This window comes from Alteromonas oceanisediminis, assembly GCF_018474025.1.
Taxonomy (GTDB): Bacteria; Pseudomonadota; Gammaproteobacteria; order Enterobacterales; family Alteromonadaceae; genus Alteromonas_E; species Alteromonas_E oceanisediminis.
Window position 1 is genome coordinate 1 of sequence record NZ_JAHCTA010000003.1, and the last position, 230,686, is coordinate 230,686.

Here is a 230,686-nt window from a genome sequence, read left to right on the forward strand (position 1 = left end):
AAGGCGGGCTAACAGTACTCTTTAGGAGCTGGTGCCTACCTTACTTCGCAAGGCGGTTTATCAAAACTCTTAGTGAGCCGATATCAACCTTGCTGCTTGAAGCGTCTTAGCGACTCTCCTCAAGCGGGACGCGAATAATACGCTGTTTATTCGCAGTGTCAAGGGTCTTTTTTAAAAAGTTAGCAAACTAATTTGCTGCCTTGACGCTGTTCGCTTCAGTATAAATGTTTCCCCCCGAAGCGAGGTGCGCATTGTACGTATGAATTATTCAACGTCAACGGTTTTTTTAACTTTTTACGTCTTTAAGCGCCTTTTGGCTATTAACGCTCACTTTTTAACATTTAAGCGTCAAAATTTTGAACACCTTGTCAATTAAATTGGCTTATGCATACGACTTGAGTAGACTACTAATTGCCTTTTATCTAAACATTCATAATAAAAACAAGGTAAAGCTATGAACGTTAAATTTTTACACTGCAGTATTGTTTCTATTTTACTGGCTATCATTAGTTACGCCATCATCACACTTTTAAATATTACACTGACGTCGGCTATTGCTGTTTCTGTGAGTATATTCGTTTCTGGGATGATCGTCCCAGCACTGGCTGCGCAGTTTTCCGTTACCGCGCAGAGCAACGCCGGCGCGAGAACAAATTCAGTTGAAGAACCCGATGGTGATATTACCACTCTCTATGTGGGTAACCTTCCTTATAGAGCGAATGAGGAAGCAGTGAAAGCGTATTTTCAAGATCACACAAACGTACAGTCGGTGCGCTTAATGAAGGATAAGCGCACTGGGAAGCGCAAGGGCTACGGATTTGTAGAAGTCATTTCCAGTGATGTCGACAAAGCGATTACAACGTTAAATGATTCCGTATTTCAGGATAGGACATTAAAAGTGCGTCATGCTAAGGATAAGGTCGCGCACTAATTGCCAGCCCAATGAGTGAAAAGGGGATCGCGCAGATCCCCTTTTTTAATGCTATGACATAGAGCCATCAGTTCGTTATCGGCTCGTTCGGTTGAACAGGTTGAACCGGCGGCGCCGATTTCGGGAGACCTTCAATCAGTTGCTGGTTAAATGAATGGAAGCGGTTAATCGCCTGAACCAAATCCGGCACTTGAACATCTTTCATTTCATTAACGATGCCATTCATCAAGGTATTGTAGTCATCTTGACTGCTGAGCGTTTGACGTGACTGTTCAAGAACCGCCAACATCTTATCCAAATATTGAGCCACTGGCTTAACCGACTTTTCCTGCTCGCTTGATGAGGCTGATTGTTCATTGAAATGCTGCACATAACCGTAGGCCTTCACGACCTCTGCTTTTTCAATGCGATTCAGTTGCAAAGCGTAACCGACCAACTCTTGCTTATCGTAGCCTAGCTCCAAGGCTTGATTGAAAGCGGTTTCAATGTCACCTCGGTAAAATGTATCGGCTAAATCGGTGGCGTCAGCAACCAAGTTACCGATCGCAGTAAGTTCATTCTGATCAAGCTCGCCTGATACTGTCACTCGAAAACCTGAGAACTCAAGTGTCTGTGCGTTGCTGCGTTGACTCGCACTGGTATTCTCGCCTTCTGCGGTGTCATTGCTGTCCGAACCACGAGGTTGGGCTTGCTCCGAAGCATCTCCTGCTGGGTTATTCAATAGCTGATTTTGAAATGATTGCGTCGAAAATGATGCCTGACGAAGGTCAACGAATTGAAGCGAAACTTCGTCGCCGTCTTTTGTCCGTATGGTCAGTTCGCCACTACTTTCTTGAGAATAGCTAGCCTGAAGCGACGCTACATTCTGGACCTGATCACTGTTTTGCTGCGGCTTACCTAACAGGTTTTGCTCTAACCGACCTATTTGTTCGCCAATGAGTGAGCGGCTGCGCGTAATTCCTTCTTTGATTTCTTCATTCATGAAGCTACCAATATCACGTTCCGCCATGGCGATACCTTTCGCCACACCACTTTTTGCCTGTTCAAACAAAGATGCCAATTTTGCTTCATCAGCACCGCTAGATGCAGCGCCTTTGATCACACCGCCGACAAAGCGCATCACATTTTCTGCGACTTTCTCGAAATCAAACAGTGATGCTGGCTTACTCTTGTCTACCTTCTTAGCCCCAGCGTCACGCTCACCATCGATCGTGACATTTTGCTGCATTGAGCTACTGTATATTTTCAGCCCGACCGTTGTTTGCGAGCTAATAACACTGATACTCGATGCATTGTTCTGTGCAACTTGCTTCGCCTGAAAATCAGCTGCCTGCTGTAAACCTTCAGCCTGCAACTGCTTATTGATTGCGGTACTTGGCTTCGCAGCTTGCGGCTGGTCGCCCATAAACGCCTTGATTTCGCCAAAATTCATAATTTTTACCTCACTATCCTCAGCAACTTTATCGGCGAAGTTCAAATTAAGTTTAGCGCTATTTGAAAATACTGCGCGAGAATGTCTTACAGGTTACAATGCAGCTTTTAAATGGAGCAAAGATGACGCGTGATGGCTGAGGCTGAAAACACCTACGAACAACAACTTAGTGAGAAGGTCGAGCGGTTGAACACGCGCTTCGCCTGTTATGGACCACCCGCGTTAGAAATATTTCCTTCTGCTGCCAAACATTACCGGATGCGCGCTGAGTTTAGGGTCTGGCACGATGGTGATGACTTGTACCACATAATGTTCGACCAAAACACAAAACAGAAAATCCGCGTTGACCAGTTCGAACCCGCCAGCGAAACCATCAACAAATTAATGGGCGACGTGATTGCACAGATAAGACCACATGATGTGTTAAGGCGGAAGCTGTTTCAAATAGACTATTTGACTGCGCTTTCTGGCGAAGTTGTCATCAGTTTATTGTATCACCGCCAATTAGACGAGCAGTGGGTTGAAGCTGCAACAACACTCAAACAGCGGCTTGGCGCCCATCGAGAAGTCAGTATTATTGGCCGGGCAAAAAAACAGAAACACATCATCGGCAACGACTTTGTCATTGAACGGCTACCGATAAACGGCCAGCACTATGTCTTCAAGCACATTGAAAATAGTTTTACCCAGCCGAATGCGCAGGTAAATTGTAAAATGATAGAGTGGGCGATCGACTGTAGCCAAGGTTTAGAAGGCGATCTCGTCGAGTTTTACTGTGGCGCAGGAAATTTTAGCATTCCGCTAGCACCACACTTTAATAATGTGATTGGCACAGAGATAGCAAAACCCTCTGTTGAAGCTGCGCACTACAATATTCAGGAAAACCAAATCGACAATGTTCGAATTGTCAGACTGTCGGCAGAAGAATTTACCTCAGCGATGCGCGGTGATCGTGAATTTAATCGGCTCAAAGGCATCGATTTAACGCGTTATAAACTGACTACCGCCTTGGTCGATCCCCCTCGTAGTGGTTTAGACAATGATACCTTGAACATGGTTAAAGCATTTGATGCCATCTTATATATTTCGTGCAATCCTGAAACGCTCTACGACAATCTGCAAACGCTCACTCAAACCCATCGAATTGAGCGGTTCGCGCTGTTCGACCAATTCCCTTTTACTCACCACGTTGAAAGTGGTGTTTTATTGATCAAAAAGCCGTAGGAAGAGACAGTGTTAATTAGCCGTTGCGCCAATCTGGATAAAGCGTAATTGTTGTTTGACACGTGTACCAATAGCCGCTTTCAGCTCCGGGTCGGCCTCTAGTGCTTCTGCGCCGGCACTGAACACCAATTTGACCATTGCCTCGGCTTGCAGATAGGCGGTTTGATGCTGCACGCTCTGAACTTCAATGATGTAGTCCGTGAGTTCTTCAACAAAATGCTGTATTTCCCGCTGCACCGCCGTGCGAAATGCCGGTGATGTGCCCGTATGTTCACGCAATAGCAGTCTGAATACGTTGGTGTTCGCCGCAATAAATTCCATAAAGGTATTCACTGAAGTATCAATCACACCACCACCTGAAGCGATGCGACGGCGTGCCTGACGCATAAGTTGCCGTAACGCAAGTCCGGCTTCATCAACCAGAGTTAAACCAAGTTCATCAATGTCTTTAAAATGACGATAAAACGATGTTGGCGCTATACCGGCTTCTCTGGCAACCTCACGTAGACTCATGGCGGACAAACTTTTGTTTTCATCCAGTAAATGAAATGCAGCATTAATAATATTTTGTCGGGTTTTTTGTTTTTGCTCTTGCCTGTTAAGCGCCACGCTCACTACCTCTGAACTTATTGCATTGGCCATTGTCACTAAAATACGCCCAACAACCAACCCATTTTTACGTCGAATGACCTTGCCAATGAGGTGGAAAACCGTAAAATCAGCTTACAATTGTACGCTCAAATAGAGTCTAATGAAAAAACCACCTTTTATACTATTAAACATTCTGGTGTTTGCCATTACGAGCGCCATTGCGTTTATTGCCGTTCCCATTTGGGCTTTTACGGTTGGCTTCAGTGCGGTTGAGATAGCCACAACCCTTGTTTTGTTTTTCTTTACCGGCATGTCTATCACTGCCGGATACCACCGGTTGTGGTCGCATAAAACCTATCAAGCTAACCCTATTGTGAAGGTTATTCTGGCGATTGGCGGTGCAATGGCAGTGCAAAATAGTATTTTACACTGGGCGTCTGATCACCGTGTGCATCACCGGCACGTCGACGTGAACGACAAAGACCCTTATTCCGCCAAACGCGGCTTTTGGTTTTCGCACATGGGCTGGATGCTGAGAGAATATCAGGCGCACCGCTATGATAATTATGAGAATTGCCGCGACCTGCAAAAAGACAAAGTCGTGATGTGGCAACACAATCACTATATTTGGATTGTATTGGCTGCTAACTTTGGTATTACTGCCTTTCTGGGTTGGTTGAATGGCAACATTCTGGGCATGGTGCTACTCGCGGGAGTATTCAGGCTGGTCGCTGTGCACCATGTTACGTTTTTCATCAACTCGTTGGCGCACGTCTGGGGCAAGCAACCTTACACCGACGCCAATTCGGCGCGTGATAATGGGGTTGTTGCCCTGTTTACTTTTGGTGAGGGATATCATAACTACCACCATATTTTCGAATATGATTACCGGAATGGGATACGTTGGTGGCAGTATGATCCGACAAAATGGCTTATTCGAGGGTTGTCATTTATCGGCTTGACCTGGGATTTACGTCGAACGCCAGAAGAGCGCATTGAGAAAGCGAAAGCGAAGATGCAATTGGACACGGCAACCGCAAAGCTGTCCGATTTACCTAACGCAGAAGAAGTTATCCAGAAAGTACAACTTGAATACGATTTGTTGATGCAAAAAATGTCAGATTATTACGCGACCAAAAAACGCATGATGAATGTACGCAAGAAGTATCTCAAGCGTAGCTTCGAACGATTAGAGCTGGACTTTAAGTATAAAGAGCTTCAACAGGCCGTTGAATTGCAAAAAGCTAAGTGGCTCAAACTGTATCATTTAACCACTCGCATTGAGCTTCCAGCCCTGCCCGCATGATGATCTGCGCACAAGCTTTTACGCACTGGCGGCTAACTACCGCCTGTTGCGTGCAAGCGTTCTGGTGACGATAAGCGATTTTTGGCAAAGTCTTTTCGATGATCTTTTGGTGAAAAACCAAACCACCCTTTAAACGCCCGCGAGAAGCTAGTCGCATTTTTGTAACCGCAACGACTTGCCGTTTCGGTCACCGAGACGCCGGCAGCCAATGTTGCTACTGCCCGATTCATTTTGGCGCGCATAATTTCCTCAGACAACGACGTTTTCAATTGACGTAATGCAATCTGTACTGATTGCAGTGAATGATCGGTGAACGCGACAATGTAGTCGCTATCGAGCTTTTGCATGTCAGCACATTCAGCCAGAACATAGCGCAACGAATCAAGAAATCCGCTTGGGGCCATCGAAATATGTTCTCGCTCCTGAGCGAACGACGCTCGGCAAACGGGTGGTAATGACCGGAGCAACCACTGACTTGGAAATTCGATATACAGCTGGTTGGCGGGCGATCGTGTCATCATTGTGTCAGCGAATTCATTGGACACGACCTCAGGGTCACTAACACCAATTTTCATGAGACGGTTACCCGCAGGTTCCTGACTGCCAAATTGCAGCAAGCGGAGCAGGCAGGTGAGTGTGAAAGCGTCTTTTTGACGTGGCTTTATTCTCGGCTGATAAGTACGTTCAAGGGTGATTTTCGCTGTATCGGTTTGCATGCTTACCTGAACCGACATAGTCGTCGCTAACTGCCGAACGTTACGCGATAGCTGGACGAGCAGTTCTCCCAACGATGTTGCTGCGTAAAAGGGCTCTGCAAACGAAGGTATATCAGTAAAGTTGACTCTCTGCGCCACTTTAGCGGCAAAAAAATTATCATGGGTTGCTATCGCAGCACGTTCTAGAAACAGATCAAAGGCAGGGATCGCTGGCACAAAAAGATGCTCACACTCGGCGAGTAAATTTTCTTTAAACCCAAATTCCCGGATCATCGCGCGCCAGTTAATTTGTTGCTCTTCGAGTGCATCACAAAAAGGCCGTAGTAACTCCAGCCTCACAAGCGGTAAATGATCTTTCGATTTAGACATGACAATCCTTCGTAAATTCTCAAAACATACTGAATGCGTGGAATCTTTCACGTGTTTTGAGTCTACTGCTAATGCGTTGGTTCCGGTAGTTTTCTTTGAAATAAATAAATTGCTAGAAATGCATGAAATGCAAGGTTATTTTTAGTCCTGTGGTTTAGTATCCGCGTAGAATGATATGAAGGTTTTGGCACACACATGAATTGCCTTGCCGATCTATCTGTTTACACACCTCCGATGAGCAGTCTGCCTGACACTATGAATAATAACGATGTGAATCAAGCCCCCTGGGTTGTCCTGAGTGTTGAAGATAACCCCGACTATCAAGCCAGTCTGGTGTATACCATTGAGCACATGAAAATTCGCCATCGACCGGTCGTCGTATTAACAGCAAACAGCTGCGAGCAGGCTTGTGCGATGGTGCTTGACCGCAGTGACATCAGTGTCGCTCTGGTGGATATGGTCATGGAAGACGACACCGCTGGTTTGCGTTTCATTCAATATGTTCGCCACACGCTACATGACGACGCAATGCGTATGGTGATGCTCACCGGCGAGCCCGGAATTGCGCCACGACGACTCATGGTAGAGTGTGACGTTGATGAATATTGGAATAAGTCTGAGCTTCAAAACGATAAGCTGTATTCGGTGCTATGCAGCCAGACACGAACGTGGGCAGCACTGAAAGAGCGTGAACGAAATCAGCACGGTCTCAAAATCGCTATTGAATCCGCACAGCAAAACATTGCCAAGCATCAGTATGAAAAAGACGCTTTATCACAACAAGTTGATGCCGTTCTTGAGCGGCTAACGACGTTATATTCTGATCAACCAGCGGTGATGGCATCGATTCGCTCATCGGTCGGGATGCTTACTGACATCCAACACCAGCTTCGTGACGTCACGCCCACAGCATCAGTTCCACATAATGAGATATGCCAGCGTGAAGACTTCGACTTAACTGACTTTCTGTCTGTACTAGCAGATACCGTCGAAACCCGATTCGACCGCAAGCATTTAACGCTCGTTTGCCCGTGCGAACCGCTGCCCACGCAGAAGTGGGTGAATGGTTATCAGCGTACATTGCGAGAATTCATATTACGCATTGTCGATACCGCACTTACGCAGGATACCATTAACAAGCTCATCGTGAGCTGTGGCCTCATTAAAGCCACTGCGCATCGGCTCGATACGCGTTTCTCGCTACATTTCATTGCACCAGAGGCCGACATCGCACTTCAACGTGCACAGGCTGAGCTCGACGCGTTGTTTGCTAGCGACCATGTGATTCGTTTAGCGAAGCAAATACGCACAACTCTGAATGTGTCACTCGAACGCAATGTGCTTACTGTACACATTGATGTGAACTTTTATGTCGTTAATCGGCCGGTAAGTCTTGAACCGTGTGAGAAGGTCAGCGAGCGCGAAAACCCAACGCTGCTGATTGTGAGCAACGATGTCGATCAGCCAAGCAACTTAATCCAGCGTCTCAGTGCGATGGAATACTCGGTGATCACTGCCAATTCGTTTTCAGTCCTATCATCGCCAGTGACGAGTTCTGCAGTGGCGCTTATTATTGCCACACACGGCAAGTTAGCAAACTGCAACAATGATGAACTCAGGCAACTAGCCCATGTTCAGCAGCCGGTATTAATGTTTCTCAGTGAACAATCGCGGTCACATGAGCCAATCATCCCCGAGGTTTGTGATTGTTTACATCACCATGTTGATAAACATACTCTCGGCCAGCGTATCGCACGATGGTTGCCCGTATACACGCGATCTTCTGGTAGCGATACGTTGTTGTTTAGCTTACGCGATGCGATACGCACTACTGCCTACCAGCAACAAGATTTTCATTCGGCATTTTTTGAGACACACAGTGAGCGTGTAAAGGCGCTACTCGCGACCTTACAGCACAAGGAGTCTTTTAAACAAGGCCGCGATCGTATCGTTTCGGATTTAATGCAACTCAGTGCCAGCGTTCATTCGCCCGCTCTGAGCATAATCGCTAGCGAGATTGAATCAATTCCTGACGATGTTGGCAATCAGTTTTCATCCAAACAGTTACACCGAAAGGTACGGGCATTACTGAACGAATTGCTTAGCGTGATGGCAACACAAATCACTGATACCCGAAGCGTATCACCTTAGGCTCCCACGCGATGACGACTCACTCACTATTAAAGCGTCGTTCTGGGTTTGGACTCCAGATTAGCCTCATTACCATCGGCTTTATTATTGGCTTACTGGTTTTCTTGATTTTGTGGAATAAACAGTTAACCACCATTCAGGCTGAGCATGATCGATTGCTTGGCACAGCACGAAGTCAGATAGACGTGAGTTTGGGCGATATACGTAATAGCGTAATGATCATTCGAGGCTTAATTGAAAACCGGCACTACCCCCACGTTGACGCTGCCTCTATTGACACCATGAACCAGCAATTTCTGGAACTTGCGGCAATTGTGCCCAATTTGCTGCAATTAAGATTGTTAACGCTGGATGGTGTGGAAGTGATCAAAGTTGTGGTTGACGAACAGGGCGCGCAAGCGCTTTCCGGTGACGACCTGCAGGACAAGTCTAACCGATACTATGCGCGGGCTGGCTCCAGTTTGAGTGCAAATGAGATATACATATCGCCGTTGGATCTCAACCGTGAGTTTGGGGAAATCGTCGTACCGGTTCAACCAACGGTACGTGCCGTTATCCCGATCACGTTTGGCAATGGCGAACGTTATGTTTTGGTGGTTAACTATCTGGTGGGATATGTTTTGGATAGCATGCGGGCGTTGTCTACTGATATGGCGACTTTGTATGCGTTCAATAGTTTTGGGCAGTGGGTGCTGCACAACGAACCCGCTACCGAGTGGCAACAGACACGTTTTACAGATCCTATCTTATCCGCCCTTACGGTTGACGACATCCGACAGCTCAGTCCCGATAACATCGAGAAACCCATTCAATATGACGGATACTCAAACCTGATCAATGGGCTCACCGTAGACTTTAACCCACTGGATGAGAAGCGTTCTGATGACCATCTTTTCATTTTAGCTTCTACAGACAGGCAACAAATTCTTGCGCTTGCGTTCGGCGCATTTATTCCAAGCGCTCTTATCACCGTAGCTTTCCTAATCGTTAGCCTAGCCATATGGCAAAAAGAACTCAGGTATCGCCAACGTCTACTCAGAACCGACAATAAATTGCGTGAGAAAGCACAAAGCCTGCGTAAAGCGCTGCGTGAACAACGCGTGATGCAGGATGAGCTGGTTGAGAGTAAAAAGTTGTCGGCTCTGGGAATGACAGTCGCGGGCGTCGCGCATGAACTCAACACCCCAATTGGTGGCGCCATTATGGCTATTTCCTGTGTTGATGCTGACACGCAAGCGCTTGAATCCGACCTCAGCCAAGGACTCACTCATAAGCAAATGGATACATTCATAAAGCGCCAGAAAGAAGGCGTTGCGTTGGCGATGCGAAACCTTCAGCGAAGCGCTGATTTAGTCACGAGCTTTAAACGCTTAGCCATTGAACGCAATAGTGATGAACCCAGTTGGTTTTCGGTCAAACAGGTTGTCCATGATTTGGCTACTACGATAAATCCGTTGCTACGAAAGCGAGGGATAAAGCTACACATTGACATCGCAGACTCTGCAAGCATGCGCTCCATGGCGGGTACGCTATCGCAGATTTTACAAAACTTGATCATGAATACGGTTGAACATGCCTTTCCAGAGGCTCGCTCAGGGAATGTAACGGTACGGGTTATTGAGAAAGAAGACAAGATATCAGTGACGGTTATTGACGATGGATGCGGGATTGATGAGGGTGTTAAACCCATTCTATTTGACCCTTTCGTAACAAGCGGGCGAGGCGCTGGGCATACTGGGTTAGGTCTTTATCTCGTGTATCAATGGGTGACCAAAGTGATGAAAGGTCGGATTACGGTTAACACTCATGATGGCGGTACCTCGTTTACATTAACCATGCCGAAAGACCTACTTAAGCTCACATCGGAGCGCCATTCGGCAAGCCCTCAAGCTTCAAGGTAAATTCATTCATTCGGCGAATAACCTTTTTAATTTCAATATCCTTGGTAAACTGAACGCTGGATACATTTGCTGAGATAGCCATGAGTTCGAAAAAAACCGCCGCCACTGTTTACCAATTTGATGCTGTTGTTATCGGAACCGGCCCCGGTGGCGAAGGTGTTGCCATGCAACTGGCAAAAGCGGGCAAAAAAGTCGCAGTCATCGAGCGCTACGAGTCAGTCGGAGGTGGTTGTACGCATTGGGGCACGATCCCATCAAAATCACTCCGCCACTCAGTGAGCCGATTAGTTGAATATAATAGCACGCCATTATTTAACGAAAACACCATTCAAACACTGACGTTTGCCGACATCATGCAGCACGCCAGTGGCGTGATCCGCAAACAATCTCAGTTGCGTTCGTCATTCTATATGCGCAACCGCGTCACACTGATCCACGGCGAAGCAAGCTTCATTGATGCGCATACGCTTGAGGTCAAAAAAGCTGACGGCTCTGTGGATAAGATTACAACGGCACAGGTGGCTATTGCGACAGGTTCTCGCCCTTACACACCTGCCGATATCAATTTTGACCACCCTAGGGTGTACCATTCAGACAGTATTCTGTCGATGAAGCACGATCCCAAAACCATTATTATCTACGGTGCTGGCGTAATTGGCACCGAGTACGCTTCTATCTTTCGTGGCATGGGCGTTAAAGTCGACTTAGTGAATATGCGTGAACGCCTATTATCCTTTTTGGATGCTGAAGTGTCAGATTCACTGAGTTACCATTTGTGGAACAATGGCGTTGTTATTCGCCACAACGAAACCTACAGCTCAGTCGAAACCCATGACGATTATGTGATCCTGAATCTTGAGTCCGGCAAACGAATGAAAGCAGACTGTCTGCTGTTTGCAAACGGTAGAACCGGCAATACTGATATGCTGAAGCTTGAGAATATAGGCCTTAAAGCAGACTCACGCGGCCAGTTGAAAGTTGACGAACATTATTGCACTGAGGTAGAGAACGTTTTCGCCGTTGGTGACGTGATCGGTTATCCTAGCTTGGCATCCGCAGCTTACAACCAAGGCCGGTTTGCTGCTGAGGCAATGCTTAACGGTGTGAGTCATGCGAGCCTTATCGAGGATATTCCCACAGGCATCTACACGATCCCAGAAATCAGCTCAGTGGGAAAAACCGAACAGGAACTCACGCAAATGAAGGTTCCCTATGAAGTCGGCAGAGCGCAATTTAAGCATCTCGCCCGCGCCCAGATTGCATCAACGCTGGTTGGCAGTCTTAAAATATTGTTTCACCGAGAAACTAAAGAAGTGCTTGGAATACATTGTTTTGGCGAGCGCGCTTCAGAAATTGTGCATATCGGGCAAGCCATTATGCAGCAAAAAGACGGTGGCAATACCATCGACTATTTTGTTAATAACACGTTTAACTATCCCACCATGGCAGAGGCTTATCGGGTTGCAGCCCTGAACGGTCTGAATAGGGTTTTTTAGGATTAAAAAAGCCCGGATATGTACCGGGCTAACTCTTGCTTTAATGTTAACTCTAGTTAGCGTTATCAACGACTAACGAATGGTTACTGGCGTAGGTTGCATCTCTATGTGCGACCACTTCGATAAGACGAAGCTTCGGATAATAAGATACCGTTGCCATTGCATTGTTTGTATTGTCTTCAGCACCAAGCACAATTTGCTGTTGTACTTCTTTAAACGCAGTGTTTTCACCAATATTGGTTGTCATACACTGGCTGTTCACTTCGAAAGTTTTTGCATCCATACAATCGAATAGCTGAGGCTTTAACGACTCCGCATGCGCAACACCTGACAATAAAGCCATAGATAAAATCACTAAAGATTTACGCATTGTTACCTCCTTAGGGCCAGAGGTATCTCGAGAACAACATGAATCTGGAGTTTCTGACCAATTAGGTTAGATAATAGCCGATAGCCAACAAGATTGCAATATCGATCACAGTTTTGTGACACTAATATGACAATCTTGGTTTTTTTCTAGGAATTTGCATCATCCAAAAATATCATGAGTTGATCAAATGGCATGGGTCTGGCAAACAGGTAGCCCTGCGCCTCATCGCAGCCCAACTTCAGCATATAACTGGCTTGTTCTCGTTTTTCAACACCCTCTGCAATGGTCGACAGGCCCAATTTGTTGCCAAGAGTCACTATGGTTTCAGCAATGAATGCGTTCGAGCCGGGCTGAATATCACTGACAAAAGAGCGGTCTACCTTTAATCTGTCCAGCGGTAGCTGTTGCAGATAGCTCATCGATGAAAAGCCAGTACCAAAATCATCGATGGCAATAGCAACGCCATATTCTTTGAGTGCGCGCAGTGCATCAATCACTATCTGTGGTTCATCCATTACCACGCTTTCAGTGATTTCTAATTCCAACAACGTCGGGTCTATCCCATTTTTTTCGATAGCCCCTTTGACCTTATCGACAAAAAAGCGATCTCTAAATTGGGGGATCGATATGTTCACAGCGACGCGTAGGTGCCCATAACCCGCATCCTTAAGTTGGCGGATACGCGCGCAAGACTCTTCCAGCACCCACTGGCCTATATCCACAATTAAACCCGAATATTCCGCAAGTGGCACAAACACTGCTGGCGATATATATGAGCCGTCGCTGTCTGGCCAGCGTAACAGCCCTTCCATTCCAACCACTTTTTCGCTGATCAGGTCTACCTGCGGTTGAAACCATAGTTGCAATTTGCGATCAGCAAAATCAGTACGTAAACGCCTGATCATACTTAAGCGCCACGTGGTTTTTTCCTCAATCTCGGGCGCAAAAAATTCGTAATTGTCGGTCAGGTTTTTCTTCGCACGATTGAGCGCAATATTGGATTGTTTGAGAATTATCGTGCCTTTATTTCGCTCACCGGTCAGCCGTGTCAGACCAATCGTTACATTGATAGGGAGCGTGTGATCGCCTGCGATAAAAGACGATTCAAATACCGCGTTAATTTTTTCTGGATTAACGATAGATTGCTCACCAATAAGACCAAATACATCCGCACCAATCCGGCCTTTTTTCACGTCAGGGCCAAACGCTTCTAACAAACGATTACTGACGGCACTGAGGACTTCATTACCGGCTTCCTGGCCCAAGCCATCATTAATATCTGAGAAGTGATTGATATCCACCAGTGCCATGGTAACACCCGAGGTGCTTTCTATTTGGTGTGGCCGGTCTAGCATGTTGATAAATTCGTTACGATTAGGCAGGCGAGTTAACCAGTCTCTGAATGCAGCGTTACGCAACTGATGAAATAGATTAACGTTTTCATAACCCACCGAGACACTGGAAAGGAAAATCTCCAGCAATTGCCGATCAAGTTCACTGAGTTCGTGGCGCATATTGACATACACAGCAGCTTCGAACCCCGAGCTATTGATGTACAGCACAGAAAAACTGTGTTCAAACACATGCTTTTGAAATTTTAAGCAACGATTGATGTGCTCCACAATCACTGGATTATGGATTTGCTCAACGCGTTCGTTGATATAGGAGGCAAATTCACCCGCAGCCCCCAAGATGTAAACACCTTCATCGTCTTCTTTGTCCAGCACCGAACCGGCACGCGCACACACAACACCTTCCGCCTCTAACCCAATGAGTGAGGTGATCTGAGTCACGATCCCTTCGCAATACCCTTTTACAGAGTGCTCTTCGAGTAAATTAGCGGCAGACTGAATGATTTTTTGCAGACCAATCCGGCTTTGGTTGATTGTGCGGAGTTGTTGATACGAGCGGATTGATGCGATGACTGCGGTCATTAGCTTGCCGCGGGTCAGTTCAGTTTTCGTCTTATAATCATTGATGTCATAGGTTTTGATCACCTGTTCTTCAGGTGCATAACCTGGCTGACCGGTACGCAGGATGATACGAGGCTCCAGTAGATGCATTTGCTCTCGCATGTGCTTGACGACGTTGAGGCCTGCGTCATCAGTTTCCATCACGACATCAAGTAAGATAATCGCAATATCGCGTTTGTGTTCTTCGAGTACTTCTAAGGCCTGAGCACCAGTGTACGCATGTAAAAAGTTCAGCTTTCTATCGCTAACAATCAAGTCAGAGAGCGCGAGGCGAGTCACCGTATGGATTTCTTCATCATCATCGACAATTAAAATATTCCATACGCGGTAATGCTCTTCATCACCTTCGCCCGGGGCGTCTTCATCCTGGAAGATAAGTTCATCGTTGTCGTAATCGCTGGGGACCATTCAAACTTTTATTAATTGTAGATAAGTTACGTTATCCTAAACCTATATTGAATAATTGCAAACCTCTCTGGCGCACAAAATAACGGTGTAACAATACAATGAAAATTGATCCACAACATTCGATCGTGCCAATCGATAAGACATCGAAAACCAAAACGGTGCGTCCCACCGAAACGCCAGCCAAGGTTGAAGTCAAAAATACCGTGCGCCCCGAGCGCCATAAAAAAGCGCGTGGCGCCTTATTGCGCTGGTTCGCGCAAATCGGTATCCAACCTAATGACGACACACTGGATGTTGTTGCGTTAGCTAAGCAAACCAGCCGCCGTGAGCACATTTTAGCATCGAATAAGTTACGCAACTTGCAGCGAATATTAGATATCGCGATGGAAGTGAATATCGATAGTGAGCCCAGCGAGCAAGTTGATCCCGACTGGTTTTTTACCTTTTCTCGTTTGGCCGAGGATATTCATTCACCCGCAATGCAATCGTTGTGGGGAAAAATTGCCGCCGTAGAAATAACACAACCCGGTAGTTTTTCACTGCGCACATTGCACCTTTTGACACAGATTACTCAACGCGATGCCAAGATTTTCAATAAAGCTGCCAGTTTAGCCTGTCGCCGCAAGCAGGAAAGTACGCCAAGGCTATTGGTTGGCTATTATCAGCGAGCTTCGTTTTTGAACTGGTTACGACCTTCACAGCAAACGCACCTCAACCTTGCGCAGTTTGGATTGACCTATCCGGATATTCTCTCGCTGATTGATATGGGGTTGATCTTTGCCAGTGAGATTGAAACCGGCGAGCTGGACACTGAGCGCCGCGAATACTGGCGTTGTGGCGATAACCGTTTTGAAATTGCGCCGCGTAAGCGCGGCACCGCCTTAGTGTATTACAAGTTTACCAGTGTTGGCAGCGAGCTGTATCGGCTAGCCAGTAGGCACCCTAAGCCCACTTACTTAGATGCCCTACTGAGTCTGCTCGGAAATGCCTTTGAAGTTGTGTCGCACCACGCAAGCGACAACTGAAATCAATCTATATGCCGTCACCAAACTCATGCAAGCCGCATTCACGTTTGAGGCCGAAGAAACGTGTGTCCTGCTCAGACATCCCCTCTTGCAAACTTTGTGTGGTGTGCCAATCGCCAATTGATACATAACCTTCTTCCCACAATGGGTGGTAGGGAAGATCATGTTCCTTTAGATACACATGCAGATCCTTGTTGGTCCAATCGATGATGGGATACACTTTAAACTGCCCTCTCACGCGTTGTAAAACCGGCAGCTTCTCGCGACTATCGGATTGAGAACGACGCAAACCGGCAAACCATGTTCCTGCATCCAGCTCACTGAGCGCGCGCTGCATCGGTTCAACCTTGTTCATCTTATTGTATTGCTCAATGCCTTCAATCCCCTTCTCCCAAAGCTTACCAAAACGCGCTTCTTGCCACGCCGGCGAAAGGCCTGAGGAATACACCTTTAAGTTTATGTTTAACCGCTCAACCAACTCATCAATAAACTGATAAGTTTTCTCAAACAAATAGCCAGTATCGGTGAGCACGACAGGAATATCGGGTTGCGCTTGAGTCAACAGGTGCAACATCACCGCTGACTGCGCGCCGAAACTGCTCGACACAATCGCATTTCTGGGAAGCGAATGAAGCGCCCATTCAATGCGTTGCTGTGCCGTCATCCGCTCGAGCAGTTCATTAACCTGCGCGATATGGTCGTCACTGGCATCCAGTGAAAGAGCCGGCAAATCACTGACTGGCTGGGCGCCCAATGCGCTTAGGCTACTCATAAAAATCCTTGGCGGAATTCACCACCGGATTGACAATGCCAGCACGGATTACAAAGTCACCAAAGGCTTCATTCGATTGGCGCTCTTTGGCCCACTGACCAATTAATTCATCCAATGAACGCATGATATCTTCATGACTGACATTCTCTTGGTAAAGGCGTGGTATCCGAGTTCCTTCACGATTTCCACCGATGTAAAAATTGTACTTGCCCGGACCTTTACCTACCAGACCGACCTCGGCCAGCATGGCACGACCACATCCATTAGGACAGCCAGTAACACGGTAAATAATGCTCTCGTCGGCAATCTGGTGCTTCTGGAGGATTTGTTCCAGCTCCGAGACGGCGGAGGGCAGATAACGCTCTGCTTCTGCCATCGCAAGTGGGCACGTCGGCAACGAAACACATGCCATCGAGTCTTTGCGCTGGTGACTCGTATCCGGTTGGATCAAACCATGTTTCACCGCTAACGCTTCAATTTCAGCTTTATCGTCAGCCGCGACGCCGGCAATAATCAGGTTTTGATTGGCGGTCATGCGGAAATCGCCCTTATGGATCTTGGCGATTTCAGCACAGCCAGTCTTGAGCGATTTCTCTGGGTAATCGAGGATCCGACCATTTTCAATAAACACTGTCAGGTGATGCTTGCCATCAATACCTTCTACCCAGCCGAAACGATCGCCACGCCCAGTAAACTCGTAAGCTTCACTAGGCGCAAATGTAATGCCAGCACGCTTTTCAACTTCCTGTTTGAAGGTGTCTACTCCCACTCGCTCAAGCGTGTACTTCGTTTTCGCATTCTTTCGATTGACGCGATTACCCCAGTCACGCTGTGTTGATACCACAGCTTCTGCCACCGCTAGGGTATGCTCCAGTGGGATAAAGCCAAAGTCATCGGCCTTGCGCGGAAACGTGCTGGTGTCCCCATGCGTCATGGCTAAACCACCGCCGACAAGCACATTAAAACCAACCAGTTTTCCCGCTTTGGCGATTGCCACAAAATTCAGGTCATTGGCGTGTACATCAACATCGTTTTGCGGCGGGATCACCACGGTCGTCTTAAATTTACGTGGGAGGTAGTTGTCGCCTAAAATGGGCTCAACCTCTGTCGTTTCGACCTTTTCGCCATCCAGCCAAATTTCTGCATAAGCACGGGTCTTGGGCAATAAATGCTCACTGATTTTGGCAGCCCATTCCCATGCCTGCTGGTGCACGATCGACTCAACAGGATTGGATGTACACAGCACATTCCGGTTCACATCGCCTGCCGTCGCAATCGAATCAATACCGGCCTTATTGAGCGTTTGGTGCATTTTCTTAATGTTCGGCTTTAACACACCATGAAACTGAAATGTTTGACGCGTGGTTAAGCGAATGCTGCCGTACAAGGAGTAATCTGCCGCAAATTTATCGATCACCAGCCATTGCTCTGGCTTGATAACGCCACCTGGTAAACGCGCTCGCAACATGACATTGTGCAGTGGCTCTAGTTTTTGTTTTGTGCGCTCGTTGCGAATATCGCGGTCGTCTTGCTGATACATACCGTGAAAGCGGATCAGCTGAAAATTATCTGCTGTGAAGCCACCCGTTACGTTGTCTGCTAAATCTTCTGTGATAGTACCGCGAAGATGTTTACTCTGCGCTTTCATGCGCTCATTGTCAGCGAGCTTACCTTCAACAATTAAATTTTTAGAATCACTCATTAGTAAACATCCTTCTGGTAGCGTTTGGCTTTACGTAGACCCGCTAGATACTGTTTTGCTTCCGACGCATCTTTCTTACCATGCGTTTGAATAATGCTTAACAACGCTTGTTCTACATCTTTAGCCATTTTCATGGCATCACCACAAACATAGATGTGCGCGCCTGATTCGAGCCAATCAAAAACTTCTGCGCCGGATTCCAGTAAGCGATCCTGAACATAAATTTTCTCGGCCTGATCGCGAGAGAAGGCTAAGCTGATTTTGCTGAGTACGCCGCTTTTCAGATAGCCCTGCCACTCCGTTTGGTACAAAAAATCCTGGGTGAAGTTGGGGTTACCGAAGAACAGCCAAGATTGACCTGTAGCATCTGTTGCCTCGCGCTCCTGCATAAATGCTCTAAATGGCGCGATCCCAGTTCCGGGGCCAATCATAATAATTGGCATGTTGTTGTCTGCGGGCAGGCGGAAATGATTGTTGGATTCAATAAACACCGCCACTTCATCACCTTCTTCTAAACGGGTGATCAAGTGGCCTGAAGCGCCTCCCTGATGGCGCACGCCGTTAAATTGGTAATCAACGTGAGCCACGGTGAGATGAACCTCATCTTCTACTTCGGCTTGACTTGACGCTATCGAATATAATCTCGGCGTGAGCGGACGCAGCGCATCCGTTAGTTGCTGTGCTGTCAATGTTGCAGGATACTCGCGCACAACATCAATTATCTGGCGCTCGGCCAAAAATTCTCGTAGCTTGGCCGGTTCAGATAGAATCTCCTGCAACGCAGTCGATTCTGTCGCTGCTGCGTAGGCTTTGACGAAGCCCGGGTAGCTCAACGTAAGCTCCAGCTTTTCTTTGAGCGCTTTTGCTATCTCAAGTGTTTCGCCTTTCAGCTCAACAACGGTATCGGCCGCTATGCCGGTGAGAGTGAGCAGTTCTGAGATAACCGCTTCATCGTTTTTAAACCAAACCCCAAGCGCGTCGCCCGGTTGATACGTCAAACCGGAGTCTTCAAGCGAAATCTCAATATGTTGTATGTCTTTAACGGAGTCTCTGCCCGTAATTTTCTGGACTGTGAGTAACGGCGCTGAAAACGGGTTGTTTTTGTCGTATGCCGGAGCACCAGCACTAACCGACGCTGTGATCGGAACGACATCGGCAGCGTTCGCGATTGCCGCATCAGACGTACTCAACGCTTTCTTGGCAAGCTCAAAAACATTATCAGACCACACCTGAGCAGCGTCTTCATAATCAACGTCGCAATCGACCCGGTCAACCAGCGCCGTTGCACCCAAGGTTGACAACCTCTTATCAAAGTCCTTACCGGTCTGGCAGAAAAACTCATAGCTGGTATCACCCAAACTCAATACGGAATACTTTAACCCATTAAGCTTAGGGGCTTTCTTACTGGCTAGAAATTCATGAAATTCGATAGCATCATCAGGTGCATCGCCTTCACCATGGGTACTGACCACTAGCGCCAAATGCGACTCATTCTTTATTTGACGAGGCTTATAATCTGCCATACTCACCAACACAGCGTTAATTCCAGCATCGGTTAATCTGCTATGAAGTTTCTGTGCAATCCCCTTGGCATTGCCTGTCTGCGTGCCATACATCACCGTAAAAGTTTGGGTTGTAGAGGTCTGGGCTGCCGCTGAGACTGCCGCTGAAGTCGCCGCACCTGCCTGTTCATTACCATTTGCAGCTAATCCAGCCAAATAGCCGCTTACCCACGTAAGCTGGTCACGATTCAAGGGTGCAATCGCCTGAGTGATCAGGTTCCATTGTTCAGGGCTCAACACGCCCGGTTGTTGACCATTCACAGTAGACTCCAGTGTATAATTTGTTGTGTCTGAGACGTCATGACTCGCTAACCTATCGTTTTCTGATGATAAGGCTAGCGAGTTTGACTAAAAACGGGAAAGAATTAAAAACGATTTTTTATTACTTAATGAGCTTACCAATCAACAAAAGCTTGAAATTTTTTCTAAAAATGAAATTCAATGCCCGCGAAAGCGCCATCAAATGACAAGTCAGTATAGGTATTATCGAGGTCATCCAGCTCCACGCGCACGTCTCGATAGCCAAGTTGCAGGGTCATATCCAAGGCTAGGCTTTCAATGAAGCTGTAGGTAATCGCTGCTTGGAAATCACGCGCTTCGTTGTCATCCAAGCTCAAATAGCTGCCTTCGAAGTAAGCGCCTAACCCTGTGAAAGGCAATCCAACGGCCACCCGCGAGTAGATCATGGGCACGACACCAGAAAAATCAGCTCGGCCCTCTTGCGCAGTTTGTTCGCTGACAACGCGCAAATCACCATCAACCACTTTGGCGTTTAGCCCGGCGTCAATACTTACCAAATCATTATCAAACAATTCATAATAAAAAATGACGTCGGTTGTGTTCAGGTCAATCGTGGTATCGACCGACGTATTTTCAATAAACAACTGTCCGTCAAACGTAAACGAACGCGTTAAGGTTGAATCGCCCTCAGTATCCATAATGGTACGATTTAGCTTCACATTGGGCACAAAGGGTACGCCATGTTCCAGGGCGACATAGAACGCGCCGTTGGTTTGCGAGTCAAAATCAAAATCAACCACATCATCCTGATCAGCAAAGCCCCCGCTGGTGCCCATATTCCACCCTTGTGCACCTGCGTACACGCCCAACACCGTATCGGCATTTACAGCAGCCGGTGTCGCGATCAACCCCATTAAAGCACACCCAATGATTCGATTTATGCGCATAATTTTATCCTTGATTCAGTAATTCAGAGAGTTCAATAAGAGCGGCATTGGCTCTGGATATATAATTTGCCATCACCAGTGAGTGGTTTGCTAGCATGCCAAAGCCGCTACCGTTTAAAATCATCGGACTCCATACCGTTTGCTGCGTTGCTTCCAGCTCACGAATAATCTGCTGTAAACTCACTGTGGCATTTTTCTTTTCAAGCACATCAGCAAAGTCATGCTCAACAGCTTTCAAAAAGTGCAACAACGCCCAGCTGGCGCCGCGAGCTTCATAAAAATTATCATCCAGCTTAAACCAACTGGTTTGATTTTCAGTTTCATGTCGCGTGGGAGTGGATTGATGTGCTTGAGGATCACCCGCCAGGTCGGTATTCAGTTGGTCAGTTCCGACACTCGCACTGAGGCGTTGAGACAGGCTGCCCATGCGCTTTTCAATCTGCTTAAGCCAGTCACGCAGATTATCAGCACGCGTGTAAAACTGAACTCTGTCTGCTGTCGGGTCGCCTAACTCAGCACGATACTCACGCAATAAATCCAGCGCTTCTTGATACTGTGACTCCGACGCGGGCATTAACCAACTGCGATGATCGATGTTCAATTTTGGTTGTGCCTTAACCAACATCGGGTTTTCCATTGATTGCGATTGTGAGCGGCTCAAATCTTTGCGCATCGCCAGCGAGAGGTCGCGCATCATTTCCAGCACCCCGAATTCCCACGCAGGCATATTGTCCATAAACAATGCAGGCGGAGTAACATCATTAGATAAATAGCCACCCGGCTTGTTCAATAACGTTTCCCCCACGGCAATAAGCGACGTTGTCACTGTGTATCCGGGCACAACTTGCTCGTTATTGGCGACCGCATCATCAAGCGCATGCTGGCGCACATCAAACGTACTGGGTTCAATACTCCAGTACCATCCGATCAAAATAAAAAGCAGCACGAGAAGCCCGGCTGCCGCACCCAAAATTCGTGGCGTTAAAAACTGTTTCATAATTCCCTTACACTGTTGTTTTGCAAAAGTGGTCTAACCATAGTACCACCAAGTGTAGGCTTAAGTTCAATAACTACCCAAATTTGGTTAAGGGTACGTGGAGTGCTGAGCTTGCGTCGGTTTACTACGACACAACCAATATAACAAAGCACCGACAGTAATCGGTATCACGAGGCTTACACCAAGGCCGACGACGGCGCTTACTGCGGCGGCTATCATGATACAAATAGCCACTGCGATGCCGGTTGCGAACAATAACGCCAGTACTGATGCAACCACGACACCGATAATAAAAAAGACAATCGCGCTTATCACAAAATCACTGGCTGAGCCGCTGAGGTTGTCAATATCCAGGTGCCAGTGAACAGTATCTAGCGCTGCCACATCAAAGCCATAAACAACACAGTATGCAATCAACGCGGCCAGTAGTAACTTTTTCATGACTATCGCTCTTGGATGAGTAAGCTAGCAATCAGGTAAGATAGCCCAACAAGCGCTGGGGCGAAAAACAAACCTATGACCAGTGCAGCGCGCACGTAAATGGCTTCAAAACCGAAATGACGTGCGATACCACCGGCCAAGCCGGTGATCATTTTATCGCGGCTACTTCTATAAATACTGTTGATATCAAATGTCTGTTTCATGATGATCTCCAATCAGTGGAAAGCGCGACTGCTTACGCAGCCGCCTTGTCTTTGCGTTTCGCGGTTTTGGGCGCAGAGTCTTTGCCATTCTTTTGTTTCAGGGCAGATAACTCAGACTCAATACTGTCGTTCGTTTCGAGCGATGCAAACTCCTGCGTGAGCGCATGATTACTAGGTACAACATCAAAAGCATCAACCTGCGCCTCAAGCGCCTCTACTCGACTTTCGTAGTGGTCAAATCGATTCACAGCATGTGTCACAGCATCACTGTTCACCACTTGCTTTGCGTGTAATCGAACGGCACCAATCTGCTGACGAGATAGCAGCGATTTTTGCTTAGCTCTAGCCTCGGCTAACTTACCTTGAAGCTTCGCCGTGTCTTCCTGAATAGTGCCAATCACACCGTCCAACTGAGCTTTTACCGCTTCCAGTTCGCTTATCTTAGCCATCACACTGTGCTTTTCGGTTAACGCTGCTCTGGCCAAATCTTCCCTATCTTTCTCAATGGCCAGTGTCGCTTTGTTTTCCCACGATGCGGCTTCCTGAGTAAGCTGGCGGATCTGACGATCCGTGTGTTTTTGCTCAGCTAGGTTCTTGGCGGCCACAGACCGTATTTCGACTAAGGTTTCTTCCATCTCCTGAATAATCAACCGAATGACTTTTTCAGGGTTTTCTGCCTTGTCTAACATCGCATTGATGTTTGCCTGTACGATATCTGAGATTCTTGAAAACATGTTCATAATAAATTCCTCAACTATTCTGATTTTGTAGATTCAGTCGCGTCAGTAGAGTCGCTATCCAGCGAGGTTATCTTCACTTTGGCACGTGACTGTGCAACCTGTGGCGTGTTGGTCAATGAATCCAGGCTCATGTGATACGCTGTATTGGCGACCGACTGAGCTGCCTGTGAGTGCAACTCTGTCACTGTGACTTCAACCGCCGAATCAATCATCCGTGTGATTAATGACTGTAATACCGTTTCTTGCGCTACTGCTGCAGGCGCAACGATGGTTGAACCAACAAGTGCGATAGTGGTGAGTGTATTTGCAAGTTTCATGGTCATTTCCTTTTTACTGTGTAGGTTGTTGAGTTAAATCGGCGATGGTTCACCGTGACATACAACCCATATAGCGATTGTTGTGCCAATCGCGAAGGAAATGACTAAACGTCTGTTTTAATTGATATTTATGGACTTCGTAACGACGTAACCTAGCAGGCGGGTATTTAATCAACACCACCCGTTAGTGAATTAGACCACCTATTTAGTGAAATTGACTACTAGGCAACCCGAATTTGACTGACCGTTTCTTGAACCGCTTCAAGCCCCCTTAACAAAAGCGCCGGCTGAGGGTTCTTGCCAGTCCCGTTTTGACTAAGATAACGGCGCCACACTCGCCCACCGGGCTGGCCTTGAAATAATCCCAGCATATGTCGCGCGATATGCCATTCTCGGGCACCATTAGCCACCTGCCGCTGAGCATAGTCGTGCATGTGCTTCACAATGGTTTCACGATCGATAGGTTGGGTCGCCTCGCCAAAAACGTGCTGATCAGCCGAGGCTAGCAAGTAAGGATTGGCGTAAACTTCTCTGCCAACCATCACGCCATCAAGGTGCTGAAGATGCTCACTCACATCATCATAGGTTTTTATCCCGCCATTGATAGAAATGGACAATGCCGGAAACTCTTTTTTCAATTGATAAACACGAGGGTAATTAAGCGGCGGTATTTCGCGATTTTCTTTTGGGCTCAGTCCTTTTAACCACGCTTTGCGCGCGTGTACGATAAAGGTGTCACACCCCGCATCAGCCGCGGTGTTGATAAAGCGGGATAAATCTTCATACTCATCCATATCATCGATGCCAATACGGCATTTCACAGTCACCGGTATCGTCACCTGTGCTTGCATCGCTTTGACACACTGCGCCACACTCTCTGGTTCAGCCATCAAACAAGCACCAAACCTGCCATTTTTAACACGGTCGGAGGGGCAGCCAACGTTAATGTTAACCTCATCGTAACCCAGCGCTTGCGCACGAGCCGCGCACTCAGCCATTGCGACGGGGTCCGAACCTCCCAGTTGAAGCGCGACTGGGTGTTCTTCGTGGTTGAAGCCAAGATAGTCGCCTTTACCGTAGATGATGGCACCGGTCGTCACCATCTCGGTGTATAACAAGGTATGCTTCGACAACAGTCGAAGAAAATAACGGCAGTGCTTGTCAGTCCAATCGAGCATGGGGGCGACTGAGAGTGCTCGATTGATATTCGTTGTACTTGTTTTCAACACTAACCTACATTTTGATGAGCCTACACAGAGTATACCATTGGCAGGCGGGTTCTAAAGCTCTGAAGAAGGAAAGCACCGCTAAAAAACACAACACTAGGTATCTATTTTCATACCATAGTGTTACCCGCAAGTTTCTCTGTACACGGATCCGGCATTACACTAAAGAGCGTTGTGCGAGGTCGAATTACCCGATGTGACCCGCCACGTTTTTTATCATTTCGGTCTCATCATTAGGCGACGCTAAACATGCACTTACCCACATTAATTTTGGTTACTTTACAAGAGCGTGTTGATCTTTACGGTACAAATTTTGTTCAATTCTATGGCTTGCGGCTGAGAAAAGAGGATTAAAGCTTAGTTATTCTAAGTGAATGACGAATGACGAAAGCCCCAAGCCATAGAACTGAACCCTTCGGGCAGCGTTTGGTGACAATTTACACTGCGTTTTCGTTCGCTTATGTAGAATAACTACACGACGCTCGCTCAGCCTTGTTTAAATTGTCACCAAACTGCTGCAAAAATGCACCGTAAAGATCAACACGCTCTAATCAATGGACTGATCGGTACCTTTTTAATGGTGGTATTTAAGCGCAAACCTAACCACAAGTGCTTTTTATATTGGGCGCTGTCATGTGGCGTTTTTGTGCTGGGAGGTGTCACCTCTTCATTGAGAGCATACTCAGTAAGCCCCCTTATCAGCTATTTTCTTGCCGATGTGTTTCTTATCGCCGCGCCAGCTCTAGTGTTGATGGGGTTGCTGCGATTTTCTCGACTCACATGCACACCGATAGTCAAACACCTTTGCCTAGGCTGTTCAGTAATACTCCTAAGCGTACTGTATGGGGTGCATACCGATGCCACAGTGAACCCACTAGTCACAGGCCTCGCCGCGGGCAGTGTGTTTTTTGCCGGTGTGATGATGCTACAGCGCTCAATTATCATTGAACCCGTTTTCACACGTTTATTGCAGCTCATTTTCGCCGCGCATGGTTTAATTCTGTGGAGCCAAGGGGTGATCATCGCCAATAGCGCTGCCGCGGACTACACAAACATAACAACGCTATCGCTGCTGTTGAGCCGTATTGTACTCACAACCTTGACCGCACTATTACTGCCATGGCTGTCCTTTTTACAATTAGAACGTAAGCTCACGATAAAATCGCAGCGAGATGGGTTAACACAGGTCGCCAATCGCGATCATTTTTTCTACCAGGCTCAATCACTTTGGCAACATCAAGATAATCATCCTTGTGTGTTAATGATGATCGACATTGACCACTTTAAAAACATTAACGACCAGTATGGTCATGCGATGGGTGATGTTGCCATTCGCGAAACGGCTAGAGGGTTGTCCAAGCAGTTGCGCAATTCCGACCTCATTGGACGGGTTGGCGGTGAAGAGTTTGCCGTTCTACTACCGCGCACAGACTGCGCAACAGGGCACAAGGTCGCTGAAAGACTCCTTTCCTATATAAGGTCGCTAGATATTCACGTTGGAGATAGGACTGTCTCATTAACAATCAGCGTTGGTATGATCAGCGCAGGCAGCACTGAAATCACGTTCGAAACGGCGTACAAAGCAGCAGACAGCACGCTATATCAGAGTAAGGGTAGCGGTAGAAATCGTATCTCCGATTGCAAAATACACGGTAGCGAGCGCATCTACCAGCCGGTTGTTTGCCGCGATAATTTGCCCCTCCCCTCATAGCGTCTACACTGACTGTTGATGTGCACGTAAGATGCTCAGAACGATTTCGGCGAAAAACGACATCGAGCAGAAAACGCATCACTTTTTATTTTCTTAACGACAAATAAATTTTCGCGTAGCGCCTTAAATTGTACTTGCACAGTGCATAAATAAGCCTATATTCAGCCCAAATTTTAGGCGCTGTACGCCTTTAATAACCTGACTTTTTTTGGAAAAACCATGTTAAAAACGCTAATTGTTGCAGATGCATTGTCTGATATCCCCGAAACGGGCTTAAAGACTATTGAGTTTGCGACTTACCTGTCAGACTACCCGAAGCTTGACGAGCCTCGTATGCAGATCATTAACCTCTGCGCGACCGACAAATATCTCAGTCAGGGATACTACTGTTCATTATTGGCAGAGGCGCGTAAACATAAGGTGTTGCCAAGCGTTAATATTATCAACGATATCAACGTGACCGAAGCGCAGCCTGCTGGGCTAGAAATCACCGTACCGAAAAACCTTTGGGTATCTCAGTTGGCTGACACGGCTGATGCGAAACAGTCACGAGTAATTTCGGTGTACTTTGGTCAAACTGACAACGCTATTCATAAACGCATTGCGCGCTGGGCGTTTGAACAGTTCCCTGCACCTATTTTGCAGATTACGCTGGATCGTGATGACAACGGCTTAACCGCGCACATTACCAATCGTGCTTTGCGTGATTTAACGGATGCGAGCAAAACCGCATTTTGGGCGGCTTTAAATCAGTTTATTCAAACGACGTGGCGTGCAAGCCGTCCGAAAAAACGGGCTCGCTGGGATATGGCTATTCTGCACAATCCAGACGAAAAGACACCGCCGAGTGATGAAAAAGCGCTGAAGAACTTTGTCAAAGCGGCAGAACAAGTTGGCATTCACGCTGAGCTGATTACGCCAAAGCAAGCGTCTTCTATTGCCAGCTATGATGCCCTGTTTATTCGTGAAACGACCGCCATCAATCACCATACCTATCGTTTGGCACGAAAGGCTGAGCAGGATGGCTTGATCGTGATGGACGATGCGACGAGTATTTTACGCTGTTGCAATAAGGTATTTCTGCATGATGCATTTAGCTACAACAAAGTGCCCTCGCCGAAGAGTGACTTTGTGTCTGAAGCCAGCGATAAAACCTGTGCACGCTTAGCTGAGTCATTTGGCTTTCCCATGGTGCTTAAGCTACCAGAAAGCTCGTTTTCAATCGGTGTCTATAAGGTCGAAAACATCGCCGAGTTGAAAGCAAAACTCCTCAGCATGCTTGAGCAATCAGCACTTGTGCTCATTCAGGAGTTCTTGCGCACCGAATATGATTGGCGCGTAGGCGTGTTGAATGGAAAGCCGATTTACGCCTGTCGCTACTTTATGGCCCGCAACCATTGGCAAATCTATAACCATAGTTCGAAAACGCATTTTTCAGGCAACTTTGAAACGCTACCAACCTTCGAAGTGCCAAAGCCTGTGCTCGACGCGGCGGTAAAAGCAAGTTTGGTGGCCGGGAAAGGCTTGTATGGTGTGGATTTAAAACATGCCAACGGGCAGGTTTATGTCATTGAAGTGAATGATAACCCCAGCCTTGAAAGCAAGGTGGAAGACAAGTATCTAGGCAAAGAACTTTATATGTTGATTATGCAAGAGTTCGCCAATCGTTTAGAAGCACGAGGCCGCTGAGGATTATGTCGATGAACATGGCTGTGCAACGAAAGCTTGCACCGGCACTCACGTTTGAACCAGCCACTAAAGCGCATATTGACGCATTAGTGGCACTTGAAAATGCCAGCTTTGAGACTGACAGGTTAAGCCGCCAACGTTTTCTTCATTGGGTTAAGGCGAACAACAGTATTTTTAGCGTGGCTGTGTTAGACGGCGAAGTTGTCGGCTACGGATTAGTGTTATTGCGAAACGGTACCCGCTTGGCGCGTCTCTATTCCATTGCGATTGATGCCAAAGCCAAAGGCTGCGGTATCGGGCGTCAATTATTAGCTCACCTTGAAACGCAAGTGATTGAAGCAGATAGACTGTATATGCGCTTAGAAGTGGCGGCAAACAATACCCCCGCTATCGCGTTGTACGAGTCTTGTGGGTATCGCTCGTTTGGTGTGTATGCCAACTATTACGAAAACAATGTTGACGCGGTGCGCATGCAAAAGCCCATACGTCAATTGAGTTCGCAACAACACCTGCCCACCTATCCTTGGTATAAACAGACCACCGACTTCACCTGCGGCCCGGCAGCGCTGTTGATGGCGATGACCCATTTGGATAAAGAGCAACCGCTGGATCAAGCCCATGAGCTTGAACTCTGGCGCGAAGCCACCACGATTTACATGACAACAGGGCATGGCGGTTGTCACCCTTACGGCCTTGCGCTGGCAGCGTATAGGCGTGGGTTTGACGTAACCTTATTTGTTAGCCAAGCGGACGAGCTTTTCTTTGATGGCGTACGCAGTGAACATAAAAAAGTGATTATGCGCACGGTCGAGTCAACATTTAAGCGTCAACTACAAAGGACTGATGTGGAGGTGGTAGTTGGTCAACCATCCATTGAAACGCTCAAACACAGTATGGAAAACGGCGCGACCGTAATCGGTTTGATCAGTACGTACCAATTGAACGGTTACAAGAATCCACACTGGGTGTGCGTTACTCACATCGATCATGACTGCTTATATATTCATGATTCTGATATGGACGACGACGATACAAACCCGCTTGAATATCAGCACATTCCGATTGCCTCAGCCGACTTTTCACGTATGACAGGCTATGGCAAAAGTAAACTAAGCAGTTTTATCGTTTTAACAGCAGCCGACCGCCAGAAATCCTAGCGGTCGTGCAAATGCTCTGCGTGAAAAGCAATGTGATCATCGATAAAGCTACTGATAAAGTAGTAGCTGTGGTCGTAACCTGTATGTAAGCCGTATTGAAGACTCACATCTTGTTGGTGCGCTGCTTTTAATAGGGCGTCGGGCTTGAGTTGTTCGGCCAAAAATTCATCAGCACTGCCCTGGTCAATTTTGATCGGGCGCACTGACTGAGCCTTTGCAATCAGTAGCGTCGCGTCATATGCTTCCCACGCGCCCGCATCATCACCCAAATATAGAGCAAACGCTTTTTTCCCCCAGGGGCAATCACTCGGATGACACACCGGGCTGAACGAAGACATGGCTCGGTAATGCTGTGGATTTTTCAAACCGATAATTAGAGCACCGTGCCCGCCCATGGAGTGACCACTGATACTTTTCACCGATGTCACATCAAACGAGTGCTCAATGAGCGCGGGTAATTCATCAACAATGTAACTGTACATGCGGTAATGCTGATTGAACGGTGGCCTGGTTGCATCCACATAAAATCCCGCTCCCAGGCCAAAATCGTAACTGCCTTCGTCATCATCGGGCACATTGTCGCCACGAGGGCTGGTATCTGGCATGACGATCGCAATATTCATGTCGACGGCAGCGCGAAAAGCCCCTGCCTTCTGTGCAAAATTTTGATCATTGCAGGTCAAGCCGGATAACCAATACAGGGTCGGTACGGGTGTATCCGCTGATGCTTGGGGTGGCATAAACACACTGCACGTCATTTCACAGTGCGTCGATGCCGCGTCATGCTTAAAGCGGATGAGCTCACCTTCAAATACTCGTTGTCGACTGATGATATCCATTGTTAACTCCTAAAATTGAACCACGCTACGAATGCTTTTCCCTTCGTGCATCAATGAAAATGCCTGATTAATGTCATCGAGTGGCATCTTATGTGTGACAAACTCATGCAGTGGGATATCGCCAGCCAAATATTGCTCAACAATACCAGGAAGTTCAGAGCGCCCTTTTACACCACCAAACGCCGTACCGCGCCAGACTCTGCCTGTCACCAATTGAAACGGTCGGGTTGAAATTTCTTTGCCCGCACCAGCAACACCGATAATGACTGATTCCCCCCAACCTTTATGACAGCATTCTAATGCGCTGCGCATCACATCGACATTGCCTATGCATTCAAATGAATAATCGACGCCACCGTCGGTCATTTCAACAATGACTTCCTGAATGGGTTTATCGAAGTCTTTTGGATTAACGGTATCGGTTGCACCGAGTTTTTTGGCCAGTTCAAATTTGCTGGTATTAATGTCGATAGCGATGATGCGTGACGCTTTTGCCATCACCGCACCGATAACAGCAGACAAGCCGATACCACCGAGCCCAAAAATCGCTACGGTATCACCCTCATCCACCTTTGCGGTATTCATCACTGCGCCCATGCCCGTGGTTACGCCACAGCCGAGTAAGCACACTTCTTCAAGTGGCGCTTTGGGATTGACTTTCGCCAATGATATCTCGGGTAGCACCGTATATTCTGCGAAGGTTGAACAGCCCATATAATGAAAAATGGGTTGACCATCAATGCTGAAACGGCTCGTTCCGTCAGGCATCAAGCCTTGCCCCTGCGTGACGCGAATTTTTTGACATAAATTTGTTTTGCCAGAGGTACAAAACTTACATTCACCACATTCCGGCGTGTACAGCGGGATCACGTGATCACCCACCGCAACACTCGTCACGCCCTCTCCGACCGACTCAACAATACCGCCCCCTTCATGGCCGAGTATGACCGGAAACAAGCCTTCGGGATCATCACCAGATAACGTGTAGGCATCAGTGTGACAAACGCCCGAGGCCACAATCTTAATTCTGACTTCTCCCTCCTTCGGCGGGGCTACGTCAACGTTTTCAATCGTTAACGGTTCGCCGGCGGCCCATGCCACGGCAGCTTTGCAGGTGATGGTTTTGGACATGCTTTACTCCTTTATGCACTCATTGAAAACACGATGTGAGGAAAGTTCGGATTCTCACCGTTTTCGTTTACAATACGGCGCGTTCGTTTAGGGATGATAATAAGGTTTTCGACAACATGTTAAAACAACTAGGTCACAATATCATTGGCACCGTTTCAGTTATCGGCTATTTCGTGAATACCGTTTTCTGGTGCATCCCCATTTTTTGTTTGTCGTTGTTGAAAGTCATTCCCATCAGCCCGTGGCGAAAATTTATTTCTCATATACTCGACGGCTGCGCGACCAATTGGATCACCTTGAATAACGTGAATCAAAATATGACAGGGCGCACGCGCTTTGAGGTGGCCGGCATTGACCAGCTTAGCGTAAACGATTGGTATTTGGTTATTGCAAATCATCAGAGTTGGGTAGACATCCTTATTTTGCAGCGCGTTTTCAATCGGCGTATCCCGTTTTTAAAGTTCTTTTTAAAGAAAGAGCTGATCTGGGTGCCCTTCTTAGGGTTAGCTTGGTGGGCATTGGATTTTCCCTTTATGCGACGCTACAGCAAAAGTTTTCTTGCCAAGCACCCGCATTTAAAAGGCAAAGATTTAGAAACCACGCGGAGAGCGTGTGAGAAGTTCCGTTATAAACCGGTGAGTGTGATGAATTTTATTGAAGGCACGCGCTTCACGCCTGCGAAGCACGCCAGACAAAATTCCCCTTTTACCCATTTGCTAAAGCCTCGGGCTGGCGGTGTGGCTTTTGTTCTCAGTTCCATGGGTTCGCAACTCCACAAGTTAGTTAATGTCACCATTTACTATCCTGGCGGTATACCGTCTTTCTGGGATTTTGTGTGTGGCAAGGTCGATCAGGTACGAGTGCAAGTTAGCGTCACTCCGGTAGCGGATTTGTTTAAGGAAAAAGTCTTCCACAACGACTATTTTGACGACCCTCGCCAACGAGCCGTGTTTCAGCAATGGCTAAACAAGCTCTGGCAAGATAAGGACGCTCAATTGTCTCAATTTAATACACAGTAGCAGTCGATACTATGCGCGTTTTGTTAGCTCCATTTATTTTTGTTCTGCACTTCATTCTGCAAATCAGTAACCTTGCGTTGTGGGGAGCGCTAATTATCGCCTTCGGTTTAGTCAAGCTTATTGTGCCGCAAAAGCTAGAGCGCAACATCCTCAATCCAATGATGAACTGCTTTTTACTGTGGTTTGGACAAGTCAGCGTCGGACTCATTCGTTTGTTTAATAATGTCCGGTTGGAGTACCGAATCGATGGCCATCTGGACCGTGAAGGATGGTATCTTTTATTAGCAAATCATTTGAGCTATCTGGATATCATTTTAATGATACAGTTCGCACATGGCCGTATACCTCCGCCCAAGTTTTTCCTGAAAAAAGAACTTATTTGGATGCCGTTTGTGGGTCTGGGCGCGTGGGCACTAGACATGCCTTTTATGCGCCGATACTCACGCGAGTTTATCGCTCGAAATCCACATTTAAAAGGCAAAGATATCGAAACTACCCGTAAGTCCTGCGAGAAGTTCAAGTATCAACCGACCACAGTGATCAACTTCGTTGAAGGAACGCGCTTTACACCGGAAAAACAACGTTTGAAGAATAATCAATATCGGTGTCTGTTACCGCCAAAAGCCGGTGGCATCGCATTCACTCTCGCAGCGATGGGAGAGTTATTCACCAATATATTGGATGTCTCGCTGGCTTATCCGCAAAATCGTAAGCACCCAATGTTTGCTATGCTAGGAGGACAGATGCGCCATATCGTGGTGGATGTCACCGTATTGCCAGTGACAGAAGACGTGATCGGCGATTACTTCAACGATGATATTTTTAGAGGCGGCTTCCAACGCTGGTTGAATGACTTGTGGGTAGCCAAAGACAAACGTTTACAACAATTGCTAGGAAATGAATGAGTATGATTGAAGAAGCGTCGGTGTTGCAAGAATTTATCCTGGACTACCTGCACATGGTAATGCCGAATGCGGATATTTCGTCGCTCTCTTATTACATCACCGCGCTGATGCTGGTGGGCTTGTGTGCCATAGTGTCTTTGCTGATCACTCGATTTATTGTCAGTGAACGGGTAACGCGGTTCGCGTTAAAAACCCGCACCGATTGGGACGATATTCTGCACAAAAATCACTTTTTCAGGCGCTGTGGGCATATTGTACCGGCTATCGTTATAGCGGTTGTTGCACCGTTGCTGCTGTCCCACGACTCACGTGTATTACTCATCATCGAGCGCATTTCGATGTTGTATCTGGCCATCGCGTCGCTGCTCATCATCAGTGCAGTATTAAATACGATTGAGGACATCTACAAAACCTCTCGCTTGGCTAAACGTGCGCCAATCACCGGGTTCATCCAAGTTGCCAAATTGTTGTTCACTATCATCGTGATCCTGTTGATTATTAGCTTACTGATCAACAAAAGCCCCGTTATTTTGCTATCGGGTATGACAGCGATTGCGGCTGTGTTATTACTCGTTTTCAGAGACACTATTTTGGGTTTCGTGGCGGGTATTCAGATTGCCGCTAACCGCATGTTCAATACCGGTGATTGGATTGCCATGCCCAAGTACGAAGTAGACGGCGAAATCCTAGAAATCGGTTTAACCAACGTGAAAGTGCAGAATTGGGACAAAACCATTTCGACACTTCCGACCTACTCCCTGACGACCGAAGCGGTTAAAAACTGGCGTGGAATGAGTGAGTCTGGTGGGCGCCGGATCAAGCGTGCAATTCACATCGATTTACGTAGCGTTCGATTCTGCGATGAAGACATGCTCAAAAGTTTTGCGAACATCCGTTACATTAGTAGTTATATCGAAACCAAAAGGCATGAGTTACGCCACTATCATCAAGAATCTAAAATTGATGAAAGTGATTTGCTGAATAGCCGCAAACTGACCAATCTGGGCACGTTCAGAGCCTACCTCGAAAAATATTTACGCAACCACACTAAACTCAATCAAGAAATGACGACCATGGTACGCCAGTTGCCGCCCTCGGAGCTGGGTCTCCCACTGGAAATCTATTGTTTTAGTGCGAATAAGAACTGGGTTGATTATGAGGGGATCCAGGCCGATATCTTCGATCATGTCGTATCTATGTTACCGCTGTTTGGTTTACGTGCTTATCAGCGAGATAACATCGCTACCATGCCAGAGGTAAACTAACCGACTGATTACTCTGCCAGAAAAAAGCCCAGCGTATGCTGGGCTTTTTTCGGCGATGTGAATGACGCTAAGCAAGCACGTAGCCGACCAAGCCCGCGATGGTCAGTGCAGACAGACCTAAAAATCCATACTCAATGCGTTCTTTCATCGCATCGGCACCCTGCTTATCCGACATAAATGCCATAATAATGCTCGTTAATCCCAGCACGACGGTCACTAACGCGACACCAAACAAAATTGCATTCAACCAATCAGCCATGCGATACCCCCTAAAAATATGCTGAACGCATTATGCCCTATGCAGGCTTTTTTGCCTACGCTAACACAGCGCTTTTAGCGCGGTTTATTGATTATGGTCAAATACACGATATTTTGAGGTCCTTGCTCAAAAAATCAGTGTCCATTTCTGTTGTCACAAACAGAAATCAACGTATCTTATTGATGTATAAGTAAAATGCTAATTGGCAGAGAACTTGTATAACCCCAGCACGCTAGCATTTTAGAATGACATTTAAGGAAAATAATGATGCAACGACATACGGGTATAACGACAATCGCACTTGCTGCAGCGCTGCTTTCAGCGCCCATTCATGCTCATGTTGCGCACAACGAACATTGTAATATCAACCTTGACGGGAGCTTAGACCATCAACAAGGTCAGTTGTCTATTGATAGCGATAGTCTCAACGCAACATTTAATGCATCCGGCGACGTGTTAGTCGATGGCCAGCCGCTGAAACTAACAGATGCCCAGCAAGAAGCGGCACAGGCTTATTATCGTAACATTGTCAGTGCGGTTCCCATGACCGTCAGTATCGCCACGGATGCCATTACCATCGCTGGCACAACGGTGTCGGAGGTGTTTACTGAACTTTTAGGCGAAGATGAAGATTTGAGTCAGGAGTTTGATGTGTTTTTCGCCGATCTGCAGCAACGCATTGATTCGCGCTATGATAATGCTAATGGCGACTTTACCATTCATGCCAGTGACTTAGGGCACGGTGACTGGATTGATCAAGGCTGGGATGAGGAGTTCGATGCAAAAGTTGAAAACCTTGTCAGTCAGTCACTCGGAAAAATTTTGTTGTCTGTTGGCGGTGACTTATTCAGCGGCGATCAATCCATTGCCGATTTTGCCAACCGCATGAGCAATTTCGGCGAAACCATTGAGGAGCGTGTTAATGAGCGCGCCCAGTCACTTGAGAAACAAGCAGACATCTTGTGCGATATTCTTTATCAAGCTGACGTCGCTGAAACTGAACTGTCTCAGCAGGTGTCTGCCCTGTCCTCATTGGATATATTAACCGTTAATCGAAACCACGCGAAGTAATCTGAACACGAGATAAGAACATCTGCAAAGCTTCGGATCTATTGCTTAGGGCGATCCGAGACGGAGTTGCTTACCCTTAAATCAGGATGAGTCGTTAGGCTTTATCTTTTTGAACAAAACACCGACAATGAGTTGGTGTTTTGATCATGCCGATGAGCGAAAGTTTCAGTGAAAGGGAAAAGTGGAAATAAGATGGCGCTGATCGGCTGTGGTTGGCTGGGTCAGGCCGTCGCTCAGCGACTCATCGAAAAACACATCGCCGTTGTCGGCACCACGCGCTCTGCGCAACGTGCCAACACGTTGCGTGAACAGGGTATCGAACCGGTGATACTGGATGTCGCTGCACTGAGCGCTGCAAATACACAGGCGCTGGCAGACAGTCCTTGTTGGATGATTAATATTCCCCCGGGGCGACGGCGCATTGATGCCTCCGTTTTCACCGAACAGCTTTGTCGCTTGATCGACGTGGCTCAGGCGCAGGATATCCAACAAATCATTTTCATCAGTACAACATCAGTCTACGGAGAGTCGCCGTACACCGAAGTGAGCGAAATCAAGGAAAATGCGCCAACGTATCCTGAAACGGGCTCAGCGCATGCCCACGTCGCCATCGAACAGTATCTGCGGGAAACGTTGCCAGGGCGGCATTGCGTGTTACGCTTGGCGGGCTTGGTGGATGACCAGCGACACCCGGTGACTTCATTGAGTGGCCGCAGTCAGATATCAGCGCCGCAAAAACCGGTAAATCTGGTACACAAGGTTGATGTTGTTAACGCGGTATTGGCCATCCAACAAAAATGCATTGTCGATGATGTGCTGCATTTAAGTGCCACCGACCACCCACCAAGAAAAGCCTACTATCAGTGGGCGGCGGATGAAAAAGGACTTCAGCGCCCTGATTTTATTAAGGATGACAAGCCAATCGGAAAAGTGATCGATCCGCAGTATACGCTGCAGAAACTAGGGCTCACGCTGGCGTACGCAAGCCCCTATGACATGCTGCGTTAGCTAGCGAACAACGACACGCCGAAGTACTTTACCGCCACCGTGTTAACAAAAATCACTGCCAAGATAACGGGTATAAAGGTGCCGACAGAAATATCGACGTAGCGCTCAAATAGAGACCCTTTATATTTCGGCGCACCCTGATCCAACTCGGCATTGAAGTTATGTTTCTTCCAGCGATAAATTACGAATAAACAAATCAGCAGGCCATTAAGTGGCAATATGGTGTCGTAGAATACGTCGTAGACGATATCAAAAAATGATTTTGTCGCACCAGCGTAGCTGGTAAATTCGGTGAAAAAGCTCACCATCCCAAAACTCAGCGCACAACAAACCGCAAAGACAACCAGCAACAGCCCCAACAGGCCCAGTGCTGACTTACGCGAAACGCCTTTTTCATCCATTAATGCGGCTACGGGAACCTCAAATATCGAGACAATTGATGTGATTGCAGCAAAGAACACCAGTAAGAAAAACACGCTGGCTACGGCGCTAGCACCGAAATACCCAAGGCTTGCTTGCAATGCTAAGAATATCTTGGGCAGAAAGCTGAAAATCATACTGATGGATGATTCACTCAATTCACTGGGGTCAATATTTGGATTGAATGAAAATATTGCGGGCAAAATCATTAAACCAGCCACAAAAGCGACCAAGGTGTCGGTGAGTGCTACCAGCTTCGCCGATCCGGGAATATCGGCGCGTTTGTTGATGTAACTGCCGTAAGTGATCATGATCCCCATGCCTAACGACAGAGAAAAGAATGCTTGCGATAGCGCACCATTGACCACCGATGCGTCTATTTTGCTGAAATCTGGTACCAGATAGTACTCCACACCCGCCAAGGCGTTGTCGCGGGTAAGTACAAAGCCCACTAACACCAGTAACATAACGAAGAGCGATGGCATTAACAACTTTGCGGCTTTTTCGATGCCGTCCTTCACGCCACCTTGCAATATCAAATAGACAATCGCCAGCACCGCAACCATGTAATAAAAAACACTCTGGCCTTGAATAAAGGTGCCAAAGGTTTCAGGGTTTGCTAGTTCGTCAAGATTGCCGAGTGTCGATTCGACCAGATAACCAAATATCCAGACGGTGATCACGAGATAAAAAACCGCGATCATAAATGGCGTAATAATCGACAACCAGCCGGCTATTTTCCACTGCCACGCACCACCACTAAGCTTAGTGTAGGCGCCAAGCGGATCTTTGCCAGCGTGGCGGCCGACCGACATTTCGGCCAACATCACCGGTAAGCAAATTAAGAATACAAACAGGGCGTACATTAATAAGAACGCACCACCACCATTTTTAGCAGCGCCTACGGGGAAGCCCACAAGATTACCAATACCCACAGCTGAGCCTGCGGCGGCTAGAATAAAACCTAAGCGCGAGCCAAACTCTTCTCTCGAAGCACTCATAACACGTTCCTTCCTATCGAATTATTATTGTTGTTATTACTGCGGTGCATGGGGCGTGCCCTATTTTTTTTGCACCTTTTTATCGTTCAGCATACTAGCAGTTGCAATTCACCTTGCCTAGCATGCCGCCGATCAACACACAAAATAGTCCGATAGGCGGATCAGCGAATTTATCAACCTACCAGTGAATTTCCTCACCCTGCCAATCGATATAGTGAATGTTTGGATCGGTGCCCAGTGACGGTAGGATACTGAGCAGTTGTGACGCCGTGAAGTCGGGGGTGAACAGCTTGCTCGGTTTAACATTGCTCTGAAAGGGTTTCGACAAGCCCGTGTCGACCGTTCCGGGGTGATAACACACCAGCCGGGTATTTTTTGAGCGGCGCGCGTACTCTACACTGGCGGTTTTCATCAGCATATTTAACGCGGCCTTGGATGCGCGATAGCCGTACCATCCGCCCAGATGATTATCACTAATGCTACCAACACGAGCACTGAAGGCAACGTAGGTTGCACCACCGCTGTGAACAATTTTATGCGCTTGTTTTAGCCACTGCGCATGTGTCATGGTGTTGACCTCGAAGTAGCGTGTGAGGTTGGCGATATCAATATCTTCTAACCGTTTTTCTGGTTTCACCGTATCGCTGTGCAGCAAACCAATCGTATTGATAATCAGCGAAAATGCGGTGTCCTCGTCACACCATGCAGAAATTTGCGTTTCAAGCGCTTCAGTATCCAAACTATCCAACGTAATCCATGTCAGCGTCTTGGCGTCTTCCGCTAGCGCTGTGGGTACAGACGCTGCTCGTGAAACCACGTAAACCCGATCGTAAGTTTCAGAAGCAACGAGTTGTTGAATGAGAGCTTGCGCAATGCCACCGCTGCCGCCAATAACTAACGCATTATTTGCGCTCATGAGAATCTCCTCTAGTTGGATTGCAATGCCCATTTTCACACTGTGATTTTCCCATCAGTAGCGTGGAAATACGCTGTCGATGACGTGCAAAGACCGTATAGGCCCAATCAGCAAACCAACGGATCACCGGCCATCGCAGTGGCGCATACAGCCAGCCTTTACCCACCAATCGCCATGCTGTGTAGGTGACATCTAACCCCGTTAACATTTCACCATGTGACCAGCGCCCGTGGATTTTAGCCTGCAAATCTCGTTGGCTTAGGCCGGGGTGGTCAGTGGAAAATTGCGGGTGATTGATGTCGACAAAAATCAGTTTTTGCTGCGTATTCCGCTTCATCAGATGCTTCATTTCAGTCATACACAGCGGGCAGTTTCCGTCATAAAAAACAGTAAAGGTCGCAAAACCAGTTGGCATAAATCCTCCATAGCCGCACGATTTACTCTGCACGGTGTGACCAGTGAGCTGTTGTTACGCAAAAAAAACTATCTTGGATGACTTGAAGTTTACGGGTCGCGGGCATACGTTTGAGGTTCTCTCACGATGTTCTCAAAGAGGCCCCTATGGCAAATATCCAACAAGCAACCCTGGCCGGTGGCTGTTTCTGGTGTATCGAATCAGCGTTCAACAGTGTGAAAGGTGTGCAATCTGCACTATCGGGTTACGCCGGTGGTTCCGTCGAAAACCCATCGTATGAAGCGGTTTGCAGCGGCAACACCGGGCATGCCGAAGTCGTTAGGGTTAATTTTGACGCAGACGTCATCAGTTTCCGCTCAATTCTCGAAATTTTTTTCGCATTACACAATCCCACCCAATTGGGTCGGCAGGGAAACGACGTTGGCTCTCAGTATCGTAGCGCCGTGTTTTACCACTCTGAGGAACAAAAAGAGGCAGCGGAAACCATTATTGCAGAAATTGAAGCACAGCAGATTTGGTCTGACCCTGTCGTGACAGAAGTCGTGCCGCTGAATAATTACTATGAAGCGGAAGCCTACCATCAGGACTATTTCAGCAACAATCCACAGAACACCTACTGCAACATGGTCGTAGCACCCAAGTTAGCAAAGTTTAAAAAAACCTTTGCACAAAACCTGAAGGACTAGGGTCTGTTGATCTTTGCTGTTCAATTTTGCAGCGGTTTGTGCTTCATTTTTACAATGCAGAGTGACTGTGGTGTAGTGACTCTACATAAAGGAACGATAAAGCAGTAGAAATGAAGCACAAGCCCTGCCTGAAGGGTTCAACCATAGCCTTCCTGCTCTTTGTTGCTTGCCCTTGACTTAGAATAACTAAGCCTGTGGACAAGCGTCGCGATCAGAAAGGCTATGATTGAACAAAACTTGTACAGCAAAGATCAACAGACCCTAGGTAGGTTCGCTCTCAGTGCTAATTCTGAGAGCGATACATAGCCAGCCATTCAGCTCTGATTGGCAACGAATAAATGAGCGGGCTCATGGCCTCGTAACGTGCACGGTTTGATTCACATACGATGTTTTTCAGATAATTGCGCTTCCACGGATCGTTAATCAACCAAAGCCGCACTCCATCTACGGCTACGCCCTCCAATGATGCATTATCCATCAATTCGAACGGCTCACAGCGTGGGCTAGTTTCTGACGGTGTTTCTGCTCTGGCGCCCGGTTCAATCTGCGCGCCTGTCGGTGCCTCAAACGCCAATTGAATAATTTGTGTTGGCTGTTGCCGACTCAAATCAATCAACCACAATTGGTTATCGTTTCGGGCAGCCGCGATTAGCAAACCCGCATGGCCTGCTAATGGGAGATAATCCATGCCGTTAATCGGATGGTTCCCTGTCTCAAATTGCGGTAATCGCAACATCGGATCGCTGACTTCAGCGAAACCGTTTTGTTGCCAAAAATCTGCCGTCACCGGCACAGAAAATAGCCTCGGCTGTCCGGCAGCATCTTTCTCTAAGCCAAGATACAGTGTGCCATTGGGCGCAAACGCCATCGCTTCGATGCCATCATTAGGGAAGTCACCCACGTTAAGAGATAAAGGATACTGAAGCGGGCGAACATGAGTCATCGTCAATGATTCATCATCGCGCTTTACGCGCACTAACAGTGTCGGGTATGCGGTAGATCCGGTTTGGCTAAAACGTTCCTGGCATCGTGGCGACAAAGCCCCCGTGCGTGTAGCGTCCTCGGTCACGAGTATGAATACATTCGGGTCGTTAGGATCGACAACAAGCGCCTCAAAATCAGGCTCATCCGACAGGTAAGCAGCAAAGCAGCTTCTTCGTACCTGAGATGACATCGACATCGGGCCCAATTTAGACACTACGATGCCGCTTGCTGGGTCGATAAAATGTAATCTACGCCGTTGTTCTTCCAGTGCACTGCCATCAGACACACTGACCAGTAAACCCTCTTGCATGACCAGCCCAGAGGTTTGCGGGTCTTGCATAATACTGCCGTCAGATTCAACAAGCCATTGTCCTTGAACCGTATAAACACTGGGTTGCGCAGGTTCTTTTTGTTCAGGCGGCGACGTCTCCGGTGAGCATGCACCCAACACCAGTAAAGCGCTTGTCATTAACACGACGATCGGCAATGAAGAATATTTAAGCAACATAAAAAACGCCTTTGTTGAGCGGCATGAAAAACGCGTCTACGCTACACGCGCTGCGCGCCACCCGCAAGATTTTTTGGCCTAAGCCAGTCCTACTGGTAGACTCTGCTTTATCCATTTAGTTTGCCGACGGACGCGTTTATTTGACTCAATCGAAAAGCCTGGCAGAGCCATTACCACTTATTTTATGTGGTCCAATTTTGCGCCATTGTGATCCCGAGCAGCTAACCGTTTGGTTGGTTACCAGCCGTCCAGAGTCACTGGCCATTTCATTGGGTGGTGCAGAGCATGAACTATCGCTAGAGCCTCATGTAAAAAGTCAGCAGCAAACCATACAAATTGGCCAACATGCCTATATTCATTTGCTGTCTGTGCGTTCGGCTGATTTGCTACGCGACGGGCATCGATATGCGTATCGCGTAATGTCAGGTGCCGGTCATTGGCAAGACACGCAGCCATCGGACTCCTCCATGTATTACGCTGGGCAAGAAGCGTTTTACTTTGTGTATCAGCGCACAATCTCGCAAGTGTTACATGGCTCCTGTCGCAAACCTCACTTTGAAGGTGCTGATGCACTGGCCAACATTGATAACTTACTCAACGAGGCACAGAGTGCACCAGAAAAGTCACCATCCCTGCTCATGATGAGCGGTGACCAGATCTATGCCGATGACGTGGCAGGCCCAACACTGCATGCCATTCGACAGGTAATTCAACGGCTTGGGCTGCATCACGAAGTGCTCAACGGTGCCACGCTAGAAAGTTCGGCTGATTTGGATACCAGCGAGCACAATTTCTATCAGCGCGAGATGCTACTCCCACAAACAGAAGACAACAGTGTGTTGGGTAAGGTATTTTTCCGAGCGAAACGAAAACCTATTTTCACGTCGGTTAACGCAAAAAATCATTTAATTGCACTGTCAGAAATGCTGGCGATGTATTTATTGGTGTGGTCTCCCGTCCTGTGGCGTTATCTGGATTTACGCTGCCCTGAGGATAGGATGGACGCAAAATTCGCGCCGCTCTATCAACGTGAGCTAGACACCCTATCAGGTTTTACCGACGCACTTCCGGCGGTGGCGCGCTCACTGGCTCATGTGCCTACGTACATGATTTTTGATGATCACGATGTCAGTGATGACTGGAATCTTACCCGACGTTGGGAAGAAGCGGTCTACAGCCACCCGCTGTCAAAGCGGATGATTGGTAATGCATTAACAGCCTACTGGCTATGTCAAGGCTGGGGCAACATGCCTCACAAATTTCAGGCCCTGTATAACGCGGCACAGGACACGTTCACCCCCTCGCAGTATCAGCGACTGGATAACTTCATTGCGCAGGTGTTGGATTTCGATGCCTGGCATTATTGCATTGATACCAGTCCTCCTGTTTACGTGATGGATACGCGCACACGTCGCTGGCGTTCTGAATCAAACCCAGATAAACCCTCCGGTTTACTTGACTGGGAAGCACTTTGTGAGTTTCAGCAGCGTGTGATCGGTAAACCGGCGGTCATTGTTGTCTCAGCGGCCCCCATTTTCGGCCTAAAGTTCATTGAAGCCGTCCAAAAGGTGTTTACGGCTTTTGGGCTAGCCTTGGTGGTAGATGCCGAAAACTGGATGGCGCATAAGGGCACTGCACAGGTTATTCTGAACATTTTTAAACACGTCAAAACACCACCTCAATTTATTATCCTGAGCGGCGATGTACATTATTCGTTCGTGTATGACGTGACGTTGCGCTTTAAGCGGCACAGCCCGAAAATAGTCCAGTTCACCTGCAGTGGTTTTAAGAATGCTTTTCCAACTGGATTGCTCACTTGGTTTGACCGGCTAAACAGTGTGTTTTACTCAAAACGCTCTCCCTTGAACTATTTTACACGGCGTCGAAATATGCGCATTGTTGAACGCGATCCGGATCCAGTGCGTAATCAACATGTCGTGGGTGATGTTGTCAATGGTGCTGCTGTGGGTCAACTGTGCCTGTCAGCATCAGGTGAGCCTACTCATTGCCGCGTTTTATTAGCCAACGGCGATGTCATTACTTTCAAGCCAGAACACGATTAACCCCGCAAGCGACTAATAAAGGCAATAACGAATGAGTAATAACGAACTACGCATTGGGCTTTTTTATGGCTCTACCACCTGCTATACCGAGATGGCTGCGGAGAAAGTTCAGACGCAATTAAATCAAATATTGGGGGCAGACTGCGTTAGTCTGTTCAATCTCAAAGACGACAACCTGTCGCGCACCGCCGATTTCGATATTTTGATTTTTGGTATTTCTACCTGGGATTTTGGTGAAATACAGGAAGATTGGGAATCGCAATGGCAGGATATTCGCAACCTTAATCTTTCCGGCAAGGTTGTTGCGCATTTCGGCCTTGGCGATCAACTGGGCTACGCCGACTGGTTTCAAGACGCGCTGGGTATGTTGCACGACGAAGTGGTTGCGCGGCAAGCCATCGTCATCGGCTACTGGCCTAACCAAGGCTATGAATTTACTCAGTCCAAAGCGCTTACTGACGACAAAAGCCATTTTGTGGGGTTGTCGCTGGATGACGAAAACCAATATGACCAAACAGATGAGCGCATTCATCAATGGTGTCATCAACTGATTGAGGAGTTGAGTTAAGGCCTATGAAGATACGATGGCTACTTTTGTTGCTTATGTTGACGTCCGCTGGCATACAGGCGCAGTCAATTACTCTGAATTACCAGAGTCGTTACGTGACTGAAGGTCGAGACAACCTAGGCGATGGCGGTATCGCGTGGATGATTGCCGAATTGCCAACATTACCCTACGACGCTGCTGAAAATCTGACATTTACGGCCGAATACGGCGTAGCTACCGCCGACAGTATTGACTATGACGAATTAATCATAACAGCGGCGTACGCCGGTGAAGTTGGGCAGTTTAGCTATCGTATGGGCGCATCCAGGCTGGAGTTTTTGAATGATAGCGTGTTCGATAACGAATTATTCGTGAACGTTAGTACAGCCTTGACACATGGCATTAGAACAACACTTGAGGCAATCTACAGTACCGAACAAGACGGCACGTTTGTGCTTTTTAGCAACGAGCGCCCGTTTGCGGTGAACCGTCAATTCACGGTTACGCCATACATTGCTATCGGCTTTGACTATGGCTATGCGTCTAAACGCTACGACGGGTACAACCACATATCACTGGGCGCCGCGACAGACTTTTCAATCACCGAAAAAAGCACCGTCAACCTTTCGTATCAATGGGATATTCGCGGTAGCGACATCCGAAACACCGTGGCTGACGCGCGCGACCAGCACTGGCTAAGCTTAGGCTACTCATACGCGTTCTAATGCCTTCATTAAAGCCATCGCGACTGCACAAACCCTATTATCGCAACGGTGACAACCATCGTAGCGGCGCCGACGTCAGCTTCACCGATATCCAGCGTCTGTTTGGTTTTCGCACCATACAGGTGGGCCGTTGGGTTTCCGCCACGGAACAGCAATTGGCCGCTAACCTGTTTTTCGATGCATTGTGCGACTTAGCAGACATATTGCAGGTCCCAGAGCCTGTGATTTCGCTGAACAACACCCTAAGCCTAGTCTTTGGCAGCGGTGGTCAAAAGTATGCCAGTGCGCATTACAATGCGAAGACACGGCAATTGGCGCTGGCAAAAAATGCTGGCGGAGGCGCGCTAGCCCACGAATGGTTTCATGCGTTCGATCACTACATTGCACGCAAGACCTTCGCCGACGCGAAGGCTTACGAGTTTGCCAGCCAATGTTGGCTCGACAATCGAAGCCCGGTTGAACACCCTCTGAACCAGTATTTGTTTACCGTATTTGAAGCCCTTTTCATCGAACAGAATGAAACGTTCGCTGGGCAAAGTAGTGATTACTTTCGTCGCGCCGTGGCCATCGATAAATCCTTAGGCGGTTACTATTTTGCTCAACCACCGGAACTAGCCGCTCGCGCTTTTGAGTCTGTGATCCAGTCTGGCGCGATCAAAAACCATTTTCTTGCGTCAGGCACGCTTCAGTCTGCTGAAGCAAAAATGGGCGCCTACCCCAATGTGGCTGAGCGAGAGAATATTAGTAAGAAACTGTTCAGATACTTTCATTACTTGGGCCAAGGCGTGAGTAAGCAATTACAATCTGCTCATTCAAGTAGCCCAAACACCCCATCAATTGAACAAAAAGTGTGACGGAAGTAAAAGAAAGATCGCAACGGGGGCTATTCATTTCAAATTCAACCAGTATACTAAGAGGTCTGATTGACGTAACAAGAATGCTAACGAGATGAAAAGAAAAAAGCATACCTCGGCTGATGACGACGCCCAGATTGATATGACACCGATGCTCGACATCGTATTTATTATGTTGATCTTCTTTATCGTGACTACGTCATTTGTTAAAGAGAAAGGCTTAGAAGTTAACCGTCCAAAAGACAACAACTCTCCGCAGAAACCAAGTAAAGCACTGTCTATTCAGATTGATGAGCTTGGTCAAATTCGAATGAATGGTCGCCAGGTTGATATCCGTCGCGTTGTCGCCAACATTCAGACATTTCTGGCTGAGAACAATACGGACTCTGCCGCTATCCAAGCTCATGAAGATACAGAGCATGGTACGGTGGTTGAAGTGATGAACCAAGCTAAAGAAGCGGGTATCGAGAAAGTATCGGTACTAGTAAAAGGCGCGTAACAACGCCGTAATTAATAGAAACCGAGCTGTGAAGTGCGATCCTAAGCAGCTTCCGGTAGCAAAGCCTGATTTAGATACATTATCGAATCAGGCTTTTTTGTTTCCGCATGTTGGTTGGCTGCGATATGAGGCAGCCGCGCCTTCTTAACGATCTGCTTTTTCTCTTAATAACTGTAAACGGTGTTCTTGCCACAACTTCGAGCCGATACTGATAAGGTTGCTGATATTAAAAATACTTCCGAAAATGCTGCCAACCGATATGGCATAAATAAGCCCTAACACCTCAGCCAATATAAACCAGCGGCGAATAAGATTGGCATCCTGCAACACAATCGACCCCACCGTAAACACCAAGGAACTGGCATAAGCCACCATGATCATCGCTCCGTGATCAAGCCAAAAGTATTCGTAGCAGAAAAAGGCAATGTTTAAGCCGACAAATAAATACAGGATGCTGCGATGTCGATAGCGAGTCGCAATAACGTTTCGAATGCTTGCGAGCGCCGTACCGATCCCCGCGGCCATGGCACCCAACATGAAAAAATGAACACTTAAACATGCCAGAGCCGCGGCAGAAATCACCAAATAACGGTTCACGTTATTTTGCCGATAGCCTATAAAATTAAAAATAACAGCAGCGGCGCCAAGGGCCTCAGCAACTAGTACCATGATATCCTCGTTGAAAAAACCTCACATACCGCGCTGAGCGCACGATTAACGTGATGGGTTGAAGCTTGATTTACCTCGCATTTGCGAGTGATGTACCCGCTTCACACCCTCAATATGATCCGCCGGTCTTGCCATCAGTCGAAAGTGTTTGCCTTGATAGTCAGCCAGTACAATAGCAAAGTTAGGTAACGTCTCTAACTCCATTCCAAGCGGTTCAAAAAGCGGCACATCATACTGACCCAGTTGCAAAATGTGTAGGTTTTGTTGTTGATATCTTACGATACGATGAGAAACGGGGTTAGGGATTTGCGCGTACACCTCAAATAACGGCACGTTGAACGGAACCCCCATCCAAACGTAATCAAGCACGTCGATGTATTCAGCCATATCTGATAATGATTTGGTCATGCCCACCACCGATTAGAAATGTTTGTAATACGATTTACAAAGCGCTTTGTATTCCTGTGTATATACGCCATTTTGTTGATAAATGTTTATTTCTTCATGAGCCACTTGCACGTGAGAGCGGGATAAACATAAACACACTCTTTGTACTGCTTTGGTAGGCGTCGCTCGAACATCTAAACGCGAATGCAGGTACAAACCCATTCCTTCTGCGGCAGCTAACAACGCCACGGCGCTACCGTGTGGAAGAACAAGGCAGATAAACCCGGCCGTACTGAGCATGTTCAGGGAATGAAGCAACAAGGTGTTCAAGGGCAGCGACGTTTGACTGCGTGCTTTCATTCGCCCGTCGCTCTGATGATCGAACGCACGCGTTTTTCTGGCCGCGCCAATAAAATACGGTGGATTGCTGAAAATCACATCAAACATATGCCGTTCTTCATGGCGACCCACTGGGCCAGCAGCAAAACTTCTGAAATCCTGATGCGCTACGGTAATGGCCGTCGGCCAGGGACTCTGACCGATATTCTGCAGGCTTTGCCGATAGGCTAATGCATCCACTTCAACCGCCGTTATTGCCGTTTCGCCACACGTGGCTTGCGCCAGCATAAGACTCAGCAAACCGCTGCCACTACCGATGTCTAGTGCACTGCGAAGCTGCCAACGATGTTTATCGATGAGATACGCTAACCAACTTCCAAACAAGAGGCTGTCGGTTCCCACTTTCATTGCACAGTCACTATCGGCTATGCGGAATTGTTTGCACTCAAAAATATTGTAGACCTATCATTTGTTGTGCCACTCGGTGAGCAGAGACTGGGCGGTATTTTCTCAACGGTCCGACCATCAATGGCTTAACCAATGTCGATATTGTAATCCCCAATTGTTCAGCACGGCGAACCTCGTCGCGATCGCCGAGTAATAGAGAGGGTCTTACCGCTGCAGCATGCTTGAGTTGGGGCATGGTCATGATGGCGTTTTCTAACTCACCTTTCACTTTCAGATAAAAATTACGGCTTTTGCTGTCAGCGCCAACTGACGAAATCCACACGAATCCGTCAGCTCTCTGCGCTCTTGCCAATTGAGCTGCAATGTGAACAAACTCGAAATCGACACGACGAAACGCCGCTTTAGAGCCCGCTTGTTTGAGTGTCGTTCCCAGACAGCAGTACACATGATCGACCGTAAAGTAACCTTGATAATCTTGCAGATTGTCAAAATCAATCACCAAGGGCGTCAGCTTATTCAATGGATCGCGAAAACCACTTCGGGCTAATGGGCGACGCACCAACACTGTGACAGAGGCATAGCGTGCGTCGTCGAGCAACTGCTGAGTCAGTGATTTACCAACCAACCCAGTACTTCCTAAAACTGTCGCAGTTTTCAGTTTCGTCACTTTGACTCCTCTATACGATGCACTACACTGGCGAACATGTTTGGCAACAGTACGATAATAATGAAAAAATTACTGGCTTTATTACTGTGCATAAGCACAAACGGATTTGCGCAAGAATCACTTTCTATTGAGCGCATTTATGCATCGCCGGCATTGGATGGCACCGCACCGGATAAACTCACGATCTCGCCTGACGGCAAGCGAGTGACGTTTTTGCAGGGTAAGCAGGACGATTTCGAGCGTTTGGATTTATGGGAATACCATATTGATAGCGGCGAAACCCGATTACTTGTCAATTCCGACGACCTCCATCAGGGCGAAGAAGCGCTGTCTGACGAAGAGCGAGCCCGCCGAGAGCGCATGCGCTTATCTGGCAGCGGTATTGTCACCTATACGTGGTCAACTGATGGCAAAGCTATCCTATTTCCATTGGCGGGTGATGCCTACTACTACCGACTTGCCGAGGGCGATAAACCCGCTGAAATAAAGCGTTTACTTAACACCGAAGCGTTTGAAACCGACGTACAGCTATCGCCCAAGGGTAACTTTATCTCCTACATTCGTGAGCAAAACCTGTACGTAAAAAATATTGCCAGTGGCAAAGAAACCGCCATTACAACGCAGGGTGGTGGTGACATTAAATACGGAATGGCAGAATTTGTTGCGCAGGAAGAAATGAGCCGACTGACAGGCTATTGGTGGTCGCCAGACGAACAGCATATTGCGTTCACACGCGTTGACGAGAGCCCTGTCGACGTCATCACCCGCTCGGAAATTTATGCCGATTCGATCACCATGATAGAACAAAAGTATCCATCAGCTGGCACCGACAATGTTGACATTCAATTGGCTATTCAACATATCGGCTCGGGCGAGCGCCAACAGGTTGATCTGGGTGAAAACAAAGATATTTATCTGGCCCGTGGACAGTGGGCGAAAGACAATATTCATTTCACTTACCAAGTGCAAAGCCGCAATCAACAAACGCTTTGGCTGAAAGCCTATAATCTGTCGAACCGACAACAAAAAGTACTCATCACAGAATCAAGTAACACCTGGGTTAATTTGCACGATGCATTGCATTTCCTTAAAGACAAACAGCATTACTTATGGGCGTCAGAACGAGATGGCTTTAAGCACCTTTATTTGTATCACATCAACGATGGTTTGGTCCGTCAGTTAACACAAGGAGACTGGGTGGTTACGTCTTTGGATGCTGTGGATGAAGCAACTGAAACCGTGTACTTTAGCGGGCGCAAAGACACGCCAATCGAAAATCACTTGTACCGCGTGAACTTAGCGGGCGATGATGTCCAGCGGATCAGCCAGCGCGACGGTTTTCACAATGTGAGTTTTGGTGATAGCGCCGATATTTATGTCGATAAGTTCTCAACCGTGAATACGCCCCCACAAGTGAGCCTTCACCGCGCGGACGGTGAACGAATAGCATGGTTAGAAGAAAATCAGGTCGATGAGAATCACCCTTTACATGCTTTCCAGCAGCAGTGGGTCGCGCCAGAGTTCGGCACCTTTTCAACTGCCGATAATGAAACGCTTCATTACCGCCTATACAAACCGCAGAACATGAGCGGCAAACATCCGGTCATTGTGTATCTTTATGGTGGCCCCGGTGTTCAAGTCGTGACGAATCAATGGGGCGGGCACCGAGGATTATTGATGCAACACTGGGTCAACAAGGGGTACGTTGTTTTCAGCGTCGATAATCGCGGTTCAAAATACCGCGGCAAAAAATTCGAAGACCCGCTATACCTGAAAATGGGCGATATTGAAGTACAGGATCAAATTGCCGGGGTTAAATTTCTGCATACCCTGCCGTACGTTGATAAAAAGCGGATTGGTGTGTACGGACACAGTTACGGCGGTTATATGAGTATTATGGCAATGTTTAAAGGCGCGGACTATTTCGCGGCAGGTGTCGCCGGTGCTCCTGTGACTGACTGGCGTCTTTATGACACGCATTATACCGAGCGCTTTATGGGCGACCCCCGTGAAGTTGATGCTGCATATACTGCTGCCTCGGTATTTCCACACGCATCAAACCTGAAAGGGCCTTTATTGATCTACCACGGGATGGCTGACGATAACGTACTCTTTACGCATGCCACTAAGCTTTACAAGCATTTGCAAGACATGGCCCTGCCCTTCGAGGTGATGGACTATCCCGGCAAAAAACACAGCATCCGTGGCGAAAAAACCCGCGTACACTTAGGTCATACGATCACTAATTTCTTTGATCGTAATCTGATGCCGAGCAAGCCCTCAGTAGAGCGCTAGTGCTGCGCTAAAACATCGCGTTGGCCAGCGACTTCTGCAGGCTTAACGCGGTGTTTTTACTTAATTCGGTTTTGAGAGGTTGGTCTTGGCCTGAAACCCACACGGACAACTCTGCATCCATATCAAAATGCCCTGCCGTTTCCACCTTAAACTGTGTGATCGCGCGATAGGGAATGCTGTGGTAATCCACCTTTTTACCGGTCATTCCCTGTTTATCGATAAAAATGAGCCGATGTGAGGTGAACACGAATAGATCTCTAACCAGCTTGAATGCCTGTGTTACCTGCTCATTGTCAGCCAAAATTGGGGATAATTCTTGGTTAATTTCTGCGGCATCAACTTCTGATGCGTTACCCATCAATCTATCTAAAACACCCATCTTTTGTTCCTATTGTGTTAAGTGATCGCTACGCGCTTTGGATCAGTGAAGTGCACTAAAGGGCTTGGAACCCCAAGTGCAAAGCCCTGTGCATAGTCTACGCCCATTGTTTGTAGGTGTTCAATGGCCGATTACGTTCTTGCTTGCAGACTATTTGAAGCTCGCCAGCACAATAAATAAGCTAAATGGCAGCCAAAATAGACGGCGTTGAATGGTATTATTCATGCAAATATTCTCTCATTAGCTCGCTAATGTATGACAGAAAGGTGACATTTTGATGAATTCAAACTTACCGCATGGGCTAAGGGTCATATTGAGTCGGCTATGCCAGTAGACAGCGCAACACAGCAGGCTGCCACTTACGATGACATCGTGCACGCAGCCCAGCGTATCGCGCCGCTAATCCACACAACGCCGTTGCTGGAGTCTTCTCTGCTAAATCGGTGGCTCAGCGTAAGCTTACCCGACGGACAGCGGCATCGTATCCACTTCAAAGCCGAGTGCATGCAAACGACTGGCGCTTTTAAGCTGCGCGGTGCAGCTAACTTTATTGCACGACTTGCCGAACGTAATGCCCTGCCCAAACAGTTTATTGCGAACAGTTCAGGCAATCACGCACAAGCTGTCGCCTATGCTGCATCACACTTTGGTGTACCTGCCACAATTTTTAGTAGCAAGACCATAAGCAGTGTTAAAGCAGCCGCCACACAATCGTACGGTGCTCAGCTGAAGCGCTTTGAAACCCGGCTACTGGCAGACGCGGCCGTTGCAGCGGCGAGCCAGCAACCGGACACGGTATGGATACCTCCGTACAATCATCCAGACATTATCGCAGGCCAAGGCACAGCGACACTGGAAGCGTTGCAATCACTCGGCAGCGTTGACGCTGTGTTTGCCCCCTGCGGCGGAGGCGGTTTATTGTCTGGTACCTTGGTGGCCGCACGTGCCTTGAATCCGGCAATTAACGTCATTGGCGCCGAGCCACTCAATGCTAATGACGCCGCGCAGTCACTTCGTTCTGGCACGATAAAAACGTTGAGCGAAGCGCCCGACACATTGGCAGATGGGGCGGCAACCCCCTGCGTGGGAGAGTACACTTTCCCTTACCTACAGCAGTTAAATCACCTGTACGAAGTCAGTGAATCTGATATTGGTTACTGGACCCAATGGCTACATCATTTACTTAAACTGCACATAGAGCCAACCTGTTGTATGACGATGCAGGCGGTCGCGGAATGGCTTGCTCAGCAAGATAACCCCAAAACGGTAGTGGTGATACTATCCGGTGGCAACATCAGTCCAGATACAATGACAAAGCTTTATCAATCTGATCAGTTAAGCAAAACACCTGCCGATAAACTGGCAGGCTGTTAATAACAATAACAACGAGGACATTATGCACAAACCCGTTTTTTTTACTCTACTTCGTAGCGCGACGATAGGCTTGCTGAGCGTGGTCTGTGTGGCCAGCCATGCGGCTACGCATTATTTCAACATCAATGGCTATACGTTTGATAGCAACGAAAAGCTAGTCACCTTCAGCAATATGATTGTTGAGGACGGTAAAGTGGTGAGCATCGGTAACACGGCATTAGGCCACGGTTTTCCGACCGCAGAACAAGTTGACGTTGGCGGTAAAACGCTCTTACCCGGTTTAATCGACGCGCATGGCCATTTGCTCGGTCTTGGCGCAACGCTTCTTGAAATTGATGTGCGTGACGCGTCGTCCGCAGAACACGCTGCCAAAATGACGGCGCAGTACTATGCACAGAATCCCGCATTGGAATGGGTCACCGGTAGAGGCTGGAATCAGGTTTTATGGGCTGATAACACATTCCCCAATGCGCAAATTTTAGACGAGCAGTTGCAAAACGTACCCGTGTGGCTGGAACGCGTTGACGGTCATGCAGGATGGGCCAATAGTGCTGCCTTAAAATTGGCCGGTATCGACAGCAACAGTGTGTCGCCCGAAGGGGGCAAGATCCTCACCGACGATGAAGGCAAACCCACCGGGGTATTAATCGACACTGCTATGTCATTAGTAGAGCGCCATATCCCGACGCTTGATGATTCTATGCGTCAACGTCAACTCGCCGCTGTGGGTGAGCACTTACTTGCGCTAGGTATTACCAGTATGCATGATGCAGGTATTGACAAAGCAACCTATGACTTTTACCTCGCGTCAGCCAAAAGTAATGCGCTACCACTGCGTGTCTATGCCATGTTGTCGGCCAGTTCACCCGAACTTGGCGCGATGTTAGATGCCGGAAAGGTTACCCGCGAAGATGATATGCTGCTGATCAGAAGTGTTAAAGCGTATGGCGACGGTGCGCTGGGTAGCCGTGGCGCAGCCTTATTGCAACCCTACGCGGATGACCCACATAATCATGGCCTTCTGGTAACACCGCAAGAAAAGCTACCTGCGCTGTTTGATACCGTGATTGGTGCTGACTTTGCGCTACACTTTCATGCGATTGGCGACCGTGCCAACCGATTGGCCCTTGACCACTTTGCAAAAACCTTTGAAACAGTGGGAGGAAAAGACCTTCGCCACCGGATTGAACATGCGCAAGTCATTGCGCTGGATGATATACCGCGCTTCAAGACCTTGGGTATTATTCCCTCCATGCAGCCTACGCATGCCACCAGTGATAAAAATATGGCGCAAGACCGCATTGGAGCTGAACGCCTTAAAGGGGCTTATGCGTGGCGAACATTCTTGGCACAAGGATCACGTCTGGCATTTGGCTCAGACTTTCCAGTTGAATTAGCCAACCCCTTCTTTGGCCTTCACGCGGCGGTAACTCGTCAGGATCGCAATAATCAACCGGTCGATGGCTGGGTTCCCTCTCAGGCGCTAACCATCACTGAAGCCTTTAAAGCCTTTACGCTAGATGCTGCATACGCCGCCACGCAAGAGGATAAAATCGGACGACTGCAGCCAGGCCAATGGGCAGATTTTATCATTGTCGACCAGGATATTTTTGCAATAGACAGTCAGGATATCTGGAAAACCAACGTATTGAGTACGACCATCGCGGGCGAAAAAGTGTTTAGCACAGAGTAAATTTAAAATGCCGGTTGACGAAAAGTCGCCGGTTTAAAGCGTTTGAGTAAGCGTCGAAATGCTGGAGACTGCTTAAACTGGCGAACTTCGTGATTGAGCACCGACACAATGGAATCGGGCACCTTGTGATTCAATGCAAGGTGATTTCCTTTCAGTGAAGAGGTATCTAACTTTGCCACTGCGACAACATCATCAGCGCTTAAACCATGAGGCTTCAAGTTTGAAGGTAGAGTGTATTTGGACCCAAACATTAAATCGAGTTTGCCGAGCACGAATAACCTGATTGGCTCATGCTTAACATCTGTTTGGAGCAAATTCTCCCCCACCTGAAAACCTTTGGCGATTAGGAGCGGCTCGTAAACATCATGGCGAGAAACGCCAATGGTATAATTGAGTACATCGGCCGTTCTTTCAATCCGGATATCAGTACGCGATTTAAGTTTAAAATACGCAGTTTGGTCGGCCACCATTGGGCCGACCCATTTAAAGTGAGGTTCCCGTGCTGCATTACGCGACATGCTCAACACACCACCAATAGTGTCTTCCAGCGCACTTGCCCGCGCACGATTCCACGGCATTTCAATAAACTCACAGGTTATGTTGGCTTGCCGGCAAGCGGCTTTAACAATGATGCCATTAATGCCGTCAACTTCGCCGTTGGAAGAGAAGTTGTACGGTAGGTAGTCACGCTCGTAATAAACACGCAAATCAGGCTCAGAGGCACTGGCCTGAGATACACAGACCACGCTGAGCAGTAATAACGCTGAGCGGAGTATCGCCATCACATCAATAAAAGCACGCTCATTTATACAGCGTCCTTATCCAACGCTCTTCCGTGATAAATTGCCATGCCCATGTGTCCCACTGGTCGTTTAACCCTAAAGCGACCACCTCATCTTCGCTGCGCCCCGCCTCTTTATGCACCTGAACGAACTCATAGGTTTCCCGGATCATGTCAACGAATCGCTGTAAATCGGCTTTGTTTGCTAACGATCCATGCCCCGGTATCACTTTGGTCTGCTCATCAATCATGCCCAAAATTTCTGTAACCGAAGCGATGTACCCTACGACACTGCCGCCCGCGCCCAGATCGATATAAGGAAACATATCTTTGAAAAACAAGTCGCCCGCATGCAGAACATTGGGTGCTTCAAACCAAATCACACTATCACCGTCTGTATGACCATCAGGTAAGTGCTTCACGTGGATAGTATCGCCGTTAAAATGAAAAGTGATGCCATCTTTATAGGTCACAACCGGCAATGCATCAGCGGACACCTTATCATCGGATGCAAGGCGAATACGCACGTTGTCATGAGCAAAAATGGTGGCATCTTTGTTGGCACTGAAAAAGGCGTTGGAACCGGTGTGATCACCATGATAATGGGTGTTGATCACATACTTAGGGCTGTCTGATCCCAATGGTTTTAATGCCGCAGCAATTTTCTCGGCCAATGGAGCGTATTGGTCATCAACAATCAACACCCCATCCTCGCCTGCCGATACGCCAATATTTCCGCCAGACCCCACCATCATATGCACTGAACCTCCTAAAGATTGAACCTGCATCTCAACCTTTGCGAAGCGATCATCAGCCAAACCCGACGTAGAGACCACCGCCAAACCAGACAGTACCAGCATGCTTAATGCTTTGAATTTCATCGACTAACCTTGTTTTTTATTGTGTAGTTGCCACTATGCGCCTTCGTGTTATATAGATCAAATAATACCCAAGCGCCACTCACTGGCACCTGATCAGAGGACTCACGTTAACTGGTGAGTGCGTCTATTTTATCGCGATTGCGACGAGACAATGTGAGGTTTTCTCCACTCGCTAGAATCACCGTGTAATCCCCCTTGTCGTTGGGTCGTAGCTCTGTAACACAGGTTCTACGCACCATTGAACTGCGATGTATGCGCACGAAAACATCGGGATCAAGCTGTCTTTCAAGGCTTGCCATCGTTTCGCGGTGTAAAACGGTTTTGCCGTTATTCATGTGCAATTCGACATAGTTGCCTGCACCTTTGATAAAGTTAATTGAGTCCACGTCGACAAGACGGATCCTGCCCGGGTCGCGCACAATAAGTCTTGAACGGTAGGTCACATTGTTGGGTGGTGCTGCAGACAAAGAGAGTGCTTCAAAAGCACGAGCTAATGCTTGTGAAAAACGCTCATCACTGAAAGGCTTTAGCAAGTAATCCACCGCGTTGACTTCAAACGCCGGAAGTGCAAACTGGTCGAACGCTGTCACAAAAATACGCACGCAACTTTTTGGTAGTTGTTGTGCCAAGCTCAGTCCACTCATGCCCGGCATCTGTATGTCCAAAAACGCCAGATCAATTGGGTATTGCCTTATGATGTTCAGCGCTTCAATGCCACTTCCGGCTTGTAAAATTTGGTCAATTTTAGGCTCTTTTTGTAACATAACGGCCACGCATTCTCGAGCCAAGGGCTCATCATCAGCAATTAAGACACTAAGCATGTTTTTTTCCTTTTCCTGTTAGTGGCAATAGCAATAGGGTTCTGAATAGTCCGTTGGTCAAAGGTACAGATTCAAACTGGTAATCTTCGTAGATTTGTTCCAATCGTTTTCTTGTATTGTTGAGGCCAATACCAAAACCGTTGTGTAAATCCGTTTCAGCAATCTGGTTGGTCAATGTAATGCTCAATTTTCCGGCGCGCTCAGCGATAACGAGTTCAATAAGGTTATCTTTCTCAACACTCTGTGAACCATGCTGTACTGCATTTTCAACAAGTGGCTGTAGCAGCATATTGGGAATAAGCATCGCCAGACACCCCTCAGCAACACTGATATCCACTTTTAACTTATCGGCAAAGCGCAATTTTTGAATGCCGATGTAACTGTTAATGAAGGCCATTTCTTCTTGCAGAGTGACCGTTTCCTGATTCTTATTCTCCAGCGTAGCGCGAAGCATTGTGCTGAGTTGGGCAATTGCATCGGTTGCCTCATTAATCTTGCCAATGCGGATAAGACTGGTCACCGTATTTAAGGTATTGAACAGAAAATGTGGGTTCAGTTGGCTGCGAAGTGACTTCAACTGCTCGGTGATCAACTCCTGCTTGATTTCTGTTAGCATGACGCGCTCTTTCATCGACTCGTGATAAAAGTGTGCACCGATGGCAGCAGCCAAGATACCGAAATAAATAACAATGTCGATGACGCCGGTTGAGAGGATGACACGATAAAGACGATGCAAGAAGTCGTTAAACGACTGGTCGCGTATAAACGTTTGCATGACCAGGCTTAATGTCCAGTAGCAGAACAAAATGCCAAGAGAGGCAAGGGCGGGTTTAACAAAGCGTTCGTGCCATCGCTTTTCCGCATCCAACAGCATGCTCCGGTGCACGATAGCGAAAATAGCAGGTGTTACCCAAATGAAGTTCAAAAACCACGGTGCCAACATTTCAATAAACTGAAACCAGGTAATCTCTAACTCAGCAGCTTGCGCATTACGTGATTGGGCGTACGAAAAAAAAACGAGTACGCTGCACCACAACAACGTGTTTGCCAACCAGAAAAAGCGGCTAAACATCTTGTCACTGTGCGCGATATCCTGATAACTAGCGATGAGTATTCCCCCCAAATGTCGCCCGTTCGCACGAGAAAACCAACCTAACACTCAGTCTATGCTATTTTTTACGATTAGTTCCCCCCATTTGTCCACGGATCCGGTCCTTTTGTCACTTCGGTTTCGCCCTTCGCGGAATCCCACTGGTTGCGGGCGCGGTGCAGGCATAGCGTTAGCGGTGATTTTATTCAGGGAGTCACCACCATGTTTATACCAACAAAAACGGCACGAGCCGTAAAATACGCAATGCTAACAGCCACTGCAACGTCGCTACTGTGGACACACGCCGCGCTCGCACAGCAGAACACATCGGAAAACTCAGCATCCGACGAGGCGGCAGACGTAGAAGTTATCTCAGTCACCGGGAGCCGGATTCGAGCCCCTGGCGTCGAGTCTTCAAGCCCGATTATTTCGATTGGCGAAGAAGAAATAGGGTTTCTTCAAACCCCGGAGTTTGAGCGCATTATTCGCTCACTACCGGCCACAATCCCTGCTGACGGAAGCAACGTAAATAACGGCACTGCAGGAGCAGCAACTATTAACTTACGCGGTTTAGGCGCGCAACGAAACCTAGTTCTGCTTGACGGGCGTCGCATGACTCCGTTCAATTTTAATGGCGCAGTGGATACGGCCACCATACCTACGGCACTGATTGAACGCATTGATGTGGTCACTGGGGGCGCCTCAGCAGTGTATGGTTCTGATGCAATCGCCGGCGCAGTGAATGTCATACTTAAAGATGATTTCGAAGGTGTTGAATTTAGTGTGAATCACAATCAAACCGGAGAGAGTGACGGCGACCAAGACAGCATATCACTGACCGTGGGCTCAAACCTCGAGGATGGTCGTGGCAATGCGGTTGTGAGTGTGAGTTGGATGGAGCGCGATCCGGTCTTGCTTGGTCAACGGCCTCTAGGACTACTCGGCATAAATTCAAACAGTGGTGCAGGTTTAGACGAGTTTCTGGCCGGTGAAGAACCTGCCGCTCCTCCTGCCGGTTGTGGCGGCCCGAATGTTGTTGATGCGGTCAATGGCAGTGGTTCAACCACGGCGATCCCCACTCGCTTTGAATTGATCGGCACCAATGTCGCGGGCCAGTTCCGTGATGATCGTTCGTTAGCTAGCCAGTGTAGCCTGTTCAACTTCAATCCATTTAACTACTACCAAACGCCGGCCGAGCGGTATTCAGCAACCGCACTTGCCAGTTATGAAATCAATGAATACGCCAATGTGTATGCATCGGTTAATTTTTCCAGTACGTCGGTCACGCAGCAAGTTGCGCCTTCCGGCACATTTGGCGCGAGCTTTACCTTGCCACTGTACAACCCGCTGATTAGCGATCAGGCACGGGCCTTTATGATCGATGGTGCCAATGCAGCTGTCGCAGATGGCTCACTGGTCAATGGAGGCAGCTGGACCGACAGCAATGCCAATGGTGTTGTAGACTCGGAAGATAGCCTCACCGTGCGCTTACGAAGACGAACACTTGAGCTTGGTCCTCGTACTGAACGCTTTGATTCTGATATTTGGCAATTCACGACCGGCATCAATGGGGCTTTCTTTGGTGACTGGGAATACGATGCAACTTTTCAATACGGTGAATCTAACCGCACCACAGTACGCGATGGCTACACCAATCTGCCGAATATCAATCTCGCGCTGGATACCCGAGATGGCGTAAATTGCGTATCCGGTGGCGCTTGTGTACCTATCGATTTATTTGGCGGGTTTGGCACAATCACAGAAGAGATGGCTGGCTTTGCCACAGCGATTGCCCTGCAACAGCAAAAATACGAGCAAACCATAGCAACATTATTTTTCACAGGGCCTGTGGACTTCATTGAATTGCCCACAGCTGCTGGTCCCCTCGCCATGAGTTTCGGTATTGAGTACCGCAAGGAAACCGGTATCTTAGAGCCTGACGACTGTTTGAAACAGGCACCTGCAAGTTGTCAAGGCGGCGCGGGTGGTAATTTGCTCCCCATCAAAGGTGGCTACAGCGTAAATGACTATTTCTTCGAGGGTATTTTACCCCTATTGGATGGGCAACCCTTCGCTGACCGCCTTGATGTAGAGTTTGGTTTCCGCTCGTCGGACTATGACACCATCGGCACTGCCGACTCATGGAAAATCGGCTTCAACTGGCGTCCGATTGAATCATTGATGTTCAGAGTGATGCAGCAAAGGGCAAACAGAGCACCTAATGTGGGAGAGCTTGCCTCACCGGTGACCTCAGGCTTAGGGAATGCAACGCAGGATCCATGCTCTGTTGCGAATGCTGGAAACATTGATGATCGTCTCCGTCAGTTGTGTATCAGCACAGGGATGTCAGCCGCTCAGGTGGGTGTTATTCCTGACATTATTGCCGGGCAAATCAATACCTTTGCGGGTAGCGATCCGAACAACCCTCCAGGCCCTGAAGAAGCGGATACGACCACAGCGGGTTTTGTCTGGACGCCTGAGTTCGATGGCATTGATAGCTTTGTCATTTCAGCTGACTATTACAAGATTGATATCAAAGATATTATTGGTAATTTTAGTGCTCAAGAAGTGCTGGATAGCTGCTATATCAATGGGTTGACCGACGAATGTGCCAAAATAAACCGGATTGGCGGTGACTTGACTGGCTCGGCGGCTGGCGTCAATCTGTTCACAACAAACTTAAGCTTCTTGCAAGCCGAAGGGATTGAGGTGGCATTTAATGTCAACTTTGACCTTGATGACATGGGAAGCTTACGCTTCTCAGGGAACATCAATAAGTACCTTTCGCAAGAGTCACAAAGCTCATCAACAGTGCCTATCATCGACTGTAAAGGCTTCTACGGTACCAGTTGTGATCCCATCTCAGACTTGCGCTGGGTACAACGCACAACATGGGACTATGAGGACTTCACTGTGTCGTTGCAGTGGCGCCATATTTCATCGGTTGACGTTGAGGAACCGGAACGTGCGTTACGATTTGAAGCGTTCCGCAGTATTGACAGCTACGACTACTTTGATCTGTTCGGAAGCTATCAGTTAACCGATGCGATTGTCATCACCGCCGGGGTGGATAACCTGTTCAATGATGAGCCACCGGCGTTAGGTAACCAAATCGGTGATACCAGCAGTAACTCAGGAAACACGTTTCCGAGCAACTACGACACGCTGGGGAGAATCTATAAAGCAGGTATCAATTTTAGATTCTAGACTGACGAGCTAGAGCCTGTGGGTCGTTATTGATGTCAGACAACAGGCTCATATAACCTGCGTCATTTGGACGCAGGTTTTCCCCATTACTCTGCGCCCATAAACGCAAAACGCGGAACCGCTTTTCCGTCGACCTCAACGGTTTCAGAAAACAGGGTTAAGGGCCTAACCCACAGCGCGCCTTCGCCATACAACGGCCGGTACACCACAAGCTTTGTTTCATCTTCACTGTGTGTCGCAACCCCCAAAACCTGATAGTCATTGCCTTTATAGTGTCGATATCGCCCCGGCTTTATCATCATGAAGCTGCCGCAGACGCTACTGAGTCAAGCATGGCGTACATCGCGGAAAACGCGGTTACGGGCGCAGCAGTAGGTTTGCCGTGCTGCCAATCACCTTTCTCCACACCACTACCGGCAATATCGACATGCGTGAACGCCAAAGGCGACTCACTGCCAAGGTCATGTTCATCAAGCCCGGAGGCAATGGCTAAAAACGCCATTGGGAATTGATGCCCACGCGGCGTCGTGGCCGAGGGCCCATTATTTGATGACAGCACATCATCCGCGTGTGTGCGCGCCCGGATAAAGTCATAATCTTCGCGCCGGCTAAGAGACGGTTCGCCCATGTCGCCCCACAAAGCGCCTGCCGCGACGAGTTGTTCAGCAATATTAGCCTGCTCCGCGACACCGTTCTGTACATAACCAGTGTATGGCCCAAACGCAATCGCGGCGTGCCCGGTCAGTGTCGCCATGGTGAATATTTCGGACTGAGTATCTGGGGCGGCATCCAGCGCCAGCTCGCGCAAATGTGACAACACATCGGCTAAAACCATGCGCCCTTCTGCGTCAGTGTTGCCGACTCGGACGCGCTTACCGGCGTGCCCCTGAATAATTTCATCCGGCACGAAAGCGTCGCTGCCAATACTGTTACGCACAACACCCAGCTCCGCCACCACGTGTAAACCTTTTGGCTGCGTATCAGCAAGCGTGCGCATAAGCCCCGCCACCGCAGCCGCTCCGCCTTTGTCGCGACTCATGCCAGCCATATGCCCATTCACTTTTAAATCTGCGCCACCGGTATCAAAAGTGATGCCCTTGCCTGCCAGAAATAGCGATTTGGTAATGGGGCCGCTTCCGGTGTAAGTCAGCCTGACCACGCGAGGTTGATGACGCTCCACCTTAACCGACGCGCGGGCCACGGCATGAAGCAAGGGGTAGTCTTGCCTGAGCGTCGTATCATCATCAATCACGGCGACACTCACGGCACTGCCTGCGAACGCTTGTTGGCAGTACTGCGCAAACGCAGGCGGTGCCATGCGCTCAGGCTCGGTACCACACAAATCACGTGCCACGCGTTTACCCGCTTCAACAGCATTTAAATACCCACACTGTGCGTCATTGAGACCAACGATGCCGATGTATTCAATCGGCTCGACTGTATTTTCACCTTTGGACTCTCGCGCTTCCAGTGGTTGCCAGAGCGCCTGAGTCATGCCCAAGAAAGCAGCCTCTAGCGCTTTGGCATATTTGGCATCCGTGACTTTTAATGAAACCATGAGTAATGGTTTCTCAATACCGGCTTCACGCATTACGCCTGCGGCCTGATGAGCAACGTCAAATATTCTGCGTACATCGTCATAGTAACGGTCAAGTCGACCGGTCGGAACATGCAGTAACCGCCCACCGGGCAATTCATTGTGTGCCAAAAGGCAGATTTCTTTTCCGACACGCGCATCAATTCGTTTCTGCGCTTCCAACGCGGGTGCCACACCTCCCAGTTGCTGACTGTCTAATGTGTCGGATATCACCACGGCAGCGTCAAACTGGCTAAATGTTTGAGGGTCATTTAACGAAGAAATCGCAATGGCTTTAGGCGCAGGCATAGTTAATCCTATTTAAAACGTGAATTTACACTGAGTATTGTGCACTGGGCTCTGCGGCTAACTCAAGACCTTCGAGCGGTAATATCAGCTGATGCATCGCAGAATGACTCGGCAATCCAACGTGCAACCCGACCAAGCGGATACCGCGCCCGTTCGCTCGGGCAAACGCTTCGGCCATCAACTCGTCGAAGTACGCGCGTTTCCACTGCCCGGTTTTGTGTTCAACCGTTGTTTGTTGAAAATCGTTAAACTTTAGCTTCACACCCTGTGAAGCAATCAGCGGCGTACTCTGGGATGATTTAGTTGCTCGCTGAAGCAGGCTGTCGTGAAGTTTGTGTACAATGGCAAGGCACTCGTCCAGGCTGGTTATATCTTCTGATAGTGTACGCTCTACTCCTATCGACTTACGCTGACGTTGTGTGCTTAATTCGCGTTCATCAATTCCATGGCTGCGCTCCCACAACACGGGACCAAACTTACCAAACTCTTTTACCAGACGTTCCAATGGATAGCTCCTCACATCATTACAAGTATATAGACCCAGCCGATGCAATTTTTCAATCGTGACTTTGCCAACACCGGGTATTTTTCGAAGCGGCAGCGTGCGTACAAATCCATCCACTTGGTCTGGGGTGATGACGCACAGGCCGTCAGGTTTGTTTTCATCGCTGGCGATCTTCGCCACGAACTTAATCGGCGCAACGCCTGCCGAGGCCGTCAGTCCAAGTTCATTGTGAATAGTGCGGCGTATATCTTCCGCTATCAGCGTTGCACTGCCACCGAAGCGGCTGCAGTCAGTGACATCGAGATAGGCTTCATCCAGCGACAAAGGTTCTATCTTGCTGGTGTAGCGCGCAAAGATAGCGCGGATCTTTTTTGATTCAGACGAGTAAACATCCATACGCCCCTTGAGAAGCACCAAGTTTGGGCACAATCGCACGGCGTGGGCCGTTGCCATCGCTGAGCGCACACCGAATTTGCGCGCAGGGTAATTACACGTACTGATAACACCTCGACGCTCAGAGCTGCCTCCAATAGCGATGGGCACATGCCTTAGCCTCGGGTTATCACGCATTTCCACTGCCGCATAAAAACAGTCCATATCGACATGGATAATTTTTCGCACAACAGAACCACTTAACTGTATAGATAGACAGTATATTGACGTTAATTTAATGGGTTTGCAACTCATTTGGGGTTTTGACACTCGGTGTTGAACCACATGAGCGCAACCGTTTTTTGTCAGGCTGACTCAAAGTAACGCACTTTACCTGGCATTCACATTGACATAACCTACGCCTTCACACTGCTCACCAATGATACGCAACGACGGAGGTCACCTAATGCCGCAGACCGCAACGCGCATACAACATGTGGTTATTTTAGGTGGCGGCACCGCAGGGTGGCTATCAGCGGCAGTGCTCAGTCATACCTTACGCCATCGGTCAATTCAGGTTACGCTAGTCGAATCGGATCAGATAGGCACTATCGGCGTGGGTGAAGCAACGATCCCAACGTTTGTCGATACCTTGCGCAGCTTAGGTATTGATGAGGCTGACTTTATTCGACGCACTCAGGCAAGTTTCAAGCTGGGTATCCGATTTGATGACTGGCTCAGTCAAGGTCAGAGTTATTTACACCCTTTTGGACAAGTGGGGCAACCTGTTAATCATCTGGATTTTTTCCATTACTGGCAATCTGCTTATCAGCGTCAGCAAGCTGCACCGTTCGAGCAATATTCACCGGCCGCGCACATGATTGCGCACAATCGGTTCTACGTCCCTCAAAATGCCGCTGGTACGCCAATACAGGGCGCCGCATACGCATTGCACATTGATGCTGGGTTAGCGGCCCAATTTTTCAGAGAATATGCTGAAAAACGGGGCGTTTCACGTATTGAAGGCAAAGTCACTCGCGTTGGACATCATATCAATCACGACATAAGCCACCTTGAGATCGAACGCAGTAAAGGAACAGAAAAGGTTGCCGGCGATTTGTACATTGATTGTAGCGGATTTGCGGCTCGGTTGATTGGCACTGAAATGGATAGCCGTTTTACGGATTGGTCGGATTTTTTACCTGTCAATCGTGCTGTCACCGTTCAAACAACGGTTGGCGAACTTGCTCCAGTAACCGTTGCTAAAGCACAGCCCTATGGCTGGAGTTGGCACATTCCCCTGCAACATCGAACCGGTAACGGGTACGTCTTTTCACGGCAAGATTGCGACGACGAGACCGCGTTGAACACGTTGCTCAGGCAGGTCGCCGGAGAGTGCGTGAACGAACCACGTTTCATCAACTTTACCAATGGATTTCGGTCACAAAGCTGGAAAGGTAATTGCGTCGCCATCGGTTTGGCGAGTGGGTTTTTAGAGCCTTTGGAGAGCACCGCCATTCACTTGGTGAGTAAGAGTTTGCGACAGCTGTTAAAGCTTTTTCCGGAAACCACTGATTGTGCTGCACTCGCCTCAGAATACAATCGTGTGTTGAGCGAGGATTATAATGAAATACGCGATTTTCTCGTGTTCCATTATTGCACCACCCAGCGTGACGACACGCTTTTCTGGCAACGTTTGCGTGAAAATCCTCTTCCGGACACGCTACAGCATAAAATCGCATTGTTGAAAAACAATGGGTGGGTAGATACCCCGTCTCAGTGTCTTTTCCAAGCCGTAAGCTGGTATGCGATTGCCAGTGGTATGCAAACCTTACCGATGCGTGATTTTAGTTTGTGTGATCCCGCAGGAACAGCGCAAGCGCAAACCCTGTTGCAAACACTGCCTAAACACATTCAACGCAGTGTTGAACCGCTTCCACGCCACCGAGACTTTATTGAGAAACATTGCCAATCGCCGCCCTTGGAGACCCTGAGTCAGAGTAGCCTTTAAATAATTTTGTTCTTTTGCCACTCAGCGAGTTTTTCCTGACGGGCCTCTTCGCGAGCCATCCTCGCCAGCTTGCGGTCGCACGGTTCTGGGCAATCACAGGCTTTTGATATACCAATAGCGCCTAACCCGCCGCAACTGCCGGCAATCGTTTTACGCTGAAATACATACCCTACTGCCATGGCCAGTACCATCGCGAGGAAAAATACGAAAGCCAAAATAAACGTACTCATCATAAACTATCTCTACCCCTATCTTTGAAATCGTAAACTACGGTGTCACTGTCGTGACATCGCGCTCAAATGCGCTTGAGATCCATTCAACAAACTCATCACCTTCTTTGCTGATAAGCAGCACAGCCAACTCATTTTCTTCGGCCAAGTTCATGGCTTCGGCAGCTCCCTTCACTAACAGTGCGGTTGCGAGACCATCAGCGGTCATTGCTGACGGATGCACCACAGTCACCGACACAAGATTATGTTGTATCGGGTAGCCTGTACGCGGGTCGATAATGTGCGAGTACCGCACGCCATCCTGTTCATAATAGTTGCGGTAATCACCAGACGTGGCAATACCGTTGTTACCAATTTCGATGATTTTTTGTAATGATCGTTCCGTCGATACCGGTTTTTCTATCGCAATGCGCCAGCGCTGGCCATTAAGCTTAGTTCCCGCGACACGCATTTCTCCGCCAATTTCAACCAGATAATTATCTAATCCTTGAGCCTCCAGCACGCTGACAACGGCATCGACGCCATAACCCTTTGCAATCGTGCTGAGGTCAACATACAGCGCAGGCAATGCTTTGTGAGCACTATTGCGACCAAGGATCAGTTTTTCTATGCCGGTTTGTGCAAGTGTTTGCTCCACTACCGGTTTAGCCGGTACTTTTTCAGCGCGCTGAGTTGGACCAAAACCCCATAAGTTAACCACGGGGCCTATCGTAATGTCTAACGCACCATCTGTGAGCTCGGCAATGCGCTTAGCTTCTGACATTACTGCCAATGTTTCCGCTGACAAAGGGAAAGTGTCTTTGCCGTTGTATTGATTAAATCGCGACAACTCCGACGCTGGATCATAAGTCGACATGAGCGCATTCACACGAATGAGGGTATCTTCAATGTCCTGATGCACGACGACGTCATCAACCCCTTCGATTGGCGAGTACTTGACGTTGTAAGTGGTACCCATCGTTGAACCTTGCAGATGCACTTCAATAGGGGTTCTATCTGCGCAGGCACTCAGAAATAGTAAACCGCTTAGAATAAGGACTATTTGCTTCACACTATTGCTCTTTTCTCGCAAAAAAAGAGGGCTAAAAGCCCCCTTCAATTCAATGTTCACTGAACTAATGGCTGATTAACCGCCAAAGTCATCCAGCATGATATTTTCGTCTTCAACACCAAGCTCTTTGAGCATGTTAATGACTGCAGCATTCATCATGGGCGGACCGCACATATAGAACTCACAATCTTCTGGTGCAGGATGATCCTTCAAGTAATTTTCTAGCAGTACCTGATGGATGAAGCCGGTGTGGCCTTCCCAGTTGTCTTCAGGTTGAGGATCGGAAAGTGCAACATACCAATTAAAGTTTTCGTTCTCTTTTTGCAGCATATCGAAATCTTCTACGTAGAACATTTCGCGCAAAGAACGAGCGCCATACCAGAACGTAATCTTGCGATCAGTATTCAGACGACGCAACTGGTCGAAGATATGCGAACGCATGGGTGCCATACCAGCACCACCGCCAACAAACACCATTTCAGCATCGGTATCTTTGGCAAAAAATTCACCAAACGGCCCTGAAATCGTGACTTTATCACCTTCTTTAAGACTCCAAATAAAGGAACTCATTTTACCCGCAGGTAAGCTTAAATTGTTTGGCGGAGGCGTGGCGATACGCACATTCAGCATGATAATCCCCTCTTCCTCGGGGTAATTTGCCATTGAATACGCACGGATTGTCTCTTCATCCACTTTTGATTCAATATCGAAGAAGCCGAAACGCTCCCAGTCACCGCGATATTCAGCAGGAATGTCAAAATCCTTGTACTTAACATGATGAGGTGGCGCTTCAATCTGAATATAACCACCGGCGCGGAACGGTACGCTCTCACCATCAGGGATCGCTAGCTTAAGTTCTTTAATGAAGGTCGCCTCGTTATTGTTAGAAATAACTTCGCAATCCCATTTCTTAATACCGAACGTTTCTTCCGGTAATTCTATTTTCATGTCCTGCTTGATAGACACCTGACAAGACAAACGGCAACCCTCACGCGCTTCGCCTTTGGTGATGTGGTCAAGCTCTGTCGGTAATATCTCACCACCGCCCTCTTTCACATCAACGCGGCACTGGCCACAAGAGCCACCACCACCACACGCTGATGACACGAAAATACCTGCATCAGCTAAAGCACCCAGCAACTTTCCACCGGGAGATGCTGTCAGTACTTTGTCGGGATCATCATTGATCATGATCTTCACGTCGCCGCTGGGTACCAACTTCGACTTTGCGAACATGATGATGAAAACCAAGGCGAGAACGATGGCGATAAACATGCCTACGCCAAGGTAAATTTCAATTTGATTCATACCTAATGACCTGCCTTAATAATTAAAGTTGAATGCCGGTGAACGATTGGAAACCTAAAGCCATTAGACCTGCAATCATAAACACTGAGCCCAATCCGCGAACACCGTCAGGCATATCAGCGTACTTAAGTTTTTCACGCACTGCGGCAAGCAATGTAATTGCGATCGCCCAACCAATGCCGCTACCTAATCCGTAAACGATACTTTCAGTGAAGTTGTATTCGCGCTGAACAGCGAAAGCAACACCACCGAAAATAGCGCAGTTTACGGTAATGAGCGGTAGGAAAATCCCCAGCGCGTTGTACAGTGCTGGGAAAAACTTATCCAGGCTCATTTCCAAAATCTGAACCAGAGCAGCAATTACGCCGATAAAGGTCAAAAAGTTCAGGAAGCTTAGATCTGCGTCTGGAAAACCGGCCCACGCCAATGCGCCAGGCGCAAGAATGTTGACGTAAATAACCTGATTAACCGGCACTGAGATGACCAGCACAACGATAACCGCAACGCCAAGGCCCATCGATGTTTTCACTTTTTTCGATACGGCTAAGAATGTACACATCCCCAAAAACAGAGACAATGCCATGTTTTCAACAAAGATTGAGCGTACAAGTAGTGAGATATAATGTTCCATGTCTTATTCCTTCGGCTCAACTTGTTCAGGTCGGATAGTACGAATAAACCAGATCATACCGCCAATCAAAAAGAACGAACTGAACGGTAGAATCAGAAGGCCGTTACCTTGATACCAGCCACCGTTTTGCACCAGCGGCAAAATTTCGAATCCTAAGATAGTACCAAAACCAGCCAGCTCTTTAATCGTACCAATCACGATAAGGATGAATGAGTAACCCAAACCGTTCCCAATACCATCAAGGAAGCTCATCAGAGGCGGGCTCTTCATCGCGTAAGCTTCAGCACGCCCCATAACGATACAGTTGGTGATAATCAAGCCCACAAATACCGACAACTGCTTCGATATTTCATACGAATAAGCTTTCAGGATTTGGTCAACAACGATCACCAGTGATGCGATTATCGTCATTTGGATAATGATCCGCACACTGGAGGGAATATGATTACGAATAATCGAGATAAATAAATTTGAAAACGCCACAACGGTCGTCAACGCCAGCGACATCACCAACGCTGTTTCTAACTTGGTGGTAATTGCCAGTGCAGAACAAATACCCAGTACATGCAGCGCAATTGGATTGCTATCTAAAATTGGCCCAAACAGGGCTTTTTTCATTTCTTTTACATCAGCCATTCTTAAAGCCCCTTACGAACGCCATGATTGATTTTTAAGGTACGGACCGTAACCATTTTCACCGGCCCAATAAGTCAGCGTATTTTCAACGCCATTACTGGTAAGCGTAGCGCCGGAAAGCGCATCAACGGCATACGGGTTGTCATTACCCGCTTGCTTTTTGACCTGAATCGCAACATCGCCATTTTGGTATAGCTTTTTGCCATCCCACTTAGCCTGCCAGCTAGGGTTTTGAATTTCACCACCCAGCCCTGGTGTTTCCTGATGTTGATAATAAATCAATTCGCGTACCGTTTTACCATCTGCATCCACTGCCAGGAAGCCGTACATCAAGCCCCACAGACCACTACCATGCACCGGCAGCACGATACGACTCACATCGCCGGCTTCATTCTTAACGATGTAAACATTCGCCACGTTGGCACGACGTTGAAACCCAACATTGCTATTTTCCACGCGAACACTGGCCTCAGGATCTTTAGCCGACGTGTACATGTCGTAGTCGCCATCTTTCTCGACGTAGTTATCCGTACCCAATTCAACATAACGCTCTTCGACAAACTCGTCATAAATGGCTGAGAGTTCCTCGTTGCTTAAGCCCGCTTCGTATAAGCCGGCAGCAGTAAGAATATTTGATTTTTTGTCAATCGCCGCGTTGGTTTGCTGTAGTGAGCGAAGGCCCACCGCAGCACCCGAGACAACAATTGAACATACCAGACAGACGGCGACTACAACGCCGACGGTTTTTCCGAAAGTTTCTTTCTTAGCCGACACGTGCAAGTCTCCGTTTAATATTGCTCTGCGCTACAAAGTAATCAAACAATGGCGCCCACAAGTTAGCGAATAAAATGGCCAACATAATACCTTCAGGGAAGGCCGGGTTAAGAACACGAATCAACACCGTCATAAAGCCAATAAAGATACCGTAAGCCCATTTACCTTGATTGGTGAAAGAGGCCGATACGGGGTCAGTCGCCATGAAGAACATACCGAATGCCAGACCGCCGATTACAAAGTGCCAGTAGAATGGCATGGCAAACATTGGATTGGTGTCACTGCCAATGAGGTTTAACAGTGACGCAAAAAACGCTACACCTAAACCAACACCCGCAACGATTCGCCAGCTGGCGATGCGCATGTAAATGATAAACAAACCACCCAGCAAAATTGCCAACGTAGAAACTTCACCGACTGAGCCAGGAATATTGCCAAAAAACGAATCCCACCAGAGTGATAGGTCATTGAATGAGTTGGTCACATTACCCATTTCGCCAGTCGCCGCTTTACTCAACCAAGTCGCACCTGAGTAGCCATCGGCCATTTGCGCGGCAACCCACGGATTATCGCCTGAAATTTGCGCTGGGTAAGCAAAGTAAAGAAACGCACGACCCGACAACGCAGGGTTAAGGAAGTTACGCCCTGTGCCACCGAAAATCTCTTTCGCGATAACAACACCAAAGGTGATACCTAACGCTACTTGCCATAAAGGAATGGTCGCGGGCAACGTCAGCGCGAAAAGCACTGAGGTGACGAAGAAGCCTTCGTTAACCTCATGTTTGCGAATAGAGGCAAACAGTACTTCCCAAAAACCACCCACGACAAAGGTCACGGCATAGATAGGCACGAAGAAACACGCGCCGTAGAACAGCATGGATAGCCAACCAGAATCAGCCGTTAGTGTGCCGCCTAACGCGGTAAATAAACCAGCTTGCCAACCATCATACAATGCGCCACCCGCTTCAATTGCGATTGACGCCTGCAGCCCAACGTTGTACATGCCGTAAAACATGGCTGGGAATGTTGCCATCCACACCATGATCATGATGCGTTTTAGGTCAATACTGTCACGAACATGCGTTTGCGCTTTGTTGACCTTTCCTGGGGTATAAAAAATAGTCGCGGCTGCTTCATACAGCGCATAAAACTTTTCATACTTTCCACCCGGCTCAAAATCCGGCTCGATATCTTCTAAAAATGTTTTTAAACCCATGACTTAGCCCTCTTTCTCGATGGTCGTCAAACAATCGCGCAATATGGGACCGTAATTATATTTGCCTGGGCAAACATAGGTACAAAGTGCCAAGTCCTCTTCGTCTAATTCAAGACAACCAAGTGATTGTGCGCTATCGGTGTCACCGGAAATAATGTCGCGTAAAAGCAAGGTCGGGATAATATCAAGCGGCATAATGCGCTCGTAATTCCCGATCGGAACCATGGATCTGTCTGACCCATTTGTTGTTGTTGTCATGTCGAACTGGCGATTACCGCTCAGGTGGCCGAGATAGGCCCGAGTCACAGAGTGTTTATCGCTGCCAGGAGTGATCCACCCGAACAAACGCTTCTCGCGGTCTTCCTTCAGTAACGAAACCTGAACGTGATAGCGCCCGAGGTAACCATGCACACCCGTCGCATTGGTGCCCATGAGTACTGAACCAGATACTGCTCTAACGTCACCGTCAATGCGTTCGTTAGCGGTTAATTCGGTGATCGACGCACCCAATACGGTGCGAATCAAACGCGGTTTAACAGCCGCTGGGCCACCTAACGCGATCACACGGTGGTTGTTCAACTTGCCTGTGGTAAACAACTGGCCAAACGCAATCACGTCTTGATAGCCAATGTGCCACACGGTTTTCTTCATGCCAACGGCATCAAGATGATGAATATGCGTACCCACGAGACCCGCTGGGTGTGGGCCAGCAAACTCATTGACTTCAACACGGGGACCGGTTGGCGTAAAATCGTTACCACTGGCTTTATTAACGAAGATTTTGCCTTCGGTTAATGTGCTCAATACCGCTAACCCGTTATCGAATGCTTCACGGTTTTCGTTGATGATCACCATGGGGTCAGCCGCAAGCGGGTTGGTGTCCATAACAGAAACGAATATCGAATTGGGTTTAGAATCCAATGCGGGTATTTTGCTGAACGGGCGCGTACGTAATGCCACCCAAAGGCCTGACTCGTTGAGTTGCTCTACGACGCGTTGACGGTCTAAATCCGCCAATTTGTCAGGCGCAACTGACTCAAACGTCACCTGCTCATCGCCTGCAACCTGAATAACCACCGATTGCAAAACACGTTTTGCACCACGATTGATTTCAACCACCTCACCGGCTGCGGGTGCAGTAAAACGAACGCCCGGATTCTTTTTATCTTCAAAAAGCATCTGGCCTTTCTTTACTACATCGCCAACTTGCACATGCATAGTCGGCCGCATACCAACGTATTCTTCGCCCAACACAGCCACTCGTGTAACGGCGACACCGTCAGTGATTTGCTGCTCAGGCGCTCCCTTAATCGGGAGATCCAAACCTTTCTTGATTTTTATCATACGCTATTGCACTACTCTAATTACAAAACCTGATTTTACTAATCCACGCACCCATGTTTTCGCCTGAAAACAGTGATTGAGAGCTACTAAAATAAGGCTTCCGTACGTTGTTAAATGACACCTTCGAATAACGTTTACGTTATTTTATTGTTGGCGATACCGACAGGCCAGATACTCCTGCGGCTAGAGAAGTTACGACAAGACGTTCGCAACTCAACCGCTGCATTTTAACACTAACCGCTCAGGGAGTGCTAATCAAAATCACCTAAACATTGGAATTATAATGCATTAGTGTCCAAATTTGTAGACGCGATCACGCCCGTCATTGATGTTCTGTAAAACCATCAGGTTTATTCGAATTCACCACGTATTGTCAGCGTAAATAAAAAAGGCTCGGTTCCGATTTAAAATCGAAGCTAAGCCTTTGTAGTTCGCTAGCCAACGTCAGTGTTGTTCAATCACGCTGTCAATGACTCACCATCAACCCCATTTTAGTTTTTTTATTTTTACCAATACGCCTGAGGGTCAACGTCAGCCTCGTAATCAACACCCTCATACGCAAAACCAAACAGCTGCAGAAAATCACGGTGGTAACCCTCGTAATCAGCAAGCTGATGAAAATTGTCTTGCGTGACTTGGTCCCAAAGTTGTTTCACTTTTGCCTGTGTAGCCTCGTTAGTTTCCTTGTGGTCCATACGGTAGCGACGCATGTCATCGGTTGGCGCATTCTCAACGCATAAGCGCAGGGAGAACAATCCTGCGATCTGTTCAATACACCCCTCGTGAGTCCCTTCTTCTTTCATCACTTTGTAAATCAGAGAAATGTATAAAGGCATTACCGGTATGGCAGAACTCGCTTGCGTTACCAGCGCCTTGAGCGACGAAACATGCGCATCAACATTCTGTCCCGCATGCTCGTCACGAATGGCTTTCGCCGCGCGATCCAGATCTTCTTTCGCCTTGCCGATAGTCGCCTGCCCGTATATTGGCCACGTCAGCTCTTTGCCAATGTAGGTATACGCCGTCGTTTCGCAGCCATCAGCCAAACAATCTGCTTCAGCCAGAGCCTTCAACCATAGCTCCCAATCTTCACCGCCCATCACTTTCACAGTGTCATGGATTTCTTGCTCAGTGGCTGGCTCCAGCGTGACATTATGAACACGATCCTTATCAGTATCGTAGGTTTTTGTGGTGTATTCCTGACCCACTGGTTTGAGGGTCGATTTGAATACCTCACCCGTTGCTGGATCAGCGCGGCGCGGCGATGCGAGAGAGTAAACGACTAGATCCACCTTGCCCAAGTCTTGTTTAATCGTCTCAATGGCCTGTTGTTTGAGTTCGTTCGAAAAGGCATCGCCATTAAGCGTCTTTGCGTAAAGATCAGCCTGCTTTGCTTGTTCATGAAATGCTGCGGTGTTATACCAACCTGCGGTTCCTGTTTTGCGCTCGCTGGGTGCTTTTTCAAAGCACAAGCCCAACGTTTTAGCACCATAACCAAACGCTGCGGTAATTCGTGAAGCAAGTCCATACCCAGTGGAACAACCGATGACCAAGACATTTTTTGGCTGTTTGCTGGTAGCATGAAACACGCCCGCATGCGATTTAATGTAATCAATTTGCTGCTCAACGGATTTCGCGCAACCGACCGGATGCGCATTGGTGCAGATAAAGCCACGTACCTTGGGTTTAATAACCATAACTATTCCTAATCAATAAGCTAGCTGTATTGTAAACGCTAAGGCGCTGATAACAACTCGGACGACACGTCGACGAGGGTTCACTCTCGGTTTTCATAGTAAGCCTGCTCAGACAATTTATGGTATCGCTTTACCCCTTGATAGAAGCGTTGATAAGCCGCATAGATCCTTGCAAAATCTGCATCTTGCGCTGATTTCTCTGCCATCACCTCTTCTGTCGCTTGCTTCAGAGCTGCCAAAACATCCTCAGGCAACGGCTTTACATTAACGCCATGTTCATTGATGAGTTGTTGCATCGCGTTATTGTTTCGGGCGGTATATTCGTCGTGCATATCTTGGTTCACGGCACGTGTCGCAACATCAACGATGGCCTGAAGGTCTTTGGATAGGGCCTCATATGCCGCCTTATTCACAATGAACTCCAGCACTGTGCCGGGCTCATGCCAACCAGAATGATAGTAATTGTTCGCCGCATTGTGCAGGCCAAAAGCGAGATCATTGTACGGCCCTACCCACTCAGTGGCGTCAATTGCCCCCGTTTGCAGCGAGGTGAATATCTCCCCTCCCGTCAGTGTTACGGGTACTCCGCCCACCTTTTTAAATACTTCACCGCCTAAACCGGGAATGCGCATATTTAAGCCTTTGAAGTCTTCCAGGCTATTAATTTCATTTTTGAACCATCCAGCCATTTGCACACCGGAATTCCCACCAGCAAAAGGGATCACGCCAAAGGGTTCGTAAATTTCACGCCACAGTTCAAGCCCACCACCGTAATGTAGCCATGCATTCATCTCTGTGACATTCATGCCAAACGGAATAGCCGAGAAAATCGGCGCTGCAGGGATCTTGCCTTTCCAATAGTAGGCTCCCGCGTGGCCCATTTGCGCAGTGCCTTGAGAAACCGCATCAAACACTTCGAAACCGGGGACTAGCTCACCGGCACCGTAAACGCGCACTTCAAGCCGGCCGGCAGACATCTCATTAACATAACGTGCAAACGTTTCTGGCCCACGCCCCAATCCCGGAAAGTTTTTTGGCCATGCCGTCACCAACTTCCAACGATAAGTTTTCTGCGGTGGAGTGTCGATCTGAGCTCCCGTCTGAGTGGGTTGCTCAGCAGAGCACCCAACCAATAAAAGCAGGGTAACAAAAAGAAAACAGATTATTTTTTGCATGGTTTAGTTTACCTGTAAAGTCAGTTGTGAGAATGGCGGTTCAGGGCGGCGTAGCAAGCATCCATCAGTATAGGACGTCCGGCAGGTACGTGGCTAAATTTGGCCAGATCATTAGCAGCGCCAGTAACACGAGCTGGATAACAATAAATGGTAATACACCGCGATAAATTTGCGCCGTTTGAACAGTCGGTGGCGCTACGCCACGCAAGTAAAATAATGCAAAGCCAAACGGTGGTGTTAAAAATGAGGTTTGTAAATTCACCGCCAGCATGATCCCCAGCCACACAGGATCAACCCCCATCATTAGTAATACCGGTGCGACTATGGGCACCACCACAAAGGTTATTTCGATAAAATCGAGAATGAAGCCCAGTAAGAAAACCACCAGCATCACGACTAAAATTGCCGCAATGGTGCCGCCCGGTAACGAAGAGAAGTACGTGTGAATGAGCTCCTCGCCCCCAAATCCGCGAAATACCAATGAAAAGACTGACGCACCAATTAAAATTAAAAACACCATTGAAGTGATTTTGCTGGTCTCGACCAGCACCTCCCAGCATTGGGACCGGGTTAGCGAGCGCTTGGCCAGCGCTAGAATCAAAGCGCCCGTCGCACCCACACCTGCCGCTTCGGTGGGCGTGGCAAACCCAGTGATTATCGCACCCAGAACCACAAAAATGAGTATCAATGGCGGTAGCAAAGCCCCGAATACCATCGACCATGCGATGGGCTGCTTGGGTTCGGTATGATGGGGTACGCCACTATTGTGCCTAAACGCGAGTGCAATCACGTACGCAGAATACAAGCCGACTAAAATTAAACCCGGCACTATCGCTCCAACGAATAAATCCCCAACCGACACTGAGTCCGGTGAAAAAATTCCCATATTCAATTGTGCCTGTTGATAAGCACTGGAGAGCACATCGCCGAGTAAAACCAGCGCAATGGAAGGCGGAATAATCTGACCAAGTGTGCCAGTTGCGCAAATCAGCCCAGTACTGAGTTCAGGGCTATAACCGCGTTTCAGCATGGTCGGCAATGACAAAAGCCCCATGGTGACAACCGTGGCGCCAACAATCCCCGTACTTGCTGCGAGCAACATTCCGACAACGATAACCGACACCGCCAGCCCCGCTGGGAAACGCCCACTCAAGACTTGCGCCATAGCATTAAGCAACTGCTCAGCAATTTTAGATTTTTCCAATAGCACGCCCATGAATACGAACAATGGCACAGCAATCAGGGTCGTGTTCGTTAAGATGCCATACAGGCGACTGGGCAAAGCGTGCAGGTAACTGGCATCAAACCCACCCAGAAGAATACCGATACCCGCGAATAACAACGACGTTCCCGCCAACGAGAGTGCTACCGGAAAACCCAACAGTAGGACCAGACAAACACAGGCAAATAGAATTAACGCCATGTATTCCATTAGCGAGGCTCCGAGTCAGTGCGAAGCACATTGATATAGCGAATGATGTCAGCAATACCCTGCAGAAACATCATGATACAGAACATCGGAATTAGACTTTTCAACAAGAAAACCAACGGTAAACCACCCGCTTCCTGAGAGGACTCCAACAAGCTCCAAGAGCGCGCAACGTAATCCCAACTCATGACGAAAATAAACACACAAACAGGAAACAGCAGTAAAACCGTACCCACGATATTGACCCATGCCTGCCCGCCTACACCGAAGCGGCGGTAAAAAACGTCGACTCTGACGTGACCATCTTCACGCAGGGTGTAGGCTGCCCCCAACATAAAAACCATCGCATGCAAGTACATCACAGACTCTTGCAGGGCGAGCCAGCCTATGCCAACACCGTAGCGCAACACCACCACCAAAAACGTAATCAACGCCATGAGCAATATGGCAAGGCTGACCGCTTTGCCAAGGGTTTGATTGAACCGGTCGATAAATCGACTTAATGCCAACACACCAATCCTTCTTTGTTGCTTTTCTTTTTATTAACATCAAGATTACGTGTTTGCAGGCATGGTACGCAACCGAAAATAAAAAAACCCTACACTGTGTCGCCACAGGCAGGGTTTTTATTTCTGAAAAACATGCGTTCTACACGCGATGTGTTACAGAATATCGAGTAGTTCAACGTCAAACACAAGCGTGCTGTAAGGTCCGATTGCGCCGCCAGCACCTTGCTCGCCGTAGGCAAGATTATGCGGTACGTACAAACGCCATTTCGCACCCACACTCATCATTTGCAGAGCTTCGGTCCAGCCTTTGATCACGCCGCCTACCGGAAACTCTGCTGGTTGCCCGCGATCGTAACTGCTGTCGAACACAGACCCGTTGAGTAAGGTGCCGTGATAATGCGTTCTTACCTGTGAATCAGCGGTCGGCTTGGGGCCATCAGCATCAGTCAGAACTTCATACTGGAGACCGGAAGCGGTGACATTCACTTCGTCGCGCTTTGCGTTTTCAGTCAGAAATTTAACGCCCTCTTCCAACACATCTTTAAATTGCTCAGCCTTGGCGGCTTGCATACGTTCGTGAATGGTGTTGAACGCATTGCGTAATTCATCGTTAGTCACTTGTGACTCTTCGTTGTTAAAAGCGTCTTTGAGACCTTCAGCAACGGCGTCTAGATCCATGCCTTCAAAGGGATTTGAGGCAAGTTGTTGGCCCATTTGAAAACCAATACCATAACTTCCCTGTAACTCAATTGTTGAATACTTTTCGCTCACGTTTTTTCCCATTAGTTTGAAAGCGCGAGATGATATCATACTAATCGACGTGGCGGGACGGCGTTGCAAAGTCCGCTGAGTTGCGGCGTTTTGCTAAGAGAAGTTAGACACATCCCGCGTGCATCAAGTATTGTTGAAGCCATTTTGATTCTCTGGAGATTGCGATATGAAGGAATTCGACGCGCCGCTGCGCGATACGGTTCGCCATTTAGGCGCTACGCTGGGTAATACAATCAAGCGTGAACTGGGTGATGAATGGTTACAGCGAATTGAAAAAATTCGTAAAGATGGGCGAGCGTCTTACAAAGGCGATGCCGACTGCAGTGCAGAGTTACAAAAGCTATTTCGTGACCTGTCAGACCAGGATTTACTGACCGTTGGTCGTGCTTTTGCGCAGTTTCTGAATCTGGGTAATATTGCTGAGCAGGAGTACAACAGCGCCAACGAAGTGGATGCAACCCTGCAATCGCTGTTTTCACATTTAGCGCGAGCTGAGCTAGCCAACGATGATGTGGTCAACGCCGTCGCTAATCTGAAAATCGACTTAGTCCTCACGGCTCACCCTACGGAAGTCACACGACGTACCTTAATCCACAAACACAGCGAACTGGCCAAATGTTTGACCCAAATCCATCAGGACAACTTAGACGATGCACAGCGTGACCGCGTAGAAGCGCGAATCGCGGACCTGATCAGTCAGGCATGGCACACTGAAGAAATACGCACCGTTCGGCCAACACCCGTTGATGAAGCCCGCTGGGGGTTTTCCGTGATCGAGAATTCCCTGTGGGATGCCATCCCCGAGTTTCTGCGCGACTTCGACGCCCGTTTGCAACAAGGCTACGCGGTTAACCTACCACTTGATGCTAAGCCGGTGCAGTTCAGCAGCTGGATGGGCGGCGATCGCGACGGTAATCCGTTCGTTACCTCGAAAGTCACAGAGCAGGTTTTACTACTCGCCCGTAAACGCGCTGCCAAATTATTCGCCGCGGACCTCGACCGACTGCAAGTTGAATTGTCGATGAGTGCCGCAAACGACGATCTTCGCGATCAGGTCGGCGATGCGCTGGAGCCTTATCGAGCACTACTGCGTCCGCTCGTTTCTAGATTGCAATTCACCCGTGACGACATTGACCGTTACCTTAATGGTAAAGCCAGTGAACCGGAGAAGTGGATCAGCGAACAGAGCGAGCTAATCAACCCCTTAATGAGTTGCTACAACAGCTTGGTTGAGTGCGGCATGCACATCATCGCCGAAGGCTTGCTGACCGACACCATTCGCCGCGCACACTGCTTTGGCATTCATTTACTCAAGCTGGATATTCGCCAAGACTCCGGGCGGCATGCCGACGTATTTGGTGAAGTCACGCGTCATTTGGGCCTAGGCGACTACAATCAGTGGAGCGAAGACGACAAACAGGCGTTTCTTCTGCGTGAGCTAAGCTCTAAGCGCCCGCTTTTCCCGCGTCGTTGGCAGCCGAGTGAAGATGTACAGGAAGTACTTGATACCGCCGCCACCATTGCAAAACATTCGGAGCAAGGCTTCGGTATCTACATTATCTCTATGGCGAGTGAGCCTTCTGATGTAATGGCAGTCCAGCTTCTGCTTCAGGAAATGGGCGTTAGCTGGCCGATGCCGGTCGCGCCGCTGTTTGAAACATTGGATGATTTGAATCATTCACCAGAAGTCATGCGCAAACTACTCGCGATTGACTGGTATCGTGGCTATATTCAGGGCCGTCAATACGTCATGATCGGGTATTCGGATTCAGCCAAAGACGCCGGTGCGCTCGCTGCGGGTTGGGCGCAATATCAGGCACAGGAAGCGTTAGTGTCGCTGGCCGATGAATTCCAGACACAACTGACGTTGTTCCATGGCCGCGGCGGCACCATTGGTCGTGGCGGATTGCCGGCGCACGCCGCTATTCATTCGCAACCTCCCGGTTCCTTGTCGGGTGGTTTCCGCGTCACAGAACAGGGCGAAACCATTCGCTACAAGTTCGGTATGGCCAAGCTGGCTAAACGCAGTTTGGGTATTTACGCCAGCGCCATTATTGAAGCGATGTTGTTTCCACCGCCGCAACCCAAGCAGGCGTGGCGTGATATGATCCAAACCATGGCCGACAAAGGCCGCGATAATTATCGGGGCATTGTGCGAGAGCATCCCGACTTTGTGCCTTACTTCCGTGTTGCAACACCGGAGCAGGAGCTGGGCAAGTTGCCATTAGGCAGCCGGCCTGCTAAGCGCAAACCCTCGGGCGGGATAGAGAGCCTGCGTGCGATTCCGTGGATTTTTGCCTGGGCGCAAACGCGATTGGTGCTGCCGTCTTGGCTGGGCGTGTTGCGCGCTATTGAAGAAAGCTATCAGGGTGATGGCAAACAGATCATCGATGATATGATCGCTGACTGGCCATTCTTCGAGTCTCGCCTGTCTATGCTCGACATGGTTTTTCACAAAGCAGATCCTAATATCAGTAAAGCATACGACGAGCGACTGGTGCCGGATAACCTCAAGCACTTTGGTGAAACCTTGCGCACAGAGCTGACCGATAGTATCCGGTTGTTGTTAACGCTCACTCAGCAGGACAGCGTGATGGAAGGCGATCCGATGGGCAAGGAATCGATGAATATTCGTGCAGGCTACTTACAGCCGTTGCATTATTTGCAAATCGAACTGCTTGAGCGTATTCGCCAATCGGCTGTTGAAGAAGAAGGGCAGCCGGTCAGTGAATCAAAGGCGATACTGGAGCGCGCCATGATGGTCACTATCGCAGGTATCGCTATCGGCATGCGTAACACCGGATAAACCAGCGCTTCGACGTCGATTGGAATACATTGATAGCAGATACAAAAAAACCAGCCTCGGCTGGTTTTTTTATATTGATTGAGTGCGATTATGCGTTCGTGACGAACTCGACACCCATTTGAATATCACCACGCAAGCCGTCTAACATGTCTTCTTTGGCTTTTTGTTCAAAGGCGCTGAGATCACCATAGGGTAGTATCTCTTCAACACCGTTAGCACCTAAACGCACAGGGTGGGCGAAGAACGCCGCATCGTCGCTATCCACTTGAACATAAGTGTATTCAACCACATTGTCACCTTTCATCGCAGCGACCAAAGACAAACAGAAACGCGCTGCAGCCTGGCCCATAGAAAGCGTAGCTGAACCGCCACCCGCCTTCGCTTCGACCACTTCGGTGCCGGCATTCTGAATACGCTTAGTTAAACTCTCCACTTCGTCGTCCGAGAAGCTAACGCCCTCAACCTGCGATAGCAATGGCAAAATCGTTGTGCCGGAATGGCCACCGATAACTGGCACATGAACACCTGCAACATCAATATTTTTAAGTTCAGCGACAAAGGTCTCTGCACGGATAACATCGAGTGTAGTGACACCAAACAATTTATTTTTATCGTAAACGCCTTTGGCTTTTAACGCTTCAGCAGCAATCGCCACTGTGGTGTTCACTGGGTTGGTGATAATACCAATACACGCTTTCGGGCAGGTATCGGCAATGGCATCAACCAAGTTACGTACGATACCCGCATTAATATTGAAAAGGTCAGAGCGGTCCATGCCGGGTTTACGCGGCACACCAGCTGGGATCAACACGATATCGCACCCTTCAAGGGCGTCGTTGAGGTTGTCCTTACCATGGCCGGTCACTTTGACATCAGTAGGAATGTGGCTCAAATCAACGGCAACACCCGGCACAACCGGAGCGACGTCGTAAAGTGATAATGCTGAGCCTGCTGGCAGCTGAGTTTTTAACAATAAGGACAAGGCCTGACCGATACCGCCTGCGGCACCTAAGACTGCTACTTTCATGTTTTTCTCCTACTCGGATAGTGATTGACTGGATTTGCGATCGCGCGACACACTAATGCAATCGCAGAGTAAACTCAATGGCGCGTGGATCGTAAGGCCTATAGTGTAACGATTTTTCTACCAATACGGTATTTGTTAAGGTGAATAAACACTATCTAAATTGCCTATGTGCGTCGCTTACGGCAAAATATAACGAAATTCATCAACCTCTTGGACTTCATGGCCTCCGTTAAGCAAGAACAACTCATCAAAGCGTTTAAAGACTTACTCAAGGCGGAAAGCTATGGATCGCAGGGTGAGATTGTAGAAGCCTTAAAAACACTTGGCTTCGATAGTATCAGCCAATCAAAGATTTCACGCATGCTCAGTAAGTTTGGCGCTGTGCGCACGCGCAACGCACGCGGTGACATGGTTTACTGCCTCCCGCCTGAACTCGGCATGCCCACCGCCAAGAGCCCGCTTAAACAGTTAGTGCTTGATATTGTGCATAACAATGTCATGGTCATTATTCGCACCAGCCCCGGTGCAGCGCAGCTTATTGCGCGCTTGCTCGATTCTTTGTCAAAAAAAGATGGCGTGCTTGGCACTATCGCTGGCGACGATACCATTTTTATCGCCCCCGCCGACGTGAGCAAAATTGAAGAGCTCCGCCTGCGTGTAGAAGCGTTATTTGAGAATGTGTAGTGCGTGACCGCAAGTCCATTGCGGCCACTCCAACAACGCAATTTGACTAGTTTGCAGGCTTAATGACTGAAACTGTATGTCTTATGTCTGGATGATTTTCTAACGCGTCAATCTTTCCGTTATTATCCCAGTCAGTACCGCTAAACGTGTCCGTATCGCGAATCGAAATACATGTGTTGTTCCATCCATCGCACTGTACTCACAACCCTTTAAATTTCAATATATTTAAGGTATTAAAAAACCGGCGCTCGTTGCCTAACGCCGGCTTTTAGATTGTTTCACAGCATTACACTGTGAGGTTGAACTCGATTAGAACGAGTAACGAACCCCTAAGCGTACTTGCCATAATGACGCTTCAGCAACGCGAGTCTCTAATGACGGCGTGATGAAGTCCGAGTAAACATACTGGCCATTGTCATTGATGCTAGCATCGACAACGCGCTGTGAGCGAGGGAAGCTAGCTTCCTCTAGAATGCCCCAATCGTCATTCAACAGGTTACCGAAGTTTTCAATGTTCAAGAATACCTGACCACGATGACCTTCCATAAATCCTGCAAAGTCCTGAGAGATTCTGACGTCAAACTTCGTCCACCATGCACTGTTTACGCTGTTACGAGACATAATCTCACCACGCGCTAGACCTTGCTCATCAATGAAGCTATTAAATGCAGCTAAATCGAAATCAGGTCCATAGATAACCGTCGGATCGTCAGTTTCAGGAATGTAAACTAGGTTATTCGAGATGAAACCAGCGGTACTTCCGAATCCAGGGTCTCCATCAAACACAAAGCTATACGGACGTCCTTCATTAATCGTACCGAATACAGTGAATGACGTGTCATAACCAGGGAAAAACTCTGTCGTGTAGTTAAGATTCAACGTGAAACGATGAGGGATCTCATAGTTTGACGTTGCAGGACCAGGGTTTTCTGTATCAGACACGGCTGAGTTGAAGTAGTTAGAGAACGCTACCGAGCTCGTCATTGGGCTCACGTCTTCCGCGTCAGTGTAGGCATAAGACGCCGCCCAGCGGAATCCATTATCCATTTGCTGACTGAGTGAAAGTGAAATAGAGGTTGTTTGCCCTGAGTCACCCTCAACATTGGTCAAGACGAAGTCTTGTCTACGGCCATTTGTGCTGTCATAGATTGGACGACCGTCTGGTGCTGTTCCTACATTTACGCGAGAAAGATCCTGAATGATGGCTGCATCCTGCTTGTCGGTGAACAAGTAATCCATCATGAAAATCATATCATTTTCAAAGGTATAGGTTGCACCTAAAGCGTATTTCCATTCTGACGGAATTTCAAAGTTAGGATCCTGAGCGTTAATACCGCCGGTACGACCATCACCTGCTGCAACCGCATCAAACAGCTCTTGAGGAATATCGTAAACTGGCTGACCGCCGCCGTTAAAGGCTAGGTCAAACACGGAACGTCCTGAACGGTCCTGAACTTCCTGTTGAATGATGCCGTTGTTGCTAAAGTTATTGGATAACCAAACATTTGGGTTACCGCCTGAGTACAAGCCAATTCCACCGCGAAGTTCCCAGCTTTCATTGAACTGCCAGTTGATACCTAAACGAGGCTGTAAAAGGTCAAGCCCATCTAGGTTTTGCTGATTCGAGAAACCGTAAGCTTCCTGAAAGCTCGCGTTCAATGGCGGTAAATCATCACTTGAGTACCAGTCATAACGAACACCAAACGTGATGCTCATGTCTTGGTCTAACCAATAGTATTCATCTTGTACGTACAACGAGTTGATATCGTAAGAAAACTCAGCAGCAGCTTCTGCAGGGTTGTTCGAAGGCGATGCGTTCTCGTAAGTAATGCGTGAAGGTGTACCTGCGCGGAAATCGTCAATTGACTCAAAGCGATACTCGCCCTCAGCTTCCTGAATAAACAAGTTGAATACGTCAAGCGTCTCCCACTCGTAACCACCAGTGATCACGTGATCGCCCATCAAGTATGTACCGGCTACTTTAAATGTGTCGTTGGTGTAAGTCAGCTTATTGGCATGACGAGAGTCATCAGCACCGAGATATACAACTGCTTCTGCCCCATTGTTTTCCGTGTTGATCTGTACTTCACCGAAGTCTGTGCCGCCTAATGGCGTAACTGCTGCTTCAAAATCTGCACTGCCAATACGAACTTCGGTTGAGAAACTGTCAGTCCAGTCCGAAAATACCGAACCGACATAACTTTCGAATTCGCCACGTTGACGATAGTAGTGATTTGAGAACTCATATTCATCAGCGTCGCCGTCTGATTCGCGGATGATGTCACCATCATTATTATTGTAGATCAATGAAGCGCGATGATTGTCAGCAATATTCCAGTCGAGCTTTAATGTAATTTTCTCATCTTCAACCGGAATTGAACGGACTTCTGCACCTGGATCGTAGTTGTACAAGTCATTCGCAATCTGACGAATTTCGTCAAGCTGCGCCTGAGAAACGCCTTGCACTGGCACTGCTGCATTTGAATCAGCCGCACCACGGTCAAACAATGATGCGCCATCTAATTTTTCATAAGCAACAAAGAAGAAAAGCTTGTCTTCGATCAACTTACCGCCGACGTTAAAGCCATAACGTTTTTCGGAAAACTCACCGAGTTCTAATTCTTGACCTTCAAGGCTGTCGCCACGGAAAGAATCACTGGTGTAATCGTAAAACGCACTACCTTTAAACTCATTACCACCTGATTTAGTCACTGCGTTGATATTACACGCTGTAAAACCACCGTACTGTACATCAAATGGCGCAAGCTCTACGGCAACCTGTTCAATCGCATCGTATGAGAATGGCTGGCGAATGGTTGGATAACCGTTGCTATTCAGACCAAAGTTATCATTTGTTCTGACGCCGTCCAATGTAAAGCTGTTAAACCGCGAGTTTTGGCCAACACATTGAATACCGTCATCACGAGCTTCGTTGATGTAAATGCGCGGGTCGATACGAATAAGGTCTTTAATGTCGCGGTTTACTGCCGGGGCATTTTCCAAATCGAACAAACCGAAGTTTGCTACCGGACCATCTGAACCGTATGAGCTATTAACAACTGCGCCGGTGACTGCGATTCGCTCAACATTCTGCGCTTCTAAACCAACGTTTAAAGGAAGCGTTTCACCCAATGTTAAAAATACGTCATTGATGGTGCGGCTGCCTGATTCATCCGTTACTTCAATCGTGTATGGACCACCAACTTGTAACCCTCTCAAGTTATAGCGACCCGTATTGTTTGATTCGATGGTACGCGTAGAACCATTGCGCATGTCGGTAATGCGGATTGTTGCACCAGCAACAACAGAGCCAGATTCAGTTAACACTGTACCTGAAATGCCTGAGGTGGTTTCCTGTGCCATAGCAACAGACGAAAGGCCTGCTGTCATAGCAACTGCAATCGCTACACGACTGAGTTTGGATTTGAATAACATATGTGTGTTTCCTATTTTAATGTCGTAACGTAAGTGTTGTAACAGTAAGACTGCAGAATCGACGTTTCACAGTGCACTCATCGTGCAAAACGGCCATCTGTCCTAATTAAAAACCCGCTAAAGTCTTAGTGATTTATGTGTCAACTTTATGACAATCATCAGAGATTTTTAGCGGCTCCCGCTGAATAACTTCACAATCGCGAGGAACTCATTGCGCGCACACGTTGTCTGAACTTCGCAACGTTGTGTTTGCCTTGGTTATTATTATTTTTGTTCGCGTATGGTCGCTGTCGGGCGCTTAGATAAACACTGGTCAATGAAATTCAAAATTACTTAAAGATTTGGCAGAAAAATCAGACTGTTACTTTCTTTAAATAAGATTACTTATTGCAATAATTCCGGATAACTGGTGAAATCAACGTAATAAATAAACCCACACCATGATTCTTTTTTGCGACCGTCTCGATTATTTGCCAAAAACCTGTTCTGGATTGTCACGCTCACCGTGCTGTTTATCAGCGCTGGGGTGGGCGCACTTTTAGGTCAAAAAAAAATTTCGGCTTTGCCGCCAATTGCGGACAATTCGTACAAATGTGAACAACGATTGTCGGAAAATCCACAAACCTTTACGGTATACGTGACTGATAATTGGCTCGCAGATGTGTTGTTAAGCACCCTGTGTAATGACGCGGTGATGCGGCGGCAATTTGGCGATGTTCACGTTACCGTGGGCACCAATGATTTCGATACCTTCGAATATATTAACTATGGCATTGCTGACTTAGCATTAGTGAAACAACATCAGATTAATGCATTCGCGAGCGAAAAGGTGCAAGGTTATCAGGCGATTGCGCGCTATCCCGATTATTCAGCCTATTTTATCGCTAAAAATGAGAGGCCTACGCTCAGCAAAGAATATTTGTTAGGCAAGCGCATAGGCCTGCTCGATTATCCCAGCAGCCGGTCTGGGCATATCGAACCGAAAATCAAGCTTCAATCATTGGAAATTAATGAGTCGAATGCAGACATTCGATATTACAATTCACATCAGGAGTTGCGACAGAAGCTGTTAGTCGACGAAGTTGACATTATCGCCTCGTATTGGGACCCCGATGACGCCGGTACGTTGTCGGAAAATTACATTGTACAAATCAATGCTAATGTGTCCGGATCGCGCTGGTTCTTGCGCCAACAGAATCGCAACACGGATCTCATTTGTGCCCTGCAATCTTCACTTGAAGTAATATCGCAAGACCCACCATCCAATTATTATTCGCACATACAACGGCTGCCGCTGGCATCAGTGAGTTGTGCAAATGACTGAGCGCACATTGCATACCAGTACCCTGTTAAGAAGCGGATTGGTGTTTGTCTGTACGCTACTCCTCGCTCAGTTCAGTTTTAGCGTTGCGCACTTACTGAGCTATCAGCATTCAATTGAGCATGCATTACATCAAATCGACGTCAGGGTATCACTGGATGTGGCATCACTGGATTTAGGCGATCCCATGACGAAGCAGACGCTCAATCCACAGCGGGTGGAGCGTTATATCGACACATTAAACTCGCACATTGCGTCGCACATGAGAGTGCCGGAAGTGCAGGTAACGTCAATTCGATATGTGTACGCGCCTGATGACGCCGACTTCGCGTCACAACACAGCTTGTTTGTTATCCCACAGCGTTCATTGCTAGCAACAGACAGTAATCTCGCCATACAGATTGATATTGAGCCTTTGCCGTGGCACCAAAGCTTGACTTTCCATTGGCTGGGTTTGCTAATGGCAATCGTCATTAGCGTACTTTATGCGCGGCGGTTTGAACACAAAGTTGAACGGAAAGCGCATATCCAGCAAAGCGAGCAACGTGTGAAACTGCGCATCGATTTGCCGAAAAAACAAGTGGTGAATGTCGGTACCGGCGCAGCCGTTGATATGCAGAATAAACCATTGTGTTTTTTCACCGCGCTAGTCGAGTACTGTATAGCAAATCCCAACGGTGAGTTGCTACATCATAAGGACGTACCACCGGAATTGGTTGCCCGCGCGAATAAGGTGTTTGCACGGTTAATTGTGTTAGGACACACCAAACGGAAGCGCCCCGATTTCAACGCTAATCTCGAAAAAACCCTGAGTGAAATACGCGCATTACTGGACTTGGTCTTCAATCAAAATGAGCCATGCAAATCACTTTTTTACCCCCCGCGTGCGCAAGGTGAAGGCTCAAGGTCTAAACAACACAGTTATGCGTTAACTGAAATCACCGCCGAACACGTTGAAATAATTGGCTTGTAAAATTTGCTAATGCAGGTTTAAACACGTATCTTTGCGGGAATACCAGCTACAGTCGTTTAATGATGCAAAAGCCGCTAATCATAGCCATTTCTGGCGCTTCCGGTTCTGGAAAGTCGTTATTTACCGAGAATCTTCTGAAAGCATTTGCAGAGCAAGGCCGCCCTGTACAAATACTGCGTGAAGATCACTATTATAAAGCGCAGGACCATCTGCCGATGGAAGAGCGCGAACGCACCAATTACGACCATCCGAATGCATTTGAACACGAGCTGTTAAAGTTACACCTGCAGCAGCTTCGCGATGGCGACTCAATTGATTATCCAATCTACTGCTATAAAACCCATACACGGCTTGCTGATACTGAAACCTTGCATTCTGCGCCGGTGATCATTTTGGAAGGTATCATGTTGCTGGCTCGGCCTGAACTTTTACCGCTTTACGATGTGAAGATATTTATAGACACACCGCTGGATATCTGTTTGATGCGACGAATGATGCGCGACGTGAAAGAGCGCGGCCGCACCATTGAATCCGTTGCCAAGCAGTATGAAAAAACGGTTAAACCCATGTACCATCAGTTTATCGAGCCCAGTCGATTTACCGCCGATGTTGTTGTGACTCAGGGCGGTAAAAATTTCATCGCGCTGGACGTGATATCGTCACACATTAAGCAAGCACTACAATAATAAAAACACCAAAGGACGCTTATTATGAGCAGTATTATCGGTATCGTCGCGCTACTTGCCATTGCTTTTGCACTGTCTTCAAATCGGCGCTCAATTAACTGGCGTACGGTAGGTGGGGCATTTGCGATACAAGCGGGTATCGGCGCTTTTATTCTGTATTTTGAACCCGGTATTCAAATGCTGCTGGCGCTGAGCGAATTTGTCAAAAACATCATTGGCTATTCACAAGAAGGCATTTCCTTTTTGTTCGGCCCAGTTGGCGACCTGTCTTTGGGCTTTATCTTCGCATTCAACGTGCTGCCTGTGATCATCTTTTTCTCGTCGCTGATCACCGTGTTGTATCACATGGGTATTATGTCTTGGGTGATCAAAATCATCGGCGGATTTCTGCAATGGATGTTAAAAACCAGCCGCCCCGAGTCGATGTCGGCAGCGGCCAATATCTTTGTTGGTCAGACTGAGGCTCCTCTCGTTGTTCGTCCATTTATACCGCAAATGTCTCGCTCAGAACTGTTCGCGATCATGGTGGGCGGTTTGGCCTCAATTGCCGGCTCAGTGATGGCTGGGTATGCGGGACTCGGTGTTGAAATAAAGTATTTATTGGCCGCTAGCTTTATGGCAGCGCCTGGCGGATTGTTGATGGCCAAACTGATGCAGCCTGAAGTGGCGAAAGTCCACAATAATCTCGAAGAAGTTCAAGAAGAGAAAAGCACCTATGCAAATATTTTTGACGCCGCTGCCAGTGGTGCTTCCTCTGGCTTACAACTGGCTCTGAATGTTGGCGCTATGCTATTGGCTTTTGTTGCACTTATTGCGATGCTAAACGGCTTAATTGGGTGGGTTGGTGGCCTATTGGGTTATTCTGATCTGACCTTTCAAATGATTTTAGGCGTACTGTTGCAGCCGCTGGCCTGGGCTATCGGCGTACCGTGGGAGGAAGCACAGTTAGCGGGTAGCTTTATTGGCCAAAAATTGGTGGTGAACGAATTCGTTGCTTACCTTGATTTCATTCAATACCGTGATCAGTTATCCGCTGGATCTCAGGCTATCATCACCTTTGCTTTGTGCGGGTTTGCTAACTTCTCTTCTATCGCGATTTTAATGGGCGGAATTGGTGCCATGGCACCCACACGGCGCAAAGAAATCGCTCAGCTTGGTTTAAAAGCCGTATTCGCAGCGACCTTGGCAAACTTGATGAGTGCCGCTTTAGCTGGATTGTTTTTGTCTCTGGCATAGTTCAATTCGCAAGGCGCGCACAGCACCGCCTGTTTAGCGCGTTTCGTCCTTTTGGCCAGTTGTTTAGCCTTGCCTATTTTATTACCTTACATTTGAAGGATGCAGAGTGCACTCCTCATATTAAGGAAAATAAAATGAAACAGTTAAGTCATTCAGACATTGAGAATGTATCGGCGGGAGCTTTACCTGCTGCGGTGGTAGCGGGTGCTCGCTTCGTGGCAGGATCTGCTATAGGCGGAGCGATTTGGGATGGTATTAAAATCGGGTTTAGTTCTTTTCAATCAAATGGGCGTTCGAGTAGTGGGGGTCAAATGAATCGAAGCCGCCGATTGAAACAAAGCACCACTTAGTTTGTCAATCGGGTGAAATTACCCATATACTCAAAAGCGCACTACGATAGGGTTGGTTACACAGGCATCATGATGTGTTTCCTGATCACGTATGTTGTGCGCCCCCAGCTGTCCATCGAGCTACCTGTCTTTGTGATCGTCATGGGGTCAAGCGTCAGTTTCTTTGCCACCGTTGCAGCGATATTTCTTCTTTTGAGCCACTACAATCAACGGGGAAATATTGTCTCGGCTTTGTTTATTGTATTTGGCTGTATGCTGTATGAGTGTGTTCAACCCTATCTCGGATTGGGTGTTTTCGACATTTTCGACCTGACAGCCATTGCCATCGCCGGTTTTATAAGTATGCTTGGTATTTCACTCGCTGTTTCGGATGTCGAGCCCTAAGATGAAGCGGCAAAAGCCCTTTTATGACACGTGCCAGCACGATTGCACAAACAAGTTACTCTCCTCTCGGAACAGAAAAAACAATCTGAATCTAAAAATACAGTCGCTCTGAGTCACTGATCATAGTTTTATGGAGCGCTGATATCATTTGTCGTCTCGTGTTGAAAGAATCAGGCCCAGTCCTTCCAGTCGAATCCCAATAATCCACACTTTTTGCTATGAAACGTTGGGTGCTCTACGTTATATAACATAAAAGATAAACAGGCCTTGCAGCGATACAGATCCCCAACAAACTGTTATAATTACCAGCCTATGGCGAGACTGACCATCGTACTGAAAGATTGAGAGACACATGACACAAACTTTAATTGCGGTTGACTACACCGCAGACAATGCCAAGCAGGCTTTCGTGGAATCATTGCGGGAAACGGGCTTTGGCGTGTTAAAAAATCACCCCATCCAGCAATCTGCCGTGGCAGATATTTATTCGACATGGCAGCGCTACTTTAATGAAGGCGATAAGCACGATTACGAATACAACAAAGACACTCAGGATGGATTTTTCCCCAGTAGTGTGTCTGAAGTGGCCAAGGGCTTTAAGCAAAAAGATATCAAAGAGTATTTTCATTACTATCCGTGGGGTCAATGTCCCGAAGCGCTGAGACCGCAATTGCAGTCATACTACGACAACGCCACATCGTTGGCAGCCGAATTACTCAGTTGGGTAGAGTCTGAATCCCCCACATCGGTCAGCCAGCACTACCGCGAACCGCTATCGACAATGATTAAAGACAGTCAGCAAACGCTGTTGCGAGTGCTTCACTACCCGCCCTTACAAGGCAATGAAGAACCCGACGCGATCCGTGCGGCAGCGCATGAAGATATTAATCTGTTGACCATACTTCCCGCCGCCAACGAACCGGGACTGCAAGTAAAAGGAAAAGATGGAAACTGGCTTGATGTGCCTTGCGACTTCGGTAATTTGATTGTCAATATAGGCGATATGCTGCAAGAAGCATCTGGGGGGTATTTCCCTTCAACGACTCACCGAGTCATCAATCCAGAGGGCAGCGATCAGAGCCGTTCACGTATTTCTCTTCCATTATTTTTGCATCCTCGCCCAGAGGTTGTGCTGTCGGATCGACACACAGCGAAAAGTTACCTGCAAGAGCGTTTGCGCGAGCTAGGTGTTATTTAACGGCGGTATCCTGCATGGCGGCATCAGCGAGTATTGACAACGCTTTTGCCGTTTCCAAGACAATATTAAACTGCTCAAAGTCGATATTTTCTGCTGTGTCATAAGGCGTGTGATAGTGGCGATGATCACCGACACCGAAAAACAAATAAGCAATATCGTATTCTGCAAATACGGCATGATCGCTGGCGCGGCGATAATTGATTTGATTGAGAAGCGAGCGCCGACCTTTAGGTTGTCGATGCGCTTTAATCACTTTGATGGGGTCAGCTGATAGCGCAGCCATCTGCTGATTGACAGCACGTGTGATCCCCATGAAACTAGCATGTGTTTTTTCACCGGAAAGGTATAGGCGAGCGGGTTTGCCTACGCGCGCCAACATGTCTAAATTGAGATTCATCAGTAGCTTATCGCGTTCGATAAGCGGCTGTTCAAGTACAGCACGTGCACCAAAAAGGCCACGCTCTTCTGCATCCGTCGCAATAAACAAAACGCTATGATACAGCGGATTTTCTGCCACATAACTGGCTAAAAAAAGCATCGCCGCAACCCCTGAGGCGTTGTCATCCGCGCCGAGATACATTTGCCCATTTTCGCGCCCTAAATGGTCATAGTGTGCCGTGATCACGATGTACTGACTTGAGTGTTGTCCAGCAATTTTGCCAACCAGATTCACGCCCTCGACGCGCGTCAATCCTGCAGATAATGAAAAGCGGTGTGAAAAATCGGGCGCTTGTGGCAATGCTTCCAAGCCAGTCTCTTTAAAGCGGGCTCGAAGGTAGTTCTGCGCAAGACGACTACCGTCACTATCATTTGCTCGCCCGGCAAAATCCACCGACGCCAGCACCTGCACATCGCTTTTTGCTTGCGCATAAGCATCCGCGCTCATAGCGGGACCCGTACGCGCCAATAAGTTGATAAGAATCAGTACAATTAGGTACCATTTGTGGCCTCTACCTAATCGCACAGATAGACCAATCATAAGTGCTGCAGTTTACTCAATTTCCCGTCGTAACGCTGTTCTTCTGAACTGTTGGGTGCGCGCCGCTTTGCCATGCTCAAATATTTCTCAGCGCGATTGATATCACCCATCTCGTAATATGTTTTGCTTAAACCAAACAAAATCTCGTGTTTGTCGTCATCCAATTTATAAGCTCGAGAATAATAGGTTATTGCGAGCTCCAGTTGACCTTCATCAAATGCCTGCTCGCCTAAAATAAAATGGTAAAAGGGATTACTTTGGCGTTTACGTTCCACATCAGCGGCAATCTCAGTCGCTCGCTCAAGATCACCATTCAATTGATACAAATACGCCAGATTTTCCCAGGCAGTGTAGTTTTCAGCATCGATCTGAATGGCACGCTGGTAACTCTTTTCAGCAAAGTCGGTATAGCCCGAACGCCGGTATAAAATACCGAGATTAACCCACACCCCATCAAATTGCGGCGCAAGTAATGCAGCTTCACGAAAATAGGCGTAAGCACGCGCGTAGGAATCGGCGATCAGGGCATCTGCGCCTTTATTGTTATAGAACATCGCTAATGCGACTTGTTTGCTGATAATTTCGACAGGAAAATGTTTACGTCTATCTTGTGGGTCAAAGTCCACGACGACATCAGTACTGACAAGGCGGATTGTCTGAGATAGATCCGGCGGGCTCACCAACACATTAACGTGACCATTCAGCAGGCTAAACCCATCCCGGCGTGTCCAATACTCAGGAATTTGTATGTCCCGAAAACGCACCTTAAAGCCGGCATGTTCCGCTAACGAGTATGCCATGATAGACATGGACAAGCAGTTTGCGGCTCGATTTTGAAAGGTTTCCGAGGCTGTGGTGTTGGCGTCGTTGCTATACAGAAGATTAAAGTCAGAACGGTCAAATACCGCATCGATCAACGCGGTTATTCGTTGCGTTGAGTTATCATGCGGCCACACCACCCGATCCACAAATGCTTTTGCTTCATCCGTTAATGCAAAAACCTCTTGCTCTGTTTCGACAGGAAACAATTCAAAACCTTTGAACCCCTCGTCATAAAGTAGTGGCTCGGCGGGTTTCACAGACGCCGGTGTGGTGGATTGACAGCCCAGCAGCGAAACAACGGCAAGTGTAATACTTAAGCATCGGATGACGGTCAGCATAATTCACCTGTAAACAAATTGTTAACATAGTAAGTATAGTTGAGCAGATGGCTTTTGCCTACTCGTGGCTTGTGGTTCGCAGTGACATCGTGGCGCGTCCCCAAGTGTGAGGTCAGGGAACGTACGCTTATGTTTATAATACTTTATAAATGAATGATGTGGCTCACATTACAGCATTGTAATTATCTTTTACTTGGGCCGGACCGTATTTATTGCCATCAATCGATCAAGCGTTTCGATTGGTTCTTTGACCCAATTCTTAAGGAGTTTATATATGAAACGTTTTATTAGTATTTTGCTCGCTGCAACAGCAGCCCTGAGTATCGCGACGGCTGCAAACGCACACGATCACGGTGATAAAGACAAAATGAAAGACAAGATGAAAAAAGAGATGCACCCTTCTATTGTCAACATAGCCGCTAACAATCCTGATTTCAGTACACTCATCGCGGCCCTCAAAGCTGCTGATTTGGTGAGTGCTTTAGAAGGTGATGGACCGTTTACGGTATTTGCACCCACTAATGCAGCCTTTGACAAACTTCCCAAAGGCACGGTCGAGTCGCTACTTAAGCCCGAAAATAAACAAAAGCTTGTTGATATTCTAACTTACCATGTTGTAGCCGGTGCGGTTTACGCCAAAGATGTTGTTACGTTAGATTCAGCCACAACACTGCAAGGAACCGACGTTACCATCTCTACCAACATGGGCACTGTAAAGGTCAACGATGCCACTGTGGTCATGACAGATATTAAAGGAAGCAATGGTGTCATTCACGTGATTGATACGGTAATAATGCCAAAATAAACGAGGGCAGTTTACCAAAGGCGGCATTGCCGCCTTTTTTGATCCTAGACGTTTCAAGCATTGCAAAATATTCCCTTTGACTTATTCTGAATAGAGTGAATTTTCAAAAGGCAGGAACAGACATACATGCAAACCCGCGTGGTTTTCAATCAAAAAGGCGGTGTTGGTAAATCGACTATTAGCACAAATCTGGCGGCTATCAGCGCCAAACGAGGGCTTAAAACCCTTCTTGTCGACTTAGATGCGCAGTGTAACAGTACACATTACGCAGGCATTGACATCACTGATGACACTCGCACTGTCGCTGATATGTTCAAACAAACGGTGGGATGGTTCTCAAAAGCATTAACAGCCAAAGACTTTATTCAGCCTACCGCATTCGACCACCTCTTTGTTATGCCCGCGGCCCCAGCCCTCGCTGATATTGAAAGAGAGCTTGAATCGCGTTACAAGATGTTCAAACTTCGCGATACATTGAAAGAGCTCGAAACGCAGTTTGATCGCATTTATATCGACACACCGCCGAACTTTAACTTTTATTCGAAGGCCGCGTTGATCGCAGCAGACTCGTTCTTGATCCCGTTTGATTGCGACGACTTTTCAGCGCAAGCCATTGAACGGCTGTTGGATAATGTTATGGAACTGAAAAGCGATCATAACCCCGATTTAGTGTGTGAAGGGATTATCATTAATCAGTTTAACGCGCAGGCAAACCTACCCAAGCAACTTGTCGCGAGCTTGATTGAGAAAGGACTGCCGGTACTGAAAAATCATTTGAGTGCCTCGGTAAAAGTCAGAGAATCGCATTCACAGCGTAAGCCACTTGCGTTCTTCGCGCCCAGTCATAAGCTCAGTCAGCAGTTTGGTTTATTATTCGATGAACTTGAGCGCTAGTCCTGATATCGAAAGTAAGCGTGCCGCCATTTGCACGCTACATAATAAGGCTGCCTATGTGGGTCCGGCTTTAGCTAGGCTCTTAAGCTGGCATGTGGAGAATGTCACCGAGTTTGATACCGACACCTTGGGTACCTTTGCGGGTGAGGTGCCACGCACCAAGTCGCCAAAGGACTGTGCTATTCACAAAGCTGAGCGTGCCGTAACCCTATCAAAGAGTGACTTTGGGCTGGGCAGCGAAGGTAGCTTCACGTCTGACGCGTTTGGGTTAATGACCATCAATCAAGAACTGCTTGCCTGTGTCGACGCTGATGGACAACTACTCGCAGTTGGTGTTGCAGTGAAGCCCATTGAAGTTCACCAGATTCGCGTCACGCCAGAGGATCTGCCGGCTATCGACTCATTCTTGCGGCGAGTTCCAGAACACCAAAGTCTGATCGTTAAGGCGTTCAGTGTGCATGATGACAATCAGCCAGTAATTCCCGCAACCAAAGGACTGGCAACCGGCGAGGACGCACGCCAAGCAATCGCAGCGTTAGCGAAAAATATCGATATTACCAGTATCGAGTTATCTTACGACTTACGCGCTATGCATTGCCCGCAACGTCAACATACGTTGGCGCATGCCGCCGAAAATTTAGCGTTACGCTTAATGCAGCATTGCCCTCAATGCCATGCTGTCGACTTTGTGGCTGAACAACCTATCGCGGGGTTACCCTGTGAGAGTTGCCAGATGCCCACGCAAATGACGAAAAGTATGCTAGCGGAGTGTAAAAAGTGCTTTTATAGTCAGGAATTTAAGGTAGAGTCTGCCGCGGCGCGAACAGCCGATTGCCCTTTTTGTAATCCATAATCTCGATACTCATGAACACACTGCTGCTTAACAATACCGCGAACGACATCGATCACGCCGCAACGCTGCTGAAAAACGGTGGCGTTGTTGCAGTGCCCACAGAGACAGTCTACGGATTGGCTGCGGACGCGTCGGATCCTGTGGCCGTTAATAAGATATTCACTGCGAAGCAGCGTCCCAATAATCACCCATTAATTGTACACATTCATTCTCTAGCGCAGCTTGAGCAACTGACCGTGGATGTGCCGCAGGCTGCTTTTCTGCTGGCTAATGCTTTTTGGCCAGGGCCATTAACCATGTTGCTGAACAAATCTGATGCGGTTATCGAAGAGGTAAATGGGGGGTTAACCACTGTTGGTGTGCGCATGCCCGATCACCCGGTGTTACGGGCTCTACTCATGCAGAGCGATTTATTTGTTGCCGCGCCGTCCGCCAATCCACATAAGCAGTTAAGCCCAACCACAGCTCAGCACGTATTTAATGAGTTACAGGGCAAGATCGATGCGGTAATTGATGGAGGGCCCTGCAACGTAGGAGTAGAGTCAACTATCATTGACCTCACGCCATTGGCACAGCAGCAACCAGCGCGTATATTGCGCGCGGGGCCGCTCACAGCAACAATGCTCAGTGCGGTGCTGGGAACCCCCGTGATCAATTATCAAGCTCACCAGCAGCAAGTCCCCGGAAACATCGCCCAGCATTATCAACCGAAAGGCAAGCTGCGTGTTGCGCCCACAGCTGAACTAGTGACAATGTGCCAACAATGGCCTGATAGCACAGCCTGCGTGGCCTATTCCGACAACCTGATCAATGCTATGCACAGCACAGGGCATGGACATGCACTTATGCCCATGCAAGCCGACAAAGCCAAGTATGCGCGCGCGCTGTACGCCGCACTCTATGACTTAGACCGACAAGGTTTTGCGCATATCTGGGTAGAGCAGCCCCCGCAATCGGAGGCATGGGATGATGTGAATGACAGGCTAAGCCGGGCGGGCGCTTAGCTAGACCAACCCGCAATCTCGGGACATGTTTTCAACACTGTTTGCGTGCACAATCACGTTATCTTCTATCCGGATCCCGCCAAATGGCTTGAAGTCTGCCACGCGGTTCCAGTTAATGTACTGACTGTTCTCGGTGGCCTTAAGATCATCCAGTAAACTGTCTATGAAGTAGATACCCGGCTCAATCGTAAACACCTGATTGGCTTCTACGGTGCGCGTACAGCGCAAGAACGGGTGGTCTTCTGGCGGCGGTTTCGGCGTGCCACGGTCGTCTGCCATGTGGCCCCCCACATCATGCACTTGCAATCCTAAGAAGTGCCCTATCCCGTGAGGAAAAAAGGTGCGGGTAATGCCTTTTGACAAGGTTTCGTCGGCACTGAGATTCACCACGCCAGCATCGCCAAGGATTTGCGCCACGCCTTCGTGCGCCTTGCGCTGAATGTCGGCGTACTCGGTACCGGGCTGAAGCTCGGCAACGAGCAGCTTGGTGAGGGAGTCAACGCGTTTAATTAAATCCGCAAAGTCATGTGGTTGTGCGCAATAGGTTCGGGTAATGTCAGCGGAATAACCATTAAAGGTTGCGCCTGCATCAATCAGAAAACTGCGATGTTGTTGCGGTGGCTGGGTTTCAACCACCATATAATGCAGAATGGACGCATTTTCGTTTAACGCAATAATATTGTTATACGGCACCTCATTATCGCCCTGGCGCGCCGCGTTTAAATAGGCTTGATTAATATCAAATTCGCTTTTGCCCTGCAGAAACGCCTTCTCTGCAGCTCGGTGTGCCGCAACGGCAGTTTTATTCGCCTCACGCATGCAGGCGAGTTCATACGGCGTTTTGTAGGCGCGATGGTAATGTAAGTAATTGAGCACACGATCCGGATTAACACGGTCGAAACCCAACGCACGAGCTACTTCGATAAATTCACCAATATAGGCGTATTTCTGCTTATCGAAAGGCAAATGTTTTTCAACCGTATTGGCCTGTTTAAGCAGAACGATATCAAAATGTTCTGCCCAAAATGCGCGGGGTTCAGGCGGCACTTTGTGCCAAAAATCAACCGGACGATAGAAGATTAGCTTCGGCTTACTAACGCCATCAACGACCAGCCAACAATTCGGATTATCAATCACTGGAAGCCAGGCTTTAAATTGCGGATTCACTTTAAACGGGTAGTGATTATCATCCAAAAACAAATGTTTGCTTTGTCCTGAATGGATAATTAACCCATCTAATCCCTCGCGCTCAATGGCTTCTCGGGTGCGCATTTGAAGCGTTTGTATATGATCTGCATATTGCTGGGCAATGGCGTTTTGTGCGCTAACATGCTGAGCCGTTGACTGCATTAAATTTCCTTCTACTCAATAATTACTTCAGCGGTGTGGATAATGGTGCCATTTGCATGGAACCAATTTGTTCAAACAGGTCGCTCGAATTACCCAACTGCAACTGATAAATATACCGATAGGCTAACACGGCTTTGACATAATTTCGTGTTTCTCGGTACGGTATTGTTTCTATCCAGATGTCCATCGGAATCGGCTCGCTTTTAGGCACCCAGTCTAGCACACGGCGCCAGCCCGCGTTGTATGAAGCAGTCGCCAACACGGGGTTGTCTCCTACTTTGTCGAGCAAGTAGCGCATATATTTAATACCCACATCAACGTTCTGATTAGGCTCCAGTAACGACTGATAAGGAAATCTGGATTGGGTAATGTACTCCGCTGTTGACGGTAATACCTGCATTAATCCACGCGCGCCGGCATGAGAAATAGCATCTGTCATGAACGAGCTTTCACGCCTTGCAATAGCGTATGCCCATGCGGGATCGATTTGGTGTTCCTGTGCGGAAGCATTAATGCGACTGGAAAAAGCAATCGGGAAACGCCGCTCAACATCATCCAGATATCCCACCTGCGCCAGCCCGAAAATAGCTTGGTCGAACCATTGCCAATCATAAGCCAGTAAGATGGCTTGCAATTTCTCATTCTTGTTCAATGATCGCAACACGCGGCGCCACTCACGCCGAGCCTCAGTAAATCGTTGGTGAGAAAACAGTTCATACGCGCGTTGTAATGCTGGCATGCTGGCCAGTTTTGTTTGCGCAACCGCGTCCCACTGAGGGCTTCGCTGATTCAACGCTGGCGTTTGCTTTAACTGCGCGCTGGCCAAAAAACCATAATAGTGGCGTTGGTTAGCAGCACTGATGAGCTGCTGTTTAGCCTGCTCAGCCGCCCCCAGTTGTTGATAACTGCGTCCCTGCCAGTATTGGTAAGCTACGTCGTCGCCAAAGGCAGGATCAGCTTGCTGGATAACGTCTAAAGACCCCTGCCAATCATCTCGGCGAACTTTCGTGGCAACATGCCAACGCAATACTTCGGGATCACTGCGCAAATCAGATGCACGTTGCAACCATTTCTCGGCGTTTGGGTGATTGTCGACTGCCAATGAAAGCGCGATGTCTGCGGTTAAACTGGCGACGCTTTCGTCACTCAGTTTGAGCCGTTGTTGTGCGACCGAGAATGCTTGGATCACCGCATCTACCTGAGACCACACCAACTTGCCCATCGCGTAAGTAAATACGGCTGCTTCCTGTTCGCTAGCGCGATTCGGAAAGCGGTTCATTCGCGTCAATTTGTAAGGAGAGCGCTGTGCATCAAACCACAATGTGGTTAAATACTTTTGCTCAGAAGGCACACTACGTGCCAGCCATGTAGCCAATTTTATATTGTTGCTCTTAACCGCCATGATCATGCGTTTCAATGTCCGTTGCGGGGTCTGCAAACCTGCATCACGCCAACGCCTGAATAACGGATCACACGCCTTAGGCTGAGAATAGGGCACCAGCCAAAGTGAAGCGACTTTATTGTCCAAGGTAGAAAGCGAAACGTCTGCACTAAGCGTTCTGCGCAAATACACACAATCCAGTTCAGCACTCAGCCCTTCTTTATAGAATGCTTCAAACTGGCTGTACTCGCCTTCGTCCATAAGCTGTTGGAGCCAGCGTTTGCGCACGTTCATGACGACCGGCTGGCCCTCGTACTCACGCAAAAACTGCCCGACGCGGGCACCATTTTGCAAAGGCAGTGTTGCCAGCAGCCAATGTTTCAGTGCGTAAGGATATAACGGGTAACCGCGTAGTTCGGCCAATGCCGACTCCATCTCATCAACATCATAATGGCGTGCGCTTTCCAGGGTGCCAATGAACTCGGCGAAGGCCTGACGCTGCGCCGAATACTGTTCACCGTGATACACCGCGGGTTTAATATGTGATTGACTCGGCGGTAGTAATTCGATCACGGGTTGGTTCTGGGCCCACACGAGCGGTGCCGTACAAAAACCAAACGTTATCACCCATAGAAATACTCGATATAAATTCAGCGGCCGGTTCAGTTGATGCATACAGTCCTGTACGTGATTAATGTCTAACGAAGAAAATAACGAAACCCTTACTCTGTATAGACTATAGCCTAACCCAGATTGTTCAAATCGGATATTCGAAATATTCGGGTTGAATTGTTGAGGTTCAGACCAATATCGACTATTCAAACGCTCGTTTAAATTTTTCATTGAGTTTTAAGACAATTTTGTGAAGAATCTCGCCACCCCTACGCAGACCGCGGTAGCAGAGACTATAATGCCTGCACCGCCATAGGAGAATGATAATATGATTTACTCAGGTAGCTGTATTAAGGTTGCTCGCCATGCCGAGGCGAACGATGTCGCTGAGCTCGTGTTCGATGCTGCCGGCTCGGTCAACAAGTTTGACCGCCAAACTGTCAATGAATTGGATGAAGCAACACAAGCCATTGCGGCAGAAGACGGGCTAAAAGCCGTTGTTGTGCGAAGCGCCAAATCGACATTTATTGTCGGTGCTGACATTACCGAATTTACCGACTTGTTCAGCCAGCCAGACGACGAAGTGTTGGGCTGGGTTGCTAAAACTGCACAAGTGTTTGATCGTTTTGAAGATTTACCAATTCCAACGATTGCTGCTGTGAACGGTTTCGCGCTAGGTGGCGGATGTGAAATGGCATTAGCGTGTGACTTACGTATCGCCGATACCACTGCCAGTATCGGTTTACCCGAGGTTAAGCTGGGTTTGATGCCCGGGTTTGGTGGCACGGTTCGTTTGCCCCGCATCATCGGTTCTGACAATGCGTTAGAATGGATGACCACCGGGCGCGATCGTAAAGCTGACAAGGCGCTTGCCGAGGGCGCGGTAGATGCTGTGGTAGCTCCTGAGAAATTAATTGAAGCCGCGGTGTCGATGGTTTCCGATGCGGCGTCAGGATCGATTGATTGGCAAACCCGTAGAGAGCAGAAAAAGGCCCCGCTTCAACTCAACAAGAACGAAGCCATGATGAGCTTCTCTACTGCTGCGGCCATGGTAGCAGCGCAAGCCGGTAAGCACTATCCAGCTCCGCATAAAATGGTCGAAACCGTTTCTAAAGCAGCCACTCTAGACAGAGATGGTGCACTAAAAGTCGAGAATGAAGGGTTCGTTGAGCTCGCGAAAACTGATGCCGCCAAAGCACAAATTGGCATCTTTCTTGCCGACCAGTTAGTCAAGAGCAAGGGTAAAAAACAAGCCAAATCTGCGACGAAAGAAGTCAAGCAGAATGCCGTGCTGGGTGCCGGGATTATGGGCGGCGGCATTGCCTATCAAGGTGCCGTAAAAGGCATTCCAACCGTGATGAAAGACATCAATCAGGCTGCGCTTGATCTCGGTTTGAAAGAAGCTTCAGGCATTTTGATGAAAGGCATGGCTCGCGGCAAAGTTGATGGCAAAAAGATGGCATCAACATTAGCGAGTATCACGCCAACGCTGGATTATTCTGCCATCAAGAACGCCGATCTGGTGATTGAAGCGGTCGTTGAAAACCCGAAAGTGAAAGCCACGGTCTTAAAAGAAACCGAAGAGCATGTTGCTGACGACGCCATTATTTGCTCAAACACGTCAACGATTTCGATCAACCAGTTAGCGGAAAGTCTGAACAAGCCTGAGCGCTTTTGCGGAATGCATTTTTTCAACCCTGTCCATAAGATGCCATTGGTTGAAATTATTCGTGGTGAAAAAACCTCAGACGATACCATTGCTGCAGTCGTAGCAACAACGTTGCGTATGGGCAAAACGCCGATCGTCGTTAATGATTGTCCCGGCTTTCTGGTCAATCGCGTTCTCTTCCCTTATTTTGCAGGATTCAGTCGCTTAGTACTCGATGGCGCTGATTTTAAAGCGGTCGATAAAGTCATGGAGAAGCAATTCGGCTGGCCAATGGGCCCTGCGTACTTGCTTGATGTTGTCGGTATGGACACCGCCGATCATGCTGCAGGCGTAATGTCTGACGGTATTCCAGAGCGTATGGAAAAGATCGACAATGATCCTGTTACGCTGCTGTTTAACGCAGAGCGTTTGGGCCAGAAGAATGGTAAAGGCTTTTACGACTACGGCACTGACAAGCGCGGCAAGCCGACTAAAACGCCAGCGGAAACCGCCTATTCGCTATTCAAACCCCATGTTGCAGACTCTCAGGAATTTAGTGCCGATGAAATTATTGCCCGGGTCATGATCCCGATGGCGAATGAGGCGATACGTTGTCTGGAAGAAGGCATTGTTGGCAGTGCGGCTGAAGCCGATATGGCATTGCTCTACGGGCTTGGTTTTCCGCCATTCCGTGGAGGCATATTCCGCTACATTGAAACATTGGGTCTGCAAAATTTCGTCGATCTAGCAGATAAGTATGCTGATCTCGGCCCCATTTACCAAGTGTCTGACGGCGTTCGCGAAATGGCCCGTGCTGGCAAATCATATTTTGCGTAACAGACCCTGAGGAGAATAAACATGAAAGATGTAGTTGTTATTGATTGTATCCGTACCCCAATGGGTCGTTCAAAAGGTGGTATTTTTCGCAACGTACGCGCAGAAACCTTGTCCGCTCACTTGATGAGCAAGCTGCTAGAGCGCAACCCGAACGTAGACCCAGCAGATATCGAAGACATTATTTGGGGCTGTGTACAACAAACCAAAGAACAAGGTTTCAACATTGCGCGAAATGCACAACTGTTAACCACCATCCCGCGCAGCACCGGAGCGGTAACCGTGAACCGTCTATGCGGTTCCTCCATGCAGGCGTTGCACGATGCGGCCAAAGGGATCATGACCGGCAACGGTGATGTGTTCATGATTGGCGGTGTGGAGCACATGGGTCACGTACCGATGACCTTCAACTTAGATTTCCATCCAGGATTGGCAAAATACACCGCCAAGGCGTCAGGAAACATGGGAATGACGGCCGAATTGCTGGGTCGTCAAAATGGGATCAGCCGAGAAATGCAGGATGCGTTTGGTGCGCGTTCACATCAACGTGCGCATCAAGCCCATCTTGACGGTCGTTGGGACAACGAAATTGTCGGTGTTGAAGGTCATGACCAAGACGGTGTGCTGAAACTGTTTACCGCCGATGAAGTGATACGCCCCGACAGCACAGTAGATACAATGGCTGCGTTACGCCCAGTATTCGACCCTGTGAACGGCACGGTGACAGCAGGTACGTCTTCAGCCATTTCTGATGGCGCCTCTGCTATGTTGTTGATGTCGGCAGATAAAGCCAAAGCGCTCGGCCTCACACCGCGCGCGAAAATCCGCGCCATGGCCGTGGCTGGTTGTGACGCAGCGATCATGGGTTTCGGTCCGGTTCCAGCTACGCAGAAAGCGCTTAAGCGCGCCGGTATGACCATGGACGATATCGAGCTAGCGGAGTTTAACGAAGCGTTTGCAGCGCAAGCATTGTCGTGTATCAAGCAACTGGGTTGGCTGGATCACTACGACGACAAAGTTAACTTAAACGGTGGCGCTATTGCGCTGGGTCATCCACTAGGTTGTTCAGGTGCCCGGATCTCCACCACGCTACTTAACTTGATGGAGTCGAATGATAAGTCAATTGGCTTAGCGACGATGTGTATTGGCCTAGGGCAAGGTATCGCGACTATTTTCGAACGCGTTTAAGCTGTCCAGGATGTCAAAGCCTCGCTCCTGTTAACACGAGCGGGGCTTTTTTGTGGGCGTCAGTAATTGATTCTGCTCGACTTACTTGCCAATATACATCAATGTCATTCTCATAAGAGCATTCGATACTGATGCCGATTTTTAACCTAATTCTAGCAGCATTGCGCTATCGTTCTGTGAATATAGGGCTTATCGTGTTCGCTCTTTGTGTTTGCAGTGCGGCGCAATCAGGAGTGCCAACCGAGGTGAGCGATTTTTACCCTTCCACCATGAATGCTGAGCCCTACTTACCGGCAGACTTAGCCAGCCGTGAGCTTGGTTGTCTAGCACTGAGTGCTTCAGATAGCCGTTACCGTTCTTCACAAGCGGTTGATTATTCTGCTTCAGGATGGGAAGAGCAGATCAGTGCAGAGTGGGATCACTTAAGCGCCCCGGAAGATAACGGGCGTATCACCATCATCGACTTCAGGCAGGCGGATAACAGGGAGTTAACGTATCGGTACTTAGCCAATGCGAACAGTCAAAACGAATTATATGAGCCATGGAGTTCATCCAAAATATTTGCCTATACCGGTGCGATTGCCACCCTGCGCCAGCAAGGAGTGGGTGCGACGAGCAAAATTGGTAATGTGTCGGTTGCCGATTTAATCACCAGTATCAACAGCTATTCTCCCACCGGCAATGCGCCTGATGACTCTAATGCGATTGCGACTTACTTTGCCAATATTGCAGGTCGTGATTTTCTAACCCGTTTGTTTCACGATGACTGGCTTAAGCTGAGTAACCCTGATGTACGCTTTCGCGGTGCTTACGGTCCGATTGCTTTTGTGCCTAGCCAACCGGACTGGAAAGACGGGCAACAGTCAGTGATACCATCACTGTATGTCAACGCAGGTGATGACCCGGGATATCAGAGCTATCGCTGTGACGATTGCGACCTCACCGGCAATAAGCCGATGACAACGTTAGCGCAGGCCGAATGGTTAAAGCGACTCGCGGCGCATACGCGTGACGCCGCAACCCAACATCCGCACCTCACTGCACAAGATATACAGATTTTGTTCTATGGCAGCACGGGGCGCGGCGGTATGATGGCGGGTATTAGCAGGATGTTACCCAACGCTCTGGCAGCGGTGCTTGAACCCAACTCGACGCGCTCACCAAAAGCGATTTTAGACCAAGCCACACAGGGGCAATGGCGGATCTTCCAGAAGATTGGTTGGGGGCCCAGTGAAACCAGAATGGCGGGTGAAAATGTGGTTTTAGCGCATGTCTGCTTGCCGCATTTTCAGGGCGGTCGAGAGTTTACGATTGCTGCGCAAGCCGCACAATCCGGTTATGGTGATGAATTCGTGAATTATGCCGGCATGAAAATGCAGGATCTACTCACCCGTTCACTCGGCGAGCTTCTGTATCCTCAATGAACATTACTCATTATCGTTTGGCGCACATTGATACGCCGTTACATACCCCGTTTAAGACGGCTGTTAGAACCGTTGATTCGCTGAATGATTTAGTGGTCATGCTCGAAACCGATACGGGCCACGTGGGCTTTGGCTCTGCGCCATCTACCCCCCTGATTACGGGAGATACGCACGCCACGATAACCAGCGTTATACAGTCGCATCTTTTCCCTGCCGTCAATGGCGCTGCGATTGCCGATATCCAGAATAACTGCGCTCGCCTTCAAAAAGCCATTATGGGTCACCCCAGTGCTAAAGCCGCCGTTGAAATCGCGCTCTACGATCTGTGGGCTCAACAACAGAAGTTACCACTATATAAAGCGTTGGGCGGCACCCAGCGACGTTTAAAAACGGATTACACCATCAGTGTGAATCCGCTGGATGAGATGATGAATGACTGCCGTAGCGCGCTAGATAAGGGCTACGACTGTTTGAAAATCAAAATTGGTAATGATTTTTCCCAAGACATCGATCGCATCATATCGATTTATAATGCTTTTCATCAACACGCCACCTTACGTCTGGATGTCAATCAGGGCTGGACCATTGAGCAAAGTTTGCAAGCCGTACAGATACTGGAAAAGCAAGCCGCGCGGTTTGAATTGATCGAACAACCGGTACGCTACGACCAGATTGAAGACCTCGCGGTAGTCACTGCGCGCTCTTCCATTCCGGTTATGGCAGATGAGAGTGCCAGCTCAGTACGCGATGTTCGGCTTATTTTAACCACGGGTGCTGCTGATATTATCAATATCAAATTAATGAAATGTGGCGGTTTATCACAAGCCATCGACATCGCCAGAATGTCAGCGGAAAAGCAAAAAACCTGCATGATGGGTTGCATGCTAGAGGGCAGCATCAGTGTTGCCGCTGCCGCCCATTTTGCCGCTGCATTTTCAGACCAAGTCCCCCTGATTGATTTGGATGGGCCCACACTAGGTCAGTTTGACCCGCTACGCGTTGGTAGATTGAAGGACGTTAATGCGTCAACCCTGTTTGACAAAAGTCTCATCGAACTTAATGATGCCCCAGGCTTGGGCATTCTGGCGATCAAATAAACAATTGTGTTTAGTTTACCGTCGGCGTTACACTGAACCAAAGTAGCGGTTGGTGCACACGCGTTATGATGCAAAAACAACCCAAAACGATTGACGCGACGATAATATTGGTTATCAGCGGATGTTTATCCCTGAGTATATTACCGTTTGTGGTATTACGCTTTATTAGCGGCGAGTTAGATGTCGCCATTCTCAACACTGTCGCCGTCTCCATCACTGCGTCTATTTTTGTGTTTGTGTATACCACACATCGTACGCAAGCGGCTCGCTGGTTATTGTCTATCCTTAGCATGGTTGTCATGTTAATCACGGTGGCGATAAAGGGCCCTGAACAAGTGGTGTGGGTCTACCCATCGCTGACCACAATTTTCTTCCTACTGCCCGCTCATATGGCAGCGATCATCTCTACAGCATTTTTATCCGCGCTGCTGTTGATACTCTCGCCCTCCGCCGATTTTTTCTTTCTTCTGAAAGTGGGTATATCGGCAGGTGCCACCTTACTTTTCTGCTATGCATTTTCAACCAAAATGCGAGGGCAGCAGCATTATCTGGAACTACTGGCTATCACCGATCCGTTAACCCGAGTGGGCAATCGGCGAGCGCTCGAAGAGCAATTGCTCGGCACGGTGAGCCGACTTAACCGATATCGGGATCAGAGTGCCAGCCTGATCATGCTCGATGTCGACCATTTTAAACAGGTGAATGATCAGCTAGGGCATGCCTGTGGTGACAAAGTGTTGATGGAGTTCGCTGAACTCGTGCAGCTGCGCATTCGTGACAGTGATGCCCTGTTTCGATTTGGCGGTGAGGAATTTGTGGTGTTGCTGGAAAACACGGACGCGAAAGAAGCATTACTGGTCGCAGAAACCCTACGCAACAGTGTGCTGGAGCATCATTGGCTTGCCTTCGACTCGCGTATCACGGTTTCGGCAGGTGTCGCGCAGTACATCAACGGTGAAACGATGGAAGAATGGCTAGGGCGTGCGGATGACGCGATGTATGAAGCCAAGACTCGAGGCCGTAACGCCTGTATTGCTGCGCATTAATAAATGCTGAAATCACGATAAGCACGCTATTCAACGCCTTGCCGATTTTCTGATTTCTGGTTCAGATTAAATCCTTTTAACAACACGAGGCACTCGTTCCGACACACGTGTCATCAGCTCATAGTCGATGGTACCACTATGATCCGCGACTTCTTTAATAGACAGCGCACTCCCCCACAGTTCCACCTCATCGCCAAGCGCCACCTGAGGGCAATCAGTCACATCAAAGATCAACATATCCATGGAGACTCTGCCCGCCAGATAAATGCGCTGACCATGACAAATGGCCGGCGTACCAGAGGGTGCATGACGAGGGTAGCCGTCTGCGTAGCCTATCGCTACTGTGGCTAAACGTGTATTTCGCTGCGCGCGCCACGTTGAGCCATACCCGACGGTTTCTCCAGCGGGCAAATCACGCAGCGCGATGACAGGTGCATGCAACGACATCGCTGGCAATAGTTTAGGTTGCGGCAGCTCTGGGGATCCGCCAGTGAAGCCGCCGTACAAACCTATGCCTAACCGGTTCCACCGTTGGTGAGCACTTGGCCAGTGCACTGTAGCGGCCGAATTGGCTACGCTCAGCGCTAGGTGAGTCTGCTGAGTGGATAGTGCCCTTGACAGGTTGTCTAATTGTTGACGCGTTTTGTCATTCGATACTTCATCGGCACAGGCAAGATGGGTAAACACAGCCGAGTCTGGACCTAGCAAGTGTGAGAAACGTTGTAACAACCCGGGGGCTTCTTCCAGCGAAAAACCGAGCCGATGCATACCCGTATCAATTTTGAACCAAATGATCGGCGGGTTTTGCAACCTCTCAACCCGCTCTAGCTGCGCCAAATGATGTATCACCAGCCAGACGTTGTGATTGGCCGCCCATATTGCCTCTTCTTCATCAAAGAAGCCCTCCAGCGACAAAATGGGTGTATCAATACCGGCTTCACGCAACTGTTTTGCTTCATCCATAAAGGCCACTGCAAATAACGCGACTCGCGACGCTAAGGCTTCGGCTACAGCAATAGCGCCGTGCCCATAAGCGTTTGCTTTAATAACAGCAACATGTTGACTGTTAGGTGCGCAGGCACTCAACTGATCAAAATTATGCTGTACCGCCGCTAAATCGATGTGTGCATATGTTTTGCGAGTCACGGATAATCCTTATTCAGTATCCAACACCAAACGACGGTGCCCAACAACAATAATTCCTAATAAGTAAAAAATAAAGAATAAAATATTCCTAACGCGTGTACTTTGCTATTACAATGCCTTATGCTAAATCACTGTACCGAATTGTTGCGCTAGGACAATTATTTTCCGACATGCTATCCCAATACACCATCGCTGACCTTGCTGTTTTTATTGTTTACGCCATGTTACTCGGCATCACTGGGTATTGGTTTAACCGCAAAGCAAACAGTGGCAATGACTACTTTCTGGGTGGCAATGCGATGCCGATGTGGGTCGTCGCGATTTCTGTACTGGCGACGTCACAATCGGCAGCCACCTTTCTGGGCGGCCCAGATCAGGGTTATCGAGGTGATCTTACCTATCTTGCCTCGAATCTCGGCGCCATCATCGCGGCGCTGTGTGTTTCTTATGTTTTAATCCCACGTTTTTATCACGCCAACGTTTACACGGTATACGAATTGCTGGAACAGCGCTTTGGAAGCGGCGCAAAACAAAAAGCCGGAGCCTTGTATTTGTTTGGCCGCTTACTGGCGAGTGGGGCACGGTTGTACATGGCTGCACTGGCCGTGTCGATGATTTTATTCGGCAATATTGCCACTAGCAGCGTCATCAGCGCGACGGTATTGATCGCCCTGTGTGGTCTGCTGTACACCGTTTATGGTGGGATCCGCAGTGTCATATACAGCGATGCCGTACAGTGTTTTGTTTACGTGAGTGCCGCTATCGGCGTTATTACGTGGCTGCTGATGAGTATGCCGGCGTCCTTTGAACAAATTGTCGACGCGCTGCAAAATCCCGCCCCCGGCGCCACATCAAAATTGACGTTATTTGACTGGCGACTGGATTTCTCCAGCGCAGGCGTGTTTAACATGTGGTCAGTGTTTACGGGCTTCGTGTTACTCAATATTGCTGCATTTGGGCTGGATCAGGACATGACCCAACGTGTGCTCACTTGCAAGAACGCTAAAGAGGGTAGCAAAGCGATGCTACTGTCAGTGTTTTTAGTGATCCCAGTGATGGCGCTGTTTATTTTCATTGGTCTGTTGCTGTTCGTTTATTACGAGCGCCCAGACTTAATGATGAGCACCGCCGACGGCACGCCAGTGCCAACGTTTGCGGGCGAAACGGTGACTATCTTTATGTATTACGTGCTAACTGATATTCCCTCAGGGCTTAAAGCCTGGGTGACTATTGGAATTATTGCCGCCGCACTGTCAACGCTGAATTCCGGACTGAATTCAATGGCGTCGGTGATCGTTAAAGACTTTGTACAGCCGATGCTATCGACCACTCCCGATGAGCGCACTGCTGTACGTCAAGGGCAATGGGCGATGATGATCGTAGCAATTTTGCTCGCACTGGTTGCCTGCTTATGCTTTTATTGGCAGCAGTACACTGAAATGCCACTGCTACAATTTGCGCTCAGCGTGATGGTTTTCTCATACAGTGGGCTGTTGGGCGTCTATATTACTGCGCTGTTTACTCAGCGCGGCTCAGCGCGTTCTATTAGCGCGGCATTGATTGTTGGGTTTCTGGTACCACTCGCATTACAACCCTATGTAATGTCAATGTGGATCCCAACAGATTCGATAACGTCAATTGGTTTTACCTGGCAGCTGTTGATTGGCACAGTCGCCTCAACCTTGGTATGTCTGGCCGGAAAATCCGATGATGCGAAGCGGATTGTGGCTGACACTAAGCAGACAGTGAGTTAGCAAAGATTATGCTTCATCAAGAACAATTTACGACCGCTCAGTTGTTGGCTCAATTGAGTAAAATTGTGTCAGAGGGCCGAAACCCAGACACCATGGATATCGACCTTCTTTCCACCGAAGAGGTGTTGAAGCGGATTAATCAGGAAGATCAGAAAGTGGCGCTTGCTGTCAGAGATTGCATCGGCAGGATTGCCACCGCTGTTGACACGATTGTGGCCAGTTTGCAGGAGGGTGGTCGTCTGATTTACATCGGCGCAGGTACCAGTGGTCGGCTGGGTATTCTCGATGCGGTGGAGTGCCGCCCCACCTTCAGCGTGTCTGATCAACTGGTCCAAGGCATTATCGCCGGTGGTGAAACCGCCATACAACATGCCGTTGAAGGCGCCGAAGATGACAGAGCCGCGGGAGTCGCCGATCTGAAAGCCATTCATCTGAATCGCGCCGATGTGGTGGTTGGTTTAACTGCCAGCGGGCGCACGCCCTATGTGGTTTCTGCATTACAGTATGCCAATCAGCTGGGTGCGCCGACCATCTCGATTACCTGTAATCCCGACTCTCCGGTGATCGATGCCGCTGACATTGGCCTGTGTGCCGTGGTGGGCCCAGAGGCGCTAACCGGTTCAACGCGAATGAAATCAGGTACTGCACAAAAACTTATCCTGAATATGCTAAGCACAGCCAGCATGATCCGACTGGGAAAGACCTACCAAAACTTAATGGTTGATGTGAATGCGACGAATGAAAAGCTGCGCGCACGGGCTATTAGAATAGTGATGCAAGCCACCGACTGCAGCGCTGATGCAGCAGAAACCGCGTTGAGCCAAGCTGATGATCGCGCCAAGTTAGCCATTCTAATGATCTTAACCGGCGTATCTGCAGAACAAGGCGAAGAATTACTGCTGCAAAACGATGGCTTTTTACGCAGAGCGGTGGAATCGAATGAAAAATCGTAGCACGGCAATTATAACGTTTCTGTGCGCCTGGATCGCGAGCACAGTCATGTCGTTGCCCGCCATTGCTGAGCCTCTCACCGTCGGCGCGGAGCGCCTGACATTCTACCTCCCCAAGATTAAAGCCCAACGGGTTGGTGTTGTTGTCAATCAATCGTCTATCGCCAAAGGCCAGCATCTGGTCGACTACTTGCTCGCTCAGCAAGTCAATGTCACGACCATTTATGCACCTGAACATGGATTTCGTGGTGACAAAGGCGCAGGTGAAAAAGTACATGACGCCGTCGACGAAAACACCAACCTTCCCGTTATGTCGTTGTACGGGAAAACCCGCAAACCCAATGCCGAGATGCTTAACAATGTCGATGTGCTGATTTTCGATATTCAGGATGTGGGTGTACGTTTTTATACTTATGTCAGCACGTTGCACTACGTGATGGAAGCCGCTGCAGAAATGAATAAAGCGGTTATCGTGCTGGATAGGCCGAATCCAAATATTCATTTCGTTGATGGCCCCGTCCTCGATATTGAGTTTCAGTCATTTGTTGGCATGCATCCGGTGCCAGTACTACATGGGATGACACTCGGTGAAATGGCATTGATGATCAAAGGAGAGGCGTGGATAGCGCACGCTGATGCGTTAGATTTAACGGTCATTCCTGTCGCGGATTACACGCGTAGCAGCGAGTATGAGCTACCGATCAAACCTAGCCCAAACCTGCCAAACGCAACAGCCATCCAGTTGTATGCGTCGTTATGTTTTTTTGAACCCACCCCCTTTAGTATTGGTAGAGGAACGCCGTTTCCGTTTCAAGTAATAGGCCACTCAACGCTTCATCTGGGTGATTTTGCGTTTACACCCACCAGCATGCCTGACAGCGCGCCATCACCAAAGTTTCAAGACCAGCAAGTTCACGGTCTCGATTTGCGTCAGGCTGAATTTGAGGGGCTGGATTTGAGCTTACTCTTTGAAGCGTATCAACAGGCAAAAGCGGAAAACGTCGAATTTTTCACGTCCGCTTCATTTTTCGATAAGTTGGCAGGGAGCAGTGCGTTGAGAGAAGCGTTACAAAATGGCGCTTCGTTTGATGACGTGAAAGCGAGTTGGCAGGCCGACTTGTTAGCGTTTAAGCAGCGACGCCAACCTTATCTGCTATACTAATGTGACTCATTGCCATCGCGAAATCGCGCCACCACACTGTTGGTTTTCTCAAGCAGTTTGCGGCCGTTGCGAGAGGCTTGGGTTAACGCAATAAATAACATATCGATAATGAGCTCCTGCGCGGTTCGAGCCAATATCGATGACAATCGCAATGATGGATCTTCAGCCACAGAATACAGTTTTACATCAGCCAGATCGGAAATTGGCGTGCCTCCATACTGGGTAATGGAAATAACGATAGCATGATTGTCATGCGCTTCACGCACGGCATTGAGTATCTCTCGAGTCGAGCCTGATTCACTGATGGCAACCACCACATCGTTTTCACCAAAGGTGGCAGCGATACCCAATTGCGCATGCCCATCTTGCTCTGCGATGGCATGAATGCCCAACTTGTGGAGTTTGTAAGAAAAGTCTTTGCCGACTAACGCCGAACCACCAATGCCACAAATCAAAATACGCTGGGCGTTTTTAATCGATTCTACCGCACGTTCAAAAGCGACTATTTCATTCAGGTTACGCGTTTCGTGCAACACTGATATTTTACTGCTAACCAGCTTATCTGCCATTTGCGTATAACCGTCTGACAGGGTGATTTGTCCATGTAGTTGCGTATTTGGCGTTTCTTTGTTCAACGCGTCAATCACGGCCAGTTTGAATGCAGGATAGCCTTTGTAGCCTAATTTCTGCGAAAACTTGACCACACTAGACTGGCTGACACCGACGACATTCGCCAGTTCCTGCGAGCTGAGATCGCGTACCGCATTGGGTGAATCCAGTGTGAAAGTCGCCAGCTTTGATTCACTGGTCGATAAGGCATGTTTCACAGCTTTGATTTTGACAAACGCAGACATAAGCTCGCAGTGTAATGTTGAGTGCTTTTAGTATAGATAACCCGCGCGAAAAGTGAATTATTTATTCCAAATAAACGAATTTTTTCGAATATCCTACCGCGATTTTACTCTGAATGCGGTATAGTGACCCTACGAATTGGTTGGCACGGCAACTTGCTTATGAACTTGAATGCGATAACAGACTATTGGCCTGAACTAAACCAACCGCACTTGCGTTACGACGACATTCAACCGGTTATTCAGGCGCTGTCACAACAAAAGGGAATTTGTGCCGAAGTGGTTGACCGTTCCTACCTTGGCGTGCCAATTCATAAGCTTACGCTTGGATCGGGCCCCGTAAAAATTTTTGCCTGGACACAAATGCACGGGGATGAGCCAACGGCCACTGCTGCCGTTTTTGATCTCATTAGCCACCTGGTCGATGACAACGCATCGCTACCCTTTGACGCGTTTGCCCAGCAATTTAGTTTACACGTTGTGCCAATGCTCAACCCTGATGGGGCTGAAGCAAACACACGTTTCAATGCGCAAGGTATCGATATCAACCGCGATGCCGTCGCCATGCAAAGTCCTGAAGGACGCCTACTGCGTCGTTTAGTGGATGAACTACAACCAGATATTGCGTTTAATTTGCACGACCAGAATCCCTATTACAGCGCGGGTGATTCAAGTACGCCAGCCACAATCGCCTTTCTTGCACCCGCTTATGATGTGAGTAAATCCATTAATCCAAGCCGCGCACGCGCAATGCAGCTTATTGCCGTGATGCGCCACGCGGTTGAACAGCATATTCCCTCTCATGTTGCGCGATACAACGACGATTATTCCTATCGTTCTTTCGGCGATAAAATCTCATCCTTGGGTGCCAGTACTATCCTGATTGAATCAGGCGCCTACCGGAGCGACCCCAACCGGCAGCGCGCTCGAGAAATGAACGTTGTCGCGCTTTTATCCGCGATCGAAGCGTTGGCGGATGACAGTTGGAAATCGGTTGACTGTGACGATTACTTTGCGATCCCTGAAAACATCGAAGATGGCTTATGTTCCCTGTTGATCACCAACGCGCAGCTACGGCAAGGTGAACAGCATGCCGCTTACCTTGCTGACATTAGTATTGTGGGTAGCGGCACCTCTGCGACCATCAAGCATATTGGCGATCTGTCTAATTGTGCAGGGTTTGAACAAATTGATGCTGGTGCGCTCGCATTGAGCACCGGGAATCCCTACCATTTAAACGCGCCATTCGAACTCGAAGCGAATCACTATAAGTCGCTGTTGCGCGACGGTGTGACACACTTTGTCGGCGATGCGACGCTACTGCAGAACCGTTCGGGTTTACCCGTATTGGTGGTGCAACACCCTTTGACCCACATCCTACCCGAACAAGTGAGCTGTTTGTTGTGCAGTTCGCGTAAGGGTCCCACGCGGCCAATGCTTGCAATTATTGGTAACAACGTGATTTCATTGGCAGATTAGTCGATTACTGAACGTTGGAGCAATCGTATGCGCCTTTTCACTCGCCTCTCCTTTTTGATGGCGATTGCTGTTTACTGTTGCGATATATTAGCCCATGCTCAGTCAGCTCAGGAATCCCTTACCGCTATGTCGCCAGCTCCGTTGACTGAGAATTTTGCCAAACCCTGGTGGATACCACGCCATCAACAAAAACTCGACGACATTAAAACGCGAGCGGATGAGATTAAACTGGTCTTCATCGGCGATTCGATTACTCACGCATGGGAAAATCGAGGCAAGCAGGAATGGGCTACCCATTTTGCTCCCCGTGGCGCGTTAAACCTTGGGTTTAACGGCGACCGTACTGAAAATGTATTATGGCGGATTGAGCACGGTGAACTTGATGGTCTTTCACCAGAGTTAGTGGTGCTGATGATTGGCACCAACAATACGGGTCACCGTCAGGATCCGCCGGCGCACACCGCCGCTGGTATTACTGCGATTGTTGATGAAATACACGAACGTCTCCCGGATAGCCATATTTTATTGCATGCTATCTTACCGCGCGGTAAAACCGCCGACAGTCCGCTGCGCCAACTGAATACCCAAGTGAATCAATTGATTGAGCCACTGGCAGAGCGACCACATGTTTCCTGGCTTGATGTCAGCTCGCTCTTTATGACTGATGATGGCCGCATTGAGAGGACGGTGATGAGTGACTTTCTGCATCCGAATGCCGAGCAATACAGCGTGTGGGCAGAAGCACTTGAGCCGCATATTAGTCGTTTGATGAGCCCGCTGCATGACGGCGATTAACCCAAAGCAGTTGTCGCTGCCATTATTGAGTATCGGTTTTTTGCTGGGGATTTTGGTCAGTTTTGCAGTGCTCTCTGGTGATGCAAATGGTCGGGTGAATCTGCTCTATCTCATGCTGGCTTTTTTCGTGCTGCCGCTTCTTGGTGCGCTCATATCATTGTTATCGCTGAGCTCGCAAAAAGGTTTCAATGCGGCCCGCTTGATGAGCGCTTTGCCAATCTGGTCGAAAACACAACGTGGGTATCTGCACAAACTGCGGCAAACCCATCTCGACAAACAGTGGTTTTTTGTACAAAGCCAAGTGGCCGCCATCGGATATGCCATCGCGACGTTGCTGTGCTTTGGCTTACTACTGGTGACTACAGACATCAATTTTGTGTGGCGAAGTACCTTGCTCAGTGCCGAGCAGCTATTTCCCCTACTCAACGCGATTGCACTGCCTTGGTGGTTTTGGGAAACCGCGCAACCGAGTTTGGAATTACTCTACGCTACGCAGGACTCGCGACTCACTCAATCCTACAGCAACGTTGAAACGTTCGGACAGTGGTGGTCATTCGTATTTGCTACACAAGTTATCTATGCGCTGCTGTTACGCATTTTACTTCTTGTCGGTGGCCGTGCCTGGTTTGAGCTTCGCCAGCGACGCGATGTGGAATATCAACTTAGGCAGCGCCAAGCGGGTCAATCTCACAAAGCGCCGGAACAACATGTGCTTTCGCCCATCACACACACATTACCTGACAAACTGGCACTGGCTAACTGGGCAGCTTTTCCGCCGGAGGTCGTCGCTCAATGTCGGTTGCGCCCCACCACAACACTGGATTGCTCTGGCCATGAAAACGACGACCCAAACTATTCGGGCGCTCAGGTCGTTTTGTTAAAATCGTGGGAGCCGCCCATGGGAGAATTGCAGGATTATCTGGAACAGGGGCATGGTGTGTTGTTTCCCGTGAACATTGTGCGTGGTGAAGTGACGCCACCAGCGCCACAGCATCTCGCTGAGTGGCGACGCTTCGTTCACTCAATGCCACAGTGGCAATTGTATCTACCGTCAGAGTGGGCCGAACACAATGAACACTAATCAGACAGCGGCATTTGCCGTGGTGGGCCACCCCAATAAAGGTAAATCGTCCATTGTGTCGACGCTGGCTCACAACGATAACGTGCAGATTTCCAGTCGCAGTGGCACGACCGCACTGGCCGATCGCTATCGGGTATCCACTGCAAACGCGCACTACGACCTGATTGATACGCCGGGTTTTCAACGACCGCGTAAAGTGTTGCACTGGCTAAAAACACACTGCTCGAATGCCAGCGAACGCGCGGCTACCGTGTTTAAATTTGTTAACGATTCAGACTGCCAACAACAATTCAAAGATGAAGTGGCACTGCTGCGGCCAATTGTTGATGGTGCCGCGATTCTTTACGTCGTGGACGGTTCACGCCCTTACGGCGAAGAATACGAAGCCGAGATGGATATTTTACGTTGGACAGGACAGCCCTCTATGGCGCTGATCAACCCCATCGAAAGCAGTGATTGCGTCACGGAGTGGCAAAATGCGCTGACACAGTATTTTAAATCCGTTCGCGTCTTCAATCCGATGACGGCTGACTTTGAAAAACAGCTTGAGCTGTTGCAAACCTTTGCGCATTTGAACCCGGCATGGTCAGAGTCGCTGAATCGAATCACGCGGGATCTGCGCCAACAACGCGGTCAGCAAAAGCAGCATAGTATTATTATTCTGGCGCGCATGGTCGATGATCTATGCCGCTATCAGGCGTGCCAGAAATTGTTGAGTCTGGAACAGGCAAAACGCGTTGAACCGGTGCTTGCCCGACAGTATAAGGCGTGGATGAAACAGCGCGAGGAAACGGCGATTGATGAACTTCTCACGCTGTATGCGCATTCCCAAACTCGCATCGCCATTGAACAGTTTGACCTTCCTCCCGATTTGTTCGATTGTGACGAATGGTTTGCGTGGGGACTGGACAAGAAACAACTGATTTCTGCCGCCGCATTAGCGGGTGCGGTGAGTGGCGCAGCGGTGGATGTTGCCGTTGCCGGGCACAGTCTAATGCTGGGCGCACTGGGCGGTAGTTTACTCGGGGCTGGCAGCGCATGGTTTGGCGCAGATAAACTCGTCGACGTTAAGATCTCGGGGTTGCCGCTGGGCGGGCATCAAGCCTGTGTTGGTCCGATTAAGAACCGAAACTTTCCGTATGTGGTGATTGGTCGATTTTTGCATGTGTATCAGCAAATATCTGCACTCACTCATGCTGATCGCAGCGAACTGACGGTCTCTGCAGAAGACTTTAAAGACCGCGTAGATAATCTGGAAAAAGCCCAGCAAAAAAGTCTTCACACGGCGTGTGAGCGGTTGATCAAGCAGAAACCCGTCGACGATCTCGAATCTGTTTTACGCCCACTATTTGATTAACTTCAATCCGATAACTGGCTATGTAATGCTTTCTGATAGGCTTCTATGCCGGGTATCAGCGCGGTGATGAACGTAGCGATGACAATGATACCCGAAAGCATAAGCAGTTCTGGCGACAGAATGTTGTAGCTTAAAAACAGCCCGTACTCTGCCGTCAACCAATCCTCAAGCGTTAGCAACACCAGCACCACAACCACGACCGATGTAAGCAAAGCCGACAGCGCGATCAAGGTTGCTTCAATGATCACAAGTGTCACAACCAATGCAGGCGATGCGCCTAATGTTCGAAACACTGCAATTTCCTGTCGCCGTTCGTTCATGGACGCGAGTAACATCGTGGCAAGACCAAACAATGAAGCAAGCAGCACAAGATAGCCGATGATACGTAACACATTCTCAACACTTCCCATCAGCTCCCACAATTGCGCCATCGCGACGCCGGGCAAAACCGCCATCAGCCGGTCAGCTTGATAATTGTTGATTTGTCGCTGCAACGTGAAGGTCGCAAATTTATTGGTTAACCCTAGTAGTACAGCGGTAATCGAATCGGGTACAGGGTGCTCTGCATCAGGCGCATTGAGTAAAGAACTTAACTGCGCTGACGGCAAGTGGATAGCCTCGATTGCGGGCAAACTGACGTGAACCGTTTTATCCACCGGAGTGCCCGTAGGGGCAAGTACGCCAACAACGGTGAAAGGTGCCTGATCATGATTGACAAAACTGGTACTGCCGATGCCGTGAGCAATCACAATCTTATCGCCTTGTTGATAATTCAAACTCGCCGCCACTTCAGCGCCGATTACCGCATCAAAAAGGCCTTCAAAAGGCTTGCCCTTCGTAAACGTCAGACGATTGTCATTTCCGTAACTAAAGTGGCGAAAATAATCAGAATTTGTGCCCATTACACGAAAGCCTCGGTGAGAATCGCCGAGAGAAATAGGCACTGCCCATGCAACAGAATCATTCGCTTTCAGCGTTTGAAAACTGTCATAACGAATGTTATTCGTTGGACTCCCCATTCTAAACACCGAATACAACAACAGGTTAAGATCGCCACTCGGCGCGCCGACCAGCAAATCGACGCCGGAGATCGTCCGATTAAAACTCTCTTTGGCTTCAACTCGAATATGTTCCACGCTGATCAACACGCTGATGCTCACGACCAGCGAAAGATAGGTGAGCAGCACGGTTTTCCTGCGGCTTATCAGGCTACGCCACGCGACCGACACTAGCATGCTTGTTCACGCTCCTCATGGACGATGGTACAAAACGACTGAAGCGGCGTGTGGTGAGAAAAACTATCGCGTAAGGAGGGATCATGGCTGACAAACACTAGCGTGGTATCATTTTGATTACACAGCACCATCAAGTGCTGCATAAACGCATCTCTTGCGCTAACGTCCAGTGCAGAAGTCGGCTCATCGATGAGAAGAAGCCGAGGTTTGTTCACGAATGCCCGCATAATCGCAACGCGCTGTTGCTGCCCAACACTGAGTGATGAAACCGGGACGGTGAGTAAACGTTTCGGTAACATAAGGCTGTCTAACAACGACTCAACATCGCATTTGAGATTGTGCGTTTTTTGATTAGCGAGATACCGCGCAAGCTCAACATTCTGCATCACGCTAAGATAGCGTATCAGATTAAACTGCTGAAAAACCACACCAATATTGGTTGCCCTAAAACGGTCACGCTGCTTTGCAGGCAGTGTTTCAAGTGCCGTACCAAACAGTTTGATTAAACCCGAATCGGGCATAAGGATCCCGCACAATAGATTCAATAATGTCGATTTTCCTGACCCCGAGTTCCCATGTAGAAATACATGCTTACCCTGATCAACCTGCCATTGGCTGAAATGCAGCGTCGTGCCGCGCGCGTCCGCTTGTGGGTAGCGAAACTCAACATTGCTCAGCTGAATTGCAGGGTGTGTTGCATCGGATTGCAGGGTGCTTTGCGTCATTTTTAAATTCTTTGTAAAACACCGCGTGATAGCGCGGCGACTAATTGTTATGATATATCATATTTTGCAAATATTGAACAAGACGTGACAGCAGATGAGCGGTAAAAAAAGACGTGGGTATCGCCAAGCTTTGAGCGTAGCTTGGCTTGCGATGGGTCTGCTTTTGACCTGCGCGACAATGGCTGATGATGGAGACTACGCGGAAATCGAGTGGGTTGAGCTTATGCCGCAAGACGATCTTGAGGCGCTCATGAACATGCCTGACATCATTTCCGAGATTGAAGATGGTAGTGCGAGAGATTCGGTTGACTCCCTCACGGATCTCGCACAGGAGAGCGCTGCGGCAAAACGCTTTAAAGAGGCGCTAAATTCCACCCGCGTGATCGAATCATTCGATAATCGGCGTATTCGTATCCCCGGCTTCATGGTGCCACTGCAAGCTGATGAACAACACCGCGTGACTGAATTTTTCATAGTGCCCTACTTTGGCGCCTGCTTGCATATGCCCCCGCCGCCACCGAATCAGATAATTTATGGTCGCGTAGAGCAAGGATTTGAGCTTGACCACCTGGACTTGCCGCTGTGGTTTGAAGGTACACTCTCGTTAGAGTTAAATCGCAATTCGACTGGCGCTTCCGCGTACAGTATGGCGTTAGACAACATTCAACTGTACGAATGATAGGAGTTTGTTATGTTAATTAGATGCCTTTTGGCGTTTTGCCTCCTGTATTCAGGGAGTGCTGCGGCCTGTCAGTACCACGATAACCGCAATTTTGCCGCATTTGGGCAATTTCATCCGCTGGCTCAACGCCACTTGCCCAGCCGGCCTCAAGCAGAGTTTAAGGTTTATCATAATCGCGACATTGCCGTGCAAACGGGTGATGACAGACAATTGCAGCTACGTTATTTTTTACCGTTGGAATACACGCATGCAAAAGTGTCGTTGGTGCCCAGTGAAGCCATTCGTATTGACAACTTGAAGCCCTTTAACCTGATCGAAACACGCGGCAATCTTGACGTGACGTTTCGCGCAGAACAACCGGGGACACACTCCATCGTTGTGGCGCTGGACGCAATGATTGATAACAAACCCTATTCTAAATTGCAGCGCATCACCATCACGTCGGGTTAACTTAACGTGCCAGATATTCTGTGAGTTTATGCAACGTTTAAAACCCATCGGGATTATCACACTGTTTCTGGCATTGGGCGCAGCGGTTGGCTGGGTAGTGAGTGGCAACTGGTCGCAGATTAAGCGAGCCCTGTTGTTTACGCCAACCGTCTACATGACTGCTGATGACGAGTTGCAGCACGCTATCGAAAACAATGAGGTGCGCGCCATTTCATGGGAAACATTGCTGCCAGCGGCTGATAGAGACGCATTAGCGCGCTATCAGCAAGCGCCCCCCTCGTCGATGAACGACTTCACAACGCAGATATTGCGTTCTATTGAAGCTTCCAGTGATTCAGCCTATCAACAGGCAATGACATCGGCTGAGGTTGTTGATGCATTAAATAATACATGGGTTTCTATTCCAGGCTTTCTGGTACCGATTGATTTTCATGCCGATCAAAGTGTACGCCACGTGTTTGTGGTGCCCTATTTTGGCGCCTGCTTACATTTTCCACCACCGCCGCCCAACCAAATGATATTTGCACGACTGGAGCCGGGCTTTAGCTCACTTGAGCTGACTCAGCCCTATCAACTGCAGGGGCGGTTATCCATCGCAACGTTTGAAGACCCTCTTGGTACATCAGCCTACGCAATGCAGGTTTCTGCCATTCAGCTATTCATGGGTCAACCCGACGATGTCAGGCAACATTAGCGCACACTAATCGGCTAGAAAATCCACGGTCATGATCAACCGCCTTTGCCCACCATCGCTTGGCGGCGAACGGTGGACCACGCCTCCCAGCTCATTGTCAAACCAAGATTCACCTTTCAATAATGCAATGTCACCGACGTCAGTGTCCTGTGTCTCGGCAAGTCCGCCACTACCCAGCCCGAGCTTTTCTCGACGAACATCAGCATGATCCAACCATTGAGTTCCACGCCCAGAATAGGTGGATACTAATCTGCAAGGTACTCTATCGACGTGGAATCGTGGACACATGGGCTTATCTAGTATGCGCATGCGTAAGCCCACTCTGGACAATTCGAACAACGTGCGAAATATATCGACCACTTCCACCACATCGTTTAACAAAGCATCATGAGGCTGTATAGAGCGGAAAGCGTCTCTCACATCACTTTCAATACGGTCGCTGCGAATAAAAGATGATGTGTTGAGATGCTGCGTGTTTAGCAACAGTTGCTGCACGGCGTTTTTCACATCGACAGATAACGCACGCTGCCATATCGCCATATTGATCTCAGGTTGATAGACGGCGGTTAAGATTTCGATATCTTCAGAACGCGCGGAATAACGCGTATTCATCGGGGTTTGTTCGACTTGGCATGCTGGTGATAACGTCATAGCACGACTCTCCATCAATTCGTCATCACGCACTGGCAATACACGTGCGTCGTTTAAGATTGCTAATATGTCCATACGCGATGAGCACAGAACCGATAACAGAAAATACCACTTCACCGATTTCGCCGAACACGTCATGCCCCAAGAACGCAACCAGCAGTAAAATTGTCATACCGCATAAGGCCGTACCAAGAGTGGCTAGATGCCGGTGCTGTAAATAACCCGAAAGCACTGCAAATGCACTGATGGGGATCACCGCAAACAGTAGCCAGCTGTGGAACTTCTCATCACTTAAAAACGTTAGGCTTGAAAACGCGGGCAACAACACCAGCAGGATGGGCAACACCATACAGTGAATAACACACAACGCCGACAGGCCAATGGCAAATCGGTCAGCTAGACCGATTAGATGCTTACGCATAGTGCTCCTCTGAGTAATTGGACGGGGTGTGGCATTGAGAGCACATGCCAATCAATTCGATTTGCGACACCACGTGATTAAAATTATTTTTTGCAACCTTATTTTCAGCCAGACTCACCATCTCTGTTGGTGCTGGCTCTGCATCAATGTGCAGACACTGGCTGCATATCGTAAACAAGAGAAACGTGTCTTTTGATAGCTGATCCGCTGTCTTGCATACAAAATATTTATTTACCGTGTTGAGTCGATAAACTAAGCGTACCTCAACCAAATCATGCAAAATCCGGTATACCGAGTTTGCAATCAGCTGATCGTCAAAGGTGTTGTTGTACAACTCAGTAATCTCGTACGCGGAAAACGGTTTAGCGCAGCAAGACAACACACCTAGCATCTTTTTTCGCTGCTGTGTCACACGTTGACCGCAATGCCGCAATGCTTTGTCAGCACAATTTATTGCGTTCTGTAGTACTTGATTGTCGCAAGGGGGCGCGTGTTGGTATCGAAGGTCGCCCACTAGAACACCACATTGCGGTTATTCTGGCTCACCTGTTTCGCACCCTGCCCCTGTGCGCTGATCCATTGCACTTGCACACTTGATAAGCTGTCCATGGTATCAAAAATGGTTAACGTAACGCCTTCCACGGGCCGTTCACACTCAAGCACAAAGCGTGCGGTTACGTCCTGATGTTTGTGCTCATGTTGATGATCGTGACCATGTTTGTGAGCAGTCTCGTGCTCATCATGCTCGTGAGTCGGTTCAAAAAGTGTCAGTGACTGGGAAACCTGCTGGCAGGTATGAGCAAACTCCAGTACTGCGCGATAGGTTGCCAATGTTTCCCGCAACGCCTGTGCGTGTGCTTTCTGTTCAGGCGTTTCAGGCGCATGCTCAAAACCGAGTGCATCGGCTAACGGTACCATCACCTCCACCTGCCAGGTGTTTCCCTGTTGTACCAGCATTACGCTGCCGACGCCGTGAATATGTGCCTGTGCATGCGCGGAGGAAACTGCTACGCAGCAGCATAACCCGAGCGCTAGCAAGTACTTGGCTACATATCTGGTCACATTACTCATCATAAACCCCCCTTAATCTCACGTATCCCCGACGCAGTTAAAATAACTGCCGTTCATCACGCTCCAGTGGCGCGATCTCAACACGCAAACAAAGCCCTAAACGATTGAGCAAACTTGTCAAAATCACAGTTGATGCGAATATTGTTATAATATAACATATCCACACACTAATGAAACAATATAACATTACGAGAGAGAAAGGAATGAAAAAGAAGACGAGAATTGCCGCACTAGTCTGCGCTGGTCTCTCGCCGTGCGTCATGGCTCAGTCGATTGAAGGCACAGTCTTGACGCAAAGCGGAAAGCCCTTAGTGGGCGCATCAGTGGAGCTAGAGGGGTCTAACATTGCCACTAAAACGGATGAGAATGGAAAGTTTGTATTCTCTAACGTTCGCCAGGGCAATAATGAAATTCACATCAGTGCAGAGGGATTCAGCCACTTGCATGAAGACGTGCAGATATCGGGTAGCCAGTCGGTTACCAGAACCTTTACGGCATCGCGCAGCCCCATTGAAGTGATCGACGTGACCGCATCTCCGATCCACTTATCTTCTATGGAATCAGCCATGCCGGTCAGTGTACTGGGTGGGGAGCGATTGCGTCGGCAACAGTCGGCTACGCTCGGCGACAGTTTGGAAAAACTTGCTGGGGTACATTCTAGTTTTCATGCCAAAGTCGCCAGTACGCCGGTGATCCGCGGGCTGAGTGGCCCGCGGGTGCTGATTACTCAAAACGGTTTAGACGTGAGTGATGTGTCGCGTGTGGGGCCCGATCATGCGGTTGCAGGTGAGGCCGCAACAGCGCAGCAAATCGAAGTGTTGCGCGGCCCATCTACGTTGTTTTATGGTAGTGGCGCGATTGGTGGTGTCGTCAATATTGTTGACACCCGTGTACCCACCAATGGTGATACGCAAGGCGAATGGCTGGTTGAACACAGTTCGGTTGACGACCAGAAGCTTGCGTCGTTCAACGCGACATCTGGCGTTGGATCGTTTGCCTTTTATGCGGATGGATTTGTGCGCGACTCAAATGATTATGAGGTTCCTGTCGCACCTGAACTAGCGCATGACGACCATCACCATGAAGATGAACACGAGCACGATGAAACGCATGACGAGTCTGGCGATTTCACTGTGGGTAACAGCAGTGAAGAGTCTAACGGCTTTACGTTAGGCACAAGCTACTTATTCGAACAAGGCTATGTCGGTGTTTCCGTCGAACAGTTTAATCGTGAATATGGTATTCCCGGCCATTCCCACGGTGATGAAGAAGGTCACGACCATGGCCACGACCATGGTGATGAAACCGAGGGCGAATCTGGCCACGGTGGTGACGTTTTTGCTGATCTCGAACAAACCCGTGTTCAACTGCTCAGTGAAATGCGCTTTGACGACTCGATCCTGGCCGGTATCAACGTGCGAGCCGGTTTTACCGATTATGAGCACGCCGAAATTGAAGGTGGCGTTGCTGGCACCACGTTTGAAAACACGACCTACGAATTACGCCTTGAGCTGCTTCACCAGCCTTTTATGGATTTTAATGGCGGCATAAGCTTTCATTATAAGAATAGTGACGTTGCGGCCGAAGGCAGTGAGGCATTTACGCCACCGTCTGAGACAGAAATGTTCGCTGTTGCGGTCATGGAAGAGCGTCACTTTGGTGATGTGCTGTTGCAGTTAGGTGGGCGCATCGAACGCGTCACCATGAATGCAGATAGATTACTGTTACCCATGCTTGACGCCCACCCGCATGATGACGAACACGGCGACGAGGGCCATGATCACGACCATGATCATGACCACGATCATGGCGGTGATGGCAGTATTACACGCACGTTTTTTGCGGATCATGAATTTACGCCTGTCAGCCTTTCCATCGGTGCAGTCTGGGACTTTATGCCAGGTTACAACGCGGCAGTCTCGTTCTCTCGCTCTCAGCGCGCCCCCTCTGCGTCAGAATTACTGTCCTTTGGTCCACATATTGGCACGCGTTCATACGAAATTGGCGCCTTATTCGCCCTTGAAGATCATAACGGCGAGTCTGAGATTGGTTTAACCGACGAGATTATCGACTTAGAAACAGCCAACAATATCGATCTGACACTGCGTAAAACTCAGGAGGATGTGGGTTTCATTTTCAATGTGTTTTATAACGAAGTAGATAACTACTACTACCAGACAAACACCGGTTTGTTTGCTGACGATGGTCACAACCATGGTGGTGACGACGGGCATGACCACGGTGGGCATGATCATGGCGATGATGGACATGACGACCACAGTGGAGAACTTCCTGTCTATATATTCCAGACCGATGATGTGGTGTTGCATGGTTTTGAAGCACAAGTTGCCTGGCAAGTGACTGATGAATTTAATGCGACATTTTTCTCTGACCTAGTCCGTGCACGGTTAAAAGACGGCGGTGATTTACCTCGTACTCCTCCGGTTCGATTTGGTACGCAGTTTAGTTATGAGAATAATCGGATCAGCGCCCACTTGGATATCACTCGCTATCAATCACAAGACAAAATAGCTGATTTTGAGACCGAGACCGACGGCTACACCTTGGTCGATTTGGCCGTCTCCTATGATTTGCCTGTTTGGAACAATGCGTTATCAGTTTATTTGAATGCACGCAATCTCACTGACACTGAAGCACGCGTTCACACGTCTTTCCTAAAAGATATCGCGCCTAGACCCGGACGTAACTTCAGCATTGGCCTGAAAGGCTACTTCTAGATATCTACCTGATTAATTACACGAATACGCACAAGGAATTACTATGAAAAATCAACACTCACTCAGTCTTATTACCGTATCAATGATGTCGGCATTACTCGTCGGCTGCGGCGGTGATGCTGAAACCACGATCATTGAGAGGGAACCTATCGTTGAGGCGCCATCCGATCCCGGACATGGGGGCGGCGGTTCAGGTGATTTCCTGATCGAGAGTCAGGGACGTTTGGCCGTAAGTTCACTTGAAAGCAATACGCTGAGCTTGCTCGACATCGATGATGGCAGCCTGCTGGACAACTTTGCATTGCAGTTTGATGGTACGCGCATCGCAACATCAGCAGATAGCCGCTATGCAGTATTGGTTGCCCGAAATTTCGATACCGTCGAATTCCTAGATGGTGGCTTGTGGCGTGAGGATCACGTGGATCACTTGCACGACTACGAAGAAGCCCCTGAAATGAGTGATTTTGTGCTGACAGGCAGCCGCCCAACGCACGTCAGTGCCGACGGTAATCACCTTGCCGTGTTTTACGATGGAGATAGTGAGGCCGGTATCCCTGCTGCTGTGCATGTCGTGTCGAACAGCGATATTGTGGCTGAAAATGATCCAGCAACACTTGAGTACAGCGTCAACATGCACGGTGTCGCCAAGCCTAAAGGTGAGTTTGTCTTATCGACCATCCGCCGCGACGATGCAGAAAGTACGTCGAACACAAAAATACTACCTGATCAGGTAGGCATTTATCACAACCACGACGGTGAACTGGAACTCGAACAGGTTCTTGACCTGACCTGCCCTGATTTGCATGGTGCGGCAGTCAACCATGAATTTGTCGCGTTTGGTTGTGGTGATGGCGTGCTCGTTACGCATCAACATGATGGCGAGGAATTCGAAGCAGCAAAAATTGATAACGTTGCCGAAATTGAAGGTACTCGTGTTGGTACACTTTATGGTCATGAAGACAGCGAAATATTTGTGGGTGTTGCCAGCTCACGCTCAACCGGTGTTACTACGGTATTAACGGTTCATCCGGAAGACAATGAAATGGAAGTACTGGACTGGCAACCGCTTGAAAACGCGGTACCGGTAGCGTATTCATTTAGTTTCGATGGCGCGCATTTTGTGATTTTGGATAGTCAGGGCTATTTGACATTGTTGGCGATGGAGCAGCACGACGGTCATACCCATCTTGAGTTTGAAGGGCGTCTTGATATCACTGAACTGGATGTGGCTGATATGCCTGAGGGAGCCTCATTCCGAATGGCAGCGTCTAAAAACGATAACCATGTCTATGTCGCCGACCCGATGGCACAGCATATTTTGCAGATCGATCTGGAATCACTCAGCATTGAGGGTGATATGGAGTTAGACTTTATTCCAGCATCATTAGTATGGCTTGGCATTGCTGCCGAAGAAGAGCATGATCATGACCACGATTAAACGTTCTTTTCACCCGTAATTTAATGCAGAGCGATGGATCATCGCTCTGCATTTTTTTAACCCACAGAGGCAATCATGAAAGCTATTGGCAAATATACGGTAGCGAGCGTAGCGGCTTTATTGCTCATGGGGTGCGCTGCTACAGGCAGTGAAGCGCCGAGCGTGACGCGTGTCACTCCCGCTAACCTGAGCGTGGCAACGTGGAATGTTGAGCATCTTGCTTACCCGAGTGAGCAAGGTTGCCGCCCACGCAGTGCACAGGAAATAGCGCAGATGAAACGCTATGCTGCCAGTTTGAATGCTGATGTGGTGGGTTTACAGGAAGTCGCGTCGGCTGACGCCGTTGCCCTGCTGTTTCCTGCCGATGAGTGGAACATTATACTGTCGCCTCGCGCCGATAGTGAGCCTTACACCTGCCGTGAGTCTGGGCGCACATCAACTCAGCAAAAAGTTGCCTTTGCGGTCAGAAAATCATTTACGGTGAGTCACGTAACGCCACTTCCTTCGCTCGCCCTTGGCCAGACGGGGTTACGCTATGGCTTGGCCATTGAGATCGCCACGGATATAGGCAACGTATCCATTTTAAATGTTCACTTGAAAAGTGGCTGCTATGTCGATAACGCCAGCACCAGCGACAAACACGCTTGTGCGATACTGACTCAGCAGGCACCCGTTTTAAGGAGCTGGATCGATACTCAGGAAGAAAGTGGCCAGCCTTATCTTGTGATTGGCGATTTTAATCATCGATTAACCGCACCTTACAATCATTTGACACAAGCCCTAATGACCGGCGATGCTGGTCGGAAGCGCAGTCTGATTAATACCAGCGCGGATTTAATAGGGTGTCATCCTTATTACCCTGCCCCAATTGATATGGTGTTCGTGGGCAATGTGCCCATGCAGTCGACGCTATTTGAACCCACAGTTCACCCATTTGAGGATATGCGGGTAAGTGCCATGCTTAGCGACCATTGTGCGGTATCCACCACCTTAACCGTGACGTCTTTACCGCTGACAAATGCGGTGAAATGGCAAACCACAAGCAAAGAATATCAGTTACTTACCACAGCCGCTTTCAGGCAGGCTGCCAAGCTATTGCAACAACATAGATTGATGGATGAGCCCTGGGTTGTTGTTATGGATGTGGATGAAACAATACTGGATAACAGCGCCTATCAGGTAATGCTAGATCGCACGGGACGGCAATACACGTCTTCCTCATGGGCCGAATGGGTAAAATTACAGCAAGCCACGCTGGTACCAGGCGCCGCTGATTTTATTGATGCGGTGTTCAGCGCTGGCGGTAAAGTGGCTTTGATCACCAACCGCGAGAAAACACTAGACGCTTACACGTGGACTAACCTGACGCAGTGGCTCGACATCACTGCGCACGATGCCTGCTTAGTGGGCAGAAGTGAAGCGGACAAAACCGCGATTAATGGTCGCGACATCGTGAATGATAAAGACTTACGTCGAGTACAGCTAAGACAAGGGGCGATTGAGTGTTTTGCACCATCCGGCGCAGCAACGGATTGGGCACACGCTCACCGTATCGTTATGCAAATTGGTGACAATGTTGAAGACTTTTCCGGTGTGACTCAAGAAGCTGCGGATATTCAGCAGCTTAGCCCCAGACTGCATCAGGACCTAATCTTGCTGCCAAACCCTATGTACGGTTCATGGTAATGACAGAAAACGTTAGCATATCTCATTCGACACCATCAGCGCGCCATCGAATTGAAAACGTGCCGACCAATATTATTACCGGTGCGTTAGGGGCGGGTAAAACGACGCTTATTCGTGCGCTTTTAGCGACGAAACCGGCGCACGAGCGCTGGGCGATACTGGTCAATGAATTTGGCGAAGTCGGTATTGATGGCGCGATACTGGAGAGTCAGTCGAAACCGGATATCTTTATTCGCGAAGTGCCGGGAGGTTGCATGTGCTGTACCGCCGGGCTGCCGATGCAGATAGCCTTGAATATGCTTTTGGCACGCGCAAAACCTGATCGGCTGTTGATTGAACCCACCGGACTCGGCCACCCTAAAGAGGTGCTTGAATCGCTCAGCGCCCCACATTATGAGGGGGTGTTGGACATACGAGCGACTTTAGCCTTGATTGATGCTCGGAAGTTGGCTGACGAACGTTGGCGAAAACACCCCACATTTCGTGAGCAACTCTGCATTGCCGATACGATTGTCATGACCAAGTCCGATTTGTATTCACAGGATTTAACCCCGACTCTGCGCAACTTCACAACAGAACTCGGTATACGTGATACCCCGATCACCACAGCGCAACAAGGTTGTATCCCGTTATCGGTGCTTGCCCCTGCATCGGGTTTTCATGCGCGCGCTGTGCCGGTAGCGTCCGCACACAAACACATACACGCAGTATCAGAAGCCCCTCACCCAGCACGTAAAGATGGTTTAATTGCGCCGGCTGCGGGGGCGGTGAGAATCGAAAACAGTGGTGAGGGATTCTACGCATGCGGCTGGCTTTGCGCGCCCAGCATGACGTTTACCTTCCAGACTGCGCTAGACACCTTTTCGAGCCTGACCGTAGAACGCCTCAAAGCGGTCTTGCGCACTGAAAAGGGCATTGTTGAATTTAATCTGAGTGACGGCACCTTGCATTCAAATGCGCACAGGTCGGCTGAGAATATCCGCGATTCCCGCATCGAATTTATTACTCAAGATCAGCAACTTGCGCACGAAACCTGTCAATTTCTTACTCAGGCATTGGCGCTGCACCCAGGCTAGAAAAGTCGTCATCACCCTCAGCTTGAAGAGGCTGAACGCTTCCTGATAACACAAGCTGCTTTCGCGCAGTCACTTGCGTATTGACCACGTCAAATGCACACCCGACGGGGAAACCTTGCGCAGAGGGTGCAGCTTTGAGCGCAAGATCACAGGGTAATGTCGCAGGGTTGTTAAAGCTATTGTTGACGACAAATGACGACTGCCCGAACGGCGTTTGTTGGTCGATAGCTGATAGCGTCTTCGCCAACACATGCATTCCGTGCGCTATTGCCGCTTTAAAGCCTAACAATTTTGCGCTCCATGCGTACAAATGGATAGGATTAAAGTCGCCACTGACACGCGCATAGCGACGGCCTGCTCCACTATCGAATCTCAGCACCTGATCGTCGCAAGACTGGGTAAATTTCTGGGCTTGGGAGCGTGTGCTCTTATCTGCTTCGTCCTGTTGAGATGACGTAGAGTCAATGCGATATAAATAGGTACTACGCGTTGTTTGACACAAGGTTGCGCCCTGCGTGATCGATAGCGCAAGCTCGACAGTGATGCCTTTGCGATGCAAAGACACTCCACCCAATTGACAGCAGATAGTGAGATCGTCGTTGTCGATAGGCGCAAAGGTCGACAGTGAATTGCGTAAATGAACCAATCCCACCAATGGGAACGGCGAGCGAGGGTCAAGTAACGCGTTGATATGCTGTGGTAGGCCAAGCAGTTGAGGGAAGCATGGATGAAGCTCATCTCGGCTCCACGTGTGTAGCCTGTTGAAAGCGACCAATTGCTTTTGGAACATGGAAGCCTTCACCTGTTTCATGGATGTCAATGCAGGAAACGCAATAGGAGCACCCCGACTAAACCAATCATTGAGTTGTGTTTTATTTCCCCGTTTCAGCGCAGCTCTGACCAAACCCCAAACTTGACTCATTGATTCGATTTTTCATCCTTGTGATTGTATTGGTAGTGATCGCCGAACGAGAGCAGGTTCGCTATGGCTGGTGCTTAACAACATGTGTGCATGGGAATTGCGAGAGATTATCTATCATTAGACTGATCTGCTGGCACACTCGCTCACAGTGTCGCTGCTGTTGCTCCTGCGACAATAAAAAGGGTAGCTGGAGCATACTTCTCATGTAGAAGTCCCCTTTTAACAGATTGAAAAAATCTGTCGCGATTGAAATAGCTTGTGTATTTGTGGTCACTTTTGACGGCAAAAAGAAGCGAAAAATGCCAGCGACAGTTTCGACACTTTGAAGCGGCCCAGCCCGATAAAACAACTCAGCCACGCGGGGGTTATTGTTTGACTCTCCGATAACAATCATGTGCATTGCAATCACTTCAGGATCTTGCAGCAAGCTCACAATTTGATTAGCCATTTCATTTAATACCTCCTGAAACGGCACTGAACTGTCTTTAAACTGTGACGCATCAAGCTTGTATTGATGACATTTTTCACCAATAACGGCGGTGTAAAGATCATCCTTATTGTTGAAGTGCGAGTAAACGGTTTGTTTAGCGACACCCGCTTTCCTGGCAATAATATCCATTGACGTATTGGTAAAGCCATTTTGCAAAAACAGTTCTGTCGCGCAGTCTAATATTTGCAGTCGTTTTTCTTCACTCTTTGGTCTACCAAGCTTGGCTATTTTGTCTGACATGAATATCCAATTTATTAATCAGTATCGGGTAACACATTTAATACGTACTCAGGCGTGATGACTTGGCAGAGCTACACAGCACGCAATAACAATGGTGTAAAAACCAAGTGAATATTATGCCTGCATGTACGGAGTCTTGCCATAGCGAGACAATAATCAACGAGGCAGGGTCACGAGCCTAAGCACTTTTTGGTGGCAATGCGATAATTGGGTACTGTATCGACACTTTTAAAACACTGCAGCGGTAGCCACTGTGCAGTTTAATGTTTAACTGAACTGTCTTACTTCTCTGCTTTGTCATGCGCTTGGGTATCGAGCAGGCTATTCAACCGCAATTTAGTGTTTTCAAGCTGGCGCAATAGCGTGGGCTTTTCCGCATCCGTTGCGGTACGAGATGCTTCAGCCAGAGTCACAATTTTCTGCTGTAGTTGCAGCACTGATTGCTCTTGCTTTTCAGCCTCTTCGGCTTTGTCGAAAGCCACATTTTCCTGAGCACTGTCAATATTGTCATCGGGCTGAGCAGATCGTTTATCGGCGCGCGCAATGAAGCGCTGTTGAGCGTCTGTGGGCCGCTGAGCAACCACATTGGGCGACATAATTTCGACATCTCCGTCATGCAGTGAATCCAGCACGTTGCGGTACAAATTGGACTTTGCCGTGATCAGATTCTTCACTTCAGTGAGTAACCCGCATACCCGATAGCTGACAGAGAAATCGCCTAATTCAACGACGTGCACAAAACCATCTTCTAATCCGGCATTGCTTGCGGCATGCTCCAGAAGTCGTGTGACTTTCTGATGATGGACATCATAACCAATGGACACCGTCGCCGTGATCAGCGTGCCAGACGAGCGCACCACCGACACCGGATTATTGATAAGATAACTGTTGGCAATAGCAACCAAGTGACGTTGCTCAGTTTGAATTTCGGTATCCAGCAAGCCTTTTTCCGAAACACGCCCGAAGAATTCATTACACTGAATAAAATCACCGGTTCTGAACGGACGATTAAAGCGCAGTACCAAGCCGGCCATTAAATTTGCGACGATGGTGGTGGAAGAAAATGCTATCACACCAGAAATTAGCACCCCCATGAGTGCCAGCACCTGATTGCGAGAGCTTTCACTCACGGGCAGTGTGAGTACAATAGCAATAGCGCCAACGAGCACGACAATAATGAGCGCAAACTGACGAGGTAAGCGCTGTTCGGCCGTTAAGGTGCTATCACGTACGAGTAATATCCAGCGCAGCACACCAATTACCACGGACACAAAAATCACAGCGACCAGCAGAGGGAGCCACAGTTGCAAATGGGTTGGCATCATTCGAATCGTCTCATCGATGTCGCGGTCGGTTCAGCCGTTTACACTTTCCAAAACCATCCACGTCGGTAAAGGTACAGAAACAGCATATACGATATCATCAAAACGGCACAGGCATACATTAGCGACCCCAATTGGTTGCCAAACACAGGCGCAAACCAATGCGTGTATAACCATCCTTTAAGCGATTGCTCACCGACACTCAGCATCACGGTAATACGCGAAAACACACCAGAAAACATAAAGAACGCGATACTGTTTGCGCCAAACACCAGCAAAGGCCCACACCAAATTCGCCAGCGTTTGATGTCGAGTATCCACAGCAAAACACCTAATGTAATGGCAGCCAGGCCGCTCGACATCAGCACGTAAGTACTTGACCATAATGCCTTGTTGATGGGATGAAATTGATCCAGCCATAGGCCAACCAGTAGTGCGACCGTCCCTACCAGCAACAAACCTGCGCAATGGGTCGCAACCGTTTTTCGAGACAGCAACCAGACGCCTGCGAGCATGCCGGTTACACCACTGGCTATGGCTGGCATCGTGCTTAAGATACCTTCCGGATCAAACGGAAAAGGCTGCGCGGTAGGATAGTAGACGTGCTGGCTACCTAATACCACAGCATCGACGTAAGCGGCAGCATTGTTGCCGAACAAAAGCAGCCCTTGATACTGCTGTACTCCGTCTGAGTAGGGCATGTATAACAATATTCCTGTGTACCCAAGCAGCAATAGGGCTGCCGCTATGATCAAACCTCGCCATGAACAAATGAGCGCCAGAACAATACAACCCAAGTACACCAGCGCCAAACGTTGCAAGACGCCAAGTACTCGTATGTGCTCAATGCGCGACTGCCACCAGCTAAAATCCGGATCACGAAAATTGTAATAAAACACCGCCAAAAATAGGCCCAGCCCAAATAGCTTAGCGGCGCGAATGCACGCGTTGCCCACTGTTGCTGAGATGCTGACATGTCGTGCCGACGTTTTGGAGCGTGCAAGCACAATCGAAATGCCAACAATAAACACAAAAAATGGGAAGATGAGATCGGTAGGTGTCCAACCGTGCCATTGTGCATGTAAAAGCGGCGGATATACGTGTTGCCAATTGCCGGGGTTATTGACCAACACCATCGCAGTAATAGCCAGACCACGAAAAACATCAACAGCCAATAATCTGTCTTTGGGGAGTCCGGCTAGCAAGCCTCGCAAATGTGCAACCATCACAATTCAGTCTCTGCGCTTACGGGGGTATCAATCGAAACAGGCAGCACACCATGTGCGCGAAAGTCGCCCGCTAGCCAACGAGCTATATTGTAGTAGATAACCCCCTGCGGCTGTGCTGCCTGCATCTCAACCCGATAGTCGTATGTGACCAACGCAACATCTACTTGCGTGGCAAACTGATCGATGACGTAAGGGGCTCGCAGAGCAATAAATATAGCCGGTATCGATGCCTCTTTCGCGTGCTGAAGGGCAGCATGAATGGCGGCATACTGGGTAGGCTTATCCATCCGGTCACGCCATGAAGCTAAATCGTCCATACCGCCCATTTCGGCTAAACTGTGCTGTGGGCTAATATCACCAACGATCAGTTTGTCAGCCGAGCGTAATAGCTGCGCAATCTGGTCTTTGCTGATGGCAGAGGAAAGGGGTAAGCAGCTTACCCTATGCTGTTGCCGCTGTTTTAGTGCAAAAGAGAGCGCTTCACAACGAGCCGTATCCGGCATCAGCGCGGCGATACGCAGCTGCGGGGCTATTGGCAATTGCTCACTGCCTTTAATCAAGGTGAATGCGTGCTCGACCAGCGCTTGTTCTAATGCGCCATGTTCCGCGTTGATATTCACAGCCAATGTTTGAGGCTCGGTGTTGGCAGTAGACCGAGTATCCTCGTTTAGAAATGTCGCTTTCACTGCCGCTATACGCTCAGCCGAGGTTCTCAGCGCCTCACGAGTGGGAACTAAATCGGTCGTTTGACCGCCATCATGAATGCGCTGTTTAACCGTCGTCATCATTGTGGCGTAGCGTAAAATATCTTCTGGATTGCGCAACGTAAATGGCATCAGCGCGATATCACTGCCAGCGTGGAAGGTGGCTAACATGGCGCTGGCTTCATCCATGTAGTGTGCAATACCGGCCATATCGAGCGCGTCTGTTACGATAAGGCCATCGTATTGCATTTCTTCACGTAATATCCCCGTCAGAATACGTCGGGAGAGTGTTGCTGGAAGAATCGTTTTGTCACCATCTCGGGTAGTAAACTGGCTATTATCCAACGCTGGGTATTGAATGTGTGCTGTCATGATCATGGCTGGGCTTTTCAGGCCTCCCGCTTCGATCGCACGACTGAATGGCAACAAATCGACTTTATCAATCTGTTTGCGATCGTGTTCAACTACCGGCAACCCCGTATGACTGTCGACATGCGTATCGCCGTGCCCAGGAAAATGCTTCATCGCACTGATAACGCCTTTTTGCTGTAGCGCGTGTACAGCAGCAATACCCAAGTCAGCCACCATCTCAGCACTTTCGCCAAAAGAGCGCACGTTGATCACCGGATTATCAGGATTCACGTTGACGTCGACAGTCGGTGCAAAATTGACATTAAAGCCTAAGGGTTTAATTTGCTCGGCAATGGCGGCGTTCATTTGCCGGGCGAATGAAACGCCATGGCCCTGATAAGTAGCGCCAATCGCCATATTGCCGGCAAACGCGTTGCCGACGCCATCGGGCAAACGGGAAACACGCCCCCCTTCCTGATCAATGGCGATAAACAGGGGCGGCAATCCAGCGTCGCGTGCGATAGCCTGCAACTGTTCGGTCAGCTGACGAGTCTGTTGTGCCGACACCAAATTATCAGCAAACAAAATGATACCACCGATGTGATGATCCACGATCACTGATGCTAGCGCTTCAGGGACCGATAGCACTGGTGATTTACACAGTTTGGTGGGTGTTCCGTCTTGGCAGTAATAGCGCAGGTCTAGCATTTGCTTCTGGCCGAGCCAATGATCCAGTGATTCAGCCGACACCGGCAGAGCCATTGTCGCGATGAGTAGAGGAAACCAATAACTTTTCAACCGAAAACGCGCCATAAACAGTCCCAGAAAATGTAACAAATAATAATTTATTCCACTTTAACCTGTAACGAAGTTAATTTCACCTATGTTAGGTGAACCACCACCAACAAAGGGATTCCATCGAAATATTGGTTAACCCGTTTCTCGCTAAAGAATAAAAATGAAGGTCAAATCAATCAATTTAGAATAAATTATTATTTACTTTAGAACACGGTGTGCTAATTTGAGATCGTGATGAAATTTTCGTCTGCGTGCAAGTTTGAGTATGGTTTGTTCGATAACTACGCAAATCTCGCCGTAAACGAAACTATTTCGCCAAACGACAGTGGCTGAATCGTTGTGACCGACTCGCACTACCAGCCTCTGACAGACACCCCACAAGCAGTATAAGTGGGGAATAACAATTAGATAAAAACACAAGTGGAGACGCACAGTGAAACTCAATAAAATTGCACTGGTGCTTGCGATGTCCGGAATGAGCTCAACGGTTTTTGCCCAACAGGCTAATGACGAAGAGCAACAAGACACAGTCGAACGGATCGAAGTGACCGGCTCAAGTATCAAACGCACCAATCTCGAAGGTGATTTACCCATCACCGTGATCACCAAAGCGGATATTGATGCTCAAGGCATTACCTCTGCAGATCAATTATTTCTACAACTTAACATTGCCTCTAACTCAAACGACAACCTAGCCAGTAACGCCGGTATTGTGGGGGGTGAAGAGCGAGGAAATAACGGCGCGTCATCGGCCAACTTACGTCAGCAAGGTGCCAGCTCAACACTCGTATTGCTCAACGGTAGACGCGTTGCCACGCATGGTTTAAAAGGCCGTTCGGTTGACCTGAACTCGATACCTTTTGCCGCCATTGAGCGAGTAGAAGTATTACGTGATGGTGCATCTGCGGTGTACGGAACCGATGCCATTGGTGGGGTAATTAACTTTATCCTAAGAAAAGACTTTGAAGGTGTACAGGCTGAAGCCTTTGCCGATCACACCGAAGCGGGCGGCGGTAATATCTATCGCGTGAACCTGATCGGTGGTACTGGCGATATCAATAAAGATGGCTATAACATCATGGCCTCAGCCACCTTTAAGAAAGCTGAGATCTTGCGTGGTGTTGACCGCGACTTTACCAATACCTTCCAACCTGACCGCGGTTTGTCACCGGATACTCGCGGTACACCATTTGCGTCGATTAACGATCGTTGGAATAACCCCAATGATCCCACCAGTAGCCACTACAACCTCATTGGTGGCGGTTTAATCAACCCGAATACCGGCCTAGAGAACGATGTGCTTAACGTATTGGCGCTACCTGGGCAACCCGGTTGTGAGTCACTCCCGCTCATGGGCGTGGATACCGCCGCTCTGTGGAACAGAACGCGTAATACGGGTGTAAGTTGTGCGTGGGACTACCCGCGTGCATCAGTGCTACAACAACCGGTTGAAAGTATCGACTTCGTGTCGCGCGGTACCATCAAATTGGGTGACAGCGCAGAAGGGTTTGTCGAGTTTTTGGGATCTGAAGTGACCTCAAACAAAGTCTTCGAACCAAACCAAATCACGCCATGGGCTATCGGCGCTGATGGTTGGTATCCAAGCACGGGCGCATCTTATGATTACATTGTTAACGCTTTGTCTGATTATTACGGTGCCGAGCAACTCAACATCGGTGCGCCGATTGCTTATCGCTGGCGCTGCGTAGATTGTGGCCCGCGTGAAATCGAAACCACCACCACTTCGTACAAAGTCCAATTGGGCATCAACGGCACGTGGAACGATTGGGATTATAAAGTCGGTCTTGGGCGCAGCTCCAACGAAGCTGACTCGGTACTCGGCACCGGTTACCACTATACCGAGCAGCTCGCTCAAGCCATCGGTTCAGGTGTAGTGAATCCGTTCGTGCTACCCGGAGATTCTCAAACCCCTGAAGGCATAGCGGCACTTCAAGCGGCCTCTGCCGAAGGTGTTACGCTGTTTGGTGGCGAAACCATCATGACCCAATTTGATGCGTCTATCACTGGCGATACCGGCTGGAGCTTAGGGCTTGGTGGCGACACGATATTTGTGGCCGCGGGCGTGGATATTCGTCGTGAAGAATATAAATTTAATGGCGACCGACGCGCGGCGGATAACCGTCCCGAGATCTACGGTGCGCCGTTTGACGATGCTAATGCGTTGGAAAATGTGCATCGCACTATTGAGGCAGTTTATGCAGAAGCTTTGATCCCCGTGATTGAGTCATTCGAGCTGAATCTGGCGGTGCGTCGCGATGATTACTCGGGCTTTGGTGCGACTACCAATCCCAAGTATGGCTTCACGTGGCGTCCACATGATGACCTTCTTTTCCGCGGAGCGTATTCAGAAGGATTTAGAGTACCGTCGTTCAACCAGTTGTTTAACGGTTTAACCGAAACGCCTTACACGGGCACTGACTTTGCTGATCCTGAGTTCTGTCCTGGAGCCGTGGTCGATCCAAACAACCCGCAGTGTCAGGCAATAACACCTATCGTATTCTCAGGCGGTCAGCTTGATCTCGGCCCCGAGGAGTCAGAACAGGCTAGTTTGGGTGTGGTTTATGCACCAAGCAAGCACTTCTCCATGAATGTTGATTGGTGGGAAATCATTATCGACGGAACCATCCAAACCACTTCGTTGGATGAGCTGGTTGAAAATTATGACTTGTTTCAGGATAAATTTTTACGCTCTCCCGATGGGCAACTGAGAGCCATTGACCAACGCTTTATCAATGCCGGTGAACGCAACACCAGCGGTCTTGAAGTGGGTGTGCAGGCAAATGGTGAGCTGTACACAGGTGTGTGGGGTATTAACTTCAACGGTAGCTATTTGCTGGAAGACAAAAAGAAATTGTTGGATAACGCAGAGTTTGGCCCTAACTTAGTGGGCACTCACTCTCGTGGTAACATCCCATTGCGTTGGAAGCACACAGTGTCTTTTACCTACGCACATGATGATTTCACTCATAATCTAACGCAAATATTCAGAAACAGTTACGACGATGAGACGCCACCGGGCATTGAGTCGGGCGAAATCGATCCACCCAATTACGATGGTGAAGTGGGCAGTTATTTAATCTATAACTACAGCCTGACTTACAACGGCTTTGATGACACGCGTTTGATTTTTGGTATCAAAAACCTGTTTGACCGCGATCCGCCGTTTACGGCGCATCAAAACGACTTTTCGCCGGGTGCTGCATTCGATCCGCGTGTAGCCGACCCGCGTGGCCGCGCTTACACAGTGCAGGTAACGTACGACTTCTAAGTTAACGTTATTGACGGTACAGTAGTGGCGGTTGGCGAAAGCTAACCGCCTATTTTTTTACGCAACAACGCAAACACAATAGCCCCTAACTATGCATTCACTTAAACGACTGGTGATTTTGGGCGGCGGTTCAGCCGGTTGGATGACGGCCGCGGCCTTAGCGCGCACGTTCACCACACAGCAGTATGACGTCACCGTCATTGAATCCAGTGACATCGGTACGGTGTCGGTGGGTGAAGCGACAATCCCGAATATCCGTCAATTCAATCAAATGCTCGGTATCGACGAAAATGACTTTCTACGTAAAACACAAGGTACGTTTAAATTAGGCATTGAATTTGTTGACTGGTTCAAGCCCGGCTCACGGTATATGCACCCGTTTGGTCCTTATGGCGTCGCATTGTATGGCGTACCTTTTCACCATTACTGGCTGCGCCAGCAACACCAAACGTCCGCAAACAGTAGAGCCGAACCGCTGGATTTAAGCCGCTATTGTCTGGAATGGGCGGCAGCCAAAGACAACCAATTCTGTCGTCCACAACAGGGCAGCAAAACCCCACTGGCACATTTGCAGTATGCATTTCATTTCGATGCCGTGGAATACGCACGATATTTAAAAAATTACGCACTGGAGCGTGGGGTTAAGCTCATTGACGACCGCTTTATTGCCGCACAAATGGCCCCCAGTGGCGACATCACAGCGCTTGAGTTGGCGCAGTCAGGCAAAGTTGAAGGCGACTTGTTTATCGATTGCAGCGGCTTTAAGGCTCTGCTTATCGAGAAAACATTACAGGTAGGTTACGAGGATTGGCGGCATTGGCTTCCCTGCGATACGGCGGTTGCACAAACCTGCGAAAGCATCACGGAGCTTAAGCCATATACGCGAGCTACTGCACGACCTGCTGGGTGGCAATGGCAAATTCCGCTACAACATCGTATCGGCAACGGGCATGTGTTCTCCAGCCGTTTTATGAGTGACGACGAAGCCACTCAACAACTTGCAGACAGCCTGCCCGCTAAAGCGTTGAGTGAGCCTCGCACGCTGCGCTGGCAGAATGGAAAACGCCACAAAGCATGGCACAAGAATTGTGTTGCCATCGGCTTGTCGGCAGGATTCATTGAACCACTGGAATCAACAGGCCTTCAGTTGATCCAATCAGGTATTTCACGCCTTATCAGTTTGTTTCCTCAACATCGATGCAGCGATGCCGATCGGGCGGCCTACAACCGGTATACCGATTTCGAGATAGAGCGTATTCGGGATTTTGTGATTTTGCATTATAAAGCGACCGAACGTGACGATAGCGCTTTCTGGCGATACTGCCAGCACATGGAGATCCCTGATACGTTGGCTGATAAAATTGCGCTGTACCAGAGTAGTGGGCGAATATTTCGCGACAATTCAGAGATGTTTAACGAAATTAGCTGGTTTTCGGTACTTAATGGTCAGGGTATTCAACCTCAGAGCTATCACCCGATGGCAAATGCCATCCCTGCGCAAGAGCTCGACAACCTGATGGACAAAATCACCCAAGCCATCGCCGCAGGCAAGGCGCAGATGCCCGCTCATCAAGATTATATTTCCCAACAGTGCCGCTCAATATGATGAACTACCAATCGCTTTATTTTAACGCCCGTCACCTGATGGTTCAGGCCATTAGAACGGTTATCTGCCTCGGTGTGTTGCTGCTAGTGATGAGTTGCAGCCACCGCGCTATCGAACAGATGCCGTCACACAACCAAAATACCCGTGTACATGTGCTGGTCATGCATTTCACTGCCATCAATTACGCGCGTTCGGTGCGCGCGTTAGTCGATGACGGCGGGCTAAGCTCGCATTACCTGTTACCTGAAAAGCATGATCCCACCTACCCTTACGACCACCTTAAGGTATTGCAACTGGTCGATGAACAAGCCCGCGCGTGGCACGCCGGACACAGTTTTTGGCAAGGTCGAACCGGACTCAATGACCAGTCGATTGGGATTGAAATTGTCAATGTGCCTGAGTGTAAACGTGACAACGCCTTGGGGCCTAGCCGAGCGGAAAACGCCGGCAACCGGGTTTGTCTGTTTCCCGACTACGACCCGGAACAAATTCAACTGTTGATAGAGCTGAGTCAGTCGATTTTATCGCGTCATCCAGACATCCATCCCACCGCCGTAGTCGGCCACTCTGACATTGCGCCCTCTCGCAAAAATGACCCTGGCCCGCGCTTTCCTTGGTATCAACTGTATAAGGCTGGCGTAGGTGCATGGTATGAGAACGAAACGCTTACGTTTTACTGGTCGTTGTTTAATGAACGCCTGCCTTCCATTGGATTGACGCAAGCGGCGCTGCGCGAGTATGGCTATGGACTGATTGAGACCGGCGTTTACGACCAAAAGACCACAGACACCCTATCGGCGTTTCAGATGCATTTTACTCCCACCCAAGTGAGTGGCGACAATGACAGCCACACCAACGCCGCGCTGTTTGCGCTGCTGGATAAATATTTTCCCGACAAGCTCAAACAACTGCTGGATCGTTATGAAGAGGAAGCTTCCGCTGTACTGGTAGTCACGCAACCACCAGCGAAAAGGGGCCAGATTGATACGGTATTCCCACTCGCACAGCGCTCCGATCGACAATGGGTGAACGACAGAGCCCGATTCAAAAGTTACGCGGGTCGCGGCTCCATTACCCTCGAAGGCGCAGCACCTGACAGTGGCAGTGCAGGATCCCAAAATGAGCCTGTACATGCCGATATCTTCGTCAACGGAGAGAAATTACAACTGAATGATGGTTTTCTGCCAAATCAGCCGCAAACCTATTCCCTAGCAAGACGCACTCGCGATGGTGAAAATCTATTGAAGGTCGAGAATGTCCGGCCTGACGGAGCCAAACTCAACATTACTATTCCCTACCCCACACTGGAACAATCCAGCACCAATAGCGGCTACGATTTTACAGCGGTCGATTCGTTTATACAGGCTGATATTAAAGCCGGTTTTCCTGGCGCAGTGCTGTTGGTGGCTAAACAGGGGAAGATTATTAAGCATACTGCGTATGGCTATGCCGAACGCTATGCGCCTGACGGCAGCGAGCTTGAACACCCCGTGCCGATGACGTTAGACACGGTCTTTGATCTCGCCTCAAACACCAAAACCTTTGCGACCACGCTGGCGGTTATGCACCTAGTCTCGCAAGGCAAATTGTCGCTAGATACCCCGGTGTATCACTACTTGCCAGAGTTTCGCGGTGATGGGCGAGAAGCACGCAGTGTGCGCGATTTGCTTGACCACCGCAGCGGCTATGCGCCCAGTATTGGTTTTTACGACAAAGACAATCCGCTAGGGTCTCGCTTTTTTTCACAGCAAGCCAATACCACCAAAGACCTGTTAGTTCAGGCCGCACCGTTTACCCAAAGTCGCGGTCTGGCCACACAGTACAGTGACACCAACTTTATGTTGCTGGGGGTGCTCGTAGAACGCGTGAGCGGATTGGCACTAGACCACTATGTAGAACATCACCTGTACCGCCCGTTAGGATTGCACCACACCGTTTTCAATCCACTGACCAAGCTAGCGGGTGCGACACGGTATGCCGCCACAGAACTGAACGGCAATTCGCGCGATGGGCGGGTCGACTTTGCGCGCATGCGCACCCACACGCTGCGCGGAGAGGTGCATGATGAAAAAGCGTTTTACAGCATGGGCGGAGTTTCAGGCCATGCCGGGCTGTTTTCGACAGCATCCGACCTTGCCGTATTAGCACAAATGCTGCTCAATGGTGGCGGCTACGGTGAGCAGGCGCTATTTCCCAGCGCAGTGGTGAATCAATTTAGCCAACCTAGCCAGAATGATTATTCGATGGGGTTGGGTTTCCGCTTAGCCGCCGACGGTACTCGTCGCTGGCAGTTTGGCCCGTACGCGAGCACCCGCGCTTTTGGACACACCGGCTGGACGGGCACGCTAACGGTGATAGATCCGACCCACGATTTAGCCATTATATTGCTGACCAATATGCGGCATACTCCAATCAACACTGTCACCGAGTCGAACGGCAACGCTGTTACCGACTTTGTCGGGCGACGTTTTGAAACCGGGCGCTATGGCAGTGTCGCTAGTTTAGTGTATGAAGCGGTTCTTGCACCTCAACCATAATAATAAAACAGGGTATTAAGCAATGGGTTGGTATTCAATCATTCCACCACTGGTCGCCATCATCGTGGTGTTCTGGAAAAAAGAAGTCATTCTGGCGCTGCTGCTGGCGGTATTATCCGCGGAGGCGCTGTTATTACTTCACACCGGTGATCAATCACTCTGGCTGAGCCCAGTCACCAGCATTGAGCGCGCGATTGAGATCATTACCAGCCCAGGCAACGCGCGCATTCTTCTGTTTAGTATCATGATTGGCGCATTACTGGCCTATATTCGCGATTCTGGCGGTGTTGCCGCCACCGTCGAGCTACTCATAAAACGGGGGGTGGCTCGCAGTAAGCGGCAAGTGGGTGGGCTCACCTTTTTTACCGGCGTGGCGGTTTTTATCGAATCCAACCTGAGTGTGCTTACCGCCGGTATACTGGCCCGCGGCTTGTTCGACAAATTTAAAATGAGCCGGGCGCGACTCGCCTATATTATTGACAGCACCAGTGCGCCAATCTGTATTCTGATTTTGCTGAATGGCTGGGGCGCGTTCGTGCTTGGTTTGCTCAGTAATTATGAATTGGCCGCAAGCCCCGCCGAAATTTTGTGGGGCAGCGTACCGTTTAACTTCTATGCCATCATCACGCTACTCATCGTGCTATACACGATTTTTGCCGACAAAGTGCATGGCCCAATGAAACAGGCTGAAGTAGACCTTACCCGCACTGACACTGAATTAGCCGCAGCGCCGGCGAGTAAAGCGCGCTTTATGCTCATTCCTTTAACGGTAATGGTGGTATCGATGGTGGGCTTTATGCTGTGGACAGGCAGCGGTAGTCTGGCGCAAGGCAGTGGCAGTCAATCCGTGCTTTATGCCACGATGCTCGGCTGTGTTGTTGCGTATTTATTGTTACTAAGCCACGGGCGATTTACCCACAAAGAGCTGGTCGATACTGGCTTTAAAGGCATGGGTGAGCTGCTGCCGTTGGTCAGTATTGTGCTGCTGTCACTGACCTTGGGCGCTAGTTTAAAGGTATTGGGCACTGGGGTATTTGTGGCCGGTATTGTGGGTGAGTTCCTGCCTATATTTTTAGTCGTCCCGCTGTTGTTTATTGCAGGAGGCATTATGTCATTTACCACCGGCACCAGTTGGGGCACGTTTGCGATCCTCATTCCTATTGGCGTACCGCTGATCCAAACCCTTGGCCTGCCGCCGTCACTGGTGGTAGCTGCGATCCTGGGTGGTGGTGTATTTGGCGACCACTGCTCGCCGATATCCGACACCACCGCAGTTTCGTCCATCGCCGCAGGCTGTGATTTGTTAACCCACGTGAAAACCCAACTTCCCTATGCGCTGTTTGCCGGTGGCTTGAGTGTTGCCGCGTTCACGCTTGCCAGTGTCGTTATGATTTAAGGAGCTCGCTGTGTCATTATCTCAATCTTTTTCTCTGCTACGCTCACCACATCGCTGTCGCGTCACCGCGTGGTCGCTGTTATTCATTTCGATCTGCGTGGGCTCACTGACCGCGTGCAGCCAAACTCAGCACGCAGCCCAAGGCACGACGGCGTCTGCCCCTGCACCCGCACCCGCACCCGCACCGAAAGCATTGACGCAACATGCTGTTGCTATGCCCGACAGTTTTAGCGCCGATGCCGCACTGGCCGTGTTAAATGAAGGGGGGAATGCAGTTGATGCAGCCATCGCAGCACAGTTTGTATTGGCGGTGACCTACCCTGAGGCCGGTAATATCGGCGGCGGTGGATTTATGCTTATTCATAAAGACGGCCAGCAGCACTTTCTGGACTACCGGGAAATGGCACCGGGCCGAGCGCATCGCGACATGTACTTAGATGAAAACGGTGACGTGATCCCCTATGCGTCACTGTTTGGCACATTGGCCGCTGGCATTCCCGGCACGGTAGAAGGTATGTGGCAGGCACACCAGCGACACGGCACATTACCTTGGGCTCGGTTGGTTCAGCCAGCGGTGATGTTAGCCGCAGAGGGCTTTGTTGTACCAGAGAAACTGGCCGGGCGTATTTCGCGTTATATTGAACGTATTGAAGCGCGAGACATCGACGTCAACTTTGCCGAGTTTTTTGCGGATGCGAAAGCCGGGGAAACCTTTGTACAGACAGAGCTTGCTGTTACTTTGATGCGCATACGCGACAAGGGCGCTGATGGCTTTTATCGTGGCACAACCGCCAGCATCATCAGCGAATTTATGGCAGACAACGGCGGTCTGATCAACGAAGACGATCTCGCCGCATACACCGCTCAGTGGCGCCAACCCATCACGGCCCAATGGCGCGATTACACAGTAGTGACGTCGCCACCGACCAGCTCAGGCGGTATCGCTATTTTGCAATGGTTAGGCATGTACGATCGCGTTGAGCAACGCCTAGGCGTTGAGATGAAACACAATAGTGTGGATTACATGCATGTGCTTGCTGAAGTGGGTAAACGAGTTTTCGCCGATCGCGGCGAATACCTCGGCGATCCCGACTTCGTTGATGTCCCTACCGGGGATCTACTTAACGACGACTATCTCGACCAGCGCGCCGCCCCCATTCAGCTTGGCAAGCTTTCGCTCACCGAATCAGTTAAGCCGGGCTTGAAAGAAAGTGAAGATACCACGCACTTCTCGATTGTCGACAGCATGGGCAACGCAGTATCCAACACAACAACCATCAATTTAAGTTTTGGCAGTGGCGTTGTGGTTGAAGGCGCAGGATTTATTTTGAATGATGAAATGGATGACTTCTCCGCCAAAGAAGGCGTGCCTAATTTCTTCGGTGCGATTGGCGGTAAAGCCAACGCTATTGCCCCCTACAAGCGCATGCTGAGCTCCATGTCACCCACGATTGTATTGCAAGAAGGTCGCGTAAAAATGGTAACAGGCTCACCCGGTGGCACCACTATTTTAACCTCGGTGTATCAGTCAATCCTCAATGCGCTAGTCTTTAATATGCCCGTTGAAGCAGTGGTGAACACACCGCGCTTCCACCACCAATTGTTGCCAGAACACCTGATCCGACACCACCCGGGCATTGATGCGTCGACGCTGAATGCGTTAGTCGATATGGGCTACAACCTACGGGAAAGTGAATTCGGTGACTTGCACGTGATCCTGAAAACCGAGCAAGGATTAACCGCAGCGTCAGAAGCACGCGGCAGAGGCAAAGCGGTTGTGGAGGTGACCGAATGAAAACGATTCATCATTCGCTGTGGCGCAAACACCTTGTTTTCTTCGATTAACGTAACTACATTGTAGTTATGGAAGAAATGAATTTTGAGTGGGATTCTGCAAAAGCTGAATCCAATATTAGGAAGCACGGCGTCAGTTTCAATGAAGCATCCACTGTATTTTTTGATGATCTTGCTCGTCTCATCCCAGATCCAGATAGTTCAAATTTTGAAGAATGATTTATAATCTTAGGGCAAAGCAAGAATGAAAAACTTCTTGTCGTGTGTCATTGCTTTAGAGATGAAGAAAATATCATACGTATCATTTCTGCTCGCAAAGCTGACAAACATGAACGAAAGTCATATGAGGTGTTTAAACATGCGTAAAAATTATGATTTTTCAGATTCAGTATCTAATCCGTACGCTAAAAAACTGAAAAAGCAAATCACAATTCGACTAGACCCAGATGTAATCAGTTATTTTAAAAAGCTTTCTGATAAAAATGGTATTCCGTATCAGAATCTTATCAATTTATATTTAAAAGACTGTGCCGAACATGAAAAGGAGCTTGAGGTAAATTGGCGGTAAGAGATAACAAACCAGTCAAGCTCGTTCACTCTGTTCGTTGAGACACATACTCACCGGCGCGTTTAACATTTTTGCCGGAAAGTCTGGGTTGTCTTCCGTCATCTCACAAATCTTAGCCCAGTGCTCGATCTGCTTGAGTGTTGTGCGGTTCAGTGCCTTGCCCATGATAGTGGCTTTCTCTACTAAATCTAAATTTAGTCTTATGCTCACGGTTGCCACAATATTACTCCAATGGAGACAAATAAATCGTAGCAGGCCACATCAGGTGTGGCGATTTGCACACAAAAAAGCGCTAAACTTGGTCCCTCCGAAGATTAGCGCATAAGGGCTAGTGCGCCTTCACCATACAAAAGGCATTGAGTTTATTTCCGTCCAGATCACGGAAATACCCCGCATAGAAACCTGATGTCGCTTGTTCCGGCCGAAACCCCGGTTTACCTTCACACGTACCACCCAGTTCAATCGCTTTTTTATAAAATGCATCCACTTGACTGGGGGATTCAAGCGCAATGGCTGCCATGATGCCATTGCCTACCGAAGCAGGCCGTTTATCGAATGGCACTGTGATTGCGAGAGAGCATTCATTTTCGGAACGCGCCCAGGCAAGAAAATAATCGGGCTCTTCCATAAATCGTTTTGCGCCGATAGTGGCAAGTAAGTCGTCGTAATATGCTCCTGCGCGATTCAGGTCTTTTGTGCCCAGTGTGATGTAGCCAATCATTGCTATTCTCCTGTTGTCGATATTTGTTGGCAAAATGATGATAGACATTGACTCCTGACATCTGGTGTCAGTAGTGTTGAGTTAGCCTAAAAACATCAATATTGGATTAGCCACACTCATCATGCGTAAAGCGGAAAGGTTGAACGAAATTGTGCATTATTTGCGTCGAATGCATTACGCGGTCACCGCAGAAATCCTATCGGCGCATTTTGAAGTCAGTCTTCGCACGTTGTATAGGGACATTCAGGATTTAAAAGACTCAGGCGTGCCTATTCAGGGTGAGGCGGGTGTGGGTTATGTTATTGATAAAAAATACCATTTGCCGCCAATCATGTTCGACGCCGATGAAATTGAAGCCATTGCATTAGGCGTGAATATGGTGCGAAATTGGACCGATGAAGCCTTTGCCAAGAAGGCAGTGAGTGCCTATCAAAAGATACAGGCGACACTTTCTGCCCCGCTGTTGCAAGAGCTGTCACAGATTACAACATTCTCTCAACCCAGCCATTACAAGATCCCATGGGAAGTCAGCTTTACTGAAATGAGAGAGTGCATTCGCCAACGGCAAATTGTGAAGTTTGATTATTTGGATTTAACCGAAAAGAAATCTCAAAGGACAATACGCCCTCTGGCATTAACGTCGTTCAGCCCCGTTTGGTTGCTGACAGGATGGTGCGAACTGCGCAATGATTTTCGAAATTTTCGGTTGGACCGCATATCTCGCTTTGAAAAGTTAAATGTCAGATTCAAAAACGAAAAAGACAAAAATCTTTCTGCCTACGTAAAAAGACTCCATGAGGAAAGTGATGCCGACGCCAACCACTGCAAAAATCAAAGCCTTTAAAACCTCGAAGTCACTCAATACCTGGCTACGTAATAATCACGATAAAAAAGAGGAGCTTTATGTGAAGATCTATAAAAAAAGCTCCAACGTTAGGTCAGTTACCTGGAATGATGTGGTTATTGAAACTTTGTGCTGGGGGTGGATCGACGGCGTCAAGAAGTCCTATGATGAGCACGCCTATTTACAACGTATCACGCCCCGACGAGCGAAAAGCGCTTGGTCAAAAATCAACACTCGGCATGTCGAGCGCCTTACTAAAGAAGGTAGGATGCAAGCGCCTGGCCTGGTTCACGTAGAAGCGGCAAAAGCAGATGGTCGCTGGGAGAATGCCTATCTACCTCCTAGTGAAGTCGACGTGCCACAAGATTTTGTTGATGCACTTAAGCGTAAACCCAAAGCAAAAGCATTTTACGATTCGTTAGCAAAATCTAACCGCTATGCGATTGCTTATGGCCTAACCACAGCAAAAAAAGCGGAAACTCGCGAACGGCGTTTTCAAAAGTACTTTGACATGATGATCAATGGTGAAAAGCCTGATTTTGGCTTTAGAAAGAAATAATCAACATCGCTATATAGTCAGCTAATCTCTAAAGGACACGATCAATTCAACGGGGCGGTCCAGCAAGATATGAATCACGACGTCAGCAACTTATATGAGGGTGATTCGAAAAGTTCGAATGCAAGCTCAAGCGTTTCCGCTGGCGGCGGCTGGACTACAACTGGCGGCGGCGTATCATTCGTTGGAGGCTCTTGTTTAGGGAACTGTGGAGGACATGGAACTCTTACTACCCAGGTTACTGATTTGACCGAGGAAGAGGCTAAAGGCACCACTACTGGCTAATGGAGAAGGCTCATAAAACTGAGCCTTATTACGACCGTGAAACAATTGTTATTACTGTGCATTTTTACTGTTTCCTCATACTTCAGTATTTTTGAAACTGCGGTTTTGTATGGATTTTACAACAATGAACTTAACGTTTTAGTCCATAACATTTTGTTTCAGGTCGTTGCTTTGCAATCGGCGACTAACTAGCATTGGCATTAGCATTCCGATAAGGCTGACCGCCGCCACACTGACAATAATGCCGCCCAGCACACCGAAAACCGTCGACAACATGACGCAGGAAATCACAAACAGAATACACGCCAGAAACTGTTTACTGGCTGTTGACGTGAATGCATTGCCGTCGCGTAAAAACCAGATCCCCGCCGTTTGAAACAACAGCGACGCAAAAACGATTACAACCGTCATCATTGCGCCTCCTGCTGATTCGTTTGAATGTTGAGTGACGCTTCATTATGTTTTGAGCGTTGCTTGGATTTTGAAAGTTGGTAGATTAACCGTAACGTTAGGGTACCCAGTATCAATAGGCAAATATCAATGGTTGCAGATACCCACTGTTGGTTGAGCATCAGCGATACCGGATTGTCGCCAGTGAGCCAAATATTGAGCGGCACGGTGAGCACGAGCAATCCGCCTGTTATATAGCCTAAGACAGACGCAGCAGCCTTAACATCGCGAATAACAAACATGAAAAGGCTACTCAGTAACCAAACACCAAAAAATACACTTCCAATAAAAAAGCTGTTGGAGGATATTGCTGGCAATTCATGCAATATCAATTGTGCGGGAAATAGTGCTGCACAGGCCAGCACAAGGCCTCCGCATAAGCCAATGACCAACCGATTAAAGCGTTGGTAAGTGCTATGTGAGTATTGTGGATTCGCACTACGCTGCCCTCGTTCAATCCACATCATCATTCCGCTCAGTGGTAATAGTGCAGTGCTGACACCCAGCAACGTCCAAAGCAGTTTAACAAAAATACCACCAAAGTTCCCAAAGTGAAGCGGAAACATCAGGTCCAGAATTTGTGCCGATATGCCGCCCACTTTACCAAACTGACCAAACGCTTCGATAAAATCGCCCGTTGCTCCCTGATAAGACAGCAGTTGACGAGCAACCGCCTCACTGCCCACGCCGCTGGCGTACACCTTGGCATTCTGATCATCGAATCCATAAATGGTCACGACTTCAACCCGCATATCTTCGTCAAACGTCGTGGCATGTGTGAGTACCGGCGCAATTTGGGTTGGTTGATGCACCTGCGCCAATACCGGCTGAGGCGTGGTATTAAACGTATCGATTAATTTTTCCTGATCACCACTAAAACTCACGAAGGCAGCAGCGGGTATCAGCAGTACGGTAGCCAGCCCCAGAAAAGCGCCGGTAAAAGCGATGACGCCATTGAAAAGCAGCCCCCACACACCAAATAAACGATGCGAGTCTGCCAGCGTGATGTCGGTACTTTTTTTCCAGCGAAAGGTAAACAGTTGCCTGAGCTTTTGCCGATGGATGATGAACCCAGTGACAATAGACGCCATCAGCGTCAACCCGAGTAAGCCCGTTAATAAAAGACCGACTGGGCGCCCCAAGTGCAGATCGGCGTGAAAATCCACGATGAAGTCAGCAATATCGACCTGTCGGGCCGCAAATACTTCGCGTGGCGTTCCTTCGCGTTGGTTAATGACCGACATCGTTTCGTTATCAACGGTAAGTAGAACAGCGTGCTGATTTTCATGATCTTCAAAAACGATAGTGAGATGTGGATAAGTGCGCGTGCCGGGCAAAAAAATCAGTATCTCTTGATGATAGGCCTCAGGCAGTGCGGCAGCTTGTTCACGCACCACTGCTTCAATCTGGGCCGCATCCATTTCAATGCCGTGACGAATATCGGGGTTAGCCCAGATTTTTATTTCCGGCCTGCCAAATACCGACAACGCACCTGTGAACGCGATAACAAACAGTAAAATACCCGTGATTAAACCAACCCAACTGTGGACTTTATACAATTTTTTAACGGCGAGACTTTTCATCAACAATTCCTATCGCAATGCCAAAATACACAATACAAGGTGGCTGACTAGCAGCAGAGTCAATACCGCCCACGCGTGACGGCTTTTATTTGCCATGTAGGAATAGAGGAATAAACCCACCCAGATAAACGGAAACAGAAAGATTGGAATACCGATTTTGTCAGCTGCGGAGAGCGGTAAGTAGGTTGTCATACCCGGGATCATGACCGTTGCCGTTAAAAGCGACATGAGCAGCGCTGAGGAATGCCGCGATTTAAGACTACTGAAAGTTGATTTTCGTGAAGATTGCATCATGTGCTCAATCCGAATAAAACCTGTTCAGTATAGTGTACCCATAAAAACAAGTAAACATTATTGCATGTGATAATCGTTCGCATTAAGATTGCATCGAAATTATTGATTGGAACCCACATGAAACGTACGAATCTATCCCTGTTAGTCAGTGCAGGCTTGAGCACTATGGCATTTTCTCCAACGGCCTTAGCCAATGAACAGCCCACAACAGGCGACAACATTGAAAAGGTTGTCGTTTACGGCCAGAAAATTGAGAGAACGCTGCAAGACACCAAGGAAAGTGTTGCAGTGATCTCAGAACAGTTTATCGACGATATTGGCCTGCTTGATCTGGATGACGCCTATCTCACCACGGCGAATGTTTTCTCTCTCGATAACGGGGAAAACTTTGGTATTCGTGGTATTACACAAAACGCTTCCGCGACAGGTGGCGGAAATGGTGAGCTGGGCAGTTTTTACATGGATGGCGTTGCGTTTACCGGGTTTGCGACACGTTTCGGTCCACGCGATCTATGGGACGTTAAGCAGGTAGAAGTTTTGCGTGGCCCACAATCTACCAATGTGGGCCGACAAGCGTTGATCGGAGCAGTGGTTGTCGAAACCAATGACCCTGATCTATCGGGGTTTGACGCTGCAGTGCGCGGTCAGGTCGGCAATTTTGGTACCTATTCCGGCGAAGGTATGATTAATCTCGCTGTTGGGGATGACTCCGCGCTGCGGCTGACAGCCGAAACCTTTTCCAGCGATGGCTATATTGAGAACGAATTGCTGGATGCAGATTATAACCCCGAAGACAGTCACGTATTCAGAGCAAAGTACTTGTACGCGCCATCTGATGATTTTTCTGTGCAACTGACCCTTCAATACGCTAAAAAGGAAATTGGCTGGGACTCGTATCGGTTTGATTTGCAGCCCATCGACAGTTATCAGGACAGTGCAAACCTGCTTTCTGAAGAAACCTATGAAGGCTACAGTGCGGCAGTGGACGTACAGTACGACGTCAACGACACGTGGTCGGTGCGCGCGGTAACATCGTTCATTAGCGGCGAATATAGCCGATTTAATGATGATGATGGTGGCCCCGAAGGTGGTGACGCTTTCCGTGGTCGCGCCGTTGACGACCAAAACTGGGCGCAGGAAGTTCGACTTTCCTATACGAGTGACACCGTCAGCGGTGTGATGGGTGTGTATTATACCGAAGTCGATCTGGATAACGACACGACTGGGATTGTCGCACTCAATCCCGCCAGTTTAGGCGTACCTAATGTACTGCTGCCTTTTTACCCTGAAACGCTAGTGATTGATGTATTGATCCCGTCTGAAACGGCAACGACCAATTTAGCATTTTTCACCGAATGGGACTGGCAACTTAGCGAGCGTGTCACACTTTCAGCCGGTTTTCGTTATGATCAGGAAGATCAGGACGTGTTGACCAACGCCCGCAACTCTCTAGCCGAGGGCTCGTTCCTACCGGATCCTGTGGCTTCTGGTGAGCTGGCTACACAGCTGGGGTTCGATCCAGCCACAGTGGCAGAGATTGTCGGGGGTATTACGCAGGTCAATGGTTTGCTTGGCAATCAACTTGCTCAAACAGACAACCCGCTGCAAAGTACATCCTTCAATGCCTTTCTGCCACAAGTGGGTGTGACCTACGACTTAACTGAAAGCAGTTCGGTATCGGCGTTTTACAAGCGAGGCTATAGGGCCGGAGGTATTGACGTCGACACCGTTGGCAGTATCGATGAGTACAATGCAGAGTATCTGGATAACGTTGAATTGGCCTATCGTTCACTCCACCTCGACGGCGACTTGGTGTTTAATGCAAACGCGTACTACGGTTGGTGGAAAGATCAGCAATTAACCATATTCGTCAACGGAAGTTTGTTCGACACAGACACAGTCAATGCGGGCGAATCAACTATTTACGGGTTGGAAATGGAGCTTCAGTATCGCGTTAGCGACGATACCAAAGTCTACGCTTCATTCGGACTCGCGGAAACACAGTTTGATGAATTCTGCTTTGTCGATGGCACATCGGCACAGGACATTACGGATGCAACCTGCGACGCCGGTGATGGTCCCGGACGAAATCTAGAGGGTGCTGACTTTGCGTTCTCACCAGACCTTACTGCCGCCGTCGGTGCAAAGCATTTCTTCGATCAGCACTGGTATGTCGGTGGTAACATCACGCATCAAGGAAGCTCTTTTTCGGATATCGTTAATACCGCAGAGTTTAAAAATGATAGCTTTACGCTTGTTAATCTCAATGTTGGCTACGCTAAAGAGGATTTCGAGGCGCGTGTGTATGTAAAAAATGCGTTCGACGAATTCTACACAAACTTTCAGGGGCCAGGGATAGCAGGCCCCGACGCCCGGCTCGTTCGTCCGGGTGTTCCGCGCGAATTTGGAATTATGCTTTCGCAACGTTTTTAGGTGTTGTTTGTTTTTCCAAAGCCCATAGAGACATGGGCTTTGGATTCGCAACGTAGCGAGTTAACACTTGATCATTCTTTTGGCGGAGCCTGCTCTCATTCTGCAGTTAGGCTAATTAACGCTATCGCGCAAACAACTGCGCCATATCGGCAAAAGCCTTAAATTCTAAGGCATTGCCACACGGATCATGCAGAAACATAGTCGCCTGCTCCCCCGGCTTGCCCTTGAAACGAATATAAGGCGCGATGACAAAGTCGATGTTTGCCGCTGTTAACTGATCAGCCAGTTGCTGCCAGTCTTGCATCGATAAAACAACACCAAAATGAGGTACGGGTACCGCATGGTTATCCACCTGATTAGTCTCAGGTGCTGGCGGCATTGCCGCTACGCAGTGAGTGACTAACTGGTGACCGAAAAAATTCCAATCTATCCACTGCTCGCTACTACGTCCCTCTTCACAGTTCAACAACGCGCCGTAAAATGCGCGAGCTCGCGTTAAATCGGTGACCGGTATAGCGAGGTGAAACGGGGTGACTTGCGGCATAAAACACTCTTTAGTCTATGGTTGGAAACGCAACTCATTATTATAGGGTGAAACGCTAATCCATACAGTCTGGAAGACAGAAATTTTTCTGCGATTTAGCGACTGGCATGCGTGCTACCTGGCGCGCTAAGCCTTTCGTGGCCGGTAGAAATTGATCGCATTTTTACTCAATGCATTCTGTGCCGCGTCATTCAATAAGCGCCAATTTATTCTATTGATTTTGATTAGCAAAATATTAGTATAAATTATCGTAAACGGCTTGAGACTTAACGGTATGTCGGTCGAAAAACTCATAACCAAGAATGTGGTTAGCGTCAACATGGACGATCGCCTCACGATGGTTCGCGATCAATTTATTCGCAAGCGATTTCACCACCTGCTCGTTGTCGACAATAACAACACGCTCATCGGCGTGATTTCAGACCGCGACTACTTTAAAGCCACAACACCTACCGTGGATAAGCCCTCTGCAACGAGCAAAGATCTGGCAACCCTCGACAAACGCGTACACCAAATCCTTTCTCGCAAACCCGTCTCAATCAAACAAAGCGACTCGCTTAAAAACGCCATCAGTAAATTTAGGCAGTTTAAAGTCTCCTGCCTGCCGGTGGTCAATGAACGTAATCAGCCCATCGGCATTATCACTTGGCGGGATATCATTGACTGGTTGTACACCAAACTGTTTTAAAGCTTGAAAACGTCTGTCGAGCCAGAACGGTTTGAGTAACCTTCAATAGGCTCGCTCACCACCGTAAAGCAACCTTGCTCGGTATCAGGCTCCCGCAGTCTGCAGATTTCATATTCTCCCGGCTGATCACTTATCGTCAGCCACTCATCCTCAGTCAGCTGTTCTGACGCGCTCCCCCCTATGGAAGTAATGATGTCGCCAACATTTATATCAACATGAGCCGTTGCCATATCAGGCATGATGTACCTGACAACAAAGTGACCTGAAGTAATTTTTCTGAGCTCCAGCCCCAACAGATTGAACTGGCTACTGAACTGATGGTTGGGGTACGGCGTGATGAACAGCTTGTTCTGCTGATAATCCAGTACCGTGACGTATTGATTGAGCGCGGCGCTGCCAATTACCCAGAAATCTTCTGCGTCGTCAGACACAATGAGATTCGTTTTGATATTGGGCATGTGGATGCTGCCGATAGTGATGCCGGGTAACGTAACCCGTTGATGAACCGCCTTACCACTTAAGCCAAAATCCGCCGCTTCCACAGAAGGCAGGTTCAGTGAAATTGATTCTTCGTCAAGGTAGGTTTGATTAAGTTTAAAATAGTGTCGACTCCCCGTGTCGATAAGCACATCGTGTTCAATCACTCGCCCGCCGCCCAATGCGATGTTAACCGGTACTGACAATTTGCTCATGGATATGTCGAAATCGACTGCAACATCATTTGGCCCGGGACGAAAGGCCGTTCGGCTGATGTCTATCTGATTGTGTTTCTCATCAAAGCGCCACACAAAATGTTTGAGAATATCGTGCCCCAGCACGCCGTCAATAATCACCTCATCCGGTCTTTCGTAGTAAGGCGATTTTGATACCGGTAGATACGCCATACTGACGCCTTCAAAGCTGACACCAGATAAGTCAAGTTGCTCGACCGCAACCTGATAGGCCGTTGAATCATCGCCATCCCCCCAACCCGCCGCAATTAAATCGAAACCTTTCTCCAGCTTCAGATTTGCAACCTTGGGGCTATCCATTAGGTAGGTGATGGAGGCACCGCTGTCGACCAGAAATAAAAACCCTTCCTCGCCGTTTATCGCAACCTGCACATGGGGTTTATTGCTGATGTAGCGTGTAGGCAACGCTACCGTATCTTGCTTGTCCGTCCACCGGGCGGTCAGGTCGTCATTCTCAAACCGCATCCGAATCTGATTAACAACGCTACAGCCACTCAGCGCTACCACTGTCAAAACGCAAACCAGAATTTTCACTCGCACTTTACACGCAACCTTTTCGGCTTAAATCAAGGTCACGAATCTATCAGGATGTTGTTTCGAAAGTGTCTCCCGCATCAAGCGAAGTGTAAGCAAGTGTTATTCAAAGCGCTGCAGAATGTCTTAGTCCGGGCTGAGGTTATTGTAAGCGCTTGAGCAAACTCAGTTTGGTTTTACTGAACGGCGCATAGCGCACATCTAAATCAAACCAGAAGCTGCGCTTCATCACCGACTTTAAGTGACTAAAGGTGTCAAAGCCCCATTTGCCGTGATAACTCCCCATGCCTGAATGGCCGACACCGCCAAAGGGTAATTCGGGGTTAACCATAAACATCATACCGTCGTTCACACAGACACTGCCGGCACTGGTGCGCGTCAGCACATCATCCTGCTTGGCCTTCGACTTGGAAAACACATACAGGGCGAGCGGTTTTGCGCGTTGATTGACAAACTCGACGGCTGCGTCGATATTTTTAACGGTAATAATAGGCAGTATGGGTCCAAAAATTTCCTCTTGCATCACTGCACTATCCAGTGAAGGATTGAGCAAGATAGTGGGTTCAATATAACACTCTGCGAGGTTACTGTGCCCGCCATGCGCAATGGGTTGGTCTTCAAGATAGCTGGCAAGGCGCACAAAATGGCGCTGGTTGACAATCTTGCCATAATCATCGCTGGCGAGGGGGTCATCACTATATTGCTTTTTGAGCTGGTTTTTTAACTCGCCGATCAACGCCTGCTCGTGCCCCTCCATCACCAGCACGTAGTCTGGTGCAACGCAGGTTTGCCCGGCATTCATCCATTTACCCCACACAATACGGGCGGCGGTAACTGACAAATTGGTATCTGCATCAACAATGCACGGACTTTTACCGCCGAGTTCCAACGTCACCGGCGTCAGATGCTCGGCCGCAGCGCGCATAACAATCTTGCCAACCGTTTCACCGCCCGTGTAAAACATATGATCAAATGGCTGCTTGAGCAGACGTGAGGTTTGATCTTTTGCGCCTTCCACCACGGCGATCGCATCATTATCCAGATACTGCGGCACCAGTTTAGCGAGCAGAGAAGACGTACGTTCAGACAGTTCTGACGGCTTTAATATAGCGCAGTTGCCCGCAGAGATTGCTGCGATAAGCGGCGCGATCACCAACTGAAAGGGGTAGTTCCACGCACCAATGATTAACACAGTGCCAAGGGGCTCAGGGTGTAAGTAACTTTTGCCCGGTTGCGCAAGCATCGGCGAAGACACTTTTTTAACTTTCATCCAGCGTTTGAGATGCTTTAAAGTGTGCTTGATTTCTGATTTGATGTAACCGATTTCAGAAATCCAGCTTTCCATTTCGCATTTCCCCAAATCAGCATTCAACGCTTTTTGGATGTCCTCTTGATGCTCATCAACTAACTTATCTAACTGCTTGAGTTGTTTGACTCGCCACTCACGAGAGCGTGTTGCACCTGTCGCATGATACGCCTTGAGCTTGGCAAAGGACTCATCAATCCAGATTAGGCTATTGTTCTTCGGATTATCTTCAATACTTGAAACAGTGGCAGTCATAACGAAATACTCAACGCAAAGGGTATGTGATTATTGCATACGTCGGCAGCGGCGCAAATGTTTACCCGCAACATCACTGTGATGCGCGCTCAGCGTTTACAGACAAAAAAGCCAGCGTATCAATGCTGGCTTCGTTCAGACAATATTGGACTGACTATACATCATACGGATGGCGCAACACCATCGTATGGTTTCGGTCTGGCCCGGTGGAAATGATGTCCATCGGCACGCCGGTCAGTTCTTCCAATCGCTTGATATAGTTTTTAGCCGCTTGTGGCAATGCTTCAAACTCGGTCACACCAAAGGTATTTTCCTGCCAACCCGACATAGATTCATAGACCGGCGTAACCAAATCGTACCCTTCGGCCGCCATTGGCGGTACATCTTTCACATTGCCTTGCGCATCTTTATAGCCGACGCAAATGCTAAGCTCATCCAAACCATCCAACACGTCTAACTTGGTCAAACAGAATCCAGTGATTGAGTTGATTTGAACGGCACGCTTCATGGCAACCGCATCGAACCAACCAGTGCGGCGCTTACGACCAGTGGTGGCACCAAACTCATGACCTTTGACGCCCAGATGTTCGCCGACAGCACAATCCAGTTCAGTCGGGAATGGGCCTGACCCCACGCGTGTTGTATAGGCTTTCACAATACCCAGCACGTAGTCCAGATTAAGCGGGCCGAAACCTGCACCCGTTGCCACCCCACCTACCGTGGTATTTGAAGACGTGACGTATGGGTACGTACCGTGGTCGATATCAAGCAATGTGCCTTGCGCGCCTTCGAACATGATTGCATCGCCACGTAAACGTGCTTTATCCAACATGTCGGTTACATCGACCACCATCGCCTTTAACGTGTCCGCCACGGCTAGTGATTCTTCCAACACCTTCTCGTAACTCACGGCGTCTACTTTGTAGTATTCAGTGAGCATGAAGTTATGATGCTCAAGCACTTCTTTCAGCTTAACGGCAAAATCTTCAGGGTTAAATAAATCACCAACGCGCAAACCACGGCGAGAAACCTTGTCCTCATACGCTGGGCCAATACCTCGACCGGTGGTGCCAATCGCTTTTTTACCACGCGCCAGTTCACGAGCTTGGTCCAGCGCGATATGAAAGGGTAAAATCAACGGGCAGGCTTCGCTGATCACCAAGCGCTCTTTGACCGGGACACCGCGTGCTTCAAGCATGGCGATCTCTTCAAACAAAGCATCAGGGCTGAGCACCACACCGTTACCTATGACACAGGTGACGTTGTCGCGTAAAATACCTGACGGGATAAGGTGCAACACCGTTTTTTCGCCATCAATGACGAGCGTGTGGCCTGCATTGTGGCCACCTTGGTAACGCACTACATATTTAGCGCGATCAGTTAACAGGTCAACGACCTTACCTTTGCCCTCATCACCCCACTGGGTGCCGAGCACTACTACGTTTTTAGCCATGGAATTCGGTATATCGGAAAAAAATAGGCGAGGATCCTACCAAAAATTACGCGCACTGTTCAGCTTTTTCTGAGCATAAAATAGCCTTAATTCTGTCATTATCAGAAAATCGAACATGATCAATTTGTTAGGTCAATTCTCACTGCATTCGTATTTAACATGACTTTTTTCGGCCAGCGTGCAAAAGTAAGCCAAAGTCTTCCTTTACATTACACGTTATGAACTTGAAAAACGCCACGAGATTGTGTCTGTTCAGCACGCTACTGGGTATTTGTGTAGGCTGCAGTAAAACCGTCGAACGGCCAATCGATGACGGTGAATTGCATGAGCGCTTTGTTGGCACTCAACACCCTTTTGCTAGCGAGGCAGTCTATTTCGCATTGACGGATCGCTTTGTTGATGGCGATAAAGACAACAATTATCCCAATCAAGGGAAAAACGTTCACGACGGTAAATGGCATACTTTCGATCGTCCGCTCGTGGGGCCGAATGGTGAGTTAGCTAACGTGGGCTACTTAGGGGGTGACTTTAGAGGCGTACTGAATAATGCCGACTATATTGCGGATATGGGTTTCACCGCTATTTGGTTGACACCCGTGTGGGATAATCCAGACCAAGCCTTTAGCGGTGGTGAAACGATCACTTATGCGGGTGGTTACAAAGATGGCGGCAAAACAGGTTATCATGGCTATTGGGCGACCAACTTTTACCAGGCCGATGAACATAATATTTCGTCAGATTTATCGTTTGCCCAGTTCACCCAAGCACTCGATGAAAAACATCAGCTGAAGTTCGTTCTGGACATTGTCGGCAATCACGGCTCACCCGCGTACTCAATGCCGTTTCAACAGGGCGATTTTGGCAAGTTATACAATGCGCGTGGCGTTATGGTCGCGGATCATGAAAACCTGCATCCGTCGCAACTGAGCTCGACAAATCCTATGCATCGTTTTTACAACAAGCAGACGGGGCTTGCCCAGCTTTCAGACATCAATGAGAACAGTGAAGCGGCATACGAATATCTCATCAACGCCTATCGATTCTGGTTGGCACAAGGGGTTGATGCTATTCGTATCGATACCATTAAAGAGATGCCACATCATTTCTGGAAGCGGGTCAGTGAGGATATCCGCGCCGATTACCCCAACCTATTCATGTTCGGTGAAAGCTTTTCCTTTGATGCTGATTTTATCGCTGAACATACGCTGCCTGAAAATGGCGGCGTCAGTGTACTCGATTTTCCCGGTCGCGCGGCGATGACGGCAGTGTTTGAAAATCCAGAATCGAGTTTCACTGAATTACTCAATTATCTGTATATCGATACCGCCATGTATCACAACCCGTATGAGCTGATGACCTTTTACGACAACCACGATATGGCGCGTATGAATGCCAGTGACGACGGTTTCATTAATGCACATAACTGGTTATTTACCAGCCGCGGCATACCGGTGGTTTACTACGGCGCCGAAATCAATTTTATGACCGGCAAAGCCGAACATGAAGGCAATCGCAATTACTTCGGGCAGGAGCGTATTGACACAGCAAACCAACACCCTATTCATCAACAACTCACCCGTATCGCGAATGTACGCAAAAACACACCAGCACTCCAGCGCGGCCTGCAACTGAACATCGCATTCGAGCAAGACACCGCGGCGTTCTATCGCATATTGCATACCCAGCACGACCATCAAAACGTACTGGTATTATTAAACAAAAGTCAGTCTGAACGCCGGATCACAATCAGTGACCATTTGATAGCGGGTCAGTGGACTGATGCGTTTGATGGCGGCATCACTCACATTGACAACAATCAAGCTACTGTTGACTTTGTCGTGCCTGCCAATGGGGTAAGCGTGTTGCTGAATGAGTCGACCATTACGCGCGAAGACACCCTCACTGCGCTGAGAGAACTGCAGGTATCCTTCCGTGAACGGGGTTCACACCTTGATGTGAACTGATCCAGCACCCACACTGTATCCAAGAGGACAAAGACGCATTATGGGAGGATACGATATGTCTGGACCACATCAATCTGAATCGAAAGTGGTTTTGATCACCGGCGCATCAAGTGGCATTGGTGAAGCCACGGCGAGGAAGTTGGTTAAGAATGGCCACCAAGTGATACTCACGGCGCGCAGCGATGAGAAACTGAAAGCGCTGGTCAACGAACTCGGTAGCGATAACACATTCGCGGTTGCGGCTGACGCGACGCAATTTTCGCAACTTGAAACGGTTGTGGATCAAACGATTGAAAAGTTTGGTCGGTTAGACGTCGCGTTTGCTAATGCGGGTACGGGGGTTTCCACGCCCGGCACGGAAAAAGGCTACGTGGAGGAGTGGGACAAGATGTTACTCGTTAATATCAACGCCCTACTCTATACGGCCAAGCTCACACTGCCGCATTTGCGCAAAACACAAGGTCACTTCATTTTGACCAGTTCCGCAGCAGGTCGAACGCCTATCAAAGGTTCAATTTATGGCGCGTCGAAATATTTCACCTATGGCTTCGGGCAAAACTTGGCACTGGAAATGGCTGAGTGGAATGGCCGCTGCACCAGTATTGCGCCCGGCATGGTCAATACGCCATTCTTCGATGAAGCGAAACCGGATAAGCTCGATCCCAGCGATGTCGCTGATGCCGTTCTGTTCGCCATCGAAGCCGACCCGCGCAACTGTGTCAGAGAAGTGTTTTTAATGCCAACGCGGTAGGGCCTGTAATACCCTGCAATGAATATCTTGCCTGCCATCGCATTTTAGTGTGTAATGCCTTCCACATTAAAATGCGAATGATTCTCTTTTATATCGAATCCGTTCGGTGATCGCAGGTCGTTTGCGCTACGCTTACAGGATGCTCTCATGAAATTAATGCCACTACTTCTGTCAACCACATTTGCAGCCACGCTGTGTTTATCGAACACCGTTGTGGCCGACGACGAATACCAGCATTTTGCTGCGAAACCGTCGGAAGATCTTAGCTCGGCTTTATGTAACCTCAAAGACTACAACGCGCTTTTGACTGACATTGTCGAGACTGACGCAGACATTCCGGTGGAAGGCATGGTGAAAATCCATGAGCTGACTTATACGCTGGAGAACGCGATCCAACAACTGCAACGCGACCTTGCCACCATTGCCGAAGATTTAGAGTCGGTGCATAAAGCGTCCGAACGGATTGATCAAGCAACGGTCAGCGAGAAAAGCGCCGCCTACCTTGAAGCAACCTCTTTATTGTTAACGCCTCCAAGCTGTTAGGGCGAAAGCGCTAAACGCGGCGCACGCGACCTTATCGACGTGGTCATCAGACGACTGCAACGATGCACCGCAAAATTGTTCTTGTTGAGCCGTCGTTGCAACGACGGCGTTTAGCGCATGAAAGAGGCAGATAGCGCTCAACACAGCGATTAAACACTTAAATGATAATCATTGCTATTTACATTCACTATTTTGATTTGTACCATACGGGCGTTTTGAAATGAGCCCGAATGGAATACATGATGAAGTTAAACGTACCACTCACGCCTGTCGCTTTAGCAACGCTTGTCGCGATGTCAGCCACACCTCATGCGTTGAGCGCAGAACGAGTTGATGAAGATGCGGTTGAACGTGTCACGGTTACCGGAAGCTATTTAGAGGGATACAACGCGCATACAGCCAGTGGCGCGTCGCGTATGGAGCTAGCAATAGAAGACATTCCGCAATCTGTGTCTGTGATCACCAGTGCTCAGCTACAGGATTTTCAGCTTACCGATATCAATCTGGCGCTTGATACGGCGACCGGAGTCAACGTAGAACGAATTGAGACAGACCGCACTTACTACACGGCTCGTGGGTTCGACATCACCAATTTTCAAATTGACGGGATTGGCTTACCGCTGACATCGGGCAATAACCACGCAGGTGACGATACTGCGGTGTACGACCGTATCGAAGTGATCCGCGGTGCAAATGGGTTGATGACGGGCGTGGGTAACCCATCCGCAACGGTTAACTACATTCGCAAGCGACCCACCGCAGACAATAACCTGATGGTAAAAGGCACCGTCGGCAGCCATAGCCTGCATCGTGTAGAAATCGATGGCTCATACCAGTTTAATGAGACTTTTTCCGCACGCGGTGTTGTGGTTGATCAGGATCAGGATTCTTATCTCGACCGCTACAGCCGCAAAAACCAGTTGGTTTACGTCTTCCTGAACGCCAACCTATCCGATGACACACAGCTGTCGCTCAGCCACAGCTACAATAATAGCGATGCGACAGGCAACTTATGGGGCGCATTACCGCTTTACTATACTGATGGTAGTCCGACAGATTATGATCGCAGTACCAGCACGTCAGCTGACTGGTCTAACTGGCAGGTGCAAAACAATAATACCGTGGTAGAGCTACAGCATCACTTCAACAGTGCATGGCGTTTGCGCGCGACTTATTCACAAAAACGCGCTGACGAAGACAGTGAATTATTTTATGTGTTTGGCACACCCGACGCCGATACCGAGCTTGGGTTAACCGGTTATGCCAGCGAATATATCCTGGACGACAAACACGATTTATATGACGCGTATGTGGATGGCGACTTCACGCTATTTGGAAGAGATCACCAGTTGGTTGCTGGTCTGAATTATTCCAAATTAGCTTACACGGACCGTTCTTTGTACGATTTCACGACTGGTAATGGCTTTCCGCCAATAGAGAATTTAACCACATGGCAGGGTGACGCGGCGTTTCCAACCTTTGCCGATGGCGAGGCCGGCAGTGACGTAGAGCAACGCCAGAGGGCTGCCTATATCACTGGCAGATTCAACCTTGCTGATGATCTACACCTGATGCTGGGCGGGCGCTACAATGATTGGCAAGCGGAAGGCGAATCTTACGGCGTGAGTCGAACGGTGTCTGACTCAGACGTTATCCCGTATGCAGGTATCGTGTACGGTATCACTGAGCAGATTAACCTGTACGCCAGTTACACAGAAACATTTCAGGCGCAGAATGAACTGGATATCAATAATCAGCAATTAGATCCCGTTGTGGGCGAAAGTCAGGAAGCTGGGGTGAAAGCAAGCCTGTTTGACGACCGCGCGGTTGCCAGCGTGACCTACTTTGATGTGCAGCAAACCAATCTGGCCATCGCCGACCCACGCACTGCTGGATTACCTCCCACGGAGCAGCGCTTTATTGGCAGTGATGGTATCAGTAGCCATGGCTTTGAGTTTGACCTAGCCGGAGAACTATTGCCGGGTTTGAATGCTAGCATTGGCTTGACTGACTTTTCCATATCAGGCAACGAATTGGTTGCCAATTACACACCCAGCACTTTAGCGAAACTGGGCGCCGTTTACACGTTTCCTGAATTTGATCGTCTGTCGGTTGGGGTCAACGTGCGCTGGCAAGATGAGATTTCACGCGAACAAGGCATGGTTGCCGAAGGCTTCGACAACGCCGGTGAGACTATCGTTACGCGTCAGGATGCGTACACCGTGGCAGATTTTTTAGTGAAATATCAAATCAATGATGCGGTAACGCTTAACGTGAATGTGTTCAACGTAACCAATGAAAAATACCTGACCAGCCTTTACTGGGCGCAGAGCTACTATGCTGCTCCCCGTACGGTCAGCGCGACGGTGTCGTGGGCTCTGTAAATGCGTAAAACCTTATTTAAGTGGCATTCGTACGCAGCGCTCTTCGCGCTGCTGCCTATATTAATCGTTTCGTTAACGGGTGCCATCCTGGTTTTTAAAGTCGAAATAGATAGTGCCTTGCGCCCACAGCATATGGTCGTTACTCCGCAGCCCAATGCGCAGCGCATGAGTATCGATCAACTTATGCAGCACGTAACGCAAGACAATCCTGATTATGCGCTGGCAGGTTGGGAACTGTTTGATGACCGAATGCGCTCAGATACGGCCTATATTATTCGCAAAGGCACTGACGAATGGCACAAAGTCTATATTGATCAATACAGTGGTGCGGTGTTGTCACAACCTCAACCGATGACACACTACCTGACCGATTGGTTGCTGGAGCTACATTATGCATTTTTGTTGCAGTTCAGTGGCACGGTGATAGGTGTTTTTATTGGCCTTATCATGCTGTTCCTTGGGATCAGCGGTATGGTACTTTACCGGCATTTCTGGCGAAAAGTATTTACGCTGCGCTGGCGCGCTGCCAAACGTATTCTGTTAAGCGATTTGCATAAATTTGTGGGGATCCTGGCCAGCCCCGTGTTCATTCTGATCTCATTAACTGGTGTCTATTGGAATGTGTCGATCCTATTGCACGAGGTTATCGAGCATGGTTTTGAAAGCGAACACGAGTATATATCCGCACCTTACCATGCACCAATCATCTCGTTTGAGACGCTGCGTCGTGATGCAGCGTCTGCTATTGATAGTTTTCAAGCAACGTATCTTGCCATACCCAATGAGCCCGATATGCAAATCACCTTTTTTGGCGACGTTAATACAAGCAATCCGTTTATCAGCCAATACGCGAGCATGATCACTTATGATCGCAATACCGGTGAGCAATTATTTCTGCGTGATATCCGTCAGGCTAGCGTGTGGGCGATGATTGACGACAGTACCCGTAAGCTGCATTTTGGATACTTCGGCGGGATCGTTTCAAAAGTGATTTGGTGTATTGTCGGCTTAACCCCGGTTTTACTTGCGATTACAGGCGTATGGATGTTTGCGCTGAGAAAGAAACCTGCAAAGCGCAACATTCAAAGGCGTCGTCGCTGACATCGCTTACTGCACGGCTTTACTGTATACTGTGCGCAATTGTTGCTCACGTCTCAGTGTTTCCTGTCCGTAAAGCCACGCCGATTGACCCCTTAGAGATTTTTGAATGAATTTTGCTTCACTTGGCTTATGCCAAAATATTACCAATGCCTTATCTGAAAAAGGCTATATCGAACCGACTCCTATTCAGGCGCAGGCTATCCCGCCAGTATTGGAAGGCCGAGATGTCATGGCTGCCGCCCAGACGGGCACCGGTAAAACCGCTGGGTTTGTGCTCCCCATTTTAGAAAAGTTATCACATCAACCCAAAGCGCGTGCAAACCAGGCAACGGTATTGATTTTAACGCCAACTCGCGAATTAGCGGCACAAGTGGCTGACAATGTCGCTCAATACAGCAAGAATTTATCAATACGCCATGCCGTTGTTTTCGGCGGTGTGGGCATCAATCCGCAAATGATGAAGCTGCGCAGAGGTGTAGAAGTACTCGTTGCTACCCCGGGCCGCTTGCTTGACTTGTACAATCAAAATGCCGTCAAGTTTCAGGACCTAAACACGCTGGTTTTAGACGAAGCCGACCGGATGCTCGACATGGGCTTTATCCACGACATCAAGCGTATCCTTAAGTTACTGCCGGCTAAGCGACAAAATTTACTGTTTTCGGCTACGTTTTCTGATGATGTCCGTCAGCTCGCCAATACCATTGTCAATAATCCGGTCGAAGTCTCCGTCGCACCACCCAACAAGACTGCCGATGCCATCGAACAGTGGGTGTATCCGGTTGACAAAAACAAAAAAGGTGGGCTGCTCAGCCACGTAATCGATACTCAGGATATGCATCAGGTTTTGGTGTTTAGCCGCACGAAACATGGCGCTAATCGACTTGCTAAGCAACTCACTGCAAAAGGCTTAGAAGCCAGTGCTATTCATGGCAATAAAAGCCAAGGCGCGCGCACCAAAGCGCTGGCCGACTTCAAACAAGGAAAGATCCGAGCGTTAGTCGCGACCGATATTGCTGCTCGTGGGTTAGACATCAGCCAACTGCCATTTGTGATCAACTTCGATTTGCCGAATGTGGCAGAAGACTACGTACACCGGATTGGTCGTACTGGGCGCGCCGGCGCAACCGGAAAAGCGATTTCATTTGTGTGTGCTGAGGAGCTGGACCAACTTAAAGATATTCAGCGCTTGATTGGTCAGGTGATACCGCGCGCCGAGATCAGTGGTTTCGAACCGAATGAAAAAGTGCCTGAAGTCGCTTTGGATACTCGCCCAATGAAACCCAAAAAAGCGAAAAAGCCACGTTCAGCCGGGCATTCGCGCACAGGTGATGGGCGCAATAGCGATCAGAATGCGGATCCTGCCAAACGTCGCCCGCGCCGCAATCGGCGTTCTACAGCAGGAAAACCAGGCTCACAAGGCCAATAACCACCAGCGTACCGCCCACAGTGCGCAGTTGCGCACTGTCTTGCTCACTCACCGAACGTAAATAGTGCTTCCAACGATTAGGGAAGAGAAGCGGCCCGATACCTTCAATCACCGCGACAAGTGCCAGCGCAATTAACAGCGTCTCTAGCATGACGGCGCTTGTTTAAGGCAGCTAAAGTCGTACTCCAGAGGATTATGGTATAGGCCAAAACCGAACCTTAAACGATTGCCACGATAATCGGTGAGAATGCCATGTTGATGCAAATGGTCGTGCAAACTCTGCGCGTCATGAGCTGATGGCAAATCAAACGCCAGAAAGTGACCATGCTGTTCAAGTGACTCCATGATTAAACGTTCTCGGCATAGCAACGGATGCCCCACTTCATCAAGACAGGTCAAAAAGGTCTGTTGACAGTGTTTGATGAACTGATTAATCACCGCCACATCCAAATTATTTTCGTCAAATAAACGCAGTACGGCCCGCAACCGATATAAGGCGCTAAAATCCATGGTTGCGCCAGCGAAACGCATGCCATTTTTGCTATACCCGACCTGCCCCGCTTTGGCCTGACTCAGCTCACCAAACTCGGCAAACCAACCGGTGTAAAGCGGTCTCATCGCATTGTCTGTTGGCACAATAGCGAAACACGCTCCCTCACCACCCTGCGCGTACTTATAGCTGCCACCGAGGTAAAACGCGCGCTGGCACACCCGAGACAGATCGGTTGGGATAGCCATAAAACCATGATAACCGTCTACCACCACAACCGTATCGCTGTCAGGCACAGCCTCCACAAGTGCATCGACATTGCTGAGGGCCATACCTGAATTGAAAAAGACCTGACTGAAAAAGACCAAATCTGCAGCCTGCGTTTGCAGTGCGTGTTTGAAGCGTTGCTCAAAGGTCGCAAACGGCTGCGTCGGGATGCGCGTGACGTTGACGTTGGGCAACTCTTCCATGCGAGTAGATTGGCGGTTAAAGCTGTGAAATTCGCTGTCGGTGGTCAGTATCCGCAGCGGTTTATGCGGGTCAAAACAGGTTATTATGCGATACAGTAATTCATGCGTATTGGGCGCAAACACAATCTGCTCAGCTGCAGGAGCCTGCAATATCCGGGCAATTTTTTGTTGCAACTCCGGCACACAATCGGTGAAGAAATACTCCCATTTGTGGTCAACATACTGAGCACTGTCATCCCAATACTGAAGTTGCGCATCGCGGGTGACATCTGGCCAGAAGTAATGGCTATGGCAGGCGAAGTGCTGCTTGCCCTGATTCGCCGCAAGAAACCGTGAGTAAAACTGTTGATACATGAACGTGCCTTCACACCAATCAAAACGCCAATAGTGTAACGTGGTTACTCGCTGGGTGCAGCAAGTACTATTGGGCGGCGGGAAGCTCAAGTGAGAAGCAGGTACCGCTACCCACTTCACTGCTGACCGTGACATCGGAACCCAGTAATTGCATCAACTTTTTGCAAATTGCCAGTCCTAATCCCGCATGCAGTTGACTGTCTTTGCACTGGTTTGAAGCCTGATAGCGTGCATCGAAAATAAACGCGAGCTCATTTTCACTGATGCCATTTCCGGTGTCTTTAATGTCGACGCGGATATTATCAGCTGAACGCGTTATGGCTAGCGTGATAACGCCGCCACTGTCTGTATGACGCAGCGCGTTGTCTATCAAATTCGTTAACACTCTTTCCAGTTTACCGATGTCTGCGACCACGTAATGATCGACCGCAGCAGGCTCAAGCTGGATCGCCACGTTTTTCTCTTCCGCCTTAATGGCAAATTTGGCCGCGATGTCTTGCAGTAACTCGGCTAGACTGAACGTCTCCTGATTGAGTGTGACTTGCCCTGCTTCAAGATAAGCGAGTTCAAAAAGCTGGTCGATCAAACGTTTTAAATTGCGTGCATTCTTGAGCGATATCTGAACAAATCGTTTACGCTCATGGGGGCTTAGTATGTCGTTTTGAATATCTAAGGTTTCAATATAACCCTGTAAATTAGCCAGCGGTGTACGTAAGTCGTGGGACAGATCCGCTAACAAAATACGCCGTTGAGTGTCAGTGTGTTGCAACTTTTCAAACTGCGCTTCTATGTGCAATAACATGTCATTAAACGCACAACCGAGGCGGTGAACTTCGTTGTGACTTTCGCGTTTCCACGGCTTAATCACTTGGTGATTCACGTCTTTGGCAAAGTCGGCCGCACGCACCCGATCCATATCGTCACTTAAAATTTTCATTGGCCGCGTAAAGCTTTTGAACAGCACCAACAGCGCCACACATAGAAAGACCAGCGATGCCCCCGCAAACAAGGCAAATTGTTGCATCGCAGAACTTCGATTGAGGCCAGCTAAAATCGAGTCGTACGCCTGCCCACCGATGATCACATAGATGTAGCCTTGCAACCCGTTATTGTTATAAACCGGCGCTGCGGAAAAGATTTTAGTGGCCGTTTGGCTACGCGGATCATCACCCGTAACAGGTAACTTGTCCGGCTCCTCCAGCAAAGAAAGGACGGGTGCTAAATTGATACTGTCGCGCGCCAATGGGCCCAGCTCGGCCGAATAGGTCAAAATTTGGCCTTGCGGGCTAAGGTAATAGAACTCAAAGCTCGGCCCCATCACCATCAACGTGTGAAATAGATTGTTCAGCGCAGCATAGTCGTAAATTCCTTGAGCAAGAATGGGGTTATCGTTAACCAGATGCTCTGCCAACGTAAGATGTAAACGCTGCTCAGCTTCATTTTGCGTCACCCGCTGCAAATGCACACTGGCCATAAAAAACACACCCAGCACCAATACAAATACCACCACTAACGAAATGGCCAAACGCTGATAGAAGCAGATTTTAAGTTTCAGCACGCGGCGTTAACCCCAGCAGGATTCAATTTATAGCCCACTCCCCACACCGTTTGTACAACGCGCGGGTGCGTTGCATCTTCCTCAATTTTGGCGCGCAAGCGGTTTATGTGAGAGTTAACCGTATGTTCATACCCCGAGTGATGGTAACCCCAGACGGACTCCAATAACTGAGCGCGGGAGAACACCTGATTCGGATGGCGCGCCAGATAATTCAATAGTTCAAATTCAGTGGCCGTCAGTTCTAATGCCTGAGCATTGAGCGTAACCAGATGTTTATCAACATCGATGCACAGTGAACCCAACTGCAGTAAAGAAGCGCTGCTGTCTTCGGTATGCCGTGCATTGCGTAACATGTGTACTTTACGCAACTGAGCGCGCACCCGCGCCTGTAATTCCCTAACCGAAAAAGGCTTGGTCATATAATCATCAGCACCCAGCTCTAGCCCCAAAACCCGATCGGTTTCTGAATTTTTCGCCGTGAGCATGATGATGGACTGCTCAGGTTTCTGCGCCCGCACGTTACGACAAATATCCAAGCCGTTGATCTCAGGTAACATCACGTCAAGCAACATCAGATCGTAATGATTTTGCATTGCCAACGACAACCCTTCTTTGCCGCAGGCCGCATGCGCGATAGCAATACCTAATTCGCTGAGATTAACGCGGATCAAATCTGCGATGTCCAGATCGTCCTCTACCACCAGTATGCTATCGGTCATGCAACTACCTGTTTTTTGTTAATAAGCCCTATTCTGTGCGCGTCACCGTGATGCGCACCACCGGATTGTCGAAGCGATGCTGAACCGTTAAGGTTGATCCCATCAAGCCATCGTCCGCACTCACAACGCCCGAATGAGCGCCAACGAAGTCGACATCATCACGCTCGGCATTAAAACCCTCTCCGCCATCGGCTGGCCCCGGCATAGTGCCCGCCGCTTCCGTATTGGCTTCCGTACCGGAGTCGTAAGCACGTGTGGTGGTCGTCCAGCTATCACCCACCGCTAACTCGGCTAGGCTGTAAGCGTTAAGACCGGTGAAAGCATCATTTGTATTCACCAACATGGTGGCAACTGATAACAAGGCATCGGTAGTGTCCTGAATAGTGACCGTAATGGTTTCCTGATTGGCCGGCCCAATCGGCCCAGCCCCACTGGCTTCGGCCTGCACAACAGCGAGACCACGCAAACCGCTGTTATCGCCACCTTCGGCCATTTGTTCCAGTTCAACTGAAGCTGGCTCGCCAAGGGTCCAAAGTTGACCTTCAGTGTGCAAGATAACCGCGACGGGTGATAGCGGTTGCGCATTGGTTAAATTGGTTACCGTAACTTCATAGCTGACATCTACGGGCGCTGGCGGCGGTGGTGGTGCGGGCGGTGGCGGCAGTTCGTCATCGTTGTCGCTGCCACAAGCTGCTAATACAGCGGCTATCGCCGTCACTGCAATCAGGCGCGAAACCGTGCGCGGGCGGAAGGATAAATTACGCATAATGGCCTCCTTAATTGACAGTAACGGTGACTTTAGCCACGGGATTCAGCCAGCGATGTACTGTATTACTCACATCACTGGCACCATCGGTCAGCGAGTCATCCCCCAGATTACCGGGATGGATGTGCACGGTGGTGTTGGTTGACATGGTTGTAACACCCGCACCGTTCATTCCTAATACAGGGTCAAGTGGCGGTGGTACTGGCATACCCGGCATGCCGGGCGCACCACTACCGCGTAACTCATCATTGGCTTCGGTGCCAGCGTCATAGGCATTTAAATACACGGTGTAGGTTCCCGGTTCGGTGGGAATAGTCCAATTGTCTAACCCGATAAACCCGTCGTTTGAAGGCAGTATCATCGCAACGACGGACAATACGGTGTTGGCATCTGCGGTGGTGAGTGATGATGATGTCGCTTGGCCCGGTGCGAGTAAACCGCCAGCTGGATTCGCAACGGCATCTGCATTGATACTTGCACCGATTGCAGCCAGACCATCAACACTGCCACCTTCTGCCATAGATTGCAGCTCTGGCGTGGCACTTTCGCCGACTTCAAAAAGGCTGGCATCAGGTGTGTGTGCGACGAGTAGCAGCGGTGTAAAGTAGATCCCCTGCGTCAAGTTTTGTACGTCAATGGTTAAGTCTGCTGCGTTGCTAGCTGTGCTCATCGCGCTGAGCGTTGCGATCGCTAAAAGTGAACGAATCTGTTTCATTGGCTTCCCCGTTTTGGTCGTGAATTAAAAAACAACGAGGAAAGTGTGGCGTGAATTTATCCCAGAAGTATCACAAAAGACTGACAAGTCTGTGGCATTTCGAGCACAAACAAAGAAAACCCTCGCAATTAGGAACTATTCGCATTACCATTCACAAAAATTAAAGCGTCGTTGCGTCTCATCGACTGAGATAGCTCGCACATTGACGACAAAAGCACACACAACTTTAGAGGTTAACGCATTGAAATTTCAACTCACTAGTATCGCTACAGCCCTTATTCTAAGCCAATCAGCGGTAGCAGAGAGCTTCGAGAATATCGAGCGGGTTACGGTTGAAGGACAATATTTGTCCATGAATGAATCAAACTCGGTAAAAACCCCCACCCCCATCATTGATGTGCCACAGAGCTTGTCAATTATCACGGCCGAGGAAATCACCGAGCGTGGTATTACCAGTATTGGTCAGATCATTGATTACACCCCCGGTGTGAACACGTCACAAGGTGAAGGCCACCGTGATTCGGTGGTGTTTCGCGGCATACGTTCAACGGCTGACTTTTTTATCGACGGCCATCGTGATGATGTTCAGTATTACCGTGGCTTGTACAACGTCGAGCAGGTTGAAATCCTACGTGGCCCGAATGCGCTGCTGTTTGGTCGCGGTGGCACGGGAGGCATCGTAAACCGTGTTTCCAAGAAAGCTCAGCTTGACCAACAATTTAGCGGTTATCAGGCGTCATTGAATACCTTTGGTGGCTTTAATACTCAGGTCGACACGAATTTTACGTCAGGCGCTAACTCAGCGATTCGCATTAATGCCATGTATGAGCAGCTCGACAATCATCGTGACTTTTATGACGGAGAACGCGTAGGCCTAAACCCAACGGCACGCATAGCATTGAGTGATGATACAACGCTCGATTTGTCGTATGAGTATATCAATCACGAGCGCTTTATCGATCGCGGCATCCCGACCGGTAGCGACGGTCGCCCGGTTGAAGCCTTGGAAGATATTGTGTTTGGCGACCCAAATAACAACTACCATGAAGTGCAGGCGCACGTGTTCCGCGCTACGATTGAGCATGAATTCAGTGACAGCTTAAAAGGTAACTTCAGCGCCAATTATGGCGACTTTGATAAAACCTACGTCAATTTTTACGCCAGCGACTACGATCAATCAACTAACGTTGTGGAGCTCGACGGTTATATCGACAACACCCTGCGCGATAGTCTGAACCTTTCAGGCAATCTGATTGGCGAACTGCGCACTGGTAGTATCGGCCATACCATTATTATCGGCAGTGAACTGATCAATACTGACTCGGATCAAAACCGTTCTAATCCTGTTTTCAGTACCTCGGGCGACGACCGCGAAGAGTTCAATGTGACCCGCCCACTGAATTTCCGCAATTTGTCTGGCGTAAACGCTAATGGCCAACCCTTCACGGCAGCGTTCAGCGATTTGAATGACGATACCCGAGTGAATTTGGAAGTATTTTCTTTCTATATTCAGGATGAAATTGAAATCTCTGAGCAGCTCGATATCGTTATCGGCGCACGTTTCGACCGGTTTGATATCGAGGTATTCAACGCCGATCCTGCGGTGCTGGAAACTCGCACACGAACCGATGAAGAGATTTCTCCACGCGCTGGGATCGTGTACAAACCACTTGAGAACATTTCGCTTTACGCCAGTTACAGCGAATCTTTCTTACCGCGCAGTGGTGAGCAATACACTGACATCAACGGTAGCGACGACCAACTGGACCCAGACACCTTTTCGAACCGTGAAATTGGTGTGAAATGGGATTTTGCTGAAGGTATGAGCTTCACGGCCGCCGTATTTGAGAATGAACAGAGCTCACCTCAGGTCGCTGATAATGATCCCGCCACATTGGATGTTGTCGATTCTGAAATTTCAGGCTTTGAACTACAGTTTAAAGGTCAGGTGACTGATAGCTTGTCTATTTCAGCCAACTACAGCAATTTGGACGGCGAAATTGTTGAGCGAAGTGGCCCGACTGGACGTGCTCCGCGCGAATTACCAGAGAACACATTCTCGATTTGGTCAACGTATCAGGTCAGCACAGCCTTTGGTGTGGGTCTAGGCGCCACCTATCAGGATGAAAGCTTCATCAACACCAGTAACACGGCTACACTGCCAAGCTACACACGCGTTGATGCTGCCGCGTATTACGATGTATCAGACACCCTGCGTGTGCAATTGAACATTGAAAACCTACTGGATGAGTTATATTTCCCGAATGCGCATTCTAAGCACCAAGCGACCGTGGCTGCGCCGCTTAATGCGATGGTCACGTTGACAGGCTCGTTCTAAATCGGCTTCACTTAACCACTGAATGACAAATGGCCGCAATTGCGGCCATTTTTCTATTCGGAAATAGGGTCAGTGTCGAACCAGATCGCGTTGACCCAAATCGTACCGACCTAATACAACAAGCTGTACATTTTTCGACGATACTCAGATTTCAGCGAATCACCGTCGGGCAGCGCATTGACCATATCGAGAAACAGCTTTTTAGCGTCGCCAAAATTCAAATCTTTTTTCAACACAGAGTACAACAATGCCAGCGCTTCATCGTGCTGATTAGCCTGATGCAATTGCACCGACAGCTGAACTTTAAGCTCCATATCCTCCGGTGAAGCAGCCAGCTTTTCCTGCAACGCTTTAATCTCAGGTGACTCTGCTGCCTGCTCAGCTAACTCAATTTTCCCTTGTAGCGAAACATAGCGGCCATCTTGATCAATCAGACCAATGGTTGCCAATAGCTCTTTTGCTTGTGGGATGTAACCCTGCTCGATGTAACAGTCAATCATCATGAGCTTAGCATCGATATTGTCGGGGTTTAGCTCATACGCTTGTTTGACCGGCGTGAAAGCGGCGGTGTAATCGCCTTGCGCAATCAGAGCTGCACCTTGTTCGAGTAAATCCGCTTCCGGCGAGGGTAAATGTTTCGCAAACATTTCCCGAATAGGCGCTTCAGTTTGTTCGCCGGCGAAACCATCCACGGGTTGGCCGTCTTTGACTAGGATCACCGTGGGCAGGCTTTTCACCCCAAACTGCCCGGCGATCTCCTGCTGCTTCTCGCAATCCACCGTCGCGAGCAACACGGTATCGGGGTTTTCTGCGGCCAGTTTACGCAAAATCGGTGTGATGTTTTTACACGGCTCGCACCATTCTGCCCAGAAATCTACCACCACTAAGCGCTCTTTCGATTGCTGGAGCACCACCTGCTGAAAATTTTCGAGAGTGAGTTCGACGACGTTGTCGACCATGTTATTGACTAAAGGATCCATATCGCCCTATTTTTTCACACTGTAAATGAATTTCGTATAATATGAGGATAACGCTAGTTTTTTCAACCGGGTTACGCCATACAGAGCAGGCTATTCCTGCGGGCGTAAACCGCCACTTATCCTATTGAGGTGACGCATGACACAGCAAACCCAAACCGGAGCGCAACAGTTTTCTTCGTTTGCGGAGTTTTACCCGTATTATTTGGCAGAGCATGCCCACCCAACATGCAGGTTGCTGCACTTTATCGGGTCATCGCTGGTGCTCGCTGTGATTGCTTATGTCGCGGTGTCTCAGCAGTGGGTATATCTGTGGTTGTTACCGTTAATTGGCTATGGCTTTGCGTGGGTTGGACACTTCTTTTTCGAGCACAACCGTCCGGCTACGTTTAAGCACCCTGTATACAGTTTAATCGGCGACTGGGTGATGTTTAAAGATATCCTTATCGGCAGAGTGTCGCTGCGTAAAAAGTCAGGATAACCCATTCTAACCTATACGCAGGCAGCCAGATAAACCGCGCGCCTGCGTATTGAAACAATGACTTACTTAGGCATCAGCTTTAACAGTTTACCGTTGCGCTCATCGGTTAAAACGTAGATATAGCCATCTGAGCCTACCATCACGTCTCGCACGCGCTCTCCATGATCACGCAGCATTTCGTGCTCAGCAACCACCTGATTGTTTTTATCCAATTCGATACGACGCAGATGATCGAATTTCAAACTACCGACGAGAAGATCGCCCTGCCACTGTTCGAAGACATCGCCTTCATAAAAATCCATTCCACTTGGTGCAATGGAAGGATCCCAATACATGAGCGGTTGCTCCATGCCTTCCTGAGCCGTTTTATCTGTTACCGGCGAACCATCGTAATTAATCCCGTAACTGATCGTTGGCCAGCCGTAATTGGCGGCTTTCTTCAAGATGTTGACTTCGTCGCCTCCTTTCGGACCATGCTCATGTGTCCACACGTCATCAGTGTTTGGATGGACCGTCATACCTTGGACATTACGATGCCCGTAACTGAAAATTTCCGGGGCTTTGCCGTCGGTAAACGGGTTATCGTCAGGCACACTGCCATCGCGTTTTATCCGGGCCACGGTACCGAAATGGTTATTGGTGTTTTGTGCCTCGTATCGCTGAGAGCCCCGGTCGCCCATACTGATATACAAATCGCCTTTACCATCAATCACGACGCGACAGCCAAAATGGAAGCCGGTATCAATGCGAGGATCTGCTTCAAAAAGTACCGTCACGTCTGACAACGCATTGCCATCAAGTCTTGCGCTGGCCACCGTGCTGGTCGCCCCTTCGTCGCCAGGACTGGAATAGCAGAAATAGATTGTGTTGTTGCTGGAAAACTCAGGGTCAGTTGTGATCCCCAATAAGCCTCCCTGATTTTGCGCCACGACATCAGGCACACCGCTGATTGGCTCACCCAACTTTCCATTGCTAAAACGACGCATAGTGCCGGGGCGCTCATTGATAAGAAAATCACCGTTAGGAAGCTCAGCCATACCCCACGGATTAACCAAACCTTCAGCCAACTCAACCACACTGACTTCATCAACAGTGGTGTGTTGACGTTCCTTGACGTCGTCAGCCAGCGCAATCGTTCCTGACGTGAGTGACAGCAACGCTGCCGTTGTCGCTAGGCGAAAAATCTGTTTCATAATTAGGTCTCTACATTTTCTGCTGGGAAGCGCCAGCAACGGTGAAGGCTGGCGCCATTTGAATGCTCACTATGCGATAGTAGCGCGCAGCATCCATGCGGTTTTCTCGTGCACACGCATGCGGTCAGACACGAGCGCAGCAGTTGATTCATCATCTGCCTCTTGCGCCACTTTTAATACGTCCCGACACGTTTTTACGACCTGCTCATGCCCTTTGGTCAATCGCTCAACCATCTCATTGGCAGCGGGCACACCTTCAACTTCGTCAATGGAACTGAGTTGAGCAAAGGCTTTGTACGTTCCCGGTGCAGCTACATCCAACGTACGAATACGCTCAGCAATATCATCAACCGCGACTGCAAGCTCAGTGTAATGCTCTTCGAACATCAAGTGCAGTTCACGAAATTGTGGCCCGGTCACGTTCCAATGAAAATTGTGAGTTTGAAGATAAAGCGTGTACGAATCAGCCAATAACCGTTTTAAACCATCCGCGATATCGTGACGATTTTCCTTGTTAATCCCAATGTCAATGCTGTGCATAAATTTGATCTCCTGAAGATGTTGGTCTGAGAATAGAGCAATTTATGTGAATACATCGGCGATTTCGATAAATTCGCCGATTTTATCGCTCAATTACGTCGTAGATAGTTATGGTCATCAATCTTCTGAGATCAAGGTAGCCCCGGGTCAATGGTTGTGATGGTGTTTATGTTCGCCCGTTTTCTCGGAGGCTTTGTCACCTTGCGGCTGTTCTACATTAACGGTAACTTCTACATCATCGCCTTGCGCAAAATGTAACGTCAATTGAAAGCGACTCCCTTCGTTAAGAGGCCCCTTTAAGCCCAGTAACATGATGTGTTTACCACCCGGTCTAAACTCAACCGTTTTGCGGCTCGGCAAAACCACACCATCTTGCATTTCACGCATTTTCATCATTTCACCGTCCATTAGCACATCATGCAGTTGCACTTCGTCGGCAACTTCTGCACTCACACTCGCTGCGACTAAGCGGTCATCCTCCGACGACATATTATGAATGGAAAGATACGCAGCACCGGTTGTAGCTAACGCAAAGGTTGGCCGTGCCCATGGATGATCGATATGGAAATTATCATTCGAAAATTCATGCGCTACTGCAGATGAAACCAGAAAACACGCGCCGAACAAATAAGAAAACAGTAACTTTTTGAGCATAAACGCCAAACTACTTTTTGCAGAAAAAACAGAGTGTCAGAGTAATCACGCAGCGAATGAAAAGCAACTGATTACACGGCGAAACCACAGCTACCGTTTTCGCTTGAATAATCCAAGCCAGAAACACCCCTCAAAAATGAATCCCAAAATGACGAAAAGAAATACACCTTTTTGAATGCCAAAGCTGTATGCAGAAAGCGCAGCAACCAAAAAGACAACGGCAATAAGATAACGATATTTAGCCATAAAAACGCTCGCTGGGCACAGTATTAATGGGTGTGTTTGTTGCTAAGATTCATGAGGTAGAGCGAACCCGCCAGCGCTAGCACCGATAAGGCAAGATAAATGGCCTCAAGCGGCGTCGAAAATCGAATATCAACAACGGCTCGAAAAAATTCGATGATCACGGCAAGAATAACGACTCTCACGATCTTATCTTTAAGCTCATCAAATGACTGAATATTGAACGGATGACTAACATCACTTTGTTCAGACTCATCAATCGGTGAGATGAATAGCCTGTAAATGCCTGTACCAAAAATAAGCAACACGACAGCGACTAAATAGATATCGATAGCGAGAATAATATCAGTCACGATGAAATCGTGTATATCTTTTGTGCCGTCACCCGCGTAGTAGTTCATGGTTAACCATGCGACATTGATAATATCCATTGTGCCAACAACAAAAAGTATTAAAGAACCGAGCAAACTGGCAATCACTGGAATGAGCGCTAAGAAACGTGAGCCCCATAACGCCGATTCGAAAGTGCTTTCTATTTTTTTCATACTTTTCTCTTGTTAGCTTGCGCAGTTGCACGTCCAACCTATCAGTTGTTCTACAGTAAATGAGTTAAAGAATTGTTCAAGCAGCAATTTTAAGCCGTTCTCAAATAGTAAACATTGTATGAAAACTGTGTTTCGCGTTGCTCGTTTCATTTACATGCATGTTTGGGAAACAATCTACGTCATTGAGCGCGAAAAAATGAATTCATCGGCAGTGCGAATGTGTGGTCGCGTGCATCTAATCTTACTGTTTTGGTGAGGAAAGCAGACGCTCACGTTTTAGCATTTTTAATAGACGATAATTTCGGATTTTAGGCCTTAGCTGCTTGAGATTTGAATGATCACTGTGCTCTCATTGCAGATAGTCTTTTCTCAGTTAGAACCTTACATCGAAAGATGATGTTCAGCATAGTCGTTTGTTATATGCCATAAGACTCGAAACAACATAAAATGGCAATCACTAAAAAAGCTACCCATGATAGGTGTTTACCTTTTGTAAAGTGGTCACTTCCAAAAAGGTGGGGAATATTATCTCGTCTGAATAGGCGGATTAGGATGTACCTCTCGCCAAGGTATGAGTGAATAATCCCGATGGCAACTAAAATTACTCCTGCAACAAATATCAAATAGTCCTCCTTGGCATATAACATTTAGCATAAGCTCAGCATTACGTAAATTCGGTATAAAAACTATACCGACTGTTATCTGTGCTCTGCTCATTGACAACCACTGTTTTGGCTCTCATTCTCCTAAGCTCGGCAACATTTCACCCTTCATTGAATTTTTTGCTCATTTTATTGTTGCTAAATCGCACGCGATTTTTTAGCGTAAAGTTTTTCTACAACCTCCGTGTCCAACTTTGGGTCGCAAATAGTTGTTTGTTAGCCGCGTTCATGCCAATACCCCGGCTTGCGGTGGTTATGCATAATAGCAACGACACTTATTTCTTTGCTTTCTATGATCTTATAGATTATTGAATAAGGAAATCTACTTAAGACAAAACGTCTGTGAGTCTGTCCCATTTTTGCCCAAGACGTTGGTAGCGAGCGAATGGAGTCTATAGCTTCTTTTATTTCTTGAAAGAATTCATAGCCCAACCCAAGCGATTGCTCTTGATACCAGCTAAAAGAATCTTTTATTTCCTTTTTGACATCCGGGTGAAAGGAAATGGGTAGCATTATTTAATTGAGATCCTTTTCTATTTCGTGCCATGAAATGCTTTTTACCGCGCCCGACTCTAATTCTGCGCTGCGAGCTTCAGCAAGTTTAAGCCATTCTGATTCAACATCGCTGTCTATCTTTCTATCCATTGCGGTTAAAAGGCAGTGGGCTGCAAGAGCTTTCTCTTTAGTGCTAAGTTGCTCGATATTCTCGAGCATGACTTTAAGTGCATTAGACATAAACGGGATTCCTAACAATAAGACTTGATATTACCACTAAAAAAGAGAAGTGAAACCTCGGATTACCGCAAAGCAGTTAACAATCAACGAAGGGGCAATCGCTTGCTGGCGCAATTCGCAAAGCCGGCAGCGATCGAAGGAACCGATTTTTACTGCTTTGTTATATTCCAGTTACTTCCAACAATAGCTTGCCCTTTGGCTGCATTTCATTTGGTGGGGTGTAACGTATTTTTGATAGCGCTGATGTGGGAAGAGTTTTTAGCTTTTCTGACTCAAAGTTTTCAATTGGAGTATCGTTAATCAAGATATTTAGATCAGTATCGTTGGATACCACACGATTCTGCGAATGTCATTGCATACAAAAATGTGCGATGTAGCAACAACAGGATGGAGTAAAAAATTCAGTGAAGGGTGAAATGGTGCCGACTGCCGGAATCGAACTGGCGACCTACTGATTACAAGTCAGTTGCTCTACCAACTGAGCTAAGTCGGCACTGAATTTCGAGGCGCATTTTAGAGTGCTTGACCTGATTGTCAAGCACTGTTCAAAGCAAATTAGCGTAACGCTGCTAAACGCTGAATTTCATCTGGCAATTTAGGGAAGTACTCTGCGGGTAGGTGCGTATTCAGCTCGCTCAGTCGCGCTGATAATTCAGAATAGCTTTCAGCAACAACATTGATATGGCCCATCTTGCGCTTTTTGCGCACTGACTTTCCGTACCAATGTAGATGCGTGTTCGGCACACTTAAGATTTCTTTCGAAATACCACCGCAGCCGATAACGTTAACCATTGCAGAGATTCCTGTCGCTTCCGTACTCCCTAACGGCAAATTCTGGATCGCGCGTAAATGATTTTCAAACTGAGAGGTGACCGCACCTTGCTGAGTCCAGTGGCCTGAATTGTGTACGCGCGGAGCAAGCTCATTCACCAGTAACCGGTCGCCTACCTGAAACATTTCTACCGCCAGCAACCCAACGTAGTTCAGTTCGTCTGCCAGTGCGGTGAAAATAGCCAGTGCTTGCTTATTCAGCTCGTCGGTGAGTGCCGATGCCGGGGCGACAGATACATGCAACTGGCCCTGATGATGCAGATTCTCAGCAAGTGGATACACCACAATATCACCATTTGCATTGCGTGCACCCAACAACGATAGCTCTCGCTCGAAGGTCTGCATTTGCTCGACCACCAGAGGAACTTTTTGTAAGTCAAGTGCACTTAATGTCTGCTGTAGTTCCACAAGTTGTTCGCGGGATGATAAACGCCACTGTCCGTATCCGTCGTATCCATCCAGACTGGCTTTGAGGATCAGTTTATCGCCGAGTTGTTCAACCACCTCTGGTAACTGATCTATTGCGGTCACTACGCGATGCGCGCAATTGGCAATACCAAGCCGTTCAAGTAGCTTTTTCTCAATCACGCGATCAGCACCCACGCGAATGGATTCAAAACTGGGCGACAACTTTCCGCTGGCATGTGCTTCGTTGAGTAAGTCAACCGGCACGTGCTCAAACTCTACGGTTAAACAATTTGCTTCATCGATGGCGTTTTTTAGCGAATCCGCCTGTTCAGACTTATCCACCGGGTTAACCACTTTACCCGTTTTAACATCCACTGCATTGACCGAGATCCCCAGTGGAGCCCCGGCCAGATTCATCATTTGTGCTAATTGGCCAGCGCCGTAAACGAGTACTTTCACACGTCCAGCTCCAGCGGTTCGGTCGCAAGGATTTTTGCAGTTTGCTCAGTGCGAAAGTTGATCACAGCCTGCTTTACATTGTCATCGTGCAGGGCAACAATTTGTGCAGCGAGTAAGCCAGCATTCGCTGCACCAGCATCACCAATCGCTAACGTGCCTACCGCCACACCCTTCGGCATTTGAACGATAGAAAGCAATGAGTCTAAACCACTGAGTTGACTTGAGCGCACCGGACAACCTAGCACGGGTAAATGAGTGTGCGCGGCAATCATTCCAGGCAAATGCGCTGCGCCACCGGCACCGGCAATGATGACATGCACGCCATCATCGCTTGCTGTCGTAGCGAAATCAGTGAGTAGATCCGGCGTGCGGTGCGCAGAAACGACCTGTGCTTTGAAAGAAACGCCGAGGCTTTTAAGCATCTTTGCGGCGTTTTGCATGGTTGGCCAATCGGAGGTTGAGCCCATAACAATAGCGACTTTCGCCATTTACCTGTCCTCAGAAAAAGATTAGCGGCGCAGTATAGCCTAGTTTTTTGGTTGTTCCCATCGGTGCGTCATCTTCAATCCGGATTTCCGTAGTGCCCCGCTTAAAATTTACAATATGTAATAATTTTTGAACTTATTTTTACAATAATCTATATTAACACGTATGAATTCGTTAACGTTTCGCCTACTACAAGTTTACCAACAGGTCGTCGATAGCGGCTCGATTACGGCTGCGTCAGTCACGCTGTCGTTATCACAGCCTACGGTTTCCTTGCAATTGAAAAAGTTGGCCTCGTTGTTCGACATGGTGCTACTGGAACAGCATCATGGGCGGTTGCAAATGACGGACGCTGGCAAAGCCGTCTATCGCTGTGCTCAGGAGGTGCTGAGTTCCCAGGCCCGATTGGATAGCCATATGCGGGCACTGCAAGGCATGGAGGTTGGCAGTTTAAAAATTGCCGTCGTTACAACGGCAAAATATGTCGTTCCAACATTGTTAGGACAGTTTTGCCGCGAACACCCAGGTATCGACATCACGCTCAAAGTGGGGAACCGTGCACAAATCATTGAACGCGTGAAAGGCAATCAGGATGATATTTACATATTCAGCCAACCGCCTAAAGACCTTGCCATCAGTGCCAAAGCATTTATGCTCAATAAGCTTTGTGTCATCGCGCCACCGGGTTTTGATGGGCCAGACAACTGTTCACTCGGGGCACTGTCATCTTACAAATTCTTACTTCGCGAGGAAGGATCGGGTACGCGTAAAATGATCGACGATTACTGTGAAAAGCATGATATTGTATTTAAAAAAGTCATGGTTATTGAGAGCAACGAGGCAATACGCTTGTCGGTCGCGACTGGACTTGGTCTGGCAATTGTGTCAGAACAGACACTTCAACATATGCGAAGTGACGACGTTAAGATACTGAATGTCAGCGATTTTCCCTTGCGTAGCGCGTGGCAGATAGTCACACTTGACGGCAGACCGGAAAGCTTAGCTGCGTCTGCGTTTAGCAAATTCTTGCTAGCGCATGGCGATGTCGATAAACAACACTAATAATGAATATGACAGCACAGATCAACGATAAAACAATCAACGGCGGGGTTATCTCATGAGCTTATTTTGGGTCTCCGCAATTATGTTGCTGGGCGTGTTTGTGCCCTTGCTCACCGAACGTTTTGGCCGGGTAGCTAACACACTTTTCACGATGTTGGCGCCCGCCGTATCGTTGGTTTACATCATCACCTTATTGCCTGCTGTGCTAAGCGGTACCGTTATTGTCGAAACGTTAGAATGGATACCGCCGGCAGGTCTCACGCTTTCCCTTCACTTGGATGGGTTGGCGTTGATGTTCACGCTACTCATTCTCGGTATCGGGCTGCTGATCATTTTGTATGCGCGTTACTATCTATCCGATAAAGAAGCGGCCGGGCGATTTTACGCCTACTTAATTTTGTTCATGACAGCGATGCTGTCGATTGTACTTTCCAACAATGTGTTGCAGCTATGGATGGCATGGGAAGTGACCAGTATCAGCTCATTTTTACTCATTAGCTTTTGGTCAGCCAAGTCCGAATCGCGTAAGGGTGCGCGCATGGCGCTCACCGTCACTGGCGCGGGCGGTTTAGCCCTTCTGGCGGGATTGTTGTTGATCGCTGATGTGGTTGGAAGCTACGATTTAGGCGTCATTCTCGCGAGCGGTGATATGCTCAGAGCACACGAGCTTTATCCCGTGATATTAACGCTAGTATTACTGGGGGCCTTTACCAAATCAGCGCAATTTCCTTTTCATTTCTGGCTGCCACACGCCATGGCCGCGCCGACACCCGTCAGCGCTTATCTGCATTCTGCCACCATGGTCAAAGCCGGTATTTTCCTATTAGCCCGTTTTTATCCGGTGCTTGCGGGTACAGAAATGTGGTTCTTAACCGTCACCACGGCCGGCCTGATCACGCTTGTATTGGGAGCCTACGTTGCGCTGTTTAAGCATGACTTGAAAGGCTTACTGGCCTACAGCACGGTGAGTCATTTGGGTCTAATCGTATTACTCTTAGGTATGAACACCGATCTGGCGGCAGTTGCAGCGTTGTTTCATATTATGAATCATGCGGTGTTCAAAGCCTCGTTGTTTATGGCGGCGGGCATCATCGACCATGAAGCGGGCACCCGCGATATGCGCAAACTCAATGGGTTATGGCGCTTTATGCCACACACTGCCTCGTTAGCCATGGTCGCCGCCGCGTCTATGGCGGGTGTACCACTGTTTAATGGGTTTCTCTCTAAAGAAATGTTTTTCGCTGAATCCTTACATCAAGAAGCCTATGGTTTCTTGTCGTGGATGATACCGGTACTTGCGACGCTGGCCGGCATCTTCGCTGTGGCTTACTCGCTACGGTTTGTTCACGATGTATTTTTCAATGGCGAACCTAACGAATTGCCCAAAACGCCCCATGAACCGCCGCGCTATATGAAAATTCCCGTCGAAATTTTAGTTGCTCTGTGTTTGCTGGTGGGGATTTTCCCCGCATTTATGGTCGGCAGCTTACTTGAGTCTGCCGCCGGCGCCGTGCTGCAAGGAGAACTGCCTTATTACAGCTTGGCAATTTGGCACGGCTTCAACCTGCCTTTGGTCATGAGTATTATCGCCATTCTTGGCGGCATTATCGTGTATGCCTATCGAAGCCAGCTTTATCGTTTTCAGGCGCAATTCAGAGAAGGTGACGCAAAAGAAATCTTCGAAGGCGCTGTGCAATCTATTGTGAAAGGTGCCACGCACATTCACGACAAGATAAACAATGATTCGCTTCAACGTTACGTCGCCGTGCTCTTGGTGTTCACCATCTTGATAACCGGGATCCCGCTCATCCACCTCAATACTGCTGCGCTTCATTCACCTGATCAGCCAGTTTCCTTTGTTGAAATTGTTGCCGGTATCATTTTGTGTGTCAGTGCTATCGCAACCATGATTTTCCATCGCAAACGTATGATTGCGTTGATTACACTGTCGGTTGTCGGGCTAATCGTGTCAGTAGCCTTTGCGCGTTTTTCTGCGCCCGATCTGGCATTGACTCAGCTCGCGGTGGAAGTGGTTACCGTTATCCTTCTGATGCTCGCGCTGTTCTTTTTACCACAGAAAACGCCAGCAGAATCCTCCCCTTCGCGAGTGGTGCGCGATATCGGGATTGCTGCAGCGATTGGCGGTATTGTGGCCACCATCAACTATGCCTTTATCAGCCAGCCTGTCAGTAGCATCTCTGGTTTCTTTCTGGCCAACAGTAAAGTGGGTGGCGGTGGCACAAATGCGGTTAACGTGATATTGGTCGATTTTCGTGGTCTGGATACACTTGGCGAAATACTGGTATTGGGCATCGCCGCGTTTGGTATCTTTAAATTGCTCGCGGGAGTGCGGCTTGCCATGCCCACCGCCAATGAAAAAGGCGTGCCGTGGGCAGAAGACCGCCATCCTCCCATTTTAGCAATGATATCGCAGGCACTGCTGCCGTTGGCGCTGTTGGTGTCATTCTATATTTTCTTGCGAGGGCACAATATGCCCGGCGGCGGTTTTATTGCCGGATTGATCACCTCAGTCGCCCTGATACAACAATACATTGCGCACGGAGTGGATTGGATTAAACCGAGAATAAAGCTCGATTATCAGTCATTGATTGCATGGGGTGTATTGATTGCAACCTTTACGGGCATAGGCAGCTGGTTATACGGGCGGCCCTTTATGACCACGTGGTTTGATTACTTTGACCTACCGTTCATCGGTGAAATTGAACTGGCTAGCGCGCTCATTTTCGATTTAGGTGTTTATTTAACCGTAGTCGGCGCAACACTGTTGATCTTGGCAAATCTTGGCAAGCTTACATCAGTACATCGTCCAACGGCGGAGGATTAATGGAACTTTTATACGTCATTTGTGTGGGTGTAACGACGTTCTGCGGCGTATTCCTGTGTTTGCGAGGCCGCACGTTTTCGGTGGTTGTCGGCCTTACCATGCTGTCTTATGCGGTCAACTTATTTTTGTTTTCCAGCGGGCGACTCAGCTTAAACGGCGCAGCCATTCTAGGCATGTCCGATTCCTACGCTGACCCTTTACCACAAGCGCTGGTACTAACGGCCATTGTGATTGGCTTTGCCATGATTGCTTTCGTAGTGATCCTGTCAATTCGCGCACGCGCCGACCTGGGCAACGACTTGGTCGATGGCCGCGATCCTCCTGATACGGGTAAGTTAATCAAATCAAATAGGGCTAAGTTATGATGTCGCATTTGCCCATGCTGCCAATTTTGATCCCCTTGCTGGGTGGCTTGATGATGCTGCTGCCGCCCTATGTCGGTGCTGATAACTACGCGCGGCGACGTATTGCCAGTTTAGCCTTGATATTGCTACAGATTGGCTGCGCTATCTGGCTGCTATTGACTGTGAGCCGTGACGGCGCAATGCTTTACGCACTGGGTGACTGGCAACCTCCTTTCGGTATTATTCTTTATGCTGACGGGCTGGCGGCCATGTTGGTGCTGCTGACCAGCGTGCTTGGTTTAGGGATCACGCTGTACTCGTGTTCGGGTACTGATCGAGAAGGAAAATATTTCCATCCGCTTATCCAGTTTCAACTGCTGGGGATCTACGGAGCCTTCCTCACCAACGACTTGTTCAATCTGTTTGTTTTCTTTGAAGTATTGCTGATCGCGTCCTACACGCTGCTTATTCATGGTGGAGGCAAACACCGCACCGCTGCAAATGTCCACTACGTTATTTTAAACCTCATTGGCTCAAGTTTATTTTTGATTGCGCTGGGAACCTTATACGGCACGACAGGAACGCTCAACATGGCGGATATGTCATTACGTATTGCCGCATTGTCTGAGAGCCAAGCTGTTATTGCGCAAACGGGTGGCGCACTTTTACTGATTGTATTTGGTCTAAAATCGGCCATGTTGCCACTGCATTTTTGGTTACCTCGAACCTATGAAGCGGCAACAGCGCCGGTCGCGGCCTTGTTTGCCATTATGACAAAAGTCGGCGTTTACTGTATTTACCGAGTGTTTACTGTGGTTTTTGGCAGCGAAGCCGGTCAATTGGCAGACATGGCGTTACCGTGGATTTGGCCCTTGGCGATTTTATCGATTGCGGCGGGTACCTTAGGCGTTCTTGCCAGCCCTAATTTGCGCACATTGACCGGTAACCTTGTGATTGTGTCGGTGGGCACACTGCTTGTCGCGTTTGCCCTGCGCACACCGGAGGCTACCGCCGCTGGATTGTATTACCTGATCCATAGCACACTTATTTCAGCAGCGTTGTTTTTGATTGCTGATATGGTGGGCCTGCAGCGTGGAAAGGCATTCGATCGGTTTGTGTTGGCGCGCAGGGTACAGCATCAATCGCTGCTGGGTATCATGTTTTTCGTGGCCGCATTGAGCATCGCCGGGTTACCACCGTTTTCTGGGTTTCTTGGTAAGCTGGTCATCTTGCAAAGCGTTACCGAAGCAGGTGATAAGGTATTGATTTGGTCAGCCATTCTGATCTCAAGCCTAGCGGGTATTGTGGCATTATCACGTGCCGGTACTACACTATTCTGGCGTCATCCCGTCAGTAAGGACACCAGCGATACTGAAACGATTTCATCATGGAAAGTGACCGGAACGACGCTACTACTTAGCACGTCTATTTTGCTCGTCATTTTTGGCGGACACGTGCTCGAATACACCAACCAGGCCGCAATACAACTGCATGATGTGCAGCTCTTGTTAGACGTGATGAATTTGGGAGGAACCGCACCATGAGTTTACTCCAACGCATTATGCCAATGCCACTGCATACGTTGCTGCTGTTGATTGTGTGGTTGATGATCAATTCCACCCTGAGCGTGGGTCACATTTTGTTAGGCAGCGTACTGGGCATTGCTATTCCGTTATTATGCGCCCCGTTAAGAGTGCCCCAACCGAGTATCAAGAGGCCGCTGAAGCTGGTCAAGTATGTGTTGATTGTGCTGAAAGATGTCGTGGTCGCCAATATAGAGGTCGCTATCCTTGTGGTTGGCCCGATGCGCCGTATCAAGCCCGGGTTTGTCGCCGTACCGCTCGACCTGACTGATACACTGCCCATCACGGTGCTGGCCAGCACTGTGACAATGACACCTGGTACGGTGAGTGCCGATGTGTCTTTTGACCGCAAATGGTTATATGTGCATGTGCTCAATATGCCTGAGAATGAGCAAGACATTATTGATCTTATCAAACAACGCTACGAGTCTCGCGTGAAGGAGATTTTTGCATGTTAAATTTTTCAATCATTATGGTGGCCATTATGCTGTGCGCCGCGTTGGCGCTAAACCTTTGGCGATTACTGATTGGCCCACACATTGTTGATCGTATACTGGCGTTGGACACAATGTATATTAACAGTATCGCTCTGATACTCTTGTATGGCATGTACAATCGCACCCCGTTGTATTTTGAGGCGGCACTGCTGATCGCTATGCTTGGTTTTGTGAGCAGTGTGGCGTTCGGCAAATATCTGCTTCGTGGCGACATCATCGAATAGGAATGACTATGAGCTTTGCCGTTGAATTAACCATCTCCATATTATTGCTTCTCGGTGGCCTTTTCGTACTTGTTGGCTCGATTGGCTTACTCAGGCTTAAAGATATTTACGTTCGTCTGCATGCGCCTACAAAAGCGACGACACTGGGGTTAGGTGGGATCTTGGCCGCATCGATGGTGTTTTTGTTTGTGCAGCGTGGTTATCTCAGTATTAACGAGCTATTGATCACCTTATTTTTGGTGATTACAGCGCCGGTTACCGCGCATATTCTCGCCAAGGTTGCTATGCACTTAGAAGTTGCACCCGTGCCGCATACCAAAAATAAACATTTGCTGGCGACAGCGCGTGAACAGCAACCTCCACAGCTTGATAACGAACAAGACACTGAAAAAGACGCGTAAACGCTAGCTTATAAAACGCGCAGATTGCGCGCAATCGCACTGATTAGTGCAGACCGTGTAATCGGTTTAGAGATGAAATCGTTCATGCCAACAACAAGGCATTTCTCTCGGTCTTCGGTAAACGCGTTGGCTGTGGCGGCAATAATCGGCGTGTTACCTCTTTCACCGCCCAGTTTTCGTATCATCGCCGCCGCCTCAAAACCATCCATTTCAGGCATCTGGCAATCCATGAGTATCATATCGAACTGATATTTCTTAACAGCGTCTACGGCTTGTTTACCGTTTTCCACGCGCACAGTACGTGCATCGGATTTAGTCAGCATATCAGCCAGAATATCGGCGTTGATGGCGTTGTCTTCGGCAATCAGGATACGCAACCCAGCAGGTAATCCTGATACCTCGCCTGGCTTAATTATGGTTCCATTCTGCGCCGCTGGCATCGGCAGCGTTACAACGAAGTGTGTCCCTTCGTTGATTTCACTGTTGACGGCAATACTACCGTCAAATAAATCCACCAGACGCTTGGTTATAGATAACCCAAGCCCTGTGCCCCCAAACGCTCGGGTTGATGACAAATCGACTTGTGAGAATTCGTCGAATATCTTCGATAAATCAGTATCGCTAATGCCAACGCCAGTGTCGCGAACACTCAAACGCACTTTGCCGTCATCGTATTCCAAAGACACATTCACACTACCAATCAGAGTGAATTTGACTGCATTATTCAATAAATTGTTGACTATCTGATTAAACTTGCCACCATCTCCAATGACCAAGTCGGGTACGTTATCACTGACTGACACGGCAAAGTTGATGCTTTTGCGGAGTGCTGCGGCGCTGTGCAATGCGCCTGTCGCTCGCACGCTTGCTTTGACATCAAACGGTTCATGACGCAGCGCTAGCTGACCACTTTCAATCTTTGACCAGTCCAGCACACTGTTTAAAATTAACAACAGGTTATGTGCAGATTCTGAGACAATCGCCAGCTTCGGCTTAATGTCGTCCGGTATATCGCTTTCCAACAGGTTGTCACATGAACCAATGATGCCGTTCATTGGTGTTCTGATTTCGTGCGACATGTTGGCCAGAAACTTCGACTTCGCATCACTGGCCACTTCGGCCAAGCGCAATGCGGTTTGCAAAGACTCCGTCTTCTCTTCCACCTTCAGCGCTAGGTTCTGATTCAGTTCAAACAGCTCCTGATTTAATTCTCCCTGCTTCTGACGAGATTCCTGCAGCGCGTTAAAAGTGTCCACGAGGCGCTTACGTAAGCTGATAAATTCATTATTCAACGCATCCACTTCACGCAGATATAAACGATTTGCGCGTTTCGGCGTGCGCTGTTTAGCGTTGGTTGGGTCAAATACAGCAAACTGGTGTATCAGCGCATACATAGGCGTGGAGACTAAAGTCGCCACTAAATAGCCAAAACCAATGCCGGCGACCGCCAAAGCCAGCACCACGATAGATGCCAAGAAAAGATAAAATGAAGATAACTGCATAAACGCAGACTGCTTAAAATACACGTGCGTGGACCAATTCAATGGGCCGTATAATTTTGAACGCACAAACCACTCTTCATTGTTGATCGTGACGGTAGGCTGGTTGCACTGCTCGGTAATGCAGTCCGTTGCGGTGAGTAACCTGAGTTTTTCAACGCCTAAGCGACTGTTCGCGTACACCACCTGATTGAAGTTATCAGTTACCATGGTAGAGAAACCGTTCAAATTTCGGTTATCAAAGAAGCCGAAGACATTCAGCCCAAGCGAACCCTCGACAATCCCCATAAACTGACCTTGCTGATTTTTTATTGGCGCTGACACAGCAACGATGTTATCCGTGCCAAAACCTCTGCCAACAAAGGCCTGAGACACGTATGGCCGCCCTGTTTTCAAAGGCTCCTGAAAATACTCTCGCTGCGACACATTAAGTAACCCTTGACGTGCCGCTTTTTGCAGCAAATCAGTGGGGTAACTGGCGACAATATTGCCTTTTTCATCGGTCACCAAAAATGTCAGAAATTGAGGATATTGCTGGGCCAGCGACTCGAGCACGCGACGTTTGTCAACGTCGCCGATTTCCAGCGTATTTGCCGCAACAGCCAAGGCCGCCTGATGGGTATCAAAAAAACTTTTAAGTTGATCGGAAACCACCTGACTGCGCTGCTGCATGTAGTTGAACAACTGCTCTTTTTGCTGATGCTGAAAGGCACCGATATACACGTAAATAACAAGCAATACGGCTAAGAAAAATACGCCAGAAAAAAAATACTGAAATAGGAATTTGACCTCTACGACTGGCGTTTTGTCCGACGGCCACAATAAAAAGCGTGCGATAAAGATGAAGTGTGCCAGTAAGAGACTGGCAGCGCAGGAAAAAAACGTGACCATCGCGGCCGTAAACGCAGCCACAGGACTCAATGTATTGGCCGCGAAAAACACCAAGCTCAGCAGGGGCAATGAAAACAATCCCCAAAACACCAAACCCACCCATAAGGTTCTGGCAATAGGCTTGTTGTGACAGCAATGTGCAATCACGATCGGATACAGTATCAACAGGCCCAACGCAAGACTGTTAAATTCTTCGTGTGTGACCATGGCATATAGCTGCGGTATAAACACCACAACAGACACGAGCGCCGCCAACAGTGGCCCAAACAATAGCCCGACCAAAATGGGAGCAAACAACCCAAAGGTGATAATGCCCGGCGTTTCAAAAAAGCCGGGTATCAAATTAGCAATGACGCCAGTCACGCAAATGATGGCAATGCTTAATGGTTTATTGTCGAGCAGCCGAGTAAACATCAAACGTAGGGCACGGTTACTTTTCGCTGAACAAGTAATCAACCGTCATTTGTGTCAGTAAATCAACGCCCAACTTCATGCCTGCATCGTCAACCACAAACTCAGGCGTGTGATGAGCTGGCGCATCTTCTGGCGCAACATCAATTGGTTTCCCACCTACCCACAAATACACACCGGGTACTTTTTCCTGAAAGAACGAGAAGTCTTCAGCACCAGTTACTGCCTTCGATAGCAGAGCATTTTCTTCTCCGGCGGTGCGCTGGATCGTCGGTAACATTTGCGCCATTAAATCGGGATCGTTAAAGGTAATCGGGTAGTTATAATCCAGCGGTAGCGTGACCTCGGCAGTCGCGCGCATACTGTCTGCGATGCCTTTCACTTTGCGTGGGATCGCTTCATACATGTGCTCACGAGCTTCTGGGTTCAGTGTGCGGATCGTACCAATAAGCTCGACTTCGTTTGGAATGATGTTCGAGCGATTGCCACCGTGGATTGAGCCAATGGTGACGACAGCGGCATCATCAAGCAACTTAATTTCACGACTGACAATGGTTTGTAAGCCCATGATGACTTGTGCCGCCGTGGTCACGGGATCAACACTCAGCCACGGGTAAGCGCCGTGCGCCTGTTTACCTGTAATAACAACTTTAAATGGATCAACCGCTGCCATCACGCCACCCGCCTTATAGCGTACTTTTCCGACGTCTGTGTCAGCACTGATGTGCAAACCAAAAATAACATCAACATCAGGGTTGTTGAGAACGCCCTCTTTGACCATCACTTCGGCTCCGCCGACTTCGCCTGCCGGTGCGCCTTCTTCAGCGGGTTGAAATATAAATTTTATCTGACCGCGCAACTGATCTTTAACATCGACCAAAATCTTGGCGGCCCCCATCAACATCGCCATGTGGGTATCATGCCCACAGGCATGCATCACTGGCACATCGTTGCCATTAAACTCACCACGCTGTACCGATTTGTAGGGTAAGTCGTTTTGTTCCAGCACAGGCAGGCCATCCATATCGGCTCGAAGGGCAACCACGGGTCCGGGTTTGCCAGTATCCAACACGGCCACCACCCCGGTTTTGGCAACGCCCGTGGTCACTTCTAAATCCAATGAACGCAGAAACTTTTCAATGTACGCCGCCGTGTCGAATTCTCTGTTCGACAATTCAGGAAACTCGTGAAAATGATGACGCCATTCAATCACTTGGGATTCAATGGATTGGCTTAACGCCATCAACTCATCTCGATCGGGTTCGGCGGCAGCACCAAAGCTACACAGGCTAGTCAAAAAAACGAGGGCTAATTTTTTCATCAGAAAGGCTTTCTTATGATCAGATTTTAAAACTGTAACCGATTCCTTTGCAGGTTCCCAACTTAAAACGAATTTTTGAGGCCAATAACAGCACGATTGTGCATTTGGCTAACCCATTGATGGATTTTAGTGAGCCTCAGCCGTGCTATTCGACCCACATAACAGCGCTTGCCACTGCTGCGGCGTGTTCACGTTCACTAGTTGCTCCGGACGTTCGCAAGGGATCCCCACACCATTGGCAAGCTTTAATAACGACTTTACCGAACGAGACGGCGTTTTACTGGTTTGTGAATACACCTGCGAAAGCAACGCATCGCAGATACGAAGGCAGACAGGGAGGTAGCTATCGTGATAATAGCAACTCGCCTGACGCTGGCTGGAGATAGTCATTAACGGGGAAAGTGTTTCGCCGGTCAGCCGGGGCATATCTACGGCGCAAACCAACAGGGTATCCCCCGTGGTGAGCGACAGTTGTTGGATAACAGACAAAATTCCTCCCACAGGCCCTTTATCCGCGAAGTGATCGTGCAGCGCACCGGGTTGCCGACCACTGGTCACATACTGGTCAATGAGGCCCTGATGCACCAGCGTTTTCATCAAATTACATTGAGTATCTAACAACGAACGGCCCTGCCACATCAGAGCAGCTTTATCCTGCTGCATTCTTTCAGACCGCCCGCCGGCAAGCACAACACCCCAGTTCACGCGACTTAACCTCTCTAAAAAGCTGTGCTCAACCACACCCACAATTTATCAGTATCGACTTTCTGGCTGGCGCCAGAATAGGTCGCAAACTTAACCCCTACCGTATAGTGTTTTGCGAATTTGGTGAGGTATTGAAGATTAATTTCTTTGCCTAAGTCATCCACTTGCGCAGTCGATTCATCCGCATCGAAATCATGGTACACCGCTAGCCAAGTACCGCCAGCCAGTTTGCCACTTAGGGTAAATGAGGTGTCTACCAACCCCTGAATGGGTGTTTTCAGAAACTGATCAGTCCAACCATTAAATTTGTGCAAGGTTGCTAAAGGCGTTTGAAAACCGTATTGCCCATCGTCCGAGCCCAACAGTTCGTAGCCCAGTTTTGCTGTAATGCCTGATACAACGACGCCAGCCTCAACGTTCAAATAATCTGCATCGAAGTCGCTTGCGCCAAACCGATTAGTCTGCTTGGCGTACTCAACGTGATAGAGCGCTTTAAAAGAGTGCATTGGCGTCGCCCCTGAAAAGCGCGCGCCGTAGGTATCCAAACTGTTATCCAAACCCGCCGCAAGATCCGCTTCCAGTAAATACCCGTAAGCCGTCAGAGCACCGAAATCAGTCTTATAAGAAGCATGCAGCAAATGATCACTTGAATCAGTATCAGCGACTTCGGCAAAAATGCCGTTGCGTTGGTCAATAAAGCTATACGACAGTTGCATTTTTTGGGTAGGGGCATAGATGACTGTTGCGGCATCAAATGTCTGACGATCCTGCCGCCAGCCAACGTGTCCGATAAACCGGTGACCGTCATGCGTGATCACCTGTCTGCCAAGCTTGACCGTTAGATGTTGGTTTTTGTATTGGATAAAGCCTTGATCCAGCTCAGTATGTTCAGGATCCGCGATGACCGAATAAATACCCGTATTGTAGCCCGTCGGTGGCACTGAGTAGTCTCCCTCACCGAGCACAATACGATTGTCTTCCATTTCAACCGTCACAGAAAAACCGTTTAATGAACCGGTCTGGTAACCGAGACGAGTCCGAAACGTTGAAGCACTGGCATCTTGCAAAATATTGTCTTGCTCGACGCTTTCATAGCGTAGATTGAGATTGCCAAATACGCTGCCATGACTCAATGCATCGTAGAGATTGTCATAAGTTGTTTCTTGTGCGTGTAACGACAAGGACGTTGTGGTTGCCAAAACGCTTAGCCAAATGGCATTCTTCTTACTCGTGTACAGTATCTTCATGATCCGTTTATCTCATTTTAAAAGGCGTATTTAATCGCATGATCACGCGGCGTCTGTGCCAACCTGATGTTGTCGACGTTGCGGCGTTGTTCGGCTTGAAACCGATTCCACTTTTTTCTGTTTTTCATACAAGAATCGTAATACTTCGTGACGGCAATGGTTGTAATGCGTGTCATCGGCCAGCGCTATCCGATCGCGGGGCCTGTCAATATCGACGTCGAGAACTTCGCCAATCGTCGCCGAGGGGCCATTGGTCATCATCACGATGCGGTCAGACAGCAAAACGGCTTCATCAACATCGTGAGTGATCATAATGACGGTGTTGCCTAACTGAGCATGAATTTCCATTAACGAGTCTTGCAGGTGAGCACGGGTTAAGGCATCCAACGCACCAAACGGCTCATCCATCAGCAGCACTTTGGGCTGCATGGATAGAGCACGAGCGATACCTACACGTTGTTTCATGCCACCGGATATTTCTGAGGGGAGCTTATCCTTTGCGTGTGTCATATGAACCAGAGCAAGATTATGATCGACCCATTCTTTGATCTCTTTTCGGCTGCGACCGTTGCGGGTTTGCCTGACCGCAAGCTCAACATTTTTATACACACTTAACCAGGGCAGCAGGGAGTGATTCTGAAAAACGACTGCGCGTTCAGGCCCGGGTTCATTGACTTCCTGACCATTTAAAATAACCCCACCGTACGTTGCCTGATACAGGCCGGCCACGATATTCAGTACGGTAGATTTACCGCATCCTGAGTGGCCAATCAACGAGAGAAACTCACCTTGCGCGATCTTAAGATTGACGTTTGTCAGGGCATTGAATGGGCCTTTTGGCGTAGGAAAATCAATCCCAATCTGGGATAGCTCCAAGTGATGTTTTTTCATGGCTAATTCCTTAACGTGATGTGTTCTATCGAGTGATTGCCGTTTTGTCCCAGCTTACCCACTGTTGTAGCGACAACATGATCCTGTCGAGCACGAAACCGATGATACCGATGGTGAATACGGCAACCATGATGCGAGCCAATGATTCAGAACTGCCATTTTGAAACTCATCCCAGACAAACTTACCTAAACCGGGATTCTGCGCGAGCATTTCGGCTGCGATTAACACCATCCAACCAATCCCCAACGACAAGCGTAAGCCAGTAAAAATCATCGGAATGGACGAGGGCAAAACAATTTTAATGATGTGGGTAATGGCATTGAGCCGTAAGACTTTGCTGACGTTGAGTAAGTCTGTGTCGATAGATGATACGCCAACAGCGGTATTGATTAACGTTGGCCATAAACAGCATAGTGCGACAGTGATGGCGGACGTGACGAATGACTTGGAGAACATCGGATCGTCACTGATATACGTGGCGCTTACAACGATGGTCACAAGCGGTAACCACGCTAACGGAGACACCGGTTTAAACAGCTGAATCAATGGGTTCATTGCTGAGTACGCTGATTTACTTAGCCCGCAGACTATCCCTAGAGGCACGGCAACCAATGACGCGAGCGCAAATCCCACCATAACGGTGTAAAGACTTGTCCAAATTTGTTCGATGAAGGTGGGCGCCCCCGTAAAGTCGCGTATTTTAGGCTCATACGATGGATCAAGCGCGACGCGTTGTGCGTTTCGCTCTGCTTGCCGCGCATAAAAGGCGTCGGCTTTCTGTTGTTGCGCCTGATGCTCAGCCCAAAGACTACCGGTTTGCTCCCACACTTGTGCGGGGCCAGGAAACTGACCTAACGAAGTGTCTACATTCTTCGCCACGGCGCTCCACATGCCAATGAAGACCAGAATACCTAGCAGGGGTAATATTAGACCTGCGGATTTTTGTCCCCACTTCGAACGGTCAAAGCCCTTTCTCACGGAACCGACCATAATGGGAATACTGCTTGAGTTAAACATAGGATGCCCCTGTCGATGATTAAAGTTTACGCTCGCCCTTAAGGCCTATGGCAAGCGATTCGAGATAGGCATTTGGCTGACTGCCGTCATACGTGATCCCGTCAATAAACTCAGTTTGCGGCGGCTTAAAACCCGTTTCTGAATCAAAGTCGGGAAAGTCGGAAGGCTGTGCTTTTCCCTCTTGGATCAATGCGAGTGCAGCTTGAGCATAGATATCGGGACGGTAAACAGACTTGGCGATATCCATAAACCAGCTATCCGGCTTCGGCTCAGCAATTTGCCCCCAGCGACGCATTTGCGTGAGATACCAGATAGCATCGCTGTAGAATGGATAGGTTGCGTGATACCGAAAAAACACATTGAAATCAGGCACATCTCGTACATCACCTTTTTCATACTCAAAGGTACCTACCATGCTATTGGCAATGACTTCTTCGTCGGCACCCACGTACTGGGGTTTAGACAGGATTTTGACGGCCGCTTTTCGATTGGCATTGTTATTTTCATCTAGCCACATGGCGGCACGGATCATCGCTTTTACCACGCGAATGTGCGTATTCGGATTCGCTTCTGCCCATGTTTTGCTAACGCCGAACACTTTTTCTGGATTGTTTTTCCAAATTTCATAATCCGTGATCACAGGCACGCCGATGCCTTTAAATACGGCCTGCTGGTTCCACGGCTCTCCCACACAATAACCGTGAATAGTACCGGCTTCCATTGTGGCAGGCATTTGTGGCGGTGGCGTAACCGATAACAGCGCGTCAGCTTCTATTTGCCCACTGGTGTCGCCTTTGTGTGGGGCATAGAAACCAGGATGTATACCGCCTGCCGCAAGCCAGTAGCGTAGCTCATAATTGTGTGTAGAGACCGGGAACACCATACCCATTTTGAAAGACTTTCCCTCACGCTTGTATTGGTCGACAACCGGTTTTAGCGCGTCAGCCTGGATCGGATGGACGGGTTTTCCATCCTGATGTGCGATGTTTGGTTTCATCTGTGCCCAAACGTCATTGGATACAGTAATACCATTCCCATTAAGGTCCATGCTGAATGCCGTGATGATGTCCGCTTGCGTGCCGTAGCCGATTGTTGCGCCCAGCGGCTGGCCTGCCAGCATATGCGCACCATCCAGTTCGCCGTCTATCACGCGATCAAGTAAGACTTTCCAGTTCGCTTGCGCCTCAAGCGTGACATATAAACCTTCATCTTCGAAAAACCGTTTCTCATACGCGATGGCAAGAGGAGCCATGTCGGTGAGCTTTATAAAGCCGAAGGTCAACTCTTCTTTTTCTGGCCAACCCACACTGCCATCAACTTGCTCAGCAAATGCCGATGATGTCGCGGCAGATGATGCCAGCATTACGCTGATGGCAACGGTGCGTACCACCGCACGCTTGATCAAGGAACCTGTGTTTATATGACTCATTTCATCCTCCATTTAGGCAAAAAAAAACCCGCGCAAACTCAGGACACGTTGAGTTTGCGCGGGCAGCATTGCCACTGGATCTCACTACGGCTTCGTAGATCATCCCTACTGTTTTATTGTGTGAAGCGCGCGATATTACAGCTTATCGTCACGTGCTTTCCGATACCCTTTCGAGCAACGGACTTTATTACATCAGTGCTTACAGACTAGGTTTTGCATCAATGATGCCAAAAATAAAATCACTATTTATCAGGTGCTTAACAAACGATTTACATCCACAGAATCATCAATTCTAACTAGCTTGGTGCGCTGTGCACAATTAGTGTGCTTCTGGCGCAGGTCGTTTACGCGGCAAACAGCGTGACTCACAGGTCGACACGCCCTAGTGCCTGTCTACCTTTCACGATGAGAATATCTGATGGTAAATGTCCGAGCGGTAGATTCGGCTCAGATCGACTTCACTGGCAACGACTTTGGACAACTGCCCTGTGCTCTCCATTTTTGCTAATAGCCATTGTGCGCACTGTAAACTGGGTGCGTTAACATCGGCATGCTCAGAGAAAAACAAATTGTAGTCAGGGATCTCGCGCGGGCTCAGACCCGGTTTGACCACACAACTGCCAATCAGCGATGGTGCAATCACGTCGATAGGCGCATCGAGATAATCGTACCCGCTCAGCAGGCGCGCAGATTCAAATCGATTCGGTATTGTTTCCAACCAGCAACACGCCTGTTTCAATGCCCGACACAGTTTCGTCACGCGCTCAGGATATCGCTGATGGTATTGACTTAGCACGCCCAGCACTTTTTCTGCTGAATTTGGCCAGATATCGCACGAAGTTAACACCGTGACGCCAAACCCGGCTCGCACCGCCTTTGCATTCCATGGCCCCCCCACGCAGTAGCCGTCAATATCGCCACAATGTAAGGCATCCACCATATTGGTGGGCGGAACAATGACTAGCTCAACGTCATCCAGTGAAATCTGACCTGACGCCAGCCAGTCAACCAGTTGGTAATAATGGCAACTGTAAGGAAACACGCTGGCAAAGCGCAGCTTCGCACGGTGCTGCTTTCGTCGTTGCGCCACGACAGCACCCAAAGCATTAGCCGACAAGGGCAAGTGTAGGTCAGAGAAATCATTCGTTGCCGCGATCTCATCATACACAGCATTGGATAGCGTGATCGCATTGCCATTTTGGCTGAGCACCAGAGGCGTCATCACGTCGCAGGCTGGCCCAGCCAACCCCAGCGCACTGGCGATTGGCATCGGCGCGAGCATATGCGCTGCATCCAATACCCCAGCATGCAGCTTATCGCGTAATGTCGACCAGGAATGCTGTGCTTGCAGTGTCACGTTTAATCCATGCTCAGTAAAAAAGCCTAACTCTTTCGCGACAACCAACGGCGCCGAATCGGTTAGTGCCACATAGCCTAGGGTTACCGGCATGGAAGCGTCGCTATTCATGGTTATTTACCGTTATCTAAATGATTTAAGACTGACAACAACGTGCGAGCGATATCTTCTATTTTTTGCCCTACATCCATCGCCATTTTGCGCATGGCGCTATACGCCTGCTGTTCATCCATACCACGCTGCTGCATAAGTAAGCGTTTTGCTTTATCAATGGTCTGCTTAGCAGCCAACGCATGCTTGGTTTCATCCAATTCCTGACGCAGTCGCTGGTATTCGCCAAACCGAGCAACCGCAGCATCAAGTATTGAGCGTACACGCTTAGGCTCCGTGTCGCCCACTACATAAGCGGTCACGCCACTGCGCACCGATTGATTGATAATGTCGGTATCTTCTTCGTCAGAGAACATGACGACCGGCTTGGGTGCAACGCTTGAAATCGTGTGCAAACTATCCAGAACATCGCGACTGGGCGACTCGATATCGATCACGATGATATCAGGTTGAATACGGTCGACATCCTTGAGCAATCTTTGCGTTGCACTGGATAGATGGGTTACATGATAGCGCGACTCAACCAGTGCAGCAGTGAATGCCTGTGCACGTGCATGATTATCATCAATTAACAGAATGCTAAGTCGAGACGGTGAATTCATATCATCCACATGCAACAGGGTTGCCAAACAAACGTAAAACCTACTGGGTACAAAGCAAAACATCGGCCAACAATCTTAAAATATAACGTATTGATAATGCTAAATAAATTCAAATACGTTAACGGATTATTCAACGGTGTTTCTGCTACTGCACTAGTATTGTGCAACGGGCTGCGCAATCACAGGAGCGGTGTCAGTGTGACGTGTCATTTTAGCGCGCAATGGCCAAGCTCTGTCGCGCTGTTGCCACATCTTTTGCGCCGAAGAATACGCCGATTGCCACGATTGACTGTGCATTGCCGTCATCATGATCGCCAGTGTTCCTACTACCGCTGAATGACCATAGTGATCCTGAACCCGTTCTTCCCAAAGCGCTTTTAACCCGTCAGGCTCAAGGTCTCGAGGCTTGGCTGAACGTATTTGGTTTAAGCAAGGCACCGCTATGGTTTGCCGATGGCCGAGACGCGCGATATGCAGTTCGCATTCGCGTTCGGGCGAAAGCTCTATTTCACCCGAATCTCCACGGAAGCTAAGCACGTTAGGCTCACCCAGCTGTTGTGCGACCAAGGCGTGTTTTTCATCCAGATGACGATGGTAAACCCCTTGAATCGACACAGGGGCCGCTAGCGGGTTGAGCATACGTGACAGGGTGTTTGCACAAGAACGCAAACCTAACTCAGCGCGAAGCTGGAGCAACTCGTCAAGTCGAGGATTGATGGTTGCCAATGTCACGTACCCAAAGCTGTTTTCATCCAACTGAGATGAAAGCTGTGCGGCAGTCTCTGCCGCGGGAAAATTAAAATGAGCCAACACATCTGCTACGTATAAACGCTGGCTGTCCGGTTCATTAGCGCCGTGCAATACAATTCTTTTGCCGTTTCCAGCTAAGCACAGCACTGCCAGCAACAACCAGGGTAAATGCCGGCGTTTGCCCGCATAACATCCCAAATCTAGATCCACCGAAATCGTCTTGAATGCTGGCGCAGTAAAAGCTCTGCTGGCGATGAGAAACCCCGCGAGTTCCTCAGGCGTTTCCTGTCGCATACGGAGCAACATCAAAAAAGCTCCGCGTTGTTCAGCGCTGACCTTTTGACCTAATAGCAGTGACATCGCCCGATGAGCTTGCGCTTGGCTCAAAGTTTTGCCGCTGCGTTGGCCTTTACCAATAAGCTGAATGAACTGCTTAAATTCACGCATGGGCAAGAAGTTCAGCGCTGATCGTCATGCGATTCGACACGGTTTCGCCAATGATAATTAAGCTAGGCCCGCTAAAGTGAACTGCGCTAAACGTCTCACCTACCGATCCAGCCGTCGCAACACACACCGCTTGTTGCGATGTGGTTGCCTGGTCGATCACAGCCATCGGCATGCTTCCGGGCATACCTGCCGCCATGAGATTGATTGCAATGTCTTTAACTTTAGACAACCCCATGTAAAACACGAGTGTTTCGCGTTTACTCGCTTCAGCCAATGCCACCCAGTCGGGCTGATCCCTCGCGTCCTTTGCTCGCGCTGTGATGAAGCGCACAGACTGCGCACAATCTCGGTGTGTCAGCGCGATGCCGGTATAAGCAGAAGCTCCTGAGGCCGCCGTAATGCCGGGAATGATTGCGAACGGGATGTTGGCTGCTGTGAGGGCGTGCGCCTCCTCTGCGGTGCGTCCAAACACAGCCGGGTCACCGCCTTTTAAGCGAACCACTCGCTTACCATCACGCGCATGTGTGACCATCAATGCGCCAATAGAGGACTGTGAAATACTGTGTTTACCGGCTCGTTTTCCAACAAACAACTGTACTGCCGTGTGAGGGATGAGATTAACAATGTCCTGACTCACGAGCCAATCAACTAATACGACCTCGGCCTGCTGGATCGCGTTGAGCGCCTTGATGGTTAACAGATCAGGATCGCCCGGCCCAGCACCGACCAAAAGCACACTGCCATGAGGGGCTTTCGAGACCACATCGAGGGTTCTCTTCAACGGTGGTGCATGTTGCGATTTACTGCGGGCACCCAGAAAACGGGACAGACGAAAAAAAGAAGTAAGAATAGCCGTCATAACTCTGATGCCTCGCTAGTGGGTGAAAGGGTTCTAACAGGAATGCTCTGAGCAGACCGCGCCGCATGAGGATTTCTTTCCTTGATCAGCCGTGAGAGTTCAGTTTTACACGAACCGCAATTCGTACCACATTGGAGTTGCGCGCCTAACGCCTCTACGGATTGGTGACCGCTGTCGATGGCGTCGATGATGCTCTGTTCACGCACAGAAAAACACGTACAAATCACCTGGCCTAAGCTGATATGTGACGGTGTTTCGGCGCGCAACAATTCCGCAATGTCGTCGCTTTCCAGTTGCGCCTGTTGAAACAACATCTGCATCCACTCACCGCTCAGTGAGGGGTGCTGTTCTTCGCTGTGGCTAATGCGAGCCACCAGCGTGCACCGTTGATCACATAGCGTGGCGATGGTGTATTGGTGTTGGCTAAACCGCTGTAATATATCGACATCCGCTTCCAGCAATGGCTGCAACGATTCCACAAACTCGCTCAATGTTACGTGGCTGGCTAATTGATATTGCAGCCCCCCCTCGAATGGCACCGAACACCAGTAGGCCATAGAGGCTAGAAACGTCGAGGGTAATTCACTTTTGCTGAATAGGTGCGCGGTACTTTTAGGGTTGAGTGGTCGAATATTTACCGCTGCATGCTTAAGTTCCGGCTGGCCAGATACCGCGTCGCGTGCGCTACTAAACAGTCTGGCGACACTACCTGCCGATGTATTGGTCGCGCTCCAATGGATGGGCGCAAACAGCTCGCCCCGACGCTGTGAAGTACTCAGTTGTACGCGCATAACCACCGGCTGCTGTTGAACCGCTACTGATGACGCTAACACGGCAAGGCCACCGTTGGATAACGATTGCTGCTCTGCATCAGCAGGGTGCATCGCCACAAAAGGTTCAGCGGTGTGCTGATTCAATGCCGATGACAAACCGGTGCGTGTCATGCTGTGCCACTGATCGCGTAATCGCCCAGTATTGAGCACAAACGGGAAGCGTTGCGACGTTTGTTGCTCTGGCAAGGTAAACTGCAGTGCTGTGAACTGTGCTTTCCCACTGGGTGTAAAAAACTGCCCGTTGGTGAACATACGCGCTGTTCCGTTTGGCGCATCCGATGTGACGGGCCATTGAATGGGCTTTAGCTGCTCGTATTCACGCTCTGTCAGGCCGCTCAACCCACTGATGTCAAAATCACGCGACCCCTGATTCTGATAGGCCGACAAACGCGCATGTTCAGCAAATATGTGCGCCGGACTTTTGAAATTAAAGCCGTGCCGAAAGCCCATACGTCGAGCCACATCGCAAATGATTGCCCAGTCATGCCGCGCATTACCATAAGCAGGCATGATGCCGCGTTGGCGAGATATGCGTCGCTCTGAGTTGGTTACCGTACCGTCTTTTTCAGACCAGCCTGTGGCTGGCAGCACAATATCAGCGTAGTGCAATGTGTCGTTGCTTTTAACGATATCCGATACAACCACCAGCGGGCACTGGCCAAGGGCTTGCTCAATCTCATTCCGGTTAGGCATGCTCACAACAGGATTTGTGGCCATAATCCACAACGCTTTAATTTTACCCGATTTCAGTGCTGAAAATAGGTCGACCGCCTTGTACCCAGGCTTTGTAGCTATGGTCGGTGACTGCCAGAATGTCTGTACAATATCGCGATGGTGCGCGTTGTCGATATTCATGTGTGCGGCAAGCATATTCGATAGCCCCCCCACTTCTCTGCCTCCCATCGCATTGGGTTGACCCGTAATGGAAAAGGGCCCGGATCCGACTTTGCCAATTTTACCCGTAGCCAGATGGCATTGAATGATCGCAGTGGCTTTGTCGACGCCCGCACTGGATTGATTTACACCCATTGAATAGAAGGTGACACTGGTGTCGGATCGCGCAAATCCTGCATAGAACGCAAGCACGGTACTTAAGTCCAAGTCACAGACTTCGGCTACTTTTGCTGGTGTGAACTCCACCGCTGCGCTGCGCGCACTGTCAAACCCTTGGGTGTAATGAGTAATATATTCCCTATCAAGGTGATCATGTTCAGTCAAATAGTTCAGCAAACCGCTGAACAGAGCGACATCGCTGCCGGGACGCAGCGGTAAGTGTAAGTCAGCGATTTCACAGGAGGCGGTATGACGGGGATCAATGACCACAATCTGCATGTTGGGGTTGTGCTGCTTTGCACGTTCGATGCGCTGAAATAACACGGGATGAGTCCATGCGGCGTTAGACCCCGTCAGCACCAGATAGTCAGTGTTTTCTAAATCTTCGTAGTTGCAGGGCACCGCATCTGCACCAAACGCTCTCTGGTAGGCGGCGACTGCTGAAGACATGCATAAACGTGAATTGGTATCAATATTCGCGCTGCCAATGAAACCTTTCATCAGTTTATTGGCAACATAATAATCTTCTGTAAGCAACTGACCCGACACGTAAAAGGCCACGGAATCGGGGCCATACTGTTGGATCGCGTCTAAAAACCCGTCTGCCACCGCCAAGAGCGCAGAATCCCACGTGACGGTTTTGCCGCCGATGGAAGGTTCTGCTAGGCGCCCCTCGGTGCCCAATGTATCGCGCAGGTGACTGCCTTTGACACACAGCTGGCCGAAATTGGCCGGATGGTTTCTCTGCCCGACTAAGTCGGAAATGGAAGCTGTGCTGCCCTTTGTTGAACAAGCGACTTCGACGCCACAACCAACACCACAGTACGGACAGGTAGTGGATACTCGTTGTGCACTGTGTAGCATCTACACACCCTCGCCCATTTTCAGCATCACACGGCCATTTTCAATTTTGGCAGGGTAGGTGGGAATGGCAATATCGGGGTTGTCTAAGCAGTCGCCCGTTGAAAGGTGGTAGCGTTGTTTATACAACGGTGACGCAACGACAAAGTGGTCATCAACTGACCCTACAATACCGCGGTATAGTACTGCCGCTTTGCCGATGGGGTCGTCATTGCCGACAGCAAAAAGCTGTACTGATTGAGTGTTTAGTTCTGCCGATGCTGCAACGCAGAAAAGTGCCACTTGGCAACCGTTTACCATGGCGCATACGCCGGAGTTAAGCACCAAGTCGTCGACTCCACACACCTCAAACCACTGCGTAGAAACGGTGCTGTCATCATCTCGTGTTAATTCACATAATGTCATTGTCTATTCCTCGGCAGTTTCCAATTGACGCTTCTCCAGCTCGGTTGCCGGCCTGATTTGTTGGCGCTCATCAACGAAAATGATACTCGGATCAGCTTGATCAGAATTGATGAATCGGCGAAAACGTTTGCGTGACGATTCGCTTTCAATCGCTGTTTTCCATTCACATTGGTAACGCTGGATAACATCTGCCATCTGCGCTTCAAGCTCATGCGCGATGCCTAAAGAGTCCTGAATGATGACATCTTGCAGATACGCCAACCCGCCTTCTAAACTTTCCAGCCACACGGACGTGCGCTGCAGGCGATCTGCCGTACGAACGTAGAACATGAGTATCCGGTCGATATAGGCAACGAGTGTTTCCGTGTCGAGGTCAGTGGCGAAGAGGTCGGCGTGACGAGGTTTCATCCCGCCGTTACCACAGACATAAAGGTTCCAGCCATTTTCAGTCGCAATCACGCCAATATCCTTACTTTGCGCCTCAGCACATTCTCGGGTACAGCCGGATACGCCCATTTTCAGTTTGTGTGGTGAGCGCAAACCTTTATAACGATTCTCCAAGTCGATGGCTTGTTTAACCGAATCCTGAACACCGTAGCGACACCACACACTACCCACACAAGACTTCACCGTACGAAGCGATTTGGCGTACGCGTGGCCTGTCTCAACCCCCCCAGCGATTAACGCTTCCCAGATGTGCGGTAATTGATCAACCTGTGCACCGAAAAGATCGATGCGTTGACCACCGGTGATCTTTGTATACAGCTTAAACCGTTTGGCAACTTCACCAAGGAGGATCAGTTTATCCGGCGTAATCTCCCCCCCTGGTACTCGCGGAACAACGGAATAGGTGCCGTCTTTCTGCATGTTGGCAAGGTAAGTGTCATTGGTGTCTTGTAAGCCGATGTGATCCGGTTGCAACACAAAATCATTCCACAACGAGGCCAAAATGGACGCGACCGCAGGTTTGCACACCTCACAACCATGGCCTTTACCGTGCTGCTGAATCAACGCATCAAAGGTTTTGATCCGACCTACCTGAACGAGGTGAAAAAGTTCTTGGCGTGAATAGGCAAAATGCGCACAAATATCCTTCTTCACTTCCACACCACGCGCCACCAGTTCAGTATCTACCACGGATTTCAACAACGCGGCACAGCCTCCGCATCCAGTGCTGGCCTTTGTGCACGCTTTAATCGCGGCGATGTCATCGTTGCCTTCATCAATGGCGACAACGATGTCACCCTTACTCACGTTGTGACAAGAGCATACAATCGCTGAACAGGGCAATGCATCTGCGCCCAGAGCAGGAACGGCATTGTCTGAGGAGGGCAAAATCAACGCTTCTGGATTCGCTGGAAGCTCGATAGCGTTTAGGCAATACTGCAACAGGGTGTCATATTTACTGGTGTCACCCACCAGCACAGCCCCCAACAACATGCTTTCATCATTATTAACGACAATTTTTTTATACACCCCTTTAGATTGGCTCTCATAGGTGTAACTGAAGGACCCCGGCGTTTTACCGTGGCTGTCTCCGATAGAACCAACTTCCACCCCCATTAATTTCAGTTTGGTGCTCATGTCTGCGCCGCTGAAAGCGCCTTCTCTTCCCAGAACATGGTTCGCTGCCACGCGCGCCATACTATAGCCCGGTGCCACCAGCCCAAATATTTTGCCCTGCCACAGCGCGCACTCGCCAATGGCATAAATGTCGTTATCTGAGGTCTGGCAATAGTCGTTAACTACAATGCCGCCACGTTCACCAGTCTCTAGCCCAAAAGAGCGAGCCAATTGATCACTGGGGCGAATGCCAGCCGAAAACAAAATCATGTCGGTTTCAAGCATGCCGCCGTCTTTAAAGCACATTCGATAGCGGCATGATGTTCCCTGTTCAATGATTTCTGTTGCTTTACCGGTGTGTACCTGAACGCCAAGCGCTTCAATTTTATCCTTTAATACACGGCCCCCGCCGGCATCGACCTGAACCCCCATCAATTGCGGCGCAAATTCCACTACGTGGGTTTCCAAACAAGCTTCTCGAAGGGCGTTGGCAGCTTCCAGTCCTAAAAGGCCACCGCCAACGACTACGCCAGTTCGACTGACTTTGGCTGACGCTGCTATACGTTCAAGATCATCAATAGTGCGATACACCAGACAGTGTTCCTGCTGATGGCCGGGTATCGGTGGGACAAACGGGTACGAACCCGTGGCGAGCACCAGTTTGTCATATTGGGTGGTTATGCCTGACTCTGTGCTCACGGTCTTCAAATCAACATCAATGTGATTTACCCACGCATTGGTGTGCACATCAATCTTCAGGGTTTGATATTGTTCAGGCGTGGTCAGAGCTAGGGCATCTGCAGATTTGCCGCTGAAATACTCCGACAGATGCACTCGATCATAGGCGAGCCGCGATTCACCGCATAACACAGTGATCTTTGCATTCGTATCCTGTTGCCTGAGCTGTTCAATGAAATGATGGCCTACCATTCCATTTCCAACAACGACAATATGTAGTGCCTGAGCTGGCGTGTCTGAATGAATGTGCTGCTGTCGGTTCATAATCTACCTTCGGTGCTATCGCATCGCAGAGCGGGCATAAAAAAACCCGCAGTGCGTGTTGCTCATAGTGAGAACGGCACGTGCGGGCATCTTTGCCTGCCAGTCATTTGGCAACATTGCCAAACGCTAGCGAATTGTATCAATGAAAATCAGATCAGTACCGTATACAAGATTGACGCCACCCTGACATCACTAGATGAATCAACAACTTAGTTAGCATCTGTGCAGTGTGATACATGGCGTTGTGCACTGCGGCTGTGCACCGTGCACAATCAAAGGGAGCAATTAAAAAAAAACCACATCAATAGGATGTGGTTTTCCGTGTCACGCTCAACGCGGTTGCTATTAACTTTTTTGTCGCTTCATCGAGTCAAAAAACTCATCATTCGTTTTGCTCATTGATAAGCGGTTAATAAGAAACTCAATCGCATCCATTTCAGACATTTCATGCACAATTTTGCGCAATATCCACATCTTCTGCAGCTCTTCTTTGTTAGTGAGTAACTCTTCACGACGTGTGCCTGAACGATTAAAGTCAATGGCTGGAAATACGCGCTTTTCCGCAATCTTGCGATTTAAGTGCAGTTCCATGTTACCGGTGCCCTTAAACTCTTCGTAGATAACTTCGTCCATTTTAGAGCCGGTGTCGATAAGCGCCGTAGCAATAATGGTTAAACTTCCGCCTTCTTCAACGTTACGAGCTGCTCCGAAGAAGCGCTTGGGTTTATGCAATGCATTTGCATCAACACCACCGGTCAATACCTTGCCTGATGAAGGAATAACCGTATTGTAAGCGCGAGCCAGGCGCGTGATAGAGTCGAGCAGAATAACCACGTCTTTTTTGTGTTCGACCAAGCGCTTGGCTTTTTCAATGACCATCTCTGCCACCTGAACGTGACGACTGGCTGGTTCATCAAAGGTTGAAGCAACCACTTCACCTTGTACTAAGCGTTGCATCTCGGTCACTTCTTCCGGACGCTCGTCAATCAGCAATACCATCAACTGACACTCAGGATGATTGGCCGCGATTGATTGTGCAATATTTTGCAGCAACAGCGTTTTACCTGCTTTCGGTGGCGCAACAATCAAACCGCGTTGACCACGACCAATCGGCGATGCTAAATCAAGCACACGCGCCGTGATGTCTTCGGTACTGCCGTTGCCACGTTCCATGCGCAAACGCTCATTGGCATGCAGTGGGGTCAAATTTTCAAACAGGATTTTGTTACGGGAATTTTCTGGTTTATCGAAATTCACTTCGCGGATTTTTAGCAGGGCAAAATATCGCTCACTGTCTTTCGGCGGTCTGATTTTTCCCGCGATAGTGTCGCCAGTGCGTAGATTAAAACGACGGATCTGGCTAGGAGATACATAAATGTCGTCAGGCCCAGCTAGGTAAGATGAGTCTGATGAGCGTAAGAACCCAAACCCATCCTGCAATATTTCCAATACTCCATCGCCGAAGATGTCTTCGCCGCCTTTGGCGTGAGATTTCAAAATGGAGAATATAATATCCTGCTTACGCGCACGGGCCATGTTTTCGAGGCCCATTTCTTCGGCTAGCGCAACCAGTTCGCTAATAGGTTTGTTCTTGAGTTCTGTTAAATTCATATTGGGGGGTCTTTGTACTTTATAGACGCGTTTGCGCGGTAGTTTGTGTTTTACACGGAATGGTTCGCTCAACGTGTTGTTGAATGAAATTGGGGTGCCCGCTTACGAGCAACAAGAAAGTTAGCACCATATTTAAAGCACGTCTAGTCTGTTGTTTAATAAAATGTGAAAAATTTACGCGACTTCTCTGTCAGGCTCGGCATTCCAGCATGTTAATGGTGTGGCAATGCCCGAGACGTGCTGAGTATTGGTCGCGCGCAGCCACGTCGCTGCAATCTCAAATCAATACAGAGAAACAATGGCCTACTTAGCGCTAGGTTGCTCGTAACCAACCGGCAATCGAAAAGCGAGAGGTGTTTGTCGGCAATACCTCATGCGCGAAGGAATCGCTCAAGAACACCACCGCCGTCCCCATTATCGGTGGCACTTTTTGGCCAGTGAGATCATTGTCGTCAGCATAAATCACCAACTCACCGCCGTTACCCTCTTGCCAGTGTGGGTTGAGGTATACGACGAGCGACAACACCCTATTTTTATCACCTTGAAACGCGTCCTTATGACGTTGATAGAACGCGCCGGGGCGATAGTGTGCAAAGTGACTTTCGAAGCCACGCAGGCCCATATACAGTTGCTCGTTAACCGCAACCAATAGCGGCTCAACCCACGCCAGCCAATGTGGCCCGACCGGATGCGATTCATCAATCCATTGGATCACATCGCTGCGTATCGACATATCCATCAAACGCTTGGCGCCGCGCCCCACACCGGCGGCTACAAATTGTTCATTCGCCGCTAGGGTAGCATAGTGAAATAGCTGCTCAGCTAACTCATTGGGCAAGGCATTTCGCTGAATGCTGTAGCCGGTTCGGTGAAGGTCATCTACAATAGCGTTGAAGAGACGTTGATGTTCAGTGGTCATGGTGCCTTAAGCCTCAATTGCGAGGCAGTAATGAGAAGGCGCCTATTTACATCAGGTGTTGGCAATTAGCAATTGATTATTAGGATTTTAAAAAGGCGAATATGATTTTACCCAGTGTTGCCATTGTTGTTGGATTAGTTGTGTTGTTGTGGAGTGCCGGCAAATTCGTCGACGGAGCTGCTGGTACCGCGCGTTATTTTGGTATGTCTCCGCTGCTCATCGGTATGCTCGTGATTGGTTTTGGAACCTCCGCGCCGGAAATGATTGTTTCCGTATTCGCCGCCTCTCAGGGAAATCCGGGCTTGGCGCTGGGCAATGCTTACGGATCTAATATTGCCAACATCGCGTTGATCTTAGGTTTAACCGCATTGATAAGCCCTATCGCTGTGCGCTCTGAGGTGCTTAAGAAAGAGCTGCCGATTTTATTGGGTGTCACTCTTTTTTCAGTCTATCAACTCATTGATTTGGAAGTGTCACATGATGATGCATACGCTCTCTTAGGTATTTTCGCTGCGCTTATGGCATGGAGCATATACAGCGGTCTGAACAGCGACAATGATGCTTTGGCGGATGATGTCAATGCAGAAGTGTTGGATCAGCCCATCCGCAAAAATGTGATCATCTTACTGGTAGGCTTGCTGTTGTTAATAGCCAGCTCACGGCTATTAGTCTGGGGCGCCGTTGAAGTGGCGACCTTCTTCGGTGTCAGCGACGTGGTTATTGGTTTAACCATCATTGCTATCGGCACCTCGCTACCGGAACTTGCTTCATCGTTGATGGCGGTGAAAAAAGGTGAACATGAATTAGCACTGGGTAATGTGATTGGCTCAAACCTGTTTAATACCTTGGGTGTTATTGGTTTAGCTGGCGTGATCGCGCCAATGAATGTGGATCCAGCGTTCCTGTGGCGCGATTCGATTCTAATGATTGGCCTTACCGTCGCCTTGTTTATTTTCTGTATTGGCCTTAAAGGCCCAGGCCGATTGAACCGGCTGGAGGGGGGGATGTTTGTGTTGGTGTATATCGCCTACATGTACTTTTTGCTGGCATCTTCGTTTAGCGCGTAAGCCCTGTTGAGATACGCATAAAAAAAGCCCTCATTGAGGGCTTTTTATTGCGTAACATCATTGAGAAACATGACCTGCGTGTTTCAATCTCAACGTTAGATATTGTCGTTCAGAAACTCTTCCAGCTGAGTTTTAGACAACGCACCCACTTTTGTTGCAGCAACGTTTCCGTCTTTAAATAGCAACAAGGTAGGGATACCTCGAATGCCGTATTTTGGTGGGGTTTCGTTATTTTCATCGACATTCAACTTGCCAACTGTTAACTTGCCCTCGTATTCACCGGCTATGTCTTCTAAAATCGGTGCAATCATTTTACAGGGCCCACACCATTCGGCCCAGAAATCAACCAGCACAGGACCTGCAGCATTGATAACATCTGCTTCGAATTTATCATCAGATAACTGGATAATTTTGTCGCTCATTCTTTTCTCCAATAATGGTCACTCGCTGAGTTTGTTCAGCACGACCTTAAGTGTTATATAGAACCTGTTTTTAATGCAAGCATTGATAAGCTATAAGCTATGCAAACAACTCATTTAACGACTACACATTTTTCTGAGCTGCCGATCCATAAAGACGTGATCGCCGCTCTCGATGCAGCTAATTTTAAACACTGCACGCCCATTCAAGCGTTGAGTTTGCCGCCCTCACTACAAGGGTTGGATGTTGCGGGCCAGGCGCAAACCGGAACAGGCAAGACCATCGCATTTTTGGTCGCCACTTTCCACCATTTACTGTCTAACCCGGTGCCTGACACCAAAGCGCCACGCGCCATTATTATGGCTCCCACCCGTGAACTCGCTGTGCAGATCTACAATGACGCAGAACTGCTGAGCAAACACACCGGCATCTCTCTTGGACTCATATATGGGGGTGAGGGATATCAAAGTCAACGTGAAAAGCTGGATAAAGGTGTCGACATTATTATCGGCACCACAGGCCGCATACTCGATTATTACAAACAGGGTGTGTTCAGCCTCGATAGTATTCAAGTTGCAGTGCTTGACGAAGCCGACAGAATGTTTGACCTGGGTTTTATCAAAGATATTCGCTATTTATTGCGGCGCATGCCAAAACCGACGGAACGATTAAGCATGTTATTTTCTGCCACACTGAGTTTCAAAGTACAGGAACTGGCCTACGAGCACATGAATAGCCCAATCCACGTGCAAGTCGATCCTGAAAAGAAAACGGCAAGCCGCGTGCAGGAAGAGCTTTTTTACCCGTCTGACGAAGACAAAATGAAGCTCTTGCTGACACTGCTCGAAGAAGAATGGCCCGATAAAGCCATTGTGTTTGCCAATACCAAACACGGCTGTGAGATGGTGGAAGCTTGGCTGAAAGCCGACGGTCATCGCGTAGGCATGCTGTCTGGTGATGTTCCACAGAAGAAGCGTCTTGGAATTTTGGATAAGTTTACGCGCGGCGAACTGGATATTTTGGTTGCGACTGATGTTGCTGCACGCGGGCTGCACATTGATAAAGTCACGCACGTGTTCAATTACGATTTACCCGATGACGCTGAAGATTACGTTCACCGTATTGGCCGTACCGGTCGAGCAGGTGAAAGCGGTCATGCCATCAGTTTTGCTTGCGAAAAATACGCACTTAACCTCCCGGCTATCGAAGAATATATTGAGCACGCGATCCCCGTCACGGACTATGATCAAGAGTCTCTGTTAGACGATATCACGCCGCCAAAAATTCAACGCCGTCGCCCATCTGACCGCCAGCGTTCAGGTCGCTCGGGAGGCCGCTCCGGTGGCGGAAATTCACGCAGCGGCGGTAACAGAGGCCGCCGTTAATAATGAACAACACCCTTGGTTTGCCGACTCTGCGAGGCGAGTATTACGCAGCGGTCGACTTAGGTTCTAACAGTTTCCACATGGTGGTGGTGCACGTTATCAATGGTAGCGTGCAAATCGTCGGCAAGATAAAACAAAAAGTTCGCTTAGCCGCGGGCCTTGATGACGAAATGCGTCTGGACGAAGACAGTATGCAGCGAGGTTTAACCTGCTTGCAGTCGTTTGCTGAACGGTTACAGGATATTCCGCGTTCTAACATTAAGGTGGTCGCTACTGCAACGCTCCGGCTCGCGACGAATGCTGGGGAATTTACTCACCGAGCAGAAAAAATACTCGGCCTTCCCCTCAGCGTGATCAGTGGCGAGGAAGAAGCCCGACAAATTTATCTTGGTGTTGCTTATACCTCCGCGAACCAAGGTAGTAGCCTGGTCATCGATATTGGTGGTGCCAGCACTGAGATAATCTTTGGCAATGACATGACCCCTATCCATATGGTGAGTCTGGACATGGGCTGCGTGACCTTTATGGAGCGCTATTTCAAGGGTGGAGAGCTCAGCGAGAGTACCTTCTCAGCGGCGCAGCAAGTTGCTCAGACAATGCTCGCCGAAGTGGCAGACGAGTTTCTCTGCTTTGACTGGCAAAACTGCCTTGGTGCGTCAGGCACGCCACAGGCGATTGTGGAAATACTGACTAATCAAGGCATCAGTGATGCTATTCGTCTGGATTATTTATATGAACTCAAGCGACAATGCATTGCGTGCGGTACGTTGTCGGCATTGGATATTAGCGGCCTCAGCGAGTCACGCCGGACTATTTTTCCGAGTGGGCTTGCAATCCTGATTGGCTTATTTGAATCGTTACACATAGAGCAAATGAACATTTCGGGCGGCGCCCTGCGCGAAGGTTTAATTTACGGCATGCTCGATTCGATGCAGCACAATGACCGGCGCCAACAAACCTTAAACCAAACCATGCAGCGCTATCGGATCGACAGCACGCATGCCCAGAATGTACTGAGGGTTGCGCAAGTGCTTTCACGTCAGGTGTGTGAGCAAACGGGATTTTGTAACTTCGACACCGACGCCGTATTGGAAGCTGCAACCATGTTGCATGAGCTGGGGCTACACATAGACTATAAGCTACACCACAAACACGGCGCTTATATTCTCACGCACATCGATTTACCGGGTTACACACAGCTTCAGAAAACAACCATCCGGGATTTAGTCAGAAGCCATCGTCAGTCTATCGTTGTTGAAGATTTTGAGCGTTACCATGATGAAGTTAAACCGATGGTGATTAACTTGCTGCGCGTACTGCGCATCGCCACTGTGCTTTGCTTGCGACGCGCTGATCTGTCGCTGCCAGACATCACACTGACCATCGACCACACCGATTGGCGCTTAGACTTCCCCGATAAATGGCTTAAGCAGCACCCCTTGTTAAACGCCGAACTGTCGAACGAAAGCTGGCTCCAACACAAAGCAGGTTGGACGCTAAGTTGCAATTGATGCACCTCTCAGTCATCGTGATTGGTTATTGATATACTCTGCTGCTTGTTTAGCAAAGTAGGTCAGTATGCCATCCGCTCCCGCGCGTTTGAACGCCAACAATGATTCCATAACGACCGGCTCTTCGGCGAGCCAGCCATTCGCAAACGCCGCTTTGTGCATCGCATATTCACCGCTCACCTGATACGCAAAGGTAGGAACCTGAAACGTCTGTTTACAACGTTGTACAATATCCAGATAAGGCATGCCCGGTTTTACCATAACCATGTCGGCGCCCTCCTCAATATCCATCGCGATTTCGCGCAGCGCTTCATCAGCGTTGGCCGGGTCCATTTGATACGTTTTCTTATCTGCCCCTTTCAAATTGCCTGCTGACCCCACCGCATCTCGGAACGGGCCATAGTAGTGAGAGGCGTACTTGGCAGAGTAGGCCATAATACAGGTATGAATAAAATCGTTCTGTTCAAGGGCCGTGCGAATGCCACCAATGCGGCCATCCATCATGTCGGAGGGCGCCACAATATCTGCCCCCGCCTCAGCATGTGATAAAGCCTGTTTAATCAACACCTCGGTGGTTTCACCGTTTAACACGTATCCGTGCTCATCGAGGATGCCATCTTGGCCATGCACAGTGAATGGATCGAGTGCTACATCGGTGATAACCGATACGTTGGGAAAACGCTGTTTAATCTGACGCACAGCATTTTGCGCCAAGCCATCCTCAGCATAAGCCTGTTCGGCGAGTAACGATTTATGCTCAGGCGGGGTGACCGGAAACAACGCAATAGTGCTGATCCCCAGTGCGACAAGGCTCTCTATTTCTGGCAAGAGAAAGTCGATGGATAAACGCTCAATGCCCGGCATAGACGGTATCATTTCGCGCTGCTGGCTACCCGGTAGAACGAACATTGGGAAAATCAAATCACTGGCCTGTAGATGTGACTCGGCAACCAAGTTGCGCAGCGTTGGCGTTCTTCTTAACCGGCGTGGCCTTGCATAGGGAAATGGGCTTACATAACTCATGGCAATATCTCTTTTTCTGCGGGCATAGGCGCGCATATCACGCGATTGCGCCCCTGCTCTTTTGCTCTGTAGAGCAATTCATCAGCAAACTTGATCATATCCACTTCGGCGCCTTCAAACGAAGGGATGCCGGCAGTCACACCCGCACTGAGTGTGACCGTGAATCGATGCTCATCAGACTCTATCGTAATAGTTTCAACGTTAATGCGAATTTCCTCAAGCAGTGCAAGCGCACCATCAAGGTCGGTGTTGGGTAAAATAAATGAGAACTCTTCGCCGCCGTAGCGAAACACTTCATCCAGCGGTCGCTTCAACGCGGAGGATAATGCTTCGCTGATCACTTGTAGGCAGCGGTCACCGCCGATATGACCATACTGATCATTCACGCGTTTAAAATGGTCGATATCGATCATCGCTATTGCAAGCTCGGTCTGTTCTCGCCGGCTACGGCGGCTTTCGGCCAACAGTCGTTTATCAAACTGACGACGGTTCGGCAAACCAGTAAGCTGATCCAGTGCGCTCAGTTTTTCGAGCTCCTGATTGACTTCGGAAAGTTCACGCAAGGCAATTTCAAGCTCCAATGTGCGTTCTTCTACATTGTATTCAAGTTCGGCCTGACTTTTCTGCTGTAACTCAATAAGCTCGTCCTTGACCTTGGTGGCTTCCTGTTCTTTTTCAAGCGCTCTGGTTTGTGCCGCTGACAAACTGTCTCGTTGTTGTGAATAGCGCATCGCGAGGATCAACCCGAGCAACATCGTTTCAACAGACGCACCAAAAATGAGAATGTAGTGTGACGAAACCGGCAAAGAGACAATATCCAAATTATCTAACGTGGCTGAAAATGCACTGAGCAGAAGAAAAGACCAAGCCAGTGTATAGTATCGTGCGACCTGACTGCCCTGAAAAGACAGCCACATGCCACAGGCCAAAATACTCCCGACGGCCAACAACAGCATCGCCATAAACAGTTTGATCATGATGGCGTAGGGTGCAAACAAACTGACGAACGTAAATACACCAAATGTCGCTGCGGCAATCTGCAGCAGTTTTGCCAACTTTCGGCTGTATTTACGAATATCTAGCGTTTGGTAGGAAAACACCACTGCAAATACCAGTGTAATACTGGCGAAAACCACCACGGCGCGAGATTGTATCCACGTGGAGTGTGGCCAAAAATATTGGAAAGCTTGCCCATGTAAAGTCGCTAACGTGATCCCCAGGCACACGACATATCCGGTGTAGACCAGAAACGACAGACTGCGTGTCGTCACATAAAAAAACAGGTTGCTGATTGCCATCGCGACCATAAAGCCAAAAAACAACACCAAAATACTGGCGTGTAGCACGCTGTATTCCAGATACTGATTAAGCTCCCAAACACTCACAGGCAAGCGAACCGTACCCGACGTTTGTACTTTTACGTACGCGGTCACCTCATCTTCTATTCCCTCAAGTGGGATAAGAAATAGCGGATGCTGAATGGGGCGCTGCGCGAATGGCAGTGTATCGCCCAATTGATATTGTCGGACAGCAGACCGGTTATTAACGTCATCGGTGAAAAGCCATATTTCAAGGCTATCCAAGAGTGGGTAATCTATCTCCAGGAGCCGGTTTTCGTTAGCACGTGGCGCCGGTATGGTAAATTTAAACCAAACCGCCGGTTGCATCATTCCTAAAGAGGAATCTTCACCTAATGGGGCCCACTCAATAGCGTCTAAACGCCGGAGGTCTGCAACAGAAGCCTGACCAGCGCGATCCACATAGTGAACAATATCGCTAATGCGTTGGTCTTGCTTATCGAGCAGAGAGAGAAAAACGATGCCCCAAATCACGACTAACAGAAAGGCACTGATGATGCCTAAATTCCAGCGCTCGACACCCGAGTTGGCGGCTTTATCTGGCATAGGCGATTTCTTGACGGTTTACACGGAATAACTCACAGGCATTAGCAAAACTCGCCTGTGCGATATCGTTGACAGGTACGCGTAAAAGCTCAGCCAGTGTGTGCCCGATATGGGGGAGGTTGGCGGGCTCGTTGTTGCGCTTGCGCGGTTTCAGTGATTTTGGAAACAGATAGGGGGCGTCGGTCTCCAAGATCAGTTGCGATAACGGCAGGAATTTCACGGCCTCACGCAGAGCTTGACCGCGCTTGGGATCGCAAAGCCAGCCGGTTATCCCAATATAGAACCCCATGTCGACGTACGTTTTTAGTTGGTTTGTATCACCGGTAAAGCAATGCACTAAGCCACCACAGAGTCGAGCGCGATATTGCGATAGCAACGCCGTTTGCGCGGCGAACGCATCTCGTTCATGCAAATAAACTGGCAGTGAATACTTTGCCGCAAGTGATAGTTGAGCCTCGAACACGCGTTGCTGATTACTCTGCTGAGAATACATGCGATTAAAATCCAAACCACATTCTCCCACAGCGACAGCCTGCTTTTTACTGAGCAACTGATCCAACGCATCCAGCACATCGTCGGTGGCATCGTCGGCGTAGTGCGGATGAATACCCAGCGTGTTGGAGATCACCTGCGATTGCTGGCGCGCATGCGTGATGCATGGCGCCCACTCACTGGCGTGTGTGCTGATTAAACACAGGCGCTCAACGCCCTGCTCGCGCGCAGCCGCTAGGGTGTGCTGCGCAGGCAGCCTTTCGTCGAAGCAATTGACCCCTGCGTCAAACCATTGCATTACTGATCTCGTTTAACCTTCATTCGACGGTTTAACGAGTCTTTACCAAGATAAAACGCGCCAAGCACGCCGCGTTCAACGTATACACGGTCGCCAACATCAATTTTCAATGCACTGCCGTCATTCTGACGCCACACCTGACCGTTATCCAACTCAATAATTTTGCGACTGCGTGGTGTGGTGGTGATTTTGACCACTGACGCGTACAACTTGTCGATCATTTTTTCCGTATCGCGCCTGTGCTCAAGCCCAAACTCCTGCACTTCGCTACTGGCGGTAGGCGCTGCATCGGTGGGTAACACCACGCCCGAACGATCGGCGGGTGCCGGATCACTCTTTGCCACGTTGCCCGCAGAACGCGCCCGCAACATCGCTTCGGATCGCAGTGGCACATCACCTTCGGCGTACTGGCGCACCGACTTGGCAACGTTGTCGAAACACACCAGTCGCTTCAAGCTGTTGGACTCTTTGCTGCATTTCTCCACGGCGTCGCTGAGTGTACCTTGCTGCGCAATAGCTGAACCGGAAAGCAAAAACAAAGTTGCTACCAGCACAGACGAAAGTGAGCGAAAAACGTTTTCTCTATGAATCATGGACTATCCTGTTGTTGTTGATCTTGGTGACGACCTTCATATAGACCGCCAACAATAACGCCGAGTTCAAATAGAAGCCACATCGGTATGGCCAATAGGGTCTGTGAAATAATATCCGGAGGTGTGAGCAACATGCCAACCACAAACACACCCACAATCACATACGGTCGTTTTTGACGCAGTGAGTCAGCAGTGGTTACACCCGTCCAGCACATTAAAATAATCGCGATGGGAATTTCAAACGAAAGTCCAAATGCGAAAAACAATTTCAATACGAAATTCAGGTAGCTACTGATATCCGTACTGACCAGCACCCCTTCCGGGGCTACGCTGTTGAAAAAGGCGAACGCCAGCGGAAAGACCACAAAGTAGGCAAACGCCATCCCGGCATAAAATAATAGCGTGCTGGAGAGCAATAACGGTGCGACCAGTTTCTTTTCATTTTGATAAAGCCCTGGTGCGACGAAGCCCCATACCTGAAACAGCACGTAAGGAATGGCGATAAAGAATGACAACACCAACGTCAGTTTAAATGGCGCGAAAAAAGGCGATGCAACATCTGTTGCGATCATGCTCGACCCTTCAGGCAGCGTGGCCAGTAAAGGTTCAGCAAGCAGGTGGTAGAGGTCCTGTGCAAAGTAAGCCAGACAGAGAAAAACCACCAGCACGCTCAGCAAGGCTTTTAAAATCCGGCTGCGTAGCTCTATAAGATGCGAGACAAGACTGCTGGTTTCAGCCATCACTTTTAGGCTCTTGATCCGTTGGCGGCGTTGTTGTTGGCTTCTTTGCATAAGGTCGATTCACTGACTGCGCTGCTGCTTTGAGTTCGTCGACACTTTTTTGCACGTCCGGCGATAAGTTTTTCATACTCGCTGACTCTGCTTTTCTGAGGTTCTCATGTAATTCATGAATACGTAATTGCTCGTCCAGTTCCGACTTAACATTGCCAGCCATGCTCTTGATGCTACGGATCGTGCGGGCGGTCGAACGAATAGCGCCCGGCAACCGCTCGGGCCCCAGCACCAAAAGTGCGATCACTGCAATCACCAGCAGCTCCCAGAAGCCGATATCGAACATGCTTACTGAGTCTTATTGGTAGACTTTGTTGATTCCGTGGATGACTCGTTCTTTGCCGACGTTGTGTCGTCGGCTTCAACGCGTTTCGTCTCATCGAAATCAGCGTCTTTGTCACTCATTGCGTTCTTAAAGCCCTTCACTGCAGAGCCGAGATCGCCACCCATATTACGTAACTTTTTCGTACCAAATAAAAGCACCACTATCACGACAATGATAAGGAGCTGCCAAATACCGATACCGCCCATAAAACACCCATTATTGGTATTAGAAATGCATATTGCTCATTGTGTCACAACGTGACTATCCAATGCTACGTTGTTTTGTCATTATAGTGGGGAATTATAACGGTGCTGGAATCGATGAATCAGCCTATACGGATATTAAAAAAACACCTAAGCACGCGCCGATCGCATTGGCCTACTCAATGGAACGTCAGATTCTATCTATTCTGTATTTTGCTTGCGCAGGGAATACTGGTAAGCGCGTCAGCACAGGAAACCACTGCCTCCGCCGTGAATACCGACCATTGGATGGATCATTGGCATCGCCGTTTAGAGTCGAGCATGAACCTAACAGCCAAAGAGTTGGATGAATTTTTTGCGGCTCAACACGACGACTCACATAAAGATGCTCGTGCGTTTGGTCGTATTCGTATTGGCTGGGAACCACGCACACGCGAGTTCAATGAGTTTGACGTGCGTTTTCGCGTGCGCGTCAGATTACCGGCATTGAAAAACCGTGTGGATTTGTTGTTATCTGATGATGAAGATGATTTGCAGGAAAACTCGGTCAAAGCTGCCAGGAATGCGCAGTTGGGGCGACGCGACCAAACCACGTTAGCGCTACGGTTTCGTGAATCAGAAGATGCGCATTTCTCACACCGTATTGGCGCAGGCCGTCGCGACCAGTTATTTTACAAAACCCGGTATCGCAACGATTACGACATCAATCAAACGATGCGACTGTACTATGATGCCGAACTTTATTATTACACACGCGATCGCCTCGGCGCTGAAGTCGGTTTAAGTTTCCAGCAACTGGTCTCAGAGGATAAGGTTTGGCGTTTGTCGAACCGTTACTATTACCGAGATATCAGCGATGATTGGCGCTGGCGGCACGAAGCGCAATTTCTGCATCAGGTCGATGCAAAAACCACCTACGTTTACACCGCATTCATTGAAGGGTTAAGCCAACCCAACATGCACACAGAGCAAGTGTTTTTCAGCACCAAGTGGCGCAGCAACCCTATGCGAGACTGGCTGTTCTTCGAAGTTGAACCGTTCATTTTATTGCTTAAAGACGAAAGCTTCAGCCCATCTTATGGGTTGGCAATGCGCTTTGAGGTATTGTACGGCAAGCGCTAATGCGCCTGCCATGCTTACGGGCGAAGTGCTTTCTCACCGCGGGCTAAACCACAAACGCCGGTGCGTGACGATTCGATGATTTCGGTTGTCTGCGAGATAGTCGTCGCAAACGCATCGAGCTTGTCGCTGGTGCCGGTGATTTCGATGGTGTAGTTCGATGCGTGCACATCCACTATGCGTGCCCGAAAAATGTCGACATTGCGCTTCACTTCAGCGCGTGCCAGCTCAGTACGGGTTGCGACTTTGATCAACATCAGTTCGCGCTCTACATGGCTGTTCTCGCTCAAGTCAACAACCTTAAGCACGTCGATCAATTTGTTCACCTGCTTGGTAATTTGCTCAATCACTTTATTGTCGCCATGCGTGATGATGGTCAGACGCGAAAGGCTGGGGTCATCAGTGGGCGCAACGCACAGTGAATCAACATTATAACCTCGTTGAGAAAATACCCCGATTATGCGTGATAAAGCACCCGGCGCGTTTTCCATTAAGACTGATATGATCCGTTTCATTAGGTACGCTCCGTCTTGCTTAAACGCATGTCATCCATTGCGCCATGCTTAATTTGCATCGGGTAAACATGTTCATTTTGGTCAATGGCAACGTCCATAAATACCAACCGATTTTGCAATGAAAAACACTCCGCCATGGCGCCATCCAGGTCCGCCAGTTTATCCACTTTCATGCCCACATGCCCATAGGCTTCAGCCAGTTTGACGAAATCGGGCATTGAATCCATGTACGAGTGTGAATGCCGCCCTTTGTAAATCATGTCCTGCCATTGTCTAACCATACCCAGTGCACGGTTGTTCAAAGAGATAATTTTTATCGGCAGGTTGTACTGCAAACAGGTGGAGAGTTCCTGTATGTTCATCTGAATACTGCCATCACCTGTGATCACCACAGAAGTGACATCCGGATGTGCGAATTGCACCCCCATCGCCGCCGGTAAGCCAAATCCCATGGTGCCCAGACCACCGGAGTTAATCCAGCGGCGCGGTTTTGCGAAGGGATAGTACAGCGCTGCAAACATCTGATGCTGGCCCACATCCGAACTGACATAGGCATCACCCTTGGTGTGCTCATAAACCGCTTCAACGACACGCTGAGGCTTGATCACTTCATCTGACGGTTGATATCGCAAACAAAGGCGTTCTCGCCATTGTTGGATTTGCTTCCACCAGTCCGCTAATCTCGCCTCCTGCTGAGTTAAGTCTTCAGACGCCAGTGCATGCAATAATTGCTCAGACACTTTATCAATCGTTCCGACCACCGGGATATGCGCGTTCACCGTTTTTGAAATGGACGCCGGATCGATGTCAACGTGAATAATGGTGGCGTGCGGACAGAATTTTGCGACGTTGTTGGTCACGCGATCATCAAAGCGGGCACCCAATGCTAATATGCAATCTGCGTTATGCATGGCCTTGTTTGCTTCCAGCGTACCGTGCATGCCCAACATGCCAACAAATTGCGGATGCACGCCAGAAAACGCACCAAGCCCCATCAATGTGCAGGTTACCGGCGCATTTAATTCTTCAGCCAATTGAGTTACCTGCGCCGATGCGTTCGCGTTGATTGCGCCCCCACCCACATATAACACAGGCCGCTCAGCCGCCATCAGTGCAGCGACGGCTTTTTTAATTTGCCGACTATGGCCCTTCTCTGTGGGATTGTATGAGCGCATCGTAACATCATCAGGAAATACATACGGATGCGACTCTTGCACATTGACCAAGTCTTTGGGCAAGTCTACAACCACCGGGCCGGGCCGCCCAGAGTTGGCGATGTAGAATGCTTTAGCGATTGCCATCGGAATGTCTTCGGTACGCTTTACCAAAAAGCTATGTTTAACTACCGGTCGCGAACAGCCCACCATGTCAGTTTCCTGAAACGCATCTTCTCCGATATGCATTGAAGGCACCTGCCCTGACAACACCACCATCGGGATTGAGTCCATGTAAGCCGTCGCTATACCGGTTAAGGTGTTGGTAGCTCCCGGACCAGACGTGACTAGAACGGTGCCAGTGAGGCCGGTCGAACGCGCATAACCATCAGCCATATGGGCTGCTGCCTGTTCGTGACGCACGAGAACATGATTCACATCACTTTGCGCATAGAGCGCATCATAAATGTCGAGTACGGCCCCACCGGGGTAACCGAATACATGTTTCACTCCTACATCTTTTAGCGCTTCAACCACCATGGCTGCGCCCGACATCATTTTCACTGGTTTTTCTCCTCAGCCTCTTTGTGATCAATAGCATCAACGAGATGCGCATGATTGGACTATACGCAAGGGAGTAGGCAGATAAAACACAAAAAACCAGAAAAGTGAGATATATATCCCATTATTTGTATTTATTAGGATAAAAAAACTAAAGGAGACCTGAAAAGCCTCCTTTATTGGGATGAATTTACATTTTATTTACAAGTTGCGCGATGCATAATCGCTGCATGGATTACGCGTCGTCTATCACAATGTCCGAATCTTCAACGTCATCCATTTCATCACGCGAACTCGACGTTTCACGTAACGGCCTTGAACCGTAAATGTTGCCCATTTTCGGCCGGTTAATGCGCTTTTGATATTTTACCCAGGCGCGTTCAGCGGTACTTTGCGGTTCAGCGTTTCCGTAAGCGGCCGCAAGTATTGCTTTGTCTTCATCGGTTTCCGCTGGCAACTTACCATCTACCAGCGCGGCGATGAGGCAGCCGTACTGACTTAATGCCTTGCTTTCGCTGATCGAAAAGTCACCTGAACGGGAAAATCCATACGGGTAGTTTTTAGGGTCGCTGAACATCCGTTTTAGCAAATCGAGTCGGGTTACATTCGCCATAACACATCACCATCCAGTTAAAAGAATCAAGGTAAACTTACAGTGTCCTTTTAGGGCTAAAATGACGCGCTGTCAAACAACATTTGCATTAATTTTTTGTGACTTTAGACTCGTTTGTTCTTAGGAATCCAAGCCCAAATCATTTCGCATATAACAGGCTCAATCCCCTTGGCATCAGTGACTTTGACGTTGACCGTCACCTCGCCTTTGTCTTGCTCGATAAGTTGTTGGATTTGTTCATTTGTTAACCATGCCTCGGCCTGCATGTCGCCGGTTGCGCGTTTGACATAATCCAGTTTCATGGTTTTGATCAAAGGCAATTTGTCACCCGGCAAGTTAGCGCCAACAATAAACCCCGTCGCAGACTCAGCCAGCAGAGCCATCCCCGCGGCGTGGACACTGCCAATGTGATTTTGGACTTTTTTGCGGTTTTTCTGACGAAATACCACGCGCTTCAAATCGGTTTCCAGCACCTCAATGCCCACGGTTCCTGTCAGTTTCACTTTAAAACGGAACATCCATGTGAGTAGCTTGCTGCTGAGCCAATTCGGATACTGGTTCACCTTAACGGCGAAATCGCGCAACGGATTTCTTACGGCATTTGGACTTGTCATACATCAACCTCAACTGGTAATACCAGTTGAGCATAAGCAAGCTTTATGCTGAGTGCAAGTTTAATTGGTCAGAACTATCACGATGATGCTGCATAAACGTATATTCCACTGGGTAAAAGTAGCCGCCCTGCTCTCGCTACCACCACTTGGCTATACCTCTAACGTTGGAGCCGACACGGCTATTCACGCCGCAACGCCGCCGATGATTGACGCGGTTCTCTCTGACGCTGTATGGCAAGGTGCCCACTGGTATCCATTGGATCAGGTCATACTGGGTGACACGCCTGACAAAGAAGATTTTGCAGGCCGCTATGCACTCAGTTGGGATGAAGAGGCGTTATACATCGCTGCGGTGATCACCGATGATATACTGTACGACCAATTCGCTAATCCTCTGGTAGGCTACTGGAACGATGACTGCTTAGAAGTGTTTATTGATGAAGATGCTTCTGGCGGCGATCATCTCAACAACTTCAATGCGTTTGCTTACCATGTCGCTCTCGACAATCAGGTGGTGGATATTGCGCCGCAGGGAACAGGTGGCACGCCCGTGTTGTTGAACGAACATATTCAAAGC

At 48.8% G+C, this 230,686-nt stretch carries 207 protein-coding genes, 1 tRNA gene and 1 pseudogene (1 of these 209 cut by a window edge); 89 read left to right on the forward strand and 120 right to left on the reverse strand.

Going from position 1 to position 230,686, the window contains the following annotated elements; genetic code table 11:
- Positions 1-454 precede the first annotated feature (454 nt).
- The gene (locus KIU71_RS05425) at positions 455-931 is read left to right on the forward strand and encodes an RNA recognition motif domain-containing protein (protein WP_214130179.1); all 477 of its coding nucleotides are present in this window, start codon (positions 455-457) and stop codon (positions 929-931) included.
- Positions 932-998: 67 nt separating this feature from the next.
- Here KIU71_RS05425 and KIU71_RS05430 read toward each other — a convergent pair whose 3' ends face one another.
- Positions 999-2,363, reverse strand: coding sequence for a DUF5610 domain-containing protein (locus KIU71_RS05430; protein ID WP_214130180.1), 1,365 nt, complete (start codon positions 2,361-2,363; stop codon positions 999-1,001).
- Positions 2,364-2,492: 129 nt separating this feature from the next.
- Between KIU71_RS05430 and trmA the strand changes: the two genes are divergently transcribed.
- Positions 2,493-3,587 carry a tRNA (uridine(54)-C5)-methyltransferase TrmA gene (gene trmA, locus KIU71_RS05435; RefSeq protein WP_390881790.1) on the forward strand — a complete coding sequence of 365 codons (1,095 nt, stop codon included), beginning with the start codon at positions 2,493-2,495 and terminating at the stop codon, positions 3,585-3,587.
- 12 nt (positions 3,588-3,599) lie between these two features.
- Here trmA and fabR read toward each other — a convergent pair whose 3' ends face one another.
- Positions 3,600-4,196, reverse strand: coding sequence for an HTH-type transcriptional repressor FabR (gene fabR, locus KIU71_RS05440; protein ID WP_315853246.1), 597 nt, complete (start codon positions 4,194-4,196; stop codon positions 3,600-3,602).
- Between the two features lie 142 nt (positions 4,197-4,338).
- Between fabR and KIU71_RS05445 the strand changes: the two genes are divergently transcribed.
- Complete coding sequence (locus KIU71_RS05445) at positions 4,339-5,484, forward strand: acyl-CoA desaturase (RefSeq protein ID WP_214130183.1); 1,146 nt, start codon at positions 4,339-4,341, stop codon at positions 5,482-5,484.
- 32 nt (positions 5,485-5,516) lie between these two features.
- Here KIU71_RS05445 and KIU71_RS05450 read toward each other — a convergent pair whose 3' ends face one another.
- Positions 5,517-6,569, reverse strand: a complete 1,053-nt coding sequence (locus KIU71_RS05450) for a helix-turn-helix transcriptional regulator (protein WP_214130184.1) — start codon at positions 6,567-6,569, stop codon at positions 5,517-5,519.
- Between the two features lie 255 nt (positions 6,570-6,824).
- On the opposite strand from KIU71_RS05450, the gene KIU71_RS05455 reads away from it, so the two are divergent.
- From KIU71_RS05455 to sthA, 3 genes are all read left to right on the forward strand, one after another.
- Complete coding sequence (locus KIU71_RS05455) at positions 6,825-8,720, forward strand: response regulator (protein WP_214130185.1); 1,896 nt, start codon at positions 6,825-6,827, stop codon at positions 8,718-8,720.
- 11 nt (positions 8,721-8,731) lie between these two features.
- The gene (locus KIU71_RS05460) at positions 8,732-10,621 is read left to right on the forward strand and encodes a sensor histidine kinase (protein WP_214130186.1); all 1,890 of its coding nucleotides are present in this window, start codon (positions 8,732-8,734) and stop codon (positions 10,619-10,621) included.
- An 80-nt stretch (positions 10,622-10,701) separates the two neighbouring features.
- The gene (gene sthA, locus KIU71_RS05465; protein WP_214130187.1) at positions 10,702-12,117 is read left to right on the forward strand and encodes a Si-specific NAD(P)(+) transhydrogenase; all 1,416 of its coding nucleotides are present in this window, start codon (positions 10,702-10,704) and stop codon (positions 12,115-12,117) included.
- Positions 12,118-12,169: 52 nt separating this feature from the next.
- Here the strand turns inward: sthA and KIU71_RS05470 are convergent, their stop codons facing one another.
- Both KIU71_RS05470 and KIU71_RS05475 read right to left on the reverse strand, forming a co-directional pair.
- Positions 12,170-12,487, reverse strand: a complete 318-nt coding sequence (locus KIU71_RS05470; protein WP_214130188.1) for a pyridine nucleotide transhydrogenase — start codon at positions 12,485-12,487, stop codon at positions 12,170-12,172.
- Positions 12,488-12,633: 146 nt separating this feature from the next.
- Positions 12,634-14,868, reverse strand: a complete 2,235-nt coding sequence (locus KIU71_RS05475; protein ID WP_214130189.1) for a bifunctional diguanylate cyclase/phosphodiesterase — start codon at positions 14,866-14,868, stop codon at positions 12,634-12,636.
- Between the two features lie 98 nt (positions 14,869-14,966).
- On the opposite strand from KIU71_RS05475, the gene KIU71_RS05480 reads away from it, so the two are divergent.
- Positions 14,967-15,893 (forward strand): TIGR03899 family protein, encoded by a 927-nt coding sequence (locus KIU71_RS05480; protein ID WP_214130190.1) that lies wholly within the window; start codon positions 14,967-14,969, stop codon positions 15,891-15,893.
- Between the two features lie 7 nt (positions 15,894-15,900).
- On the opposite strand, the gene KIU71_RS05485 is transcribed toward KIU71_RS05480, so the two are convergent.
- The 10 genes from KIU71_RS05485 to dusA all read right to left on the reverse strand — a co-directional run bounded on the left by KIU71_RS05485 (position 15,901) and on the right by dusA (position 24,992).
- Positions 15,901-16,665 (reverse strand): phosphoadenylyl-sulfate reductase, encoded by a 765-nt coding sequence (locus KIU71_RS05485; RefSeq protein WP_214130191.1) that lies wholly within the window; start codon positions 16,663-16,665, stop codon positions 15,901-15,903.
- The gene (cysI, locus tag KIU71_RS05490) at positions 16,658-18,367 is read right to left on the reverse strand and encodes an assimilatory sulfite reductase (NADPH) hemoprotein subunit (RefSeq protein ID WP_214130192.1); all 1,710 of its coding nucleotides are present in this window, start codon (positions 18,365-18,367) and stop codon (positions 16,658-16,660) included. The genes KIU71_RS05485 and cysI overlap by 8 nt, the downstream gene beginning before the upstream one ends.
- Entirely contained in the window at positions 18,367-20,190 is a 1,824-nt protein-coding gene (locus tag KIU71_RS05495; RefSeq protein ID WP_315853247.1) for an assimilatory sulfite reductase (NADPH) flavoprotein subunit, read from the reverse strand. The genes cysI and KIU71_RS05495 overlap by 1 nt, the downstream gene beginning before the upstream one ends.
- A 164-nt stretch (positions 20,191-20,354) precedes the next feature.
- Positions 20,355-21,116 carry a TIGR04219 family outer membrane beta-barrel protein gene (locus KIU71_RS05500; protein ID WP_390881796.1) on the reverse strand — a complete coding sequence of 254 codons (762 nt, stop codon included), beginning with the start codon at positions 21,114-21,116 and terminating at the stop codon, positions 20,355-20,357.
- Positions 21,117-21,120: 4 nt separating this feature from the next.
- Positions 21,121-22,113: a DUF2333 family protein gene (locus KIU71_RS05505; RefSeq protein ID WP_214130193.1), complete on the reverse strand. Its 993-nt coding sequence runs from the start codon at positions 22,111-22,113 to the stop codon at positions 21,121-21,123.
- Positions 22,114-22,200: 87 nt separating this feature from the next.
- On the reverse strand, positions 22,201-22,554 hold the full coding sequence (locus KIU71_RS05510) for a hypothetical protein (protein WP_214130194.1): 354 nt from the start codon (positions 22,552-22,554) through the stop codon (positions 22,201-22,203).
- A 2-nt stretch (positions 22,555-22,556) separates the two neighbouring features.
- Positions 22,557-22,757 carry a PspC domain-containing protein gene (locus tag KIU71_RS05515; protein ID WP_214130195.1) on the reverse strand — a complete coding sequence of 67 codons (201 nt, stop codon included), beginning with the start codon at positions 22,755-22,757 and terminating at the stop codon, positions 22,557-22,559.
- Positions 22,758-22,789: 32 nt separating this feature from the next.
- The gene (gene pspA, locus KIU71_RS05520; protein WP_214130196.1) at positions 22,790-23,497 is read right to left on the reverse strand and encodes a phage shock protein PspA; all 708 of its coding nucleotides are present in this window, start codon (positions 23,495-23,497) and stop codon (positions 22,790-22,792) included.
- Positions 23,498-23,511: 14 nt separating this feature from the next.
- Positions 23,512-23,814, reverse strand: a complete 303-nt coding sequence (locus KIU71_RS05525) for a hypothetical protein (RefSeq protein WP_214130197.1) — start codon at positions 23,812-23,814, stop codon at positions 23,512-23,514.
- Positions 23,815-24,035: 221 nt separating this feature from the next.
- A complete protein-coding gene (gene dusA / locus KIU71_RS05530) occupies positions 24,036-24,992 on the reverse strand; it encodes a tRNA dihydrouridine(20/20a) synthase DusA (protein WP_214130597.1) in 957 nt (318 codons plus the stop codon).
- A gap of 571 nt (positions 24,993-25,563) precedes the next feature.
- On the opposite strand from dusA, the gene KIU71_RS05535 reads away from it, so the two are divergent.
- From KIU71_RS05535 to KIU71_RS05545, 3 genes are all read left to right on the forward strand, one after another.
- Positions 25,564-26,751: a GGDEF domain-containing protein gene (locus tag KIU71_RS05535; RefSeq protein WP_214130198.1), complete on the forward strand. Its 1,188-nt coding sequence runs from the start codon at positions 25,564-25,566 to the stop codon at positions 26,749-26,751.
- A gap of 219 nt (positions 26,752-26,970) precedes the next feature.
- The gene (locus KIU71_RS05540; protein WP_214130199.1) at positions 26,971-28,440 is read left to right on the forward strand and encodes a RimK family protein; all 1,470 of its coding nucleotides are present in this window, start codon (positions 26,971-26,973) and stop codon (positions 28,438-28,440) included.
- A gap of 11 nt (positions 28,441-28,451) precedes the next feature.
- Positions 28,452-29,597: a GNAT family N-acetyltransferase/peptidase C39 family protein gene (locus tag KIU71_RS05545; protein WP_250207305.1), complete on the forward strand. Its 1,146-nt coding sequence runs from the start codon at positions 28,452-28,454 to the stop codon at positions 29,595-29,597.
- On the opposite strand, the gene fghA is transcribed toward KIU71_RS05545, so the two are convergent.
- Positions 29,594-30,436, reverse strand: coding sequence for an S-formylglutathione hydrolase (gene fghA / locus KIU71_RS05550; protein ID WP_214130201.1), 843 nt, complete (start codon positions 30,434-30,436; stop codon positions 29,594-29,596). The two genes, KIU71_RS05545 and fghA, sit on opposite strands and share 4 nt — an antisense overlap.
- 9 nt (positions 30,437-30,445) lie before the next feature.
- Positions 30,446-31,567 (reverse strand): S-(hydroxymethyl)glutathione dehydrogenase/class III alcohol dehydrogenase, encoded by a 1,122-nt coding sequence (locus KIU71_RS05555; RefSeq protein ID WP_250207306.1) that lies wholly within the window; start codon positions 31,565-31,567, stop codon positions 30,446-30,448.
- A 116-nt stretch (positions 31,568-31,683) separates the two neighbouring features.
- Between KIU71_RS05555 and KIU71_RS05560 the strand changes: the two genes are divergently transcribed.
- From KIU71_RS05560 to KIU71_RS05570, 3 genes are read left to right on the forward strand one after another with little or no spacing between them, the layout of a single operon-like run.
- A complete protein-coding gene (locus KIU71_RS05560; RefSeq protein ID WP_214130202.1) occupies positions 31,684-32,586 on the forward strand; it encodes an acyltransferase in 903 nt (300 codons plus the stop codon).
- Between the two features lie 11 nt (positions 32,587-32,597).
- Entirely contained in the window at positions 32,598-33,491 is an 894-nt protein-coding gene (locus KIU71_RS05565) for an acyltransferase (RefSeq protein ID WP_214130203.1), read from the forward strand.
- A gap of 5 nt (positions 33,492-33,496) precedes the next feature.
- Positions 33,497-34,756: a mechanosensitive ion channel family protein gene (locus KIU71_RS05570; protein WP_315853263.1), complete on the forward strand. Its 1,260-nt coding sequence runs from the start codon at positions 33,497-33,499 to the stop codon at positions 34,754-34,756.
- Between the two features lie 67 nt (positions 34,757-34,823).
- Here the strand turns inward: KIU71_RS05570 and KIU71_RS05575 are convergent, their stop codons facing one another.
- Positions 34,824-35,015 (reverse strand): hypothetical protein, encoded by a 192-nt coding sequence (locus tag KIU71_RS05575; RefSeq protein WP_214130204.1) that lies wholly within the window; start codon positions 35,013-35,015, stop codon positions 34,824-34,826.
- Between the two features lie 264 nt (positions 35,016-35,279).
- On the opposite strand from KIU71_RS05575, the gene KIU71_RS05580 reads away from it, so the two are divergent.
- Positions 35,280-36,086 carry a DUF2884 family protein gene (locus KIU71_RS05580; protein ID WP_214130205.1) on the forward strand — a complete coding sequence of 269 codons (807 nt, stop codon included), beginning with the start codon at positions 35,280-35,282 and terminating at the stop codon, positions 36,084-36,086.
- A 168-nt stretch (positions 36,087-36,254) separates the two neighbouring features.
- Positions 36,255-37,094, forward strand: a complete 840-nt coding sequence (locus tag KIU71_RS05585) for an NAD(P)H-binding protein (protein WP_214130206.1) — start codon at positions 36,255-36,257, stop codon at positions 37,092-37,094.
- Here the strand turns inward: KIU71_RS05585 and KIU71_RS05590 are convergent.
- The 3 genes from KIU71_RS05590 to KIU71_RS05600 form a co-directional block, all read right to left on the reverse strand.
- Positions 37,091-38,515, reverse strand: coding sequence for a sodium-dependent transporter (locus KIU71_RS05590; RefSeq protein WP_214130207.1), 1,425 nt, complete (start codon positions 38,513-38,515; stop codon positions 37,091-37,093). The genes KIU71_RS05585 and KIU71_RS05590 overlap by 4 nt on opposite strands.
- A gap of 178 nt (positions 38,516-38,693) precedes the next feature.
- Positions 38,694-39,431: an SDR family NAD(P)-dependent oxidoreductase gene (locus tag KIU71_RS05595; protein ID WP_214130208.1), complete on the reverse strand. Its 738-nt coding sequence runs from the start codon at positions 39,429-39,431 to the stop codon at positions 38,694-38,696.
- The gene (locus tag KIU71_RS05600) at positions 39,418-39,846 is read right to left on the reverse strand and encodes a thiol-disulfide oxidoreductase DCC family protein (protein WP_214130209.1); all 429 of its coding nucleotides are present in this window, start codon (positions 39,844-39,846) and stop codon (positions 39,418-39,420) included. Before KIU71_RS05600 ends, KIU71_RS05595 begins: the two co-directional genes overlap by 14 nt.
- Before the next feature lie 146 nt (positions 39,847-39,992).
- On the opposite strand from KIU71_RS05600, the gene msrA reads away from it, so the two are divergent.
- Complete coding sequence (gene msrA / locus KIU71_RS05605; protein WP_214130210.1) at positions 39,993-40,532, forward strand: peptide-methionine (S)-S-oxide reductase MsrA; 540 nt, start codon at positions 39,993-39,995, stop codon at positions 40,530-40,532.
- 283 nt (positions 40,533-40,815) lie between these two features.
- On the opposite strand, the gene KIU71_RS05610 is transcribed toward msrA, so the two are convergent.
- A complete protein-coding gene (locus KIU71_RS05610; protein ID WP_214130211.1) occupies positions 40,816-42,024 on the reverse strand; it encodes a hypothetical protein in 1,209 nt (402 codons plus the stop codon).
- A 140-nt stretch (positions 42,025-42,164) separates the two neighbouring features.
- Between KIU71_RS05610 and KIU71_RS05615 the strand changes: the two genes are divergently transcribed.
- From KIU71_RS05615 to KIU71_RS05635, 5 genes are all read left to right on the forward strand, one after another.
- Entirely contained in the window at positions 42,165-44,087 is a 1,923-nt protein-coding gene (locus KIU71_RS05615) for an alkaline phosphatase family protein (protein ID WP_250207308.1), read from the forward strand.
- A 31-nt stretch (positions 44,088-44,118) separates the two neighbouring features.
- Positions 44,119-44,655, forward strand: coding sequence for a flavodoxin FldB (gene fldB / locus KIU71_RS05620; protein ID WP_214130212.1), 537 nt, complete (start codon positions 44,119-44,121; stop codon positions 44,653-44,655).
- Positions 44,656-44,660: 5 nt separating this feature from the next.
- Positions 44,661-45,359 carry a hypothetical protein gene (locus KIU71_RS05625; protein WP_214130213.1) on the forward strand — a complete coding sequence of 233 codons (699 nt, stop codon included), beginning with the start codon at positions 44,661-44,663 and terminating at the stop codon, positions 45,357-45,359.
- Positions 45,359-46,213 (forward strand): CLCA_X family protein, encoded by an 855-nt coding sequence (locus KIU71_RS05630; RefSeq protein ID WP_214130214.1) that lies wholly within the window; start codon positions 45,359-45,361, stop codon positions 46,211-46,213. Before KIU71_RS05625 ends, KIU71_RS05630 begins: the two co-directional genes overlap by 1 nt.
- Positions 46,214-46,307: 94 nt before the next feature.
- Positions 46,308-46,712, forward strand: coding sequence for an ExbD/TolR family protein (locus KIU71_RS05635; RefSeq protein WP_214130215.1), 405 nt, complete (start codon positions 46,308-46,310; stop codon positions 46,710-46,712).
- Positions 46,713-46,856: 144 nt separating this feature from the next.
- Here KIU71_RS05635 and KIU71_RS05640 read toward each other — a convergent pair whose 3' ends face one another.
- Genes KIU71_RS05640 through KIU71_RS05655 form a run of 4 tightly spaced genes read right to left on the reverse strand, consistent with a single transcriptional unit; the run spans position 46,857 to position 49,173 of the window.
- Complete coding sequence (locus KIU71_RS05640; protein ID WP_214130216.1) at positions 46,857-47,381, reverse strand: YgjV family protein; 525 nt, start codon at positions 47,379-47,381, stop codon at positions 46,857-46,859.
- A 45-nt stretch (positions 47,382-47,426) separates the two neighbouring features.
- Positions 47,427-47,789, reverse strand: a complete 363-nt coding sequence (locus KIU71_RS05645; RefSeq protein WP_214130217.1) for a hypothetical protein — start codon at positions 47,787-47,789, stop codon at positions 47,427-47,429.
- Between the two features lie 12 nt (positions 47,790-47,801).
- A complete protein-coding gene (locus KIU71_RS05650) occupies positions 47,802-48,515 on the reverse strand; it encodes a tRNA1(Val) (adenine(37)-N6)-methyltransferase (RefSeq protein ID WP_214130218.1) in 714 nt (237 codons plus the stop codon).
- 37 nt (positions 48,516-48,552) lie between these two features.
- The gene (locus KIU71_RS05655) at positions 48,553-49,173 is read right to left on the reverse strand and encodes an NAD(P)H-binding protein (protein ID WP_214130601.1); all 621 of its coding nucleotides are present in this window, start codon (positions 49,171-49,173) and stop codon (positions 48,553-48,555) included.
- 69 nt (positions 49,174-49,242) lie between these two features.
- Between KIU71_RS05655 and KIU71_RS05660 the strand changes: the two genes are divergently transcribed.
- The gene (locus KIU71_RS05660) at positions 49,243-51,477 is read left to right on the forward strand and encodes a S9 family peptidase (protein ID WP_214130219.1); all 2,235 of its coding nucleotides are present in this window, start codon (positions 49,243-49,245) and stop codon (positions 51,475-51,477) included.
- 7 nt (positions 51,478-51,484) lie between these two features.
- On the opposite strand, the gene KIU71_RS05665 is transcribed toward KIU71_RS05660, so the two are convergent.
- Positions 51,485-51,856, reverse strand: coding sequence for a PH domain-containing protein (locus KIU71_RS05665; RefSeq protein ID WP_214130220.1), 372 nt, complete (start codon positions 51,854-51,856; stop codon positions 51,485-51,487).
- Between the two features lie 324 nt (positions 51,857-52,180).
- On the opposite strand from KIU71_RS05665, the gene KIU71_RS05670 reads away from it, so the two are divergent.
- Together KIU71_RS05670 and KIU71_RS05675 are read left to right on the forward strand one after the other, a co-directional pair.
- A complete protein-coding gene (locus tag KIU71_RS05670; RefSeq protein ID WP_214130221.1) occupies positions 52,181-53,230 on the forward strand; it encodes a serine/threonine dehydratase in 1,050 nt (349 codons plus the stop codon).
- A gap of 22 nt (positions 53,231-53,252) precedes the next feature.
- A complete protein-coding gene (locus KIU71_RS05675) occupies positions 53,253-54,923 on the forward strand; it encodes an amidohydrolase (RefSeq protein ID WP_214130222.1) in 1,671 nt (556 codons plus the stop codon).
- Positions 54,924-54,925: 2 nt separating this feature from the next.
- Here the strand turns inward: KIU71_RS05675 and KIU71_RS05680 are convergent, their stop codons facing one another.
- The 4 genes from KIU71_RS05680 to KIU71_RS18020 form a co-directional block, all read right to left on the reverse strand.
- Positions 54,926-55,705 (reverse strand): substrate-binding periplasmic protein, encoded by a 780-nt coding sequence (locus KIU71_RS05680; protein WP_214130223.1) that lies wholly within the window; start codon positions 55,703-55,705, stop codon positions 54,926-54,928.
- A 19-nt stretch (positions 55,706-55,724) separates the two neighbouring features.
- Complete coding sequence (locus tag KIU71_RS05685; RefSeq protein WP_214130224.1) at positions 55,725-56,585, reverse strand: MBL fold metallo-hydrolase; 861 nt, start codon at positions 56,583-56,585, stop codon at positions 55,725-55,727.
- A 107-nt stretch (positions 56,586-56,692) separates the two neighbouring features.
- Positions 56,693-57,406 carry a LytR/AlgR family response regulator transcription factor gene (locus tag KIU71_RS05690; RefSeq protein WP_214130225.1) on the reverse strand — a complete coding sequence of 238 codons (714 nt, stop codon included), beginning with the start codon at positions 57,404-57,406 and terminating at the stop codon, positions 56,693-56,695.
- Positions 57,399-58,565 carry a sensor histidine kinase gene (locus tag KIU71_RS18020; RefSeq protein ID WP_214130226.1) on the reverse strand — a complete coding sequence of 389 codons (1,167 nt, stop codon included), beginning with the start codon at positions 58,563-58,565 and terminating at the stop codon, positions 57,399-57,401. The genes KIU71_RS05690 and KIU71_RS18020 overlap by 8 nt, the downstream gene beginning before the upstream one ends.
- A gap of 153 nt (positions 58,566-58,718) precedes the next feature.
- On the opposite strand from KIU71_RS18020, the gene KIU71_RS05700 reads away from it, so the two are divergent.
- A complete protein-coding gene (locus tag KIU71_RS05700) occupies positions 58,719-61,703 on the forward strand; it encodes a TonB-dependent receptor domain-containing protein (protein ID WP_214130227.1) in 2,985 nt (994 codons plus the stop codon).
- Between the two features lie 86 nt (positions 61,704-61,789).
- Here the strand turns inward: KIU71_RS05700 and KIU71_RS05705 are convergent, their stop codons facing one another.
- Genes KIU71_RS05705 through dinB form a run of 3 tightly spaced genes read right to left on the reverse strand, consistent with a single transcriptional unit; the run spans position 61,790 to position 64,714 of the window.
- The gene (locus tag KIU71_RS05705; protein ID WP_214130228.1) at positions 61,790-62,005 is read right to left on the reverse strand and encodes a DUF1653 domain-containing protein; all 216 of its coding nucleotides are present in this window, start codon (positions 62,003-62,005) and stop codon (positions 61,790-61,792) included.
- Positions 62,002-63,588 (reverse strand): M17 family metallopeptidase, encoded by a 1,587-nt coding sequence (locus KIU71_RS05710; RefSeq protein ID WP_214130229.1) that lies wholly within the window; start codon positions 63,586-63,588, stop codon positions 62,002-62,004. Before KIU71_RS05710 ends, KIU71_RS05705 begins: the two co-directional genes overlap by 4 nt.
- Before the next feature lie 25 nt (positions 63,589-63,613).
- Entirely contained in the window at positions 63,614-64,714 is a 1,101-nt protein-coding gene (gene dinB / locus KIU71_RS05715; RefSeq protein ID WP_214130230.1) for a DNA polymerase IV, read from the reverse strand.
- A gap of 217 nt (positions 64,715-64,931) precedes the next feature.
- On the opposite strand from dinB, the gene KIU71_RS05720 reads away from it, so the two are divergent.
- Positions 64,932-66,476, forward strand: coding sequence for a tryptophan halogenase family protein (locus KIU71_RS05720; RefSeq protein ID WP_214130231.1), 1,545 nt, complete (start codon positions 64,932-64,934; stop codon positions 66,474-66,476).
- On the opposite strand, the gene nqrM is transcribed toward KIU71_RS05720, so the two are convergent.
- The 13 genes from nqrM to KIU71_RS05785 form a co-directional block, all read right to left on the reverse strand.
- Positions 66,473-66,706, reverse strand: a complete 234-nt coding sequence (gene nqrM / locus KIU71_RS05725; protein ID WP_214130602.1) for a (Na+)-NQR maturation NqrM — start codon at positions 66,704-66,706, stop codon at positions 66,473-66,475. The genes KIU71_RS05720 and nqrM overlap by 4 nt on opposite strands.
- Before the next feature lie 37 nt (positions 66,707-66,743).
- Entirely contained in the window at positions 66,744-67,757 is a 1,014-nt protein-coding gene (locus KIU71_RS05730; protein ID WP_315853249.1) for an FAD:protein FMN transferase, read from the reverse strand.
- Between the two features lie 75 nt (positions 67,758-67,832).
- A complete protein-coding gene (nqrF, locus tag KIU71_RS05735) occupies positions 67,833-69,065 on the reverse strand; it encodes an NADH:ubiquinone reductase (Na(+)-transporting) subunit F (protein ID WP_214130232.1) in 1,233 nt (410 codons plus the stop codon).
- A 22-nt stretch (positions 69,066-69,087) separates the two neighbouring features.
- Positions 69,088-69,696 (reverse strand): NADH:ubiquinone reductase (Na(+)-transporting) subunit E, encoded by a 609-nt coding sequence (gene nqrE / locus KIU71_RS05740; RefSeq protein ID WP_214130233.1) that lies wholly within the window; start codon positions 69,694-69,696, stop codon positions 69,088-69,090.
- A gap of 3 nt (positions 69,697-69,699) precedes the next feature.
- Complete coding sequence (locus KIU71_RS05745) at positions 69,700-70,332, reverse strand: NADH:ubiquinone reductase (Na(+)-transporting) subunit D (protein ID WP_214130234.1); 633 nt, start codon at positions 70,330-70,332, stop codon at positions 69,700-69,702.
- Between the two features lie 12 nt (positions 70,333-70,344).
- Positions 70,345-71,106 carry a Na(+)-translocating NADH-quinone reductase subunit C gene (locus KIU71_RS05750; protein ID WP_214130235.1) on the reverse strand — a complete coding sequence of 254 codons (762 nt, stop codon included), beginning with the start codon at positions 71,104-71,106 and terminating at the stop codon, positions 70,345-70,347.
- Positions 71,096-72,322 carry an NADH:ubiquinone reductase (Na(+)-transporting) subunit B gene (locus KIU71_RS05755; protein ID WP_214130236.1) on the reverse strand — a complete coding sequence of 409 codons (1,227 nt, stop codon included), beginning with the start codon at positions 72,320-72,322 and terminating at the stop codon, positions 71,096-71,098. The genes KIU71_RS05750 and KIU71_RS05755 overlap by 11 nt, the downstream gene beginning before the upstream one ends.
- A gap of 3 nt (positions 72,323-72,325) precedes the next feature.
- A complete protein-coding gene (locus KIU71_RS05760) occupies positions 72,326-73,666 on the reverse strand; it encodes a Na(+)-translocating NADH-quinone reductase subunit A (protein WP_214130237.1) in 1,341 nt (446 codons plus the stop codon).
- Positions 73,667-74,172: 506 nt separating this feature from the next.
- Positions 74,173-75,363 (reverse strand): enoyl-ACP reductase FabV, encoded by a 1,191-nt coding sequence (gene fabV / locus KIU71_RS05765; protein WP_214130238.1) that lies wholly within the window; start codon positions 75,361-75,363, stop codon positions 74,173-74,175.
- Positions 75,364-75,443: 80 nt separating this feature from the next.
- A complete protein-coding gene (locus KIU71_RS05770; protein WP_214130239.1) occupies positions 75,444-76,538 on the reverse strand; it encodes a TRAP transporter substrate-binding protein in 1,095 nt (364 codons plus the stop codon).
- A gap of 64 nt (positions 76,539-76,602) precedes the next feature.
- Positions 76,603-77,970, reverse strand: coding sequence for a TRAP transporter large permease (locus tag KIU71_RS05775; protein WP_214130240.1), 1,368 nt, complete (start codon positions 77,968-77,970; stop codon positions 76,603-76,605).
- Complete coding sequence (locus tag KIU71_RS05780; RefSeq protein ID WP_315853250.1) at positions 77,970-78,479, reverse strand: TRAP transporter small permease subunit; 510 nt, start codon at positions 78,477-78,479, stop codon at positions 77,970-77,972. Before KIU71_RS05780 ends, KIU71_RS05775 begins: the two co-directional genes overlap by 1 nt.
- 150 nt (positions 78,480-78,629) lie before the next feature.
- The gene (locus KIU71_RS05785) at positions 78,630-79,247 is read right to left on the reverse strand and encodes an FKBP-type peptidyl-prolyl cis-trans isomerase (RefSeq protein WP_315853251.1); all 618 of its coding nucleotides are present in this window, start codon (positions 79,245-79,247) and stop codon (positions 78,630-78,632) included.
- 166 nt (positions 79,248-79,413) lie between these two features.
- Between KIU71_RS05785 and ppc the strand changes: the two genes are divergently transcribed.
- Positions 79,414-82,053: a phosphoenolpyruvate carboxylase gene (ppc, locus tag KIU71_RS05790; protein WP_214130241.1), complete on the forward strand. Its 2,640-nt coding sequence runs from the start codon at positions 79,414-79,416 to the stop codon at positions 82,051-82,053.
- An 88-nt stretch (positions 82,054-82,141) separates the two neighbouring features.
- On the opposite strand, the gene mdh is transcribed toward ppc, so the two are convergent.
- Entirely contained in the window at positions 82,142-83,080 is a 939-nt protein-coding gene (gene mdh, locus KIU71_RS05795) for a malate dehydrogenase (RefSeq protein WP_214130242.1), read from the reverse strand.
- A gap of 219 nt (positions 83,081-83,299) precedes the next feature.
- On the opposite strand from mdh, the gene argR reads away from it, so the two are divergent.
- Entirely contained in the window at positions 83,300-83,764 is a 465-nt protein-coding gene (gene argR / locus KIU71_RS05800; RefSeq protein WP_214130243.1) for a transcriptional regulator ArgR, read from the forward strand.
- Positions 83,765-84,073: 309 nt separating this feature from the next.
- Here the strand turns inward: argR and KIU71_RS05805 are convergent, their stop codons facing one another.
- A complete protein-coding gene (locus KIU71_RS05805) occupies positions 84,074-87,199 on the reverse strand; it encodes a TonB-dependent receptor (RefSeq protein ID WP_214130244.1) in 3,126 nt (1,041 codons plus the stop codon).
- Between the two features lie 451 nt (positions 87,200-87,650).
- Between KIU71_RS05805 and KIU71_RS05810 the strand changes: the two genes are divergently transcribed.
- From KIU71_RS05810 to KIU71_RS05840, 7 genes are all read left to right on the forward strand, one after another.
- The gene (locus tag KIU71_RS05810; RefSeq protein WP_214130245.1) at positions 87,651-88,523 is read left to right on the forward strand and encodes a PhnD/SsuA/transferrin family substrate-binding protein; all 873 of its coding nucleotides are present in this window, start codon (positions 87,651-87,653) and stop codon (positions 88,521-88,523) included.
- The gene (locus tag KIU71_RS05815; protein ID WP_214130246.1) at positions 88,516-89,493 is read left to right on the forward strand and encodes a hypothetical protein; all 978 of its coding nucleotides are present in this window, start codon (positions 88,516-88,518) and stop codon (positions 89,491-89,493) included. Before KIU71_RS05810 ends, KIU71_RS05815 begins: the two co-directional genes overlap by 8 nt.
- 62 nt (positions 89,494-89,555) lie before the next feature.
- A complete protein-coding gene (gene udk, locus KIU71_RS05820) occupies positions 89,556-90,179 on the forward strand; it encodes a uridine kinase (RefSeq protein ID WP_214130606.1) in 624 nt (207 codons plus the stop codon).
- A 24-nt stretch (positions 90,180-90,203) separates the two neighbouring features.
- Positions 90,204-91,415, forward strand: a complete 1,212-nt coding sequence (locus KIU71_RS05825; protein WP_214130247.1) for a NupC/NupG family nucleoside CNT transporter — start codon at positions 90,204-90,206, stop codon at positions 91,413-91,415.
- Between the two features lie 134 nt (positions 91,416-91,549).
- Positions 91,550-91,765 carry a hypothetical protein gene (locus tag KIU71_RS05830; RefSeq protein ID WP_214130248.1) on the forward strand — a complete coding sequence of 72 codons (216 nt, stop codon included), beginning with the start codon at positions 91,550-91,552 and terminating at the stop codon, positions 91,763-91,765.
- Positions 91,766-91,777: 12 nt separating this feature from the next.
- Complete coding sequence (locus KIU71_RS05835; protein ID WP_214130249.1) at positions 91,778-92,149, forward strand: hypothetical protein; 372 nt, start codon at positions 91,778-91,780, stop codon at positions 92,147-92,149.
- Between the two features lie 352 nt (positions 92,150-92,501).
- The gene (locus tag KIU71_RS05840; RefSeq protein WP_214130250.1) at positions 92,502-93,347 is read left to right on the forward strand and encodes an isopenicillin N synthase family dioxygenase; all 846 of its coding nucleotides are present in this window, start codon (positions 92,502-92,504) and stop codon (positions 93,345-93,347) included.
- On the opposite strand, the gene KIU71_RS05845 is transcribed toward KIU71_RS05840, so the two are convergent.
- Both KIU71_RS05845 and KIU71_RS05850 read right to left on the reverse strand, forming a co-directional pair.
- On the reverse strand, positions 93,340-94,233 hold the full coding sequence (locus tag KIU71_RS05845; RefSeq protein ID WP_214130251.1) for a M20/M25/M40 family metallo-hydrolase: 894 nt from the start codon (positions 94,231-94,233) through the stop codon (positions 93,340-93,342). The two genes, KIU71_RS05840 and KIU71_RS05845, sit on opposite strands and share 8 nt — an antisense overlap.
- A gap of 89 nt (positions 94,234-94,322) precedes the next feature.
- Positions 94,323-95,486 (reverse strand): tetratricopeptide repeat protein, encoded by a 1,164-nt coding sequence (locus tag KIU71_RS05850; protein ID WP_214130252.1) that lies wholly within the window; start codon positions 95,484-95,486, stop codon positions 94,323-94,325.
- A gap of 274 nt (positions 95,487-95,760) precedes the next feature.
- Between KIU71_RS05850 and KIU71_RS05855 the strand changes: the two genes are divergently transcribed.
- The 4 genes from KIU71_RS05855 to KIU71_RS05870 all read left to right on the forward strand — a co-directional run bounded on the left by KIU71_RS05855 (position 95,761) and on the right by KIU71_RS05870 (position 99,042).
- Positions 95,761-96,291: a fasciclin domain-containing protein gene (locus KIU71_RS05855; RefSeq protein ID WP_214130253.1), complete on the forward strand. Its 531-nt coding sequence runs from the start codon at positions 95,761-95,763 to the stop codon at positions 96,289-96,291.
- Positions 96,292-96,417: 126 nt separating this feature from the next.
- A complete protein-coding gene (locus KIU71_RS05860; RefSeq protein WP_214130254.1) occupies positions 96,418-97,185 on the forward strand; it encodes a ParA family protein in 768 nt (255 codons plus the stop codon).
- The gene (locus KIU71_RS05865) at positions 97,169-98,038 is read left to right on the forward strand and encodes a DUF6671 family protein (protein ID WP_214130255.1); all 870 of its coding nucleotides are present in this window, start codon (positions 97,169-97,171) and stop codon (positions 98,036-98,038) included. The genes KIU71_RS05860 and KIU71_RS05865 overlap by 17 nt, the downstream gene beginning before the upstream one ends.
- Positions 98,039-98,049: 11 nt before the next feature.
- Entirely contained in the window at positions 98,050-99,042 is a 993-nt protein-coding gene (locus tag KIU71_RS05870) for an L-threonylcarbamoyladenylate synthase (protein WP_214130256.1), read from the forward strand.
- Here the strand turns inward: KIU71_RS05870 and pepQ are convergent, their stop codons facing one another.
- Both pepQ and KIU71_RS05880 read right to left on the reverse strand, forming a co-directional pair.
- Positions 99,043-100,392 (reverse strand): Xaa-Pro dipeptidase, encoded by a 1,350-nt coding sequence (gene pepQ, locus KIU71_RS05875; protein WP_214130257.1) that lies wholly within the window; start codon positions 100,390-100,392, stop codon positions 99,043-99,045.
- A 22-nt stretch (positions 100,393-100,414) separates the two neighbouring features.
- Positions 100,415-102,616, reverse strand: a complete 2,202-nt coding sequence (locus KIU71_RS05880) for a lytic transglycosylase domain-containing protein (protein ID WP_214130258.1) — start codon at positions 102,614-102,616, stop codon at positions 100,415-100,417.
- A 97-nt stretch (positions 102,617-102,713) separates the two neighbouring features.
- Here KIU71_RS05880 and fadB point away from each other — a divergent pair, with 97 nt between their 5' ends.
- The 5 genes from fadB (at position 102,714) to KIU71_RS05905 (ending at position 109,622) form a co-directional block, all read left to right on the forward strand.
- Entirely contained in the window at positions 102,714-104,870 is a 2,157-nt protein-coding gene (gene fadB / locus KIU71_RS05885) for a fatty acid oxidation complex subunit alpha FadB (RefSeq protein WP_214130259.1), read from the forward strand.
- Between the two features lie 21 nt (positions 104,871-104,891).
- Positions 104,892-106,055, forward strand: a complete 1,164-nt coding sequence (gene fadA / locus KIU71_RS05890; protein ID WP_214130260.1) for an acetyl-CoA C-acyltransferase FadA — start codon at positions 104,892-104,894, stop codon at positions 106,053-106,055.
- 131 nt (positions 106,056-106,186) lie between these two features.
- Complete coding sequence (locus KIU71_RS05895) at positions 106,187-107,479, forward strand: hypothetical protein (RefSeq protein ID WP_214130642.1); 1,293 nt, start codon at positions 106,187-106,189, stop codon at positions 107,477-107,479.
- Positions 107,476-108,576, forward strand: coding sequence for a dipeptide epimerase (locus KIU71_RS05900; RefSeq protein ID WP_214130261.1), 1,101 nt, complete (start codon positions 107,476-107,478; stop codon positions 108,574-108,576). The genes KIU71_RS05895 and KIU71_RS05900 overlap by 4 nt, the downstream gene beginning before the upstream one ends.
- 65 nt (positions 108,577-108,641) lie before the next feature.
- The gene (locus KIU71_RS05905) at positions 108,642-109,622 is read left to right on the forward strand and encodes a GGDEF domain-containing protein (RefSeq protein WP_214130262.1); all 981 of its coding nucleotides are present in this window, start codon (positions 108,642-108,644) and stop codon (positions 109,620-109,622) included.
- A 66-nt stretch (positions 109,623-109,688) separates the two neighbouring features.
- On the opposite strand, the gene alr is transcribed toward KIU71_RS05905, so the two are convergent.
- Entirely contained in the window at positions 109,689-110,768 is a 1,080-nt protein-coding gene (gene alr / locus KIU71_RS05910) for an alanine racemase (protein ID WP_214130263.1), read from the reverse strand.
- A 170-nt stretch (positions 110,769-110,938) separates the two neighbouring features.
- Between alr and KIU71_RS05915 the strand changes: the two genes are divergently transcribed.
- From KIU71_RS05915 to KIU71_RS05925, 3 genes are read left to right on the forward strand one after another with little or no spacing between them, the layout of a single operon-like run.
- Positions 110,939-112,522, forward strand: a complete 1,584-nt coding sequence (locus KIU71_RS05915; RefSeq protein WP_214130607.1) for a sodium:solute symporter — start codon at positions 110,939-110,941, stop codon at positions 112,520-112,522.
- An 8-nt stretch (positions 112,523-112,530) separates the two neighbouring features.
- Positions 112,531-113,475: an N-acetylmuramic acid 6-phosphate etherase gene (gene murQ / locus KIU71_RS05920; RefSeq protein WP_214130264.1), complete on the forward strand. Its 945-nt coding sequence runs from the start codon at positions 112,531-112,533 to the stop codon at positions 113,473-113,475.
- On the forward strand, positions 113,462-114,634 hold the full coding sequence (locus KIU71_RS05925; RefSeq protein ID WP_214130265.1) for an exo-beta-N-acetylmuramidase NamZ family protein: 1,173 nt from the start codon (positions 113,462-113,464) through the stop codon (positions 114,632-114,634). The genes murQ and KIU71_RS05925 overlap by 14 nt, the downstream gene beginning before the upstream one ends.
- Here KIU71_RS05925 and KIU71_RS05930 read toward each other — a convergent pair.
- Positions 114,631-115,488, reverse strand: coding sequence for a MurR/RpiR family transcriptional regulator (locus KIU71_RS05930; RefSeq protein ID WP_214130266.1), 858 nt, complete (start codon positions 115,486-115,488; stop codon positions 114,631-114,633). The two genes, KIU71_RS05925 and KIU71_RS05930, sit on opposite strands and share 4 nt — an antisense overlap.
- Before the next feature lie 123 nt (positions 115,489-115,611).
- On the opposite strand from KIU71_RS05930, the gene KIU71_RS05935 reads away from it, so the two are divergent.
- From KIU71_RS05935 to KIU71_RS05950, 4 genes are read left to right on the forward strand one after another with little or no spacing between them, the layout of a single operon-like run.
- On the forward strand, positions 115,612-116,964 hold the full coding sequence (locus tag KIU71_RS05935; RefSeq protein ID WP_214130267.1) for a M14 family zinc carboxypeptidase: 1,353 nt from the start codon (positions 115,612-115,614) through the stop codon (positions 116,962-116,964).
- A gap of 27 nt (positions 116,965-116,991) precedes the next feature.
- Positions 116,992-117,759 carry a platelet-activating factor acetylhydrolase IB subunit gene (locus KIU71_RS05940; protein WP_250207310.1) on the forward strand — a complete coding sequence of 256 codons (768 nt, stop codon included), beginning with the start codon at positions 116,992-116,994 and terminating at the stop codon, positions 117,757-117,759.
- Complete coding sequence (locus tag KIU71_RS05945; protein WP_214130268.1) at positions 117,746-118,840, forward strand: DUF2868 domain-containing protein; 1,095 nt, start codon at positions 117,746-117,748, stop codon at positions 118,838-118,840. The genes KIU71_RS05940 and KIU71_RS05945 overlap by 14 nt, the downstream gene beginning before the upstream one ends.
- Complete coding sequence (locus KIU71_RS05950) at positions 118,830-120,197, forward strand: GTPase/DUF3482 domain-containing protein (RefSeq protein ID WP_214130269.1); 1,368 nt, start codon at positions 118,830-118,832, stop codon at positions 120,195-120,197. Before KIU71_RS05945 ends, KIU71_RS05950 begins: the two co-directional genes overlap by 11 nt.
- A gap of 2 nt (positions 120,198-120,199) precedes the next feature.
- On the opposite strand, the gene KIU71_RS05955 is transcribed toward KIU71_RS05950, so the two are convergent.
- Together KIU71_RS05955 and KIU71_RS05960 are read right to left on the reverse strand one after the other, a co-directional pair.
- On the reverse strand, positions 120,200-121,432 hold the full coding sequence (locus KIU71_RS05955; RefSeq protein WP_214130270.1) for an ABC transporter permease: 1,233 nt from the start codon (positions 121,430-121,432) through the stop codon (positions 120,200-120,202).
- Positions 121,426-122,157 carry an ABC transporter ATP-binding protein gene (locus KIU71_RS05960; protein ID WP_214130271.1) on the reverse strand — a complete coding sequence of 244 codons (732 nt, stop codon included), beginning with the start codon at positions 122,155-122,157 and terminating at the stop codon, positions 121,426-121,428. Before KIU71_RS05960 ends, KIU71_RS05955 begins: the two co-directional genes overlap by 7 nt.
- A gap of 94 nt (positions 122,158-122,251) precedes the next feature.
- Between KIU71_RS05960 and KIU71_RS05965 the strand changes: the two genes are divergently transcribed.
- The 3 genes from KIU71_RS05965 to KIU71_RS05975 are packed head-to-tail and all read left to right on the forward strand — an operon-like array spanning position 122,252 to position 123,983.
- Entirely contained in the window at positions 122,252-122,836 is a 585-nt protein-coding gene (locus KIU71_RS05965; protein ID WP_250207311.1) for a DUF3299 domain-containing protein, read from the forward strand.
- 12 nt (positions 122,837-122,848) lie between these two features.
- Positions 122,849-123,289 (forward strand): hypothetical protein, encoded by a 441-nt coding sequence (locus KIU71_RS05970; protein WP_214130272.1) that lies wholly within the window; start codon positions 122,849-122,851, stop codon positions 123,287-123,289.
- Positions 123,290-123,317: 28 nt separating this feature from the next.
- Complete coding sequence (locus KIU71_RS05975) at positions 123,318-123,983, forward strand: DUF3299 domain-containing protein (protein ID WP_214130273.1); 666 nt, start codon at positions 123,318-123,320, stop codon at positions 123,981-123,983.
- Positions 123,984-123,989: 6 nt separating this feature from the next.
- Here the strand turns inward: KIU71_RS05975 and KIU71_RS05980 are convergent, their stop codons facing one another.
- From KIU71_RS05980 to KIU71_RS05995, 4 genes are all read right to left on the reverse strand, one after another.
- The gene (locus tag KIU71_RS05980; protein ID WP_214130274.1) at positions 123,990-124,634 is read right to left on the reverse strand and encodes a DUF1826 domain-containing protein; all 645 of its coding nucleotides are present in this window, start codon (positions 124,632-124,634) and stop codon (positions 123,990-123,992) included.
- A 25-nt stretch (positions 124,635-124,659) separates the two neighbouring features.
- Complete coding sequence (locus KIU71_RS05985) at positions 124,660-125,055, reverse strand: MerC domain-containing protein (protein WP_214130275.1); 396 nt, start codon at positions 125,053-125,055, stop codon at positions 124,660-124,662.
- On the reverse strand, positions 125,048-125,467 hold the full coding sequence (locus tag KIU71_RS05990) for a transcriptional repressor (RefSeq protein ID WP_214130276.1): 420 nt from the start codon (positions 125,465-125,467) through the stop codon (positions 125,048-125,050). Before KIU71_RS05990 ends, KIU71_RS05985 begins: the two co-directional genes overlap by 8 nt.
- 101 nt (positions 125,468-125,568) lie before the next feature.
- A complete protein-coding gene (locus KIU71_RS05995; RefSeq protein WP_214130277.1) occupies positions 125,569-126,117 on the reverse strand; it encodes a ZrgA family zinc uptake protein in 549 nt (182 codons plus the stop codon).
- Positions 126,118-126,329: 212 nt separating this feature from the next.
- On the opposite strand from KIU71_RS05995, the gene KIU71_RS06000 reads away from it, so the two are divergent.
- The 4 genes from KIU71_RS06000 to KIU71_RS06015 all read left to right on the forward strand — a co-directional run bounded on the left by KIU71_RS06000 (position 126,330) and on the right by KIU71_RS06015 (position 133,064).
- Positions 126,330-128,864, forward strand: a complete 2,535-nt coding sequence (locus KIU71_RS06000; RefSeq protein WP_214130278.1) for a TonB-dependent receptor — start codon at positions 126,330-126,332, stop codon at positions 128,862-128,864.
- 43 nt (positions 128,865-128,907) lie between these two features.
- The gene (locus KIU71_RS06005; protein WP_214130279.1) at positions 128,908-130,302 is read left to right on the forward strand and encodes a 5-methyltetrahydrofolate--homocysteine methyltransferase; all 1,395 of its coding nucleotides are present in this window, start codon (positions 128,908-128,910) and stop codon (positions 130,300-130,302) included.
- Positions 130,303-130,377: 75 nt separating this feature from the next.
- Entirely contained in the window at positions 130,378-131,988 is a 1,611-nt protein-coding gene (locus KIU71_RS06010; protein ID WP_214130281.1) for an HAD family acid phosphatase, read from the forward strand.
- Entirely contained in the window at positions 131,988-133,064 is a 1,077-nt protein-coding gene (locus tag KIU71_RS06015) for a CobW family GTP-binding protein (RefSeq protein ID WP_214130282.1), read from the forward strand. Before KIU71_RS06010 ends, KIU71_RS06015 begins: the two co-directional genes overlap by 1 nt.
- On the opposite strand, the gene KIU71_RS06020 is transcribed toward KIU71_RS06015, so the two are convergent.
- The 5 genes from KIU71_RS06020 to KIU71_RS06040 form a co-directional block, all read right to left on the reverse strand.
- A complete protein-coding gene (locus KIU71_RS06020) occupies positions 133,033-133,986 on the reverse strand; it encodes a MaoC/PaaZ C-terminal domain-containing protein (protein WP_214130283.1) in 954 nt (317 codons plus the stop codon). The two genes, KIU71_RS06015 and KIU71_RS06020, sit on opposite strands and share 32 nt — an antisense overlap.
- Before the next feature lie 61 nt (positions 133,987-134,047).
- A complete protein-coding gene (locus KIU71_RS06025; RefSeq protein ID WP_214130284.1) occupies positions 134,048-134,716 on the reverse strand; it encodes a TetR/AcrR family transcriptional regulator in 669 nt (222 codons plus the stop codon).
- A gap of 281 nt (positions 134,717-134,997) precedes the next feature.
- Entirely contained in the window at positions 134,998-136,041 is a 1,044-nt protein-coding gene (locus tag KIU71_RS06030) for a mechanosensitive ion channel family protein (protein WP_214130285.1), read from the reverse strand.
- A 38-nt stretch (positions 136,042-136,079) separates the two neighbouring features.
- A complete protein-coding gene (locus KIU71_RS06035) occupies positions 136,080-137,264 on the reverse strand; it encodes an acyltransferase family protein (RefSeq protein WP_214130286.1) in 1,185 nt (394 codons plus the stop codon).
- A complete protein-coding gene (locus KIU71_RS06040) occupies positions 137,264-139,135 on the reverse strand; it encodes a glycoside hydrolase family 3 protein (protein WP_214130287.1) in 1,872 nt (623 codons plus the stop codon). The genes KIU71_RS06035 and KIU71_RS06040 overlap by 1 nt, the downstream gene beginning before the upstream one ends.
- A gap of 418 nt (positions 139,136-139,553) precedes the next feature.
- On the opposite strand from KIU71_RS06040, the gene KIU71_RS06045 reads away from it, so the two are divergent.
- The 7 genes and pseudogenes from KIU71_RS06045 to KIU71_RS06080 all read left to right on the forward strand — a co-directional run bounded on the left by KIU71_RS06045 (position 139,554) and on the right by KIU71_RS06080 (position 150,310).
- Positions 139,554-142,409, forward strand: a complete 2,856-nt coding sequence (locus tag KIU71_RS06045) for a TonB-dependent receptor domain-containing protein (protein WP_214130288.1) — start codon at positions 139,554-139,556, stop codon at positions 142,407-142,409.
- Between the two features lie 91 nt (positions 142,410-142,500).
- Positions 142,501-144,015 carry a tryptophan halogenase family protein gene (locus KIU71_RS06050; RefSeq protein ID WP_214130289.1) on the forward strand — a complete coding sequence of 505 codons (1,515 nt, stop codon included), beginning with the start codon at positions 142,501-142,503 and terminating at the stop codon, positions 144,013-144,015.
- Positions 144,012-146,552 carry a penicillin binding protein PBP4B gene (gene pbp4b, locus KIU71_RS06055; RefSeq protein ID WP_250207312.1) on the forward strand — a complete coding sequence of 847 codons (2,541 nt, stop codon included), beginning with the start codon at positions 144,012-144,014 and terminating at the stop codon, positions 146,550-146,552. The genes KIU71_RS06050 and pbp4b overlap by 4 nt, the downstream gene beginning before the upstream one ends.
- A gap of 22 nt (positions 146,553-146,574) precedes the next feature.
- Positions 146,575-147,948, forward strand: coding sequence for a Na+/H+ antiporter NhaC family protein (locus KIU71_RS06060; protein WP_214130290.1), 1,374 nt, complete (start codon positions 146,575-146,577; stop codon positions 147,946-147,948).
- Between the two features lie 193 nt (positions 147,949-148,141).
- Entirely contained in the window at positions 148,142-149,743 is a 1,602-nt protein-coding gene (ggt, locus tag KIU71_RS06065; protein WP_250207348.1) for a gamma-glutamyltransferase, read from the forward strand.
- Between the two features lie 77 nt (positions 149,744-149,820).
- Positions 149,821-150,108 (forward strand): annotated as a pseudogene (locus KIU71_RS17795) (BrnT family toxin).
- A complete protein-coding gene (locus KIU71_RS06080; protein WP_250207313.1) occupies positions 150,101-150,310 on the forward strand; it encodes a BrnA antitoxin family protein in 210 nt (69 codons plus the stop codon). Before KIU71_RS17795 ends, KIU71_RS06080 begins: the two are co-directional and overlap by 8 nt.
- Positions 150,311-150,325: 15 nt before the next feature.
- Here the strand turns inward: KIU71_RS06080 and KIU71_RS17935 are convergent, their stop codons facing one another.
- Together KIU71_RS17935 and KIU71_RS06090 are read right to left on the reverse strand one after the other, a co-directional pair.
- Positions 150,326-150,520 (reverse strand): TA system antitoxin ParD family protein, encoded by a 195-nt coding sequence (locus KIU71_RS17935; protein WP_449224073.1) that lies wholly within the window; start codon positions 150,518-150,520, stop codon positions 150,326-150,328.
- A 118-nt stretch (positions 150,521-150,638) separates the two neighbouring features.
- A complete protein-coding gene (locus KIU71_RS06090) occupies positions 150,639-151,031 on the reverse strand; it encodes a VOC family protein (protein WP_214130613.1) in 393 nt (130 codons plus the stop codon).
- A 121-nt stretch (positions 151,032-151,152) separates the two neighbouring features.
- Here KIU71_RS06090 and KIU71_RS06095 point away from each other — a divergent pair, with 121 nt between their 5' ends.
- Together KIU71_RS06095 and KIU71_RS06100 are read left to right on the forward strand one after the other, a co-directional pair.
- Positions 151,153-151,875, forward strand: coding sequence for a helix-turn-helix transcriptional regulator (locus tag KIU71_RS06095; protein WP_214130295.1), 723 nt, complete (start codon positions 151,153-151,155; stop codon positions 151,873-151,875).
- Positions 151,838-152,434 carry a YdeI/OmpD-associated family protein gene (locus KIU71_RS06100; protein WP_214130296.1) on the forward strand — a complete coding sequence of 199 codons (597 nt, stop codon included), beginning with the start codon at positions 151,838-151,840 and terminating at the stop codon, positions 152,432-152,434. Before KIU71_RS06095 ends, KIU71_RS06100 begins: the two co-directional genes overlap by 38 nt.
- A 420-nt stretch (positions 152,435-152,854) precedes the next feature.
- On the opposite strand, the gene KIU71_RS06105 is transcribed toward KIU71_RS06100, so the two are convergent.
- Genes KIU71_RS06105 through KIU71_RS06115 form a run of 3 tightly spaced genes read right to left on the reverse strand, consistent with a single transcriptional unit; the run spans position 152,855 to position 155,043 of the window.
- A complete protein-coding gene (locus KIU71_RS06105) occupies positions 152,855-153,130 on the reverse strand; it encodes a hypothetical protein (RefSeq protein ID WP_214130297.1) in 276 nt (91 codons plus the stop codon).
- Positions 153,127-154,749, reverse strand: coding sequence for a PepSY-associated TM helix domain-containing protein (locus KIU71_RS06110; RefSeq protein ID WP_214130298.1), 1,623 nt, complete (start codon positions 154,747-154,749; stop codon positions 153,127-153,129). Before KIU71_RS06110 ends, KIU71_RS06105 begins: the two co-directional genes overlap by 4 nt.
- Positions 154,750-154,758: 9 nt before the next feature.
- Positions 154,759-155,043 carry a hypothetical protein gene (locus tag KIU71_RS06115; protein WP_250207314.1) on the reverse strand — a complete coding sequence of 95 codons (285 nt, stop codon included), beginning with the start codon at positions 155,041-155,043 and terminating at the stop codon, positions 154,759-154,761.
- A gap of 117 nt (positions 155,044-155,160) precedes the next feature.
- On the opposite strand from KIU71_RS06115, the gene KIU71_RS06120 reads away from it, so the two are divergent.
- Positions 155,161-157,476 (forward strand): TonB-dependent receptor, encoded by a 2,316-nt coding sequence (locus KIU71_RS06120; protein WP_214130299.1) that lies wholly within the window; start codon positions 155,161-155,163, stop codon positions 157,474-157,476.
- Positions 157,477-157,597: 121 nt separating this feature from the next.
- On the opposite strand, the gene KIU71_RS06125 is transcribed toward KIU71_RS06120, so the two are convergent.
- Positions 157,598-158,020, reverse strand: a complete 423-nt coding sequence (locus tag KIU71_RS06125) for a VOC family protein (RefSeq protein ID WP_214130300.1) — start codon at positions 158,018-158,020, stop codon at positions 157,598-157,600.
- Positions 158,021-158,294: 274 nt separating this feature from the next.
- On the opposite strand from KIU71_RS06125, the gene KIU71_RS06130 reads away from it, so the two are divergent.
- The gene (locus KIU71_RS06130; RefSeq protein ID WP_214130301.1) at positions 158,295-158,708 is read left to right on the forward strand and encodes a CBS domain-containing protein; all 414 of its coding nucleotides are present in this window, start codon (positions 158,295-158,297) and stop codon (positions 158,706-158,708) included.
- Here the strand turns inward: KIU71_RS06130 and KIU71_RS06135 are convergent.
- The 3 genes from KIU71_RS06135 to KIU71_RS06145 form a co-directional block, all read right to left on the reverse strand.
- The gene (locus KIU71_RS06135; RefSeq protein WP_214130302.1) at positions 158,705-159,973 is read right to left on the reverse strand and encodes an aspartyl protease family protein; all 1,269 of its coding nucleotides are present in this window, start codon (positions 159,971-159,973) and stop codon (positions 158,705-158,707) included. The two genes, KIU71_RS06130 and KIU71_RS06135, sit on opposite strands and share 4 nt — an antisense overlap.
- A 142-nt stretch (positions 159,974-160,115) precedes the next feature.
- Positions 160,116-161,534, reverse strand: coding sequence for an aldehyde dehydrogenase family protein (locus tag KIU71_RS06140; RefSeq protein WP_214130303.1), 1,419 nt, complete (start codon positions 161,532-161,534; stop codon positions 160,116-160,118).
- 154 nt (positions 161,535-161,688) lie between these two features.
- Positions 161,689-162,987 (reverse strand): adenylosuccinate synthase, encoded by a 1,299-nt coding sequence (locus KIU71_RS06145; protein WP_214130304.1) that lies wholly within the window; start codon positions 162,985-162,987, stop codon positions 161,689-161,691.
- 218 nt (positions 162,988-163,205) lie between these two features.
- Here KIU71_RS06145 and KIU71_RS06150 point away from each other — a divergent pair, with 218 nt between their 5' ends.
- The 6 genes from KIU71_RS06150 (at position 163,206) to KIU71_RS06175 (ending at position 171,156) form a co-directional block, all read left to right on the forward strand.
- Complete coding sequence (locus KIU71_RS06150; RefSeq protein ID WP_214130306.1) at positions 163,206-164,951, forward strand: alpha-amylase family glycosyl hydrolase; 1,746 nt, start codon at positions 163,206-163,208, stop codon at positions 164,949-164,951.
- A 55-nt stretch (positions 164,952-165,006) separates the two neighbouring features.
- Positions 165,007-165,702: an SDR family oxidoreductase gene (locus KIU71_RS06155; RefSeq protein WP_214130307.1), complete on the forward strand. Its 696-nt coding sequence runs from the start codon at positions 165,007-165,009 to the stop codon at positions 165,700-165,702.
- 147 nt (positions 165,703-165,849) lie between these two features.
- Positions 165,850-166,245, forward strand: a complete 396-nt coding sequence (locus KIU71_RS06160) for a DUF6746 family protein (RefSeq protein ID WP_214130308.1) — start codon at positions 165,850-165,852, stop codon at positions 166,243-166,245.
- A 239-nt stretch (positions 166,246-166,484) separates the two neighbouring features.
- Positions 166,485-168,629 (forward strand): TonB-dependent siderophore receptor, encoded by a 2,145-nt coding sequence (locus KIU71_RS06165; RefSeq protein ID WP_250207315.1) that lies wholly within the window; start codon positions 166,485-166,487, stop codon positions 168,627-168,629.
- Positions 168,630-169,730 carry a PepSY-associated TM helix domain-containing protein gene (locus KIU71_RS06170; protein ID WP_214130309.1) on the forward strand — a complete coding sequence of 367 codons (1,101 nt, stop codon included), beginning with the start codon at positions 168,630-168,632 and terminating at the stop codon, positions 169,728-169,730. It abuts the gene before it with no gap.
- A 106-nt stretch (positions 169,731-169,836) separates the two neighbouring features.
- Positions 169,837-171,156 carry a DEAD/DEAH box helicase gene (locus KIU71_RS06175; protein ID WP_214130311.1) on the forward strand — a complete coding sequence of 440 codons (1,320 nt, stop codon included), beginning with the start codon at positions 169,837-169,839 and terminating at the stop codon, positions 171,154-171,156.
- Here KIU71_RS06175 and KIU71_RS06180 read toward each other — a convergent pair.
- From KIU71_RS06180 to KIU71_RS06205, 6 genes are all read right to left on the reverse strand, one after another.
- Positions 171,122-171,307 (reverse strand): DUF2065 domain-containing protein, encoded by a 186-nt coding sequence (locus KIU71_RS06180; protein WP_214130312.1) that lies wholly within the window; start codon positions 171,305-171,307, stop codon positions 171,122-171,124. The two genes, KIU71_RS06175 and KIU71_RS06180, sit on opposite strands and share 35 nt — an antisense overlap.
- Positions 171,301-172,470, reverse strand: a complete 1,170-nt coding sequence (locus KIU71_RS06185) for an aminotransferase class V-fold PLP-dependent enzyme (protein WP_214130313.1) — start codon at positions 172,468-172,470, stop codon at positions 171,301-171,303. The genes KIU71_RS06180 and KIU71_RS06185 overlap by 7 nt, the downstream gene beginning before the upstream one ends.
- A 67-nt stretch (positions 172,471-172,537) precedes the next feature.
- Positions 172,538-174,028 carry a sensor histidine kinase gene (locus KIU71_RS06190; RefSeq protein WP_315853252.1) on the reverse strand — a complete coding sequence of 497 codons (1,491 nt, stop codon included), beginning with the start codon at positions 174,026-174,028 and terminating at the stop codon, positions 172,538-172,540.
- Entirely contained in the window at positions 174,022-174,747 is a 726-nt protein-coding gene (locus KIU71_RS06195; protein WP_214130315.1) for a response regulator transcription factor, read from the reverse strand. The genes KIU71_RS06190 and KIU71_RS06195 overlap by 7 nt, the downstream gene beginning before the upstream one ends.
- A gap of 28 nt (positions 174,748-174,775) precedes the next feature.
- Positions 174,776-175,513 (reverse strand): spondin domain-containing protein, encoded by a 738-nt coding sequence (locus KIU71_RS06200; protein ID WP_214130316.1) that lies wholly within the window; start codon positions 175,511-175,513, stop codon positions 174,776-174,778.
- Between the two features lie 10 nt (positions 175,514-175,523).
- Complete coding sequence (locus tag KIU71_RS06205; protein ID WP_214130317.1) at positions 175,524-176,228, reverse strand: spondin domain-containing protein; 705 nt, start codon at positions 176,226-176,228, stop codon at positions 175,524-175,526.
- A gap of 241 nt (positions 176,229-176,469) precedes the next feature.
- On the opposite strand from KIU71_RS06205, the gene KIU71_RS06210 reads away from it, so the two are divergent.
- Entirely contained in the window at positions 176,470-178,566 is a 2,097-nt protein-coding gene (locus KIU71_RS06210) for a TonB-dependent receptor (RefSeq protein ID WP_214130318.1), read from the forward strand.
- A gap of 110 nt (positions 178,567-178,676) precedes the next feature.
- On the opposite strand, the gene trxA (KIU71_RS06215) is transcribed toward KIU71_RS06210, so the two are convergent.
- Positions 178,677-179,546 (reverse strand): thioredoxin, encoded by an 870-nt coding sequence (gene trxA / locus KIU71_RS06215; RefSeq protein WP_214130319.1) that lies wholly within the window; start codon positions 179,544-179,546, stop codon positions 178,677-178,679.
- 136 nt (positions 179,547-179,682) lie between these two features.
- Here trxA (KIU71_RS06215) and KIU71_RS06220 point away from each other — a divergent pair, with 136 nt between their 5' ends.
- On the forward strand, positions 179,683-180,024 hold the full coding sequence (locus tag KIU71_RS06220; protein WP_214130320.1) for a DUF962 domain-containing protein: 342 nt from the start codon (positions 179,683-179,685) through the stop codon (positions 180,022-180,024).
- Positions 180,025-180,086: 62 nt separating this feature from the next.
- On the opposite strand, the gene KIU71_RS06225 is transcribed toward KIU71_RS06220, so the two are convergent.
- The 10 genes from KIU71_RS06225 to purE all read right to left on the reverse strand — a co-directional run bounded on the left by KIU71_RS06225 (position 180,087) and on the right by purE (position 186,782).
- Positions 180,087-181,217 carry a PQQ-dependent sugar dehydrogenase gene (locus KIU71_RS06225; RefSeq protein WP_214130321.1) on the reverse strand — a complete coding sequence of 377 codons (1,131 nt, stop codon included), beginning with the start codon at positions 181,215-181,217 and terminating at the stop codon, positions 180,087-180,089.
- A gap of 69 nt (positions 181,218-181,286) precedes the next feature.
- A complete protein-coding gene (locus tag KIU71_RS06230; protein WP_214130323.1) occupies positions 181,287-181,757 on the reverse strand; it encodes a Dps family protein in 471 nt (156 codons plus the stop codon).
- A gap of 147 nt (positions 181,758-181,904) precedes the next feature.
- A complete protein-coding gene (locus KIU71_RS06235) occupies positions 181,905-182,411 on the reverse strand; it encodes a copper chaperone PCu(A)C (protein WP_214130324.1) in 507 nt (168 codons plus the stop codon).
- A 90-nt stretch (positions 182,412-182,501) separates the two neighbouring features.
- Entirely contained in the window at positions 182,502-182,657 is a 156-nt protein-coding gene (locus KIU71_RS06240) for a hypothetical protein (protein ID WP_214130325.1), read from the reverse strand.
- Positions 182,658-182,680: 23 nt separating this feature from the next.
- On the reverse strand, positions 182,681-183,199 hold the full coding sequence (locus tag KIU71_RS06245; protein WP_214130326.1) for a YqhA family protein: 519 nt from the start codon (positions 183,197-183,199) through the stop codon (positions 182,681-182,683).
- An 878-nt stretch (positions 183,200-184,077) separates the two neighbouring features.
- Complete coding sequence (locus KIU71_RS06250; RefSeq protein WP_214130327.1) at positions 184,078-184,374, reverse strand: type II toxin-antitoxin system RelE/ParE family toxin; 297 nt, start codon at positions 184,372-184,374, stop codon at positions 184,078-184,080.
- Positions 184,375-184,377: 3 nt separating this feature from the next.
- A complete protein-coding gene (locus tag KIU71_RS06255) occupies positions 184,378-184,596 on the reverse strand; it encodes an addiction module protein (protein WP_214130329.1) in 219 nt (72 codons plus the stop codon).
- A 417-nt stretch (positions 184,597-185,013) separates the two neighbouring features.
- A tRNA-Thr gene (locus KIU71_RS06260) sits at positions 185,014-185,089 on the reverse strand.
- 62 nt (positions 185,090-185,151) lie between these two features.
- Positions 185,152-186,294 (reverse strand): 5-(carboxyamino)imidazole ribonucleotide synthase, encoded by a 1,143-nt coding sequence (locus tag KIU71_RS06265; protein ID WP_214130330.1) that lies wholly within the window; start codon positions 186,292-186,294, stop codon positions 185,152-185,154.
- On the reverse strand, positions 186,291-186,782 hold the full coding sequence (gene purE / locus KIU71_RS06270) for a 5-(carboxyamino)imidazole ribonucleotide mutase (protein ID WP_214130331.1): 492 nt from the start codon (positions 186,780-186,782) through the stop codon (positions 186,291-186,293). Before purE ends, KIU71_RS06265 begins: the two co-directional genes overlap by 4 nt.
- 163 nt (positions 186,783-186,945) lie before the next feature.
- Between purE and KIU71_RS06275 the strand changes: the two genes are divergently transcribed.
- The 7 genes from KIU71_RS06275 to KIU71_RS06305 are packed head-to-tail and all read left to right on the forward strand — an operon-like array spanning position 186,946 to position 193,736.
- Entirely contained in the window at positions 186,946-187,842 is an 897-nt protein-coding gene (locus KIU71_RS06275; RefSeq protein WP_214130332.1) for a LysR family transcriptional regulator, read from the forward strand.
- A 55-nt stretch (positions 187,843-187,897) separates the two neighbouring features.
- Positions 187,898-190,687, forward strand: coding sequence for a monovalent cation/H+ antiporter subunit A (locus tag KIU71_RS06280; protein ID WP_214130333.1), 2,790 nt, complete (start codon positions 187,898-187,900; stop codon positions 190,685-190,687).
- Positions 190,687-191,052, forward strand: a complete 366-nt coding sequence (locus KIU71_RS06285; RefSeq protein ID WP_214130334.1) for a Na+/H+ antiporter subunit C — start codon at positions 190,687-190,689, stop codon at positions 191,050-191,052. The genes KIU71_RS06280 and KIU71_RS06285 overlap by 1 nt, the downstream gene beginning before the upstream one ends.
- The gene (locus KIU71_RS06290) at positions 191,049-192,575 is read left to right on the forward strand and encodes a monovalent cation/H+ antiporter subunit D (RefSeq protein ID WP_214130335.1); all 1,527 of its coding nucleotides are present in this window, start codon (positions 191,049-191,051) and stop codon (positions 192,573-192,575) included. Before KIU71_RS06285 ends, KIU71_RS06290 begins: the two co-directional genes overlap by 4 nt.
- Entirely contained in the window at positions 192,572-193,072 is a 501-nt protein-coding gene (locus tag KIU71_RS06295; RefSeq protein ID WP_214130336.1) for a Na+/H+ antiporter subunit E, read from the forward strand. Before KIU71_RS06290 ends, KIU71_RS06295 begins: the two co-directional genes overlap by 4 nt.
- Positions 193,066-193,335 carry a K+/H+ antiporter subunit F gene (locus tag KIU71_RS06300; protein ID WP_214130337.1) on the forward strand — a complete coding sequence of 90 codons (270 nt, stop codon included), beginning with the start codon at positions 193,066-193,068 and terminating at the stop codon, positions 193,333-193,335. The genes KIU71_RS06295 and KIU71_RS06300 overlap by 7 nt, the downstream gene beginning before the upstream one ends.
- An 8-nt stretch (positions 193,336-193,343) precedes the next feature.
- The gene (locus KIU71_RS06305) at positions 193,344-193,736 is read left to right on the forward strand and encodes a Na+/H+ antiporter subunit G (RefSeq protein ID WP_214130338.1); all 393 of its coding nucleotides are present in this window, start codon (positions 193,344-193,346) and stop codon (positions 193,734-193,736) included.
- Between the two features lie 8 nt (positions 193,737-193,744).
- Here the strand turns inward: KIU71_RS06305 and KIU71_RS06310 are convergent, their stop codons facing one another.
- The 16 genes from KIU71_RS06310 to KIU71_RS06385 all read right to left on the reverse strand — a co-directional run bounded on the left by KIU71_RS06310 (position 193,745) and on the right by KIU71_RS06385 (position 215,521).
- Positions 193,745-196,540 carry an ATP-binding protein gene (locus tag KIU71_RS06310; protein ID WP_214130339.1) on the reverse strand — a complete coding sequence of 932 codons (2,796 nt, stop codon included), beginning with the start codon at positions 196,538-196,540 and terminating at the stop codon, positions 193,745-193,747.
- A gap of 16 nt (positions 196,541-196,556) precedes the next feature.
- Positions 196,557-197,858, reverse strand: a complete 1,302-nt coding sequence (locus tag KIU71_RS06315) for an amidohydrolase (protein WP_214130341.1) — start codon at positions 197,856-197,858, stop codon at positions 196,557-196,559.
- A gap of 126 nt (positions 197,859-197,984) precedes the next feature.
- On the reverse strand, positions 197,985-198,563 hold the full coding sequence (gene mobA, locus KIU71_RS06320) for a molybdenum cofactor guanylyltransferase (RefSeq protein WP_214130342.1): 579 nt from the start codon (positions 198,561-198,563) through the stop codon (positions 197,985-197,987).
- A 14-nt stretch (positions 198,564-198,577) separates the two neighbouring features.
- Positions 198,578-199,810 carry an alginate export family protein gene (locus KIU71_RS06325; protein WP_214130343.1) on the reverse strand — a complete coding sequence of 411 codons (1,233 nt, stop codon included), beginning with the start codon at positions 199,808-199,810 and terminating at the stop codon, positions 198,578-198,580.
- Positions 199,811-199,852: 42 nt separating this feature from the next.
- Positions 199,853-200,701: an ABC transporter ATP-binding protein gene (locus KIU71_RS06330; RefSeq protein ID WP_214130344.1), complete on the reverse strand. Its 849-nt coding sequence runs from the start codon at positions 200,699-200,701 to the stop codon at positions 199,853-199,855.
- Positions 200,702-200,726: 25 nt separating this feature from the next.
- On the reverse strand, positions 200,727-201,692 hold the full coding sequence (locus KIU71_RS06335; protein WP_250207353.1) for an ABC transporter permease: 966 nt from the start codon (positions 201,690-201,692) through the stop codon (positions 200,727-200,729).
- A gap of 46 nt (positions 201,693-201,738) precedes the next feature.
- Complete coding sequence (locus KIU71_RS06340; RefSeq protein WP_390881827.1) at positions 201,739-203,082, reverse strand: CmpA/NrtA family ABC transporter substrate-binding protein; 1,344 nt, start codon at positions 203,080-203,082, stop codon at positions 201,739-201,741.
- 466 nt (positions 203,083-203,548) lie between these two features.
- Positions 203,549-204,616 carry a CmpA/NrtA family ABC transporter substrate-binding protein gene (locus tag KIU71_RS06345; protein ID WP_214130347.1) on the reverse strand — a complete coding sequence of 356 codons (1,068 nt, stop codon included), beginning with the start codon at positions 204,614-204,616 and terminating at the stop codon, positions 203,549-203,551.
- Positions 204,617-204,618: 2 nt separating this feature from the next.
- Positions 204,619-205,218 carry an ANTAR domain-containing response regulator gene (locus KIU71_RS06350; protein ID WP_214130348.1) on the reverse strand — a complete coding sequence of 200 codons (600 nt, stop codon included), beginning with the start codon at positions 205,216-205,218 and terminating at the stop codon, positions 204,619-204,621.
- A gap of 153 nt (positions 205,219-205,371) precedes the next feature.
- Positions 205,372-206,415 carry a glycosyl transferase family protein gene (locus tag KIU71_RS06355; protein WP_214130349.1) on the reverse strand — a complete coding sequence of 348 codons (1,044 nt, stop codon included), beginning with the start codon at positions 206,413-206,415 and terminating at the stop codon, positions 205,372-205,374.
- Positions 206,408-207,274, reverse strand: coding sequence for a uroporphyrinogen-III C-methyltransferase (cobA, locus tag KIU71_RS06360; RefSeq protein WP_214130350.1), 867 nt, complete (start codon positions 207,272-207,274; stop codon positions 206,408-206,410). The genes KIU71_RS06355 and cobA overlap by 8 nt, the downstream gene beginning before the upstream one ends.
- Entirely contained in the window at positions 207,271-210,024 is a 2,754-nt protein-coding gene (locus tag KIU71_RS06365; protein ID WP_214130352.1) for a nitrate reductase, read from the reverse strand. The genes cobA and KIU71_RS06365 overlap by 4 nt, the downstream gene beginning before the upstream one ends.
- Entirely contained in the window at positions 210,025-210,426 is a 402-nt protein-coding gene (gene nirD / locus KIU71_RS06370; RefSeq protein WP_214130353.1) for a nitrite reductase small subunit NirD, read from the reverse strand.
- 3 nt (positions 210,427-210,429) lie between these two features.
- A complete protein-coding gene (gene nirB, locus KIU71_RS06375; RefSeq protein WP_214130354.1) occupies positions 210,430-212,991 on the reverse strand; it encodes a nitrite reductase large subunit NirB in 2,562 nt (853 codons plus the stop codon).
- A gap of 345 nt (positions 212,992-213,336) precedes the next feature.
- Positions 213,337-214,602 (reverse strand): transcription termination factor Rho, encoded by a 1,266-nt coding sequence (rho, locus tag KIU71_RS06380; RefSeq protein ID WP_214130356.1) that lies wholly within the window; start codon positions 214,600-214,602, stop codon positions 213,337-213,339.
- A gap of 313 nt (positions 214,603-214,915) precedes the next feature.
- Positions 214,916-215,521 (reverse strand): 2OG-Fe(II) oxygenase, encoded by a 606-nt coding sequence (locus KIU71_RS06385; RefSeq protein WP_214130357.1) that lies wholly within the window; start codon positions 215,519-215,521, stop codon positions 214,916-214,918.
- Between the two features lie 101 nt (positions 215,522-215,622).
- On the opposite strand from KIU71_RS06385, the gene KIU71_RS06390 reads away from it, so the two are divergent.
- Positions 215,623-216,588: a calcium/sodium antiporter gene (locus KIU71_RS06390; protein WP_214130359.1), complete on the forward strand. Its 966-nt coding sequence runs from the start codon at positions 215,623-215,625 to the stop codon at positions 216,586-216,588.
- Between the two features lie 95 nt (positions 216,589-216,683).
- Here KIU71_RS06390 and trxA (KIU71_RS06395) read toward each other — a convergent pair whose 3' ends face one another.
- A complete protein-coding gene (gene trxA, locus KIU71_RS06395) occupies positions 216,684-217,010 on the reverse strand; it encodes a thioredoxin TrxA (protein ID WP_214130360.1) in 327 nt (108 codons plus the stop codon).
- 99 nt (positions 217,011-217,109) lie between these two features.
- On the opposite strand from trxA (KIU71_RS06395), the gene rhlB reads away from it, so the two are divergent.
- Together rhlB and KIU71_RS06405 are read left to right on the forward strand one after the other, a co-directional pair.
- On the forward strand, positions 217,110-218,393 hold the full coding sequence (rhlB, locus tag KIU71_RS06400) for an ATP-dependent RNA helicase RhlB (RefSeq protein WP_214130361.1): 1,284 nt from the start codon (positions 217,110-217,112) through the stop codon (positions 218,391-218,393).
- Between the two features lie 2 nt (positions 218,394-218,395).
- Positions 218,396-219,904: a Ppx/GppA phosphatase family protein gene (locus KIU71_RS06405; RefSeq protein WP_214130362.1), complete on the forward strand. Its 1,509-nt coding sequence runs from the start codon at positions 218,396-218,398 to the stop codon at positions 219,902-219,904.
- Between the two features lie 12 nt (positions 219,905-219,916).
- Here KIU71_RS06405 and hemB read toward each other — a convergent pair whose 3' ends face one another.
- From hemB to tatA, 7 genes are read right to left on the reverse strand one after another with little or no spacing between them, the layout of a single operon-like run.
- A complete protein-coding gene (hemB, locus tag KIU71_RS06410) occupies positions 219,917-220,933 on the reverse strand; it encodes a porphobilinogen synthase (RefSeq protein ID WP_214130617.1) in 1,017 nt (338 codons plus the stop codon).
- Positions 220,924-222,831, reverse strand: coding sequence for a sensor domain-containing diguanylate cyclase (locus tag KIU71_RS06415; protein WP_214130363.1), 1,908 nt, complete (start codon positions 222,829-222,831; stop codon positions 220,924-220,926). The genes hemB and KIU71_RS06415 overlap by 10 nt, the downstream gene beginning before the upstream one ends.
- Positions 222,821-223,621: a TatD family hydrolase gene (locus KIU71_RS06420; RefSeq protein WP_214130365.1), complete on the reverse strand. Its 801-nt coding sequence runs from the start codon at positions 223,619-223,621 to the stop codon at positions 222,821-222,823. The genes KIU71_RS06415 and KIU71_RS06420 overlap by 11 nt, the downstream gene beginning before the upstream one ends.
- A complete protein-coding gene (locus tag KIU71_RS06425) occupies positions 223,621-224,214 on the reverse strand; it encodes a hypothetical protein (RefSeq protein WP_214130366.1) in 594 nt (197 codons plus the stop codon). Before KIU71_RS06425 ends, KIU71_RS06420 begins: the two co-directional genes overlap by 1 nt.
- The gene (tatC, locus tag KIU71_RS06430; RefSeq protein ID WP_214130618.1) at positions 224,211-224,954 is read right to left on the reverse strand and encodes a twin-arginine translocase subunit TatC; all 744 of its coding nucleotides are present in this window, start codon (positions 224,952-224,954) and stop codon (positions 224,211-224,213) included. Before tatC ends, KIU71_RS06425 begins: the two co-directional genes overlap by 4 nt.
- Positions 224,947-225,291 (reverse strand): Sec-independent protein translocase protein TatB, encoded by a 345-nt coding sequence (gene tatB / locus KIU71_RS06435; protein ID WP_214130368.1) that lies wholly within the window; start codon positions 225,289-225,291, stop codon positions 224,947-224,949. Before tatB ends, tatC begins: the two co-directional genes overlap by 8 nt.
- Before the next feature lie 2 nt (positions 225,292-225,293).
- Positions 225,294-225,536, reverse strand: a complete 243-nt coding sequence (gene tatA / locus KIU71_RS06440) for a Sec-independent protein translocase subunit TatA (RefSeq protein ID WP_214130369.1) — start codon at positions 225,534-225,536, stop codon at positions 225,294-225,296.
- A gap of 114 nt (positions 225,537-225,650) precedes the next feature.
- On the opposite strand from tatA, the gene KIU71_RS06445 reads away from it, so the two are divergent.
- Positions 225,651-226,655: a hypothetical protein gene (locus KIU71_RS06445; protein ID WP_250207317.1), complete on the forward strand. Its 1,005-nt coding sequence runs from the start codon at positions 225,651-225,653 to the stop codon at positions 226,653-226,655.
- A gap of 14 nt (positions 226,656-226,669) precedes the next feature.
- Here the strand turns inward: KIU71_RS06445 and ilvN are convergent, their stop codons facing one another.
- The 4 genes from ilvN to KIU71_RS06465 all read right to left on the reverse strand — a co-directional run bounded on the left by ilvN (position 226,670) and on the right by KIU71_RS06465 (position 230,109).
- Positions 226,670-227,167, reverse strand: coding sequence for an acetolactate synthase small subunit (gene ilvN, locus KIU71_RS06450; RefSeq protein ID WP_214130370.1), 498 nt, complete (start codon positions 227,165-227,167; stop codon positions 226,670-226,672).
- Positions 227,167-228,885, reverse strand: coding sequence for an acetolactate synthase 3 large subunit (locus tag KIU71_RS06455; protein ID WP_214130371.1), 1,719 nt, complete (start codon positions 228,883-228,885; stop codon positions 227,167-227,169). Before KIU71_RS06455 ends, ilvN begins: the two co-directional genes overlap by 1 nt.
- 232 nt (positions 228,886-229,117) lie before the next feature.
- Positions 229,118-229,495: a DUF413 domain-containing protein gene (gene maoP, locus KIU71_RS06460; protein ID WP_214130372.1), complete on the reverse strand. Its 378-nt coding sequence runs from the start codon at positions 229,493-229,495 to the stop codon at positions 229,118-229,120.
- 104 nt (positions 229,496-229,599) lie between these two features.
- Positions 229,600-230,109 (reverse strand): DUF4442 domain-containing protein, encoded by a 510-nt coding sequence (locus KIU71_RS06465; protein WP_214130373.1) that lies wholly within the window; start codon positions 230,107-230,109, stop codon positions 229,600-229,602.
- Between the two features lie 82 nt (positions 230,110-230,191).
- On the opposite strand from KIU71_RS06465, the gene KIU71_RS06470 reads away from it, so the two are divergent.
- Positions 230,192-230,686, forward strand: the 5' portion of a protein-coding gene (locus KIU71_RS06470) for a CBM9 family sugar-binding protein (RefSeq protein ID WP_250207318.1). 297 nt of this gene lie beyond the right edge of the window; the window shows 495 of its 792 coding nt (coding positions 1-495); its start codon is at positions 230,192-230,194; its stop codon lies beyond the right edge, outside the window.

Coding starts and splice junctions, on each gene's coding strand:
- KIU71_RS05425 (WP_214130179.1), top strand. CDS start 455: ATGAACGTTAAATTTTTACACTGCAGTATTGTTTCTATTTTACTGGCT.
- KIU71_RS05430 (WP_214130180.1), bottom strand. CDS start 2,363: ATGAATTTTGGCGAAATCAAGGCGTTTATGGGCGACCAGCCGCAAGCT.
- KIU71_RS05445 (WP_214130183.1), top strand. CDS start 4,339: ATGAAAAAACCACCTTTTATACTATTAAACATTCTGGTGTTTGCCATT.
- KIU71_RS05450 (WP_214130184.1), bottom strand. CDS start 6,569: ATGTCTAAATCGAAAGATCATTTACCGCTTGTGAGGCTGGAGTTACTA.
- KIU71_RS05455 (WP_214130185.1), top strand. CDS start 6,825: ATGAATAATAACGATGTGAATCAAGCCCCCTGGGTTGTCCTGAGTGTT.
- KIU71_RS05460 (WP_214130186.1), top strand. CDS start 8,732: ATGACGACTCACTCACTATTAAAGCGTCGTTCTGGGTTTGGACTCCAG.
- sthA (WP_214130187.1), top strand. CDS start 10,702: ATGAGTTCGAAAAAAACCGCCGCCACTGTTTACCAATTTGATGCTGTT.
- KIU71_RS05470 (WP_214130188.1), bottom strand. CDS start 12,487: ATGCGTAAATCTTTAGTGATTTTATCTATGGCTTTATTGTCAGGTGTT.
- KIU71_RS05475 (WP_214130189.1), bottom strand. CDS start 14,868: ATGGTCCCCAGCGATTACGACAACGATGAACTTATCTTCCAGGATGAA.
- KIU71_RS05480 (WP_214130190.1), top strand. CDS start 14,967: ATGAAAATTGATCCACAACATTCGATCGTGCCAATCGATAAGACATCG.
- KIU71_RS05485 (WP_214130191.1), bottom strand. CDS start 16,665: ATGAGTAGCCTAAGCGCATTGGGCGCCCAGCCAGTCAGTGATTTGCCG.
- cysI (WP_214130192.1), bottom strand. CDS start 18,367: ATGAGTGATTCTAAAAATTTAATTGTTGAAGGTAAGCTCGCTGACAAT.
- KIU71_RS05500 (WP_390881796.1), bottom strand. CDS start 21,116: ATGCGCATAAATCGAATCATTGGGTGTGCTTTAATGGGGTTGATCGCG.
- KIU71_RS05505 (WP_214130193.1), bottom strand. CDS start 22,113: ATGAAACAGTTTTTAACGCCACGAATTTTGGGTGCGGCAGCCGGGCTT.
- KIU71_RS05510 (WP_214130194.1), bottom strand. CDS start 22,554: ATGAAAAAGTTACTACTGGCCGCGTTGATTGCATACTGTGTTGTTTAT.
- KIU71_RS05515 (WP_214130195.1), bottom strand. CDS start 22,757: ATGAAACAGACATTTGATATCAACAGTATTTATAGAAGTAGCCGCGAT.
- pspA (WP_214130196.1), bottom strand. CDS start 23,497: ATGAACATGTTTTCAAGAATCTCAGATATCGTACAGGCAAACATCAAT.
- KIU71_RS05525 (WP_214130197.1), bottom strand. CDS start 23,814: ATGAAACTTGCAAATACACTCACCACTATCGCACTTGTTGGTTCAACC.
- dusA (WP_214130597.1), bottom strand. CDS start 24,992: ATGCTCGATTGGACTGACAAGCACTGCCGTTATTTTCTTCGACTGTTG.
- KIU71_RS05535 (WP_214130198.1), top strand. CDS start 25,564: ATGCACCGTAAAGATCAACACGCTCTAATCAATGGACTGATCGGTACC.
- KIU71_RS05540 (WP_214130199.1), top strand. CDS start 26,971: ATGTTAAAAACGCTAATTGTTGCAGATGCATTGTCTGATATCCCCGAA.
- KIU71_RS05545 (WP_250207305.1), top strand. CDS start 28,452: ATGAACATGGCTGTGCAACGAAAGCTTGCACCGGCACTCACGTTTGAA.
- fghA (WP_214130201.1), bottom strand. CDS start 30,436: ATGGATATCATCAGTCGACAACGAGTATTTGAAGGTGAGCTCATCCGC.
- KIU71_RS05555 (WP_250207306.1), bottom strand. CDS start 31,567: ATGTCCAAAACCATCACCTGCAAAGCTGCCGTGGCATGGGCCGCCGGC.
- KIU71_RS05560 (WP_214130202.1), top strand. CDS start 31,684: ATGTTAAAACAACTAGGTCACAATATCATTGGCACCGTTTCAGTTATC.
- KIU71_RS05565 (WP_214130203.1), top strand. CDS start 32,598: ATGCGCGTTTTGTTAGCTCCATTTATTTTTGTTCTGCACTTCATTCTG.
- KIU71_RS05575 (WP_214130204.1), bottom strand. CDS start 35,015: ATGGCTGATTGGTTGAATGCAATTTTGTTTGGTGTCGCGTTAGTGACC.
- KIU71_RS05580 (WP_214130205.1), top strand. CDS start 35,280: ATGATGCAACGACATACGGGTATAACGACAATCGCACTTGCTGCAGCG.
- KIU71_RS05590 (WP_214130207.1), bottom strand. CDS start 38,515: ATGAGTGCTTCGAGAGAAGAGTTTGGCTCGCGCTTAGGTTTTATTCTA.
- KIU71_RS05595 (WP_214130208.1), bottom strand. CDS start 39,431: ATGAGCGCAAATAATGCGTTAGTTATTGGCGGCAGCGGTGGCATTGCG.
- KIU71_RS05600 (WP_214130209.1), bottom strand. CDS start 39,846: ATGCCAACTGGTTTTGCGACCTTTACTGTTTTTTATGACGGAAACTGC.
- msrA (WP_214130210.1), top strand. CDS start 39,993: ATGGCAAATATCCAACAAGCAACCCTGGCCGGTGGCTGTTTCTGGTGT.
- KIU71_RS05610 (WP_214130211.1), bottom strand. CDS start 42,024: ATGTTGCTTAAATATTCTTCATTGCCGATCGTCGTGTTAATGACAAGC.
- fldB (WP_214130212.1), top strand. CDS start 44,119: ATGAGTAATAACGAACTACGCATTGGGCTTTTTTATGGCTCTACCACC.
- KIU71_RS05625 (WP_214130213.1), top strand. CDS start 44,661: ATGAAGATACGATGGCTACTTTTGTTGCTTATGTTGACGTCCGCTGGC.
- KIU71_RS05630 (WP_214130214.1), top strand. CDS start 45,359: ATGCCTTCATTAAAGCCATCGCGACTGCACAAACCCTATTATCGCAAC.
- KIU71_RS05635 (WP_214130215.1), top strand. CDS start 46,308: ATGAAAAGAAAAAAGCATACCTCGGCTGATGACGACGCCCAGATTGAT.
- KIU71_RS05640 (WP_214130216.1), bottom strand. CDS start 47,381: ATGGTACTAGTTGCTGAGGCCCTTGGCGCCGCTGCTGTTATTTTTAAT.
- KIU71_RS05645 (WP_214130217.1), bottom strand. CDS start 47,789: ATGACCAAATCATTATCAGATATGGCTGAATACATCGACGTGCTTGAT.
- KIU71_RS05650 (WP_214130218.1), bottom strand. CDS start 48,515: ATGAAAGTGGGAACCGACAGCCTCTTGTTTGGAAGTTGGTTAGCGTAT.
- KIU71_RS05660 (WP_214130219.1), top strand. CDS start 49,243: ATGAAAAAATTACTGGCTTTATTACTGTGCATAAGCACAAACGGATTT.
- KIU71_RS05665 (WP_214130220.1), bottom strand. CDS start 51,856: ATGGGTGTTTTAGATAGATTGATGGGTAACGCATCAGAAGTTGATGCC.
- KIU71_RS05670 (WP_214130221.1), top strand. CDS start 52,181: ATGCCAGTAGACAGCGCAACACAGCAGGCTGCCACTTACGATGACATC.
- KIU71_RS05675 (WP_214130222.1), top strand. CDS start 53,253: ATGCACAAACCCGTTTTTTTTACTCTACTTCGTAGCGCGACGATAGGC.
- KIU71_RS05680 (WP_214130223.1), bottom strand. CDS start 55,705: ATGGCGATACTCCGCTCAGCGTTATTACTGCTCAGCGTGGTCTGTGTA.
- KIU71_RS05685 (WP_214130224.1), bottom strand. CDS start 56,585: ATGAAATTCAAAGCATTAAGCATGCTGGTACTGTCTGGTTTGGCGGTG.
- KIU71_RS05690 (WP_214130225.1), bottom strand. CDS start 57,406: ATGCTTAGTGTCTTAATTGCTGATGATGAGCCCTTGGCTCGAGAATGC.
- KIU71_RS05700 (WP_214130227.1), top strand. CDS start 58,719: ATGTTTATACCAACAAAAACGGCACGAGCCGTAAAATACGCAATGCTA.
- KIU71_RS05705 (WP_214130228.1), bottom strand. CDS start 62,005: ATGATGATAAAGCCGGGGCGATATCGACACTATAAAGGCAATGACTAT.
- KIU71_RS05710 (WP_214130229.1), bottom strand. CDS start 63,588: ATGCCTGCGCCTAAAGCCATTGCGATTTCTTCGTTAAATGACCCTCAA.
- KIU71_RS05720 (WP_214130231.1), top strand. CDS start 64,932: ATGCCGCAGACCGCAACGCGCATACAACATGTGGTTATTTTAGGTGGC.
- nqrM (WP_214130602.1), bottom strand. CDS start 66,706: ATGAGTACGTTTATTTTGGCTTTCGTATTTTTCCTCGCGATGGTACTG.
- nqrF (WP_214130232.1), bottom strand. CDS start 69,065: ATGAATCAAATTGAAATTTACCTTGGCGTAGGCATGTTTATCGCCATC.
- nqrE (WP_214130233.1), bottom strand. CDS start 69,696: ATGGAACATTATATCTCACTACTTGTACGCTCAATCTTTGTTGAAAAC.
- KIU71_RS05745 (WP_214130234.1), bottom strand. CDS start 70,332: ATGGCTGATGTAAAAGAAATGAAAAAAGCCCTGTTTGGGCCAATTTTA.
- KIU71_RS05755 (WP_214130236.1), bottom strand. CDS start 72,322: ATGGGTTTAAAAACATTTTTAGAAGATATCGAGCCGGATTTTGAGCCG.
- KIU71_RS05760 (WP_214130237.1), bottom strand. CDS start 73,666: ATGATAAAAATCAAGAAAGGTTTGGATCTCCCGATTAAGGGAGCGCCT.
- fabV (WP_214130238.1), bottom strand. CDS start 75,363: ATGGTTATTAAACCCAAGGTACGTGGCTTTATCTGCACCAATGCGCAT.
- KIU71_RS05770 (WP_214130239.1), bottom strand. CDS start 76,538: ATGCAAAAAATAATCTGTTTTCTTTTTGTTACCCTGCTTTTATTGGTT.
- KIU71_RS05775 (WP_214130240.1), bottom strand. CDS start 77,970: ATGGAATACATGGCGTTAATTCTATTTGCCTGTGTTTGTCTGGTCCTA.
- ppc (WP_214130241.1), top strand. CDS start 79,414: ATGAAGGAATTCGACGCGCCGCTGCGCGATACGGTTCGCCATTTAGGC.
- mdh (WP_214130242.1), bottom strand. CDS start 83,080: ATGAAAGTAGCAGTCTTAGGTGCCGCAGGCGGTATCGGTCAGGCCTTG.
- argR (WP_214130243.1), top strand. CDS start 83,300: ATGGCCTCCGTTAAGCAAGAACAACTCATCAAAGCGTTTAAAGACTTA.
- KIU71_RS05805 (WP_214130244.1), bottom strand. CDS start 87,199: ATGTTATTCAAATCCAAACTCAGTCGTGTAGCGATTGCAGTTGCTATG.
- KIU71_RS05815 (WP_214130246.1), top strand. CDS start 88,516: ATGACTGAGCGCACATTGCATACCAGTACCCTGTTAAGAAGCGGATTG.
- udk (WP_214130606.1), top strand. CDS start 89,556: ATGCAAAAGCCGCTAATCATAGCCATTTCTGGCGCTTCCGGTTCTGGA.
- KIU71_RS05825 (WP_214130247.1), top strand. CDS start 90,204: ATGAGCAGTATTATCGGTATCGTCGCGCTACTTGCCATTGCTTTTGCA.
- KIU71_RS05830 (WP_214130248.1), top strand. CDS start 91,550: ATGAAACAGTTAAGTCATTCAGACATTGAGAATGTATCGGCGGGAGCT.
- KIU71_RS05840 (WP_214130250.1), top strand. CDS start 92,502: ATGACACAAACTTTAATTGCGGTTGACTACACCGCAGACAATGCCAAG.
- KIU71_RS05845 (WP_214130251.1), bottom strand. CDS start 94,233: ATGAGCGCGGATGCTTATGCGCAAGCAAAAAGCGATGTGCAGGTGCTG.
- KIU71_RS05850 (WP_214130252.1), bottom strand. CDS start 95,486: ATGCTGACCGTCATCCGATGCTTAAGTATTACACTTGCCGTTGTTTCG.
- KIU71_RS05855 (WP_214130253.1), top strand. CDS start 95,761: ATGAAACGTTTTATTAGTATTTTGCTCGCTGCAACAGCAGCCCTGAGT.
- KIU71_RS05860 (WP_214130254.1), top strand. CDS start 96,418: ATGCAAACCCGCGTGGTTTTCAATCAAAAAGGCGGTGTTGGTAAATCG.
- KIU71_RS05865 (WP_214130255.1), top strand. CDS start 97,169: ATGAACTTGAGCGCTAGTCCTGATATCGAAAGTAAGCGTGCCGCCATT.
- KIU71_RS05870 (WP_214130256.1), top strand. CDS start 98,050: ATGAACACACTGCTGCTTAACAATACCGCGAACGACATCGATCACGCC.
- pepQ (WP_214130257.1), bottom strand. CDS start 100,392: ATGCAGTCAACGGCTCAGCATGTTAGCGCACAAAACGCCATTGCCCAG.
- KIU71_RS05880 (WP_214130258.1), bottom strand. CDS start 102,616: ATGAAAAATTTAAACGAGCGTTTGAATAGTCGATATTGGTCTGAACCT.
- fadB (WP_214130259.1), top strand. CDS start 102,714: ATGATTTACTCAGGTAGCTGTATTAAGGTTGCTCGCCATGCCGAGGCG.
- fadA (WP_214130260.1), top strand. CDS start 104,892: ATGAAAGATGTAGTTGTTATTGATTGTATCCGTACCCCAATGGGTCGT.
- KIU71_RS05895 (WP_214130642.1), top strand. CDS start 106,187: ATGCCGATTTTTAACCTAATTCTAGCAGCATTGCGCTATCGTTCTGTG.
- KIU71_RS05900 (WP_214130261.1), top strand. CDS start 107,476: ATGAACATTACTCATTATCGTTTGGCGCACATTGATACGCCGTTACAT.
- KIU71_RS05905 (WP_214130262.1), top strand. CDS start 108,642: ATGATGCAAAAACAACCCAAAACGATTGACGCGACGATAATATTGGTT.
- KIU71_RS05915 (WP_214130607.1), top strand. CDS start 110,939: ATGCTATCCCAATACACCATCGCTGACCTTGCTGTTTTTATTGTTTAC.
- murQ (WP_214130264.1), top strand. CDS start 112,531: ATGCTTCATCAAGAACAATTTACGACCGCTCAGTTGTTGGCTCAATTG.
- KIU71_RS05925 (WP_214130265.1), top strand. CDS start 113,462: ATGAAAAATCGTAGCACGGCAATTATAACGTTTCTGTGCGCCTGGATC.
- KIU71_RS05930 (WP_214130266.1), bottom strand. CDS start 115,488: ATGTCTGCGTTTGTCAAAATCAAAGCTGTGAAACATGCCTTATCGACC.
- KIU71_RS05940 (WP_250207310.1), top strand. CDS start 116,992: ATGCGCCTTTTCACTCGCCTCTCCTTTTTGATGGCGATTGCTGTTTAC.
- KIU71_RS05945 (WP_214130268.1), top strand. CDS start 117,746: ATGACGGCGATTAACCCAAAGCAGTTGTCGCTGCCATTATTGAGTATC.
- KIU71_RS05950 (WP_214130269.1), top strand. CDS start 118,830: ATGAACACTAATCAGACAGCGGCATTTGCCGTGGTGGGCCACCCCAAT.
- KIU71_RS05955 (WP_214130270.1), bottom strand. CDS start 121,432: ATGCTAGTGTCGGTCGCGTGGCGTAGCCTGATAAGCCGCAGGAAAACC.
- KIU71_RS05960 (WP_214130271.1), bottom strand. CDS start 122,157: ATGACGCAAAGCACCCTGCAATCCGATGCAACACACCCTGCAATTCAG.
- KIU71_RS05965 (WP_250207311.1), top strand. CDS start 122,252: ATGAGCGGTAAAAAAAGACGTGGGTATCGCCAAGCTTTGAGCGTAGCT.
- KIU71_RS05970 (WP_214130272.1), top strand. CDS start 122,849: ATGTTAATTAGATGCCTTTTGGCGTTTTGCCTCCTGTATTCAGGGAGT.
- KIU71_RS05975 (WP_214130273.1), top strand. CDS start 123,318: ATGCAACGTTTAAAACCCATCGGGATTATCACACTGTTTCTGGCATTG.
- KIU71_RS05980 (WP_214130274.1), bottom strand. CDS start 124,634: ATGACGTTATCACCAGCATGCCAAGTCGAACAAACCCCGATGAATACG.
- KIU71_RS05985 (WP_214130275.1), bottom strand. CDS start 125,055: ATGCGTAAGCATCTAATCGGTCTAGCTGACCGATTTGCCATTGGCCTG.
- KIU71_RS06000 (WP_214130278.1), top strand. CDS start 126,330: ATGAAAAAGAAGACGAGAATTGCCGCACTAGTCTGCGCTGGTCTCTCG.
- KIU71_RS06005 (WP_214130279.1), top strand. CDS start 128,908: ATGAAAAATCAACACTCACTCAGTCTTATTACCGTATCAATGATGTCG.
- KIU71_RS06010 (WP_214130281.1), top strand. CDS start 130,378: ATGAAAGCTATTGGCAAATATACGGTAGCGAGCGTAGCGGCTTTATTG.
- KIU71_RS06015 (WP_214130282.1), top strand. CDS start 131,988: ATGACAGAAAACGTTAGCATATCTCATTCGACACCATCAGCGCGCCAT.
- KIU71_RS06020 (WP_214130283.1), bottom strand. CDS start 133,986: ATGAGTCAAGTTTGGGGTTTGGTCAGAGCTGCGCTGAAACGGGGAAAT.
- KIU71_RS06025 (WP_214130284.1), bottom strand. CDS start 134,716: ATGTCAGACAAAATAGCCAAGCTTGGTAGACCAAAGAGTGAAGAAAAA.
- KIU71_RS06030 (WP_214130285.1), bottom strand. CDS start 136,041: ATGATGCCAACCCATTTGCAACTGTGGCTCCCTCTGCTGGTCGCTGTG.
- KIU71_RS06035 (WP_214130286.1), bottom strand. CDS start 137,264: ATGGTTGCACATTTGCGAGGCTTGCTAGCCGGACTCCCCAAAGACAGA.
- KIU71_RS06040 (WP_214130287.1), bottom strand. CDS start 139,135: ATGGCGCGTTTTCGGTTGAAAAGTTATTGGTTTCCTCTACTCATCGCG.
- KIU71_RS06050 (WP_214130289.1), top strand. CDS start 142,501: ATGCATTCACTTAAACGACTGGTGATTTTGGGCGGCGGTTCAGCCGGT.
- pbp4b (WP_250207312.1), top strand. CDS start 144,012: ATGATGAACTACCAATCGCTTTATTTTAACGCCCGTCACCTGATGGTT.
- KIU71_RS06060 (WP_214130290.1), top strand. CDS start 146,575: ATGGGTTGGTATTCAATCATTCCACCACTGGTCGCCATCATCGTGGTG.
- KIU71_RS06080 (WP_250207313.1), top strand. CDS start 150,101: ATGCGTAAAAATTATGATTTTTCAGATTCAGTATCTAATCCGTACGCT.
- KIU71_RS06090 (WP_214130613.1), bottom strand. CDS start 151,031: ATGATTGGCTACATCACACTGGGCACAAAAGACCTGAATCGCGCAGGA.
- KIU71_RS06095 (WP_214130295.1), top strand. CDS start 151,153: ATGCGTAAAGCGGAAAGGTTGAACGAAATTGTGCATTATTTGCGTCGA.
- KIU71_RS06100 (WP_214130296.1), top strand. CDS start 151,838: ATGCCGACGCCAACCACTGCAAAAATCAAAGCCTTTAAAACCTCGAAG.
- KIU71_RS06105 (WP_214130297.1), bottom strand. CDS start 153,130: ATGATGACGGTTGTAATCGTTTTTGCGTCGCTGTTGTTTCAAACGGCG.
- KIU71_RS06110 (WP_214130298.1), bottom strand. CDS start 154,749: ATGAAAAGTCTCGCCGTTAAAAAATTGTATAAAGTCCACAGTTGGGTT.
- KIU71_RS06115 (WP_250207314.1), bottom strand. CDS start 155,043: ATGATGCAATCTTCACGAAAATCAACTTTCAGTAGTCTTAAATCGCGG.
- KIU71_RS06120 (WP_214130299.1), top strand. CDS start 155,161: ATGAAACGTACGAATCTATCCCTGTTAGTCAGTGCAGGCTTGAGCACT.
- KIU71_RS06125 (WP_214130300.1), bottom strand. CDS start 158,020: ATGCCGCAAGTCACCCCGTTTCACCTCGCTATACCGGTCACCGATTTA.
- KIU71_RS06130 (WP_214130301.1), top strand. CDS start 158,295: ATGTCGGTCGAAAAACTCATAACCAAGAATGTGGTTAGCGTCAACATG.
- KIU71_RS06140 (WP_214130303.1), bottom strand. CDS start 161,534: ATGACTGCCACTGTTTCAAGTATTGAAGATAATCCGAAGAACAATAGC.
- KIU71_RS06145 (WP_214130304.1), bottom strand. CDS start 162,987: ATGGCTAAAAACGTAGTAGTGCTCGGCACCCAGTGGGGTGATGAGGGC.
- KIU71_RS06150 (WP_214130306.1), top strand. CDS start 163,206: ATGAACTTGAAAAACGCCACGAGATTGTGTCTGTTCAGCACGCTACTG.
- KIU71_RS06155 (WP_214130307.1), top strand. CDS start 165,007: ATGTCTGGACCACATCAATCTGAATCGAAAGTGGTTTTGATCACCGGC.
- KIU71_RS06160 (WP_214130308.1), top strand. CDS start 165,850: ATGAAATTAATGCCACTACTTCTGTCAACCACATTTGCAGCCACGCTG.
- KIU71_RS06165 (WP_250207315.1), top strand. CDS start 166,485: ATGATGAAGTTAAACGTACCACTCACGCCTGTCGCTTTAGCAACGCTT.
- KIU71_RS06170 (WP_214130309.1), top strand. CDS start 168,630: ATGCGTAAAACCTTATTTAAGTGGCATTCGTACGCAGCGCTCTTCGCG.
- KIU71_RS06175 (WP_214130311.1), top strand. CDS start 169,837: ATGAATTTTGCTTCACTTGGCTTATGCCAAAATATTACCAATGCCTTA.
- KIU71_RS06180 (WP_214130312.1), bottom strand. CDS start 171,307: ATGCTAGAGACGCTGTTAATTGCGCTGGCACTTGTCGCGGTGATTGAA.
- KIU71_RS06185 (WP_214130313.1), bottom strand. CDS start 172,470: ATGTATCAACAGTTTTACTCACGGTTTCTTGCGGCGAATCAGGGCAAG.
- KIU71_RS06195 (WP_214130315.1), bottom strand. CDS start 174,747: ATGACCGATAGCATACTGGTGGTAGAGGACGATCTGGACATCGCAGAT.
- KIU71_RS06200 (WP_214130316.1), bottom strand. CDS start 175,513: ATGCGTAATTTATCCTTCCGCCCGCGCACGGTTTCGCGCCTGATTGCA.
- KIU71_RS06205 (WP_214130317.1), bottom strand. CDS start 176,228: ATGAAACAGATTCGTTCACTTTTAGCGATCGCAACGCTCAGCGCGATG.
- trxA (WP_214130319.1), bottom strand. CDS start 179,546: ATGGATCCTTTAGTCAATAACATGGTCGACAACGTCGTCGAACTCACT.
- KIU71_RS06220 (WP_214130320.1), top strand. CDS start 179,683: ATGACACAGCAAACCCAAACCGGAGCGCAACAGTTTTCTTCGTTTGCG.
- KIU71_RS06225 (WP_214130321.1), bottom strand. CDS start 181,217: ATGAAACAGATTTTTCGCCTAGCGACAACGGCAGCGTTGCTGTCACTC.
- KIU71_RS06230 (WP_214130323.1), bottom strand. CDS start 181,757: ATGCACAGCATTGACATTGGGATTAACAAGGAAAATCGTCACGATATC.
- KIU71_RS06235 (WP_214130324.1), bottom strand. CDS start 182,411: ATGCTCAAAAAGTTACTGTTTTCTTATTTGTTCGGCGCGTGTTTTCTG.
- KIU71_RS06240 (WP_214130325.1), bottom strand. CDS start 182,657: ATGGCTAAATATCGTTATCTTATTGCCGTTGTCTTTTTGGTTGCTGCG.
- KIU71_RS06245 (WP_214130326.1), bottom strand. CDS start 183,199: ATGAAAAAAATAGAAAGCACTTTCGAATCGGCGTTATGGGGCTCACGT.
- KIU71_RS06250 (WP_214130327.1), bottom strand. CDS start 184,374: ATGCTACCCATTTCCTTTCACCCGGATGTCAAAAAGGAAATAAAAGAT.
- KIU71_RS06255 (WP_214130329.1), bottom strand. CDS start 184,596: ATGTCTAATGCACTTAAAGTCATGCTCGAGAATATCGAGCAACTTAGC.
- purE (WP_214130331.1), bottom strand. CDS start 186,782: ATGGCGAAAGTCGCTATTGTTATGGGCTCAACCTCCGATTGGCCAACC.
- KIU71_RS06275 (WP_214130332.1), top strand. CDS start 186,946: ATGAATTCGTTAACGTTTCGCCTACTACAAGTTTACCAACAGGTCGTC.
- KIU71_RS06280 (WP_214130333.1), top strand. CDS start 187,898: ATGAGCTTATTTTGGGTCTCCGCAATTATGTTGCTGGGCGTGTTTGTG.
- KIU71_RS06285 (WP_214130334.1), top strand. CDS start 190,687: ATGGAACTTTTATACGTCATTTGTGTGGGTGTAACGACGTTCTGCGGC.
- KIU71_RS06290 (WP_214130335.1), top strand. CDS start 191,049: ATGATGTCGCATTTGCCCATGCTGCCAATTTTGATCCCCTTGCTGGGT.
- KIU71_RS06295 (WP_214130336.1), top strand. CDS start 192,572: ATGAGTTTACTCCAACGCATTATGCCAATGCCACTGCATACGTTGCTG.
- KIU71_RS06300 (WP_214130337.1), top strand. CDS start 193,066: ATGTTAAATTTTTCAATCATTATGGTGGCCATTATGCTGTGCGCCGCG.
- KIU71_RS06305 (WP_214130338.1), top strand. CDS start 193,344: ATGAGCTTTGCCGTTGAATTAACCATCTCCATATTATTGCTTCTCGGT.
- KIU71_RS06310 (WP_214130339.1), bottom strand. CDS start 196,540: ATGTTTACTCGGCTGCTCGACAATAAACCATTAAGCATTGCCATCATT.
- KIU71_RS06315 (WP_214130341.1), bottom strand. CDS start 197,858: ATGAAAAAATTAGCCCTCGTTTTTTTGACTAGCCTGTGTAGCTTTGGT.
- KIU71_RS06325 (WP_214130343.1), bottom strand. CDS start 199,810: ATGAAGATACTGTACACGAGTAAGAAGAATGCCATTTGGCTAAGCGTT.
- KIU71_RS06330 (WP_214130344.1), bottom strand. CDS start 200,701: ATGAAAAAACATCACTTGGAGCTATCCCAGATTGGGATTGATTTTCCT.
- KIU71_RS06335 (WP_250207353.1), bottom strand. CDS start 201,692: ATGGTCGGTTCCGTGAGAAAGGGCTTTGACCGTTCGAAGTGGGGACAA.
- KIU71_RS06340 (WP_390881827.1), bottom strand. CDS start 203,082: ATGCTGGCATCATCTGCCGCGACATCATCGGCATTTGCTGAGCAAGTT.
- KIU71_RS06345 (WP_214130347.1), bottom strand. CDS start 204,616: ATGAATAGCGACGCTTCCATGCCGGTAACCCTAGGCTATGTGGCACTA.
- KIU71_RS06350 (WP_214130348.1), bottom strand. CDS start 205,218: ATGAATTCACCGTCTCGACTTAGCATTCTGTTAATTGATGATAATCAT.
- KIU71_RS06355 (WP_214130349.1), bottom strand. CDS start 206,415: ATGCGTGAATTTAAGCAGTTCATTCAGCTTATTGGTAAAGGCCAACGC.
- cobA (WP_214130350.1), bottom strand. CDS start 207,274: ATGACGGCTATTCTTACTTCTTTTTTTCGTCTGTCCCGTTTTCTGGGT.
- KIU71_RS06365 (WP_214130352.1), bottom strand. CDS start 210,024: ATGCTACACAGTGCACAACGAGTATCCACTACCTGTCCGTACTGTGGT.
- nirD (WP_214130353.1), bottom strand. CDS start 210,426: ATGACATTATGTGAATTAACACGAGATGATGACAGCACCGTTTCTACG.
- nirB (WP_214130354.1), bottom strand. CDS start 212,991: ATGAACCGACAGCAGCACATTCATTCAGACACGCCAGCTCAGGCACTA.
- rho (WP_214130356.1), bottom strand. CDS start 214,602: ATGAATTTAACAGAACTCAAGAACAAACCTATTAGCGAACTGGTTGCG.
- KIU71_RS06385 (WP_214130357.1), bottom strand. CDS start 215,521: ATGACCACTGAACATCAACGTCTCTTCAACGCTATTGTAGATGACCTT.
- KIU71_RS06390 (WP_214130359.1), top strand. CDS start 215,623: ATGATTTTACCCAGTGTTGCCATTGTTGTTGGATTAGTTGTGTTGTTG.
- trxA (WP_214130360.1), bottom strand. CDS start 217,010: ATGAGCGACAAAATTATCCAGTTATCTGATGATAAATTCGAAGCAGAT.
- rhlB (WP_214130361.1), top strand. CDS start 217,110: ATGCAAACAACTCATTTAACGACTACACATTTTTCTGAGCTGCCGATC.
- KIU71_RS06405 (WP_214130362.1), top strand. CDS start 218,396: ATGAACAACACCCTTGGTTTGCCGACTCTGCGAGGCGAGTATTACGCA.
- KIU71_RS06415 (WP_214130363.1), bottom strand. CDS start 222,831: ATGCCAGATAAAGCCGCCAACTCGGGTGTCGAGCGCTGGAATTTAGGC.
- KIU71_RS06420 (WP_214130365.1), bottom strand. CDS start 223,621: ATGCAATGGTTTGACGCAGGGGTCAATTGCTTCGACGAAAGGCTGCCT.
- KIU71_RS06425 (WP_214130366.1), bottom strand. CDS start 224,214: ATGATTCATAGAGAAAACGTTTTTCGCTCACTTTCGTCTGTGCTGGTA.
- tatC (WP_214130618.1), bottom strand. CDS start 224,954: ATGGCTGAAACCAGCAGTCTTGTCTCGCATCTTATAGAGCTACGCAGC.
- tatB (WP_214130368.1), bottom strand. CDS start 225,291: ATGTTCGATATCGGCTTCTGGGAGCTGCTGGTGATTGCAGTGATCGCA.
- tatA (WP_214130369.1), bottom strand. CDS start 225,536: ATGGGCGGTATCGGTATTTGGCAGCTCCTTATCATTGTCGTGATAGTG.
- KIU71_RS06445 (WP_250207317.1), top strand. CDS start 225,651: ATGAATCAGCCTATACGGATATTAAAAAAACACCTAAGCACGCGCCGA.
- ilvN (WP_214130370.1), bottom strand. CDS start 227,167: ATGAAACGGATCATATCAGTCTTAATGGAAAACGCGCCGGGTGCTTTA.
- maoP (WP_214130372.1), bottom strand. CDS start 229,495: ATGGCGAATGTAACCCGACTCGATTTGCTAAAACGGATGTTCAGCGAC.
- KIU71_RS06465 (WP_214130373.1), bottom strand. CDS start 230,109: ATGACAAGTCCAAATGCCGTAAGAAATCCGTTGCGCGATTTCGCCGTT.